Origin of the sequence: Nonomuraea sp. NPDC052265 (assembly GCF_044547985.1) — a bacterium.
GTDB lineage: Bacteria > Actinomycetota > Actinomycetes > Streptosporangiales > Streptosporangiaceae > Nonomuraea.
This window is the reverse complement of record NZ_JBIUBJ010000001.1, coordinates 849337-1058534: the sequence shown is the minus strand read 5'-3', so window position 1 is coordinate 1058534 and position 209198 is coordinate 849337. Positions and strand designations below refer to the sequence as shown.

The following is a 209198-nucleotide window of genomic DNA, read 5'->3' as shown; positions in this document are numbered from 1 at the left end:
CTGCTGCACCTGGTCGACGACAAGATCCATGCCCGGTCGACCGGCCCGTACTCCATGATCACGCAGCAGCCGCTGGGTGGTAAGGCCCAGTTCGGCGGCCAGCGCTTCGGTGAGATGGAGGTGTGGGCGCTGGAGGCCTACGGCGCCGCCTACGCCCTGCAGGAGCTGCTGACCATCAAGTCCGACGACGTGCTGGGCCGGGTGAAGGTCTACGAGGCGATCGTCAAGGGCGAGAACATCCCCGAGCCGGGCATTCCGGAGTCCTTCAAGGTCCTCATCAAGGAAATGCAGTCGCTGTGCCTGAACGTCGAGGTGCTCTCCAGCGACGGCATGTCCATCGAGATGCGCGACACCGACGAGGACGTCTTCCGCGCGGCGGAGGAACTCGGTATCGATCTGTCCCGGCGTGAGCCGAGCAGCGTGGAAGAAGTCTGAGGGGGAGATCGCAAATGCTAGACGTCAACTTCTTCGACGAGCTCAGGATCGGTCTTGCGACCGCCGACGACATCCGTCAGTGGTCGCACGGCGAGGTCAAGAAGCCCGAGACCATCAACTACCGGACTCTCAAGCCGGAAAAGGACGGACTCTTCTGCGAGAAGATCTTCGGCCCGACCCGCGACTGGGAGTGCTACTGCGGCAAGTACAAGCGCGTCCGGTTCAAGGGCATCATCTGTGAGCGCTGCGGCGTCGAGGTGACCCGGGCCAAGGTGCGTCGTGAGCGGATGGGCCACATCGAGCTGGCCGCGCCCGTCACGCACATCTGGTACTTCAAGGGCGTGCCGTCGCGCCTCGGCTACCTGCTCGACCTGGCCCCGAAGGACCTGGAGAAGGTCATCTACTTCGCGGCGTACATGATCACGCAGGTCGACACCGACATGCGTGAGCGTGACCTGCCCTCGCTGGAGGCGAAGATCTCCGTCGAGCGGCAGCACATCGAGCAGCGCCGTGACGCCGACGTCGAGGCCAGGCAGAAGAAGCTCGAGTCCGACCTGGCCGAGCTGGAGGCCGCCGGCGCCAAGGGCGACCAGCGGCGCAAGGTCCGCGAGGGCGCCGAGCGCGAGATGCGCCAGCTCCGCGACCGTGCCCAGCGCGAGCTGGACCGGCTCGACGAGGTCTGGAGCCGCTTCAAGAACCTCAAGGTCCAGGACCTTGAGGGCGACGAGCTGCTCTACCGCGAGATGCGCGACCGCTTCGGCCGCTACTTCAAGGGCGGCATGGGCGCGCAGGCGATCCAGGACCGCCTGATCAGCTTCGACCTCGACGCCGAGGCCGAGAACCTGCGCGAGACCATCCGCAGCGGCAAGGGCCAGAAGAAGGCCCGCGCCCTCAAGCGGCTCAAGGTCGTGTCGGCGTTCCTGAACACGACCAACTCGCCGCGCGGCATGGTGCTCGACTGCATCCCGGTCATCCCGCCGGACCTGCGCCCGATGGTGCAGCTCGACGGTGGCCGGTTCGCGACCTCCGACCTCAACGACCTGTACCGCCGGGTCATCAACCGGAACAACCGCCTCAAGCGTCTGCTCGACCTCGGCGCGCCCGAGATCATCGTGAACAACGAGAAGCGGATGCTCCAGGAGGCCGTCGACGCGCTGTTCGACAACGGCCGTCGCGGTCGTCCGGTGACCGGCCCCGGCAACCGGCCGCTGAAGTCCCTCAGCGACATGCTGAAGGGCAAGCAGGGTCGTTTCCGCCAGAACCTGCTGGGCAAGCGAGTCGACTACTCCGGCCGTTCGGTCATCGTCGTCGGCCCGCAGCTCAAGCTGCACCAGTGCGGTCTGCCCAAGCAGATGGCGCTGGAGCTGTTCAAGCCGTTCGTGATGAAGAGGCTCGTGGACCTCAACCACGCGCAGAACATCAAGTCGGCCAAGCGGATGGTCGAGCGCGCCCGCCCTGTCGTGTGGGACGTGCTCGAAGAGGTCATCACCGAGCACCCGGTGCTGCTCAACCGCGCTCCGACGCTCCACCGTCTGGGCATCCAGGCGTTCGAGCCGCAGCTGGTCGAGGGCAAGGCCATCCAGATCCACCCGCTCGTCTGCACCGCCTTCAACGCGGACTTCGACGGCGACCAGATGGCCGTGCACCTGCCGCTGTCGGCTGAGGCCCAGGCCGAGGCACGCATCCTGATGCTCTCGACCAACAACATCCTCAAGCCGGCCGACGGCAAGCCCGTGACGATGCCCACCCAGGACATGGTCATCGGCCTCTACTGGCTGACCACCCACAAGGAGGGCGCGATCGGCGAGGGCCGTGTGTTCGGCTCGATCGCCGAGGCGCAGATGGCCTTCGACCGCCGCGAGCTGGAGATCCAGGCGAAGATCCAGATCCGGGTCAAGGACGTCCTGCCGCCGCGCGACTGGGTCGCTCCGGAGGGCTGGGAGCAGGGTGACCCGATCCGGCTGGAGACGACGTTCGGGCGGTGCCTGTTCAACCAGACGCTCCCCGAGAGCTACCCGTTCGTCAACTTCCAGGTGGGCAAGAAGCAGCTGTCCACGATCGTGAACGAGCTGGCCGACACCTACCCCAAGGTCGAGGTCGCCAACTCGCTCGACGCGCTCAAGGACGCGGGCTTCCGCTGGGCGACCCGCTCCGGCGTCACGATCTCGATCGAGGACGTCGTCGCGCCGCCGAACAAGACCGACATCATGGAGAACTACGAGCGCCGGGCCGACAAGGTCCAGCGCGAGTACGAGCGTGGTCTGATCACCGACGAGGAGCGCCGTCAGGAGCTCATCGAGATCTGGACCCACGCCACGGCCGACGTCGAGACCGACATGGTCAACGCCTTCCCGGCGACCAACCCGGTCTGGATGATGGTCAACTCGGGCGCCCGTGGTAACAAGATGCAGGTCCGGCAGATCGCCGGTATCCGTGGCCTGGTGTCCAACACCAAGGGTGAGACGATCCCGCGGCCGATCAAGGCCTCCTTCCGTGAGGGCCTGTCGGTTCTGGAGTACTTCATCTCCACCCACGGTCAGCGGAAGGGTCTGGCCGACACCGCCCTGCGTACCGCCGACTCGGGTTACCTGACCCGTCGTCTGGTGGACGTCGCCCAGGACGTCATCGTCCGCGAGATCGACTGCGGCACCGACCGCGCGGTCCCGCTGCACGTCGGCGATCGCGACGCGTCGGGCAACCTGGTCAAGGCGGAGAACGCCGAGTCCAACGTGCACGGCCGCATCATGGCCGAGGACGTCGAGGTCGACGGCAAGGTCATCGTCCCGGCGGGTGTCGACATCAACGACATCCACGTGACGAAGCTGGTCGAGGCCGGCGTCGAGACCGTCCGCACCCGCAGCGCGCTCGTCTGCGAGGCCAAGATCGGTGTCTGCGCGACCTGCTACGGCCGCTCGCTGGCCACCGGCAAGCTCGTGGACGTCGGCGAGGCGGTCGGCATCATCGCCGCCCAGTCGATCGGTGAGCCCGGCACGCAGCTGACGATGCGTACGTTCCACACCGGTGGTGTGGCCGGCGCCGACATCACCCACGGTCTGCCCCGTGTCACGGAGCTGTTCGAGGCGCGCATCCCCAAGGGTGTCGCCCCGATCTCCGAGGCCGAGGGCCGGGCCCGGATCGACGAGACCGACAAGACCAGGAAGATCGTCATCACCCCCGACGACGGTTCGGAGGAGATCGCCTACCCGGTCTCGATGCGTTCGCGCCTGCTCGTCCAGGACGGTCAGCGCGTGACGGTCGGCCATCAGCTGATCGCCGGTGCGGTCAACCCCAACGAGGTGCTGCGCATCCTCGGCCCGCGGGCCGTGCAGCTGCACCTGGTGGCCGAGGTCCAGCAGGTCTACCGGTCGCAGGGTGTGTCGATCCACGACAAGCACATCGAGATCATCGTGCGGCAGATGCTCAAGCGCGTGAACGTGCTGGAGTCCGGTGACACCGACCTGCTGCCCGGCGAGCTGGTGGAGCGTCCGCGCTTCGAGCAGATGAACCGCGAGACGGTGGCCGAGAGCGGCTCGCCGGCCGCGGGCCGTCCGGTGCTCATGGGCATCACGAAGGCGTCGCTGGCCACCGAGTCGTGGCTGTCGGCGGCCTCCTTCCAGGAGACGACCAGGGTGCTGACGGACGCGGCGATCCACGCCAAGTCCGACTCGCTGCTGGGCCTGAAGGAGAACGTCATCATCGGTAAGCTCATCCCGGCCGGTACGGGCATGCCCCAGTACCGCAACATCCGGGTCGAGCCGACCGAGGAGGCCAAGGCGGCCATGTACACCGTCGGCGGTTACGACGGTTCGGCGGCCGACTACACCTTCGGCACGGGCAGCGGCGAGGCCGTCCCGCTGGAGGAGTACGACTTCGGTCAGTACAACCGATAGCAGTTCGCAGGCGACGCGCCCGGGTCTCTTCCGAGAGGCCCGGGCGCGTCGTTTTCCGGCCGTACGCGCTGCCGTAGACGGCCACAGGCGCTCTCAGGGGCCTGGGGTGGTCCGGGGCCGAGGGTCCGCCGCCACGACGGCCTGTGGGCCGGTTGCGGGGCTCCGTGGCGAATCGGCACACGTCGGTCCCCAGTACGGGTATCATTGCCGCGGCGCTTCGGATGGGCTGGATGAGACAGGCCCCGGTGGCACGGAGCGGCGAGGCCGACAGGCGTTGCCGTGCCGTTTTGACGTGTCGGCTGGGCCTGGGTAGTCTTGAGCATCGTGCCCGTCTCTAGCGGGCTTTCGGCTGTGCGCTCACATCCATAGGGAGAGCGTCGGCTGGACTCTCAGGCTCGCAAGTCTCCGTGGCTGTGTCTGTGTGAATAGCGCGACACGCCCGACCGCGGGGGCGCCGAGACGAGGAAAAACAGCAGGTCATGACACCGGCAGAACCTGCGAAAAGCAACACCCAATGACGTAACACCGGCCAAGGCACGAAACGGAGTGGCAGTGCCCACTATTCAGCAGTTGGTCCGCAAGGGCCGGCAGGACAAGGTCTCCAAGACCAAGACTCCTGCCCTCAAGGGGAGTCCGCAGCGGCGCGGTGTGTGCCAGCGCGTTTACACCACCACCCCCAAGAAGCCCAACTCGGCACTGCGTAAGGTGGCCCGCGTTCGGCTCACGAACGGCATCGAGGTCACGGCTTACATCCCCGGTGTGGGCCACAACCTGCAGGAGCACTCCATCGTGCTCGTGCGTGGCGGTCGTGTGAAGGACCTGCCTGGTGTTCGCTACAAGATCATCCGCGGTTCGCTGGACACTCAGGGTGTCCGCAACCGCAAGCAGGCCCGCAGCCGCTACGGCGCGAAGAAGGAGAAGAGCTAACAATGCCTCGTAAGGGTTCTCCTGGCCGTCGTCAGCTCATGTCTGACCCGGTTTACAGCTCGCCGCTGGTGACCGCTCTGATCAACAAGGTGCTCCTGGACGGCAAGCGTTCCATCGCGCAGTCGATCGTGTACGGCGCCCTCGAAGGTTGCAGGGAGAAGACGGGCAACGACCCGGTCGTCACCCTCAAGCGCGCGCTTGACAACGTCAAGCCGACCCTCGAGGTCCGCAGCCGCCGTGTCGGTGGCGCGACGTACCAGGTGCCGGTCGAGGTGCGCGCCGCGCGCAGCACCACCCTGGCCCTGCGCTGGCTGGTGCAGTACTCCCGTGCCCGCCGCGAGAAGACCATGACCGAGCGCCTCATGAACGAGCTCCTCGACGCCAGCAACGGCCTCGGAGCGAGTGTCAAGAAGCGCGAGGACACCCACAAGATGGCCGAGTCCAACAAGGCCTTCGCCCACTACCGCTGGTAACCCGGCGGGTTCGACGAGACGACGAGGACGCGAGTTAAAGTGGCCGCTACGACCGCTCTTGACCTGGCCAAGGTCCGCAACATCGGGATCATGGCCCACATCGACGCGGGCAAGACCACCACGACCGAGCGCATCCTGTTCTACACCGGTATCAACTACAAGATCGGTGAAGTCCACGAGGGCGCTGCCACCATGGACTGGATGGAGCAGGAGCAGGAGCGCGGCATCACGATCACGTCTGCCGCGACGACCTGTGAGTGGACCGGTCACACCATCAACATCATCGACACTCCGGGTCACGTCGACTTCACCATCGAAGTGGAGCGCTCGCTCCGCGTCCTCGACGGTGCCGTCGCCGTGTTCGACGGTGTCGCCGGTGTCGAGCCGCAGTCGGAGACGGTGTGGCGGCAGGCCGACCGCTACGAGGTCCCGCGCATCTGCTTCGTGAACAAGATGGACCGTGTCGGCGCGGAGTTCCACCGCTGCGTCGAGATGATGGTCAGCCGCCTGGGCGCGACCCCCGCTGTGATCCAGCTTCCGTGGGGTGTCGAGGCCGACTTCAAGGGCGTCATCGACCTCATCACGATGAAGGGGCTCATCTGGAGCGCCGAGGCGGCCAAGGGCGAGATGTACGACACCGTCGACATCCCGGCCGACCACGCCGACGCCGCCCGCGAGTGGCGTGACCGCCTCATCGAGACGGTCGCCGAGAACGACGACGAGCTGATGGAGCTCTTCCTGGAGGGCACCGAGCCCACCGAGGAGCAGCTGGTCGCGGCCATCCGCCGCGCCACGCTGAGCAGCTCCATCAACCCGGTGCTGTGCGGCACCGCGTTCAAGAACAAGGGCGTCCAGCCCCTGCTCGACGCGATCGTCGCCTACCTCCCCGCCCCGACCGACATCCCGGCGTTCAAGGGTTACGCGGTCGGCAACGAGGAGAAGGTGATCGAGCGTCACGCGGACCCGACCGAGCCGTTCTCCGCGCTGGCCTTCAAGATCGCCAGCGACCCGCACCTGGGCAAGCTCACCTACATCCGCATCTACTCCGGCACCCTCGACACCGGTTCACAGGTCGTGAACTCGGTGAAGGGCAAGAAGGAGCGGATCGGCAAGATCTACCAGATGCACGCCAACAAGCGCGAAGAGCGCCCGCAGGCGATCGCCGGTCAGATCGTCGCCGTCATGGGTCTGAAGGACACCACGACCGGCGACACCCTTGCCGACCCGTCGAACCCGGTCGTGCTCGAGTCGATGACGTTCCCGGCTCCGGTCATCAACGTCGCCATCGAGCCCAAGACCAAGGGCGACCAGGAGAAGCTGTCCACCGCCATTCAGCGGCTGGCCGAGGAGGACCCGTCCTTCCAGGTCCGTCGTGACGAGGAGACCGGTCAGACGGTCATCTGGGGCATGGGCGAGCTTCACCTGGAGATCCTCGTCGACCGTATGCGTCGTGAGTTCAAGGTCGAGGCCAACGTGGGCCGCCCGCAGGTGGCCTACCGCGAGACCATCCGCCGCAAGGTGGAGAAGGTCGACTACACCCACAAGAAGCAGACCGGTGGTTCCGGTCAGTTCGCGCGGGTGATCATCGACCTGGAGCCGCTGGGCGAGGGCAACGACGGCTACGAGTTCCAGAACAAGGTCTCGGGTGGCCGCGTCCCGAGGGAGTACATCCCCTCGGTCGACGCCGGCGCCCAGGAGGCCGCCGAGTTCGGCGTGCTGGCCGGTTACCCGATGGTGGGCGTGAAGGTTACGCTGACCGACGGTGCCGCCCACGACGTCGACTCCTCGGAAATGGCGTTCAAGATCGCTGGCTCGATGGCCTTCAAGGAGGCCGCGCGCAAGGCGGACGCCGTTCTTCTCGAGCCGATGATGGCCGTCGAGGTCACCACGCCCGAGGACTACATGGGTGACGTCATCGGTGACCTCAACGGTCGCCGCGGGCAGATCCAGGCGATGGACGAGCGGGCCGGCGCCCGAGTCGTCCAGGCGCTCGTGCCGCTGTCTGAGATGTTCGGCTACGTGGGTGACCTGCGTAGCAAGACGCAGGGGCGCGCGAGCTACAGCATGCAGTTCGACTCCTACTCGGAGGTGCCCCCGGGCATCGCCAAGGAGATCGTCGCGAAGGCCCGGGGCGAATAGTTCCGGTCCCTGGTGGGGTGGTGCGAGCCACCCCACCGCCTAGGGGTCTGGGATTCCCCGGGCCCGAGTGTGCAGACGAAAGTCAGTCAGATTCTCAAGGAGAGAACCAGTGGGCAAGGCCAAGTTCGAGCGGACCAAGCCGCACATGAACATCGGCACCATTGGACACATCGACCACGGCAAGACCACGCTGACCGCGGCGATCACCAAGGTGCTTCACGACCGTTACCCCGAGCTCAACAAGGCGACCCCGTTCGACAAGATCGACAAGGCGCCCGAGGAGAAGGCTCGTGGTATCACGATCTCCATCGCGCACGTCGAGTACCAGACCGAGAAGCGTCACTACGCTCACGTTGACTGCCCCGGTCACGCCGACTACGTGAAGAACATGATCACCGGTGCCGCTCAGATGGACGGCGCGATCCTCGTGGTCGCCGCCACCGACGGCCCGATGCCGCAGACGAAGGAGCACGTCCTCCTGGCCCGCCAGGTCGGCGTCCCCTACATCGTCGTGGCGCTGAACAAGGCCGACATGGTCGACGACGAGGAGATCCTCGAGCTCGTCGAGCTGGAGGTCCGTGAGCTCCTGTCCGCGCAGGAGTTCCCCGGCGACGACCTGCCCGTCGTCCGCGTCTCGGCTCTCAAGGCTCTTGAGGGTGACGAGAAGTGGGCCGACAGCATCATCGAGCTGATGAACGCGGTGGACGAGAACGTCCCCGAGCCTCCCCGTGACACGGAGAAGCCGTTCCTCATGCCGGTCGAGGACGTCTTCTCGATCACCGGTCGCGGCACCGTCGTCACCGGTCGTATCGAGCGCGGCATCGTCAAGGTCAACGAGCAGGTCGACATCATCGGCATCAAGCCGGAGAAGACGACCACCACCGTCACCAGCATCGAGATGTTCAACAAGATGCTCGACGAGGGTCACGCCGGTGACAACGCCGCTCTGCTGCTCCGCGGCATCAAGCGCGACGACGTCGAGCGCGGCCAGTGCATCATCAAGCCGGGCACGACGACCCCGCACACCGAGTTCACCGGCCAGGTCTACATCCTGTCCAAGGACGAGGGCGGCCGCCACACGCCGTTCTTCAACAACTACCGCCCGCAGTTCTACTTCCGTACGACTGACGTGACCGGTGTTGTGAACCTCCCCGAGGGCACCGAGATGGTCATGCCGGGCGACAACACCGAAATGCGCGTTGAGCTGATCCAGCCCATCGCCATGGAGGAAGGCCTCAAGTTCGCGATCCGTGAGGGTGGCCGCACCGTCGGCGCCGGCCGGGTCGTGAAGATCATCAAGTAGCTCGACCGTCGGGGTGGCGGTCGGCCCCGCACTTCAGGGCCGACCGCCGCACCACGTCAAGGGCCTCGCGTAAAGCGCCGTGATCCAGCAGTCGCTTCGGCCATAGTGACCGAAGTAACTGCCGGATCACGGAAGAAAAGACAGATCAACAGTGTCTGTCTCGTGGGGTTACGCAGGGTCATACCTGCACCAGCACAGCGGCACAAGGCCGCACGATACTTTTTCAGACGACAGCGAAGGACACCGAGGCCACTATGGCGGGACAGAAGATCCGCATCCGGCTTAAGGCCTATGACCACGAGGTCATCGATAGCTCGGCCAAGAAGATCGTCGAGACGGTGACGCGGACTGGCGCGAAGGTCGCGGGCCCGGTGCCGCTGCCGACCGAGAAGAACGTGTACTGCGTCATCCGCTCGCCGCACAAGTACAAGGACAGCCGCGAGCACTTCGAGATGCGCACGCACAAGCGGCTGATTGACATCATCGACCCGACCCCCAAGACGGTTGACTCGCTCATGCGGCTCGACCTCCCCGCGGGTGTCGACATTTCGATCAAGCTCTGAGGGAACGCACTGACATGGCTAAGACGATCAAGGGCGTCCTGGGCAAGAAGCTCGGCATGACCCAGGTCTTCGACGCGGACAACCGGATGGTTCCGGTGACCGTGGTCGAGGCCGGTCCGTGCGTGGTGACCCGGGTCCGCACCGCAGAGAAGGACGGCTACTCCGCCGTTCAGCTCGGCTTCGGGCAGGTCGACCCCCGGAAGGTCAACAAGCCGCTCGGCGACTACCTGCGTAAGCACGACATCACCCCGCGCCGTTACTTCGCGGAGATCCGCACCGACGACGCGAGCGACTACACCCTGGGCCAGGAGCTGCTGGCCGACACCTTCGAGGCCGGCCAGTTCGTCGATGTGACGGGCAAGAGCAAGGGCAAGGGCTTCGCCGGTGTCATGAAGCGGCACGGCTTCGCTGGTCTGGGCGCGTCGCACGGTACGCAGCGCAAGCACCGCTCGCCGGGTTCCATCGGTGGCTGCGCCACCCCGGGCCGCGTATTCAAGGGCCTGCGCATGGCTGGTCGGATGGGTAACGTCCGCACCACTGTGCAGAGCCTCAAGGTTCACTCCGTGGACGCCGAGAAGGGCCTCATCCTGATCAAGGGTGCGATCCCCGGCGCTAACGGCAGCCTGGTCCTCGTCCGCACCGCTGCCAAGAAGGGGGCTGCGAAGTGAGCACCACTATTGACGTCCTCGACGCCAGCGGCGCCAAGGCCGGCACCGTCGAACTGCCCGAAGACGTCTTCGGCACGACGGTCAACGTTCCGCTGATCCACCAGGTGGTCGTGGCCCAGCTCGCCGCTCGCCGGCAGGGCACCCACAAGGCCAAGACCCGTGGTGAGGTCCGCGGTGGCGGCAAGAAGCCGTACCGCCAGAAGGGCACCGGCCGCGCCCGTCAGGGCTCGACCCGCGCGCCGCAGTTCGCCGGCGGTGGCGTCGTCCACGGGCCCGTGCCGCGTGACTACTCGCAGCGCACGCCCAAGAAGATGAAGGCCGCCGCGCTCCGCGGCGCGCTGTCCGACAGGGCCGGTGGCGGTCGCGTCCACGTGGTCAGCACGCTGGTCACGGGGGAGACCCCCAAGACCAAGGCTGCCCTTGAGGCCCTGCGCAAGATCACTCAGGCTTCCCGCGTGCTCGTCGTCGTCGACGAGGCCGACGAGCTGACCTGGATGAGCCTGCGTAACGCTCCCGAGGTCCACCTGCTGGACGCCGGGCAGCTCAACACCTACGACGTGCTCGTGCACGACGACGTGGTCTTCACCCAGGAGGCGTACGACCAGGTCGTCGCGCGGCTGAGCCAGGGCGGGAAGGAAGACGCCTGATGGAGAAGATCGCCGACCCGCGCGACATCATCATCAAGCCGGTCGTCTCTGAGAAGAGCTACGGCCTGATCGATGAGAACAACAAGTACACGTTCCTGGTGAAGAAGACCGCGAACAAGACCCAGGTCAAGATCGCTGTTGAGCAGATCTTCGGGGTCAAGGTCACCAGCGTGAACACCATCAACCGGACGGGCAAGCGCAAGCGCACCCGCACCGGTTTCGGCAAGCGTCCCGACACCAAGCGCGCCATCGTGAGCCTGGTCGAGGGCGATCGGATCGACATCTTCGGTCAGATCGGCTAGCAGCGCCATAGATAGGAAGCGGGCCGAAAGGTCTGCGAGGGACGAGACCGTCGCATTTCGGTGCGGCGGGCTCGCCTATGTAACCGACGAAGGATGAACGAAAAAGATGGGCATCCGTAAGTACAAGCCGACGACTCCGGGTCGCCGCGGGTCGAGTGTCTCGGACTTCTCCGAGATCACCCGCAGCACGCCTGAGAAGTCGTTGCTTGCGCCCCTTCACAGCAAGGGCGGCCGAAACGTACACGGCCGGGTGACCGCTCGCCACCAGGGCGGCGGACACAAGCGCGCCTACCGGATCATCGACTTCCGTAGGCATGACAAGGACGGCATCCCGGCGAAGGTCGCTCACATCGAGTACGACCCCAACCGCACCGCCAACATCGCTCTGCTCCACTACGCCGACGGTGAGAAGCGCTACATCATCGCGCCGACCGGCCTCAAGCAGGGCGACCGAATCGAGAACGGCCCCGCTGCCGACATCAAGCCGGGCAACTGCCTGCCGCTGCGCAACATCCCGACCGGTACCTTCATCCACGCGGTGGAGCTCCGTCCGGGCGGCGGCGCGAAGCTCGGTCGTTCCGCGGGCGCCCAGATCCAGCTGCTCGCTAAGGAAGGCCAGTACGCCACCCTGCGTATGCCGTCCGGTGAAATGCGCATGGTCGACGTGCGCTGCCGGGCGTCTGTGGGCCAGGTCGGCAACGCCGAGCAGGCCAACATCAACTGGGGCAAGGCCGGCCGTATGCGGTGGAAGGGCAAGCGCCCGACCGTCCGCGGTGTCGCCATGAACCCCGTTGACCACCCGCACGGTGGTGGTGAGGGCAAGACCTCCGGCGGTCGCCACCCGGTGAACCCCAAGGGTAAGCCCGAGGGCCGCACCCGCCAGGCCAACAAGTCCAGCGACCGGCTGATCATCCGTCGTCGGAGCAAGAGGAAGAAGCGGTAGGAGCAGCCGAAATGCCACGTAGCCTTAAGAAGGGTCCCTTCGTGGACGACCACCTTCAGAAGAAGGTGGACGCCCAGAACGAGAAGGGCACCAAGAACGTCATCAAGACGTGGTCGCGGCGCTCCATGATCGTTCCCGACATGCTCGGGCACACGATCGCCGTGCACGACGGCCGCAAGCACGTCCCGGTGTTCGTCACCGAGTCGATGATCGGTCACAAGCTCGGAGAGTTCGCCCCCACGCGGACGTTCCGCAGCCACGTCAAGGAAGACCGGCGCAGCCGGCGATAGACGCCTTCAGAAGCATTTAGAGGAGTAAGCGATGGAAGCCAGGGCTCAGGCGCGGTTCGTCCGTGTCACGCCCCTCAAGGCCCGCCGCGTGGTGGACCTTATTCGCGGGCTGCCCGCTTCGGAGGCGCAGGCCGTGCTGCAGTTCGCTCCCCAGTCGGCGAGCGAGCCGATCTACAAGGTGCTCAGCAGCGCCATGGCGAACGCCGAGCACAACTTCAACCTCGACCCCAGCACGCTCGTCGTGAGCCGCGCCTGGGTCGACGAGGGCCCGACGCTGAAGCGGTTCCGCCCGCGTGCACAGGGTCGCGCCTATCGGATCAACAAGCGGACGAGCCACATCACCGTGATCGTGGAATCCCGCGAGCCGAAGGGAAGGACCCGATAGTGGGCCAGAAGGTTAACCCGCACGGGTTCCGCCTCGGCATCACGACCGACTTCAAGAGCCGGTGGTACGCCGACAAGCTGTACAAGTCGTACGTCGCCGAGGACGTGGCGATCCGCCGCATGCTGCAGAAGGGCATGGAGCGGGCCGGCATCTCCAAGGTCGAGATCGAGCGCACGACGGACCGCGTCCAGGTGGACATCCACACCGCGCGTCCCGGCATCGTGATCGGCCGCCGCGGCGCCGAGGCGGACCGGATCCGCGGCGACCTCGAGAAGCTGACCAAGAAGCAGGTCCAGCTCAACATCCTCGAGGTCAAGAACCCGGAGATCGACGCTCAGCTCGTCGCTCAGGGCGTCGCCGAGCAGCTGTCCAGCCGTGTCTCGTTCCGCCGCGCCATGCGCAAGGCGATGCAGTCGGCCATGAAGTCCGGCGCCAAGGGCATCCGTGTCCAGTGCGCCGGTCGTCTGGGCGGCGCCGAGATGTCGCGGTCGGAGTTCTACCGTGAGGGTCGCGTGCCGCTGCACACCCTTCGCGCGGACATCGACTACGGCTTCTACGAGGCCCGTACCACCTTCGGCCGCATCGGCGTGAAGGTCTGGATCTACAAGGGCGAGGCTCCGACCAGCCGCGCCGAGCGTGAGGCGGCTGCCGCCGGCGCTCGTGCCGGCCAGCGTCGCGAGCGTGACGACCGTCGCGGTGGCGGCGGCGAGCGTCCGCGTCGTGGCGGCGGTGACCGTCCGCGTCGTGGCGGCGGCCGTGGCGACCGCGCCCCCCGTACTGATTCGTCATCGGCGGCGCCCGCCGGCGCTGCCCCCGAGACCGGCCCGGCTGCGCAGCCGGGTGCTGAAGGGAGCTGACCATGCTGATCCCGCGCAGGGTCAAGCACCGCAAGCAGCACCGGCCTGACCGCAGCGGAGCCGCCAAGGGCGGCACCAGGGTCGTGTTCGGCGAGTTCGGCATTCAGGCGATTGAGCACTCCTACGTGACCAACCGCCAGATCGAGTCCGCTCGTATCGCCATGACCCGTCACATCCGCCGTGGCGGCAAGGTGTGGATCAACATCTACCCCGACCGTCCCCTCACCAAGAAGCCCGCCGAGACCCGCATGGGTTCCGGTAAGGGTTCGCCGGAGTGGTGGATCGCCAACGTCAAGCCCGGACGCGTGATGTTCGAGCTGTCCGGCGTGGCGGAGTCGGTCGCGCGTGAGGCCCTCACCAGGGCGATCCACAAGCTGCCGATGAAGTGCAAGATCGTTAAGCGTGAAGTGGGTGAGGCGTGATGGCTAAGGGCCTGACCGCCGGCGAGCTGCGAGTGGAGGACCAGGACACCCTGGTCCAGAAGCTCAAGGAGGCCAAGGAGGAGCTGTTCAACCTCCGCTTCCAGGCAGCGACCGGTCAGTTGGAGAGCCACGGGCGGCTGCGCGCCGTCCGCCGCGAGATCGCCCGTATCTACACCGTGATGCGCGAGCGTGAGCTTGGCATCGTCACGGTCGAGAAGGAGACGAGCGATGGCTGAGACCGAGACCACCGAGACCACCGAGACGAACGACTCGCGGCACTTCCGCAAGGTCCGTGAGGGCCTGGTCGTCAGCGACAAGATGGACAAGACCGTCGTCGTCGCCGTCGAGGACCGCGTCAAGCACCGTCTGTACGGCAAGGTCATCCGCCGTACGACCAAGTACAAGGCACACGACGAGGCCAACGCCTGCGGCGTCGGCGACCGCGTGCTGCTCATGGAGACCCGCCCCCTCTCCGCCACCAAGCGGTGGAGGGTCGTGGAGATCCTCGAGAAGGCCAAGTAAGCCTTTTCGGATATACCGCGCCTCGTGGGGGCCTCAGGGCCCCCATGACGGCGTCCAAGGACGCGAGGTCCTCCGGGCCTCGCGTCGCCTGCGGTGCGGCCCCTGCGTGGACTGTGGCCGTGGGAACAAGACAACGACAGGTTCCGCCAGGCTCAGCAATGAGAACCGGCGCGACTAACAGGAGTTCAACGTGATCCAGCAGGAGTCGCGGCTCAAGGTCGCCGACAACACTGGTGCGAAGGAAATCCTTTGCATCCGTGTTCTCGGTGGCTCGGGCCGACGCTACGCCGGTATCGGCGACATCATCGTCGCCACTGTCAAGGACGCGCTGCCGGGCAGCACGGGCGTCAAGAAGGGCGACGTGGTCAAGGCCGTCGTCGTCCGCACGGTCAAGGAGCGCCGCCGGCCCGACGGCTCCTACATCCGCTTCGACGAGAACGCCGCCGTCATCATCAAGGACAGCGGTGACCCTCGTGGCACTCGTATCTTCGGCCCGGTCGGCCGCGAGCTGCGCGACAAGAAGTTCATGCGCATCATCTCGCTCGCCCCGGAGGTGCTGTAATGCCGAAGCTGCATGTGAAGAAGGGTGACCTGGTCCAGGTCATCGCCGGCAAGGACAAGGGTGCCAAGGGTCACGTCATCGCCACGTACCCGCGCGAGGACCGCGTGGTGATCGAGGGCGTCAACATGATCAAGAAGCACACGAAGGAGACCCACCAGGGTCCGCGCGGCGCCAAGACCGGCGGCGTGCAGACCATGGAGGGCCCCATCCACGTGTCCAACGTGAAGAAGCTCAAGGACGAGAAGCCCGCCGACAAGAAGGCCGACAAGGCCGAGGAGACGGGTGAGGACAGCTGATGACCGCCACGACCACTGAGACCGAGCGCCCGACGCCGCGACTCAAGACGAAGTACCGCGAGGAGATCGCGGCCCAGCTTCGCGAGCAGTTCGGCATCGAGAACGTCATGCAGATCCCGGCCCTGACCAAGATCAAGGTCAACATGGGTGTCGGTGAGGCGGCTCGCGACTCCAAGCTCATCGAAGGCGCCGTACGCGACCTCACCGTGATCACCGGCCAGAAGCCGGCCGTCGTCCGGGCGCGCAAGTCCATCGCGCAGTTCAAGCTGCGTGAGGGCATGCCGATCGGTGCGCACGTCACGCTGCGCGGCGACCGCATGTGGGAGTTCCTCGACCGTCTGCTGGCGCTGGCGCTGCCCCGTATCCGGGACTTCCGCGGCCTGTCGCCGAAGCAGTTCGACGGCAACGGCAACTACACGTTCGGCCTGACCGAGCAGGTCATGTTCCACGAGGTCGACCAGGACAAGGTCGACCGGCCGCGGGGCATGGACATCACGGTCGTGACCACCGCGACGACCGACGACCAGGGCCGGGCGCTGCTGAAGCTCCTCGGCTTCCCCTTCAAGGAGGCCTGATCCAATGGCGAAGAAGTCGCTGATCGCCAAGGCGGGGCGCAAGCAGAAGTTCGAGGTTCGGGCCTACACCCGGTGCTCGCGTTGCGGTCGTCCGCGCGCCGTGTACCGCAAGTTCGGCCTGTGCCGCGTGTGCTTCCGCGAGATGGCGCACCGGGGCGAGCTGCCCGGCATCACCAAGTCGAGCTGGTAGATACCCTGGGGGGCGACCCTGAGTCGTCCCCCGGGACCCATGTTCAGAAGAAGACAGGACGCTCCGCGTCCATGACCGCGCCGAAGGTCCACCGGCAGAGCGCTGCTTGGCCGACTGGAAACCGCGGCGAGGAAGGCCACTGGCCATGACGATGACCGACCCGATCGCAGACATGCTGACGCGTCTGCGTAACGCGAACTCGGCGTACCACGAGAGCGTGTCGATGCCGTATTCAAAGATCAAGGCGCACATCGCCGAGATCCTCCAGCAGGAGGGTTACATCCAGTCCTGGGCCGTCGAAGACGCCAAGGTTGGAAAGAACCTCGTGGTGGAGCTCAAGTTCGGGCCTACCCGTGAGCGTTCGCTCGCGGGCCTGCGCCGGGTTTCCAAGCCCGGTCTGCGGGTTTATGCAAAGAAGGACAACCTGCCTCGAGTCCTGGGCGGTCTGGGCGTCGCGATCATCTCGACGTCCGCCGGTCTCATGACCGACAAGCAGGCCGGCAAGCGTGGCGTGGGCGGCGAAGTCCTCGCCTACGTCTGGTAGAGGGGAGGAATCACAGCATGTCGAGAATCGGACGGCTGCCCATCCCTGTGCCCAGTGGCGTAGACATCACGATCACCGGCCAGGATGTCCAGGTCAAGGGCCCGAAGGGCACGCTTTCTCACACGGTCGCGGACCCGATTACGGTCGGTCGTGACGACGACGGCGCCATCGCCGTCGCCCGGCCCAACGACGAGAACAAGGTCCGTGCCCTGCACGGCCTGTCCCGGACGCTGATCGCCAATATGGTGCAGGGCGTCACCCAGGGGTACACGAAGTCCCTGGAGATCGTCGGCGTCGGTTACCGCGTTCAGGCCAAGGGCCCGACGCAGCTGGAGTTCTCGCTGGGCTTCAGCCACCCGGTCATCGTCGACGCCCCCGAGGGCGTCACCTTCCGCGTCGAGAAGCCGACCCTGTTCCACGTGGACGGCATCGACAAGCAGAAGGTCGGCGAGATCGCGGCCAACATCCGCAAGTTGCGCAAGCCTGACCCGTACAAGGGCAAGGGCGTGCGTTACCAGGGCGAACAGATCCGCCGCAAGGTCGGAAAGGCTGGTAAGTAGGCATGGCTCCGAAGACTGCGTTCAGCAAGCACACGGCTGCCCGCACCGTCTCGCGGGCTCGCCGTCACCGCCGCGTCCGCAAGTTCGTCGTCGGTACGGCCGAGCGTCCGCGCCTGGTCGTCAACCGCTCGACCCGTCACATGTTCGTCCAGATCGTGGACGACACCGTCGGTCACACGCTGGTGAGCGCGTCCACCATGGACGCCTCGCTGCGCACCGTTGAGGCCGACAAGACGGAGAAGGCCAAGAAGGTCGGCGAGCTCCTCGCTCAGCGGGCCAAGGAAGCCGGGATCACCAAGGTCGTCTTCGACCGCGGTGGCAACCGCTACGCCGGTCGCATCGCGGCTCTGGCGGACAGCGCCCGCGAAGGCGGGCTGGAATTCTGATGGCAACTGAGAAGAGGAACCACTGATGGCTGCAGCTCCGCGTCGCGGTGGCGGCACCGGTGGCGAGCGGCGGGACCGTCGTGACGATCGCCGCGGTGGCGCCGCCGACAAGGGCGTCTCGTACATCGAGCGCGTAGTGAAGATCAACCGAGTGGCCAAGGTCGTGAAGGGTGGTCGTCGCTTCAGCTTCACCGCCCTCGTCATCGTCGGTGACGGCAACGGCCTGGTCGGCGTCGGTTACGGCAAGGCCAAGGAAGTGCCCGCGGCCATCGCCAAGGGTGTCGAAGAGGCGAAGAAGCACTTCTTCAAGGTGCCTCGCATCCAGGGCACCATCCCGCACACCGTGCAGGGTGAAGAGGCGGCTGGCGTCGTCTTCCTGCGTCCGGCCTCGGCCGGTACCGGCGTCATCGCCGGTGGCCCGGTGCGCGCGGTCCTGGAGTGCGCCGGCATCCATGACGTGCTGTCCAAGTCGCTCGGCTCGGACAACCCGATCAACATCGTGCACGCCACGGTGGCGGCTCTGAAGGGCCTGTCGCGCCCCGAGGAGATCGCCGCCCGTCGTGGCCTGCCGATCGAGGACGTGGCTCCGGCCCGGATGCTCAAGGCTCAGCGCGAGGGCATCGCCGAGGCCGCGGCCGCGAAGGCGGTGAGCTAGTCATGGCACGCCTGAAGATCACTCAGGTTCGCTCGAAGATCGGTGGCAAGCAGAACCAGCGTGACTCGCTGCGTTCGCTTGGCCTGAAGCGAATCGGCGATGTCGTCGTCAAGGAGGACCGTCCCGAGATTCGTGGGATGGTCTCCGTGGTGACGCACCTCGTCGTGGTGGAAGAGGTCGACTAGTCATGACTGACAAGGCTCCGCTCAAGATTCACGACCTGCGTCCCGCCCCGGGTGCCAACAAGGCCAAGGTCCGCAAGGGTCGTGGCGAGGCGTCCAAGGGCAAGACGGCCGGTCGCGGCACCAAGGGCAGCCACGCCCGTACCACGGTTCCCCTCGGCTTCGAGGGTGGCCAGGTGCCGCTGCAGAGGCGTCTGCCGAAGCTCAAGGGCTTCTCCAACGCGCTGTTCAAGACGACCTACCAGGTCGTCAACCTGGACAAGCTCGGCGAGCTGTTCCCCGAGGGTGGCGACGTCACCGTCGAGGCCCTGGTGGCCAAGGGCGCCGTTCGCAAGAACCAGCTCGTGAAGGTGCTCGGCACCGGCGAGATCTCCGTCGCTGTGAACGTTACGGCTCACGCCTTCTCGTCCGCCGCGAAGGAGAAGATCGCCGCCGCCGGTGGTTCCGTTACCGAGCTGTAGCTCCGCTATGACGAGGCGTGGGGGTTCCGACAATGGGCCCCCACGCCCTTAGTGCGTTAGAGTTCGGCGAGGCGGCAGGATTCTGTCCGGCTCGTTTGACTTGAGACTTGACATGGCAGATCCCCGCACCACCGCATACTCACATCGCCATAAAGGCGCGCAGGAGGGACCGTGCTGACCGCGTTTACCCGGGCGTTCCGGACACCGGACCTGCGCAAGAAGTTGCTCTTCACCCTGGGCATCATCGCGCTGTTCCGTCTCGGCTCGGTTCTTCCGACTCCGGGAGTTCACGTCCAGAACCTCGCGGCCTGTTTCGATCAGGCCCGTAACGGAGCCACCGGCAACATCTATGGGATGGTGCAGCTGTTCAGTGGTGGTGCGCTCCTGAAGCTGTCGGTGTTCGCGCTGGGCATTATGCCGTATATCACCGCGAGCATCATTCTCCAGCTGCTCGTCGTGGTGATTCCACGCCTTGAGGCTCTCAAGAAGGAAGGCCAGGCGGGTCAGGCCAAGATCACGCAGTATACGCGTTATCTGACCATCGGCCTCGGCATCCTCCAGTCGACCGCCTTCATCGCGCTCGCGCGTTCCGGTCAGCTGTTCCCCAACTGCCAGCAGAGCGTCCTGCGCAACCCCGACGACATCTTCGGCATCGTCACGATGGTCATCATCATGACGGCCGGCACGTCGGTGATCATGTGGCTCGGTGAGCTCATCACCGACCGCGGTGTCGGCAACGGCATGTCCATCCTGATCTTCACGCAGGTCGTCGCGGTCTTCCCGTCCGAGCTGACCAACATCTTCCGTGCGAACAAGTTCACCTTCGCGGTGGTCCTGATCGTCGGTGTCTTCATGATCGCGGCCGTGGTCTTCGTCGAGCAGGCGCAGCGCCGCATCCCGGTCCAGTACGCCAAGCGCATGGTGGGCCGCAGGATGTACGGCGGCACCTCGACGTACATCCCGCTCAAGGTCAACCAGGCCGGCATCATCCCGGTCATCTTCGCCTCGTCGCTGCTCTACCTGCCGCAGCTGCTGACCTCGCTCTTCCCGACGACGAACAACGCGGTCGTCCAGTGGATCTCCCAGTACCTGGTCAGAGGCGACCACCCGGTCTACATGGTCACGTTCTTCCTGCTGATCGTCTTCTTCACGTACTTCTATGTGTCGATTACGTTCAACCCCGCTGAAGTCGCCGACAACATGAAGAAGTACGGTGGGTTCATTCCGGGCATCCGTCCCGGCCGTCCGACGGCTGAATACCTGAACTTCGTGCTCACCCGTCTGACCGCGCCTGGCGCGCTCTATCTGGGTCTAATCTCCATGATCCCGATCGTCGCGCTTGCGGTGGCCGGGGCTAGCCAGAACTTCCCGTTCGGAGGGACGAGCATTCTGATCATGGTTGGTGTCGGCCTGGACACGGTGAAGCAGATCGAGAGCCAGCTGCAGCAGCGTAACTACGAAGGTTTCCTGCGGTAGTGCGTCTCGTTCTCGTCGGGCCCCCCGGAGCGGGTAAGGGGACACAGGCCCAGTACATCGCATCGAACCTGTCCATCCCGAAGATCTCGACAGGTGACATCTTCCGTGCCAACGTCTCGGGCGGCACGGACCTCGGCAAGCTGGCCAGAACCTACATGGACCGTGGCGACCTCGTGCCCGACGAGGTCACCATCGCCATGGTCCGCGACCGACTGTCCGAGGACGACGCGCAGGACGGGTTCCTGCTCGACGGCTTCCCGAGGAACGTCGCGCAGGCGGAGATCCTGCGCGACATGCTCAAGGACTGGGGTCTGGAGCTCGACCTGGTGCTGGAGCTGGTCGTCGACGACGACGAGGTCGTCCGGCGGCTGGCGGGGCGGCGTACGTGCAGTCAGTGCGGCCGCATCTGGCACGTGGAGTTCGACGACAAGAAGGACGACAAGTGCGACGCCTGCGGCGGCGCGCTGTTCCAGCGGGACGACGACAAGGAAGAGACCGTCAGGCACCGCCTGGAGGTCTACCAGGAGCAGACCGCGCCGCTGGTCTCGTACTACGTCGACGAGGACATCCTCGTGGGCGTCGACGCGACCGGGCCGGTCGAAGAGGTGACTCAGCGGGCAATGGAGGCGATCCGCCCGTTCCTGGGATGACGCCGGACACGATCTCCTGCGAAGGTGGCACGGATATCCGTGCCACCTTCCTTTTTTGGGTGCGGCTATTGTGGGGGAATTAGGGCTCCCACGAGGCCCGTCAGAAACCCCGGGGGGTGCCGAACAATGTTCAAGAGAAACCGACACGGAATCCAGATCAAGTCGCCCGAGCAGCTGGAGAAGATGCGGGCCGCCGGCCTGGTGGTCGGCCGGACGCTCGACCTGCTGAGGCGTTCCGTCGAACCGGGCATGACGCCGCTCGACCTCGACTCCATCGCCGAGAAGGCGATCAGGGACGAAGGCGCGATCCCGTCGTTCAAGGGTTACCAGGGTTTCCCCGCGACGATCTGCGCGTCCGTCAACGACGAAGTGGTGCACGGCATCCCCTCCGACGCCCGCAAGCTGCGCGAGGGCGACATCATCTCCATCGACTGCGGCGCGATCCTGGAGGGCTGGCACGGCGACTCCGCCGTCACGGTGCCGGTCGGCGAGGTCGACCCCAAGCTGACCGAGCTGATGCGGATCACCGAGGAGGCCATGTGGCGCGGCATCGCCGCGCTGAAGATCGGCCGCCACCTGTCCGACATCGGCTACGAGGTCGAGCGCTACGTCAAGTCGCAGGGCCGCTTCGGCATCCCTCCGGAGTACGGCGGCCACGGCATCGGCACCGAGATGCACATGGACCCGTGGATCGCCAACCACGGCAAGCCGGGCCGCGGCCCGCTGCTGGAGGAGGGCATGTGCCTGGCCATCGAGCCCATGGTGAACCTGGGTAACGAGCGCACGCGCGTGCTGTCCGACGACTGGACGGTGGTGACGATCGACGGGAAGGCGTCGGCGCACTTCGAACACAGCGTCGCGGTGACACATAATGGTCCTTGGGTGCTTACCGCCCTGGACGGCGGCGAAGAGCGCCTGAGTCACCTTCAGCTCTGACCCCCGGGAGTGGTGGAATGGCGAACAGCCCCGAGATGCGTGCCTCGGACGTCGACCGCGACCGGGTCGCCGCCATCCTCCGTGAGCACACCGCGCAGGGCCGCATCACGATGGACGAGTTCAACGAGCGGCTCGAAGAGCTCTACAAGAGCAAGACCTACGGCGACCTGGCCAAGCTGACGGCCGACCTGCCCGACGTCGACCTGCGCCACCGGCCCGCCAAGCCCGAGGCGGTGCCCGCGACGCGTGGCAGCCTCCATCCGGGCATGCGGGCGGCCTGGGGCGCCTGGGCCGCGGCCAGCGCCGTCAACTGGGTGATCTGGCTGATCGTGAGCGTCTCGACCGGCGACATGATCTACCCGTGGCCGCTGTGGGTGATGGGGCCGTGGGGCGCGATCCTGCTGATGAGCACGATCTTCGGGAACGGGCCGAAGCGCAACTAGCCCGCGGCCGTTTTGTGGCTTAATGCACTGTGTGTATTCCTCCGCAGTGCGTGACGGCGGTCGTTCCTAGCGTGAGCCGTGTCGGGAACACGACTCACGGAGGAATCAGATGCGCAGGATCTTCGCGGCCGCCGCCCTCGCCGGCTCGATCGCCGTCACCGGGCTCGCCGCCGCCCCAGCCGCCCAGGCGGCCTCGTCCGGCGGGTGGGGCACGTTCTACGCCGGCAACCACAAGGCGGACACCCACGGTCGCACGTACCGGTCGCACGGCAAGATCTACACTCACTGGTACGGCAGGGAGTCCACGCCGAAGTTCGGCTACGTGTGGTTCAGGTACTACGCGAACGGGAGCTGGCACCAGTTCTCCAGGAAGTGGGACGGGAGCCACGACGAGACCTGGTCCGGCCGGGGGATCAAGAAGATCTACACCTGGACCTGCTGGGGCGGCTCGTTCAATTACTGCGGCGACCGGCACCGCATCCACTAGGAACGCCTCACGGAAGGCCCGCCGATCTCCCGGCGGGCCTTCCGCCGCATGGTCGAAGGAGTAGGGGCCGTGGGGTAGACTCTTACATGGTTGTGTCAGGACACCTGGCACGCGTTTCGCGTTTTTGGCTCAGGTGTCGTACACTCCTTAGTCGGCTCACTATGACTATCACGCGTCGGCGGTCTTTGCCGATCGCCGCTCTCTTCGAAGCGTGAGGTCGCGGCTGCTTAGTGAACCGGGCCTCAGACGATCGATCAGTGAAACGCGAGGGATTTTGGCCAAGAAAGACGGCGCCATCGAGATCGAGGGCACTGTGGTTGAGTCGCTCCCGAACGCCATGTTCCGGGTGCAGCTCGACAACGGCCATAAGGTCCTGGCCCACATCAGCGGACGGATGAGGATGCACTACATCCGAATTCTGCCGGACGACCGGGTAGTCGTTGAACTGAGCCCCTACGACCTGAGTCGTGGGCGGATCGTCTACCGATACAAGTAAGACGTCTGAGGAACACGAAGGACAATGAAGGTAAAGCCGAGCGTCAAGAAGATCTGCGACAAGTGCAAGGTGATTCGCCGGCACGGTCGCGTCATGGTGATCTGCGACAACCTGCGCCACAAGCAGCGTCAGGGTTAGTCGTACGCAAGGTTTCTCCGAGTCCGCCCCGAATTAGGGAGCGGGCTCGACGTATGAGGAGCCTGCGAAAGTAATCGCGTCTCACACCTGGGCAGGCGGAGCATTCCGTACCACTCAGGAGACCCCCGGTCGGAGGCCGGGGCCCTCACCCCGGGCATGGGGAGGGGTAGTGCGGCGCAAGACCTCCGCCAAAAGAAGGAGAATGCCCGACCATGGCTCGCCTGGTTGGCGTCGACCTCCCCCGCGAGAAGCGGCTGGAGATCGCTCTCACCTACATCTACGGAATCGGCCGCACCCGCGCCCAGGAGATCCTCCAGGCGACCGGTGTCAGCGGCGACCTCCGCGTGCACCAGCTCTCCGACACCGAGCTCGTCCCGATGCGTGACTACATCGAGGCGAACTTCAAGATCGAGGGTGACCTGCGCCGCGAGGTCCAGGCCGACATCCGTCGCAAGATCGAAATCGGTTGCTACCAGGGCATCCGGCACCGCAAGGGCCTTCCGGTCCACGGTCAGCGCACGCAGACCAACGCGCGTACCCGTAAGGGCAAGAAGAAGACCGTCGCCGGTAAGAAGAAGCCCGGTAAGAAGTAGTCCACAGCCGCGGACCGAAGATCTCAGGAGTAATGGCAAACAATGCCTCCTAAGAGCCGTCAGGGTGCCCCGAAGAAGGTGCGCCGCAAGGAAAAGAAGAACGTCGCTCACGGGCACGCCCACATCAAGAGCACGTTCAACAACACGATCGTCTCGATCACCGACCCGAACGGGAACGTGATCTCCTGGGCCAGCGCCGGCCACGTGGGTTTCAAGGGCTCCCGTAAGTCCACCCCGTTCGCCGCTCAGATGGCCGCCGAGAACGCCGCCCGCCGTGCCATGGAGCACGGCATGCGCAAGGTCGACGTGTTCGTCAAGGGTCCCGGCTCCGGCCGTGAGACCGCGATCCGCTCCCTCCAGGCCACCGGCCTCGAGGTGGGTTCGATCCAGGACGTCACGCCCGTCCCGCACAACGGCTGCCGTCCGCCGAAGCGCCGCCGCGTCTGAATTTCCCCAGGAGATATTGAGAAATGGCTCGTTACACGGGCGCGGACTGCAAGCTCTGCCGTCGCGAGAAGACCAAGCTCTTCCTCAAGGGCAGCAAGTGCGAGTCCGCCAAGTGCCCCATCGAGATCCGTCCTTACCCGCCGGGTGAGCACGGCCGCGGACGCCCCAAGGAGTCCGAGTACCAGCTTCAGCTTCGCGAGAAGCAGAAGACCCGTCGCATCTACGGTGTCCTCGAGAAGCAGTTCCGCAACTACTACGAAGAGGCCGCGGGCAAGAGCGGCAAGTCGGGTGAGGTGCTGCTCCAGATCCTGGAGAGCCGTCTCGACAACGTCGTCTACCGCGCCGGCTTCGCCCAGTCGCGTGACGCCGCTCGCCAGCAGGTGCGCCACGGCCACATCCTGGTGAACGGCAAGAAGGTCGACATCCCGTCGTACCGCGTTCGCGAGCACGACATCATCGAGGTCCGCGAGACCAAGCGCAACCTGCTGCCCTACGAGGTCGCTCGGGCGACCGCGGGCGAGCGCACCGTTCCCGCGTGGCTCGGCGTCGTGCCGGAGAAGCTCCGCGTCCTGGTCCACCAGCTGCCGGTTCGCCAGCAGATCGACACCCAGGTCCAAGAGCAGCTCATCGTCGAGTACTACTCCAAGTAGTCAGTGACGTACTAGTTCGGGCACGGACATCCGTGCCCGAACTAGACTGTTTATCGGAGTGGCGTCATATAGCGGGCGCCACACGACAAGGGGAGAACCCACACCATGCTGATCGCTCAGCGCCCGACTCTTCTCGAAGAGTCGATCGACGAGACCCGGTCCCGGTTCGTCATCGAGCCGCTGGAGCCGGGCTTCGGCTACACCATCGGCAACTCGCTGCGCCGCACGCTGCTGTCGTCCATTCCGGGCGCGGCCGTGACGAGCATCCGCATCGAGGGCGTGCTGCACGAGTTCTCGACCGTTCCCGGGGTCAAGGAAGACGTCACCGACATCATCCTGAACCTCAAGGAGCTGGTCGTCTCCTCCGAGCACGACGAGCCGGTCGTGATGTACCTGCGCAAGCAGGGCCCGGGTGAGGTCACCGCCGCCGACATCGCGCCGCCGGCCGGTGTCGAGGTGCACAACCCCGAGCTGCGCATCGCCACGCTCAACGGCAAGGCGAAGCTGGAGATGGAGCTGACCGTCGAGCGCGGTCGCGGCTACGTCTCCGCCGCCCAGAACAAGCAGCCGGGCCAGGAGATCGGGCGTATTCCGATCGACTCGATCTACTCCCCGGTGCTCAAGGTCACCTACAAGGTCGAGGCGACCCGAGTCGAGCAGCGCACCGACTTCGACCGTCTCATCCTCGACGTCGAGACCAAGCCCGCCATGAAGCCCCGCGACGCGGTGGCCTCGGCCGGCAAGACCCTCGTCGAGCTCTTCGGCCTGGCCCGTGAGCTCAACGTCGAGGCCGAGGGCATCGACATCGGCCCGTCGCCGACCGACGCCGCCCTGGCCGCCGACCTGGCGCTGCCGATCGAGGAGCTGAACCTGACCGTTCGCTCCTACAACTGCCTCAAGCGCGAGGGCATCCACACCGTGGGTGAGCTCGTCGCCCGCAGCGAGCAGGACCTTCTCGACATAAGGAACTTCGGGGCCAAGTCGATCGAAGAGGTCAAGCAGAAGCTGCACGAGATGACGCTGGCGCTCAAGGACTCCCCGCCCGGGTTCGACCCGAGCGCGGTGGCCGGCGGCGGCTACGACGACGACGACAGCGCGTACGTCGAGACCGAGCAGTACTGAGCTTCGTGCGGAGACCCGTCTCCGCACGTGCCCCGCACGCGCCGAGTGGCCAAGCCGCTCGGCGCGTGACGAACGTAACGGCCCAGTCGCCATGACTGAGGCCGGCCCGACTCCGGTACCTGGTACGGCCGGGGCGGGTTAACCCAAGAGGAGAAAGCAATGCCCAAGCCCACCAAGGGTGCACGTCTTGGCGGCAGCCCGGCGCACGAGCGGCTGATCCTGGCGAACCTCGCCACGGACCTGTTCCGCCACGGCAAGATCCGTACGACGGTGACCAAGGCCAAGCGCCTTCGTCCGCTGGCGGAGCGCCTGATCACCAAGGCGAAGAAGGGCGACATCCACAACCGTCGCCAGGTCCTGACCGTGGTCAGGGACAAGGGCGTGGTTCACCACCTGTTCACCGAGATCGCGGTGACGTTCGCCGAGCGTCCGGGTGGTTACACCCGGATCACCAAGATCGGCGCGCGTAAGGGCGACAACGCTCCGATGGCGGTCATCGAGCTGGTGTCCGAGCCGCTGAACGGTGTCACCACCCGCCGTACCGAGGCTCCGGCCGCCGCTGCCGCCCCGGCTCCGGCCGCCGAGGAGAACGAGGTCGCCGAGACCGAGGCCCCCGAGGCTGCCGCCGAGGAGACCCCGGCTGCCGCTGAGGAGGCTCCGGCCGCCGAGGCCGAGGCGAAGAAGGACGAGGCCTGATCTCTCAGGCTGGTTGAATCGGGCCCGGATCCCCTTCTCGGGGGTCCGGGCCCTTTTCCGTGAACGCGAAAGGGACGATCGTGCTACGGCTCCGCCTGGATCTGGCATACGACGGGACCGACTTCTCCGGATGGGCGAGACAGCCCGGTCGCCGTACGGTCCAGGGCGAGATCGAGCTGGCGCTCACCAGGATCCTGCGCCTGGCCGAGCCCGCCGCGCTGACCGTGGCGGGCCGTACGGACGCGGGCGTGCACGCGCGCGGCCAGGTGGCGCACGTGGACGTGCCGGTGGGATCGCTCGCCGAGCTCGACGGCAACCGCGGGCCTCTGGAGCTCGATGAGCGGCTCTCTGCGCTCGTCCGGCGGCTGGGGGGGATCCTGCCCCTGGATGTACGTGTTCATCGGGTCTCGGTGGCTCCTGAGGGCTTTGACGCCCGGTTCTCCGCCATGTTCCGGCGGTACGCGTACCGGGTGTGCGACACGGCCGGCGGGGTCGATCCGCTGCGGCGGCACGAGGTGGTCTGGCACAGCCGTCCGCTCGACCTCGACGCCATGAACGCGGCGGCCCGGCGGCTGGTGGGCGAGCACGACTTCGCGGCGTTCTGCAAGAAGCGCGAGGGCGCCACGACGATCAGGGAGCTGCAGCGCCTGGAGTGGACCCGCGAGGCGGACGGCGTGCTGGTGGCCGCCGTCGTGGCGGACGCGTTCTGCCATTCGATGGTCAGGGCGCTGGTGGGCTCCCTGCTGGCCGCGGGCGACGGGCGCCGGCCGATGGAGTGGCCCGGCCAGGTGCTGACGCGGGCCGTACGGGACTCCGGGGTGCACGTCGCGCCCGCGCACGGGCTGTGCCTGGAGGAGGTGGGCTACCCGGGGGCGGACGAACTCGCCGCGCGGGCTGCTGCCACGCGGCGGGTCCGCACGCTCTCAGCCCTTGGTGACGCGGCGCTCCAGGACGAGTGAGGTCTGGTCCCTGAACGCCCCGCTGACCTTGGCCAGCGTCTTGTCCTTGGCGTCCGGGGTGTGGCCGTCGGCGTGGGTGGCGTAGCTGAACACGATGTACCTGCCCCACACCAGGCCGGCCGCGTAACCGCCGGCGATCGACACCCGCTCGCCCCCGCTTCCCTTCGCGCCGGGCAGCGCGCGGAACCAGATGTTGCGCGAGAGGTTCTTCGCCTGGTCGGTCAGGGCGGCGGCCTCCTTGGTCGGCAGCACCGCGATGCCGGTGGTCACGGCCCAGCGGCGCTTGCTGTCCACGTAGGTGGCCCGGATGATCCGGCTGCACTTCTGCTCGCTCAGCGCGTCGGCGAAAGCGCCGGTCGCCGCCTTGTCGCAGCTCGTCTCCGTGTCGGTCTTGACCCTGGTGAACGTCGTGCCGGCGGCGGAGACCTTCTTCTTCGGGAACGCCTCCGTCAGGGACATCTTCTTGGGGTCCGTCTCCTCCGAGTTCAGCATGGACGAGCCGGGGACGTCGGCGGGCGGGCTGGCGGACAGTTCCGTGGTGGGCGGCAGCGTGGGCGGGGTGGGGCGGGTGCCCGCGGTCGTGGCGGGCGGCGGGGCGGTGTTCAGGGCGCGGTAGGCGAAGAAGCCGCCGGTCGCGACGCCTGCCAGGGCCAGGGCGCCGAGGGTGACGAGCAGGGCTCGCTTGCTCTTGCCCCGGGCCGGGGGTGGTGGGGGCGGGATCTGGAAGGGGGGCTGCCTGAACGCGCCGGGCGGGAAGGTGGGGGTGCCGCGGGGCGGGGTGGGCAGGTCGAGGGCGGTGCCGGGCCTCTTGGTCCACAGGTCCTGGTTGAAGGGCAGGTCGGGGAGCTTGTCCGCCGCGGGCGTCTCGTCCGCGCGCTTCTCCTCGGCCCGCTCGTCCTCCGGACGCTTCCCGGTTGAGGCTTTGTCCGCCGGGTGCCTGGTTTCGTGCTGATTGTCCGTCGGGTTTGTGCCTTCCGGGGGTGTCGACGGAGAGTGACCGGGCGTGCGCTGCTTCGCGTCCTCGCGGCCTCCCCCGGTGTGCCCTTCCTCCGGGCGCCTCTCCTCGGCGGGGGGCATGGGGGGCATGGGGGCCGTGGGGGGCCATACGGGCACGTCGCCGGGCTCCGGGGGGCGGCCCGTCGGGTTGGTGGGGTGGGGCTCGACGTAATGGGCCGTCCGCATGGGGCCCGTGGGCTCTTCACGGGGGTCGGACGCGCGCATGCCCTGGGGCGGGGTGTCCTGGGCGGTCGGTTCGTGCTCCTCGTGCGGAGGGGCGGGCACGGCGTGCTGCTGTCCGACGACAGCGGCGTCGCGCTTGGCGGCGTCGGGGTCGAAGTAGTGAGCCGGTGTGGGAAACCCGCCCGGACGGGTGGCATCGGGGTCGTACGAACCGGTGTCGGAGCCGCCGTATGTCGTGGTGTCGGGGCGGCGCGGGCCGGCGTCGGAGCCGTACGGCGGGGTGTCGGAGTCGTGGGGAGCGGGGTTGCGGCCGGGGAGTGTGGCGTCGGGGTCGCGGGAGAACGAGGGGGCGTGCCGATCGGCGGGCGCGGCGGTGGCGGCGGCCCCGGTGGTGTCGGCCCCGGCGGTCGACGGGCTGGTCGACGGGCTGGTCGGCGGCTCTGAAGGGCGGGCGGTCGGCGTGCCGGTCGGGGGGGTGGGGGGCTGGTCGGGGTGCCGGCCTGCTGCTGCCCGGTCCGTGGGATGGCCCGTCGGGGTGGTGGGGAAGCGGGCGGTGGGTGCGCCTGCCGGGTCGCCGGTGGTCGGGTCGTCGGTGTCCGGCTCGGCCACCAGTTCGCCCGTGGCGGCGGGCCAGGGGGGCATGACGTCCGGGTCGGCGACCGGCGCGGGCCACACCTGGAGGCCCGCGGCGGCGGCCGTGAACGCCGGTGGCGGCTCCCACGGCGGGGCGCCGGGCACGACCGGCTCGGCGGGCCAGCCGGGAGGGTCCTCCTCCGGGGCGGCGGCCCACTGTCCGGGGGCGGCGGCCCAGGGGGTGTCGTTCTCGGGTTGCGGACCCCAGGTGGCTTCGGCGGCGGTTCTGGGCGTCCAGGCCGCGGGGGTTCCGGGAGTTCGCCCAGGGACGTCGGGGGGGACCCATGCGGCTTGGCTGGGGCTTCCGTGGGGTCGTCCGGTGTCGTTGGGTGTTTCGGGTGCCCATGCGGGGTGGGTGGGGGCTCCGGGGGCGTGCCCTTGGGGCCCGGCGGGCTCGGGCGTCCATCCGGTCTCGGGGGAGGTGCCGGGGGGCCAGGCGGGCTGGTTGGACGGTAGGGGCGGCACTCCGGGCTCCTCGGGAGCGCGGGGGGCCCAGGCGGGCCTTGTGGGGGCGTCGATGGCCCAGTCGGGGGGCCCGGCGGGATCGGAGACTCCGGCGGGTGTGCCGGGAGCGGCGGAAGCCGGGGCGGGCGTGCCGGTGGCCCACGTGGGCTCGGTGTTTCCGCGGGGTGTGATGGTCTCTTCGTCGGCCATGGGGCCGCGGAAGGCGCCGTGGGTGCCGGACGGGCCACCGATGGCGGAGTCGTGAGCCCCCGACGGGTCGCTGGTGTGAGGCCCCGGTGTCGGGTGGGAGCCGCCCGTGGCGGGGCCAGGGGTTCCGAAGGGGGGGTGGCTGGTGCTGGTGGGGGGTGAGGGGGTGGGGTCGGGGGTGTCGTCGTCGAACCAGTCGTAGGGGGCCGAGTCGTCGCCGGCCACCTCCCACGGTTGTACGCCGGTGGACGCCTCGGCGGGCTCCGGTGGGATGCCACGCGGAACCCGCGTCTCGTCATCGGTCGGCTCGCCGGACGGGGTGAACGCCGACGGCACACCACGGTCGATGCGGCCGAAGCTCGGCGGCGGCATCGGTGATGCGGTCGTACGGTCGGCTTCCCTGCGATCGTGCTCAGACCCGGGTTCCTGGCCACGCATAGGGCGAGCCTAGCGAGAGTAGCGAGATCGTTATGTCGGTATGGGTGTTCCCAACGGGATCCGCCGTCCCTTTTGTGGGGTTATCGAGCGCTATGTCGGTTCAGCTGAGGGCGCTCCCCGTCATCGAACGGTTGTCCAGAGCCTTGAAGACCGTCGCGTCGGTGAGGTCTTTGATGGCCTCGAAGATGCGCTTCGATCCCTTCTTGTCCGGCTTGCTGCCGTCCTTGTTCTGGAACCACACCATGATCGCGTAGTGGCCGTGGGCCGAGATCTTGGCGCCGCCGCTGCCCGAGCCGAGCATCTTGGTGACGCTGTCCTTGCCGGCCAGCGGCTTGACGTAGTTGCTCGCGTCGCCGACCTTGGCCACCTTGGTGGCGGTGCCGCTCGTCCTGAGGTTGGCCACGCCGATCGTGCCGATCACCTTGCCGGCCTTGTCACGGAAGCTGGCTCGGAGGAACTGGGTGCACTTGCCGGACTTGAGCGCCTTCTGGAGCTTGTCGCCCAGGGCGCCGTCGGTGCACTTCTTGTCCTTGCTGGTGACCGTCATCTCGTACGCGCGTCCCGAGATGGCGATCTTCTTCGTCGACCCGAAGATCTCCTTGACCGTGATCGGGTCGGGGTCGGTCTTGCGTTCGGCCGCGAAGCCGTACTTGCCGGGCGGGGCCGAGGGGAGCGGCGCCGAGGTGCGGGTGGGCGCGCCGGCCTCGGCGGTGCTGGGCCCGCCCGCGTTCCACATCATCGCCAGGCCGCCGCCGAGCAGGCCCAGCAGCAGGACGCCGCCGATCGCGAACCACAGCGGGGCGCGCGAGCGCCGGCCCTCGTCGTAGGGACTCCAGCCGACCCTGCTCTGCTGCGTCTGCTGGGACTGCGACGCCTGCTCGGACTCCGGCGACTGCGCGGGCTGCCCGGTCAGCGGCGACTGTCCGGGCAGCGGCGGCTGCCCGGACGGCGGCGGCTGCTGGGCCGGTGTGAACGGAGACTGTGAGAACGGAGACTGCGCGAACGGCGGGGCCTGCGGCGACTGCTGAGTGGTCTCGCCCCCGGCGGCGCGCTCTCTACGCGAACGGCGGGGACCGCTGTCCATGCCACGTTCCTCATTGCCGTTGGAAACCATGCGGAGACATTACCGTGATGTTCGTCATTGGGTCCCGAAGTCCTGGGTCCACCATGGGCCGTCCGGTCCGGAGGCGACGCCGACGCCGATGGCCTTGAGGGTGCAGTCCAGGATGTTCCTGCGGTGGTCGCGGCTGTCCAGCCAGCCGCGTACGGCCTGCTCGGGCGTGCCGTAACCGTTGCCGATGTTCTCGGCGGCGCCCCAGTGGTAGCCGGCGCGGTCCATGCGGTCCCAGGGGGAGGCGCCGTCGGGGGAGTTGTGGGCGAGCTGCCCGGTACGCGCCATCTCCAGCGAGTGCTCGCGCGCCGAGCGTCCCAGCCTGCCGTCGACCCGCAGCGGCCCGCAGCCGTGCTCGGCGCGGGCGGCGTTGGTGAGCGTGACGACCCGGGCCGCCATGCCGGGGATCACCTTGGCCTGGTCGCCGCCGCCGGTGAAGACCTGGGTGGGGTCGTCCTTGGCGTCGAAGCCCGCGATCTGCCCTTCCGGGGTCTTCGTGGGCTTGGGGGTGGTCCTGCCGCGCGGCGTCCTGACCGTGGTGGCCTGCCGCGGGATGCGGTCCAGCTCGGGCTGGGCCTTCTGCGCCGTGGTCGGGGCGGGACGCGCGGTGGCCGCGGCGGGCGGGGCGGTCTCGTTGAGGTAGATGTGGGCGGTGGGCTCTACGTCGTCGGACAGCCGGCCGAGCAGCACACCCGTGAACAACGCGGCCATCAGGCAGGCCAGCACGCCCAGGCTGTTCCGGCGCCGCGCGCCCCGCTGGGTTTGCCGGGTGTGAGAGTTCCGCCACATACCGCAGCTAACGATAGAGATGTCGGGTACTGGGAATGAAGGGATCCCAGGGAAACGAAATGGAACCGTTCTGTCGTCGGGTAGAATCGTGCAGGGTTACCGGTCTTTTGACCTGCGCGCCTGTAGGCGGGTAACCTAATCGTTCGTTGTGTGCATAGGTCCAGCGTGACCGATGCGCGGCGCGTCCGGCGTCATCTCCCATCATCAAGCCCATCGGGCTCGGGAGACGGAAGGTCCGGGCTGCCGTGTGCCCGCACCGACCGACCCATTTAGCTGTCGCATCCGACAGCGCCGAAGACGCGAGCAAAAGAAGGCTACGACCGTGCGCACGTACTCACCGAAGCCCGCCGACGTCCAGCGTCAGTGGTACGTCATCGACGCGACCGATGTCGTGCTGGGCCGGCTGGCCAGCCACGTCGCGAACCTGCTCCGCGGCAAGCACAAGCCGATCTTCGCGAACCACGTCGACACCGGTGACTTCGTCATCGTCATCAACGCCGACAAGATCGCGCTGAGCGGTAACAAGCGTGAGCAGAAGAAGGCGTACCGTCACTCGGGCTACCCGGGCGGTCTGCGTTCCGTCACCTATGGCGAGCTCATGGACAAGCGGCCGGAGAAGGCCGTCGAGAAGGCCGTCAAGGGCATGCTGCCGAAGAACTCCCTCGGCCGGAAGATGGCCAAGAAGCTGAAGGTCTACGCGGGGTCCGACCACCCGCACCAGGCCCAGCAGCCGGTGCAGTTCCAGATCACCCAGATCGCCCAGTAGTAGTTCGAAAGAGTTAGAGGAGAACCGTGGCTGAGCCCACCGGTGTCGAGACGGCCGTCGAGACCGAGCTGGAGGAAATCTCCGGCGAGGACTTCCCGTCCGAGTACACCACCGAGTCCGCTGCCAGCGCTGACGCGCCCGTGCGCAAGCCCGTCACCACGGGTAACTCGTACGGCACGGGTCGCCGCAAGGAGGCGATCGCCCGCGTGCGCATCGTCCCCGGCACCGGCAAGTGGACGATCAACGGTCGTTCGCTGGACGTCTACTTCCCCAACAAGGTCCACCAGCAGATCGTCAACGAGCCCTTCGTGGTCCTCGGCGCCGAAGAGGCGTTCGACGTCATCGCGCGCATCGACGGCGGCGGTGTCACCGGCCAGGCCGGTGCGCTGCGCATGGGTCTGTCCCGCGCCCTGGCGATCCTGGACGTCGACGCCAACCGCGCGCCGCTGAAGAAGGCCGGCTTCCTCACCCGTGACGCTCGCGCCACGGAGCGGAAGAAGTACGGCCTCAAGAAGGCCCGCAAGGCTCCGCAGTACAGCAAGCGCTAAATTGGCGCGCCTTTTCGGCACCGACGGGGTACGTGGGGTCGCTGGTCGCGACCTCACGGCCGAGCTGGCCATGGACCTGTCCGTGGCGGCCGCCCACGTACTCGGTGATGCGGGCGCGTTCGCGGCCACGGGACGTCGTCCCGTGGCCGTCGTGGGCCGGGACCCGCGAGCCTCCGGGGAATTCCTGGAGGCCGCAGTGGTCGCTGGCCTCGCGGCGTCCGGAGTGGATGTGCTGCGCCTCGGCGTGCTGCCCACCCCGGCCGTCGCCCATCTCACCGCCGCGCTCGGCGCCGACCTCGGCGTCATGCTGTCCGCCTCGCACAACGCGGCGCCGGACAACGGGATCAAGTTCCTGGCCAGGGGCGGCTTCAAGCTGTCCGACGCGGTCGAGGACGAGATCGAGCGCCGGCTCGGTGAGAGCTGGTCCTTCCCCGTCGGTTCGGGGGTCGGCCGCGTACGCGACGCGTATGGTGAGGCCGACCGCTACATCTCGCACGTCCTGACCACGATGACCGCCGCGCTCGACGGTCTGCACATCGTGGTCGACTGCGCGCACGGCGCCGCGCACATGGTCGCGCCCGAGGCGCTGGTGCGTGCGGGCGCCCGGGTCGAGGCCATCGGCGCCAGACCCGACGGGCTCAACATCAACGCCGGGCACGGCTCCACCCACCTGGACAAGCTCCAGCAGGTGGTCGTGTCCAGGGGCGCCGATCTTGGCGTGGCCTACGACGGCGACGCCGACCGCTGCCTCGCGGTCGACCACACGGGCACGGTCGTCGACGGCGACCAGATCATGGCGGTGCTGGCCGCCGCCATGCACGGCGACGGCCTGCTGGCCAAGGACACCGTGGTCGCGACCGTCATGTCCAACCTGGGCTTCAAGCTGGCGATGCGCGAGACCGGCATCACCGTGATCGAGACCGCGGTCGGCGACCGTTACGTGCTCGAACGCATGAAGTCCGAGGGGGTCAACCTGGGTGGCGAGCAGTCCGGCCACGTCATCATGCTCGACCACGCCACCACGGGCGACGGCCTGCTCACCTCGCTCCACCTGCTGGGCGTGGTGGCCAAGTCGGGCGTCCCGCTGAAGGAGCTGGCCTCGGTGATGACCCCGCTGCCGCAGATCCTGATCAACGTCAAGGACGTCGACAAGGGCAAGGCGTCGGTGCCCGAGCTCATCGCCGCCGTGGCCGAGGCCGAGGCGGAGCTGGGGGAGACCGGCCGGGTCCTGATCCGGCCGAGCGGCACCGAGCCCATGATCCGGGTGATGGTGGAGGCCGCTTCCGAGGAGCACGCCAACCAGGTGGCCGGCCGCCTGGCGGACGTGGTCCGTACGGCCTGCGCCTCCTGAGGCGCCTGGGCGGGTACGGCGGCGCGCCGTACCCGCCGGGCCGCTACTCGTCGCCCGTGAGGGCGAACACCCGCAGCCTGCGCCCGGCCCAGAAGACCGCCGCCACGGTCACGACGATCAGCGCCGGTACGGCGAAGCCCACCGTGACGGTCGACGTCAGGAACGGCGAGTCGCTGATCTGGTCGGCGACGGTGGTGCCCCACTCCTGGATCGAGAACCTGCGCGCCCCCGGCATGAGGCTGCACACGGTGACCTCCCAGACCAGGGCGTAGATGACGCCGATCGTGACCGCGTGCTTGGTCACGACCCCGAGGAGCAGGAAGAGCGCGGCGTAGGCGATGCCGGCGACCAGGGCGCCGAGGGCGAAGCCGGCCGCGATGCCGTCCTCGCCGCCGACCAGGATCCAGGCCGCCACGTACGTCGGCACGGTCGCGAACAGGGCCATGAGCGAGGCCGCCACCACGAACTTGGTCAGGGCGATCACGGGCCTGGAGATGGGCTTCGACATCAGGTGGATGACGGTGCCGTCGTCGATCTCCGGCGCGATGACGCCCGTGCCCGCGATGACCCCCAGCAGGGGCAGCATCGCCTGGATCGCGAAGTTCTTCATCAGGTCCACGGCCAGCTTCTGGTCGGCGCCGGTCGCCACGCGCAGCAGCACGGCCAGGCCGATCAGGGCCAGGGGGAGCAGCAGGAGCAGGATGATGCGGCGACGCCCGAGCAGTGAGCGGTACGTGATGCCCGCGACCACGGTGTTCATTCAGGTGCTCCTGTTGATCAGGTAGGAGAAGACGCTCTCCAGGTCCTCGTCGGCGGGGGAGACCTGGTGCAGGCGCACACCCTCGTCCCGGGCGACGCGGGGGAGCAGCCGGGCGAAGCGCCGCAACTCGGTCGCCTGGACCTCCAGGCCGTCCTGGCGCAGGGTGATGCCGCCGGCCGACTCGTCGCGGATCAGGGCCGCGGCGAGCTTCCTGTCGTCGCTGGAACGGATGACGAACAGGTGGGGCCTGTCGGTCATCAGGCGCCTGATCTCGCGGAAGTTGCCCGAGGCCGCGTGCCGGCCCGACACCAGGACCTCGATATGCTGGGCGACCCGCTCGACCTCCTCCAGGATGTGCGAGCTGAACAGGATGGTCTTGCCCGCCGTGCCCATGGCGCGGACGAGGTCCATCAGGTGGAGGCGCTGGCGCGGGTCCATGCCGTTGAACGGCTCGTCCAGGAGCAGCACGTCCGGGTCGTGGACGAGGGCGGCGGCCACCTTGACGCGCTGGCGCATGCCCTTGGAGTACGTCTCCACGCGGCGGTCCTTCGGCTCCTCCATCTCGACCATGGCGAGCGCCTTGCGGGCGGCCTCGACGGGGTCGGGGAGGCCGTGGAGGCGGGCGGCGGACAGGACGAACTGCCAGCCGGTCAGGAAGCCGTACACGCCCTCCCGTTCCGGGACCAGGCCGATATTTCGGTAGATGTGGTGGTTCTTCCAGACCTGGGTGCCGTCCAACGTGACCGAGCCGCCGGACGGCGCCAGGAACCCGGCCATCATGTGCAGCAACGTCGACTTGCCCGCGCCGTTGGGGCCGAGCAGGCCGGTGACGCCGGGGCCGATCGTCATGGTCACGTCGTTGACGGCCACCACGTTGCCGTACCAGCGGGACACCTGGGAGAGCTCGATCTTCATCGCGAGGCCGCCTTCCTGTAGCGCAGGGCGAGAGCGGCCAGGCCGACGCCGATCAGCACCACCAGGATCGCCGCCGAGGCGGGACCGTTCGGGTACGGGCCGTCGGCGTGGGACGGGGTGCCGAACAGCCACGACTGCACGGAGTCGACCAGCCAGAACGGGTTCATCAACCAGGCCCAGGGAGCCGCCGACTCGTTCCCGGTGTTGATCATCGTGCCGTAGAGCAGCGGCACCGACGCCGAGGCCAGCAGGTAGACCGTGATCACCGAGGCCACCCCCAGCCCGCGCCGCGGCGTGAACGAGGCGAGGGCCAGGCCGAACGCGGCCAGCAGCAGGGCCAGCAGCAGCGCCATGAGCAGCGCGCCGAGGTATTCGCCGGTGGCGGGCGGCCCCGGCATGTCCACGACCAGCTCGCCGATCCACATCAGCGTCAGCGGCGCGCCGACCAACAGGAACAGCGCGGCGGTCATCGCGGCGACCTTGGCGGTCACGTACTGGAGGACCGTGAGCGGACGCGACAGGTACAGGGGCAGCACGCGGTGGCGCAGGTCGGGCGCGACGACCGTGGGCGCCTGGGAGGCCAGGAAGATCGCCACCACGGGCTGCATGACGACCGCGAACCCGCTGTAGGGGATGCCGCGCTGCTTGGCCAGCGCCATGAGCGCGATCGACACCACCATGGGCAGCAGCATGATGACGACCAGCGCGAACGGCACGATCTTGCTGCGCGCCGGGCGGCCGAGGCCGAAGACGCCGCGCAGGCTGTGGACGGTGAGCGCGCGGGTGGCGTACGCGCCGCCCATACGGGGGCCGTCGTAGTGCCGGTAGCCGATGTCGTAGATCTCAGACACTGGCCGCTTCCTCCCTGAAGACGTCCTCGATGCGGTGGCGTCCCTGTTCGAGGCGGATCAGGCACAGGTCGAGGTCGGCGGCGGCGTCGCGGACGGCGTCGTAGGTCTCGGGCCCGACCACCTTGACCACCAGCAGGCGGCCCTGCTGGGAGACGGTCTGGCCGGTCTCGCTCAGGCGCCGGGCCAGGGACTCCAGGCCGTCCTCGACCTCGACCGTGACGGTCTGGGTGGCCTGGGTGAACTCCGAGATCGCCGACGAGCGCAGCAGGCGGCCGCCGTCGATGACGATCACGTGGTCGCAGATGCGTTCCAGCTCGCCCAGCAGGTGGGAGGTGACCAGCACGCTGATGCCGAACTCGGTGCCGATGCGCCTGATCAGCGTCAGCATCTCGTCGCGGCCGCGCGGGTCGAGCCCGTTGGTGGGCTCGTCGAGGAAGACGAGCTTGGGGTCGTGCACGAGGGCCTGGGCCAGTTTGACCCTTTGCCTCATGCCGGTGGAGTAGCCGCCGATCGGGCGGTAGCGCTCTTCGGCCAGGCCCACGTGGCGCAGCACGTCGGCGGCGCGCTCGCGGGCGGCCGTACGCGGCAGGCCGGAGATCCTGGCGAGGTGGACGACCAGCTCGGTCGCGGAGACGTCGGGAGGGAGGCATTCGTGCTCGGGCATGTAGCCGACGAGCCGGCGGATCTCGGCGCCCCGGGCGGTCACGTCGAGATCGAGCACCCGCGCGACGCCCTCGCTGGGCGGCAGCAGGCCGAGCAGGATCTTGATCAGCGTCGACTTGCCCGCGCCGTTCGCGCCGACCAGACCGGTGACGCCGGATCCCACGGTCACCGTGAGCCGGTCGACCGCGGTGACGGTGGGGAAGCGTTTGGTCAGCCCCTCGGTGGCGAGGATGTGCATGTGGCGGACACTACCGGGCACGGGGTGGGCGTGGCCTCGTTCACACGGATGAACGTTGTCCTACTTGAGGCCAGAATTTCCGCTGGACCACCAGCGTGGCCGTGCCTGAGATGACCATCCCCAGGATGTTCACCGCGAGCTGCGAGACCGACCCGGAGACCTCCTTCCAGTCACCCAGGGCGAGTGCGACGGCGAGGTAACCGGCCGCCGGGACCGTGGTGACCGAGATGAAGACGCCGATCAACGCCGAGGACTTGCCTGCGGTGATCGACAGGACCCCGGCCCCTCCGGCCAGCAGCGCCACGATGAACGACCATTTGTCGGGAGTGACGATGAAGTGGACCTCGGAGTTGACGCCGAGGTTGTTCTCGGTGATCCAGCCGAGCCAGGTGGAGACCAGCGCGCAGGCGAAGGTGAGGGCGATCGCCGCCGTGAAGCCCACGACCAGAGTCCTGAACGAGCTGATGATCAGGCGCCCGCGCCCGTGCAGCAGGCCGAAGCAGATCGCGGCGATCGCGCCGAACTCCGGGCCGAGCACCATCGCGCCGACGATCAGGATGGGCGAGTTCTGCAGCACGCCGATGCCCGCGAGCTGCGTCGCGATGGCCAGGAAGGCCAGGTAAGCCCAGGTGATGCGGGACTCGCTGGAGACCTTGTGGGCCAGCTCCTCCCACACCACCGCGTCGTCGGGATCGCCGGGGGCCTCCTCGACCGCCGCCGTGGCGGCCCTGGACAGCGACAGGTCCACCTGCTCGATGGCGATCGATCCGACGTCCTCCAGCCACTTGAGCCGGCTGATCACCTCGTTGGCCGACTCGCGGGCGGCGTCGCAGAGGACGACGTCGCCCGCCGGCTCGCGGGCGGCGCCCGGCAGGACGATGATGTTGGTGACGCCCATGCAGTCCCGCAGCAGCGCGACGGCCTCATCGGTGCGGTCGGAAGGGATGATCAGTCGCAGATGCAGCACTCCGCCATTGTTGTCCATCGGACATTGACGTCGCGTTGACCGGCATACGCGAGGCTGCCTCACATGACTCGCTTCAGATGCCACGATCACGGTGAGGAATGCTGGTTCGCCGACATCGACGACCAGGAGTGCGCGGGCCGGTTCGCCGCCTACGTCTTCGACGAGGTGTTCAGGTCCGGCGAAGCCGTACCCGCCTGACCGCGTGGTCGGCGCCCTTCTGCAGGACGAGATCGGCCCGGCCCCTGGTGGGGGCGATGTTCTCGACCAGGTTGCGCTCGTTGATGTCGCGCCACACGTTGACCGCGAACTCCGTGGCCTGCTCGTAGGTGAGCTCGGCGATGTACTTGAAGTAGGACTTGGGGTCCTCGAAGGCCGTGCGGCGCAACTTGTGGAAGCGCTCGACGTACCAGGTGCGGATGTCCTCGACCTTGGCGTCCACGTAGATGGAGAAGTCGAAGTAGTCGTTGACGGCCAGGGACGTGGGCGGGGCGGGCTGGAGGACGTTCAGGCCCTCGATGATCAGGATGTCTGGATTTTTCACGACCTGGCGGGCGCCGGGGACGATGTCGTACTCCAGATGGCTGTAGACGGGCGCGTACACCTCGGGAGCGCCCGCCTTGACCTCCGCCACGAACCTGACCAGCGCGCGCCGGTCGTAGCTCTCCGGGAAGCCCTTGCGCTGCATGATGCCCTTGGCCTCCAGCACCGCGTTGGGGTAGAGGAAGCTGTCGGTGGTGATCAGCTCCACGTGCGGGTGCTCGGGCCACCGGGCCAGCAGCGTGTGCAGGAGCCGCGCCGTGGTCGACTTGCCGACCGCGACGCTGCCGGCGATGCCCAGGATGTACGGCAGGCGCGTCCCGGCGTCCCCGAGGAAGGCGCTCAGCACGCTGCTGCGCTGCTTGGACCCGGTGAAGTGCAGGTTCAGCAGCCGGGTCAGGGGGAGATAGATGTCGGTGACCTCGGTGAGGTCGATGGGGTCATCGACGCCGCGCAGGTCTTCCAGCTCGTCTGCGGTGAGAGTCAAGGGCGTGTTCTTGCGGAGCTCGCTCCACTGCTCCCTGCTCAGTTCCACGTAGCCGTTGTTCACCTAGGCAGCGTAGCGATGGGGGACAAATGCGATCATGGGCGGGTGCGGCCCGGCGAGTATCCACAGCCTGTGGATAAAAACGTGGGATTACCAAAGGATGATTCCGGGAAGGAAGACCGGTCCCGACGATCCGGGTATGGCGGAACCGGCGGGCGGCTACTGTTCCGGTCGTAGCCTCCCGGGAGGTCTTGTGGATCGTCGCCGCTTCCTCGCCAACGTGCTCGCCGTCGCCGGGCCCTTCGCCGGGGTCGCCTGCGCCGGGGCGCGGGGCGGCGTCCGGCCCGCGGCCGGCTACGGGCCCCTGAAACCGGCCGCCGACCTGCGCGACGGCAAGGTACGCCTGCACCTGCCCGACGGTTTCCGCTACCGCTCGTTCAGCGCCGCGGGCGAGAAGTTCTCCGACGGCACCACGGTCCCCGGCAGGCACGACGGCATGGCGGCCTTCGCCGGCCCCAAGGGCGGCACGATCCTCGTACGCAACCACGAGGTCGGCGGCCCGGTGGGCGCGTTCGGCGACAAGGACGCCGCCTACGACCCCGCGGCCGGCGGCGGCACCTCGACCCTGCACGTCACCGGCCACGGCGAGGTGATCAGGAGCGGCCCCTCGCTCAACGGCACCATGATGAACTGCTCCGGCGGCTCCATGCCCTGGCGGGCCTGGGTGAGCTGTGAGGAGACGGTCAACGGCCCCGACGTCGGGGACGACCCGTCCGGGGGCGACAACACCAGGCTCACCCGCCGGCACGGCTACCTGTTCGAGGTGCCGGTCGGCGGGGTCGCGAGCGCGCGCCCGATCAGGTCGGCCGGCCGCTTCCCGCACGAGTCGGCCGCCTTCGACCCCTCCACCGGCGCCCTCTACCTCACCGAGGACAACTTCTCCTTCCCCTCCGGCTTCTACCGCTACCTGCCGCCCAAGCACCCGATGCGGGAGGGCCGGCTGCTCGACGGCGGCAGGCTGCAGATGCTCGCCGTCGAGGGGGTGAAGCGCGCCGACCTGTCGCGCGGGCAGCGGGCGGGCGCCGCGTACGCCACGCGCTGGGTGGACATCGACGACCCCGACCCGCGCTTCACCGGCCGGCCGCCGTACGAGGAGGCCGTCCAGGCGGTGGGCCGGCAGGGGCGCGCGGGCGGCGCGGCGATCTTCGCCCGGCTGGAGGGCGCGGTGTTCCACCAGGGCGTCGTGTACTTCGTCTCCACCCAGGGCGGGGCGACCGCGCCGGGCGACCCGCCGCCTGCCGGGTTCGGCGACGGGCGGGGGCAGGTGTGGGCGTACGAGACGTGGAGCGGGCGGCTCAGGCTCGTGTACGAGTCGCCGCGCTCGTCGGCGCTCGACCTTCCCGACAACGTGACCGTCAGCCGGCGCGGCACGCTGGTGCTCTGCGAGGACGGCGACGGCGACAACTACCTGCGCGGCCTCACCAGGACGGGCGAGATCTTCGACTTCTGCCGCCTCCACCCGATCCAGGGCGACCCGGGCGCCGAGTTCGCCGGCTCGACGTTCGGGCCTGGCGGGCGGACGCTCTTCGTGAACGTCCAGGCCGGGCAGGGGCGCTCGTTCGCCATCTGGGGGCCGTGGGAGCGCGGCCTGTTCTGAGTAGCCTGGGACGATGATCCTGGGTATCGGAGTGGACATCGTCGACATCGCCCGCTTCGAGGCGGCTCTCGAACGCACACCGCAGCTGCGCGAGCGGCTGTTCACCGACGTCGAACGTCCGCTGCCGACGCATTCGCTGGCCGCCAGGTTCGCCGCCAAGGAGGCCGTGGCCAAGGCGCTCGGCGCGCCCAGGGGGCTCGGGCACCTGGAGGCCGAGGTGCGCTGCGACGAGCTGGGCAAGCCGGAGCTGCACGTGTCGGGCAAGGTCGCCGACGTGGCGTACGGCCTCGGGGTCAAGCGCTGGCACCTGTCGCTCAGCCATGACGGGGGCGTCGCCGTGGCCTACGTGATCGCGGAGGGATAGCTTCGGATCATGCGCGCGAGGGCGTGCCGTCGCGTGGAGGAGCGGCGGGAGCGAAGCGACCAGAGCGGGGAGAGGCGGCGGCATATGGCGACCGAGCAGCCGAACGGAGTGAGGCCATGAAGACCGCCTACACCGCCGACCAGATCCGGGACGCCGAGCGCACGCTGATGGCGCGCCTGCCCGAGGGCGCCCTCATGCAGCGGGCCGCCCACGGTCTCGCCGCCGCCTGCGCCGACCTCTTGGGCCGGGTGTACGGCGCCCGCGTCGTGCTCCTGATCGGCAGCGGCGACAACGGCGGTGACGCCCTCTACGCCGGCGAACGCCTGGCCCGCCGGGGAGCCCGGGTGGAGGCCGTCCTGGCCGGCTCCAGGACGCACGAGGCCGGCCTGCGCGCCTTCCTGGCCGCCGGAGGCCGCGTCCCCGGCCGGGCGGCCGTCGAGGACGCCGACCTGATCGTGGACGGGCTGGTCGGCATCGGCGCCCAGGGCGCGCTGCGCGAGCCGTACGCCCGGCTGGCCGAGGAGGCGAACGCGGCCCACGGCACGATCGTCGCGGTCGACGTGCCGAGCGGCGTCGAGGCGAGCACGGGGCGGGTCGCGGGCGCGGCGGTGCGGGCGCGGGTGACGGTGACGATGGGGGCGTACAAGACGGGCCTGCTGGTCGATCCCGGGGCCGCGCACACGGGCAGGGTCGAACTGGTCGACATCGGGCTGGGCCCCTTCCTGCCCGATCCCGACGTGGCGGCGCTGACCCGCGCGGACGTGGAGGACCTGCTGCCCAGGCCCGGCAACGAGTCCGACAAATACCGCAGGGGCGTGCTCGGGGTGGCCGCGGGCAGCGACCTGTACACCGGCGCGGCCGTACTGGCCGTGGGCGGCGCGCTGCGGGCGGGCGCGGGCATGGTCCGCTACGCGGGCACCCACGAGCCGGTCCGGCAGGTGCGCGCGCACTGGCCGGAAGCGGTGGTCACCCCGCTCGACCGGCCGTCCGTCGAGGACGTCGGCCGCGTCCAGGCGTGGCTGCTCGGCCCCGGGCTCGGCACCGGCGACTGGGCGCACGAGCTGGCCGCCCGCGTGCTGGCCTCGGACGTCCCGGTGCTGATCGACGCCGACGGGCTCACGCTGGTGGCCCGCGACCGGTCGTTGCTGCGCAGGCGGGCGCCCGTGCTGATCACGCCGCACGCGGGCGAGTTGTCGCGGCTGATCGGCGTGAGCCGCGACGACATCGAGGCCGCCCGGCTGGAGCACGCCCGCCGGGCCGCCGCCGAGCTGGGCGTGACCGTGCTGCTCAAGGGCTCGACCACGGTGGTGGCCGAGGAGGCCAGGCCGGTCCGGGTGAACGAGACCGGCACGTCCTGGCTGGCCACCGGGGGCACCGGCGACGTGCTGTCGGGCGTGGCGGGCGCGCTGCTGGCCCAGGGGCTGTGCTGTTACGACGCGGGCTCCGTCGGCGCGTACGTGCACGGGCTGGCGGGCCGGCTGGCCGCGCGCGGGGCCCCGCTCACCTCCGCCGGGGTGGCGGCGGCCGTACCGGAGGCGATCCGCTCCGTCCACGGCGAACCCCGCCCCTGAGCGGCGGAAACCGCGCTCGACCACCCGTCTGAGCTGCCACACTGGAGAGATGTACTCCTCGATGGCCACCCCCGCCGAGGCGCGGGTCGACCTGGCCGCGATCAGGCACAACGTGACCCTGCTGAAGGAGCGGGCGGGCGGCGCCGAGCTGATGGGTGCCGTCAAGGCCGACGCCTACGGCCACGGGCTGGTGCCCTCGGCCAGGGCCGTCCTTGAGGGTGGCGCGTCCAGGCTGGGCACGGCGTTCGTCGCCGAGGCGCTGGCGTTGCGCGAAGGCGGCGTCACGGCGCCCGTCCTGGCCTGGCTGATCACCCCCGGTGAGCCCCTCGACCGGGCCGTCGAAGAGGACATCGAGCTGTCGGCCGCGCACGAGGGCCTGCTCGACGAGATCGCCGCCGCCGCCCGTCGCGCGGGCCGCCCGGCCAAGGTCCACCTGGAGGCCGACACCGGCATGAGCAGGGGCGGCGCGCCCCTGGCCGCCTGGCCGGGCCTGCTGGGCAGGGCGCTGGAGCTGCGGGCGGAGGGCGTCGTCGAGATCGTCGGCCTGTGGTCCCACTTCGCCTGCGCCGACGTCCCCGGCCATCTGTCGGTCGGTCAGCAGCTGGAGGCGTACGAGAGCGCGCTGAAGCTGGCCGAGCAGGCGGGCGCCGCCGGGTCGTCGGTGATCAGGCACCTGTCCAACTCGGCCGCCGTCATGACCCTGCCGGCCGCCCGCTTCGACCTGGTCAGGCCGGGCATCGCCATGTACGGGCTGAGCCCCGTCCCCGAGCTGGGCGACTTCGGGCTGCGTCCGGCCATGACCCTGACGGCCAGGATCGCGCTCGTCAAGCGGGTCCCTGAGGAGTCGGGGGTCTCCTACGGTCACCTCTACGTCACCGACCGCGAGACCACCCTCGGCCTCGTGCCGCTCGGCTACGCCGACGGCATACTCCGGCACGCGACGGGAAGAGCCGAGGTGCTGGCGGGCGGGCGCCGCCGGAAAGTGGCGGGCCGGGTGTGCATGGACCAGTTCGTGATCGACGTCGGCGACGACCCCTTGTCGCCGGGCGACGAGGTGGTGCTGTTCGGCCCCGGCGACGGGGGCGAGCCGACCGCTCAGGAATGGGCGGATACCCTCGGCACGATCACGCATGAGATCGTGACCAGGATCGGTTCCCGGGTGCCACGGGTCCACCAGCATGTGACGACGGGCACTCCGGAGCGGCCATGAGCGGAGAAGGATCGGGGACATGACGACGACAACACGGCGGCGCAGGGTCGGGATCGCCGGCGCGATCGTCGGAGCGGCGTCGGCCGGTGTCGCGGCGGCGGCTCTGGCCAAGCGCTACGCGGTCGGCCGGATCAGGCTGCGGCACGACGAGGAGGCCAGCGAGCCGTTCGGCGAGCTGCGCGGCAGGGAGCGCACGCTCGTCACCTCCGACGGGGTCGCGCTGCACGTCGAGATCGACGGCCCTGAAGACGCGCCGCTGACGATCGTGATGTGCCACGGCTACTGCCTCAACCTCGAATCGTGGCACTACCAGCGCAAGGAGCTGCGCGAGAACTACCGCATGGTGCTGTGGGACATCCGCTCCCACGGCCGTTCGCAGCGCGGCACGGCCGACGACAGCACGATCGACCGGCTGGGCCAGGACCTCGCCGAGGTGATCGAGGAGTTCGTGCCCGGCCCGTGCGTGGTGGTCGGCCACTCGATGGGCGGCATGACCATCATGGCGCTGGCCGACAGCCACCCTGAGCTGTTCGGCGAGAAGATCCGGGCGGCCGCGCTCATCGCGACCTCGGCGGGCAAGCTGGCCGAGCTGACGCTGGGGCTGCCGGCGATGGTGTCCAAGGCCGTGCACAAGGTGGCGCCGTCCACGGTGTCGCTGCTGGGCAGGAAGGGCTCGCTGGTCGACAGGACCCGGCACGCGGGCAGCGACATCGCCTTCCTGATCACCCGCTACATGGGCTTCGGCGACTCCGCGAACGTGAGCCCGACCGTGGTCGACTTCGCCGAGTCGATGATCAGGCAGACCCCCACCGAGGTGTTCGCCGCCTTCTACCCGGCCCTGATGAACCACGACAAGCTGTCCGCGCTGCACGTCCTCGACCCGGTCCCGACCGCCGTCGTCTACGGCGAGCGCGACTGGCTGACCCCGCCCGACCACAGCAGGGCCATCGCGGCGGCGCTGCCCAAGGCGCAGCTCACCGAGGTCCCCGACACCTCCCACCTGATCCAGCTGGAGCGCCCGGGGATCGTCAACGACGCGCTGCGCGACCTGATCAAGCGAGTGGAGTTGTAGTGCGACTGGCGACAGCGGAGGACATGCGGGCCTACGGCGCGCGCCTGGCGGCCCACCTGCGTCCCGGAGACCTGATCGTGCTGTCCGGCCCGCTCGGCGCGGGCAAGACCACGCTGGTCCAGGGCATCGCCGAAGGTCTCAAAGTACGCGGGCCGATCACCTCGCCCACCTTCGTGATCGCCAGGGTGCACCCGTCGCTGCGGCAGGGCCCGCCCCTGGTGCACGCCGACGCCTACCGGCTCGGCGGCGACCTTGAGGTCGACGACCTCGACCTCGACGCCTCGCTGGAGGAGTCGGTCACCGTGGTCGAGTGGGGCGAGGGCCTGGTCGAGGGGCTGGCCGAAGACCGGCTGGAGATCCACATCGACCGGGAGACCGGCGACGACGCCCGCCTGGTGACCCTGCGCCGGGTGGGCGCCCGGTGGGCCGACACGCCGTCTGATCCGGCCGAAGGCTAAAACGTCCGTCAATTCCTGGCAAAGCTGTCACCCTTGACGTACCTGTCCGAAGACATAAATCATGATCGTTGGTCAGGGATTTGCCCAGAATTTCTGGGTATCAGGAGGGGCGACATCCGCTTTTTTGGTGGATGCTGGGTGCAAGACGGCAAAGTGGGGTGCGGCGGTGCTCAGGGTCAGGCGAGTCGCGTACGCGGGTGCCATCATGGTGGTCGGGCTGACCGGGTGTGCGGCCTCGGCCGAGACCACCCCGACAGCCACACCGACAGCCACAGCCACGACGTCCACCACCGCCACCACGACGGCCACGACCACGGCGACAGCCACGCCGGCCGCCAAGAGGCCGAGCATCGCGGTCCAGCTCAACCCCGACCGGGTCACCGCCGGGGAGACGTCCAAGGTGTGGATCCTGGCCAACTGCCCGCTGCCGTCCGGCGGCCCGGCCCACACCGGCACCGCGACCTCGAAGGCGTTCATCAACGGCGTCCCGCTCAACCCCGTGCCGGCCGGATCGGCCACGCCGGCCGCGACCAGCACCCCGGCCAACGGCTCGCCCTGGGTCCGGGGTGAGGCGACGGTCTCGGGCACGGTCAAGCGCGGCTCGTACACCGTCGACGTCAAGTGCGACGGCACCAACGACGTCGGCAAGGCCACGCTCAAGGTGGTCAGGGCCGAGGCCGAGCCGACCGGCGTGCCGACCAAGGCGCCCAAGGCCGGCGGCGGCGGCACCTTCGGCCGCGACGTGGACGACGAGTCCTCGATCCCGCTGGGCCCGGCGGGCGCGCTGGTCGCCCTGGTCCTCGTCGGAGGCGCGGTCATGGTGGTCAAGCGGCGCAGCCGGGCGTGACCGATGGCACGTCCAGGACGGGTGGTGCTCGCGGGCGCCGTCACGGGCCTGCTGCTGGTCGCCTTCGGCAAGAGCATGCAGAACTCCTCCTCCACCCCGGCGGCGAGCGTGGTGCCCAAGAGCATCGACATCCCGTCGCTCGACCTTGAGGCCCCGCTGATGAAGCTCGGGCTGAGCAAGGACGGCGAGGTCGAGCTGCCGCCGTACGAGAAGCCGAAGATGGCCGGCTGGTACAGCGGCAGCGCGGTGCCCGGCGAGAGGGGCGCCTCGGTGATCATCGGCCACGTCGACACCAAGACCGCCCCCGCCGTGTTCTACAAGCTCAGGCAGTTGCGCAAGGGCGAGACCGTCAAGGTGGAACGCAGCGACGGCAAGGTCGTCAGCTTCAAGGTGGACGCCATCGAGCAGGTCTCCAAGGACCACTTCCCGGCCCGGCGCGTGTACGTCGACGAGGGGCTCAAACTGGTGACCTGCGGCGGCAAGTTCGACTACTCCAGAGGCGAGTACGTCGACAACATCATCGTCTACGCCTCCCGAGCCTGATCATGGGGATATGAGCACAGACAGCAATCCGCCGGCGTCCGGCGCCCGCGTGCCCTGGGAAGAGGTCAATCCGCTGGTGCGTGAGGCGGTCGAGGGCTTCCTCGGCGACCGGGTCGTGGAGGCCGTCACCCAGGAGGGCGGCTTCTCCCCGGCGGCCGCCGTGCGCCTGCGGACGAAGGGGGGCCGGCGCGCGTTCGTCAAGGCCGTCGGCCCCGAGCCCAACCCCGACAGCGTGCGCATCTACCGCTCCGAGCTCAGGAACGCCGCCGCGCTGCCCGAGTCGGTCCCCGCGCCGAGGTTGCTGACGGCGTTCGAGCTGGAGGGCTGGGTGACGCTGGTCTTCGAGGACGTCGAGGCCGCGCCCCGCGATGCCCTGGCGGCGCGACGAGCTCGACCGGGTGCTCACGGCCCTGAAGGAGATGGCCGCCGCGCTCACCCCGTCGCCGATCGAGGCGTCCACGGTCGGCGAGGTCATGGGCGACTCCTTCCAGGGCTGGCGCAGGCTCCTCGGCGAGGACGCCGCCGGGCTCGACCCGTGGGCGCTGCGCCACCTGGCCGAGCTGGCCGAGCTGGAGTCCGGCTGGGAGACGGCGGCGGCCGGCGACACCCTGGTCCACGCCGACCTGCGGGCCGACAACATCATGCTCACGCCCGACCGCGTCTACGTGGTCGACTGGCCGTGGGCCTGCCTGGCCGCGCCCTGGTACGACCAGGTGGCCATGCTGCCGTCGGTCGGCATGCAGGGCGGTCCCGCCCCGCACGAGCTGTTCGACGACCCCGACCCGGCGGTCACCGCGGTCGTCGCGGCCCTCACCGGCTACTTCGTCCGGCAGGGCCGGCAGCCCGATCCGCCGGGGCTGCCCACGCTCAGGGCGTTCCAGCGGGCGCAGGGAGTGGTCGCGCTGGAGTGGCTGAAACGGCGTACCGGCTGGGTGTGACCCGTCCGGCGGGTAGGCTAGACAGTCGTGCTGGTCCTGGCCTTTGATACCGCGACGCCCGCCGTCACCGCCGCCCTCCACGACGGTGAGCGGGTGCTCGCCGAGTCCACGACGATCGACGCCCGCCGCCACGGCGAGCTGCTCGTCCCCACCATCGAACGCGTGCTGACCGAGTCGGGCGCCGCCCTGCGTGACGTGACGGCCGTCGTCGCGGGCAGCGGCCCCGGGCCCTACACGGGCCTGCGCGTCGGCCTGATGACCGCCCAGGGGCTCGCGACGACGCTCGCCGTCCCCGCGTACGGCATCTGCACCCTCGACGCGGTCGCCTACGGCAGCGGGCTCGGCGAGCCGTTCCTGGCCGCCACCGACGCCCGGCGCAAGGAGGTGTTCTGGGCGCGCTACCAGGACATGCGCACCCGGCTCGACGGCCCGTTCGTCGACCGGCCCGCCGACGTGCCCGTCGAGGGCCTGCCGGTCGTGGGCGCCGGCGCCGCGCTCTACCCCGACGTCCTGGGGAGCCACGACGCCCCGCCCTACCCCTACGCGGGCGCGCTGGCCGCGCTGGCCGCCGAGCGGCTGGCCGCGGGCGTCCCGCTCGACCCGCCGCGGCCCATCTACCTGCGCAGGCCCGACGCCGTGGTGCCGGGCGCGCCCAAGAGGGTGACGGCGTGAGACTGCGGCCGATGACCGGGGCCGACCTGCCGGCGGTCATGGCGATCGAGCGGGCCACGTTCCCGCTCGACGCGTGGAGCGAGGGCATGATGCGCGGCGAGCTGGCCGACATGCCGCGTTCGCGCCACTACGTGGTGGCCCTGGCCGACGACGAGATCGTCGCCTACGCCGGCATCGCGGTCGCGGCCGACCAGGCCGACGTGCAGACCATCGCCGTGCTGGAGAAGCACCAGGGCACCGGCATCGGCAGCGCGATGCTGACCGAGCTGCTGGCCGAGGCGCGGCGCAGGGGGGCGCGCGAGATCTTCCTGGAGGTGCGCGCCGACAACCCGCGCGCCCAGGCCGTCTACCGGCATTTCGAGTTCGAGGAGATCGGCACCCGCCGCCGCTACTACGACGACGGCACCGACGCGATCATGATGAGAAGGAAGCTGGATGGCTGACGCACCCCTGGTCCTGGGCATCGAGACGTCGTGCGACGAGACCGGCATCGGCATCGTCAGAGGTCACACGCTCCTCGCCAACACCATCGCCTCCAGCATGGACGAGCACGCCAGGTACGGCGGCGTGGTGCCCGAGGTCGCCTCCCGCGCGCACCTGGAGGCCATGACCCCGACCGTGGAGGCGGCGCTGGCCGAGGCCGGGCTCAGGTTCTCCGACATCGACGCCATCGCCGTCACCGCCGGGCCGGGCCTGGCCGGGGCGCTGCTGGTGGGTGTGGCCGCGGCCAAGTCCTACGCGCTGGGCCTCGGCGTGCCGCTCTACGGCGTCAACCACCTGGCCGCCCACGTGGCCGTCGACCAGCTCGAACACGGGCCGCTGCCCAAGCCGTGCATCGCCATGCTGGTCTCCGGCGGCCACTCCTCGCTGCTGCTGGTGCCCGACGTGGCCGAAGACGTGATCTCGCTCGGCTCGACCGTCGACGACGCGGCCGGCGAGGCGTTCGACAAGGTGGCCCGGGTGCTCGGGCTTCCCTTCCCCGGCGGCCCGCACATCGACAGGGCCGCCCGCGAGGGCTCCGGCACCGCCGTGACCTTCCCCCGGGGCAAGATCGACGACGGCACGCTCGACTTCTCCTTCTCCGGGCTCAAGACCGCCGTCGCCCGCTGGGTGGAGGCGCGCGAGGCGTCCGGGCAGTCGATCCACGTGCCCGACGTGGCCGCGTCCTTCCAGGAGGCCGTGGTCGACGTGCTGACCCGCAAGGCGTTGCAGGCGTGCAAGAAGTACGACGTGCACGACCTGCTGATCGGCGGCGGCGTGGCGGCCAACTCGCGGCTGCGGGCGCTGGCCCAGGAGCGCTGCGACAAGGCGGGCGTACGGCTGCGGGTGCCCCGGCCGGGGCTGTGCACCGACAACGGGGCCATGGTCGCCGCTCTGGGGTCCGACCTGGTGGCGGCGGGGGTCACGCCCTCGACCCTGGAAATCCCGGCGGACTCGTCGTTGCCGATCACGACCGTCCACGTCTGAGCCCTGGCGGGCCGGAAGGCCGGCGGTGCGGCGCGGGTGTGCCGCACCGCCGGGGGCTTCAGTCTTTCGTCCTGGTGGGCCGGAGCAGGGCCTCGGCCAGCGCCAGCATGGTCTCCTCCAGCGCGGCCAGCCGCTTGGTGAGGTCGTCGGTGGCGGGCTGGACGATGCCGCTGACCGTCTCGCTCAGCTCGTCGCGGTCGGGCCGGGAGCGCACCAGTTCGGTGAGCGCGTCGGCGGCGGCCGACAGGCGGTCGGCCTGCGCGCCGGCCTGTGACTCGATCAGCTCGCCGACCCGCTCGGGGATGGCCAGGGCCGCCGGGAGCTGGCTGACGTGCTGGTTCATGGCCTGGACGCGGTCGTCGACCGACTCCAGGTGCGCGCCGGCCTGATCGGCGCGGGCGGCCAGGCCGTTGAGGTGCGTGTCGAGGCCGTTGAAACGGCTGTCGAGGCCGCTGAACTGGCCGTCGAGGGTGTCGAAGCGGGTGATGAGGTGCTCCTCGGCCTCGACCAGCCGCTCGTCGATCGACTCCATCTGGTTGTCCAGCTTGTTGAAACGGCCCTCGCTGCGGACGGCGGTCTCGGTGAGGCGCTGGTCGGTGGCCGAGGCGCGCTCGTCGAGCGAGCCCAGGCGGCCGTCGAGGGCGTCGAAGCGGTCGTCGTGGCGGACCAGGTGGCCGTCGATGGTGCCCAGGCGCTTGCCGAGACCGCCGAGCTGGCCGTCGACCGAGGTGAGGCGCTTGTCGACGCCGCTGATGCGGCCGTCGACGCCGTCGAGCCTGGTGTCGATGTCGGCCAGGCACTCGTCGGCCGACTCCAGCCGCCCGTCGAACCCGGTGAGCCGGGTGTCCAGCCCCAGAAGCCGGCCCTCGACCCGGTCGAGCCGGGAGTCGACGCCGTCGAGTCGCCCGCTGAGCCGCAGCTCGCTCTCCCCGAGCTGGACGGCGAGGTGCCGGTCGGCCTCGTCGAGGCGGCCGGTGAGCCGCTGCTCGACGTCGGACAGCCGGACCGTGAGCCGCTGGTCGGCCTCGTCGAGCTTGGCGGCCAGGCGCTCGTCGCCGCGGTCGAGCCGCTCGTTCAGGCGCTGGGTCAGCCGCTCGTCGGTCTCGTCGAGGCGGCCCGCCAGGCGCTTGTCGGCCTCGTCGAGGCGGGCGGCGATGTGCAGGTCGGTGTCGTCGAGCCGACCGGTCAGCCGCTGCTCGGCCGCGTCGATCTTGACCGCCACCTGCTGCGACGTGGCCACGACGCTCTCGGCCAGCCCGCCGACCACGCTCTCGACCCGTTCGGTGCGGCCCGACAGGTCGGCCACCGACTTGTCGAGCCGGGTGAAGCGGTTGGCCGCGGCCTCCATGCTGGAGTTGAGCTGGGTCAGCTTGCCGGCGAAGTCGGACATGCCCTGGGTGATGCCGTCGGTGGTGTCGAGCACCGACTGCAGGCGTTTGAGTGCCTCGTCGACGGCCTCGCCCACGGTGCCCAGATCCGCCCACAGGCTCGGCAGCTCGGCCACCGGCGCGACCCGGGCGTCGACGTGGCCGATCTTCTCCCCGACGGCGTCGACGTGGTCGCGTACGGCCTCGACGTGCTGGGCCAGGCCCTCCGCCCACATCGGCGGCTTGGCGGTGATGTCGTCGAGCCGCCCGCTCACCGATTCGAGGGTGCCGCTCAGGCCGCCGAGCTCGCGTTCGCGCACCTCGCGCAGCAGCCACTCCATGCCTTCAAGACGCTGGCGGATCTCGTCGAGCACGGCTCCCTGGGTGCGCTGCTCGTAGACGTGGTCCTGGGCGGCGCGCGCGAGGAGGTCCCGCATCCTCTCGGAGATGGCGGACTGGCCGCCTGCCTGCAGAAGGGTGGTGTGGTTGGAATGGTCCACCGAAAGGCTCCTTCGCTCGCCGACGGTCTGCCGCGCAGCGGTGGGATAGGTCCGGTTTGCAGATGAAAAGGCGAGTACGCGGGTTACCGCATAAGGGGGAGAACTCCCGCCCGTCCACCTTAGCCTTTCGATCAAGGTCCGGCAGGGCCGAAGTGAAAGATCGTATTTAGCGGAAGAATGACCGCTTTGGTTTGTTCAGGCAGGTGAGATGGGGTTGCAGATGATAACCGAAGGCTTATCGAGAATGCGGGTCAGGATAATGACGACCGAGTTCTCGCCGGAAAGTCGGAGATCGGCTCGCAGGCGTTCGATGTCGACCGCCGAAGCGCGCTTCTTGATGGTGACATTTCCGATCCGCCGTTCACGGAGGGCCGCGCGGAGCCTTTTCAGCGAGAACGGCATGACCTCGTCCACCTCGTATCCGGCGGCCCACGGGGTGTGCCCCGGCTCGTCGGTGGTGATGTAGGCGATCATGGGGTCGGGTAGGCGTCCGTTGATCATTTCGGACACCTCGCCCACGAGGTGGGCCCGGATCGCGGCGCCGTCGGGCTCGTAGACGTAGCGGCCCACGGGGCCGACGGGGGCCTGCGCCCCGGTGGCGGCCAGGGTGTGCCCGCCGGGCAGCAGGGTGGCGCGGCGGGCGAAGCCGGTGCCGTCCGCCGGGCCGTTCCCCGGGCCGGTCCAGAGGGTGGCCTCCTTGACCTCGCCCTTGTAGGAGACCCATTCGGCCTCGGCGCCCTCGGGGACGAACTCGTACGGGATGCCGGGGGCGACCTTCAGGCAGGCCCGCGGGGCCCGCGCGACCAGGTCGAGCACGACCGGCCAGGGCGGCGAGTACGCCATGGGGTCGAACGTCCGGCCCTTGCCGCTGCGCCGGGCCGGGTCGGCGAACAGCGCGTCGTACTCCTCGGGCCGGACCCGCGCCGCGTCGCCCACGCGCACCCGCACCCGGTCGGCCAGCCCGAGCGCGCCGGCGTTTGCCGCGGCCACGGCCACGGTGAGCGGGTCGAGGTCGACGGCGTCGACGGCGCAGCCGGAGCGGGCGAGCGCCAGGAGGTCGCCGCCGACTCCGCAGCAGGCGTCGATCACCCGCCCGCCGCCCATGCGGCGGGCGCGGTGGTCGGCGACCTCCCGGCGGGTGGACTGCTCCAGGCCGTGCGGGGTGAAGTACATGACCGCCGCGTCCGCGCCGAACTTCGCCCTGGCGCGCTCCCGCAGCGCCGCCTGCGTCAGGGCGGCGGAGGTGAGCGCCGCGTCGTAGGTGCGGCGCAGCCTGGTCGCCGCCGCGACCGGATCGGTCCCGGCCAGCTCCGCGGCCTCGGCGAGCGCCCGCTGCCCGCGCGGGGTCAGCAGCTCGCCGAAGGCGTCGAGATCCATGTACGCACTCCGCTCACAACTCGGGATCGCCCATAACTCGCAATCGCTCACAAAGAGGTGTCGCCCAGGGACACCAGCAGCCTGCGCAGCAGCCCGGCCAGCGCCTCGCGCTCCTCCTCGGACAGCCCGTCGAGCAGCCGCTCCTCGTTGGCGGCGTGCAGGACGAGCATCTCGTCGGCGACCCTCCTGCCCTCGTCGGTGAGGGCGACCAGCGTCATGCGGCGGTTGTGCGGCGCGGGCCAGCGGTGGACCAGGCCGCGCCGGACCAGGTGGTCGATCCGGTTGGTGAGCGCGCCGGGGCTGACCATGGCCGAGGAGGACAGGTCCTTCATGCACATGGTGGCGTCGGCGCCGCTGCGCAGGAGCGTGGCCAGCATGTCGAACTCCCACGCCTCAAGCCCGTGCTCGGCGAAGAAGTCCTTCACGCCGCGCTCCAGCAGGCGCGAGGCGCGCGAGACCCGGCCGATCACGCCCATCGGGGACACGTCGACGTCGGGCCGTGTCCGCGCCCACTGTCCGAGTATCGCGTCGACCGCGTCATCCACGGGATCACCCTATCAAAGCTTCGACGTTGAAATGTTCGGGGTCGTGCGGTACTGTCCACGACGTCGAAATGTTCAACGTGGAAATTTTCGAGGTGGGGATCATCATGAAGGTGCTGGTGCTGGGCGCGACCGGGTACATCGGCGGCGCGGTGGTCGAGCGGCTGTCCGACCATGGGCACGAGGTGGCCGTCCTGGTGCGGCCCGCCGCCGACGGGTCCCGGCGGGTGCCGGGCGTGGCGGACGAGCGCTACGGGGACCTGGCCGACGCCGCGGCGCTGACCGCCGCGATCACCCCGGACATCGAGGCGGTCGTGGTCGCCGCCCAGCTCAGCGGCGACAGGGAGACCGACCTCGCCTCGATCGGCGTGCTCGCCGCGTCGGGCCGGAAGGTCGTCTTCACCAGCGGCGTGTGGGTGCTGGGGGCCACCGCCGACGGGCACGAGGACAGCCCGGCCGACCCGATTCCGCTCGTGGCGTACCGGCACGAGATCGAGCGGCTGGTCATCGAGGGCGGCGGCTCGGTGATCCGGCCCGGCGTCGTCCACGGGCGCGGCGCGGGCATCCCGGCCCTGCTGCGCGCCCAGGCCGCCGAGCGCGGCTCCGGCGTGTACGTCACCGCCGGAGGCGAGCCGCCCACCTGGACGTTCGTGCACGTCGACGACCTGGCCGACCTCGTCGTCGCCGTCCTGGAGAGGGGCGGCGCCCGCGTCTACCACGGCATCAGCGAGGAGGCCGTGCCCGTCACCGACGTGGCCGAGGCGGCGGCCCGGTCCGCGGGCGTCAAGCCGCAGGCCGAGCCCTGGCCGCTGGCCGAGGCTGCCCAGGTGCTGGGGACGGGCTTCGCCGAGGCCCTGGCGCTCGGCCAGCGCATCAGCGCGACACGCACGCGCGCCGAGCTCGGCTGGACCCCCTCCCGGCCCGGTGTCGTCGCCGATCTGGTCGAGGGCTCCTACGTCTGATCGCTCTGAGCAGACGCGTTCGTGTTGACTGTCAAGCCCCTCTTGCATATGTTTCCTGTTGGCACTCTCACCTTGAGAGTGCCAACGTGCGACGAGGCAGGTCTGACACCCGCGACGGCAGGCCCCGCTGGTCGCCTCTTCTAGATCATTCAAATCTGAAGGGGAGGTCCGATCGTGACGACCGCCACCAAGGTTCCCGTTAAGCCGCTCGGCGACCGCATCGTGGTTCAGCCGCTTGAGGCAGAGCAGACCACCGCTTCCGGTCTGGTCATCCCGGACACCGCCAAGGAGAAGCCGCAGGAGGGCAAGGTCCTCGCGGTGGGCCCCGGCAACTGGGATGAGGACGGCGACAAGCGTATTCCGCTCGACGTCTCCGAGGGCGACGTCGTCCTCTACAGCAAGTACGGCGGTACCGAGGTCAAGTACGGCGGCGAGGAGTACCTCGTGCTCTCCGCCCGCGACGTTCTCGCGATCATCGAGAAGTAGGCCGGTTGTGTCGAGCCCCGGGCGCTCTTGAGGGCCCGGGGCTTTCGACGCCAGGAGAGGACTTTCAGCAATGGCGAAGATCCTGCAGTTCGACGAGGACGCCCGCCGCGCGCTTGAGCGCGGTGTCAACGCCCTCGCGGACGCCGTGAAGGTAACCCTCGGCCCGCGTGGCCGTAACGTCGTCATCGACAAGAAGTTCGGTGCGCCGACGATCACGAACGACGGTGTGACCATCGCTCGTGAGATCGAGCTGGAGGAGCGCTACGAGAACCTCGGCGCCCAGCTCGCCAAGGAAGTTGCCACCAAGACCAACGACATCGCGGGCGACGGCACCACCACCGCCACCGTGCTGGCCCAGGCGATGGTCCGCGAGGGCCTGCGCAACGTGGCCGCCGGCGCCTCGCCGCTGTCGCTCAAGCGTGGCATCGACAAGGCCGCCAAGGAGATCAGCGACCGGCTGCTGGCCAGCGCTCGCGAGGTGGGCGACAAGAAGGAGATCGCCAACGTCGCCACCATCTCCGCCCAGGACGCCAAGATCGGCGAGCTGATCGCCGAGGCGTTCGACAAGGTGGGCAAGGACGGTGTCCTCACCGTCGAAGAGTCCAACGCCATGGGCATGGAGCTCGAGTTCACCGAGGGCATGCAGTTCGACAAGGGCTACCTGTCGGCCTACATGGTGACCGACCCCGAGCGCATGGAGTCCGTCCTGGAGGACGCGTACATCCTGCTCACCCAGGGCAAGATCTCCTCCATCGCCGACTTCCTGCCGCTGCTGGAGAAGATCGCCCAGACCAAGAAGCCGCTGCTCGTGGTCGCCGAGGACGTCGAGGGCGAGGCCCTGGCCGTCCTGGTCACCAACAAGATCCGCGGCACCTTCACCTCCGTGGCCGTCAAGGCCCCGGGCTTCGGTGACCGCCGCAAGGCGATGCTCCAGGACATGGCGATCCTCACCGGCGGCCAGGTCGTCAGCGAAGAGGTCGGCCTCAAGCTGGAGCACGTCGGCCTCGAGGTGCTCGGCACGGCCCGCCGCGTCGTCGTCACCAAGGACGCCACGACCATCGTCGACGGCGCCGGTGACCAGCAGGCGATCGAGGACCGCGTCAAGGAGATCAAGATTGCCATCGAGCAGTCCGACTCCGACTGGGACCGCGAGAAGCTGCAGGAGCGCCTGGCCAAGCTCGCCGGCGGTGTGTGCGTGCTGCGCGTCGGCGCCGCCACCGAGGTGGAGCTGAAGGAGAAGAAGCACCGCCTTGAGGACGCGATCTCCGCGACCCGCGCCGCGATCGAGGAGGGCATCGTCTCCGGCGGTGGCTCGGCCCTCATCCACGTGGGCAAGGAGCTCGACGACCTCGGCCTGACCGGCGACGAGGCCACCGGTGTCGGCGTCGTGCGCCGCGCGCTGGTCGAGCCGGCCCGCTGGATCGCCGAGAACGCCGGCCTGGAGGGCTACGTGGTGACCCACAAGGTCGCCGAGCTGCCCGCCGGCCAGGGCCTCAACGCCGCCACCGGCGAGTACGTCGACCTGATCGCCCAGGGCGTCATCGACCCCGTCAAGGTGACCCGGTCCGCGGTGCAGAACGCGGCTTCGATCGCGGGCATGCTCCTGACGACCGAGGTGCTCGTGGTGGACAAGCCCGAGGAGGAGGCTGCGGCCGCCGGCCAGGGCCACGGCCACGGCCACGGTCACTGACCCGCCTGGTTCCCCCCGCGCCTGTACGGCCCGCACCGGTTCCCTCCGGTGCGGGCCGTCGGCTTTTCCCGGCCCGTCCGGACGCCGCCGGGAGGGCGCCGTGGGGCCTCGGCGGCGCCGGGAAGCGGTCCCGCGCGGTGGGCGGCGCCCCCGGACCGGGGTTTCGGACGGGAGGCAAATACGCCTGAGGCTTCTGGGGCGTGAGCGGCCGGCGACGGGGAAAAGTGGGGGAAGAGGTGGATTATTGGAGTAAACCGGGAGTGCCGGTTAAGCGTCGGGGGCTGGCAATTGTCGTGCATTTCGGCTAATGGGGTGAAATATTATGTCAGTTTTTCGGGCTTAGTGTGGTCGTCTGATTACTGCTGGTTATCGTCGCTTCAATGTGACCAATCCGTAGCCGTTCGCCATGGGGACAGGCCGGATCAGTGCGGGCATCATGCCTATCGTGAGCGAGGGAAGCGTCGCCGACGCCAAAATTGGGGTAAGGCTCGCGTCGAGACTTCCGGCACGGACGGATGACTCCGACCTAAGGGAACTGACGAGCCTCGCCGTGCAGGGAGATCGCAGTGCGATCGAATCTCTGCTCGGGGAGTTGCGTCCCATGGTGGTGCGGTATTGCCGCGCCAGGCTGGGCAGGGTTTCAGGGCAATATCACATTGCCGATGACGTAGCCCAGGAGGTGTGCATCGCGGTGTTGTCCGCGTTGCCGCGATACCGGGACATGGGGCGGCCTTTCGCGTCCTTCGTGTTCGGGATCGCCTCGCACAAGGTGGCCGACGCGCTGCGCAGCTCGGTGCGCTCGGCCGTGCCCACCCAGGACCTGCCTGACGGGCCCGACGACGGCCCTGGGCCCGAGGAGACGGTGGTCCGCTACATCGAGGTCGAGCACGCGCGCAGGCTGCTGGCCAGGCTGCCCGACAACCAGCGGGAGTTGCTGCTGTTGCGGGTGGTGTCGGGGCTGTCGGCCGAGGAGACCGGTAATGTACTCGGTATGTCACCAGGTGCGGTCCGCGTAGCCCAGCATCGGGCGCTGGCCAGATTGCGGCAGATGGCCGAGCTGGAGTCGGCTTGACGCCGGAGGACGAGCTCCATGCGCTTCTTGCGACCGACGACCTGCTCCAGACCGACGAGCTGCTCGACGCGGTCGCACAGGGCCGGGCGCGGGACTCGTCCGACCCTGCGGTGCGGTTGCTGGGCGCGCTACTGGACGATGTCTCGGAAGTCGATCAGCGGCGCTCCTCCGTGTCGATGACGCCGTCGACGTAGCCTCGGGCGTACTCCCAGCTGACGTAGTCGGCGGGGTCGGGGTGGAAGGCCGGCTCGTGCACCTGGGGCTGGCCTTTCTCGATCATCTGGCGAAGGTTGCCGCGCAGCAGCTCCCAGTCGAAGAAGTGCTGCTCGCCGCACTCGGGGCAGTCGAGCACGAGGCCCAGCACCCCCTGCGGTTCGAGCAGGGAGCGAAAGACCTCGACGTCTGCCAGGTCGGTGATGGCCTCGTCGCGCTCGGCCGCGGTGAGTGGCTCGGCGTCGTCGAGAGCGCCCATCGCCGAGGACGGGTCGTTCGGGTCGTCCGCGAACGGGTCGCGGGGGACGTCTTCCAGCACCTTCCCACCATATGACCGAAGCGGCCCCGGCGGAGAGTATTAGCTGAGCCATCCCCGTCTGGCGGCCTCCACGCCGGCGTGGAACCGCGACTGCGCGCCCAGCTCGGCCATGGCGTCGGCGAACCTCGCGCGTACGGTCCGGACCGAGACGCCGAGCTGGCGGGCGATGGAGTCGTCGCAGACGCCCTGCGCGGCCAGGCGGAGCACCTGGACCATGCCGTCGCCCCTGTGCCCCCAGGGCAGGGGCACGGCGCGGCCCCACAACTCCTGGAACAACGAGCGCAGCATGCCGACGACGATCGGCGTGCGCACCAGGTAGAAGTTGTAGGCGTGGTCGGGCAGGTTGCCGCCCCAGAGCGCGGGCAGGCCGGCGACCTCGGGCCCGGCCGTCATGAACCAGCTCGGCACCCGGTCGAGCGTGCGCACCTTGCCGCCGGTGTCGAGGAGGCGGGTGAGCTGTTCGCGTACGCCCGGCAAGCTGAGCGTGGAGACCGGAATGATCACCTGGACGGTAAGAAGTTGCCGTTTCTGCGCATCAATCCATGGGTCCGCAAATTTACGAACGAAATCTGCCATTGTCCGCTCATCGGGGATTGCGGTCAACAACTCCATCGGCGGCGATTGCACGGCTATGCCGACGACGCTCTCGTAGAGGACGTCCGCGCCGTTCACCATCTCCACCGGAAATGTCCCACTCTGATAATCGCGGCCGGCGTCGTAGTCGTGGATCAGCCCGCGGATCGAGCCGAGCGCGGAATCGATCCTGCGGCTCTCCTCGGCCAGCCGGTCGAGCCGCTCGGCGATGACCCGGCCGAGCGCCGCCGCCGGGTGCCTGGCCAGGTACTCGCCGGACTGCTCGTCGACCACCCCCAGCTTGACCAGGTCGTCGAGCTGCCGCCCGACGTTCTCGACGGGGCCGTCCATGGCCTGGGCGAGGTCGGTGCGCGTGGCCCTGTGCAGGCGCAGCAACGCCGTGTACAGGGCGGTCTGCGCCGGGTCGAGGCCCAGCGTCTCGAAGGGCTCTGCAACACGCCGAGGCTGGTTTCGCATTATGGGCGGCTCCGTCGGGGGGACACGGGCGTGCCGCGAGGATAACCCCGTACCGCCTGCGTGTCCGGGCCTTGCCCGGAATCGTCGGCGGAACGTGCAACTTCGTGCAATTGCACGTTTTCACATTGCGTCGTGCCGTTGAGTGACGCAGGCTTTACCTAGCGTCGGCACCCTGAAGCGGGGCCCCGCGGCAGCCGCCATCAGGACGCGGAGGGGGGTTCGGTGGCGTGAACGCGCCGCGGGCCCGGGTGCCGGTGGCCGGGGGATGGGACGGATCACCGACCGTCCCATCCCCCGGCACTTTTGACGTTCCGGACGGCGAAGCCGGGAGGACGACGGACCATGGGGGCCGTCGTCCTCCCGGCTTCGTTGCGTTTTGGAGGCAGGCCCTAGACTTAGGTCAATCAGCGCAGAGGTCAGGAGGGGGCCGAGGCATGTCCAAGTTCACCGAGATGGGTTTGACCTTCGACGACGTGCTGCTGGTGCCCGGCTACTCCGATCTCCAACCAGGTGAGGCCGACACCGGCTCCCGTCTGTCACGGGACATCACGCTGTCCATCCCGCTCGTCTCCGCGGCCATGGACACCGTCACCGAGGCCCGTATGGCGGTCGCCATGGCGCGCCAGGGCGGCATCGGCATCCTCCACCGCAACCTGTCGGTGGAGGAGCAGGCCCAGCAGGTCGACCTGGTCAAGCGGTCCGAGGCGGGCATGGTGACCAACCCGGTCACCTGCAGCCCCGACGACACGCTCGCCGACGTCGAGCGGTTGTGCGCGACGTACCGGATCTCCGGGGTGCCGGTGACGGACGTGGCGGGCACGCTCGTCGGCATCGTGACCAACCGTGACATGCGCTTCGAGAACGACCAGACGCGTCCCGTGCGCGAGGTCATGACCAAGATGCCGCTGGTCACCGCGCCGGTGGGGGTGTCGCGTGACGACGCGTTCGCGCTGCTGCGGCAGAACAAGATCGAGAAGCTTCCCCTCGTCGACCCCGACGGCAGGCTGCGCGGCCTGATCACGGTCAAAGACTTCACCAAGAGCGAGCAGTACCCCCTGTCCACCAAGGACTCCGACGGCCGCCTGCTGGTCGGCGCGGCCGTGGGCGTCGGCGGCGACGCCGAGCTGCGGGCCAAGGCGCTGATCGAGGCCGGGGTCGACGTCGTCGTCGTCGACGTGGCCCACGGTCACTCCAAGGGGCTGGCCGACATGATCGCCAAGCTCAAGGCCAACAGCAAGGTCCAGGTCATCGGCGGCAACATCGCGACCAGGGCGGGCGCCCAGATGCTGGTCGACGCGGGCGCCGACGCGGTCAAGGTCGGCGTCGGGCCGGGCTCGATCTGCACCACCCGGGTGGTGGCCGGGGTGGGCGCGCCGCAGGTGACGGCCATCCACGAGGCGTCCAAGGCGTGCGGTCCCGCCGGGGTGCCGGTGATCGGCGACGGCGGCCTCCAGTACTCCGGCGACATCGTCAAGGCCATCGCGGCCGGCGCCGACACGGTCATGCTGGGCTCGCTGCTCGCCGGCTGCGAGGAGTCGCCGGGCGAGCTGATCTTCATCAACGGCAAGCAGTTCAAGTCGTACCGGGGCATGGGGTCGCTCGGCGCGGTGCGCAACCGGGAGCGCGGCGGCACCTCCTTCAGCAAGGACCGCTACGCGCAGGCCGACGTCGGCGGCGAGGACAAGTTCATCCCCGAGGGCATCGAGGGGCAGGTGCCCTACCGCGGGCCGGTCGCGGCCGTCGCCCACCAGCTCATCGGCGGGCTGCGCCAGGGCATGTGGTACGCCGGGTGCCGCACGATCACGCAGATGCACACCGACTGCGAGCTCATGCCGATCACGGCAGCGGGCCTCAAGGAGAGCCACCCCCACGACATCCAGATGACCGTGGAAGCTCCGAACTATCACAGAAGGTAAGTTCATGACTCAGCAGGTGGAGATCGGCCGGGGCAAGACCGGGCGGAGGGCGTACGCGCTCGACGAGATCGGGCTCGTGCCCTCGCGACGCACCCGTGACCCGGAAGAGGTGTCGATCGCCTGGCAGATCGACGCCTACCGGTTCGAGCTGCCCGTCGTCGTCGCCCCCATGGACAGCGTGGTCTCGCCCGCCACCGCGATCGAGATCGGCCGGCTCGGCGGCCTGGCCCCCCTCGACCTCGAAGGGCTCTGGACGCGTTACGAGGACCCCTCCCCGCTGCTGGAGGAGTGCGCCGCCCTCGACGCCGCGGCCGCGACCCGCCGGCTGCAGGAGATCTACGACGCGCCGATCAAGGAAGAGCTGATCGGGCGCCGGATCGAGGAGATCCGGGCGTCCGGGGTGACGACGGCCGTCCGCCTGTCGCCGCAGCGCACGGTCCAGTACCACAAGGCCGTGATCGACGCCGGGGTGGACATCTTCGTCATCCGCGGCACCACCGTCTCGGCCGAGCACGTCTCGGGCCGCGCCGAGCCGCTCAACCTCAAGCAGTTCATCTACGAGCTCGACGTGCCGGTCATCGTGGGCGGTTGCGCCACGTACACGGCGGCGCTGCACCTGATGCGCACCGGCGCGGCGGGCGTGCTGGTCGGCTTCGGCGGCGGCGCCTCGCACACCACCCGCAACGTGCTGGGCGTGGCCGTGCCGATGGCCACCGCGATCTCCGACGTGGCCGCGGCCCGCCGCGACTACATGGACGAGTCCGGCGGCCGGTACGTCCACGTGATCGCCGACGGCGGCATGGGCACCTCGGGCGACATCGCCAAGGCCATCGCGTGCGGGGCCGACGCCGTCATGGTGGGCTCGCCGCTGGCCAGGGCGTCCGAGGCCCCCGGGCACGGCTTCCACTGGGGCTCCGAGGCCCACCACCCCGACCTGCCGCGCGGCCGTCGCGTGGAGTTCGGCACGGTCGGGACGCTGGAGCAGATCCTGCACGGCCCCTCCAGCGTGGCCGACGGCTCGATGAACCTGATGGGCGCGCTCAAGCGCACGATGGCCTCCACCGGCTACTCCGACATCAAGGAGTTCCAGCGGGTCGAGGTCGTGGTCGCGCCGATCCAGCGCTGACCGGCGTCCAGTGACGGCTCCCGGAGGTTGCGGCCTCCGGGAGCCGAGTGCTTTTCCGGGGTTCTTGGGCGGCCGCCGTGTCGAATCGGGCGGCCGCCGTTCGTGTAGGACGTGCACAGGAACGCCCGTCTCGGCGAGGTGGTTACAGGATGTCCGATCAGGTGGAACGGGCCTTCCGGGAGGAGTACGGCCGGGCGGTGGCGGTGCTCGTCCGCGTGTTCGGCGACATCGACGTCGCCGAGGAGGCGGTGCAGGAGGCGTTCGCGGTGGCGGCGCGGCAGTGGCCGCAGGCGGGGCCGCCGCCGAGCCCGGCCGGCTGGATCATCACGACCGCCAGGAACCGGGCCGTCGACCGGTTGCGCAGGGAGTCGGGCCGCCACGACAGGCACGTGCAGGCGGCGCTGCTGCACGCTCGGGACGAGCCGGCCGAGGAGGGGCCCGTGCGGGACGAGCGGCTCCGGCTGATCTTCACCTGCTGCCATCCGGCGGTCGCCCCGCACGCGCGGGTGGCGCTCACGTTGCGGCTGCTCGGCGGGTTGAGCACGGCCGAGATCGCGCGCGCGTTCCTGGTGCCGGAGCCGACCATGGCCCAGCGGCTGGTCAGGGCCAAGAACAAGATCCGGCAGGCGGGCGTCCCGTACCGGGTGCCGGCGGCGGCGGACCTGCCGGACCGGCTGCGCGCGGTGCTGGCGGTGGTCTACCTGATCTTCAACGAGGGGTACACGGCCAGTTCGGGCGAGCGGCTGGTCAGGGAGGACCTGTGCGCGGAGGCCGTCCGGCTCGGGCGGCTGCTCGCCGAGCTGATGCCGGACGAGCCCGAGGTGTGGGGCCTGCTGGCGCTGATACTGCTGATCGAGTCGCGCAGGGCGGCGCGCACCGCGGACGGTGGCGGTGAGCTGGTCCCGCTGGCCGAGCAGGACCGCGCGCTCTGGGACCGCGCGCTGGTCGAGGAGGGGCAGGACATCGTACGGCGCTGCCTGCGGTGGGGGCGGCCGGGGCCGTACCAGGCGCAGGCCGCGATCAACGCCGTGCACGGCGACGCGGCGAGCGCGGGGGAGACCGACTGGGGGCAGATCGTCCAGCTTTATGACCTGCTGCTGACGTTCACGCCGGGGCCGGTCGTGGCGTTGCACCGCGCGGTGGCGGTGGCCGAGGTGGAGGGGGCCGAGGCGGGGCTGAGGCTGGTCGAGGGGCTTGAGGTGACAGGCTATTACCTGTTCCACGCCGTACGGGCCGACCTGCTGCGGCGGCTGGGGCGCGACGGGGAGGCGGCGCGGGCGTACGGCGAGGCGATCGCCCGCGCGGGCAACGAGGTCGAGCGAGAGTTCCTGCACCGCAGGCGCGCGACGTTGAGGGGGACGTGAGGGTGGACCGGGTGTGTGTGGTCACGGGGGCCAATCGGGGGATCGGGCTGGAGGTGGCCAGGCAGCTCGCGGCGGCCGGCGACACCGTGGTGCTGACCGCCAGGGACGAGCGCAAGGCCCGCGACGCCGCGGCGGGGATCCCCGGCGACGTGCTCGCGCGGCGGCTCGACGTCGCCGACGAGCGGTCGGCGGCCGGGCTGGCGCGGGAGCTGGAGTCGACCCACGGACGGGTCGACGTGCTGGTCAACAACGCCGCCATCCATTACGACACCTGGCAGCGGGCCTGCGAGGCGGACCTGGGCGTGGTGTCGGAGGCGCTGGAGACGAACCTACTGGGCGCCTGGCGGGTCACCCTCGCGCTGCTGCCGCTGTTGCGCGCCGGCGCGCACGGGCGGATCGTCAACGTCTCCAGCGAGGTCGGCTCGCTGGCCTCGATGGGCGGCGGCACGCCCGCGTACACGGTGTCGAAGACGGCGCTGAACGCGCTGACGAAGATGCTCGCGGCCGAGCTGCGCGGGGACGGCATCCTGGTCAACGCCGTCTGTCCGGGCTGGGTGGCGACCGACATGGGCGGCCCGGGAGGGCGGCCGGTCGCCGAGGGGGCGCGGAGCGTGTTGTGGGCGGCGGACCTGCCCGACGACGGGCCGACCGGCGGGTTCTTCCGCGACGGCCTGCCGTTGCCGTGGTGATCAGCGGGCATAGGTCATGAGGACCACACCGCCCTCGAACGGGCGGGCGCCGGTCAGGGTGAACGTGGTCGGCCGGAACGCCCCGTCGAACGCGGAGATGCCCGCTCCGGCGACCACCGGGTAGGCCTTGACGACCAGCTCGTCGATCTCGGGCAGCAGGGCCGCGGCCAGCTTGCCGCCGCCGCAGAGCCAGATGTCGAGGCCGTCCTCCTGCTTCAGGCGGCGCACCAGGCCGAGCGGGTCGCTCGCGACCAGTTCGACGGCCGGGTCGTCGATGCCGCCGAGCGTGCCCGACACGACGTACTGGCGCAGGTGGGCGTACGGGCTGGGGATGCCCGCCCGGAGCGCGGGCTCGTAGGTGCCGCGGCCCATCACGACGGTGTCGAAGCGCTGGTTGGGCGCGTCGAGGCCGAGCTGCGCCCTCATGTGGGTGGGCACGGTCTCCGGCACCTCCCCGTTGATGTAGCCCATCAGGGCGTCGCTCAGGGGGTAGAAGTCCACCTCGGCCTCGGGGCCGGCGATGTAGCCGTCGATGGAGACGCCGACGTAGTAGACAAGCTTTCGCATATGCAACTCCGTTTGAAGTACTATGAGTGAAGTGGTTTGACCGTAGTACTACAGATGGAGTGGTGTCAACATGGTCCGACAGAACCTGGCCAGGCGGGCGGCGCTCATCGACGCCGCGATCGAGGTGCTGGCCGCGGAGGGGGCCCGCGGCCTGACCTTCCGCGCGGTCGACGCGCAGGCCGGGGTGCCGACGGGCACGGCGTCCAACTACTTCGCCAGCAGGGACGATCTCTTCACCCAGGCCGGCGGCCGGATCTACGAGCGGCTGCAGCCGGACGCGCAGACGATCGCGGAGAGCCTGTCCGGCCCCCGCGACCGGGAGCGCGTGGTGCGGCTCATGATCGAGCTGGTCGACCGGATCTCGGCGTTCAGGCCGGGCTACCTGGCGCTGCTGGAGCTGCGGCTGGAGGCGACCAGGCGGCCGGAGCTGCGGGCCGTGCTGACCGAGCGCATCCGCGCCGACGTCGAGGCCAACATCGGCTACCACCTGGAGTCGGGGCTGCCCGGCGACGCCACCAGCGTGGAGCTGCTCTACCTGGCGATGAACTGGCTGGTGGTCGAACGGCTCACACTGCCCGACGTGTTCGGCGAGGACAAGATCCGCGAGCTCGTGAGGCAGGCGGTCGAGCGTATCCTGCCGTAGCATGGCCGATCTTGCGCACACCCATCTCCTCGACATCGACGGAGACGTCGTCACCAAGCGCTACATCGACGGCAAGCCGGGCGCGGCCGAGCGCGAGTGGCGGGCGCTCACCCTGCTGGCCGAGCACGCGCCGGACCTGTCCCCGCGGCCGATCGCCTTCGAGGACGGCGTCGTACGCATGACCAGGATCGACGGCGTGCCCCTGCGCGGTCTGGCCGCCGGGGAGGCGCCCCTGACCGCCATGGCCGCCGCGCTCACCGAGTTGTACGCGGCCGTCCCGCCCGGCGTGCTCACGGAAGTCCCGGTACGCCCGTGGCAGGCCGAGGCGGTCTGTGACTGGGTCAGGGAACGGGCGGACGCCTGGCGGCCCCGCGACCCGCGGGCCGACCGCGCGGTCGAGGAGGGCATGCGCTGGCTGGCGGCCTGGCGTCCCGGCGAGGCGGGCGTACGGCCGGCGTTCGGGGCGGGCGACGGCAACCTGGCGAACTTCCTGTGGGACGGCGCCCGCGTGCGCATCGTCGACTTCGAGGACTCCGGGCGCAGCGACCTGGCCTACGAGCTGGCCGAGCTGTCCGAGCACGTCTCGATGTGGGTGGACGGCGACGTGGAGATCGCCGCCCGGTTCGAGCTGAGCGGGCCGGAGGAGCGCCGGCTGCGCGACTGCCGCAGGCTGCAAAGCCTGGTCTGGCTGTTCCTGCTCTCGCACGACAGCCCGCGCAATCCGCCCGGCACCTTCGCTCGTCAGGTCGAGAGGGTGCTGCGATCATTGGGCGCATGAGACTGGCGCAGGAGGCCGACAGAGCCGCCGTCGAGCAACTCGTCCATGACGCCTACCAGCCCTGGGCCGAGATCATCGGCATGCGGCCGCTGCCCATGGAGGCCGACTACCCGGCCCTCATCGCCGCGGGCCGGGTGCACGTCACCGACGGCCTCGAAGGGCTCGTCGTGCTCGTGCCCGAGGAGGGCGCGCTGCTGGTCGACAACGTCGCGGTCCGGCCCGACCTGCACGGCAGGGGCATCGGCCGCGGCCTGCTGGCCTACGCCGAGCAGGAGGCCGCCCGGCTCGGCCTGCCCGCCCTGCGCCTCTACACCAACGTCAAGATGGCCTCGAACATCGCGCTGTACACCTCGCTCGGCTACGTGGAGACCGGCCGGGCCGACCTCGACGGCCGGTCGGCCGTGATGATGCGCAAGGAGCTCAGCCGGTGAGCACGCCCAGCAGGTGACTCACCTCGCGGGCCACGGCGTCGCGGCCCGCGTTGAGGTACTTGCGGGAGTCGACCACCCGCTCGTCGTGGGCCAGGTAGTCGCGTACGGCCCGGGTGAACGCCTTGTTCAGGTGGGTGGCGATGTTGATCTTCTTCATGCCGTTGCGGACGGCCTCGCGCAGCACGTCGTCGGGCACGCCGGACGAGCCGTGCAGCACCAGCGGCACCGGCACCGCCGCCCGCAGCTCGGCGATGAGCTCCAGGTCGAGCACGGCGTCCTTGGTGGTCATGGCGTGCGAGGTGCCGACGGCCACGGCGAGAGCGTCGACGCCGGTCCTGGCGACGTAGTCGACCGCCTCGTGGGGCTTGGTGCGGGCGCCGGGGGCGTGCACGCCGTCCTTGCCGCCGACCTCGCCGAGCTCGGCCTCCACCCAGACGCCGCGCTCGTGGCACCAGGCGGCGACCTCGGCCGTGGCGGCCACGTTCTCCTCGTCGGGCAGGGCGGAGGCGTCGTACATGACCGAGCCGAGGCCCAGCGCCACCGCCTCCTCCACCAGCGCGCGGTCGGTGGCGTGGTCGAGGTGGACCGCGACCGGCACCTCCGCGCGGCGCGCGACGGCCAGCGCGGCCAGCGCGACGGGCTCCAGAGCGCCGTGGTAGCGCACGCAGTTCTCGCTGATCTGCAACACGACCGGCAGGCCGAGGGCCTCCGCGCCGGCCACGATGGCCGTGGCGTGCTCCAGCTGGATCACGTTGAACGCGCCCACCCCTGCGGGGGACTGCCGGACGATGTCGCCGATTCCGGCGAGGGCCATGACGAGCTCCTTACGTGATGATGATCTGGGGGTGTATGTCGGCGTAGACCTCGCCGTCGAAGTCGCCGGCGACCGGCGCGGCGACGGCTGCCGCGCCCAGCGCCGCTGCCCGCCGCAGCCTGTCGGGCCACGGGGAGCCCTCGACCAGGCCCAGGGCCAGCCCCGCGACCAGCGAGTCGCCGGCCCCGGTCGGGTTGCCCCGCACGGTGTACGGCATCCGCGCCCGGAAGGTGCCCTCGCCCGTCACGGCGAGCAGCCCGTCGGCGCCCATGGAGACGACCACGGCCTCGGCCCCCCGCTCGCGCAGCGCGTGGGCGCCCTCCTCGGGGGTGCCGCCGGGGACCGCCCTGGCCAGCTCCTCGGCGTTGGGCTTGACGACGGACGGACGGCCTTCGGGCGCGTGGCGCAGCGGGTCGCCGTCGGCGTCGACGATGGCCGGCACGCCCTCGCGGGCGGCGACCGCGGCCAGGGTCGCGTAGACGTCGGCGGGGACGCCGCGCGGCAGGCTGCCGGAGATGACCACCGCGTCCGCGCCGGCCAGCAACGACGTGTACCGCTCCACGAACGCGGCCAGCTCGGCCGCCGTGACCTCGGGGCCGGGTTCGTTGAACAGCGTGGCGCCGCCCGGCTCGGAGACCACCAGCGTGGTCCGGGAGTCGGCGGCGATGCCGGTCAGCGCGCCGGGCAGGCCCGCGGCCCGCAGGTCGTGCTCGATCGCCTGCCCGGTGGGCCCGCCCGCCAGCCCCGTGACCAGGACCTCATGGCCGAGGGCCGCCAGCACGCGGGCCACGTTGACGCCCTTGCCGCCGGCGCGCCGGTGGACGGCGCCGACCCGGTTGACGCCGTCCCAGGTGACGGAGGGGACCTCGTAGGTCACGTCGAGCGCGGCGTTGAGCGTCACGGTGATGATCATCAGGGCTCCGTGATCCATTCGCCGTTCTTCAGCACGCCGTCGACCTCCAGCTCGCCGGAGAGCACGACCAGGTCGGCCGCCTTGCCGACGGCGATCGAGCCGATCTCCTCGGCCAGGCCGAGCACCCTGGCGGGGGTCAGCGAGGCCACCTGGACCGCGTCGGGCAGCGACATGCCCAGCTCCCGGACGCCGCGGCGGAAGGCGGCGTCCATGGTGAGGGTGGAGCCCGCGATCGAGCCGCCCTCGACCAGCCTGGCCACGCCGTCGGTCACGCGCACCCGCATGGGGCCGAGCACGTAGTCGCCGTCGCCGAGGCCCGTGGCCGCCATCGCGTCGGTGATCAGCACCGTCCGGCCGGGGCCGGCCACCTCGTAGGCCAGGCGCAGCATCGCCGCGTGCACGTGGACGCCGTCGTTGACCAGCTCGACCGTCACCCGCTCGTCCTCCAGCAGGGCGGCGATCGGGCCGGGCGCGCGGTGGCCGAGCTGCGGCATCGCGTTGTAGAGGTGGGTGGCGACGGTCGCGCCCGCCTCGATGGCGGTGATGGCCTGGTCGTAGTCGGCGTCGCTGTGGCCGAGCGCCGCGATCAAACCCTCGCCGACGGCCGTGCGGATCGTGTCGAGGCCGCCGGGCAGCTCGGCGGCGACGGTGACCATGCGCGCGTGCCCGCGCGCGGCCTTGACCAGCCCGGACAGCTCCTGCGGCGACGGCTCGCGCAGCAGCGCGGGGTCGTGGGCGCCGCAGCGGGCCTTGGCGATGTACGGCCCCTCGAAGTGGATGCCCGCCAGCAGCCCCTCCTCGCACAGCTCGGCCAGCGAGGAGGCGGCCCTGGACAGCCCGTCGAGCGCGTCGGTGACCAGGCTGGCCATCATCGTGGTCGTGCCGTGCCGCCGGTGCAGGGCCACGGCGTCGCGGGCCCTGTCCTGGTCGCCGGTCGGGAACGACCCGCCCGCGCCGCCGTGGTTGTGGATGTCGACGAACCCGGGGACGACGTGCCGCCCCCCGAGGCTCAGGCCGGGGCCGGGGGCCGATCCGTGGCCGACATGCGTGATGCGGCCGTCTTCGATGGTCAGCCACCCTTCGTGCACCCCTTCGGGGGTCACGATCCGGGCGTCGGCGAGAGTAAGGCTCATGAAGAAAGGATCACAGATCGCGTGAGGTGCATGGGCTCGTCGGGGTTCAGCCCACGGGCGAAGGCCCGCGCGACCGCCACCCGCTGGGCGCGTACCAGCTCGGCCATGGGGTCGAGGCCGCTCTCGACGAACGTGCCGCCGGTCGCCTCGACCTGCTCGCGCAGGCCCTCCGGGGCGGTGCCGAGCATCCACGTGACGCGCCCGGGGCCCGCGATGCTGATCGGGCCGTGCCGGTACTCCATCGCCGGGTACGCCTCCGTCCACGACCGCGACGCCTCGCGCATCTTCAGCGCGGCCTCCTGGGCCAGGCCGACCGACCAGCCGCTGCCGAGGAAGCTGAACTGCTCGGCCTCGGTCAGCTCGGCGGGCAGCGGCTCGGCCAGGGCCCGCTCGGCGTCGGCGATCGCGCCCGTGAGGTCCTCGCCGAGGCTGGCGCGGAGCATGGCGAGCTGGGTGGTGGCGAAGCGGGTCTGCACGACCGAGGTCTCGTCGGCGTAGTCGAGCACGATGACCTCGTCGGCGGCCGTCATGACCGGCGTCTTCGGGTCGGCGGTGATGGCCGTCGTACGCGCGCTCGTCCTGGACAGCAGCTCCAGCACCTCGGTCGTGGTGCCCGAGCGGGTCAGCGCGAGCACCCGGTCGTACGGGCGGCCGGCCGGCGCCTCGGAGGCGGCGAACGCGTCGGTCTCGCCCTGCCCGGCCCGCTCGCGCAGCGTGGCGTAGGCCATGGCGATGAACCACGACGTCCCGCAGCCGATGACGGCCACCCGCTCGCCGGGCTCGGGCAGCGCGCCGGCGGGCACGTCGGCCACGGCTCGGCGCCAGCAGGACGGCTGGGACTCGATCTCGGCTTCGGTGTGGGTGGTCACCGCGTTCCTCCCCGTTGTTGTTTGTTTCTGCCTTTTTTATACAGTAAAAGCGCATCTTTGTGCAGTGTTCGCTCTCACCTCTCTGCCTGTGCCACGCTTGCTCCTGTCCGGATCTCATTGGAGGCTTCGTGTCCCGCTACGATCGCTGGAACGCCATCCTGGAGCTGCTCGCCCAGGAGGGCAGGCTGTCGGTGGAGGAGGCGGCCGAGGCGCTCGACGTCTCCACCGCCACGATCCGGCGGGACCTCGACCAGCTCGCCCAGCAGCAGATGCTCATGCGCACCCGCGGCGGAGCCGTCGCCCAGAGCGTCAGCTACGACCTGCCGCTGCGCTACAAGACCGCCAGGCACGCCGACGAGAAGCACCGCATCGCCGCCGCCGCGGCCGGCCTGGTGGCCGCGGGCGCCGTGGTCGGGCTCAACGGCGGCACCACGACCTCCGAGCTGGCCCGCACCCTCGCCACGGCGTCCACGCTGGAGAGCGGGTTCACGATCGTCACCAACGCCCTGAACATCGCCGCCGAGCTGACCGTGCGGCAGCACGTCAAGATCGTGGTCACCGGCGGGGTGGCCCGGCAGCAGTCGTACGAGCTGATCGGGCCGCTGGCCTCCGGCGTGCTCGAACAGGTCACCCTCGACGTGGCCTTCCTCGGCGTCGACGCGATCGACGTCGAGCTCGGCGCCTCGGCCCACCACGAGGGCGAGGCCAGCGTGAACAACCTGCTGATCAGCCGGGCCGCCCAGGTCGTCGTGGTGGCCGACTCCTCCAAGGTGGGCCGGCGGGCCTTCTCCCGCATCTGCCCGATCGAGCAGATCGACACGCTGGTCACCGACGCCCGGCTCCCCGACGAGCTCGCCGCCCGGCTCACCGACGCGGGCGTCAAGGTCGTACGCGCCTGAACCCGTACGGCGTTACATGGAACCGGGCGTAGGGGTAGGTACTGACCGCAGGCGACCCCAGGGGGGAAGATGACGGCCGGTAGGAGCGTGGCCCGGCTCGGGCCCGGTGAGCGCGCGGCGGCGCTGGCGGAGATGTCGGCCCAGGAGTTCGACGTGGTCGTGGTCGGCGGCGGCGTGGTGGGGGCGGGGACCGCGCTCGACGCCGCGACCAGGGGGCTCGACGTGGCCCTGCTGGAGGCCCGTGACTTCGCCTCCGGCACCTCCTCGCGCTCGTCCAAGCTCATCCACGGCGGCCTGCGCTACCTGGAACAGCTCAACTTCGACCTGGTGCGCGAGGCGCTGCAGGAACGGGCCCTGCTGCTCCAGCGCCTGGCCCCGCACCTCGTCCGGCCGGTGCCGTTCCTGTTCCCGATGACCCACTTCGGCTGGGAACGCGCCTACGTCGGGGCCGGGGTGGCGCTCTACGACACGCTCGGCTTCGCCTCCGGGGTCACCCGCGGGGTGCCGGGTCATCGGCATCTGTCCAGGTCACGGGCGTTGCGGCTGGCCCCGGCGCTGAAGAAGAGCGCCTTCACCGGCGCCGTCCAGTACTGGGACGCCCAGGTCGACGACGCCCGCTACGTGATGACCATGCTGCGCACCGCCGCCACCTACGGCGCCCGGGTCGCGCCGCGCGCCCAGGTGGTCGGGTTCCTGCGGGAGGGCGAGCGGGTCACCGGCGTGCGGGCGCGCGACCTGGAGACCGGCGCGGAGTTCGACGTACGCGCCCAGCAGGTCGTCAACGCCACCGGCGTGTGGACCGACGACATCCAGGAACTGGTCGGCGGGCGCGGCCAGATCCACGTACGGGCCTCCAAGGGCATCCACCTCCTGGTGCCGCGCGACCGCATCCACTCCAGCACCGGCATCATCCTGCGCACGGAGAAGTCGGTGCTGTTCGTGATCCCGTGGGGCCGCCACTGGATCATCGGCACCACCGACACCGAATGGACGCTCGACAAGAGCCACCCGGCGGCCTCCCGGGCCGACATCGACTACCTGCTCGACCACGTCAACGCGGTGCTGGCGGTGCCGCTCACCCGCGACGACGTCGAGGGCGTCTACGCCGGGCTGCGGCCGCTGCTGTCGGGGGAGTCCGACGAGACGTCACAGCTGTCGCGCGAGCACGTCGTGGCGCATCCGGTGCCGGGGCTGGTGATGGTCGCCGGCGGAAAGTACACGACGTACCGGGTCATGGCGCGCGACGCGGTGGACGCGGTGGCGCACGGGCTCGACCAGCGGGTGCCGCGCTCGTGCACCGACCGCGTCCCGCTGGCCGGGGCCGAGGGCTACCAGGCGCTGTGGAACTCCCGCCACCGCCTCGCCCACACCTCGGGCCTGCACGTCGCCCGGATCGAGCACCTGCTCCAGCGCTACGGCTCGCTCATCGACGAGGTGCTGGTGCTGGTCGAGCAGGACCCGTCACTGGGCAGGCCGCTGGCGGGGGCCGACGACCACCTGCGGGCCGAGATCGTCTACGCCGCCACCCACGAGGGCGCCAGGCACCTCAACGACGTGCTGACCAGGCGGACGCACATCTCCATCGAGACCTTCCACCGCGGGCTGGCCGTGGCCCAGGAGGCCGCCGAACTGCTGGCCGGCCCGCTCGGCTGGGACGCCGAGCAGGTCAAACGGGAGGTGGAGTACTACACCAAGCGCGTCGAGGCCGAGCGGCGCTCGCAGGAGCAGGACTCCGACCAGGAGGCCGACGCCATCCGGCTGGGCGCGCCCGAGATCGTGCCCGTCGTCGCGCCGGAGCGCGGGTGACCGTCCCGGCGGACCGGTCACCCGCCCTCGCGGGGGTCAGCGCAGCGGGATCCACGCCTGACGGGCCAGCGACGTGGCGTCGTTGACCTGGAGGCCGTCCCAGGACAGCGTCCAGACGGCGTCGCCGATGATCATCGAGCGCTGGATGCCGGGCTGGTAGGCGTAGTCCTTGTCCTGGTGCGTCGGGTGCTTGATCATGCCGAGCTTCGTCACGGCCGAGTCGTCGATCTTCAGCACCAGCGCGCCCGACTCCTTGGGGGTCATCAGCGGGATCACCGACAGGCCGGTCTTGGGCCAGTACAGGAACGCGTGCGGGTCCCACTCGGCCTCGGAGCCCGCCTCCTTCTGGAAGAGCTGCGACAGCCTGCGCGGGGCGGCCGGGTCGCTGACGTCGAACAGCGAGACCTGGGTGCCGAGCGTCCTGCCCTTGTCGCTGGCCTCCTGGCCGATGCCGATCAGCCTGCCCTCGGCGCCGGGGTGCAGGTAGGCCGAGTAGCCGGTGATCTTCAGCTCGCCGGTCACCTTGGGGGCGGCCGGGTCGCGCAGGTCGAGCGTGTAGAGCGGGTCCACCTGCTTGAACGTCACGCAGTAGCCCACCGGGCCGATGAACCTGACCGAGTAGATGCGCTCGCCCCGGCCGAGGCCGCCGACCTCGCCGACCTTGGCCATGGTGTCGGCGGCGAGCACGTACACGCTGCTGGCGCTGGTCCTGCCGTCGGTGGAGGTGAGGGTGGTGGCGACGCGGAGGTGGCCTTCGTACTCCGACAGCGAGTACTGGTTCAGCAGGCGGCCGGGGACCTTGCCGGAGGCCACGTACGCGGGGGCGCCGGGGTTGCCGATGTCGAACCGGTGGACCTCGGTCTCCTCGGGCGGGGCCGTCGGGGCCGGCTCGGGGGCGGGCTCGGACGTGGCGGGCGTCGCGGGGGCGCTGCTCGTCACGGCCGGCTCGCCGGGGCTGCCGGTCGTGGTGGGTGCGCTCGTGACGGCCGGGTCGCTCGGGGTGGGCTCGACGGCCGGGGCCGCGGCGGAGGCCGTGGCGGAGGCCGTGGGGACCGGCTCGACGGGCACCGGCTCGGTGACCATCGGGAACCACCAGCGGGGGTTGCTGGCGACGTAAAGGCTCTTGCCGCTGCCGTAGACGGTGTCGCCGTCGGCGGCCAGGCTGATGGGCTCGGTGCCGGTCGCGGCGACGTCCTGGGCCACGTCGATGGTGTGGACGGTGAGCAGCGAGGTGCCGGTGTAGTCGGCGGGGTGGCTGACCCGCTCGCACTTGACCGTGTCCTTCTTGACCGCCCCGGACCCGTCGGTGATCTCGACCGTGGGCAGCCAGGCGGTGAGCGGCGCCTGCCGTACGACGGCCTGGTTGGCCTTCTTGCGGTCGGCCTCGGTGGCGTCCGGGCTCTTGGGCTCGGGGAAGGTGATGTCGGGCTGGCTGCGGGTGACGAGCCGGACCGTGGAGCCGATCATCCTGGCGTCCACGTACGAGCCCTGCGCCCGGATCGTGCTGAGCACCTTCGGCTGCCCGGCCAGGTCGACCACGACGTAGCGGGTCTCGCCGGGCGGCGCGAAGGACTTGACCATGATGTCGCCGCCGCGGAACAGCACCAGCGCGCGGTCGCCGGAGAGCAGCAGGTCGGCGGGGGTGAAGGTCGGCTCGTCCTTCTTGGTGAGCTTGAGCGACGCCGTGACCTTCCTGGTCGCGGTGTCGATGATCCGCAGGGTGCCGTCCACGACCGTGACGATCCGGTTGCCGTCGGTCTTGATCAGGTCGGGCTCGTCCACGCCCGCCTCGTGCACGTTCGTGGTGGAGTGCTCAGGGGTGTCGGAGGTGGTGGTCTTCGCCCTCGCGGTGGCGGCCGTGTCCTCCATGTACATGATCTGCGGGCCGCCGAAGCCCCAGGGGCCGACGTTCTCCGCGGCGTGCTCCCGCAGGCCCGACAGCATGTCGTCGCAACTGTCGTAGGCGACCAGGCGGACGGCGTCGAGCGTGACCTTCGGCACGGGCGCCTGGCCCGTCGCCGCCGAGGTGCAGGCCGCCGTGACCGTGGCGAGGGCCGCGGCGGTCACGGCCGTACGGATCAGCGTCTTCATGACCTCCATGACGGCTGCGCGGGCCGGATGGTTCAGGAGCCCCTGGCCGGGTTGGCGGTGAAGACCGGGCTGAAGTCCACCTCGCCGGGCACGTCGAGGATCTTGCGGAGCAGGGTGCCCTTGAGGTCGACGACCTGGATCTCGTCCTTGGTGTTGTTGTCCTGCTCCCAGCAGTAGAGGTGGGTGTCGTCGTACCAGCCGAGGACCTTGTCGCAGTCGGAGGTGAACTTGTGCGTGCGGTCGCCCGACTTGACGTCCCACACGCAGGTGTCGCCGTCGCTGCCGTTGGGACAGTCGGACAGGAACGACTCGCCCGAGGGAGAGAAGATGTCCTGGGTGCCGGCGGGCAGCGTGCCGATCGAGCGCAGGTCGCGCGTGGCCTTGCCGTCGGCGTCGAAGAAGCGCAGGCTCCGGTTCTTCTCCGGGCCGAAGACGTTGACCACGCCCTCGCCCTCGCCGTCCCAGCCGAAGGCGGTCTTGCGGACGGCTGTGTCGTCCACCATGACGGTCCTGGCCTTCTTCGTGGCGATGTCCACGATGACGAAGCCCGGGTAGGTCCAGGTGCCGCCGCTCTTCCGCTCGATGTTGAGCAGGATCTTTGAGCCGTCCTCGGACCAGCCGCGGATGCTGGCGATCAGCGGGCCGCGGACGGTCTTGATCGTGGTGCGGTCGCCCGTCTGACGGTCGCTGACGATGATGTAGTCGTAGTTGTCGTCGGTGTACTTGCGGCCCCGGGTGGCCAGGTAGCGGCCGCCGGGGGAGACGTTCGACTCCCAGTTGCCGGCGTACTGGCGGAACGGGCCGCGCAGCGAGTCCCTGGCGTGGTCGATCCAGTCGTCCTTCTTCTTGTCGAAGACCTCGTAGGAGGTCAGGACGATGGCGTCGGAGGCGTTCTCGTAGAGGCTGATCGCGGCGCCGGGCAGCGCCTTGCGCGGGCCCTCCTTGGGGACGGAGACCTCCGCGACCGACGGCGTGGCGGGCGGGACGCTCCGGCTGGACGGCTGGGCGGAGGCGGGGGTCGTGCCGCCGCCGTCGTCGGCGGCCAGGGTCGTCCTGTTGTTCGCGATGAGCACGGCGAGCCCGGCCAGCACGAGTAAGGCGACGCCCAGCGTGACCCCGATGATCAGCGGCGCCCTGCTCTTCCCGGCCGGGTGCCGGGGGTGGACGCCCGGATGGGTGGGCTGCGCGTACGGGCCGGGCGGGTGCCACTGCTGCTGCGGGTACGGCTGCGGGCCCCCCGGCACGGGCCCGGTCATCGGCCCCGGCGGCGACCCCTGTGGCGACCCCTGTGGCGATCCCTGTGGCGGTCCCTGGGGCGGTGCGGTCATCGGGCCGGGCCGGGAAGGCCCGGCCGGTACGGCCTCGGCGGCGGCCGCGGCGAGGATGGGCGAGTTCGCCGGCATCGGGTGCTGGAGCAGGCGCATGATCACCTGCTCGGCCGTCGGCCGCTGCGCCGGATCCTTGGCCAGGCACGCGGCCACCACGTCGCGCAGCGCGCCGTCGAGCACGCCCAGGTCGGGCTGCTGGTTGAGGACCCGGTTGATCACGGCGGGCATGGTGTCGCTGCCGAACGGCGCCCGCCCCGACGCCGCGTAGACCATCGCGCTCGCCCACGAGAACATGTCGGCCGCCGGCCCCACGGTGTGGCCCATGATCTGCTCGGGCGGCATGTACGACGGCGTGCCCACGACCATGCTGCTGATCGTCGAGGTCGCGTTGAGCGCGCGTGCGATGCCGAAGTCGATCACCCGCGGGCCGTCCGCGCCCAGGATGACGTTGGCGGGCTTGAAGTCGCGGTGGACGATGCCCGCCTGGTGGATCGCAGCCAGCGCGGTCGCGGTGCCGATGGCCAGCCGGTGCAGCGTGGACCCGGTGCGCGGCCCCTCCTCCTGCACCACCCGCTGGAGCGAGGGCCCTTCGATGAACTCGCTGACGATGAACGGCCGCTCCTGCTCGACGCCGGTGCCGAGGACGGTCGCGGTGCAGAACGGCGCCACCTGCTGGGCCACCTGGACCTCGCGCAGGAACCGCTCGACGCTCACGTCGTCGCCGGACAGGTCGGGGCGCAGCCATTTGACGGCGACGTGCGTGCCTGAATGATCTTTCGCGAGGTAGACGACGCCCTGGCCGCCCTCGCCAAGTCTGCCGAGGAGATCCATGCCGGCCAGACTCGCTGGATCTCCGGGGCGTAGCGGAGCGAACGATGGCATAAGAGGATTCTGACCCCACCCCGCGAATCCGCAAAAACTACCCGCCGGTAGCCAAGCGGAATATCCTTCTGGCATGCACGTCACGTCCAGCGGCAAGACCCGGGAGATCACCGCCCCCTTCACCGGCGAGCCGCTCGCCGAGCTGCCCATTTCCACGGCCGACGACGTACGCCTGGCCTACGAGCGGGCCAGGGCCGCCCAGACCGAGTGGGCGGCCAGGCCCGCCGCGGCGCGGGCGAGACCGTTCCTGCTGCTGCACGACGCCATCCTCGACCGCAGGGACGAGATCCTCGACATCGTCCAGGACGAGACCGGCAAGGCCCGCAAGCACGCCTTCGAGGAGGTGCTCGACGTCGCCGGGTGCAGCCTCTACTACGCGCGGCGGGCCCCCGGCCTGCTCGCGCCGCGCGCCCGCAAGGGCATCTTCCCCGGCGCCACCCGCGTGGCCGAGCTGCGCCAGCCCAAGGGCGTGGTCGCGCTGATCTCCCCGTGGAACTACCCGCTCTCGCTGGGCGTGACCGACGCCGTGCCCGCGCTGCTGGCCGGCAACGCGCTGGTGCACAAGCCGGACACCCAGACCGCCATGTCCACGTTGTGGACCATCGACCTGCTGGCCGAGCTGGGCATGCCGCGCGAGATCTGGCAGGTCGTGCTGGGCGAGCCCGCCGAGATCGGCGACGCGCTGCTCGACGACGCCGACTACGTCGCGTTCACGGGCTCGACCAGGGGCGGCAGGAAGATCGCCGAGGAGGCGGCCAAGCGGCTCATCGGCTGCTCGCTGGAGCTCGGCGGCAAGAACCCGATGGTGGTGCTCGACGACGCCGACCTGGCGCTCGCCGTCCAGGGGGCGATCCGGGCCTGCTTCACCAACGCGGGCCAGCTCTGCCTGTCCATCGAGCGGCTGTACGTGCACGCGTCCGTGTTCGACGACTTCGCCGCACGCCTGGTCAAGCAGGTCGGCAACCTCAAGCTCGGCGCGGGCCACGACTGGTCGGTCCAGATGGGCTCGCTCACCTCCCGACGCCAGCTCGACGCGGTCAGCGCCCACGTGGACGACGCCGTGGCCAAGGGCGCGACCGTGCTGACCGGCGGCCGGGCCAGGCCCGACCTCGGCCCGCTGTTCTACGAGCCGACCGTGCTCACCGGCGTACGCGACGACATGGACCTGTGCCGCAACGAGACGTTCGGGCCCGTGGTCGCCCTCTACCCCTTCACCTCGGAGGAGGAGGCGATCGAGCTGGCCAACGACACCATCTACGGCCTGAACGCCTCCATCTGGACCAGGGACCTGGCCCGCGGCCGCGCCCTGGCCGCCCGCGTCAAGGCCGGCACGGTCAACATCAACGAGGGGTACGGCTCGGCGTACGCCTCCTACGACGCGCCCATGGGCGGCATGAAGGCGTCCGGCCTCGGCCGCCGGCACGGCGCGGAGGGCCTGCTGCGTTACACCGAGTCCAAGACCGTGGCCTCGCAGGCGTCCTGGCTGGGCTTCGAGCCGCCCTTCGACCTGACGTACGAGACGTGGGCCGACGTCCTGGCCGGCACCCTCAAGGCGATGCGGAAGCTGCGGATCAAGTGACGTTCGACGTACTGGTCATCGGGTCGGGGTTCGGCGGCAGCGTCTCGGCGCTGCGGCTGAGCGAGAAGGGGTACAAGGTCGGCGTGCTGGAGGCGGGCCGCCGCTTCGACGAGTCCACGCTGCCGGCCACCTCGTGGAAGCTGCGCGACTTCCTGTGGGCGCCCTGGCTCGGCATGAAGGGCATCCAGCGCATCCACGTGCTGCGCGGCGAGCGCGGCACCGGCGTGATGGTGCTGGCCGGAGCCGGGGTGGGCGGCGGCTCGCTGGTCTACGCCAACACCCTCTACGAGCCGCTCGACCCGTTCTTCCGCGACCCGCAGTGGGCCGGCATCACCGACTGGAAGTCGGAGCTGGCCCCCCACTACGACCAGGCCAGACGCATGCTCGGCGCGGTCACGAACCCCACCTTCACCCGCGCCGACGACATCATGCGCAGGGTCGCCGAGAAGATGGGCGTCGGCGACACCTTCCACCTGGCCCCGGTCGGCGTCTATTTCGGCGAGGACGGCGTCGACCCGTACTTCGGCGGCGCGGGGCCGGAGCGGCGCGGCTGCGTCGAGTGCGGGCAGTGCATGACCGGCTGCCGCCACGGCGCCAAGAACATGCTGGTCAAGAACTACCTCTACCTGGCCGAGCGGGCGGGCGCCCGGGTCTACCCCGAGTGCACGGTCACCTCGGTGCGCCCGCTGGCCTCCGGCGGCTACCGGGTCGTCGCCCGCCGGACGGGGTCGGCGCTGCGCCGCCGTTCGTTCACGGCCAAGCAGGTGATCTTCGCGGCCGGCACGTACGGCACCCAGCGCCTGCTGCACAAGCTGCGCGCCACCGGCGACCTGCCCCGCCTGTCGCCCAGGCTCGGCACGCTGACCAGGACCAACTCCGAGGCCCTGCTCGGCTTCGAGCGCACGTCGGCGGACGGCGAGAAGCTCAACAAGGGCGTGGCCATCACCTCCTCCATCCACCCCGACGCCGAGACCCACATCGAGCCCGTGCGCTACGGCGACGGCTCCAACGCCATGGGCCTGCTCCGCACCCTGCTCGTGGACGGCGGCCAGTCCCGCTGGCGAGGGCTGCTCCGCGAGATCGCCGCACGGCCCCTGGACGCGCTTCGGCTGCTCGACCTGCGCCGCTGGTCGGAACGGACCGTCATCGCGCTGGTCATGCAGGCCAAGGACAACTCGATCACCATCCGGCGCACCCGCTGGGGCCTGCGGTCGGCCCGCGGCCACGGCGAGCCCAACCCGACCTGGATCCCGGCCGGGCACGAGGCCGTACGGCACGCGGCGGCCGAGATCGGCGGGGTGCCCGGAGGCACCTGGCTCGACCTGTTCGACATCCCGACCACGGCCCACTTCCTCGGCGGCTGCGTGATCGGCGACTCGCCCGAGACCGGCGTGATCGACGCCTACCACCGCGTCCACGGCCACGAGGGGCTGCACGTCGTGGACGGCTCGGCGGTGTCGGCCAACCTCGGGGTGAACCCGTCGCTCACCATCACCGCGCAGGCCGAACGGGCCATGTCCCTGTGGCCCAACGCCGGCGACCCCGACCCCAGGCCCGCCCCGGGCTCGCCGTACGTCCGGCTGCCCCCGGTGGCGCCGCGCCGTCCCGCCGTGCCGGAGCGGGCTCCGGGAGCCTTGCGTCTGTATACACTGTAAACGTGAGTGACCGAGGGACGGCGGCGCGCATCGAGGCCGTGGCCCGGCGCATCCTGCTGGAGGAGGGCGCCGACGCCGTCAGCATGCGGCGCGTCGGCGAGGCCGTGGGCGTCACCGCCATGGCCATCTACCGGCATTTCCCCAACCGGGACGCCCTGCTGCGCGCCGTCGCCGACACCGGCGCGCGCGAGCTGGCCGAGGCGTGGGCCCGCCGGCCCCGGACGGGCGGCCTGGAGGAGCGCATCGTGGCGGCGCTCGACGACTTCCTCGACTTCGCGCTCGGCAGCCCCCACCTGTACAACCTGCTGACCTCCGACTCCTGGGCGCGGGCCCGCCGCTTCCCCGACGACTTCCGCGACGGCCAGGGCCCGCCGTTCAGCGTGGTCGTGGCGCTGGTCGAGGAGGGCATGCGCACGGGCGTGCTGCGCGAGGACGACCCGCTGGAGACCACGCTCGCGGTCACGGCGAGCACCCAGGGCCTGGTCCAGCAGTACCTGGGCGGCCGGATGAGCATGGCAGAGCCCGACTTCCGCGCGCTCTGCCACCGCACGCTGACCCGGGTGCTCGACGGCGTACGGAATAAACCCGCCGTGCCGCCGTGTCCTTGACGGGCATGAAGATTCGTTACGCCGGTGGTCCTACCGCCGTCATCGAGCTGGGCGGCGTGCGGCTGCTGGTCGATCCCACCTTCGACGCGCCGGGCGACCATCCGGTCGGCAACAGGGTGCTCAGGAAGACGGCCGGCCCCGCCTTCGGCCCCGATCAGGTGGGCCCGGTGGACGCCGTGCTGCTCTCGCACGACCAGCACCCCGACAACCTCGACGACGCGGGCCGCGCGTTCCTCGCCGCCGCGCCGCTGGCGCTGTCCACCGCCTCGGCGGCCGGGCGCGTGGGCGAGCCGGTGCGCGCCCTGCCCAACTGGAGCGAGACCGAGGTCGGCCCGCTGCGGATCACCGGCGTGCCCGCCCAGCACGGCCCCGACGGGACCGAGCACCTGACGGGCGAGGTCACCGGTTTCGTGCTGAGCGGTGAGGGGCTGCCCACCGTCTACGTGAGCGGCGACAACGCCTCGCTCGACGTCGTACGGTCCGTGGCCGCCAGGTTCCCCGAGATCGACGTGGCGCTGCTGTTCGCGGGCGGCGCGCGCACCCCGCTCGTCGACGGTTTCCTCACGCTGACCAGCCAGGACGCCGTCACCGCCGCCGGCATCCTGGGCGCGCGGCACGTCGTCCCGCTGCACTTCGAGCAGTGGGCGCACTTCACGCAGGGCCGGGACACGCTGGAGAAGGCGTTCGAGGGGCTCGGCGAGCGGTTCGTCCTGCTCGCTCCTGGCGAACAGGTGGAGCTCTCCTGACCTCGTCCTGACATGGTGGTCCGGTGAGCTGGAGCACGCGCGCACTCGACACGCTGGCCGCCGGGCCGCCGACCAGGCTGATCGACTTCCCCGTCCGGGTCCCGGGCGTGCGCCTGCTGCTGAAGGACGAGTCCGGACAGCCGACGGGCAGCCTGCGGCACCGGCACGCCAGGGCGCTGTTCCGGCAGGCCGTGCTCGACGGCCTGATCACCGAGGGCGTCACCGTGGTCGAGGCCACCGGCGGCAACGCGGCGGTCGCGCAGGCCTGGTTCGCCCGGCGGCTCGGCCTGCCCTACGTCGTCGTCATGCCGGGCAGGCGCGACCCGGCGCGGGCCCGCGCGGTGGAGGCGCTGGGCGGCGAATGCAGGTTCGTGACGCCGCCCCTGGCCATCTACGACGCGGCCAGGGAGATCGAGGGCCACTTCCTCGACCAGTTCGGCCGGGCCGCGCCGCACGACCTGGCCGAAGAGCTGTTCGCCCAGGTCCGTCCCGACTGGGTGGTGACCGGCGCCGGCACCGGCGCGACCTCGGCCACGCTGGGGGCCGTGGCCCGGGAGTTCGGCTGCCGGGTGGCCGTCGCCGACCCCGACAACTCCGCCTACTTCCCGGGCTGGACGCTCGACGTGCCCGACTACGCCACCGGCATGCCCTCGCGGATCGAGGGCGTCGGCCGTCCGCGCGTGGAGCCGGGGTTCCGGCCCGACCTGGTCGATCTGGTGGTGCCGGTGCCCGACGCGGCGAGCGTGGCGGCGGCCCGGCTCATCATGGAGCTCACCGGGCTGCCGGTGGGCGGCTCGTCCGGCACCGCGCTGTGGGCCGCGCTCGAACTGGCCGGGCGCATGCGGGCCAGGGGCGAGACCGGCACGGTCGTCTCGCTGGTGGGCGACGCGGCCGAGCGGCACCTGGCGACCTACCACGACGACGCCTGGGCCGCCGCCAAGGGCCTCGACGTCGCCGGCCGCCTCGCCGAGCTGCGGCAGCGGGTCTGAGCGCCGCCTCCGCCGGGCTCCTCACGATCAGGGCTGTGCGCTAGCGTCGGCGGCATGACAGAACTTGACCCCAGATTGCGCGCGATCACCGATTTGATGGTGTCCGAGGCACGCGAGGGGGGCGGTAGGCACGAGTACGACGGCCAGATCCAGGACCTGTCGCCCGAGGGCGTACGGGCCGGTCTGGCACGCCTCGGCAAGGGCGACGCGCCGGCCGACCCGCACGACGCCGAGCATCTGCAGATCTTCGAGGAGACCATGCGCACCCAGCTCGGCGAGCTGGAGCTGCACCGCAAGAACCCGCTGATCCACCTGTCCAACCTCGACCTGGCCTGCTACGACCGCGACTACGGCCCCGAGGCCGAACGCGCCGCCGCCAAGGCCGCCCACCTCGCGCAGTGGCCGGCCGCCGTGGACGCCGCGATCGCCTCGCTCGACCAGGTCGCGGCGCCGGTCGCCACGTCCCTGCTGGGCGCGGTGAGGGGCCTGGCCGCGGGCATCACCGACGAGGCCGCGATCGAGGCCCACGGCAGGCTCGTGGCCCACGTCGCGCGCGCCGCCGCCGAGGGCGACCCCGACGCCGCGCTCGGCGGCGCGGCCCTGGTCAAGCTCATGAGCAGCGCCGAGGGCCTGCCGGTCGACCTGGGCAGGCTGGCCGAGCGCGCCGACGCCGAACGCGACCGGCTCATGGGCCTGCTCGCCGAGTCCTGCGCCAAGCTGGGACGTTCCGAGCAGCCCCTCGACGTCGTCCGCGAGCTGGTCAAGGACCACCCCGACGCCGACGGCGTGATCGAGGCGGCCAGGATCGGCACCGAACGGGCCATCGCCTTCACCCGTGAGAAGGACCTCGTGCCCTACCACGACGGCGAGTGCCTGGTCGGGCTGGCGCCGGAGTCGCGCCGCTGGGCCATGGCCATGATGGCGTGGAACTCGCCGGGCGAGCCCGAGGGGCCGTCCTGGTACCACATCACCCCGCCGGATTCGTCCTGGAGCGAGCGGGACCAGGAGGAGTGGCTGGAGGTCTTCAGCGCCACCACGCTGCCCGCGATCAACGTGCACGAGGTGGCCCCCGGCCACTTCTCGCACGCCCGCGCCCTGCGCCGGGCCCCCTCGGACGTGCGGCGGCTGCTGCAGTCGATGGCCTTCGTCGAGGGCTGGGCGCACTACGCCGAGGAATTGTGCGTCGAGGAGGGCTACGCGCCCGACGACCCGCGCTTCGAGATCGGCGTCTGGGTGGAGGCCCTGATCCGGGTCACCCGGCTGGCCTGCGCGATCGGCGTGCACACCGGGCAGATGACGGTCGAGGAAGGCGCCAGGCGTTTCGAGTCCGACACCCACCTGGCCGGTCCCGCCGCGCTGTCGGAGGCCCGCCGCGCCTCCTTCGACCCGACGTACGGCCGCTACACCTGGGGCAAGCTGCTCATCCTCGACCTGCGCGAGCAGGCGCGCGAGCAGTGGGGAGCGGGCTTCACGCTCCAGCGCTTCCACAAGGCGCTGTTCGATCTCGGGTCGCCGCCCCTGGGCTTGATCGGCGCGATCCTGTAGCGTCGGGGGAACCGAGCGAGCGCTAGGGAGGTTCAGGCGGTGCGTGAACTGTCCGGCAGGGTCGCGGTGGTGACGGGCGCGGCCAGCGGCATCGGCAGGGCCCTGGCCGTCCGGTTCGCCGCCGAGGGCATGGCGTTGATGCTGGCCGACGTCGATCCCGGCGGGCTGGCCGGGACGGCCGCGCTCGCGGAGAAGGCGTCCGCCGGGCCGGGCGGGGTGCTCACGCAGATCACCGACGTCTCCGACGCGGCGGCCGTGCAGCACCTGGCCGACCGGAGCTTCGGCGAGCTGGGCGCGGTGCACGTGCTCTGCAACAACGCCGGCGTCTACCAGGGCGGCCACATGTGGACCAGGACCGCCGAGGACTTCTCCTGGCTGCTCGGCGTCAACCTGTGGGGCGTGCTGCACGGCGTGCACGCGTTCGTGCCGCGCATGATGCGGCAGGACACCGAGGGGCACATCGTCAACACCGTGTCCGTGGCCGGGCTGCTCGCCGCGCCGGGCGCGGGCGGCTACGCGATCACCAAGTACGCCGCGCTGGCCGCCTCGCAGTCGCTCGCCCAGGACCTCGCCACCGTGGGCTCCAAGCTCCGCGTGACCGCGCTCTGCCCGGGCGCGGTCAGGACGCGCATCGACGACTCCGACCGCTCCCGCCCGGCCGGCCTGGTCACCACCCCGACGGACGACGAGTCGGCCGCGCGCGCGGCCGTCGCGGCGGCCATGGCGCGCGGCGTCGAGCCCGCCGAGGTCGCCGGGCTGGTCGTCCGGGCCATCCACGAGGAACGTTTCCTCGTGCTGACCCACCCCGAGTTCGGCGAGCGCCTGCGCAGGCAGACCGAGCTCCTGCTCGCCGGCGACCTGCCCGGCGCTACCAGCGCCGCTCGTGGGCCAGCACGCTCACCACGCTCCCGCGACGGGGATTGACCAGCAGCCGGACGAAGTCGCCCGGCAGCACGTCCTGGTAGAAGCGCTCCTTGGCCCGGTACGCCGGCGCCCGCTCCGACGTGCCGTCGTGCACCGCCACGTAACAGGTGCGCGAGGAGGACAGGTCGTCGCGGTGCTCGGTCACGATCCAGCGCTTGACCACCCGCCCCTCGACCTCCCGCCGCTTGGGCGCGTCGCCGTCGCGGGGAGCGGGCTCGACCAGGACGCCGCGCCACCCGTCGCCGGTGAAGATCCACTCCTGTCGCGGGTCCACCGGCGCGGGCTCGGGCCCGGCGACCTGGCGGCCGAGCGGCGTCAGCAGGAACCCGCGCCCGCCCAGCAGCAGCGCGGCCCCGGCCACGAACGCCCCCGCCGTGGCGATCCAGCCGGGCCAGGACACTCCCGCCTGGGAGATGGTGACGTACCAGGGCACGGCGAGCCCGGCGGCCAGCAGCAGCGGCACGAGCATGCTCTGCCAGCGCCGCCGCGCCAGCCCGAGGTCGATGGCGCTCTGCCGTACCAGGGGCACGAACTCGGCGTCGAGGTCGCCGCTGTCCGGCATCACGGCGACGACCGGCGCCTGCGGCGCTCCCGCCATCCGCGCGGCCACCCGGTCGAGCACCCATCGCTCGTACGGCCACAGCTGCCCCTCGCCGTTCGGGGAGAGCATGAGCCGGTCGTCCCTGATCGTCAGGAACCCGCGCCTGGCCAGGTCGAAGACCGTGGCGTGGAAGACCTCGCCGGCCCGCAGCCCGCGTAAGAGCTCGACGACGGAGGGCGGCGCCAGGGGAGCGGGGGCGGCCTGCGGCGAGGCGGCCCGGCGCGTCGTCAACCCGAACGCGGCGGCCAGCGCGGCGACCCACAGGGCCCACGCCAAGGCCGGCCAGACAAGATCCACCGTTCTGTGTTAGCACGAGTGAGGGTGTGAGGCCAGGCGTAATACCCGAGGCCGATACAATGAAGGCACCGCATTTCGCCTTTGGGGGGTTCTCACGGTGTCTGAATTCGACACAGTGCTGGTGGTCGACTTCGGCGCACAGTACGCGCAGCTCATCGCCAGGCGGGTGCGCGAGTGCCACGTCTACTCCGAGATCGTGCCCTCGACGATGCCCGTCGAGGAGATGATGGCCAAGAAGCCCAAGGCGATCATCCTGTCCGGCGGGCCGTCCTCGGTCTACGCCGATGGCGCGCCGCCCGTGCCGCATGGCCTGTTCTCGACCGGTGTGCCCACGTTCGGCATCTGCTACGGCTTCCAGGCCATGGCCCAGGCGCTGGGCGGCGAGGTCGCCCGCACGGGCGTCGCCGAGTACGGCGGCACCGCGCTCACGGTGCTCGACGAGGGCGTCATCTTCCAGGGGCTGCCCGCCGCGCAGACGGTCTGGATGTCCCACGGCGACAGCGTGGCCGCGGCCCCCGAGGGCTTCGCGGTCACCGCCTCCACGAGCGAGACTCCGGTCGCCGCCTTCGAGCACCCCGAGCGCGGCCTCTACGGCGTGCAGTTCCACCCCGAGGTGCTCCACTCCGAGCACGGTCAGACCGTGCTCAAGCACTTCCTCGACGCGGCCGGCTGCCGTCCGTCGTGGACGATGCTCAACATCGTCGAGGACTCCGTCGAGTCCGTGCGCCGCCAGGTCGGCGACGGCCGCGCCATCTGCGCGCTGTCAGGCGGCGTCGACTCCGCGGTGGCCGCCGCGATCGTCCAGCGGGCCATCGGCGACCGGCTGACCTGCGTCTTCGTCGACCACGGCCTGCTGCGCAAGGGCGAGGCCGAGCAGGTCGAGCGCGACTTCGTGGCCGTCACGGGCGTCAAGCTGCGCGTCGTCGACGCCTCCGACCGCTTCCTGAAGGCTCTGGAGGGCGTCACCGACCCGGAGGAGAAGCGGAAGATCATCGGCCGCGAGTTCATCCGCGTCTTCGAGGACGAGCAGCGCGCCATCATGGCCGACGGCCCGGTCGAGTTCCTGGTCCAGGGCACCCTCTACCCCGACGTCGTCGAGTCCGGCGGCGGCACGGGCACCGCCAACATCAAGTCCCACCACAACGTCGGCGGCCTGCCCGAAGACCTCCAGTTCAAGCTGGTCGAGCCGCTGCGCGCGCTGTTCAAGGACGAGGTCCGCAGGGCCGGCGAAGAGCTGGGCCTGCCGCCCGCCATGGTCTGGCGGCAGCCGTTCCCCGGCCCCGGGCTCGGCATCCGCATCGTCGGCGAGGTCACCCGCGACCGGCTGGCGCTGCTGCGCGAGGCCGACGCCATCGCCCGCGAAGAGCTCTCCCGCGCCGGCCTCGACCGGCAGATCTGGCAGTGCCCGGTGGTGCTGCTGGCCGACGTCCGCTCGGTGGGCGTCCAGGGCGACGGCCGCACCTACGGCCACCCGGTCGTGCTGCGGCCCGTGACGTCCGAGGACGCGATGACGGCCGACTGGGCGCGGGTGCCCTACGACGTCCTGTCGCGCATCTCCACCCGCATCACCAACGAGGTACGCGAGGTCAACCGGGTGGTCGTCGACGTGACGAGCAAGCCCCCGGGCACCATCGAGTGGGAGTGACGCCTTTGTGCTGAACGGTCCGGGCCGGCTTCGGTCCGGACCGTTCGCATGTCCGGCCAAGAGCGGTTAATGCAGGTCAGAGCATTGGTTATGGTGGAAAGAGGTCGATTCGCCGTGCCCGCCGGATCATGGCTCGTGAAGATGGCTCACCCTGTGGACGCATACCGGAAAGTTTTCTGGGAAAAGTCGGTGAGTTTGGGCCAATTCTTGGCCGTAGTGGGCAGTGGGGCACCTGAGGCGTCGATTCGCTAGAGCTCGGTGCCGGTGACGAAGGGTGCAATTGCCAACATGGCCCATGCGAGTGAGGATGACCGGCAGCCGTTGGTGTTGCTCGTGGAAGACGATCCGCAGGATGCGCTGATCGTCCAGGCGCTGCTGGAGGACAGCGGCCTCGCCGTGCGGCTGGAGTGGGCGCGTTCGGTGGATGAGGCGCGCAGGGCGCTGGCCCGGCTGCGCCCCCAGTGTGTGCTGCTCGACCTCGGCCTGCCCGACTCCTACGAGTTCTCCGCGTTGTCATCGGTGCTGGAGGAGGCCGGGGACGCCGCGGTCGTCGTGCTGACCGGCCTGGCCGAGGAGGGCGCGGGCCTCGCCGCGGTGACCGCCGGAGCCCAGGACTACCTGGTCAAAGGCCGGGTCGAGGCCGAATGGCTGGGCCGCACCCTGCGCTACGCCATGCAGCGCAAGCAGGCCGAGCAGGCGGTCGTGGCATTGCACACCGAGCGCGTGCGCGCCAAGGAGAACGCCCGCCTGGAGCGCGGCCTGCTGCCGACGCCGCTGTTGCAGCAGATGCCGCTGGAGGTCGCCTCCCGCTACCGGGCCAGCCGCGGCTCGTCCACGCTCGGCGGCGACTTCTTCGACGTCGTCGAGACCGACGACAAGGTCGTGCACGCGATGATCGGCGACGTGTGCGGCCACGGGCCGGACGAGGCCGCGCTCGGCGTCTGCCTGCGCATCGCCTGGCGGGCGCTGGTGCTCAACGGCGTGACCGGCGTCGCTCTGCTGCGCCAGCTCGAACGCATCCTCACGGCCGAACGGGCCGGCTCGGAGATCTTCGTCACGATGTCCACGGTCGTCCTGGAGCCCGACCGGCACACCATGCGCGTCTGGCGCGCCGGGCATCCCGGCCTGCTGCTGCACACGCCAGACTCGGTGCTCCTCGCCGACCCGCGGCAGGGGCCCGCGCTCGGCCTGCCCATCGAGGCCGAGTGGGAGGAGGACCTGCTGGAGCTGCCCGAGGGCGGCGGCGTGACGCTCTACACCGACGGCCTCTTCGAGCGCCGGCTGCCGGGGGAGGCGCCGCGGTGGCTGGGCGAGGAGGGCCTGCTGGAGCTGTCCCACCGGTGGACCGGCCTCGGCAGCGAGGAACTGCTCGACGCGATCCTCGCCGACGTCGAGGCGGCCTCCGTCCACGACGCGACGGCCGACGACGTCGCCGTCGTGCACCTGCGCTGGAAAGACGAATCGTGAGCGGACAGGCGCCCGTGCTGGAGAGGCAGGCAGTGCAGAAGGTTTCCTGTACGCGAACGGGCGAGCAGGGCTGGCGGCGGCTGACCGTCCACGGCTGGTTCGTGCTGATGATCGCGGCCGTGTCGGTCCTGGTCGTCACCTGCGTCGTGGTCGCCACCGTGATGCTCGACCGCACCGCGCGGCTGTCGGACCAGGTCATCCTGCGCATCTCGCCGGCCAGGATCGAGGCCGCCCAGTTGCGCAGCACGCTCATCGACCAGGAGACCGGCGTACGCGGCTTCCTGCTGACCGGCAACGAGGACTTCCTTGAGCCGTACACGGCGGGCGTGGAGGCCGAGCGGCACAGCCGCGAACGCATCGCCGCGCTCATCGGCGACCGTCCGGAGCTGAGGAGCGAGCTGCAGGCGATCAGCGACGCGGCGACCGCCTGGCGGCGCGACTACGCCGAGCCGCTCACCGCCGACAAGCGGGCCGACGGCGTCATCTCCGCGAGCCGCATCGAGAGCGGCAAGCACGCCTTCGACCAGATCAGAGCGCTGCTCGACCGGCAGGACGACCGGATGGCCAAGACCCGGCAGCGCGCCCAGGAGGAGCTGGCGCAGGTCGAGCAGGTCCGCAACCTGGCCTTCGTCGTCATGCTGATCCTGTTCCTGCTGGCCGGGATCGCGATGGCGGTCCTGCTGCGGTGGGCGATCGGCCGTCCGCTCGACGAGCTGCGCGAAGCCGCCCGCGACATCGCCGCCGGCGACTTCGACCGGGCCATCCCCGCCACCGGGCCGGCCGACATCCGCGAGGTCGCCCGGGACGTGGAGTCGATGCGTACGAAGATCGTCTTCGCTCTCGAAGAGTTCCGCAAGCAGCACGTCCTGCTGCGCGAGCAGGCGGCCGGCCTCGACGCCCAGGCCGAGGAGCTGCGGCGGTCGAACGCCGAGCTGGAGCAGTTCGCCTACGTCGCCTCCCACGACCTCCAGGAGCCGCTGCGCAAGATCGCCACGTTCTGCCAGCTCCTCCAGAAGCGCTACGGCGACGTGCTCGACGAGCGTGGCGTCCAGTACATCCACTTCGCCGTCGACGGCGCCACCCGCATGCAGGTCCTGATCAACGACCTGCTCACCTTCTCCCGCGTCGGCCGCCTGTACGACGACCGCAAGCCGGTCGAGCTGGCGGAGTCGCTCGACAAGGCACTGGTGGACCTGTCGGCGGTGATCGAGGAGACCGGCGCCGAGATCGAACGGCCCGACCCGCTGCCGAACGTGACCGGCGACCCCACGATGCTCGGCATGCTCTGGCAGAACCTCGTCGGCAACGCCCTGAAGTTCCGCGCCCCCGACCGCGCCCCCCGCGTCCGGATCACCTGCGAGCAGCGGGAGAAGGAGTGGCTGTTCTCGGTCACCGACAACGGCATCGGCGTGGAGGCCGAGTTCGCCGATAAGATCTTCATCATCTTCCAGCGCCTGCACAGCCGCGAGGCGTACAGCGGCACCGGCATCGGCCTGGCGATGTGCAAGAAGATCGTGGAGAACCACGGCGGTACGATCTGGCTCGACACCGGCCACACCGAGGGAGCCCGGATCAGCTTCACCCTGCCCGCCGTCACCGACGAAGGAGCACCCGAATGACCGTCCAGCCCATCGAAGTGCTCCTGGTGGAGGACGATCCCGGTGACGAGCTCATCACCCGCGAGGCGTTCGAGGACAACAAGATCCGCAACAACCTCCACGTCGTGCGCGACGGCCTGGAGGCGCTCGACTTCATCTACCAGCGCGGTGCGCACGTGGGCGCGCCCCGGCCCGACCACGTCCTGCTCGACCTCAACCTGCCCAAGTACGACGGGCGGCAGGTGCTGGAGAAGATCAAGGGCGATCCGGAGCTGCGGGCGATCCCGGTCGTCGTCCTGACCACCTCCTCGGCCGAGGAGGACATCCTGCGCAGCTACAAGCTGTTCGCCAACGCGTACGTGACCAAGCCCGTGGACCTTGAGCAGTTCATGGCCGTCATCCGGCAGATCGACGAGTTCTTCGTCACCGTGGTGCGGCTGCCCGGCCGTACCCGGCTGCCCGACGGCCGGGGGCTGGCCTAGCCGTCTTCCGCGGCGGGCGGGGCCGGACGGCGCGACGCCCGCAATGCCCGCCACGCCCGCCGGGCCGCGGCGAGCAGCAGCCGTCCGGCGCTGCCGAGGAGCAGCGGCACCAGCAGCAGCCCGACGAAGATCGGCGCGGCCATGTACCGGAAGTCCTGCGCCGAGATGTTGGCCAGCACGGCGAGCTGCTGCCCGGCCACGACCGCCGCCACCCCCACCACGTAGCGGTTGCGCAGGGCCAGCGCCCCCAGCGCCACCGCCGCGTACGACAGGTAGGCCCACGAGGCCCCCCGCCACAACACCCAGTCCCACTCCGGGACCAGCGCCCCCGTCAGCCACGGCTCGGCCACCTGGTTCAGCTCGGCCGACAGCGGCCGGAGCGAGAACACCCCCCGGCCGGCGAAGTCCGGCACCTTGCCGGGCCCCACGTACGTGTCGGCGCTGGGCCGCCGGGAGAACCGGTACGTCATCCCGCCGACCACGAACGGATCCTGCACCGGGCTCCACGCGATCGCCCCCCGGCACAACCGGGCGTCGACGATCATCCCGGGCTCGCTGGTCAGCAGCCGTTTCCACAGGTCGAGCAGCTCGCTCGCGTGCGCGTCGGCGGCTTGCCAGCTGAAGTCGCGCCGCCAGATGAGCAGGTTGACCGTGGCGCAGGTGCCGCCCTCCCACCACCTGCTCAGCGGCGCGACCGAGGTCATGAGCGTCTTGTCCTGCTCGGTGAACAGCTCAGGACGCTCCCTGAACGCCACCGCCACGTCGGCGAAGGCCGTGTGGTAGACGTACGTGCTGGACGGGGGCGTGATGCCGAACCGCGGGAACAGCAGGTTCGTCAGCAGCAGCGGAACGGCGGCCGCCACCGTGCCGACGAGCGCCAGGCGTACGCGCCTGGTGGTGACGACCACCAGCAGGACGACGACGGCGATGCCCACGACGAGGAAGCCGTTCGCGCGGAAGAGCCCGAGCAACGTCATGAGCACGCCGAGCCCGGCCAGGGAGACCCGCCGGCGCGCGGCCATACGCGCGCAGACCCCCGCGATCATGATCGCGCAGATCGTGAACGGCACGTCCTTCCACAGCGTCACCGTGAACGCCCCGACCGTCGGCGTCACCGGCGCCAGCACCGCCACCAGCGTCGTGGCCCACCGCGGCGCCCCCAACGCCCCGAGCGACCGCGCCAGGTACGTCAGCGCCCCCGCCATCGCCGTGGTCTGCGCGAACGTGACCGCCCCGAGGTCGCCGGTCCTGGTGAAGCTCAGCCACAGCAGCGCGTCGTAGGCCACCGAGTGATCGCTCACCCACGGCCCGACGACCGTGTGGCTGAGGTAGAGCACCGAGTCGCGGCTGAACAGCCCGGGGTAGAAGGCCGCCCACCAGCAGGCGAGCACCGCCTGAATGATCAGGAAGGTCGCGAGGGCGACCCACGGCCTGGGACGTGTGGCGGCGGCGCTGACGCTTTCCATGGTTCCAGCACTTCGGAGGAAGGCGTGCTCAGAAGTAGCTCACTCCGGACTCCGGCCCCTTGCCGCGCAACAGCGTCGGGACGGTGACGAGGGTGTAGCCCTGCTTCTTGAGCTCCTTGACGATCTCAGGCATCGCCTTGACGGTCTGCGGGACCGTGTCGTGCATGAGGATGACGCCGTCGCGCTTGGCCAGCTTGAGCACCGTCGCCTTGATCTTCTTGGCGTCGCGCAGCTTCCAGTCGAGGGTGGTGCCCGTCCACAGGATCTCGGCGAGGTCCTGTTGGTCGGCCATCCGCAACACGCGGTCGTCGGTGTGCCCGTAGGGCGGGCGGAACATCTTCGGCCGGCGACCCGTGGCGTCCTCGATGAGGGCCTGCGTGGTGCGCAGCTCTTCGAGGATGTCGTCGTCGCGCAGCGTCGGCAGTGAGGGGTGCGAGTAGGTGTGGTCGCCGATCGCGTGCCCCTCGGCGGCCTCCTGCCGAGCCAGCGCCGGACGCCGCTCGACCTGCTTGCCGACGAGGAAGAAGGTGGCCTTGGCCCCCTCCTTCTTGAGCACCTTGAGCAGCGTCGCCGTGTGCTCGCTCGGGCCGTCGTCGAAGGTCAGCGCCAGGCACTTGAGCCGGGCGCAGTCGATCTTCGGGGCGGCGGCCGCGGGCGTGGCGGTCAGGGCCAGGGTGGCCGCGAGAAGGGCGTGAATCACCACAGGCGACAGCCTAGAACCATCCGGGCCCGCCCGCGCGCCCGGACATCGAGTTGAGACCTGCCCCTGCGGCCCCCAGCCCCCCGGTTACCGTCCCAGCCTGGCCCGCAGGAACAGCGTCACGCCCTTCAGCGACCTGACCGGCAGGTAGCGTTCGGCCCGCACCACCATCGACAGGCCCGCGTTGACCACCGCGGGCGTCCGCTGCAGGTCGCTGCCCCGCGACCGCCGCCGGTGCCGGGCCACGAGCGGGCGCAGCAGCACGTTCCAGCTCCACAGCCGGTCCACCTTCAGCCCGGCCTTCTCCACCACGACGGTCAGCGTGTCGCGACCGTAGCGGCGTACGTGGCCCACGGCGTCGTCGTGCGCCGACCACAGCGCCATGTCGCACGGGACGGCGATCAGCGCGTGCCCGCCGGGCGCCAGCACCCGGGCGATCTCCTCGGTGACGAGATGGTCCTCGTGGATGTGTTCCAGCACGTCGAAGGCGGTCACCAGGTCCATGCTCGACGTCTCGAACGGCAGCGCCCGCGCGTCGGCGTGCACGGCCTTGAGCCCGCGCTCCCTGGCGACCTCGACGGCCGTCTCGCAGTAGTCCGTCGCGGTGGCGTCCCAGCCCGCCTCGACCAGCACCCGGGTGTTCCCGCCGCCGGCCGCGCCGACGTCGAGGGCCCGCCCGGGACGGCCCAGCCCGCGCAGCTCCCTGCGCAGGATCGCGCGGCGTTCCCGGTACCACCAGTGGGTGTCCTCCAGGTCGAGCAGCCGACGGATTTCAGTGGTTTCCATGTGCTTGATTCCTTGTGCGGGAGAAGACCCAGCGGTCCAGTGCGGTGAAGCGGATGAGGGTGAGCAGTCCGTACGTGGCGACCACCGCGCTCATCTCCATCAGCCGCCCGGCCCCGGGAGACACGCTGCGCAGCCCGAGCACGGCGGAGGTGGTCAGGAGGTAGTTGGCCAGGAACAGCAGCGCCGCCCTGAAGTGCATCGCGGTACGCCGCCCGCCCAGCCGGTTGAACGTCCACCGCCGGTTGGCCTCGGTGTTGACGAACCCGGTGAGCACGAGCGCGCCCAGATTGGCCGGTGCCGGCGCCCAGACCCCGCGCAACGGCAGGTAGATGAGCGCGTACAGAAGCACGGAGAACACCCCGATCGCGGCGAACGAGGTGAACTTCGCCAGCGTCACCGCCCTCGGCCGGGCGACCACCGCGTCGGGATGCGTCGGCGTGAGCTCCGAACGCGCCACCTCGACCTCGGCCCGGCCCGTCGACATCGACCAGGCGACCCTGGCCAGGCCCTTCAGATCGTCGATCGCGGTCCTGACCACGCGGACGCGCGAGTCGGTGTCCTCGATCCAGTCGACCGGCACCTCGTGCACACGCAGGCCATTGTGCTCGGCCAGCAGCAGCAGCTCGGTGTCGAAGAACCACGCGTCGTCCTCGATCTTGTCCATGAGCGGCCGGACCACGTCGGTCCTGGCCGCCTTGAACCCGCACTGCGCGTCGCTGAACCGGACCCCGAAACCGTACCGGAGCAGCGCGTTGTAGCTGCGCGACACCACCTCGCGCCTGATCGAGCGCAGAGTACGGGCGCTGTGCGCGAGCCGGGTGCCGATGGCGATCTCGGAATGCCCGCTCGCCACCGCCGCGACCAGCGGGAACAGCGCGCCGAGGTCGGTGGACAGATCGACGTCCATGTAGGCGACGATGTCGGCCGGGCTCTCCCGCCAGGCCGCCTTGAGCGCGGCCCCCCGGCCCCGGATGTCGAGCCTGCGGGCGTGCACCCGGTCGTACTCGGCGGCCAGGCCGGTGGCGATGGACCAGGTGCCGTCGGTGCTGCCGTTGTCGACGACCGTGATGCGCCACGGGAGCGGGAATCTGGCCTCCAGGAAACCGGCCAGCGTGCGCACGCAGCCCGGCAGCGCCCGCTCCTCGTTGAGCACGGGGATGACGATGTCGACGGTCGCCAGGCCGGCCGAGGTGTCCAGGACGTTGGGGCTCGGGTCCATGGCGGCGCGCGTGTCCATAGAGTTCCCTGATCGCTTGTGGCGGTAGGTTCACGGAAATGGTGCTGGGGGCGTCCAGCGGGGCGCGTGCCGTTTCTCGTCACCATTCCATGAACGGGGACAAGCTTTACCCGGTCGTGAGCTCGTAGACGGAGGAGTCGGCGTTCCGGAAGCGCAGTTCGGCGTATTTCCCCAACGCCGGATCATTGCCGGTGAACAGCCATTTGACGCCGTATTGCTGCTGGAGCCGGCGGAGGTTCGCGGCCGACGGCTCCCGGAAGGCCGCGTCGTTGTCCGCCAGCCTGGCCTGGTCGGCGAACGGCACCTGGAGGTAGGGGGTCACGAACAGCTCGGCGCGCGACAGCGTGCTCTCGGCGTACGCCCAGCCCTCGACCAGCACCCGGCGCTCGGTGAACCCTGACACCCAGAAGTGCCTGCTGTCGCACGTACGGCGGGGCGCCGGGTTGCGGCAGTGGAGGTCGGTGGCCACCACGTCGTCGGGCGAGGAATGGTCGCGCAGCCACCGTCCGGCCTCCAGCGCCCCGGCGGGGATCAGCCGCTCGCGCTCCCACGACTCGGGCGCGACGTGCACGACCACCTCCCGCAGCGAGGTCGGCACGGCGTATCCCGCCAGCAGGGCCACCACCGCCAGAGAGAACCCCTTCCGCCGGAACGCCAGCACCACCACGGCCACCCCCGCCAGTACCAGGTACGGCACCATCACCCGCACCAGCGTCTCGCCCGGCGGCTCCAGCCGCGCGGCCACGACGGCCACCGCGGCCCCCAGCCCCGCCAGGCCCGCGACCACCGCCCACGGCACCCGCCGCCGGTCCATGGCCGCCACCACCCCGCACACCGACGCCACCGACAGGTACGGCCGCACCCCTTCGAGGAAGTAGAGCTGCGCGTCGGAGGGATGGCCGAGCACCATGATCGCGCCGATGCCCGCCAGCCCGATCCCGGCCGGCAGCAGCACCGCGGGATCCAGCAGCCGCGCCTTCAACCCCGCCACGCCGCCCCACACGCAGACCAGGCAGAACAGGTGGACGCCGGCGAACACCAGCACCGGCCCCCACGGCTCGGCGGCCAGCGCGGGCGGCTGCACGTCCGCCACCACCCCCCACAGCGTGCGCATCGTGGCGAACGGTGCCACCACCGTCCCCTGCGCCCCCCGCCCGAACACCACGAACTGCGCGATCAGCAGGCACCCGAACGTGATCGCCGTCGGCACCACCCATTCCAGCCGCAGCCGCCGCTCCACCGGCAACCGCACGACCAGCACGAACAGCAACCCGGCCAGCAGCAGCGGCAGGAACGTCGCCTTCGCCCCGGTCAGCGCGAGCAGCAGCACGGCTACCGCCGCCCACCCCCTCGGCCGCATGGCGGTGAGCACCAGCACCACGGGCGCGAACAACAACGCGCCGAACGTCTGCGTCGGGCTGGCCCACGCGGTGAACATCGATCGCGAGGTGAACACCACACCCTCCTGCAGCGCCGGGGCGAACAGGAAGTACGTGACGCCGACCGCCGCGACCCCCGCCCCCCACCGCCCGCCGAGCCGCCGCCCGAGCACCGCCACCAGCACGACCATCGCGAACGTCATCGGCAGCGTGGACAGCCGGTAGACCAGCGTCACCGGCTCGATCCCGGTGGCCCAGCTCGTGGCCGCCATCTCGGCGTAGACGAACCAGTGGTAGGACAGCCGCTCGCCCAGCACCGACGGCACGGTGGGCGGCACGTGGTTCCTGACCTCGCCCAGCAGGGCCAGGTGGTAGGGCATGTCGACGTACGCGTCGGTGATCGGCACCCGGTAGAGCGACCGGGCGCAGAAGGCCAGCAGATAGCCGGCGACCCCCGCCAGCGACCAGGCGCACCACCAGGGCATACGGTCGCGTTCCGCCCGGCCCCGCCAGTGACGCCGCAACCGCGGCACCGCGAGGAACGCCCCCACGACGGCGACCGGCCAGCCCAGCACGAGCAGCGGCAGGCCCGCCGCGCGGGCGGGGATGTAGACCAGGACCTCGACGGCGTACCCGAGCGCCAGCCCGGCGGCCACGTCCTCGGCCGGCGATCGGCCGCCGCCCGTCAGGGCCCGCCACAGCAACGTCCCCGGCAGCGCCACCCCGAGCCCGACGTACGCGGCGAAGGCCACCAGATCCCGCACCGGAACCCCGCACCACAGCAGCACCCACGCCGCCCCGCCGAGCACGATCCCCGCCGGCACCCACCCCGCCGGCCCCCGCCCCCGAGCACCAAGCCTTCGCCGACCCCCCACCCCCTCCACCAGAAGAGCCGTCATCCCCCAACTCCCAAAGCAGCCGCCCCCAACCCGGTCGTCATCGGTGGGCCAGCCCCTTGCGTGGCCGGTTCGTCCGATGAGGGCTCATCTGACCACGGTCACCAGTCGCGTGAACTCGCCCGGCAGATCGACCCCGTCCCACACCCGGTGGAAGCTCAGCGCGCTCCCCACCGGCACCATGCGATCGACCCCGCGTCCGGCGAGCCCCCGGGCCAGGTCCTCCAGCTCACCCAGCGAGAACCCGAAGTGCGTCAACGTCTGGTCCTTGCGCTCGACCATCGGGATCAGCTCCGCCAGGGTCCGCACCCGCGCGTGCGCGAAGGTGCCCGCCCCCAGCCACCGCCGGGGCATGGCGGCCGCCGCCGCCAGCGTCACGTTGGCCAGCGCGTTGCCCCGGAACTCGATCAGGTCCACCAGCCCGTCGGCGGCCAGCCCGTAGACCGAGACCCGCTTCTCCACCGCCATCGCCGCGTCGACGTCCCACCCGCGCCCGGCCAGCACCCGCGACACCTGCTCGGTGAAGTCCCCCCGCGCCGCCTCGCAGTCGCCGTCGGCCCCCACCCAGAACACCGTCCGGGGGGAGGAGCAGGCGGCCTGGTCGAACCAGTAGCTGTCGTTGACGAACCCCTCGGCCGCCGCCACCCGGGCCGCGCGCGGCGCGCACAGCCAGGCCGCCGCGTTCACCACCGCGAACGACGACCGGTCGGGAAAGGTCAGGTCGCGGGCGTGCGGCGCGAGCGGATGGCGGCGCACCTCGCGTACGGTGTCGTCGCCGCCCCAGATCACCCGCAGGTCGCAGGCCGCCGACAGACCGGCGGTGACCGCCTCGGCCCGCCGGTCGTAGGACACGATGCGCTGCGTGGCCGCCACCACCGGATCGGCGTCGGCCAGCGACTCCCGCAGCGTGTCGATGATGACCTCGGCCACCGCCCCCGCGCGCGGCGACAGGCGGACGACGTTGCGGTTGCCCATCAGGGCCGACAGGGCCCAGGAGTAGACGAAGACGGTGTCGACGTTCGCGGGCGGGAGGTGGAAGACCAGGCCGCGCGGCACGCGTACGTGGGACGTGCGCAGCCCTTCGAGGGTGCGGGCCAGCTCGCTGGGCCGCAGGAAGAACCCGAGCGAGCCCAGCTCGGGATGGCGGCGGGCCAGCGCGGGCCGCAGCAGCCGCTTGCCGAACGCCGCCAGGAACGCCCGCATCCGCTCGTCGCCCACCTCAAGGGTGACGCCCTGCCGCAACTGCGCCAGCAGATCCTCGACGCCGACGGGCGAGGCGCCGGGCGGGAAGCGCACCGCGACCCCGGCCGCGTCGCCCACCCGCGGGATCCGGGTGGTGATCGATTGATCGGTCATCGGCCGCCCTGCCCGAACGTGTCGCTGCAGCCGCGCGCCTCGGCCCGCGGCAGCCTGCCCAGTACGGTGAACCGCTTGCCCGGCCAGTGGCCGTCGTCGACGCCGTGCACCATGCCCAGGTCCTCCGTCAGCAGCGCGTGGCCGGGATAGGAGGTGGGCAGGGTGCTGACCACCTCGATCAGCCCCGGCACGCCCGGCGGGACCTCCCGCCAGGTGCCGGGGTCGCGGACGACGACGTCGGCGAAGTCGGGGCAGTAGAGCCCGTCGCCGTCGGGGCCCTCCAGGAAGACCGTGCCGATCTGCTCGACCATGCCGTAGAAGTTGTGCACCCTGGTCAGCCCGCACTCGGCCGCCAGCCGCCGGCGGAAGCCGTCGTTGTCGACCGCCTGCTCGGCCAGCCGCTTCCAGCCGCCCGAGTGGATCAGCACCCCCCGGGACAGGTCGGCCCCCAGACCGAGCAGGTAGAGCCAGACCATGAACGTGAATCCGAAGATCAGGAACGGCTCGCCGCCGTGGCGGTCCAGGAACGCCTTGACGGCCTCCGCGTCGACCTCGCCCTGCTCGTCGAGGACGAAGGTGTGGTCTCTGCCGAAGTTCATCATCCCGAGCACCCCGGCTCCCCGGGCGCTCAGCGTCGGGTCGCGGACGACCGAGCGGCCGTCGACGATCAGCATCGGCAGCCGCCGCTCGCCCAGCACCGCCCGCAGGGTCGCGGCCAGCATGCGCGGCTGCGCGGCGGCCGCCTCCCGGTCGAGGTAGACCCGGCTCGGCCGCTGCCCGGTGGTGCCGCTGGAGGTCAGGACCCGGAACACCTCCTCGGACGGGACGCTGCGCAGCTCGTGGGTCTTGAACAGCCGCACCGGCAGCCACGGCAGGTCGACCACCCGTTCGTAGGGCGGACGGGAGCCGATCGCGTCGAGGATCCGTCGATAGGGCGGGCACGCCCGCCGGTGCCGCTCGGTCAGCGCCGCCAGCTCCCCGGCCAGCACCGCCTCCCGCGCGGCGGCGTCGAGCGTGAACACACTCACCGCCCGGCCACCCCCGACAACCGCCGGCCCCCCGCGTCGACCGTGAACAGCCACTCGGCCACCCCGCACAGGCCCCGGCCCCCCGCGTCGACCGTGAACAGCCCCATCACCCGGCTCCCATCCGCGTCGACCATGGACAGGCTCATCACCCGGCTCCCATCCGCGTCGACCATGGACAGGCTCATCACCCGGCCTCCGGGCTCGACTCCAGTGTCCGGTAGTCGATCTTGCCGGTGGGCAGCAGCGGCAGTCGTTCGACGGCGCGCACGTCGAAGCCGCTCCAGTGCAGCCGCAGTTCGGCGCCCAGCCGGCGGGCCAGGTTGCGGCACCCGGCCGCGTCGAGCCCCTCGGCCCACACCGTCACCCGGTCGTCGCCGCTGGTCGCCGCGACCGGCACGGTGTCGCGCAGCAGGAGCTCGACGTCGTCGAGGTTGACCCGTACGCCGAAGATCTTGGCGATGCGCCTGAGCCGCCCGGTGACGTAGAGGAACCCCTCGTCGTCGAGCCGGCCGAGGTCGCCGGTGCGCAGCACCCCGCCCAGGTCGTCGCCCCTGGCCAGATCGGCGGCGGTCTCGGCGTAGCCCATCATCACGTTGGGCCCGTGGTAGACGACCTCGCCGCCGTCGATCGCCAGCCGCCCGCCGGGGACGGCCTGCCCCGCCGAGCCCGGCTTGTCGGCGAGCCGGTCGGGCGGCAGGACGGCGATGCGGGCCGTGGCCTCCGTCTGGCCGTACATGATGAAGAAGCGGTCGGCCTGGGTGGCGAACAGGGTCACCAGCTCGGGGCTGAGCCGGCCGCCGGCCTGGGTGAGCGTGCAGATCGTGGGATGCTCGGCGCGGTCGAAGCGGAGCCTGCGCAGCATCTCGTACTGGTAGGGGACGGCCGCGAGCGAGGTGCACTTGTGCTCGTCGAGGTGCGTCCAGAAGGAACGTTCGAGCAGCCCGGCCTCGGTCAGGACGACCGTCGCCCCCGCATGGAGATGGCTGTTGAGCACGGACAGGCCGTAGCTGTAGTGCAGCGGCAGGCTGGTGGGCGCGATCTCGCCGGGCATGATCGACAGCGCCGAGGCGATGGCGGCGGCGTTGGCCGAGACCGCCTCGCGGGACAGCCGAACCAGCTTGGGGTTGCCCGTCGAGCCCGAGGTGGCCAGCATCACGGCCAGGTCGGGATGCGGGTCGGGGGCCTGGCCGCGGGCGCCCGGCGGGCCGTCGGGCGCGTGGGTGAACCCCACCAGCGCCGCGGGCCGGAACCGGTTCACCAGGTCGGCCAGGGCCGTGGCCGACAGGTCGGGGTCGAGCAGCGCGATCGGCCTGCCGGTCTGCCAGGCGGCGAGATAGCGCAGCACGGACGCCAGGTTGTTGCGCATGCCGCAGAACAGCGGCCCCGGCCGCAGCCTGGACAGCGCGTCGGCCACGCGGCCGACGCGCCGGGTCAGCTCGTCGCCGGCCAGCCCCTCCTGGTCGCCGGCGACGAGGAGCCGGGCCTGCCCGGATGGGAACATCACGACACCAGCCCGCCGTCGATCCCGAGCACCTGGCCGGTGATGTACGACGCGCCGGGCGAGAGCAGGAACGCGACCGCCTGGGCGACGTCGTCGGGCCTGCCGAGGCGCCGGAGCGGGGTCGCCGAGATCGCGGTCTCGCGGGCTTCCGGCTGGAGCGACTTCAGCATGTCGGTCTCGATGTAACCGGGGGCCACGGCGTTGACCCTGATGCCCGCCGGGCCCATCTCTCTGGCGGCGGCCAGGGTGAGGCCGATGACGGACGCCTTGGTCGCGGAGTAGGCCGCCTGGTTGGCGCCGCCCGCGCGGCCCATGAGCGAGGAGACCAGCACGACGGCGGGGCTCTGCCCGCGCAGCAGCAGCCGGAAGGCCAGTTGCAGCGTGTGGGCCGGGGCCAGGGCGTTGGTGCGGTAGAGCTCGTCGAGGGTCTCGGCGCGGGCCATGGCCAGCGGGCCGGACGCGTGGACGCCGGCGTTGACCACCAGGGCGTCGAGCCGCCCGTGGCGCCGGGTGATCTCGCGCATGTGGCCGGCGACGGCGGTGCGGTCGGCCACGTCGCCGTGGACGGCCCATGTGCGGCCGCCGGTCGCCGCGGCCACCTCGGCGGCGGCCTTGTCGGCGCGCTCGGCGTCGCGGCCATGGAGGACGACCGTGTGGCCCGTCGCGGCCAGGGTGGTGGCGATGGCGCGGCCTATGCCCCTCGTCGACCCCGTGACCAGGGCGACGCGGGCCTCAGACCGCGGCTGCGCCGATTCCATGCTTCTCCAGCAGCTCGCCCGCCTTGGCGAACGAGCTCATGTCGATCATGTCGTCGGTGTCGATGATGATGGAGAACTCGTCCTCCATCGCCGCGATCAACGCCATGTGGGCCAGGGAGTCCCACTGGGGGATGCCGCGGTATTCGAGGCGGTCGACGTGCGTGTCGGCCGACAGGTTGAGCGCCGTGCGGAAGACGGCCCGCAGGCGGTCGAGATGACTCATAATGTCTCACTCTCTGTCCTCAAGCCACGACGAAGTGTAGCGGGGATTCGGGTGGCAGGAGAAACCAAACCCCCGACGTGAGTAATGGAAGCGTATAACGGCGCGTGGCCGTCGTTCAGGGCTGGGAATGTCCCAAGAGGCGCGCCAACCGCTACAGGGGGAATGATGGACGAATCCAATCACTGGTACGGGCACTCGCGCATTCTGGGCAGGTACTGCGAGGTGCCGGACGAGACGCCGAAACGAATCCAGGGCTTCCTTCAACACGGATGGAACTATCTCCACGGATTTCCCCCGAACGACCACTGGTGCAGCCCCGGATATCCCCGTTTCATCTGGTCTGACGTGCTTCGTCGTCGGGGTTGGTCGATGGGCAGGCGTGGCCACTATCTCATCGGAGCGCCCTGGATCTACCTCCTTTACCTGGAGCCGGATCTCGGCGTGGTCTCCGAGCGGAAGGGTACGATCTGGTATCCCTTTCATGGCTGGGAAAAGTCCTCCGTGACCGGAGACCATGCCCATCTCGCCGACGAAATCCGAAATGTCGAGACCGAACCGGTAACTGTCTGTCTTTATTGGCTGGAATATGCGAATCCGGACATCCGGCGGGCGTACGAAGCGAGGGGATTCAAGGTCATCTGTCACGGCGAGCGCGGCTCCCGGTGGGAGAGCAAGGGGCGCGACTTCCTGCGCCGGCAGCTGATCCAGTTGCGGCGCCACCGCAGGGTGGCCTCCAACCGGCTCGGCAGCGCGCTGTTCTACGGCGCCTCGGTCGGCTGCGAGGTCGCCGTGTACGGAGACCCGATGCAGTACGAGGACGAGCGCCCCGAGTACGGCGGCACGGCGCGCCGCATGCGGCTCTGGCCCGAGCTGCACGGCACGCACGTCGATCCCGAGCTGGCCGCCGAGGTGGCGCGGCAGGAGCTGGGATTCGAATATCAGGCGACACCGGAGGAGCTACGGCGAATGTTCGGATGGAAGCGGGTGCCCGCGGGAGCGCAGGCAGGAGGAGGCGCGGCGGGAGCGAGGCGGCCCGAGCCACGGGGGAGGGCGACCGCCTCCGGACGGCCGGTCCTGCTCCACGGGGTGACGTCATGAGCGAGCGCGTGAGCGAGGCGCCTGAGAACGTCCGCCTGATCGGCGGCGAGATGCTGCTGTGGTCGGACCTGTCCAACGTGGCCGGCGTCACCGACTGGCGCGGCGCGGCCCTGGAGCTGGTCGGCCGGATGATCCCGGCGACCGGCCGGGTGCTGCTGGTCGGGCCGCACCCGCAGCTGCTGGTCGACGACGTGGTCGGCCGGGCGGCTGAGACGGCCGTGCTGCTGCGGTCCTACCCCGACGCCTGCGCCCTCGGCGAACGGCACCCGGAGCTCGCCGTCCACTGCGGGCGGCTCGACGTGTTCGACGCGGACGAGCCGTACGAGCTGGTGCTGGCGCTCGACGGGCTGCTGCGCACGCACTCGGCCGAGGCGCCGGCGGCGGCGTGGATCGAGTCGTTGCACGCGCTGTCCGCGCTCGTCGCGCCCGGTGGGCGGCTGGTGCTGGGTGTGCGCAACGACCTGGGCGTCGACCGGTTCATCGAGGCTAGGCCCGCCGACCGGGAAGGCGGCGACGACCAGTGGGCCCCCCACGGGTTCGACCCGAGCTACCCGAGCGGGCCCGGCGCGCTCGACGGCGCTCTTGAGGCGGCGGGGCTGAGCGTCGAGCGGTGCTACGCGGCCTATCCGGGGCGGCAGGCCCCCCGGGCGCTGCTGGCGCGCGAGGCGCTCGCCTTCGACCTGCCGGAGGCGGTCACGTTCCCGCTGAGCGCCAGGGGCGGTGACCGGATGCTGGTGGCCGACCCGTTGCGGCTGACCCGGCTGGTGTTCCGGCACCGGCTGGGGGAGGAGCTGGCGCCGCTGTGGCTCGCGGTCGCCACCCGGCCGCCGTCGCCCCCGCGGCCCGCGTCACCGCCGCTCGACGACGCCGCCTCCGCGTCCCTCCGCACGCCGCACGCGGAAGGCTCGGCCGACGAGCCCTGCGGCGAGTTCGACGCACCCCCCGCGACGTGGGACGCCGAGGGGGCGGTTGAGCTGCCGCTCGGGCTGATCGAGGAGGGGGCCGTCGTCCACGAGCTGACCAGGGCCGGCGCGCGGCGGTTGCCCGACGGCGCGGAGCGTCCCGTCCCGGCCGGCCGGGTGGTCGAGGAGATCCTGGTCGAGGCGTGCGCCCGCGAGGACACCAAGGCCGTGCGCGAGCTGCTGTCGGCGCTGGCCGCCTGGCTGGAGGCCGACGGCGGCCCGTGCGTGACCGCCGATGGCCTGGTCCACGACGGCGAGCGGTTCGCCGCCATCGTCCAGACCGCCGCGCCGGCCGTCCCGCCCGAGCCGCGCGTGGTGCTGTGCAGGATCCTGTGGCGGTTCGCCGTACGGCTGCTCGCGGCCGGGCACCACCACCCCTGGCCGTGGCCGCTGGAGGCCGACCAGCTCACGCTGACGCTCTGCGGCATGGCCGGACGCCCCTGCGACCAGGGCGACCTCGACCTGGCCCGCAAGTTCGACGCCGAGCTGGGCCACCCGGCCGAGCAGGCCGACCCGCCCACCTACCGTGACCTGCTCGGCGCCCGCGACCGCCTGGCCGACCAGCTCACCGCCGCCCTGGCCAGGGTCTCCAGGCTGGAGACCAAGCTCTCCTACCGCGAGCGCGAGCTCGTCAGGGCCAGGTCCAAGCTGAGAAGGACCCAGCGCAAGGCCGCCGCCTACCGGCGCACGCTCGGGTACCGCCTCTCCCGCCGTCTGGCCCGCCCGCGAAAGGTCGCCCGCAGGGTCATCCGCCTGCTGTCCGGCTGACGAGCCGACGACAACGCTGAGGAGTGCATGTGCCGGTTCTTACGGTGATCGTCCCGTTCCACAACGTCGAGAAGTACATCGGTCCCTGCCTGGACTCCATCTCCGCGCAGACGATGTCCGACCTGGAGGTCATCTGCGTCGACGACGGCAGCCGCGACGACGGATGCGCCGAGGTCGAGTCCAGGCAGGCGGCCGATCCCCGGATCCGTCTCGTCAGGCAGCCCAACCAGGGCGTCGGACGGGCCCGCAACGTCGGCCTGACCCAGGCCACCGGCCGCTACCTGGCCTTCGTGGACGGGGACGACACCGTGCCGCGCGAGGCGTTCAAACGGCTGGTGTCCTCGCTGGAGTCCACGGGCTCCGACCTGGCCTGCGGGAACGTCATGCGGCTCTACCGCAACCTGCTCATCCCCTCCTGGGCCCATCGGGAGGCGTTCGCGACGCCGATGAGGCGTACCCACATCACCCGCCACCCGTTGCTGATCCGCGACCGCATGTTGTGGAACAAGGTCTACCGCCGGTCCTTCTGGGACCGGCTGGGCCTGAGCTTCCCCGAGCGCATGTACGAGGACCAGCCCGTCGCCATGGCCGCCCACGTGGGCGCCCGCTCGGTGGACGTGCTGTCCAAGGTCGTCTACCACTGGCGGCAGCGCGACGAGCCCGGCTCCTCGATCACCCAGCGCCGCCTGGAGGCGGGCAACCTGCGCGACCGGCTCCTGTCGGTGTTGCAGACCGCCGACCTGCTGGCCCGCGACGCGCCGAAGCTCAAGCCCGACTTCGACCGCGACACGCTCGACATCGACATGACGGTGGCGGTCGAGGCGGCCGCCACGACGGGCGTCCGGCCCGAGCTGCTCGACCTGATGGTCCGCTACCTCGACAGCGTGTCCCGCGAGTGCTGGCTGAGCGTCCCGTTCGAGCACCGGATCCAGGTGCACCTGCTGCACCGGCGACGGCTGGAGGAGCTGGCCGCGGTGTTCGAGCAGGCCCGCGAGGGCCGGCTGCAACCCCGCCTCCGACCAGCGGGCCTGCTGCGCAGGCGCTGGTACGGCCGCCACCCGGCGATCCCCGCGCGCCTGTCGGAGGTCTCCGAGGGGCTGACCCTGACCGCCCGCCTGGTGTCGCTGGAGTGGCGCGACGGCGTGCTGACCGGCGCGGGCCGGGCCGCGCTGGGCCGCTTCGACGCCGGGGCGCTGCGCCGGGTGCGGGTGCGCGCCTGGCTGGCCGAGCGCGCGTCCGGCGAGGTCATCCACCTGTCGGACGAGGAGAGCGCGCCCACCTGGGAGACCGTCGAGCTGGAGGAGGGCGTCATGGTGCCCGAGCACGGCTTCCCGTTCGCCTTCGCCGTCGACCCCGCCGTGTTCACGCCCGCCCAGCTCGCCCGGCGTGGCCACTGGGAGCTGCGCGTGATGCTCAAGGGCCCCGGGCTGAAGCTCGACGCCAAGGTGGCCGGGCGGCGCTGGCTGCCACCGCCGGTGCCCGCGCCGCGCCGCAGGTCGGGCGTGTGGCTGGTGCCGGCGCGCAGCTCCAAGGGCGCCTGGGGGCTGCGGCTGCGGCACGCCCAGGCGCTCATCGGCGAGTGCCGCGTCGACGACGGCGACCTGGTGTTCTCGGGCCGGATCAACGACCTCGGCGACGGCGAGCCCGTGGTGCGGCTGCGGCGCAAGAGCGACGGCGAGGAGATGTACTTCCCGGTCGCGCTGGCCGGCCAGGACTTCTCCGCGCGGGTGCCGCTGGCCGGCATCGACGAGAGCGTCGGCCGCGAGTCGTGGTGGGAGGTGGTCATCGACCAGGGCCGGCCCATCCGCCCGCTCGTACGGCGGGCCGAGCGCCAGGTCGCCACCGTGGACGACCGGCGGTTCCTCATCGACCGCAGCGAGGACGGCTGCCTGCTGCTGGCCGAACGCTGACCGGCCGGCCTTCTCAGGCGAGGATCGCGGCGAGGGTCTCGACGACGAGGTCCTGCTCGCCGTCGGTCAGGTCGGCGAACAGCGGCAGCGACAGCTCCTCGGCGTAGTACGCCTCCGCGCGCGGGCACAGCCCACGCCGGTAGCCGAGGTCCTCGAACACCGGGTGCCAGTACGCCGGGATGTAGTTGACCTGCACGCCGATGCCCGCGGCCCGCATGCGTTCGTAGACCTCGCGCCGGCGGCCGTCGCGCACCCTGACCGGGTAGAGGTGCCAGCTCGGCGTGACGTAGGCCCGCTGGGCGGGCAGCGTGAGGCCGGGCACGTCGCGCAGCAGCGTGTTGTACCGGGCGACCAGCTCGGCGCGGCGGGCGCGGAACCGTTCGAGGCGCCGCAGCTGGCTGACGCCCAGCGCGCAGAGCACGTCGGGCAGCCGGTAGTTGAGCCCGAACTCGTGCACCTCCTGGTGCCAGCCGCCGTGGTCGGGGTCGCGCTGCTCGGCCGGGTCGCGGACCAGGCCGTGGTTGCGGAAGCGGGCGGCCCGCTCGAACCGGCCGGGATCGGCCACGGCCACCGCGCCGCCCTCGGCGGTCGTCACGGTCTTGGTCGGGAAGAACGAGAACGTCGTCAGGTCGGCCACCGACCCCACCGGCCGGTCCTTGTACGACGCCCCGATCGAGTGCGCCGCGTCGGCCACCAGCACCGCGCCCGCCCGCTCGGCGAGCGTGCGCAGCTCGTCGTAGTCGGCGGGATGGCCCGCGTAGTCGACGCCCGTGATCGCCCGCGTCCGGTGTGTGACCAGCGCGGTGACCGAGTCGGGGTCGATGTTGCCGGTGTCGGGCTGGACGTCGGCGAAGGCCACCCGCGCGCCGCGCAGGACGGCCGTGGCCGCCGTGGCGACGAACGTGAGCGGCGAGGTGATCACCTCGTCACCCTGGCCGACGCCCGCCGCCGCGTACGCGACGTGCAGCGCGGCCGTGCCGGACGTGACCGACACGCAGGGAACGCCGCCGGTCCACCGGGCCAGCTCGCTCTCGAACAGCCTGACCGCGGGGCCCGTGGTCAGCCAGTCGCCGCGCAGCACCTCAGCCACCGCCTCGATGTCGGACTCGATGATGGACTGCCGTCCGTAGGGCAGCATCAGCCGGCCACCATGTCGCGCAGGTCACGCACGGACAGCCACCGGTCGTTGGTGTCGGAGCGGTAGGAGAACCCCTCGGGCAGCAGCTCGCCGGTCTGCGGCGCCTGGTAGCCCCAGGTCGCGATCGTGGGCTGGACGACGTAGCGGTCGGAAAGGCGCAGGGTCCGGCGGCCGTCGTCGGGGCCGATCATCTCCTCGTGCAGCTTCTCGCCCGGCCTGATGCCGATCTCGTAGACCGGGTTGTCAGGGGCCAGCGCCTCGGCCAGGTCGGTGATGCGCATGCTGGGGATGCGCGGGACGTAGAGCTCGCCGCCCTGCATGAGGTCGAAGGAGTCGACCACGAACCGCACGGCCTGGTCGAGGGTGATCCAGAACCGGGTCATGCGCTTGTCGGTGATCGGCAGGCTGCCGCCCTGCTCGGCCAGGCGCAGGAAGAACGGCACCACCGAGCCCCTGCTGCCGACGACGTTGCCGTAGCGGACGACGGCGAAGCGGGTCTTGTGGGCGGCGGCGTAGTGGTTGGCCGAGACGAACAGCTTGTCGGCGACCAGCTTGGTGGCGCCGTAGAGGTTGATCGGGCTGGAGGCCTTGTCGGTGGACAGCGCGACGACCTTGCGCACGCCGCAGTCGATGGCCGCCTCGACCACGTTCTGGGACCCGGCGACGTTGGTGCGGACGTATTCGAACGGGTTGTACTCGGCGGTGTCGACCTGCTTGAGCGCGGCGGCGTGGACGACGTGGTCGACGCCGTGCATGGCGCGGGTGAGCCGGTCGCGGTCGCGTACGTCGCCGATGAACCAGCGCAGGCGTTCGTCGTCGCGGAAGAGCTGTTTGAGCTCGTACTGCTTGAGCTCGTCGCGGGAGAAGACCACCAGGCGGCGCACCCCGAGCGAGTCGAGCGCGTGGCGGATGAACGCCTTGCCGAAGGACCCCGTTCCTCCGGTGATCAGAATGGACGATCCACTGAGAATGCTCACGCGGCCCCCTGAAATCGCGCTGACGAACCGTAGTCGTTCGAGCTGGCCGGTAGCATAGCGCGACCGGTCAACCACGTATGGTCACACGGGGGAATGTGGTTTTGATGCGTATTGTCGGAATCATCCAGGCTCGGATGGGCTCCACCCGGCTGCCCGGGAAGGTGCTGCGCGACCTCGGCGGACGTTCGGTCCTGGGGTGGGTCGTGCGCGCCGCGCGCGAGTCTGGGGCGCTCGACGACCTCGTGGTGGCCACGACGACGCAGGCCGCCGACGACGCGGTGGCGGCCGAGTGCGACCGGCTCGGCGTGGCCTGCCACCGGGGGCCCGTCGACGACGTGCTCACCCGGTTCATGGAGGCGCTGGCCGGGCGGGGGGCCGAGGCGGTGATGCGCTTCACGGCCGACTGCCCGCTGCTCGACCCCGCCGTGATCAGGGAGGCGGCGCTGGTCTTCCGCGCGGTCCCGGGCCTCGACTACGTCAGCACGAGCCTGGGCGGGTCGCTGCCCCGCGGGCTCGACGTCGAGATCGTCGGCAGGGCGGCCCTGGAGCGCGCCGACGCCGAGGCCACCGGTTTCCACCGCACCCACGTCACCTCCTACGTCTACGCGCACCCGGGCGAGTCGCGGCTGCTCGGCCTGACCCCCCAGCCGATGGCCGCGGCCGACGACCTGCGGGTCACGCTCGACACCGACGACGACTGGCGGCTCGTCGCCCGCGTGGTCGAGGAGCTGGGCGACGCCTGCGTGCCCGTCCGCACGCTGGTGAGCTGGTTGCGGGCCCGGCCGGAGGTCTGCGAGCTCAACGCCCACGTGCGCCAGAAGGAGTTGCAGGACGCATGAGCGGTCGGGTGGGCGTGCGCTGCGACGCCGCGGCGGGGAGCGGGGCCGGACATCTGGTGCGCTGCGTGGCGCTGGCCGAGGAGCTGAGCGCGAGGGGCGTCGAGGTGGTCTTCCTCGGCACGGTCTCCGGCTCGGAATGGGCCATGGACCAGCTCAGGAGCCGCGGTCTGCCGCTGGTGGCCGCCCCCCGGCGGCCCGACCGGCTGGTCGCGCTGGCCTGCGAGCTGCGGCTCGACGCCGTGGTGCTGGACTCGTACGAGCTGCCGGAGGGCACCGGCGGGGCGCTCAGGGCGGTGGGCTTCCCGGTGCTGGCGATCGTCGACGGCGACCCGCTGGGCCAGGAGGCCGACCTCTACCTCGACCAGAACCTCGGCGCCGAGGACCGGCCCTTCCCACTGCCCCGCGACTCCTGGCGGCTGGCGGGCACCCGGTACGCGCTGCTGCGCGACAGCGTCCGGGGGCGGCGCAGGACGCGGCAGCCGGGGCCGGTGCCGCGGGTGCTCTGCTTCTTCGGCGGCACCGACAGCGCGGGCGTCGCCCCCGCCTGGGCCGAGGCGCTGGCGTGCACGGGCGTGCCGTTCCAGGCCACGCTGGTCAGCCCCGAGCCGTTCGAGGCGGGGGAGGGCATCACCGTCATCCCGCCCACCGACCGCCTGCCCGAGCTGATGGCCGCCGCCGACCTCGTGGTCACCGCCGCGGGGTCGGCCATCTGGGAGCTGCTCCACCTCGGCGTGCCCACGGCGCTGAGCTGGGTGGCCGACAACCAGCTCATCGGCTACCGGGCGCTGGTGGGCCGGGGGGTGGCCGCCGGGCTGGGCCGGGCGGCCGACGCCGAGGCCGTCGGCGTGCTCGCCCGCCTGCTCGCCGACCCCGCGCTGCGCGAGGAGCACGGCAGGCGGGGCGGCGGGCTGGTCGACGGCAAGGGCAGGGAACGCGTCGCCGACGCCTTCCTCGACCTGTGGATCAGATGAGGTCCCAGGTCAACGGCGTGCCGAGGGCCGCGTCGCGGGTGAACCGGCGGCCCATCACCTCGTCGGCGGCATCGGGGTGCAGGCCGCCGGCGGGGCGGATCGACCGCACGTTCTCCCCGGTCACCGCCTCGCCCGCGCGTACGTCGCGGACCACGTAGAGCGACCGGCGGAAGCGCAGCCCCTCGCGCTCGGACTCGCGCGGCCCGAGCACCGGGCGGCCCAGCGACTGCCAGGCCCGCTCGCTCTCCTCCACCAGCGCCGCCAGCTCGGGGGGCTCCAGCGAGAAGGCGGCGTCCACGCCGCCGTCGGCCCGCGACAGCGTCACGTGCTTCTCGATCAGGCACGCGCCCAGCGCGACCGCCGCCAGCGCCGCCCCGATGCCCGGCGTGTGGTCGGAGACGCCGACCTCGGCGCCGGTGAGCGCGGCCAGCAGGGGCAACGAGCGCAGGTTGCTCTCGGCCGGGGAGGCGGGGTAGGAGGCGGTGCAGGACAGCACGGCGAGCTGCGTGCAGCCCGCCTGGCGGGCCGCCGTCACCGCGGCCTCGATCTCGCCGGCCGTGGCCATGCCGGTGGAGATGATCAGCGGCTTGCCGGTGGAGGCGGCCAGCCTGATCAGCGGCAGGTCCACGATCTCCGAGGACGCGATCTTGTACGCCGGCGCGTCGAGCTTCTCCAGCAGCTCCACCGCGGTGGGGTCGAAGGGCGCGGAGAAGGCCAGGAGGCCGTGCTCGCGGGCCCGTTCGAAGATCGGCTCGTGCCACTCCCAGGGGGTGTGGGCGCGTTCGAACAGCCGGTAGAGGTTCTCGCCGCCCCACAGCTCGTGCCCGTCGCCCACGCGGAAGGCGGGGCCGTCGGCGTCGACCGTGATCGTGTCGGGCCGGTAGGTCTGCAGCTTCAGCGCGTGCGCTCCGCCGGACGCCGCCGCGTCGACGATGGCGAGGGCCCGCTCCAGGCTCCCGTTGTGGTTGCCGGACATCTCGGCGATCACGAACGGCGGCCGGTCGGCCCCGATCGTCCGCCCTCCGATGGACATCATCCCTGCTCCTCCTCGTTCAGCTCGACGGCGACGTTCGGCTGGACGGCGATGTTCGGTTCGACGGCGTTGTTCGGTTGGACGGCGTTGTTCAGCTCGACGGCGACGACCTCGCGCGGCACCCCGTCGACCGGTCTCAGGTAGGTCGCGACCTCGGCGAACCCGAAGCGCCTGTGCAGCCGCCGCACCGGCTCGTTGTCGGCCAGCACCTCGCCGCGCAGGGTCGTCAGCCCCAGCGGGCCGAACGCGTGGTCGATGGCGGCCCGCTCCAGGCCCGCCCACGCCCTCAGCACCGCCCCGGACCGTTCGAGGCCGTCGAGGTCGAGGTAGAAGCCCCAGGAGGCGCTGTCGCCGCCGAGCCCCGAGTACGTCACCACCCCGGCGCGTGCCCCGTCGTGGTCGTAGATCAGCACCTGCCTGGCCGCGTCCGCGCGGACGGCGGCCCACCAGCGGGCGTGCTCGTCCTCGGAGATCTCGTGGCCGGTGAAGCTGGCGGCGCGCACGCGCGGATGGTTGCGCCAGTGGCGCATGACGGGCAGATCATCGTCCCGGACGCGTCTCAGCACCGCTCCCCCTACCATTCGTGCTCGACTCATTGCACAACGTAGCGGATTCCGTGTCAGGTAAAGAGCTCATCAGGGACGGGCATCGGGCGCGGAACCGGCGAGGCGGTCGCGGCATGCTGCCCTCTACCGCCTTCCACGAGAGCCAAGGAGCGTCATGATCCCCCTGCTCAGTGTCATCGTCCCGGTCCACAATGTGGAGCCGTACCTGGCGGAGTGCCTGAAATCGCTGGCCGCGCAGACCATGGAGGACTTCGAGGTCATCATGGTCGACGACGGCTCGATCGACGGGAGCCGGCGGCTGGCCGACGACTTCGTGGCCCGCGACTCCCGCTTCACAATCGTCGAGCAGCAGAACATGGGGCCGGGGCCGGCGCGCAACGAGGGGATCAGGCGGGCCAGGGGCACCTATCTCGCCTTCGCCGACAGCGACGACGTCGTGCCGCCGCACGCGTACGAGGTGCTGATCGCCAAGCTCGGCGAGACCGGCTCCGACCTGGCGTGCGGCGCGGTCAGGCGCATGGTGGACGGCGTGCTGGAGGAGTCGATCCTGCACGAGCGGGTCTTCCGGCGGCCCGTGTTGTGCACCCACATCACCGACAAGAAGGTCCTGGTCAGGGACCGTACGGTGTGGAACAAGGTCTACCGCGCCGACTTCTGGCGACGGCACGGCCTGCGCTTCCCCGCCGGCATCTACGAGGACGTGCCGGTCGCCATGCAGGCCCACGTCCTGGCCACCAGCGTTGACATGGTGGACGACGTCGTCTACCACTGGCGCCGGCGCGACGAGGGGGAGACCTCGATCACGCAACGCCGCTCACAGCTGCCCAACCTGCACGAGCGCCTGAGCGCCATCCGCGCGGTGCGCGCCTTCCTGGAGGACGGCGCGCCGGAGCTGCTGCCCGAGTTCGACGCGCTGGTGCTGGAGAAGGACATCGTCTTCCTGTTCCAGGCGCTGGAGTCGGCGCGGGAGGAGGGCCATGACCTGGTGCCGCTGCTCGGGCTGGCCGACGCCTGGCTGGACGAGCTGAGCCCCCGGGCCCTGGCCACCGCGCCCTCGCTGCGCCGCCTGGAGCTGCACCTGACCAGACGCGGCATGATCGACCAGCTCCGCGCGGTGCGCGACTTCCGCCGCAGCCGCGTGGACGGCACGCGGGTGCGCCCGCGCGGCTTCCGCACCGTCAACTGGTACGGCGACTACCCCTACTTCCGGCAACGGCGGCGGCTCGGCATCCCCGACGACGTCTACGACGCCCGCGACGAGCTCAAGCTGATCGCCCGGGTGGACGACTGCTCCTGGACGGGCACCGAGTACCGGGTACGCGGCGAGGTGTCCGTCCACCGGGTCGATCGCAAGGTCGGCAAGGTGAGCATGTGGCTGAGCGACGGCCGCCGCCGGATCCCCCTGGAGGTCGGGCGGACCGGCCGGTACGGCGTGACCGCCGGCATCGACCCCAGGGCGCTGGAGGGCGGCGGGCCGAGCTGGCGGCTGCTGGTCAAGGCCGAGACCCGTGGCCTCGTGCTCAAGGGCTGGTTCCGCGACGCGGACGCGCACGGTGCGTGGCGGTTTTCCCTGCAAGCTTGGTCAAGAAGCGGCATGGACATCCCCCAGTAGTTCCAGACAGTAATCGTCAGACGGCGGTCCGTAGCCATGCTGGGATCCATGAGGACCTATTCGCTGGATGACGTCTACGAGACACGCAAGCGGAGAGACTCCTGGTGGACCGTGTATTTCGTGGACCCGGTCGCCTGCCGGGTCGCCCTTCCCGTCGCCAACCGCACCCGGATCACGCCCAACGGGCTCACGGTGTTCTCGCTGGTCCTCGGCATGGTGTCGGCGGCCTGCTTCGCGCTGGACCAGCTCGTCGCCGGCGCCCTGATGTTCTATCTGAGCTTCACGATCGACTGCGTGGACGGCAAGATAGCCCGGCTCAAGGGCACGGGGACGCCCTTCGGGCTCTGGCTGGACTACGTGGGGGACCGGGTCAGGGTCGTCCTGTGCGCCGGGGGGCTGGCGTACGGGCAGTACGTCCTGACGGCGGATGTCCGGTACGTGGTGCTCGGCGCGGCGGTGGCCGTGCTCGACCTGTTCAGGTACGTCAACGCGCCGCAGATGAAGCGGGTGCGCGAGGCCGTCAGGGAGGAGCGGGGCGAGCCGGAGCCGCCCGGCGAGGACACCGTCCCTCTGGATCGGGCGCCCGCGGACCTCGACCTGCGCATGCTCATGGAACGCGCCCCGCGCCCCGGCGGCCGCAGGCGGCGGCTGCCCGCCTTCTTCAGGCGCCTCAACAGGTTCCTGGCCAGGCACCGGGTGCGTTCGCACCTGATCAGCGGCATCGAGTTCCATGCGGCGGTCTTCGTGATCGCGCCGCTCGCCGGGGTGTGGGCGCTGATCCCGCTCGCGGCGGCCGCCGGGGTCATGCTCCTGGCCAACGAGATCTTCCTTGTCTACCGGATGTGGCTCTTCACGCGCAGGCACAGCGTGCCCTCCCAGGAGAGCCGAGAGCACGTTCTCGTCTAAGTTTTCGGGGGTTAGTACGAAATGTCCGACCGGCCAGTCTTCGTCATTGGATGCCCGCGGTCCGGCACCACGATGCTCCAGCTCATGCTCCACTCGCACCCGCGCATGGCGGTGCCGCCGGAGACGCGCTTCCTCGTTCCCGCTTATTACCGGCGCCGCACATGGGGCGACCTGCGGGTCCCTCAGCGGCGCAAGGCACTGGCGCAGTGGATCGCCACCGACCGCAGCACGAAGTTCCGCGAGCTCAAGATCGACAAGGACGAGTTCATCCGGCAGGCCGTGGAGGGGCCGGGCTCGCTCGGCTCGGTCATCGGCACGGCCTTCCGCATGTACGCCGACCGCTTCGACAAGGCCCGCTGGGGCGACAAGAGGCCCAGCTACGTCAAGCAGACCGACCTGCTGCTGCGCCTCTTCCCCGACGCCCAGTTCATCCACCTGATCAGGGACGGCCGCGACTGCGTGGCCTCGCTGAAGGAGATGCCCTGGTACACGCTGGACTCCTTCCACGCGATCTCCACCTGGGCCGAGGCCATCGACGCCGGCGAGCGGCTGCGGCGCACGCTGCCCGACGACACCTACTATGAGCTGCGCTACGAAGACCTCACCGACGACCCGATGACCGAGATGAAGAAGCTCTGCCACTTCCTGGAGGAGGACTTCGCGCCGTCGATGATCTCCCCCCGCGAGGCGGCCGTCCAGGCGGTCCCGCAGCACAAGGTCTGGCACAGCAACACCCACCGCGAGGTCACCCGCAGCCGCGTCGGGAGCTGGGCCAACCGCCTGGACGACTGGGAGATCGCGCTGTGCGAGCACATGCTCGGCGAGCGCCTTCAGGCCAACGGCTACGAGCTGACCGACGTGCCCAGGCCGGCCAAGGAACACGTGACGGCCTGCCAGAAGACCATGCAGAAGCGCAAGGCCAGCCGGTCGCGCAAGGCCATGCGCGACCGCTTCAACCGGCTGCGCGAGCCCAGCCCGGTCGGCGCGCTGCTCACCTCCACGCAGCAGACGCTGGCCGGCATCCCGCAGCAGCGTCCCGAGGTGACCGTCTAGCGCTCGATGTGCGCGAACAGGGACTCCCAGCGGTCCAGCACGTGGTCGAGGCGGAACGCCTCGGCCCGTGTCCGGGCGGCGGCCCCCAGCCGCCGCCGCTCCCGCGCCGACCCCATCAGCGCGGCCAGCTCGGCGGCGAACGCGTCCACGTCCCCCGGCGGCACCCGTACCGGGCCCGCCGAGCGCACGCCGCCCGACACGTCGAACGCGACCGACGGCACCCCGTGGGCGCACGCCTCCAGCAGCACGACCGGCAGACCCTCGTGCTCGCTGGTCAGCGCCACCAGCGAGGCGTTCAGGTACTCCTCGCCCATCCGATGAGCGGGCACCAGACCGCGGAGGACCACCCGGTCCGCGACGCCCTCCCGGGCCGCGTGCGCCCGCAGCCGCTCGCGTTCGGCGCCGTCGCCGATCAGGTGCAGCTCCCAGGACGGCGGCGGCTCTGCGCGGGCGAAGGCGCTGATCAGCCGGTCGAACCGCTTGACGCCCTCCAGCCGGCCCACGCCCAGCACCCGCGGCACGTCGAGCGCCGACGTCTCCGCAGGCCAGGCGCCCAGCGGGTTGGGCAGCGTCCAGGCGTTGGGCAGCAGGGCGTGCTCGGAGAAGGACCAGGCGTCGTCCTCGCTGAGGAAGAGCGCCTGGTCGAGGTCGGGATAGTGCTTCTTGATCGAGGCCAGGTGCCAGCAGCCGCGGGCGTGGTCGTACGAGCCGTGGTACTGCCCGATCGAGCGGAACCCGGCGGGCAGCAGCCCCGCCAGCCTGGCCACCACCGACGGCGAGGTCATCACCGCGTACCCGGGGCGGACGTCGCGCAGCAGCTCCCTGACCCTGCGGTCGGCCAGGCGCCGGGCCAGCGGGCCCTGCGCGCCGAGCGGGCCGCCCACCACGTGCTGCCGGTAACGCGGCCGGTCCACGTAGCGGAAGGGCGTGGCGGCGCGGTGCAGGCCGACGACGTGCACCTCGTGGCCGCGTTCCGCCAGGCCCTGGGCCAGGGTGTGGGTGACCTGCTGGACGCCGCCGAGCGTGTCGGCGTCCAGGCAGGCGAAGACGACGGTCATCGCGTACGCCCCTCGAAGAAGTCGTCCACGATGCGGGCGGAGGCGTCCCCGTGCTCGTCGGCGCACCACAGGTCGCGGAAGGCGGCGTACTTGGCGGCGAAGGCGGCGTGCACCTCGGGCAGGTCGCGCAGCACGTCCACCAGCTCGGCCGTGGTGGTCACGCACGGGCCCGGGGCGATGGCGGGCAGGTCGTGGTAGACGCCGCGCTCGCAGAGCCGGTAGTCGTCCCAGTCGTCGATGAGGAACACCATCGGCCTGCCGGTCAGCGCGTAGTCGCACATCACGGAGGAGTAGTCGGTCAGCAGCGCGTCCGAGGCCAGCATCAGGTCGTTGATCTCCGGATAGGACGAGGCCGGCCGGACGAAGTGCCTGAGCCGCTCGGGCGGTTCGTACTTCTCGACCGGATGTGTACGCAGGACCACCACCCACTCGCCGGCCAGCTCCTTCGCCATGAGGTCCAGGTCGGCGCGTACCGAGCGGCCGCTCATCTTGTCCCGGTCGCGGTAGGTGGGCGCGTAGAGCAGGACCTTGCGCCCCGGCGGGATCTCCAGCCGGGCCCGTACGTCGCCGGCCGCCTCCGCCCGCACCAGCGCGTCGCAGCGCGGCGTGCCGCACCGGTAGACCTTGCCGTCGTAGCCGTTGGAGGGCAGGAACACCCGTGAGAACTCCGCGCTCGGCGAGACCAGCGCGTCCCACCGGGCGACGGCGGCCCGCCACTGCTCGCGCGGCCTGTCGAAGTCGCCGCGCAGGTCGGGCGCGTCGAAGCCGATCGACTTGATGCCCTGCCCGTGCCAGGTCTGCAGGTAGCGGGTGCCGGGCGGCTTCGGGTAGTCCAGCGGGAAGCCGTGGCTGTCCACCCAGATCCCGGCGCGGGCCATCGTCCACAGGTAGCGCCAGCTTCCCCGGCGGACCAGCCGGGCGTCGGCGGGGAAGTTCCCGCGGCCCTTGGCGACCGACCACACCGCCTCGATCGGCAGGCCGCGCCGCCGCACCTCCTCGTAGATGGCCCGGGGGCTGCCGTTGTAGCCCTTGCCGACGTCCGACTCGAACAGGGCGAGGTCGTCGCGCCGCGGCACCACCCTGATCAGCAGCTTGTAGGCGCGCAGCTTGACGCGCGGCGTGTTGAGCTTCCTCAGCAGCAACCGGCGGGCCCGCCGCAGCGCCGAGCGGGCGCGCGAGTGCGTGCGCACGCACAGGTAGGCGGCGTAGCCCTCGGTCTTCACCGTGCAGCCGGGCAGCTCGATCGGCTCCAGGTTGGGGTCGACGATCAGCCGGTCGGTGGTGACGTGGCCGTCGGAGCGGCGTCGGAAGCCGATGCGCGGGTCGCTCCTGCCGCAGGGGGCGAAGACGACCTCGCTGACGTACCCGCCGTCGCCCGAGGGGACCGGCCGGATCGGCACGCGTTCCCTGCCCGCGTCCAGGAACGCCTCCCACTCGGCTGGCAGCACGCCGAACGGGTCGTAGGTGCGCACGATCATCCGCACCCGCTCGCCGTTCGTGGCCAGGCCGGTCACCTCGTGCCGCAGCCGGGAGTCGGTGTAGGGCAGCTCGGCCAGGCGCAGCGCGGTGATGTCCAGCCAGGGCGCGGCCGTCGTCCCCCAGTACGTGTGCCCGTCCACCTGCACGGCCGCCCGCGGCGCGGCCCGGGGGCCGGTCAGCGAGCCGGCCGCCACGCGCAGGTCGTCGATCCTGTCGTCCAGGATGAGCCGGCAGCAGACCCGGTCCATCGGCTCGATGCGGTCGAACACCTCGCCGGGGATCTCCTCCAGGTACGGCCGCACGACCGAGGCGAACTCCTTCACCCACACCAGGTCGCGCGCGGGCAGCGGGTTGAGGTAGACCCGCAGGTCCTGCCGCAGGAACCGGTACTGCCGGTGCGGGACCAGGTCCTCGGCGCCGTAGCCGCGCAGGATGTCGTCGCTCAGCCGGGCCGCGGTCACCCGCTGCCGCACGTTGTCCATCTCGTCGATGCTGAGCGAGATCGACTCGTTCGAGCGCGCCCGGTGCCAGTGGTAGACCACCCACGGGACGATCGCGAACCGGTGGGCCACGGCGTACAGCTCGGTGGCGAAGACGTGGTCCTCGTAGTGGATGTCCTCGGGGAAGCGCAGCACGTTGTCGCGCAGCCAGGCGATGTCGTAGAGCTTGTTGGTGCTGAAGGAGTCGAGGAACAGCTCGGGCTCCGCGCGGATGCCCTCGACCACCCGCCGCCGGGCGAACAACGACGGATAGTACGGGCGCAGCCGCCCGTCCCGCTCGAACAGCCGGGAGATCTGCCCCGACACGAAGTCGGACCCGGTGCGCTCGATCTCGGTGAGCAGGCTCTTGCACGCGTGCCGGGGCAGCTCGTCGTCGCTGTCGAGGAACATGGCGTACGGCGCCCTGGCGGCGTCGATCCCGTCGTTGCGGGGTGCCCCGCAGCCGCCGCTGTTGCTCTCCCTGCGCAGGTAGCGCACCCGCGGGTCCTCGGCCATGAGCCGCGCGGCGACCTCGGGCGTGCCGTCGGTGCTGGCGTCGTCGGAGATGATCACTTCGAGGTCGCGCAACGACTGACGCAGCACGGACCGCACGGCCCTGGGCAGGCGGGCCGCGTCGTTGTACGAGATCACGACCACGCTGCAGTCCGGCATCCCGACGTCCCCCCAGTAATGACCTGCGGGAATGGCACTTCCCCCTGGCGGCGGGAAGTGACCGGACTTTATGGGGTTTTTGCTGAAAATCAGCGTATAAGGCGACGAATCACCCAGATGAGGATCGTGAGCGCCACGAGCCCGCCCGCGATCGGCGCGAGCCGCCTGAGCAGCGGCTGCCCGGCGATCTCCAGCAGGTCGAGCGCCTCCTCGTCAGGCGTGCGCGAGGTCCGCAGCGTGCCCGAAGGCCGCACGTCCGGCTCGGGAACGGGCAGCGCGCTCAGGTGCCGCTCCTCCTCTTCCTCTCGCGGCTGCGGCTCCTGGGGCACGACCGGCTCCACCATGGGCTCGGACAGGAGCCGGGCGAGGTTGCCGGCGAACCGGTCGATCAGCTTGGCCCCGACCTCGGCCATGACCCCGCGCCCGAACTGCGCGGGCCGCCCGGTCACGTTGAACGTCGTCTCCACGGCCACCGACGTGCCGCCCTCGGCCGGCGTCATGTGCGCCCTGACCGTGGCCGACGCCGTGCCGGAGCCCCTGGCCTCCTTGCCGGACGCCTGGATCGTGAGCGTGTGGGCGTCTTTGTCGACGTCCTCGAACCTGGCCGAGCCCCGGTAGGTGACGGTGATCGGGCCGACCTTGACCTTCATCCGGCCGGTGAACTCGTCGCCCTCGAAGATGTCGAGCGTCGCCCCCGGCAGGCAGGGCGCGACCCGTTCGACGTCGAGCAGCACCGCCCACGCCTGCTCGACCGGAACCGGGACAGTGAACTCGTGCTCGAACCGCATCGCCATCGATCCGCTCCTTCCGAGGTTGGTTGCGACACTACGTCGGGGCGGGGGCGCCCCGGAAGAGGCGCCCCCGCCTCACTCAGGGGGACCCGGCGGCCGTGCGCACCGCCCGGTGGGTCAGGACCCGGGCCAGGTGGCGGCGGTAGTCGGGCTGGGCGTGCAGGTCGGCGGGCGGCGAGGCGCCGTCCGCGGCCTGCTCGCACGCCTGCCGCAGCCGGTCGCCGAGCTCGACGCCCCGCAACGCGGTCTCGGTCGTGCGGGCGCGCACCGGGGTCGGGCCCATGTTCGTCAGCGCGACCCTGGCCTCGGCGATCGCGCCGTTGGAACGCCTGACCGCGGCCGCCACGCCGACGATCGCCCACGACTGCGCGGTCCTGTGGAACTTCTCGTAGTGGAAGCCCCAGCCCTCGCCCAGCTTCGGCAGCTTCACCCCGGCCAGGATCTCCCCGGCCCGCAACGACGTCTCCAGGTAGTCGACGAAGAACTCGGCGGCCGGGATCTCCCGCTCGCCCTCCGCCGACGCCGCCACGATCACGCCGTCCAGCGCCAGCACCACGGCCGGCAGGTCGCCCGCCGGGTCGGCGTGCGCCAGCGAGCCGCCGAACGTCCCCCGGTGCCTGATCGCCGGGTCGGCCACCCTGGCCGTGGCCAGCGCCACCAGCGGGACGCCGGCGTTCACCACCGGGGAGCGCATGACCTCGTCGTGCGTGGCCAGCGCGCCGATGAAGACGTGGTCGCCCCGGTCGTGCACGCCGTTCAGGCCGGGCAGGCGGCCGATGTCCACCAGCTTGGACGGGTAGGCCAGTCGCAGCCGCAGCAGCGGGAGCAGCGACTGCCCGCCGGCCAGGGCCTTGGCGTCCTCGTCGGAGGCGAGCTCCGCGCAGGCCGCCGCCAGCGAGTCGGGACGCACGTAGTCGAACGGTGCGGGGATCATGGCCGCGCTCCTTCCAGCGCTCGCCAGACACGCTCGGGCGTGCACGGCATCCGGACGTCGTCGATGCCGTACGGCCGCAGCGCGTCCACGATCGCGTTCACCACCGCCGGGGTCGAGGCGATCGTGCCGGCCTCGCCGACGCCCTTGACGCCCAGCGGGTTGCCGGTCGCGGGGGTCTCGGTCCGGTCCGTCGTGAACGCCGGCAGGTCCGCCGCCGACGGCAGCAGGTAGTCGGCCATGGTCGTGGTCAGCAGGTTGCCGTCGGGGTCGTAGACGGCCTCCTCGTACAGCGCCTGCGCCACGCCCTGCGCGATGCCGCCGTGCACCTGGCCCTCGACGATCAGCGGGTTGACCACCTTGCCGACGTCGTCCACGGCCACGTACGAGCGGATCCGGGTCATGCCCGTCTCGGTGTCCACCTCCATCGCGCACAGGTGCGTGCCGTGCGGGAAGGAGTAGTTGTCCGGGTCGAAGGTGGCGTCGGAGTCGAGCCGCGCCTCCACGCCGTCGGGCAGGTCGTGCGCCTGGAAGGCGGCGTAGGCCAGCTCCTGGATCGTCCTGCTCGATCCGGTGCCGCGCACCTTGAACGCGCCGCCGTCGAACTCCAGGTCGTCCGGCGAGCATTCGAGCATGTGGGCGGCCAGCTTCCTGGCCTTCTCCCTGACCTTCTCGCACGCCTGAAGCACGGCGATGCCGCCCACGACCAGCGAGCGCGAGCCGTAGGTGTCCATGCCCTTGTGCGCGACGGCCGTGTCGCCGTGCAGCACGCGGACGTCCTCGAACGGCACGCCCAGCGCGTCGGCCACGATCTGGCTCCACGCCGTCACGTGCCCCTGGCCGTGCGGGGACGTGCCGGTGATGACCTCGACCTTGCCGGTCGGCAACATGCGCACCGAGCCGTGCTCCCAGCCGCCCGCCCCGAACCTCGCCGCCCCGAGCAGCCTCGACGGCGCCAGCCCGCACATCTCCGTGTACGTGCTGACCCCGATCCCGAGTTGCACCGGATCGCCCCGGTCCCGCCGGTCGGCCTGCTCGGCCCGCAGCTTGTCGTAGCCGAACAGCGACAGCGCCTTCTCCGTGGCCGCCTCGTAGTTGCCCGAGTCGTAGGTGAGCCCCGAGATCGTGGTGTACGGGAACTCCTCGTGCCTGATCCAGTTGCGCCTGCGCACCTCCAGCGGGTCCAGGCCCAGCTCGGCGGCGAGCTCGTCCATCGTCCGCTCGATGCCGAAGGTGGCCTCGGGACGGCCCGCGCCCCGGTAGGCGTCCGTGGGCATCTTGGTGGTGAACACGCCCCTGCAGCCGAACTCGTACGCGTCCATCTTGTAGATCGCGTTGAACATGGACGCCCCGAGCAGCGGCACCCCCGGCGTCACCAGCATCAGGTACGCGCCCATGTCGGCCAGCAGCTCCACCTGGAGCCCCCGGATGCGCCCGTCGGCGTCGGCGGCGAGCCGGATGCGCTGGAGCTGGTCGCGGCCGTGGTGCACGGTCAGGTTGCCCTCGGAGCGGGACTCGGTCCACTTGACCGGCCGGCCCAGCCTGCGCGCCATCAGCAGGCAGAGCACCTCCTCCGCGGTGACCTGCAACTTCGAGCCGAACCCGCCGCCCACGTCGGGCGCGACCACCCGCAGGTCGTGCTCGGGGATGCCGGTCACGACCGCCAGCATGACGCGCAGGATGTGCGGGATCTGGGTGGAGGTCCACATCGTGAAGGAGTCGCCGTCGGTGTCCACGAGCACCGCCCGCGGCTCCATCGCCGTCGGGATGAGCCGCTGCTGCACGTACGTCCGGTCGACGACGACGGCGGCGCCCTCGAACGCCGCCTCGACGTCCCCCGAGGTGATCTTCATGGAGAACGCCTGGTTGCCCGCCTCGTGCACCTTCGGGCTGTCCGGCGACAGCGCCTCGGTCATGTCGAGCACCGCGGGCAGCGGCTCGTAGTCGACCTCGATGGCCTCCAGCGCGTCGGCCGCCCGGTACCGGTCGGTCGCGACCACGCAGGCCACGGCCTCGCCGACGTACCGGACCTCGGAGGTCGCCATCGGCGGGTGGTCGGGGATGACGACGTCGTCGGTCACCGGCCACGCGCACGGCAGGCTGCCCTGCTCGGCGGCGAAGTCCTGGCCGCTGAACGCGGCCACCACGCCGGGCAGGCCGCGGGCCGCGGACACGTCCACCCGGGTGATCCGGGCGTGGGCCATCGGGCTGCGCAGGAACATCACGTGCAACGTGCCGGGCAGGGAGAGGTTGTCCGTCCAGCGCGTGCGCCCGGTCAGCAGCCTGGCGTCCTCCTTCCGCCTGCGCGGCCGGCCCACCTCGCGGACGCCGGCCGGCTCGTTGATCTGGCCGCTCCCGGCGATCTGCCCGGCGACGGCCTCGGGGCTCAGCTCGCTCACTGCGTCCTCACCGCCTGCCCCATCTCCTGCGCGCCGCGCTTCACCGCGCGCACGATGTTGCAGTAGCCCGTGCAGCGGCACAGGTTGCCCTCCAGCCCGTGCCTGATCGTCTCCTCCGACGGCTCCGGGTCCTCCCGGACCAGGTCGATCGCGGCCATGACCATGCCGGGGGTGCAGTAGCCGCACTGCAGCGCGTGCTCTTCGTGGAAGGCCCGCTGCATCGGGTGCATCGACCCGTTCGCGCCCAGGCCCTCGATGGTGACGACGTCGCCGCCGTCGGCCTGCACGGCGAGCACGGAACAGCTCTTGACGCTCTTGCCGTCGAGCATGACCGTGCACGCGCCGCAGTTGCTGGTGTCGCAGCCGACCGGGGTGCCGGTCCTGCCGAGCCGCTCACGTAGGAGATGAACGAGGAGGAGCCGCGGCTCGACGTCCTCCTCGTACTTGATCCCGTCGACGGTGACGGTGATTCGGGGCATACGTCCTCCCTCAGGAGCAGGGGGAAAGGCGGACACACCCGAAACTACGCCGGTGTTTTTCCCGGTCAAGGGTTACTTGCCGCGGACCACCCGCGCGATGATCGCCACCACCCCCGCGAAGGCCAGCCCGACCACCGTCACCCCGATCAGGACCAGGGCGTCCCTGAGCTCGCGGGTCACGACGAGGATGCCCAGCACCACGAACAACGTGCCGCTCAGCAGGGCCATCCAGTCGGTCCTGTGCAGCCGCCGGACGCGCTGCTCGACGTCACGCGCCACGCCGCACCTCCATGTCGCCGAGGCCGCTCCGCAGGTTCAGCACGATCGTGAACTCCTCGTCCTCGGACCTGATCTCGGGCTCCAGCACCTTGTCGAACTTGACGTCGACGCCGCCCCTGATCGACTGGTCGACCTTGATGTCGCCGACCTTGTTCGACGCGTGCACCTCGACCCTGGCCGTCGGCGGCACGATCACGGTCAGCTCGCCCACGGAGACCCTGGCGTCGAACGTCAGGCTCGTGCCCGGCAGCGCCTTCAGCTCCGTCAGGTCGAGCCGTCCGTCGCCGACGCCCACGTCGTAGACCTTGCCGGCTTCCGCGGGCTTGGTCAGGTACCAGGTGGAGTCGCCGATGTTGCGGGGCAGACCGCCCAGCATCAGGCCCACGCCGATCAGCAGCGCGACCGTGGTGCCCGCCGCGACGAGGCCGGCTCCGCGGCCCCACCAGGCGGCGATGAGCAGCCCGGCGCCGATGGTGATGAGCACGGCGCCGCCGACGATGGTCGGGCTCACGCCCCCGGCCGACCTGGCCTGGACCGCCACGACGATCCCTCCCACTATGATCGCGAGCAAGATGGTGATGGCCCCGATGAACGACTTGGGGCGCCGTTGCCGTGGCGCCGGGCTGGGGGCCGGGCGGCCGTACAGGGCGGGGTCGTAGGGCGAGTAGCCGGACCGCCTGGCGGGGTCGAGCGGGCGGTAGGGGCCCTTCGGGGCGAAGGGTTCGCCGTAGCCGCTGTAGTCGATCGCGGTTTTCGGCTGGGGGCGGTAGGCGGGCGGCTCCTGCCGCGACGCCGCCTGCGGGGCCTCGACCCGGGTCTTCGGTGACTCCGCCCGAGGTGCGTCCGTCTGGGGAGCCTCCGTCTGAGGGGCCTCCGTCTGAGGGGCGTCGGTCTGAGGGGCCTCCGCGTGGGGGGCGTCCGTCCGCGGGGGCTCGGCCTGGCGGGTCGCGTCCGGCGGGAGGCGGTGCTCCGCCGTGACGGCTCCGGCGGTCTCCATCGCCTGTGCGGCCTCGATCTTCGACATCTCGGCCCGTTCTTCCCTCGCCTGGGGCGCCTCGGGCTCGTCCGTACGGGGTGCCTCGGGCTGCCGTCCGGCGGACATCGCCCGCAGTCGCGCGGCCACGGCCTCGGCGTGGGCGGCGGCCGTCGTCCTGGGGGCCGGCGCCGCGGACTCGGGGTGAGCCGCCGCGCTGTCGCCCAGGCCGGACCAGCCGGGTTCGGCGGGACGTACCGGGGCGGCGGGCGCGGACGGCGCGTAGGACGGCGCGGGCGCCTCCGCGTCGGGGGAGCGCCGGCGACCGAGCCGCTCGGGCATCGAGCGGGCGAGCGCCAGCAGGTCGACGCCGTTGGAGTGGGCCGCGAGCAGCGAGACGGCCAGCAGCACGCCGACCACCAGCGTGCCGGTGTCGAGCCACACGGTCGCCAGGTTGAGCGCGAGGCCGAACCCGAGCACCGCCGTCAGCAGCGCCATCACGGCCTCGGCGTCGAAGTCGCGCCGGGTCCACTGCTCGATGATCCCCGGCCCGCCGTTGGGCTCCTTCATCAGCAGGAACGCCGCGATGTACAGGAAGATGCCGATGCCCGAGCCGAGCAGGAGCACGGCGAACGCCACGCGGAACACCACGGGGTCGATGCCGGTGTGCCGCCCGAGGCCGGCGCAGACGCCCATGAGGAAGCGCCCTTCGCTGCTGCGTCGCAGCTCCCGGGGCGGGGCGGCGGGTTGCCTGGGCGGAGCTTCTGTCATGAAACCATCGTGGACCGTCGGGCGGGGTGCCCGCATCCGGGAGACCCCTGACTCGACCCTGGGGGTTGTTCCCTGATGCCCGAAGTGCCCGCGACATGTGACGATGGCGATGTTATGGCAGACCAGAAGACACTTGCCGAGCCCACCGGCGATCGACCCTATCGCCGGATGCTCCGCCCCATGGAGGGCCGCCTGCTCGGCGGCGTGGCCCAGGGGCTGGCGGCGCAGCTCTCCCTCGATCCCGTCGTGATCAGGCTGATGTTCGTGCTGCTCAGCGTCGTGGACGGGGTCGGCATGGTGGCGTACGCCGTGCTGTGGATGATCACTCCGCGTGAGCCGTACGAGGGCCAGCCGCCCCAGCGCGACTGGAGTCAGCTCGCCGCGTTCAGCGCGATCGGCGTGGCGCTGGCCGCGTTCGGCTGGCTGACGGGGGCCTCGAAGGGCGGGATCGGCATGTTGCCGTTCGCCGTCGGCGGGATCGGCGCGCTCATCCTCTGGCAGCAGGCCGATCCCGAACGCCGCAAGAACTGGGTCAGCGGCGCCACCAAGAGCATCCGGACCAACCGCGTGCGCACGCTGCTCGGTGTGACGCTGGTCGTCATCGGCGCGGCCGGCTTCCTGTACGCCCAGGGCGAACTGGCCAAGGCCAGGCCCGGCCTGATGTTCACCGTCGTCGTGGTCGGCGGCATCGCGGTCATCGCCACGCCCTGGCTGGCCGGCCTGTGGAAGGAGCTCCAGCTCGAACGCCGCGAGCGCATCCGGCAGGAGGAACGCGCCGAGGTGGCCGCCATGGTGCACGACTCGGTGCTGCACACGCTCACCCTCATCCAGCGCGTCTCCCACGACCCCCGCGAGGTCACCAGGCTGGCCCGCTCCCAGGAACGCGAGCTGCGCAACTGGCTCTACCAGCCCGCCCAGGACGCCGACGCCACCGTGGCCGCCGCCGTCCGCAGGATCGCGGCCGAGGAGGAGGACTCCCACGGCGTGCCCATCGAGGTCGTCTGCGTCGGCGACATCGACCTCGACCCGCAGGGCAAGCTGGCGGCGATGCTCAATGCGTCCAGGCAGGCGATGGTCAACGCGGCCAAATATTCTGAGAGCCCGGCCATCTCCGTCTACGCGGAGGTGGAGGGCTTGGAGGTGACCATCTTCGTGAAGGACCGCGGCAAGGGCTTCGACCTTGAGGCGGTGCCCCTCGACAGAATGGGCATCAGGGAGTCCATCATCGGGAGAATGGAACGTCACGGCGGCACGGCCAGGGTCCGCACCGAGCCCGGGGAGGGCACGGAAGTGATGCTGACGATGAAGGTGGACAAGCAATGACACGCGTGTTGATCGTCGACGACCACCGGCTGTTCAGATCCGGCGTACGCGCGGAGCTGGGCGACTCGATCGAGGTCGTGGGCGAGGCTGAGGACGTCGAGACGGCGGTCAAGGCCATCGCCGAGCACCAGCCCGACGTGGTCCTGCTCGACGTGCACATGCCCGGCGGCGGCGGCCAGGAGGTGCTGCGCCGCGTCCTCAGCACCGGCTCGCAGGTCCGCTTCCTCGCCCTGTCGGTCTCCGACGCCGCCGAGGACGTCATCGGCGTCATCAGGGGCGGCGCCCGCGGCTACGTGACCAAGAACATCAGCGGCAGGGAGCTCACCGACGCCATCCGCCGGGTGGCCGACGGCGACGCGGTCTTCTCGCCGCGGCTGGCCGGGTTCGTCCTCGACGCCTTCGCCTCGTCCGAGGCGCCGTCGATCGATCCCGAGCTCGACTCGCTCACCCAGCGCGAACGCGAGGTGCTGCGGCTGATCGCCCGCGGTTACGCGTACAAGGAGATCGCCAAGGAGCTGTTCATCTCGGTCAAGACCGTGGAGACCCACGTCTCGTCCGTGCTGCGCAAGCTCCAGCTCTCCAACCGGCACGAGCTGTCCCGCTGGGCCACCGCGCGCCGCCTGGTCTGACCCTGCTTTCTGGACCGTTACAAGGTCGTTACGGCCATACGTAGACGAATCACTCGTCTCAGTAGTCACACATGGAAGGAGAAGCACATAATCCAGGAGTAACCCCCTTGAATCGCGTCCCCCGGTTGCTTGCCATGGTCGCACTGGTCTCGGCCGCGGCCTGTTCGGCAGAAGGTGTACCGGCCCAGCAGGCCCCGGAGGTCCGGACGACCGCCTCCGTGGGCGCCGCCGCGGCTGCTCACGTCGCGGCCCCGGCCAAGAAGGTCAAGCTCGACATCGCCGACATCACGCCCATGGGGGAGACGTCGGAGAAGGTCGGCGTCGGTTTTCCGATCATCGTCACGTTCGACCGGGATGTGAAGGACAAGGCCGCCGTCGAGGCGCTGCTGGAGGTCCAGGCCGACAAACCGGCCGAGGGCGCCTGGCGCTGGGTGTCGGCCCGCAAGGTCATCTACCGGACGAAGACGTACTGGAAGCCGCACCAGAAGGTGCTGTTCACCGCGCGCCTCAGCCAGCTCCCCGGCAACAAGGCCGAGGACGTCACCCGCCGCTTCGCCGTCGGCACCGCGAACATCTCGGTCGTCGACACCCGCAGGCACCAGATGAAGGTCTACCGGGACGGCAAGATCGCCAAGAAGATCGCGATCAGCGCCGGCCGCGGCGGCCTGATGCGCAACGGCGTGGACGTCTACCTCACCACCAGCGGCGTGCACCTCACCATGGGCAAGAAGTCCGTCGAGACGATGACGTCGTCCTGGATGGGGGTGACCGACCCCAAGGACCCGCGCTACTACAAGGAGGAGATCCCCTGGGCGGTGCGCATCTCCGACAGCGGCGAGTACGTCCACCAGAGCGCCGGCTACTACCAGTACCTCGGCCGCTCCAACCAGAGCCACGGCTGCGTGCGCGCCACCCCCGAGGGCTCCAAGTGGTTCTACGGCATCGCCCAGCGCGGTGACGTCGTCAAGATCACCGGTACCAAGCGCAAGCTCGACTGGCGCAACGGCTGGAGCTACTGGCAGCTCAACTGGACCCAGTGGAAGCAGGGCAGCGCCCTCAAGGCCTGACCGCGGCCCCGCCGGCAGGGCTCCCACCAGGAGCCCTGCCCCCTGCGGGCCCCGTCAGGAGCCCGGCACCCGCCGGCCAGGGGTCAGAGCTTCTCCAGGGGCGCGTACGCCAGCAGCAGCGTCTTCTCCCCGTCGCCACCGAAGTCGATCTTGACCTTGGTCTTCTCCGCCACCCCGTCCACGGACACCACCGTGCCGAGCCCCCACTTGTCGTGGGTCACCCGATCGCCGGGCGTCAGCGACAGGACCTGCCGCGGCCCCCCGCCCTTGGGCGCCGGCCGCGGGGCCGGCTCCCGGCGCGTCGCCGCGCTCCAGGCCGACTTCTCCGGGTCGGTACGCCAGTCGATGAGCTGCCCCGGCACCTCGTTCACGAACCGCGAGGCCGGGTTGAACGACGGCGACCCCCACGAACTGCGCACCGCCGCCCGCGTGAGGTAGAGCCGCTTCTGCGCCCGGGTGATGCCGACGTAGGCCAGCCGCCGCTCCTCCTCCAGCTCCTTCGGCTCGCCCAGCGACCGGACGTGCGGGAACACGCCGTCCTCCATCGCGGTCAGGAAGACGACCGGGAACTCCAGCCCCTTGGCCGTGTGCAGCGTCATCAGCGTGACGACCCCCTGGCCGCCGTCGGCGTCGGGGATCTGGTCGGCGTCGGCCACCAGCGACACCTGCTCCAGGAACTCCACCAGCGTGCCCTCGGGATTGGCCTCCTCGAACTCCGAGGCCACCGAGACGAGCTCGTTGAGGTTCTCCAGGCGGGACTCGTCCTGGGGGTCTTCCGACGCCTCCAGCTCGGCGCGGTAGCCGGTGGCCACGAGGATCTCCTCGGCCAGCGTCGACGGCGGCACGCCCTCGGCCTTGGCGATCAGCTCCTCGATCATCGCCACGAACTCGCGCACCGCGTTGAGCGAGCGCGTCGCCATGCCGTACGCCTCGTCGGCCCGGCGCAGCGCGTCCCAGAACGAGATGCGCTCGCGCGAGGACAGCGCCTCGATCATCGCCTCGGCGCGCTCGCCGATGCCGCGCTTGGGCACGTTGAGAATGCGCCGCATCGACACCACGTCGGACGGGTTGGCCAGCACCCGCAGGTAGGCCAGCAGGTCTTTGACCTCTTTGCGCTCGTAGAAGCGCACGCCCCCGACCACCTTGTACGGCAGCCCGGTGCGGATGAAGATCTCCTCGAACACGCGGGAGGCGGCGTTGGTCCGGTAGAACACCGCGACCTCGCTCGGCCTGACGCCCTCCTCGTCGCTGAGCCGGTCGACCTCCTGGGCCACGAACATGGCCTCGTCGTGCTCGTTGTCGGCGACGTAGCCCACGATCTTGGGACCGTCGCCCTGGTCGGACCAGAGGTTCTTCGGCTTGCGCCCCTCGTTGCGGGCGATCACCGCGTTGGCCGCGGCCAGGATGTTCTGGGTGGAGCGGTAGTTCTGCTCCAGCAGGATCGTGCGGGCGTCGGGGTAGTCGCGCTCGAACTCCAGGATGTTGCGGATCGTCGCGCCGCGGAAGGCGTAGATCGACTGGTCGGCGTCGCCCACCACGCACAACTCGGACATGTCGCTGCCCGAACGCACCACGTCGCCGTCGGCGGTGCGCAGCTCGGGATGGCCCACCAGCTCGCGGATCAGGATGTACTGGGCGTGGTTGGTGTCCTGGTACTCGTCGACCAGCACGTGCCTGAACCGCATCCGGTAGTGCTCGGCCACCTCGGGGAAGAGCTGGAACAACGTCACCGTGTTCATGATGATGTCGTCGAAGTCCATCGCGCCGGCCTCGGTCAGCTTGAGCTGATAGGCCTTGTACGCCTGCGCGAGCGTCTTCTCCAGGTGCGAGCCCGCCCTGTCCAGCGCGGTCTCGTAGTCGACCAGCTCGTTCTTGAAGTTGCTGACCTGCGCCGAGAACGAACGCGGCGGGTAGCGCTTCGGGTCGAGCTCCATCTCCCTGCAGACCATCGCCATCAGCCGCTGGGAGTCGGCCTGGTCGTAGATCGAGAAGCTCGACGGGAAGCCCAGCCGCTTGGCCTCGCGCCGCAGGATGCGCATGCACGCGCTGTGGAACGTCATCACCCACATCGCCTTGGAACGCGGCCCGACGAGCTTGTCGATGCGCTCCTTCATCTCGCGGGCGGCCTTGTTGGTGAAGGTGATGGCCAGGATCTCGCCCGGATGCGCGTTGCGCTCGGCCAGCAGGTAGGCGATGCGGTGGGTGAGCACCCGCGTCTTCCCCGACCCCGCACCCGCCACGATGAGCAGCGGGCTGCCATGATGGATCACGGCCTCGCGCTGCTGGGGGTTGAGGCCGTCGAGCAAGGGGTGGTCAACAGAGACTTGGGTCGGCACCCACCTAGGTTAAGACGCGCCACCGACAAACGGCGCCCGGAATGCCTCCGACGGGGTGCCGGTTGTCCTCCGTACAGGGTCCAGGAAGGGGAACCATGCTGCCGGAAGCCGAGATCAACCGGGTACTCGCCGTCACCGCCCATCCCGACGACGTCGACTTCGGATCGGCGGGGAGCGTGGCGCTTTTCGTCGAGCGGGGTGTGGAGGTGACGTACCTGCTGGTCACCGACGGTGACGCAGGCGGCAACGAGCGCGCCCTGGACAACTCCGGCATGGCCGAGCTGCGCAGGACCGAGCAGCTCGCCGCCGCCAAGGCCGTCGGAGTGACGGACGTACGCTTCCTCGGCTACTCCGACGGCCGCGTCGTGCCCTCGCTCGACCTCCGGCGCGACATCGCCAGGGTCATCCGCCAGGTACGCCCCGACCTGGTCATCACCCACCACCCCGACCGCAACTACCAGTTCGTCGCCCCCAGCCACCCCGACCACCGGGCCGTGGGCGGCGCCGCGCTCGACGCGGTCTACCCCGACGCCCGCAACCCCTACGCCTTCCCCGAGCTGCTGCGCGACGAGGGCCTTGAGGCGTGGACGGTCAGGGAGGTCTGGCTGAACGGCGGCCCGACCCCCAACCACTGGGTCGACGTCACCGAGGTCATGGACCGCAAGCTCGCGGCCTTGCAGTCGCACGTCAGCCAGGTCGCCCACGTCGAGGGCTTCGCCGATTTCGTACGCGGCCGCTTCGCCGCCTGGGCCGAGCAGGCCGGCTTCGGCGAGGGCCACTACGCGGAAGGCTTCCAGGTCGTGCCCACGGCCTGACCCTTCCGCCCTCGGATCAGGGGATCGAACCCGGCGGCACCACCCAGAGCGCGGGCTGCCCGGTGACCTCGGAGATGATGTCGAAGTCCCGGTCGTAGTGCAGGATCGTCGCCTGATGCACCTCGGCACAGGCGGCGATCAGCAGGTCGCTCGGCCCGACCGCCCGGTGGTGCGACCTCCCGGCGAGCATCGCCTGCACCTCCAGCACCCTGGGCCCGACCTCCTTGTGCGTGATGGACAGGAGGCGGAAGCCTTCCCGCAGGTAGCGGGCGTCCCTCTCGTAGCCTTTGGGGTCACGGGCGCTGTAGAGCACCGCCAGTTGCGTGACCTCGCAGACGGCGAGCGTCTTGTCGAGCATGAGCGGTTCGAGGGCCTGGTGGACCGCTGGATGCGGCATGCGGGCCAGCGCGCTCTTGTCGATGAGGTAGACCACTCCGGTGGTCACCACGCATGCTTCATGATCTCCGAGTCGAGGAGATCCGTATTGTCGCGGGTGCGCCAGTATTCGAAGGCTTCGCGTCGTTTGGCCCTGTCGGCGACCTCCTCCAGGGCAGCGTTCACCGTCTCCTTCATGGTCGATGTCCCCAATTCGTGCTGGGCCAGCTCCAGCAGTCCCTTGTCGATGTCGATCACAGTACGCATGCAGCACCACCTCCGTACCTCCAGCGTATATCAGGAATAGCGATCTTGATATACGCCTCCCCCGGACTGGTCCGCTTCCGAGGAGGGCGTGGCCGAGACGTTAGAGGCATCGAGGCAGGCTCCTGGACCGTTCCAAGGACATGGGGAAGGATTCTCATCTTCCGAGGTGGAATCCTCATCCCCCGCTGGAGGAAGTCTCTCCCCGGCCGTCACCGGCAGCCTTCGCCGAGATCCTCGCGAAGAGGTAACCGAGCGAGTTGGTCGCCAGGTGCAGCATCGACGGCGCCAGCAGCCCGCCGCGCCGCCGGAGCTCGCAGAAGAGCACCCCCGCCGCCGCCGTGGACAACACGCTGCCCGCCACCACCCGCGCGACGTCGAGGTGTGCGGGCGGCTCGCCCGCGGTCAGCGCCCCGAGCGCCGGGTTCGCGCGGGCCATGTCGATCGCCGGAAGGATGTGCCAGAGGCCGAACAGGGCCGAGGAGACCGCCGTGGCGGCCACCGCGCCGTGCCGCGCGGCCACCATGGCGTGCAGCGCGCCGCGGAACCCGACCTCCTCCAGCAGGACCGTCCCCAGGGGGACCTGGATCAGGGCCTCCTCCAGGGCGCGGGCGCGCGTGAGCGACAGGGCGCGCTCGTCGTGGAAGAGCGGCCTGGTGCGGGGTACGGCGATGCCCACGGTGTAGACGGCGGCCACGGCCGTGGCCAGCGCCCCGCCGACGGCCGCGCCCTTGGGGGCCTTCTCGAACCCGAGCTCCCGCCAGGACACCCCGTGCCGGCGGGCCATGGCCACGAGCGCGGCGGTGGCGGCGGCGGACGTCAGGGGGGCGAGCCTGGGGGCGATCTTGTTGTTGAGGACGTTGGCGGCGGCGAGGACGGCGATCGAGCGCAACAGCACCCTTGCAGGCTACGTCGCGCCCCAGAACCCCGGCGTCACGCCGCCCGGCGAAAAGGCGTCAGCGGGCCCTGGCGTCGCGCCGTCCGGTCAGAAGGCACCAGGGGCACGGCGGGGCGGCGCCGGTCGGCGGGGGCGTGTCCGGTTGGTGGGGAAGGGGTCAGGAGGCGGCGGAGTTGCGCCAGCCCGCGGGGAAGCGGGTGCGGCGGCGTTCCTGCGGGGTGAGGCCGCCCCAGATGCCTTCCGTCTCGCCCGCGCGTAAGGCGTAGGAACGGCACTCGTCCACGACCGGGCAGCGGGCGCAGACGGCCTTCGCCCGCGCCTCCTGCAACGGTGAGGCGGCGAGGGGGAAGAAGAGGTCAGGGTCGCTGGACCTGCACGCGCCTTTACGCAGCCAGCCGATCTCCTCCAGTGGCATGACTCCACCGTAGACGCAGGTCATGATCAGACACATCATCCTCTGGGTTGACCCGCGCGTACATCCTCAGCAGACGCCGACGCCGCCCTCGTAACCGTCGGCGAAGGAGGTCTGGCGTTGTTCGGCGGTGCCGTGGGCGGCGGGGTTCAGCCAGTCGTCGGTGGGGTCGCCGGCCGACTCCAGGCTGGTCATGAGCTCGTCCTCGTCACCGGGCTGAGCCTGCAGGGAGCCCGAGCGGACCAGCGCCGACAGCGTCCCGCCGGCGTAGCAGTCGGCCTGGAGCTCGGCCTGGACGTTCAGCTCGAAACCGGTCCTGAGCTGGGCCTGGACGGCGTGCCCGAACTCGTGGGGGATGATCACGTACACCGAGCCGTCGCCCATGTCGTTCCACAGGGACTCCATCCAGGCCCGGTCGAAGGCGATGTAGTGGCCCTCGGGGCAGTAGAAGGCGTTGTTCGGCACGGACGGCTCGCCCCCGCAGGTGGGACCGGAGCTCCCGGAGTAAGGGATGAAGTCGGCTATAGGCCGATAAGTCATTCCCTGCTGGTCGAAGAACTCCGCCCAGAACGACTCGGTGAGCGTGCGCGCGGTCCGCATGTCGTCCTCGAACGTGTCGGCCCCCTGGACGTCCCTGGACGCGGGCCGGGTGACGCCGCACGCGGCGAGGAGCAGGACGAGGGCCAGGACGAGGACGCGGCGACGCACGAGGTTCACACGTCCCAAGTGTGCACCGGATCGTTGCCGTGCATGCGGTCGATGTAGTCCAACGTCATGGCGCGTAACGCCTCGTGCCGGTCGCCGCCCTGCGCGCGCACCCGTTCGACCTGCCACGTCGCGCCCGTACGGCCGGTCAGGCAGCGTCTCTCGATGATGCCGAGCAGCCGGTCGGCGACCGGCGTGTGCACGCCCCACTCGGCCAGGCCCTCGCGCGCCATGGGCAGCAGCCGGCGCAGGATCAGCTCGGCCGCCGGCACCTCGCCCAGCCCCGGCCAGTACAGCCGGGCGTCCAGGCCGTGCCGGGCCGCGGCGGCGAGGTTGTCCTCGGCGGTGCGGAAGGACATCTGGCTCCAGATCGGCCGCTCGGCCGACGGGAGCACGCGCATCAGCCCGTAGTAGAACGCGGCGTTCGCGGCGATGTCGGCCACCGTGGGACCGGCGGGCAGGACGCGGTTCTCCACGCGCAGGTGCGGCACGCCGTCCACGACCGCGTAGACGGGCCGGTTCCAGCGGTAGACGGTGCCGTTGTGCAGGGTCAGCTCGTGCAGATGGGGGATGCGTCCCTGTTCCAGCTCGGCACGCGGGTCCTCCTCCTCGCACAGGGGGAGCAGCGCGGGGTAGTAGCTGACGTTCTCCTCGAACAGGTCGAAGACGCTGGTGATCCAGCGTTCCCCGAACCACACCCGCGGCCGCACGCCCTGCGTCTTCAGCTCGGCCGGACGGGTGTCGGTGGCCTGCTCGAACAGCGCGATCCTGGTCTCGCGGTGCAGCTCCCTGCCGAACAGGTAGGGGGAGTTGGCCGCGACCGCGACCTGGGGGCCCGCGATGACCTGGGCGGCGTTCCAGTGCGGCGCGAACGCCTCCGGGCTGACCTGGAGGTGGAGCTGGACGCTGGTGCACGCGGCCTCGGGCGCGACGCTGTCGGCGTGGGTGTCGAGGCGTTCCACGCCCTCGATGCACAGGTGCAGGTCCTCGCCGCGGGCGGCGAAGATCTGCTCGTTGAGCAGACGGTAGCGGGGGTTGGCCGACAGGGTGCCCTCGCCGATGTCCTGCTCGCGCAGCGTGGGCAGGATGCCGACCAGCACCAGGTGCCCGTCCTGGGAGCGGGCGCGCTCCTCGGCGTGGTTGAGCCGCCTCCGTACGTCTTCCTCCAGGTGGAGCAGGCCGTCGCCGGTCAGCTCCTGCGGCTCGACGTTGATCTCGATGTTGAACTGGCCCAGCTCGGTGGCCCAGTCCGGCTGCTCGATCGCGGCCAGCACCTGGGCGTTGCGCATGGCGGCCTCGCCGTGGGCGTCCACGATGTTGAGCTCGATCTCCAGGCCGGCGCGGGGGCGGTCGAACTCGAAGCGGGACTCGCGCAACATCTGGGCGAAGACGTCGAGACATCGACGCACCTTTTCCCGATATTTCCGGCGATCGTCCCGGCTGAACACGACGACTGGCACGTCCCTGCCCATACCAGGAAATGTCGCACGGCTGGGCCGACATGACCAGCGAAAGACAGGCCCGGCGTCCCCGCGAGCCGGACGTCATGAAGATCATCGTGACGGCGCGCGGCCCTCGCGGCGTCCTCATAGGCTGCGGGGATGCGCGTATTGATTACCGGTGGGGCGGGCTATATCGGCAGCACGATCGGGTCGGCGTGCCTCGACGCCGGCATCGAGCCCGTGATCCTCGACAGCCTCGTGACGGGCCGCAGGGAGTTCGCCGAGGGCCGGGCCTTCTACGAGGGGGACATCGACGACGGCGCCCTCGTCGACAAGATCTTCGCCGAGCACCCCGGCATCGAGGCCGTCGTCCACTGCGCCGCCCTGATCGTCGTGCCCGACTCCGTCGCCGACCCGGTCGGCTACTACCGCGCGAACGTCGCCAAGAGCCTGGAGTTCACCGACCACCTGCTGCGCAACGGCTGCGAGCGGATGATCTTCAGCTCGTCCGCGTCGATCTACCGCGCCGGCGAGGACCACACCGTGGACGAGGGCTCGCCGCTCGCCCCGCAGAGCCCGTACGCGCGGACCAAGGCGGTCTGCGAGGCCATGTTCGCCGACATCGCCGCCACCCGCCCGATCCGTATTCTCTCGCTGCGCTACTTCAACCCGATAGGCGCCGACCCGGCCATGCGCACGGGCCTGCAACTGCGCCGTCCCAGCCACGCCCTGGGCAAGATGATCGAGGCGTACGAGGACGGCGTGCCGTTCCGGATCACCGGCACCGACTACCCGACGAGCGACGGCACGGGCATCCGCGACTACGTCCACGTCTGGGACCTGGCCGCCGCGCACGTGGAGGCGCTGCGCCGGTTCGACTCCCTGGACGCCGATGTGATCAACCTGGGCACCGGCGCCGGCACGACGGTCCGGGAGCTGGCCGAGGCGTTCAACCGGGTGGTCGACCGGCCGATCGACGTGGTCGAGGCGCCCGCCCGGCCCGGTGACGTGGCGGGGGCGTACACGCGCAGCGACCTGGCGCGCCGGCTGCTCGGCTGGCAGGCCCGGTTCACCGTCGAGGAGGGCATCAGGCACTCGCTGGAGTGGGCGGCCCTGCGCGACTCACGCCTCGCCTGACCCGCGCGCCGGGCGGCCACGAGGGCCCGGCGCCACGCCTCTCCCGCCAAGCGGCGACGGGAGAGGCGCGGAGCGCGGTACTACTTGGCGACGCTGACGCCGAACGGCAGGTCGAGGGAGGAGATGTCGTCCTTGCCGTTGTCGAACTCGCTGGAGACGTCCTCAGCCGTCGGAGCCTTGATCGACACGGCCCCGCCCCAGCCGGTGAAGCGGGTGTCGACCCGCACGCCGTCCCGCTTGGAGCCCGAGCCCGTGATCGCGGTCTGCGGGAACGTGGCCACCAGGCGGACCGGCAGGCCGGCCGCGTTCACGGTGAGCTTCCAGGTGATGACGCTCTTCAGCGCCTTGGCCGTGGGCCTCGGGTCGATCGCGCTCGCCCGGTACCAGGGCGAGACCTTCCGCAGGTCGCGGACGGTGATCGTGCCCGCGTAGCCGCCGCTCACCGGCTTGGCGGTCTTGAGCAGCGTCTTGAGCGTGGCCTGCTCGGCGACGTTCACCGGCTGGCCGAAGGTGCCGGTGAGGCCGCCCGTCGGGCCGTGCGGGGCCTTGAACCAGGTCTCGCCCTCCGGCAGGACCGTGCTCCACAGGCCGCCGGACATGTACGACGTCGTGCCGATCCGGATCGTGCGCTCGGGCGTGGCGAGGGCCTTCATCTCCTCGGGCGCCTCCTCGCTCAGGTCGGACAGCGAGAGGGCGAACTTGCCCGTGATGTCCGAGGCGGCGATGCCCGACTTGCTGAACTGGAAGGTGCCCGTGCGCCGGATGAAGACCTCGCTCCGCGCACCGTCCGTGAGGGTGATGCGCTCGCTGAACTTCACTCCCTTGCCCGGGACGAGCTGCTTCTTGACGGCGGTCACGGGGCTCTTGGGTGCCGCCGCCTGCGCCGGGGTCGCCAGCAGGGCGGGGGTCGCGGCCACCAGGGCGGCGGCCGTCGCCAGCGCGACGCCGGTGAGGGTTCGCTTCATGTGCGGTTGTGTTCCTTGATGTGAGGGGGATTGACGACAGCTCGACGGCCTACTTGATCAGGCCGAGCGAGCTGGTGGAACCTTCGGGGATGTCCTGAAGAAGCTGCTCGACTTTCGCTGGGCGCCACGGCCCCGACGCGCCGAACTCCACGGCTCCGGTGATCTGGGTGACCTCGGTGTCGCGCGGACGGTCCGACGTGTAGCGCGTGGTCTCGGAGATGGTCACCCCGTGGCCCGGGACGAACTGGTGCTTCAGCACCGCGCCCGGGTCCCCGGCCGCCTGTGCGGGGGCGGCCGGGACGAGCGCCGCGGCCGTCACCGCGGCCGCGAGCAATCGCTTCATGAGTTTCCTGAGGAAGAAGGGACCCGACGGGGCTACCTGACGCCGCCCAGCGAGTTGAGCGAGCCGTTCGGGATGTCCTGCGGGACCGTGCTGTCGTCGCCGAGCTCGGTGATGTCGGCCACCTGGTCGGCCGGCGGGGCCTTGACCTTGACCTTGGAGCCCCAGCCGGTGAAGCGGGTCTCGGTCGTGTTGTGGCTGGCGCCGAGGATGCCGTAGTCGAGGGTCCAGTCGCTGACGACCCTGGTGACCAGGCCCTTGGAGTTCAGGGCGAGCAGGTAGGAGACCTCGACCTTGGCGACCTTCTTGTCGACCGGCTGGCCGTAGATCTTGCCGAGCTCCTTGACCGTGAGCGAGCCGCGGTAGATCCCGCCCTTGGTGCTCTTGGCGTGGGAGACCAGGGCGTTCAGCACCTTGGGCTCGAAGACGTCGAGCATCTGGTTGTAGCTGCTGGTCCTGAGGCCGGTGTCGGGGTAGCGGACCCATTTCTTGCCTTCGGGAAGGCCCTCGCTGTAGAGACCGCCCTGCGCGTATACGTGCTTGCCCACGGTGATCATCCGGGACGGCATCAGTGACGCGAACACGTCGGAGTTCTTGCCGGTGCTGCGATTCCTCAGGTCCGAGGCGATGATTCCGGACCCGCCGAACTCGAAAACGCCGGTCATCCTCGTGGCGCCGGTGCTCTTGCCGTCCAGCGAGGTGCGGGACGTCTCGGTGAACCGTACGCCGTGCCCGGCGACGTACTGCTTCTTCAGCGCCTTCGCCGGGTCCACGGGCGCGGCCTGGGCCGGGGTCGCGGCCACGAGCGCCGCCGCGGAGGCCAGGGCCAGGCCCGCGATAATTCGCTTCATCCGATTCCTTCAGATCAAGAATGAGGGGAGCAGGAATCCTGCCAATTGAAGATCACGACCATATATCGACAGACACCGCATAAGGCAGCGAATTGGTGCACTTTCGGTGCAGAGAGGGACATGGTGAAGTGAGATCACCGTCACATAGCGGAAGAACCGTGCCCCGATGACCTGTGCAGGTCAAGCTTGGGGCTAGGCTTCACTGGCGGAAACGCCCGGCACGCACCCCTGAGCGTAGGAGCTCGCCGTGAGAGAGCGAGGCACGAAGCCGACACGATCGGCGAGCGGACGCGACCGTAAGCGCAGTTGCCCGGGCCGTCGAACATCAGTCGGATAAGCAAGGACGGACCCTCGTGGACCTGTTCGAACATCAGGCGAAGGAGCTCTTCGCTGACTACGGCATCCCGGTGCCACGCGGCATCGTCGCCAACACCGTGGAGGAGGTGCGGGCGGCTGCTGAGGAGCTGACCGGCCGCGTTGTCGTCAAGGCCCAGGTCAAGACCGGCGGTCGCGGCAAGGCCGGCGGCGTGAAGGTGGCCGACGACGCCGCCGACGCGGTCGAGAAGGCCACCGCCATCCTCGGCATGGACATCAAGGGCCACACGGTCCACAAGGTACTCGTGGAGGAGGCCAGCGCGATCGCGGAGGAGTACTACTTCTCCTTCCTGCTCGACCGTGCGAACCGGACCTTCCTCGCGATCTGCTCCGCCGCCGGCGGCATGGACATCGAAGAGGTCGCCCACAACACGCCCGAGAAGGTCGCCAAGGTGCCGGTCTCGGCCCTCGGCGGCATCGACCGCGCCAAGGCCCGTGAGATCGCGGTGGCCGGCGGCCTGCCCGAGAAGGCGCTCGACGGCGCCGCCGAGCTCATCGAGAAGCTCTGGTGCTGCTTCGTCGACGAGGACGCCACGCTGGTCGAGGTCAACCCGATGATCCTGTCGGCCGACGGCCAGGTGAAGGCCCTCGACGGCAAGGTCACCCTCGACGAGAACGCCGGCTTCCGCCAGGCCGACCACGAGGCGCTGGCCGACAAGGCCGCCGAGGACCCTCTGGAGGCCAAGGCCAAGGAGAAGGACCTCAACTACGTCAAGCTCGACGGCGACGTCGGCATCATCGGCAACGGCGCGGGGCTGGTCATGTCCACCCTCGACGTGGTCGCCTACGCCGGTGAGGCGTTCCCCGGCAAGCCGTCCCCGGCGAACTTCCTCGACATCGGCGGCGGCGCCTCGGCCGAGGTCATGGCCGCGGGCCTGGAGATCATCCTCTCCGACCCGAGCGTCAAGTCGATCTTCGTGAACGTCTTCGGCGGCATCACCGCCTGCGACGCCGTCGCCAACGGCATCGTCTCGGCGTTCAAGCTGCTGGAGAGCCGCGGCGAGGCCGTGACCCACCCGCTGGTGGTCCGCCTCGACGGCAACAACGCCCAGCTCGGGCGGCAGATCCTGGCCGACGCCGCGCTCCCGCGGGTCGAGCTGGTTGACACGATGGACGACGCGGCCAAGCGGGCCGCCGAGCTCGCTGCGGTAGGTGCGTGAGTCATGGCTATCTGGCTGACCGAGAACAGCAAGATCATTGTTCAGGGCATGACCGGCGGTGAGGGCACCAAGCACACCCGCCGCATGCTCGCCTCCGGCGCGAAGGTCGTCGGCGGCGTCAACGCCCGCAAGGCGGGCATCACGCACGAGGGCCTGCCCGTGTTCGGCACGGTGAAGGAGGCCATGGAGCAGACCGGCGCCGACGTGTCGGTCGTCTTCGTGCCGCCGGCCCACACCAAGGCCGCCGTCAAGGAGGCCGTCGACGCGGAGATCCCGCTCTGCGTCGTGATCACCGAGGGCATCCCGGTCCACGACTCGACCGAGTTCTGGGCGTACGCGGTGGCCAAGGGCAACAAGACCCGCATCATCGGTCCCAACTGCCCCGGCATCGCCTCGCCCGGCGCGTCCAACGCCGGCATCATCCCCGCCGACATCACCACCGCCGGCCGCATCGGCCTGGTCTCGAAGTCCGGCACGCTGACCTACCAGCTCATGTACGAGCTGCGCGACTTCGGTTTCTCCACCGCGGTCGGCATCGGCGGCGACCCGGTCATCGGCACCACGCACATCGACGCGCTCCAGGCGTTCCAGGACGACCCGGACACCGACGCGATCGTGATGATCGGTGAGATCGGCGGCGACGCCGAGGAGCGTGCCGCGGCCTACATCGAGCAGCACGTCACCAAGCCGGTCGTGGGCTACGTCGCGGGCTTCACCGCCCCCGAGGGCAAGACGATGGGCCACGCCGGCGCCATCGTCTCCGGCTCGGCCGGCACCGCCCAGGCCAAGAAGGAGGCCCTGGAGAAGGTCGGCGTCCGCGTCGGCAAGACCCCCTCCGAGACGGCCCGCCTGATGCGCGAGATCATGCAGTCCCGCTAGTCACGCGTGGAAAAGCCCCGCCTGGCTGTCGCCATGCGGGGCTTTTCCATGCTCTGGGCCTCCAGGGGCGGCGCGTAAAGGCCGGGGAAAGGGGGCGGAGCGCGTTCGCGGGGGTGTTGCGGCGACAAAGTGGACCCCTTGCGGCGCGTCAACCAAGCGATGGTTGGGAAAGATTGAGAAAATCACATCTGTGACGGCCATTCTCGACCAGTTGCGTACCGCCCCCAAGTCGGTGCTCGGCAAGCTCCCCGGGGTCTCGACCGACGACGACGAGTCGAGGCGGCCGCTACCCGTGTCGGGGATGCTCGCCGCCGCCTGCACGCTCGGCGTCGGCCTGGCCGTGCTCACCACGCTCACCCTCGTCGGCTGGATCGCCGCGCCGCGCGGCACGCTCGGCGCGGGCCTGCCGGGGGTGTTCCGCGCGGCGGCGCAGCTCTGGCTGGCCGCCCACCATGCGGGCTTCGCGATGCCCGGCGGCCGGGTCGGGCTGCTGCCTCTCGGGCTGATGGTCCTGCCCGCGTTCCTGCTCTACCGCGCCGGCCGCTGGATGGCCCGCGACGCCGACCTGCGGCTGCGCCTGCCCGCCCGGCTGCCCAAGAACAGCCCGCGCGAGCAGGCCAACGCCCGCCGCCGCGCGCAACTCGTGCTGGTCGGCCAGGCCGGCGTCTCGCTGGCGGCCCCCTACGCGCTGCTGGCCGGGCTGATCGCGCTGGTGGCGAGCAACGAGATCACCCAGCCGTTCATCGGCGAGGCGCTGCTCAGCCACTTCGTGCTGGCCTTCCTGGCGGGCTCGCTGGCCACCGCGCGCATGATCGGGCCCTGGCGGATCATGCTGAAGCTGCTGCCCGAGCGGCTGCGGGCCGTCACGGTCGGCACGGCGGTGGCCACGACGTCGCTGCTGGCGTCCGGGCTGGGGCTGGTGCTGGTCGCGGTCGTGCTGAACTTCGGGCAGGTCAGGGAGCTGTCGAACGTGCTCGCGCCGGGGTTCGTCGGCGGCGTGCTGCTGTTGCTCCTCCAGCTCCTCTACCTGCTCAACGCCGTGGTCTGGGCCTCCTCCTACATCGCCGGCCCCGGCTTCGCCATCGGCGCGGACACGCTGGTCGCCCCGACCGGTGTGCAGCTCGGCACGGTGCCGAGCCTGCCGATGCTGGGCGCGCTGCCCGAGAGCGGGCCGGTGCCCGCGTGGATGATGGCGGTGATCGCGCTGCCGTTCGCGGCGGGCGCGGTGGCGGGCGTGTTCGTGGCCCGCATCTCGCCCTCGCACTCGTACGAGGCCGCCCCCCTGTGGGGCTTCCTGACCGGCGTCTCCACCGGCCTGGTCGCCGGCCTGCTGGCCGCGCTGTCCGGCGGTCCCATCGGCGGCGGCCGGTTGTCGGCGATCGGCCCGTCCCCGTGGGAGGTGGCCCTGTCGGTGGCACTGGAGGTGGGCGTGGCCGCCGGCATCTCGGCGGGCGTGGCCAACCTGCTGCTGCTCAACAAGAAGGCCCGCGCGCCGCTCGACAAGGCCGCCGCGCCGGTCCGCAAGGCGGGCGCGGCCATCGCCAAGGCGGCCAGCAAGGTGGGCCTGGCCGAGTCCGACCCGCGCCCCCTGCCCGGCCACTGGATGGACGCCACCGAGGCCGACACCCAGGAGATCCCGGTCATCAGGGACGACTGGCAGGACGAGCACGCCTCCGCCGAGGCCGAGACCCTGGCCCAGGCCCGTCCGCGCCCGGCCGAGGCCACCCCCGACGGCCCGCCCCGCCCGCCGCGCAAGGACATCGTGGACGAGTCCGACGACCGCGGCGGTCACGTCATCTACGTCGACCCCTACGCCTGGGACCGCGACTAGGGCTGCATCGCCCCGAGCAGCTGGAGGACGTCGGGCGGCAGCTTGCGCTGCGCGGCGTCCCTGAACTGGGTGAAGCACTCGCCCTGGGCCGAGACCGTGCCCGCGCCCTTCATGCACTCCTGGTAGGCGGAGTACTCGTCCATCAGGTAGAGCTGCATCCCCGTGGCCATCGCCGACAGGGCCAGCGCGATGGAGGAGATGGTGATGCCGCCGACGGCCGTGCCCGTGGGCTTGCGGGCGCTCCTCAGCCGCGGCAGCGCGCGGATGCCGGACATGAGCGCGAACAGGGCCATGACCAGGCCGGCGAGCGGCAGCATGAACGTCATCGCCAGCGCCGCGATGGACAACCAGATCGCACGGCGACCCGCTGAATCGGCGGGCTGCTGACCCGCCGGTGCCTGCACCGGTGTCGACACCTGACCTCCTCTGCGTCGCCGGGCGAGGAACAGATACCCTGTCAGCCCCACCCTGTTTCCATTCTTTGGAGTGTGCGTGTCAAAGGCTGGGCGGCTCGTCGTCCTCGTCTCCGGCTCTGGAACCAACCTACAGGCCCTGCTGGACGCTTCCGCCGACCCGTCGTACGGTGCGCGAGTGGTGGCGGTGGGCGCGGACCGGGACGGCATAGAAGGCCTGGCCAGGGCCACCAAGGCAAATGTCCCGACATTTGTTGAAAAACTGAGCGATCACGCGACTCGGGCGGACTGGGATGCCGCCCTGGCCGCCGAGATCGCATCGTACGAGCCCGACCTGGTGGTGTCGGCGGGCTTCATGAAAATTTTGGGCGCGCCCACGCTCGACGCGTTCCCCGTGCTCAACACCCATCCGGCGCTGCTGCCGTCCTTCCCCGGCGCCCACGGCGTGCGCGACGCGCTGGCCCACGGGGTGAAGGTGACCGGCTGCACGGTGATGCTGGCCGACGCGGGGGTCGACACGGGGCCGATCGTCGCCCAGGAGGCGGTGCCCGTGCTGCCGGAGGACGACGAGCCGGTCCTGCACGAGCGCATCAAGACCGTCGAGCGCCGCCTGCTCGTCGACATCGTCGGCCGGATGGCCCGCGAGGGCTGGACGGTCAGCGGACGCATCGTCCGCATCGGCAACCAATCAGGAGGGGAAAGCACGTGACTCGCATCGCCATCCGGCGCGCGCTGATCGCTGTCTACGACAAGTCCGGGCTCGAAGAGCTGGCCAGGGCACTCGACGGCGCCGGCGTGGAGATCGTGTCGACAGGCGGCACGGCCGCCGCGATCGCGTCCCACGGGATCCCGGTGACCAAGGTGGAGCAGCTCACCGGGTTCCCCGAGTGCCTCGACGGCCGGGTCAAGACGCTGCACCCGCGCGTGCACGCCGGCCTGCTGGCCGACCTCACCAAGCCGCACCACGTGGCCCAGCTCGAGGAGCTGGAGATCGACCCGTTCCAGCTCGTGGTGGTCAACCTCTACCCGTTCCAGCAGACGGTGGCCATGGGGGGCGTCGACGAGGAGTGCGTCGAGCAGATCGACATCGGCGGGCCCGCGATGATCAGGGGCGCCGCCAAGAACCACGCCACCTGCGCGGTCGTGGTCGACCCCGCCGCCTACGGCTCCGTGCTCACCGCGCTGGCCGAGGGCGGTTTCACGCTGCACGAGCGCCGCAACCTGGCCGGTCTCGCGTACGCCCGCACCGCCGCCTACGACGTGGCCGTGGCCAACTGGTTCGCCGGGCCGTACACGGGCGGGGAGGGGTCCCCCGAGTTCGCCGGCGCCGCGTACGAGCGCAAGGTGGTCCTGCGCTACGGCGAGAACCCGCACCAGCGCGCCGCCCTCTACACCGCCGGCTCCGTCGGCCTGGCCAACGCCGAGCAGCTCCACGGCAAGGAGATGTCCTACAACAACTACCTCGACTCCGACGCGGCCTGGCGGGCGGCCTGGGACTTCGCGGAGCCGTGCGTGGCCGTCATCAAGCACCAGAACCCGTGCGGCATCGCCGTCGGCGCCGACGTGGCCGAGGCGCACCGCAAGGCCCACGCCTGCGACCCGGTCTCGGCCTACGGCGGCGTGATCGCGGTCAACCGCGAGGTCACCGTCGAGCTGGCCCGGCAGATCGCCGACGTGTTCACCGAGGTCGTCGTGGCCCCGGGCTTCAGCGCGGAGGCGCTGGAGGTGCTGCGGGCCAAGAAGAGCCTGCGGCTGCTGCGCTGCCCGGAGCGGCCGTCGCAGTCGCTGGAGTTCCGCCGGATCGACGGTGGCCTGCTGCTGCAGGACGTCGACAGGATCGACGCCGACGGCGACGACCCGTCGGCGTGGGAGCTCAAGGCCGGCGCGGCGGCCTCGCCCGAGCTGCTGGCCGACCTGGCCTTCGCCTGGCGCGCCTCGCGCTCGGTCAAGTCGAACGCCATCCTGCTGGCCGCCGACGGCGCCACGGTGGGCGTGGGCATGGGCCAGGTCAACCGGGTCGACTCCTGCCGCCTCGCGGTCAGCCGGGCGGGGGAGCGGGCCGCGGGCTCGGTCGCCGCGTCCGACGCGTTCTTCCCGTTCCCCGACGGGCCGCAGGTGCTGATCGAGGCCGGGGTCAAGGCGATCGTGGAGCCCGGCGGCTCGATCCGGGACCAGGAGGTGATCGACGCCTGTGAGCAGGCGGGCGTCACCCTCTACTTCACCGGCACGCGCCACTTCTTCCACTGATCACCGCTTGATCACATAAAGGGCGACAAGAGATCACTTGTCGCCCTTTATCCGTTTTGGCGGCGAGCATCGGTGTCGCCCGGTTACCCTGATTGCCGCCCTGCTGTGCTCATCTCCCCCGGAGTCTCCATGCTCGACGCGACCCTGCACGCCTTCGTGACCATGAACGGCTTCTCGACCAGCCCGTTTGTCCTCCTGGTCTTCGCCTTCGCCGGTGCGTACCTCGGCAGCCGCGTCGTCGAGCTCATCCCCTTCACCCGGCGGATCATCGAGCGCCGCGAGGCCCGCTTCGCCGAGCGAGACTAGCCGGACAGCCGCCAGGCGAGCCGGGCGGCCCCGGCCAGCCCCGCCCGCACGCCCAGCGTGGTCGGCCGCACCCGGACCGCCCGGACGAACGCCAGCCCCGCCACGTCGTCGAGCGCCCGCTCCAGCGGGCCGAAGAGCACCTCGCCGGCCGCCGACACGCCGCCGCCGATGACCACGGTGTCGAGCTCGACCGCGGCCGCCGTGGAGGCGATCATGCCGGCCAGCGCCCTGGCGCCGCGCTCGAAGGCGGCCACGGCCACCGGATGCCCGCCGGCCGCGTCGGCGGCCAGCGCCCTGGCGTCGCGGTCGCCGACGGGCGCCCAGCCGTTCTCCAGGGCCCAGCGGGCCAGGTTGGGGCCGCTGGAGTAGCGCTCGACGCAGCCCCGGCCGCCGCACTCGCAGCGCTCGCCGCCGGGATCGACGCTCATGTGGCCGACGTGCCCGGCGTTGCCCGCCTGGCCCAGGAGCGGCGCGCCGCCGATCACCAGGCCGCCGCCGATGCCGGTGGACACGACGACGCCGAGCAACGAGGTGCTGCCCTGCCCGGCGCCCAGCCAGTGTTCGCCGAGCGCCATGCACTGGGCGTCGCCGGCCAGCACCACGGGCAGGCCGGTCAGCCGCCGCAGCTCGTCGCGCAGCGGGAAGCCGCGCCAGCTCGGCATGTTCACCGGGCTCACGGTGCCGGTGGTGAGGTCGAGCGGGCCCGCGCAGCCGACGCCGACGGCGTGCGGGGGCGGGCCGCCGTCGGTCACCTCCGCGACGAGGGCCGCCAGCGCGGCCATGACGTCGGCGCGCGGCGTGGGCCGGGTGGCCGGACGCAGGAGGGAGCCGGCCTCGTCGACCAGCGCTGCGGCGAGCTTGGTCCCGCCGATGTCGACGGCGAGTACGCAGGTCATCCGTGTACGGGACGGCCGGGCCGGCGGAGACCGCCGAGGCGTGGGAGAGGGGAGCGGGCAGGCAAGGGGTACCTCCGTCAGGTGGTGTCGGCGCCCGACACGATATGCCTTTCGTTGATCGATGACAACGATGTCATCGTTACCCTGTGGACAACGTACGCCGCCTGCCTCCCGTCTGTGGAAAAACTGTGGACAGGCGCGCGGCCGGTGCCGGGTGGCAGGGGAGTCGTGGAAGGATTGACGGCATGAGCGCAGTGAAACTCGACGGCAAGGCGACAGCCGCCAGGATCAAGGCAGACCTCGCGACCAGGGTGGCCGCGCTCAAGGACCGCGGCATCACGCCCGGCCTGGGCACCGTCCTGGTGGGCGACGACCCCGGCAGCCAGATCTACGTCGCGGGCAAGCACCGCGACTGCGCGGAGGTCGGCATCGCCTCCATCCGCGTCGACCTCCCGGCCACCGCCACCCAGAAGGACGTCGAGGCGGCCATCGACGAGCTCAACGCCTCCCCGGCCTGCACCGGCTACATCGTCCAGCTCCCGCTGCCGAAGCACCTCGACACGATGGCGCTGCTGGAACGCATGGACCCGGCCAAAGACGCCGACGGCCTCCACCCGGTCAATCTCGGCCGCCTCGTCCACATGGTCGACGCGCCCCTCCCGTGCACCCCCCACGGCATCGTGCTGCTGCTCCAGGCGTACGACGTGCCGATCAAGGGCGCCGACGTCGTCGTGGTCGGCCGCGGCATCACCGTCGGCCGCTCGCTCGGCCTGCTGCTGACCCGCCGCAGTGAGAACGCCACGGTGACCCTCTGCCACACCGGCACCCAGGACCTGGCCGCCCACGTGCGCCGCGCCGACATCGTCGTGGCCGCGGCCGGCGTGCCCGAGCTCATCACGCGTGACATGGTCAAGCCCGGCGCGGCCGTCCTCGACGTGGGCGTCTCCCGGGTCAACGGCAAGATCGCCGGTGACGTGGCCCCCGACGTGGAGGAGGTCGCCGGCTTCCTCACCCCCAACCCGGGCGGCGTCGGCCCGATGACCCGCGCGCTGCTGCTGTCCAATGTGGTGGAGGCCGCCGAGCGTTCCTGAGCGGTGGGGATGAACCCGTGATGGGGGGAATGGGAAGAAGAGCGAGCCCCACCCCCATCACGGAAGGCCGATTCATGGACACCCCGCTCATCGCTGTCGAGGGCACCTACGAGGAGATGGGGGCCGGGATCGGCCACCGCACCGCCGACCTGGTCGAGCGGAGCGTCGAGACCTACCTGCGGCGCTTCCGCGACAAGTCCGGGCTCTCCGCCGCCGACGTGCTGCGCTGGGGTCAGACCTTCCTCGACGTGGCCAGGGAGTACGACGCGAGCATCGCCGCCATGCTGGAGGGCCTCGCGGCGGGCGCGGGCCAGCCGGTCGAGCACATCGCGGCGCTCAACGCCCGTACCGAGCTGCTCGACGGCACCGGCTACCACGACGACGGCTGCACCGCGCTCGCCGTCCTGCCCAAGTACACCCGCGACGGTCACACCCTGCTCGCCCAGAACTGGGACTGGCATCCCGAGCAGGGCGCGGTCACCTTCCTGCTGGCCACCCGCGACACCGAGGGGTTCGCGGTGCTCACGCTGGCCGAGGCGGGCATGCTGGCCAAGTCGGGGCTCAACTCGGCGGGGCTCGGGGTGTGCGCGAACCGCCTGCAGTCCGACCGCGACCACGCCGGGGCGGGGGTCCCGTACCACTATCTGCTGCGCGGGGTGCTGCAGTCGGAGCGGATGAGCCGGGCCCACCGCAAGGTGCTCGACGTGCCGCGCGTCTCCTCGGGCAACCTGCTCATCGCCGACGCCGGAGGCGAGGCCATCGACCTGGAGGTGGCCCCCGGCGCGTTCGGCGCGCTGCTGCCGCGCGACGGCCTGCTCACGCACGCCAACCACTTCGAGGCCGAGCTGCCGCTGGAGGACATGAAGGCGGCCAGGTCCGGCCTGACCCTGCTGCGCCCCGAACGCGTGCGTCACCTGCTGGAGGACACCGCCGCCGAGCGCGCGGTGGGCCTGGAACACGTCGTCGCCGCCCTGCGCGACCACTACTCCTTCCCCGACGGCGTCTGCCGCCACCTCGACCCGGCCGCCACCCCGGCCGAGCAGTGCCGCACGGTCTACTCCGTCGTGATGGACCTCGACGCCCGCGAGCTGGCGATCGCCGGCGCGCCGCCGTGCGCCCGCCCGTACGAGCGGTGGGCCCTGGACGAGGTGTTCAAGCCGGACGCCGCCCCCGAGCTCTGCTTCGACCCCACAACCGACGACGGGCGGCATCCCGCGGCCTGGTGAGCCGGTTCAGGGCTGGAAGTCCGGGTCCACGGTCACGGCGACGTCGAGCAGCAGGGGCTCCTCGCGCCGGGCCAGCGACGGGATCACCTCGTCGAGCGCGGCTGCCAGCTCGGCGGGGCCGTCCACCCGCCGGGCGGGGCAGCCGAGCGACCTGGCCAGCGCCCCCATGTCCACCTCGGTGAACGGGGGCCAAGGGGCCTTGCCGCCCTGCCGGTCGGCCAGCCGGTCCATGACCGCGTAGCGGCCGTTGGCGAGCACGACGAACAGCGCGCCCACCCGGTAGTGGGCGGCGCTCCACAGGGCGTGCACGCCGTAGAGCGCCGAGCCGTCGCCCACGACCGCGACCACCGGGCGGCCGGGCAGCGCCATGCGCAGGCCGACCGCGGCCGGCACGGCGAACCCGAGCCCGCCCATGGCCGCCGAGACGAAGCCCAGCGGGTTCCTGGCCGGGACCAGCCGGTGCAGATCCGGACGGGACGACGGGGTCTCCTCCAGCAGCACGACGTCGCGGGGGAGCCGCCGGGCCAGCTCGCGCAGCACGTACGCGGCCCGCAACGGCTCCCCGCCGGGCACCTCGGGAGCGGGGGCCACGGGCCCAGCCGGGGGCACGGCCACGGGAGCGGCGGAACGGGCGGGCAGCAGCGCCGCCAGGCGTGCGCAGACGGCCGCGGGCGGGGCCAGGACGGCCAGGGCCGCCGCGCTCCGGTGCGCCTCGGCCGGGTCGTCGGTGACCACCGCGACCGCCGTCCCCGGCTCGACGAGCGGCCCCGGCGCGTACGGGTACTGCCGGAACACCGGCGCCCCCACGGCCAGCACGACGTCGTGCGCCGCCAGGGCGGCCCGCAGCCGCGCGCGGTCGGCCGGCAGCGCCCCCGCGTACTGGGGATGGTCCTGCGGGAACCCCGCCAGCGCCCCGAACGACTCCTGGAACACCGGGCACGCCAGCCGCTCGGCCAGCTCCACCAGCGGCCCCCACGACGCTCCGGCGCCCGCCACGATCGCCGGGGACCGCGCCCCCGCCAGCAGCTCGGTCAGCGGCGCCAGGTCGGCGTCCGGCACCGCGGCGGGCCGCAGCACCCGCGCGGGCGCGGCCGGGGTCTCGCCGTCGAAGGGCGCGTCCCAGTCGTCCATCGGCACCACGACCAGCGCGGGGCCCCGGTGCGTGACCGCCTCGTGGAAGGCCCTGGCCAGCGCCCCGGGCACGTCCTGGGCCCGCACCGGCTGGTCCGTCCACACCGGGTAGTCGCCGGCCAGCCCGGCCAGCCGCCCGGCGAGGAACGGCTCCAGCGCCAGGTGCCGCCGGTCCTGCTGCCCCACCAGGACGACCAGGGGCGCCCGGTTCACCCGGGCCGTGGCGAGGGCGCCCACCGCGTTGCCCAGCCCGGCCGTGGTGTGCAGCACGGCCAGCGCGGGCGCGGCGTGCCCGATCGCCCACCCGGTGGCCATGCCGACGACCGAGCCCTCGTGCAGCGCGAGCACGAAGCGGAGGTCGTCCGGCAGCCCGGTCAGCAGGGACACCTCGGTCGAGCCGGGGTTGCCGAAGATCGTCGTCAGCCCGTACCGCCGCAGCACCTCGAACGCCGCCGCCCTCACTGTGGTCATCGTGCCCCTCTCGCCTGCTGGATCCGCCGGTAGACCTGCCCGCGCAGCTCGCCGGAACGCGGCAGCGACCGGGTGGTGAGCTGGTCCCGGTCGCGCGGCAGGTCGATCTTCGCGATCACCTCGGGCACGATCTTCGTGTACGTCCCGAGGATGCGCCGCACCTCGTCGGGATGGCCGTCGGCGTACTCCAGCGACCTGAGCATCGCCGCCGTGAACCGCTTGGTCAGGCCGGGGTCGGCCCGGCCGGTGGTGAAGTACATGGGGACGGTCACCCTGGTCGATCATGTGCGGTCGCCCGCCAGAGGGCTCGCGGTGATCCGCACCCGACGCTCCGACGCCCTGACGCCGGTCGCCGGGCGTCCGTCACCGGTTGCGGTAGCGGTCGGTCGCGTCGCGGGTGGCGCGGATCGCCGCCTCGGCCCGGTCGTAGGTGCGCTGGGCCAGGCCCACGAAGATGCAGTCCACGATCAGGAGCTGGCTGATCCGGCTGGCCAGCGCGCCGGGCCGGAAGGCGGTCTCCCGGCCCGCCGACACCAGCGTGTGGCTGGCCAGGTCGGCCAGCGACGAGCGCGGGTTGTTGGTGATGGCCACGATCAGCGCCCCCGCCTCGGCCGCCGTACGGGCCGGGACCAGCACGTCCGGCGTCTCGCCGCTGCAACTGATGGCCACCGCCACGTCGCCGTCCCGCAGCAGCGCCGCGCTGGTCAGGGCCAGGTGGGCGTCGCTGAACGGATGGCTGGACAGGCCGATGCGCAGCAGCTTCTGCGACATGTCGGCGGCCACCAGCCCCGAGGCGGCCACGCCGTAGACGTCCACCCGCCGCGCCATCGCGATGGCCTGGACGACCTCGCCGAGCTGGTCGGGGTCGAGCTGCGCCGCCGTGTCGGCCAGCGCGTCGGACTCCGCCCGCGCCACCTTGGCGATCACGTCGGTCAGCGGGTCGTCGGGGCCCAGGTCGCCGGGCACCAGGCGTTCCGGCTGCTTGGCCACGGCGGCGGCCAGCGCGAAGCGCATCTGCGAGTACCCGGCGAAGCCGAGCGCCCGCGCGGTACGCACGATCGTGGCCTCGCTCGTGCCCGACACCGCGCTGAACTCGGTGATCGTGCTCCGCACGACCAGCCCGGGGTCGTCCAGGATGATGCGCCCGATGGCCTGCGCCGCCGGGGTCAGCGACGGCAGCACCGCGCGCACGGTGGCGACCGGGTTCGCGGGCTCGGTGCTCAACGGGTCAGCCATTCGGCCGCCGCCTGCGCGGAGACGCGGGAGATGCCGTGCGTGGCGAGGTGGGTGGCCCCCACGGGTGCGTCGCTGATGCCGGTGTCCACCACGATCGCGTCGGGCCGGACGGCGAGCGCCCGCGCCAGTGCCTCGCGCACCCACGGGTGCCGGGCCGCGTCGTGCACCACGAGCACCACGGGCCGGTCGTCGAAGGCGGCCAGCTCGCCGTCGCGGTCGAGGCGCACCCTGTCGGTGTCCGGCAGCCGGGCGGCCAGCGCCGCCGTGATGCCGGTCGGCGTGGCGGGATCGACCGCCTGGTTGAGCCGGGTGTTGACCTCCACGACCAGCGGCCCCCGGTCGAGCACGGCGGTGCCGGTCGTGGTCAGGGCGGCCCTGGCGGCCTCCAGGCCGACGCCCTCGTCGATGTCGGCGCGGGCCTTCTCGCGCAGCGCGGACCGCTCGGCGTACCAGGCGGACAGGGCGAGCACCCGTCCGGCAGCCTCGGCCAGCCGCTCCTCCGCCAGCCTGCCCGAGCGCACCGCCTCGACGATCGCGTCGCGCATCTCGTACAGGCTCTGCTCGTCGGCCCGGCCGGCGCAGATGGTGTCGACGCCGGCGGCCAGCGCGCGCACCGCGATCTCGCCGGGGCCGAACATGGCGGCCACCGCCCGCATCTCGATCGCGTCGGTGACGACCATGCCGTCGAAGCCGAGCTCGCCCCTGAGCAGGTCGGTCAGGGCGCTGTGGCTGAGCGTGGCCGGCATCGACGGGTCGAGCGAGGGCACGAGCAGGTGGCCGGACATGATCGAGCGCACCCCGTGCGCGATGGCGGCCCGGAACGGCGGCAGGTCGCGCTCGTCCAGCACCGCCCGCGAGGCGTGCACGGTGGGCAGGGCCAGGTGGGAGTCGGTGGTCGTGTCGCCGTGCCCCGGGAAGTGCTTGGCGCAGGCGGCCACGCCCGCGCCCTGCACCCCGGCCACGTACGCGACGGTGTGCCGGGCGACCAGCTCGGGATCGGGCCCGAACGACCGCACGCCGATGACCGGGTTCTCCGGGTTGGCGTTCACGTCGGCGGAGGGGGCGTAGTCGAGGGAGATGTCCAGTTCGGCGAGCATCCGGCCGATCTGCCGGCCGACCCGCTCGGTGAGGTCGACGTCGTCGGCCACGCCCAGCGCCCGGTTGCCGGGGAAGGAGCTGCCCGCGGCCACTTCGAGCCGGGTGACCGCGCCGCCCTCCTCGTCGATCGCGACGATCGCGCCGGGGTTCTCGGCGCGCACCGAACGGACGAGCTCCTCGCCGATGGAGTTGCGGGCGAACAGGATGACGCCGCCCAGGCCCTCGCCCAGCGCGCGGCGCAGCCAGTCGGGAGGCGACGTCCCTTCGAACCCCGGCTGGAGCACCGTCATCGCAAGTCGGACCAGCTCTGCGCTCATGCGGCATTTTCCTTCACGGTTGTTGATCTGAAGGTAATTTTCTGTCATCGTCGCCCTCGACACAACCATTGTCGAGAGGCCACCCCCCATGCCCAGCAGAAGGACTCTCCTGAAGGGTCTCGCTCTCGCCGCCGCCGCGTCCGCCGTGCCGCTGCCGGCCTTCGCCCAGGCCGACCACGTCCCCCCGCTGCGTCAGATGCGCGGCATGTGGATCGCTTCCGTGGTCAACATCAACTGGCCCTCGAAGCCGGGGCTGAGCGCCGACGAGCAGAAGGCCGAATACCTCGCCTGGCTCGACGTGGCCGTACAGCGCAAGCTCAACTCCGTGTTCGTGCAGATCAGGCCGACCGCCGACGCGTTCTGGCCGTCGTCGTACGAGCCGTGGTCGCAGTACCTGACCGGCACCCAGGGCCAGGATCCCGGCTACGACCCGCTCGGGTTCGCCGTCGAGGAGACCCACAAGCGCGGCCTGGCCTTCCACGCCTGGTTCAACCCCTACCGCGTGTCGATGCAGCCCGACCCGAGCAAGCTGCACCCCGACCACCCCGGACGCAAGAACCCCGACTGGATCCTGCCGTTCGGCGGCAAGCTCTACTACAACCCGGGCATGCCCGAGGTCCGCAAGTTCTGCCAGGACGCGATGATGGACGCGATCACCCGCTACGACATCGACGGCCTGCACTTCGACGACTACTTCTACCCGACCAACACCACTGCTTTCGACGACAGCGCCGCGTTCGCCAAGTACGGCGCCGGCTTCCCCGACCTGGCCACCTGGCGGCGCAACAACGTCGACCTCATGGTCAGCGAGATGCAGCAGCGCGTCCTGCAGGCCAAGCCCGAGATCGCCTGGGGCATCAGCCCGTCCGGCATCTGGCGCAACAAGGGCACCGACCCGCTCGGCTCCGAGACCAACGGCGGCCAGTCCTACGACAACCTGCACGCCGACACCCGCGGCTGGGTCAAGAAGGGCTGGCTGGACTACATCGCGCCGCAGCTCTACTGGTACATCGGGCAGCCGCCGGCCGACTACTCCAAGCTCGTCCCGTGGTGGTCGGACGTGGCCGCGGGCACGAACACGCTGCTGTGGATCGGGCAGGCCGCGTACAAGGCGGGCGACCCGGCCCAGGCCGCCGAATGGCAGAACCCGGCCGAGCTGTCGAAGCACCTGACGCTCAACCGCGACCACCCCGAGGTCGGCGGCGACATCTGGTACAACGCCAACGACGTCAAGGTGGACAGGCTCGCCTCCATCACGACCGCCGTCAACGACCACTACCAGCGGCCCGCGCTCGCGCCCGTGCTGCCCCGCCTGGCCGGCGGAGAGCCGCCGCGCCGCCCGGTGGTGGCGTACGCGCTGCGCCGCACCGGTGGCGTCGAGGTACGCGTGGTCGCCACCGGACGGGACGAGCCGTTCCAGTTCGCCATCTTCCGCTTCCCGGGCGAGGCCGGCCAGAACGCCTTCGCCGACGCGCGCAACCTGGTCGCCGTCGTACCCGGTGACCGGCAGATCCGCTGGACGGACCCCGACGGCAAGCGCGGCGACCACTACTACGCGGTCGCGGTGGACCGGGCCAACCGGACCAGCAAGCCCAGCCACGGTTTCCGGGTGATCTGAAATACGCCGGTGAGGAAACGTTCACCTCCGGCGCCGCGCGCATGGCCGACCAGCGCGCGTCGTCGGCACGTTTCCTGACCGGCGACAAGCTTGGCGTGCGCCGCGGGCCTTTCGGCCCGCGGTCACCCGCCGTTGCCCGTTCCGCGCCCAGCAGGGATGGGCACGGTGATCTCTCGATGGTTCCGACGCTGCCGGAACCCCTCGCCGAAGCCCCGGTCGCGATCTGGCTCCCTCTTAGGAAGCCCTCCTACCGGCCGCCGACGGCTGCTCAGCCGTGGCGCCCGCCGACCGCTGTGGTGGCACCACAGGGGTCGGGCGCACCAGCCCGAGCGCGACGACCTCGTTGGCGAGGCGCGTGCGGCGGTTGGTGCCCTCAGGAATCCTGAACTTCTGGTACAGCCGCAGCAGGTGTTGCTTGACCGCGGCTTCGGTCACGACCAGGTCGTCGGCGATCTCGCGCGCCGTCGCCGGAGCGACGAACGCCTCGTCGGACAGCGCCGGCCTGCAGAGCGAGGTCAGCACATCGACCTCGCGCCTGGTCAGCTCGGGCGCCGCCGCCCTGCGCAGCTCGACCTCGGGGGTGAAGTCCTCACGAGGGACTCCACCGATGCGACCCCGCGCCGCGCCGAACGAGACGACGTCTCCGTCGTCAAGGACCCTCCGGGCGATCGGCCTGCCGTTCACCCGTGTGCCGTTGCGGGACAGGCCCAGGTCAACGACGTACAGGTAGGGTCCTCGTCTGACGAACTCGGCATGGAGTCGAGACACACTGGGATCGGTGAGCCGGATGTCCACACCCCGGCCTCTCCCGACCGTCGTGATCTCGGGGCGCAACGGGACCACGTCGCCGGTGTCCTCGATGCGTATGAACGGCCCCTCCACGGCAGTTCCTCCCCAGGTAGCCCGCCGTAACTATTACTACAGCTCCGGCTTACCCAACCGAGGGGATGCGGAATCTCCTTTGCCGAAAGGAGAATCCGTCGTGAAATTGGTCTGGACCTCTGCGGACGGTTTTACCTGCTCACGGGTAGACTTCGGAGGAAGATAAGCGGAGGAAACACTCATGGCGGACAAGCCCACGAAAGGCCTGGCCGATGTCGTAGCCGCGTCCACAGCGCTGAGCGACATCGACGGCAAGGCCGGTCGCCTCTTCTACCGTGGATACGACATCCACGATCTGGCCGGCCGAGCGACGTTCGAGGAAACCGCGTACCTGCTGCAGTACGGCAAGCTGCCCGGCCGGGCCGAGCTGGAGGCGTACGGCGCCGACCTGGCGCAGGGCAGGGAGCTCGGCGCGCTGGTCGCGGCGAACGTCGCGGAGATCGCCGAGAAGCAGAAACCCATGGAGGCGCTCCGCTCCCTCGTCTCCCTCTCCGGCGCCGACGACCCCGACAAGGACTCCACCGCCCCCGACGCCAACCTGCGCAAGGCGGCGCGCCTGACCGCGCAGCAGCCCGTGCTGGTCGCCCGGTACCACGCCGCGCGCACCGGCGGCGCGGTCCCCGAGGCCGACCCCGAGCTCAGCATCGCCGGGAACTTCCTGCTCCAGGTCACCGGCCGCGCCCCCGAGCGGCGCGAGGTCGAGATCTTCGACGAGTGCCTGGTGCTGCACGCCGACCACACGATGAACGCCTCTACGTTCGCCGCCCGCGTCTGCGCCGCGACCCTGTCGGACATGCACTCGGCCATCGTCGCGGCCATCGGCACGCTCAAGGGCCCCCTGCACGGCGGCGCGAACGAGCAGGTCATGAAGACGCTGGAGTCGATCCCGCCGGGCGGGGTGGCCCAGGCCGTACGCGACAAGCTCGCCGCGGGCGAGAAGATCATGGGCTTCGGCCACCGCGTCTACAAGACCGAGGACCCGCGCGCCACGCACCTGCGCCGGATGTCGGCCGAGCTGGCCGGGTCCACCGGCGACGACACCTACTATCGGATGTCGAAGGAGATGGAGGAGGTCGTCTTCGAGACGAAGGGCCTCTATCCGAACGTCGATTTCTATGCGGCGTCGGTCTACCACTACCTTGGCATCCCGACGGACCTGTTCACCCCCGTCTTCTCGATCAGCCGCATGTCCGGCTGGACCGCGCACGTGATCGAGCAGCATGCCGACAACAGGCTGATCCGGCCCGACAGTGAATACATTGGCGAGCGCGATCAGAAGTGGAAGCCAATAGAAGAGCGTTGAGCCGAGAGAACGAACGCGAACGCTGGGGACCGTTCCCGCTGATCGTGGCGGGAGCGGTCGTCACCGTGCTCGTGATCCTGCTGGTGGACCCGCGCTGGGGCGGGTTCGCGCTGGGCGGCGTGCTGATGGTGGCCGCCGCGCTCCGGTTCGCCGGGTTCGACGGGCAACTGGCCGTCCGCGACAGGAAGACGGACGTCATCACGCTGACCGCGTTCGGCTTCCTGATGGCCCTGACCTCGCTGGCGCTGTACAACAACGCGTTCAAGGCCTGGCTCCTGTCCCTTTTGGCCGGTTGACGGGACGGTCCGATAGCCTCAACGCATCCATTCATTGAAGGGGAACCATTCGCATGCCCAAGATCAAGGTGGAGGGTCCCGTCGTCGAGCTCGACGGCGACGAGATGACCCGGATCATCTGGCAGTTCATCAAGGACCAGCTGATCCTTCCCTACCTCGACGTCGACCTGAAGTACTACGACCTGGGGATCGAGTACCGGGACGCGACGGACGACCAGGTCACCATCGACGCCGCCAACGCCATCAAGAAGTACGGCGTCGGTGTGAAGTGCGCCACCATCACCCCGGACGAGGCGCGGGTCGAGGAGTTCGGGCTCAAGAAGATGTGGAAGTCCCCCAACGGGACCATCCGCAACATCCTCGGCGGCGTGATCTTCCGTGAGCCGATCATCATGTCGAACGTGCCGCGGCTCGTGCCCGGCTGGACCAAGCCGATCGTCGTCGGCCGTCACGCGTTCGGCGACCAGTACCGCGCCACTGACCTGGTCATCCCCGGCGAGGGCACCCTGACCCTCACGTACACGCCGAAGGACGGCTCCGAGCCGATCGAGCTCGACGTGTACGACTTCCCGGGCAGCGGCGTCGCCATGGCGATGTACAACCTCGACGAGTCGATCCGCGACTTCGCCCGCGCCTCCCTGCGCTACGGCCTGGCCCGCAACTACCCGGTCTACCTGTCGACGAAGAACACCATCCTCAAGGCGTACGACGGCCGCTTCAAGGACATCTTCGCCGAGGTCTTCGAGACCGAGTTCAAGGCCGACTTCGACAAGGCCGGGCTCACCTACGAGCACCGCCTCATCGACGACATGGTCGCCGCGGCGCTCAAGTGGGAGGGCGGCTACGTCTGGGCCGCCAAGAACTACGACGGCGACGTGCAGTCCGACACCGTCGCGCAGGGCTTCGGCTCGCTCGGCCTGATGACGTCCGTCCTCATGACCCCCGACGGCCAGACCGTCGAGGCCGAGGCCGCGCACGGCACGGTGACCCGCCACTACCGCGAGCACCAGAAGGGCAACCCCACCTCCACGAACCCGATCGCCTCCATCTTCGCGTGGACGCGTGGCCTGGCCCACCGCGGCAAGCTCGACAACACCCCCGCCGTGAGCGACTTCGCCGGCAAGCTGGAGCAGGTCTGCATCGAGACCGTCGAGAGCGGTCAGATGACCAAGGACCTCGCCCTGCTGGTCGGCGGCGACGCCAAGTGGCTCACCACCCAGGACTTCCTGGCCGCCCTGGACGAGAACCTCAAGAAGAAGATGTCTGCTTGAGAGAGAACGGCCTCTACCTGCGGCTTCGTCGTACGGTAGGGGCCGTTTCGTAGCCGTTCGCGTTTCGCTCAAGTACAGCGAGGACGAGCCGGGGGGGCGCCGGCGTCCCCTGTTCCCGTTCGAGTGGATCACTCTGCTCGTTCGTCGGGGGACTCGACCGTAGGGGGCGGATTCATGGTCAGCCCCTCACTGGTCAGCCCCTCGCTGGTCTGGACGACGACGTCCGCGGCCTTCTGAACCTCCCAGAAGTTGTACTTGAAGGCGCGATGGACCTCGGGGTCCGTGATCCGCAGCATCGTCTCGTCGTTCTCGCGGAGCGACGAAGGATTGAGATTCATGCTGCCGGTGAAGACAACTTTCTGATTGATCTTCCCGTTGTACGTGCCGTCGATCAAGACGTCCTTCTGATGCGTTCCGGGGACGTTCCCGAACGTCCGGATCTCCGGACCGTGATAGCCGTTCGGCGGCCTCAGCAGCGCCTCCAGGGCGGCCGCGCCGACGTGCCGGTAGACGATGTCGACGTAGCACCCCTGCTGGTCGAGGTCCCACAGCCGCCTCGCCACGGCCTCCTGAGCGATGTGCCAGGTGGAGACCCGGATGATCGTACGATGGTCCCCGGTGGTGCCGCCCTCCGTGTTTCCCTTGCACTTCACGTGGCCGAGGATGTTGTAGATGGTGTCGCCGTCCTTGCGGGGCGAGTGATAGACCTTCATGGTGGGCGTCTCGACCGGTGGATGCGTCTCGTAGTAGTCGGGGATCAGCTTCATCTTCACCAGGTCGTCGAAGTAGGCCAGGTAGGCGTCGTAGACGGCCTTGTCGGAGAAGGTGTAGGAGCTGTTCCACTGCCCCGTCCCGGAGCCTCCTCGCTTGAGGTTGGCGCTCGACTGCATGACGACGTCGGAACTGCCGAGGGTGTTGGAGAACAGGTAGAACTTGTTGTGCATCTTCGACCCGTCGTCGCCTGGGACATCGCCGATGCAGGCGGTCGAGGAGTTGCCGTCGTGCCGGCAGTGGGTCGCCCAGGAGGGCTTCCCGGTCTCGCCGCCGAGCGCCGCGGCGAGATCCTTGAACTGATCGGCGTCCTTGGCGCCGCCGTCGGCCAGAACCTTGACGTTGACGCCCTTGGCATGTGCGGCCTTCAGGGCGGTGAGCACATCGGGGTCGGTGAACTCAAACGCCGTCACCCGGATGTCCGAGCCCGTCTCGGCGCCGTCGATCAGAGTGATCAACTGACTGACGATCCTGGTCCTGTCCGCCGTGTTGGGATTGTTGAACACGGCGCCGAGCGGTGCCTGCCGTACGGCGTGCGCACCGGCCGTGCTCGGCCACAGAAGAGGCAGGGTGATGGCCGCGGCCGTGATTCCACGTAGGAGCATGGCCGGACTCTAACCAGGTGCGATATTGATCTGATTCAGATGGGTTTTCTGTCATGCGGGGGCGGGCGTTCGCCTTCGTGCAGGGCTGAGCCCCGTGGATCCGCGGATCCACCCGTGTCCGCACTCCATGTGCGGCAGTCCCAGGCGATACGTTCTGGCCTATGGCATCAACGTCTGCGGGGGACGTCCGGGACCTGTTACGGCGGGCCGCGCGGCTGCTGGGCGACGCGCGAGACCTGATCGCCGAGCACGACAGGGCGGTGGCGGAGGTCCGTTCCGCCCTCGAACCGCTCCGCGGGCGGCAGGCCAGGGTGGAGCTCGCCGCCATGCCGGTGTCCCGGCTGAAGGACGTCACCGGCGGCCGGGTGCGGATCGGGGCACTGCAGGAGGCGGGGTACACGACGGTACTCGGCGTGTTGGACGCGACGCCGTACGAACTGCAGAAACTACCCGGCGTCGGGCCCCAGACCCGATCGCAGGCGCAGAGCGCCGCCCAGCGGATCGCGCGGGCCACGAGAGAGTCGTGCACCGCCCACATCGACGTCGACGACCGGGACGCCGAGACGACCCGGCTGCTGGTCGCGCTGCACCGGCTGGTCGCCGCCGGCCCCGAGATCCCGCGTGCCCGTCACACGGCCGAGACGGTGGTACGGCGGCTCGGCGAGCTGATTCCCCAGGCGCGTCCACTGCGCGGCTGGTTGCGCAGGCTCCTGTCCGCGGGCCGCCGCCGTGCCCGTGCGGAAGCGGCGGCGGAGCAGATCGCCGGCCTGCTCGCCGACGAGGTCGAGACGCGGCTACTGGTCACCCAGGCCACGACGGACCTGCTGCGCCCGTCGCCGGACGGAACGTCGGCGTGGATCGATTTCGAGGTCCGCGCTGCCGACTACTACAACCTGCTCGCGGAGCTGTCGGCCGGAGCGCCGCCGGATCAGACCGCCGCCGAGGGATTCCTGCCCGAGGAACTGGCCGCGCGGGTGCGGCAGCAGGAGCTCGACGACACCCTGCGGCGCGTGTCGCTCCGCGGCTATCAGGCGTTCGGCGCCCGGTTCGCGCTCTCCCAGCGCCGGGTGATCCTCGGCGACGACATGGGGCTGGGGAAGACGATCCAGGCGATCGCGGTCCTGGCGCATCTGCACGCGCGGGGGACGACGCATTCTCTGGTGGTCTGCCCGGCGAGCGTGTTGATCAACTGGCTGCGGGAGATCGAGGCCCGCAGTTCGCTCACGGCCTATCGGCTCCATGGCGACGAACGGTCCCTGGCCCACGCCACGTGGCTCGAACGCGGCGGGGTGGCGGTCGTGACGTTCGACGGGCTGCACGCCTTGGACCCGGTGCCGGAGGTGGGCATGCTCGTGGTCGACGAGGCGCACTTCGTGAAGAACCCGCAGGCCCGCCGCTCCAAGGCCGTGGCCGGGTGGTGCGCTCAGGTCGGTAGGGCGCTGTTCATGACCGGCACGCCGATGGAGAACCGCGTCGAGGAGTTCCGTTCCCTGGTGGACCACCTCCAGCCCGGGTTGTTCGGCCGGGCCGAGCCGGGTGACACGGCTGATCGGGCGCGGGCGTTCCGCCGCGCCGTCGCGCCGGTCTACCTGCGCCGCAACCAGCGGGACGTGGTCACGGAGCTGCCCGATCTGGTCCAGGTGGACGAGTGGGAGGAGTTCAGCGCGGCCGACGCCGTCGCATACCGGGACGCGGTGGTGTCGGGCTCCTTCATGGCGATGCGCCGCGCGGCCTACGCGGTGCCGGAGAGGTCCGCGAAGCTGGAACGGTTGCGTGAGCTGGTGTACGAGGCGGAACGCGCCGGGCTCAAGGTCGTCGTGTTCTCCTACTTCCGCGACGTGCTCACCACCGTCGGCGACGCCCTCGGCTCCCCGGTTCACGGCCCGCTCTGGGGCGGCCTGGGGCCGGAACGCCGCCAGGAGGTGGTCGACGCGTTCACGGCGGCCCGAGGTCACGCGGTGCTGCTCGCGCAGATCCAGTCGGGCGGGGTCGGGCTCAACCTGCAAGCGGCCTCCGTTGTGATCATTTGCGAGCCGCAGGTCAAGCCGACGCTGGAAAGCCAGGCCGTGGCCCGGGCGCACCGCATGGGACAGGTACGTCGGGTGCAGGTGCATCGGCTGGTCACGCCCGGCAGCATGGACGAACGGCTGCTGCGGATCATGCACGCCAAGTCCGCGCTCTTCGACGCCTACGCCAGACGCAGCGACCTCGCCGAGTCCACGCCCGACGCCATCGACGTCTCCGACGAGGCGCTGGCCGAGCGGATCGTCAGGGAGGAACGGGAACGCCTCATCCCGGCGGGACCCGCGGCTGACGACACCCAGGGCCTCGCATGACAGCACCACCCGCGGGCGCGTGGTGCACCGATCCCCACCGGCCGGCGGCCTGAAGCCCGGCATTCCCACAGCCGGCACGGCCGCGGAGCAGAAGGCGGCCCACGGCAACACTGCGCGCATCGCCCTGACCATGCCACGGAACCCTGAGGACGCGCGATTCAGATTCGCTTCACCGATCCACCCCGCCCGGCGAAGCCGAGCAGCCGACCGCTCCACCGGCAGGTCAGGAGGGACCAGCCGGTCCCGTCGCCGTACCGGAGAGTGGTCGTCGTCAAGCCCACGTTCCGCGGTGCGTCATTCGCCTCGATAACGGATCTGAAGGCGTCCCGCCTAGCGTCGCCCTGTACATGGAGGATTCGAACGAAGGGGGATCTGGAATGCGGCTACACACGAAGATCGCGATGGCGGTCGGCGGGCTCGCGCTGGCCGGTACGAGCCTGCTGGTGACGACACCGGCTCAGGCCCAGGGCCAGTCATCGTGCTATGCCAAGAGCGGGCACCTGTACTGCGGGAACAAGGCCGGGGTGAGCCTGTGGCGCAGCCCGCGCTACAGCGAGCACGATCAGGATGCCGTGGACACGTTGAACTCGAACCCCAGCTACTTCCAGTGCTACGTCTCCGGGCAGAAGCATGGAGGCGGGAACAACATCTGGTACCGGACGTACGGCGACGTCAGCAAGCGCACCGGCTACGTCGCGGCCGAGAGCGTCTACACCTGGAAGGACCCGTTCCCGGGCGTCGCTCACTGCTAGTCGTACTGATCTGAGAGGTCCGGTCCGCGGCCGCCGAGGGTGGGGGTGCGTCCCCGCGGGGCATGAAGGGCCCGCGGGGACCGGCGTGGATGTCGCAGTCCACACCGGACCCGCAGGCCCTCCCCTCCGCGACGATCTTCGGGATCGCGTCGAGCCGCGTTCTCGACCTTGGTGATCAGTACGTCTACAGCTGCTGCGAGATGGCGTCTGGCGTGCCGGGCACCGGGTCGAGTTCGATCGCGCGGGCTTCGCTGTAAGTGATCAGCCCCAGGTCGTGCAGGATCGCCGCTGACTTGTTCAGGCAGTCACGGTCACCGGTCGCCCGGCCGAGCCCCCACAGGTGCTCCGCCTCCCAATAGGTGCCGGACAAGCCGCGCTGCCGATCCAGCCGGAGGGCCTCTTGGAAGCACGTCGCCGCCTCGTCCGCCTGCCCGTCCAGTCTGTGCGCCTCGCCGAGGTTGCCCAGCGCCATCACCTCGGTGACCCTGGCGTTCGACTCCCTCGCCAGAGACAGGGCCGTTCGGTGCGCGACGACCGCCTCGCCGTAACGTCCGAGTCGTTGATGGGTCAGTCCGATGCCGGTCAGGCACGATGCCTCATGCCGGGCGTGGCCCAAGCGGTGCCAGATCGCGCCTGCCCGTTCCAGGGCGACAAGCGACTCCTCGTGGCGCCCCAGCGAACGAAGAGCCGCACCACATCCGTTCAGGGCCAGGGCTTGGCCCGTGTCGTAGCCCATCGGCCTCCAGGCATCGAGAGCACGATCGAAGGACAGCAGAGCCTCTGCGGGCTTTCCCAACGCGTGCAATGCCCAACCGAGGTCATTGTTGCCGAGCCCCGCCTGCCGGAGATCACCGGTGGACCGCGCCGCCTCCAGAGCCAGGTGCCCCAAGGCCAGTTGCTCGCGCCAGCGCGCTCGCTGTTCCAACGGCGTGTTCAAGCATGCGGACAGATAGGCCGCGATCGCCGGATCAGCGCTCGTCACGGCCTGACGGGCGGTGGCGACGAGGTTCTCGATCTCGACGTCGAGCCATGTGTTGACCTCCTCGACGGAGGCGAGCGGCACCCCCGAATGCGTGAGCACCTCGGGGACGAAGTCGATCCGCCAGGCGATCAGCGGCTCTACCGACAACGCGGCACGTCGTGCCGTGGCGAGATAGCAGTGGAAAGCCCGTCGGATGGCGAGGGCGCGGGCATCCTTGCTCTCCTGCTCCAGCGCGAGTTCCTTGGCGAACAACCGCAGGAGGTCATGCATGCGATACCGGCCGGGGATGTCGGACACCACGAGCTGGCTCTCCAGCAGATGATCGAGCAGCGCGGCCGTGCGCCGCTCCGGCAGCTCCGCGAGAGCCGCGGCGACGGGGACGCCGATGTCCGGCCCGTCCAGGAGGCCGAGCAATCGGAACAGCCGGGCCGCCGGTCCGTCGCCCAGGTCCTCGTAGCTGACCATGAAACTGGCGCGTACCGCCTGGTCGTCGATCTCGAGTTCGGCCAGCCGCCGCTGCTCGCTGGCGAGCCTGTCGGCGAGCGCGCGAACTGACATGTCCGGACGTCCGAGCAGCCGCGCCGCGACAATGGACAGCGCCAGCGGCAGTTCGCCGCACAGCGGTATGACCTCGGCCACAGCCTGGGCTTCGCGGTCGAGCCGGTCAGCGCCGAGGAGCCTGGTGAGCAGCGCGCCGGCCTCGTCCGGCGCCAGCCCGTGGAGCTGGGAATGGCTCGCGGCGTCGATCGAGCTCAGCATTCGCCTGCTGGTGATGAGCACGCCGCACGCCGCACTGCCGGGCAGCAGGTGGCGTACCTGCTCGGCGCTCGCCGCGTTGTCCAGCAGGATCAGCAGGCGCTTCCCGTGTGTCAGCGAGCGGAAGGTCGCGATGGCCTCCTCCTGCTCGCCCAGGATCGCTGCGGTGGCGATTCCCATCGAGCGCAGGAATCGCCCGAGCACCTCCGCGGTGGGCAAGGGGGCCGTGTCGGGAGTGGATCCCTGCAGGTTGACGTAGAGCTGCCCATCGGGGAAGTGGTGGGAGATGCGGTGGGCCACCTGGAGGGCGAGAGCCGACTTGCCGATGCCGGCCGGTCCGGAGATGGCCACCGCGCGTTCGGAGCCGTCGGTCAGCAGGGTGCACAGCCTCTCGACCTCTGCCTCGCGGCCGGTGAACGTCGCGGTGGGGCTGGGCAGTTGTGCCGGGATCGGTCGTTCGAGGGCCGCGAGCTGAGCGACGACCTGCGCCGGGACGCCCGGCCCCGACTCCGGCCGGCCTTCCGGCCGGTTGGACTTCCCCACTACGAGCCCTCGCGGGCAGCGGCCACGACGTCCCGCAGGCCCACGCCCACTCGGCCGGCGGCGATGCCCGGCAACGCCGAGGCCGGCATGATCTCCAGCGCGACCGGCCGACCGGCTGATCCGAGAATCAGGAATTCCACTTCTCGACCCATCATCCCCTCATTTCAGGGACATGCATCGTAGCGGAGTGTCCGGCAGAGGTTGCCCGGCCGATGCTCAGGCGCTCACCCGCGCCGCCGCCCTCATCGCCTCGTCGTGCCAGCCTGCGGCGCCGATGGCCGCGAAGGTCTCGGCGGCCTGTCGCAGATGGACGGTGCTGTCATCGTCTTCGAGGTGGCCGAGGGCGAGCAGGATCCGGCCCTCGATCAGCCTGTCCCCCACCCGGCGGGCGATGCGCAACGCCTGGTGCAAGGTGGCGCCGGCCTCGACGGTCTCTCCCAGGTCGAGCCGCGCTTCGCCCAGCGCGTGCAACACGTACGCCTGGCCGACCGGGTCCTTCAGGTCGAGGGTGATGGCCAGGGCGCGCTCACCCTCCCTGATCGCTTCGGCGCACCGGCCTTGACGGCGATAGACCTCGGCCAGGCGTTTGAGGAGCTGCGCCTCGATCTGCCTGCCTCCTGGACTGATGGTCAGCGCGCGGTCCAGCAGCCGCGCGGCCTCCTCCAGCCGGCCTTCCAGCATGTGCGCGTGCGAGAGGAAGCCCAGGCCGTGGGCCAGGGCGGTGGTGTCGCCCACCTGCTCGAAAAGTGCCAGGGCCTGTTCCAGCTCCCGTCTCCCCCTGTCGAGGTCTCCTTGGGAGAGACGAACCGTGCCGAGGTGGCGGAGCATGATGGCCTGGCTGGGCACGTCTCCAAACCGCTGGAACAGCTCAAGAGCTGTCTCCAGCAGGTCGGCGGCCTGGGGCAGCCGACGTTGGCACAGGTTCAGGGAGCCGAGGGAGAACAGCATCGCGGCCTGGCCCGGCAGGTGGGAGGCGGTGCGGCAGGCATCGAGAGCTCGGGTGGCGACCGACCGCCAGTCGTCGAAGTAGGCTCGCGACTCGAACATGTGCACGAAGCTGGCCACGAGATCGCGGCACACGTCGGCGAGCTGTGACTGGGCGCTCTGTGTCACTGCGGAGACGAGGTTCAGCCGTTCGCTCTCCAGCCACTCCAGCGGATCGTTCAGCAACGCCGCCTGCTCGGCGTCCTCCGGTAGCCAGCGCGGAGTGTCGCCGCGCGGCACCATCTGGTAGCGGCTGCCGTATCGCATGTCGCGGGCCTGTTCCGCCAGGCCGAGCAACGCCCCGAAGGCGCGGCTCAGTACGGCCAGCCTGGCGTCAGGCGGCTCCGCGGCCTCCGCTCGCTCGCGGGCGAACAGGCGGATCAGATCATGGAACCGGTAACGCGGTTGGCCGGCTCCGTCTCTGCCGAGCGGCTGCAGCAGTTGGGCATCGACCAGCTGTTCCAACTGCCGCTCGCCGTCATGCACCGTCGTGTCCAGCAGCGCCGCCACCAGCCAGGGCGCGAATCCGCCTGGTGCGTCCATCAGCCCCAGGCGCCGGAACGCCAGGGCCGCCCGCGTCGACAGCTCGCGGTAGGACAGCTCGATGCTGGCTCGTAGCTCCAGCCCACCTCGGCTGAGCTGGTCCAGCCGGCTACGCTCGTCGGCCAGACGCTCGGCCATGTCGGCGACCGGCCACTGCGGCCGCATGGCCAGTTTCGCCGCCGCGATGCGCAACGCCAGCGGTGACCCGTCGCACAGAGCGGCGAGTTTCGCCGCCGCTTCCCGCTCGGCGGTCGCTCGCTCCGCTCCGAGCACACGCTCCAGCAGTTCGGTGGACTCCTGCTCGGTCAGAACCTCCACCGGCACAGGCAGCGCACCCCCGCCCACGAGCAGCCCTTCCAGCCGGCGCCTGGAGGTGACGATCACACAACAGCCCGGCGTCGCCGGCAGCAATGGCCGTACCTGTGCCGCCGATTCGGCGTTGTCCAGGACGACCAGCGCCTGCCGGCCGTCCAGGATGCTGCGGAACAACGCGGTCCGCTCCTCCATCCCGGCCGGAACCGTCGCCCCGTCCACTCCGAGCGCCCTCAGGAAGCGTTCCAGCACCGCCGCGGGTTGTGCCGACTCTCCGTCGAGGTCATAGCCGCGAAGATTGGCGAACAACTGGCCGTCAGGGAACCGGTCGGCCACCTGATGCGCCCACTGCAGGGCCAGCGCGGTCTTGCCCACCCCGGCCGCCCCGCTGATCACGCCCATGGGCAGGTGGCGCCCGTTCTGTCGCAGCAATCGATCCAGCGTCCGCATCTGCGTCATCCGGCCCACGAACGCTGATACCGCCGGCGGCAACTGCGCCGGCCGTACCGTCACGACCGGCCCTGAGCCGGCCGGAAGAAGCTCGTCGTCCGCCTTCCCGCCGAGGCGCGGCGCAGGCAGCGCGGGAACCCCCGGTTCCGTGGCGTCGCAGGCGGAGGGGCCGGCCAGGATCGCCTGCTGGACCTCTCGCAGCCCTCGGCCCGGCTCCAGGCCCAGTTCCTCCAGGAGATGTCCACGCCCCTGGTGGAAGCTTTCCAGCGCGTCGGCCTGGCGTCCCGAGTGCCACAGCGCGAGCATCAACTGTGCGCGCAGGCCCTCACGCAGGGGATGATCCTCCACCAGCCCCGCCAGTCGTGCCACCACCTCGCGAGGGCGGCCACAGGCCAGCGCCGCCTCGGCCCACTCCTCTGCGATGCCCAGCCGGGCATCCTCCAGACCGCGGGCCACCGCGGCGATCTCGGTGGTGTCGATCTCGGCCAGCACCGGCCCTCGCCACAGCCCGAGGACCCGCCCCAGCATCGCCGCCGCCTGCTCGTTCCGCCCCGCGGCGGCCGCCCTTCGGGCCGCTGCCGCCTGTTCCTCCGCCTCGCGCGTGTCCAGCCACACACCGTCGGTGCTCAGGCGATAACCGGCCTGCTCGGTGACGATCACGGGTACGCCGCAGCCGGCGGCCTTGAATGCCTTACGCAGCCCGTGCACGTGAATCGGGACCTGGGTGCGCACCGATTCGGGCAGGCGCTCGCCCCAGACCGCGGCTGCCAGCCGATCGACCGACACGACCCGCCCGGCATCCAGCAACAGCGCGGCCAGCAGTGAACGTTGCCGAAGCCCGCCCAGCCTGACAGGGCGCCCCCTGACACCGACCTCCAGCGGACCAAGAACCCGAAACTCCATGTGAGTTGTCATGACGTCCCCCGTTGACCATCCAGTGTCCTGCGTTCGAAACCCGTCGGCAACAGGAGGGCGGGGAAATCGAGGATCATCTCCGTGGTCTTCAGGACACATGACCGCCGGCCACGAGCGGGTATCGGCGCCGTGCCACCGGGCCGACGGGGTGGGCCGTGCGGACGATCGCAGGATCGAGGAAGCCCCAACCAGGTGAATCCGATCGATAACGAATCAAAAGCCAGCTCTTCTAGTCTCCGACCTCGACGAAATCCACCGCATGGAGCTCAGAGCCCTCATGCGGCCGTGCGCGGACGCGGTTCGCGTGTGTATTGAAGGAGACTCGATGGGACACGGCAGAATACTGTCCGCGACGACGGGCGTGGCCCTGGTCGCCGCCCTGGGGATGAGCGCTCCGGCGCAGGCCGCGAGCGGTGGGGATGCCTACGGCTGGGTGGTCGCGGGCGACGGGAAGAGCCGCCAGGTCGTGGTGCTGGACTCGCGGAACGCGTCGTGGGACCCGGCGAAGGATCCCGGGGCGCTGAAGTGGAAGTGGAAGCCGTCGGCGAAGAACGGATTCCCCGAGGCCGAGCTCGATGACTGCACGCTGTGCTCGGGGGCGATCGCGGACGCCCGGCTCCGTTACGGCGGGCCTCGCCAGACGGGAGGCAAGTCGGTCCTCGCGGTGAACGACGGCGGGTTCATCGGTGTGGCCTCCTACCCGTCGGGCGAGCGCCTGTGGGCCGTGGACACGGGAGGTGACGGGATCCTGCCCCACGCCGTGGAACTGCTTCCCGACGGCAATGTCGCCGCCGCGGCCACCCAAGGGAGCTGGGTGCGGGTCTACACGGCCTCCCAGAGCTCGACGTCGAAGAAGTACGCGGAGTTCAAGCTGCCCGGAGGGCATGGCGTGCTCTGGGACCCGGCCAATGAGCTCCTGTGGGCGCTCGGCGACAAAGACCTGGTGGCGCTCAAGGTCGGCGGTACGCCCGCACAGCCGACTCTGACCGAGACCCGGCGGGTCGCGCTTCCCGGCAAGAAGGGGGGCCACGACCTGGGCCCGGTCTTCGGTGACAAGGACCGGCTGTGGATCACCACGAACGACGCCGTCCACCAGTACGTGAAATCCACGAGCACCTTCACCACCGAGTACGCGAACGCTGACAAGGTGAACGTGCGGCTCGTCAAATCGGTCGGTGACCAGCAGGGCACCGGGCAGATCCTCAGGACCCGGCCGAAGAGCGGTTGCGGCGCGTCCTGGTGCACCGACACCGTGGAGTTCTTCGGCGGCACCGCGTCCCGCACCCTGCCGGGCGCCAAGATCTACAAAGCCCGCTGGTTCAGGCCGGACTACCAGTGACCGGCCGGGTGAGGCGGTACAGCACGTGGCGGCGCAGCCGGTGGCCGGGCATGGCGGGGTGACCTGGGAGAGCTCGTACGCTTGGTCCCGTGTTGAGTAGTAACCGGCTGCGTGTCCTGCTTGAGGTGTTCAGGACGGGCAGCATCGCCGGTGCGGCCAGGGTGCTGAAGCTGTCGCCGTCCGCCGTCTCCCACCAGCTGTCCCGGCTGGAGCAGGAGGCGGGGGTTGGGCTGGTCGAGCGCAACGCCCAGAGCCTGCGGCTGACCGAGGCGGGACGCCGCCTGGCCATCCGCGCCCAGGAGGTCGTCGACATCATCGAGGCGGCCGAGAAGGACCTGCTCGCCCAGGCCAGGGTGGACGCCGGCGAGCTGCGCATCGGCTTCTTCGCCTCCGCCGGGTACCGGTTGCTGCCGCTGGCGCTGTCGCGGTTCGCCTCCCGGTATCCCAAGGTGGCGCTCGACCTGGTGGAGGGGCAGCCGTACGAGCTGCTGCCCGATCTGGAGCGCGGCGCGCTGGACGTGCTGGTGGTCTTCGAGCACGCGCTCGACCCGTGGCAGTGCCCGGAAGGGGTGGAGGTGGTCCACCTGTTCGACGAGCCGCAGCTCCTGGTCCTGCCGACCGGCCACGCCGCCGCCCAGCGGCCCAAGGTCCGGCTGGCGGACCTGGCCGAGGAGCCGTGGATCACCACGTTCGGCGCCGAGCACCCGGTGTCGATCCTTGAGCGGGCCAGCACGCTGGAGGGTTTCTCGCCGCGCATCCGCTGCCGCAGCGACCACTACGAGGTGACGATCGGCCTGGTACGGGCCGGGCTCGGCGTCGCGCTGGTGCCGAGCCTCGGACTCCAGGGCGCGACCGGGCTGCACACCTGCCGCCTGACCACGCCGAACCTGTTCCGCAGGATCGGCGTGGCCAGGCGGCCGACCAATCCCAACCCGGCCGCCCGGTCGTTCCTGGCCTACCTGCGTACGGCCTCGGCCCAGCTCAGGAACTCGCTGGAGCCTTCGCTGCGCTGAGGCGGGCGGCGACGTCCAGGCCGGCCCGCCGTACGGCGGAGGTCAGGTCGTGCTCGCTGCCCGCCGGGCCGTGGGCGAGGACGGCGTAGGCGATGCGGCCGTCCATGATGCCGACGTCGGACCGGACGCCCTCGTCGGTGCCGGTCTTGTTGGCCAGCCAGTCGCCCTCGGGATCGTGCCTGACCAGGGCCGGGACGAGACCGTGGTCGGTGTTCCGGCGCATCCAGCCGCGCATGAGCGCCTGCCAGCCGCCCGGACCGGCGAGGAGCGCGGCCAGGCCGGAGAGCTCGGCCGCGGTGCCGATCGCGAACGTCGGCGGGTCCTGCGCGGTGCGCGGCTCGCGAATGCGGTCGAGCAGCCTGGTCCGCGACAGCCCGAGCGCCGCGGCGGCGGCGTTGACCCGGTCCAGGCCGATCGTGCGCAGCAGCGCGTTCGTGGCGGTGTTGTCGCTGACGGCGGCGGTCAGCAGGGCGAGGTCGCCGACCGTCCAGCTGCGCGCGGACAGCGACGTGAGCAGCCCGGAGCCGCCGCAGTAGTCGTCGTCGTGCAGCGTCACGGGCGTGTCGGGGGCCAGGATGCCGCCCTCGACGCTCATCGCCACCTCGGCCAGCAGCAGCAGCTTGCCGACGCTGGCCAGCGGCAGCTCGGCGTCCTCGTTGACGCCGTGGAACTCGCCCGTCACCAGATCCCGCGTCGCGACGGCGAGCGTGATGTCGTTCACCGCCCGATGATCCTTCCTGGTCTGTCCTCGGTGAGCCTGTTGTCCTGCACGGCGAGCCGTCCGGCCACGACGACGGCCCTGATGCCCACGGGGGGCAGCAGCGGGTCGGCGTAGGTCGCGCCGTCGGCCACCGTCCCGGGGTCGAAGAGCACCAGGTCGGCGTGCGCCCCGTCGCGTACGACGCCCCTGCCCTCCAGCCCGAACCGGTCGGCCGCCATGCCGGTCATCTTGTGGACGGCGGTCTCCACCGGGAACAGCCCCTGCTCGCGGGAGTAGCGGCCGAGCACCCTGGGGAAGGTGCCGGCCAGGCGGGGGTGCGGGTGGCCCGGCTTGGGCACGCCGTCCGAGCCGATCATGGCGAACTCGCTGGCCAGCACCCGCTGGACGTCGTCCTCGCGCATGGAGTGGCTGATGATCGTCACCTCGCCCTCCTCGGCGAGGAGCAGCTCGGCCGCCGCGTCCACGGGGTCGCCGCCCAGCTCCGCGATCGTGCGGCCCTCGGCCTCGGGGTGACGGGTGGCGCAGGCGACCGAGATGCGGTCCCAGCCGCCGTTGCCGACCGTGTTCTCCCAGCCCGGCACGCCCGCCTCGATGGCCGCGCGCATCCGGTCGCGCTGGCCGCGATCGCGCAGCCGGTCGAGCAGCGCCTCGGTGCCGCCGTCGTTGGCCCACGGGGGGAACATCGCCGACAGCGACGTGCTGCCCTCGGTGTAGGGGTAGACGTCGCAGGTCAGGTCCATGCCCCGGGCGCGCAGCGCGGCGATGCGGGGGAGCGTGCGCAGGGTCCTGCCCCAGGCCTGCTTCCCGGCGGTCTTGTGGTGGCTGACGTGCAGCGCGGCCCCGCTCCTGCGGGCGATCTCGACGGCCTCCTCCAGCGCCTCCTCGACGCGGGACATCTCGTCCCGCAGGTGGGTGACGTACGGCTTGCCGTGCCTGGCCGCGACGCGGGCCAGCGCGACCACCTCGGCGGTGTCGCCGTACGTGCCGGGGGTGTAGATGAGGCCGGTGGACAGTCCGGCGGCGCCGGCGGCCAGCGCGTCGTCCAGCAGCGCGCACATGGTGTCGAGCTCGGCGGGGGTGGCCGGACGGTCCTCGTAGCCGAGCACGCCGGCCCGGAGGGTGCCGTGGCCGACGAGGGAGGTCAGGTGGTTCGACCGCGGGGCCCGCTCGTGCGCCTCCACGAACCCTTCGTAGTCCTGAAAAATCGGGATGTCGCCGCCGAAACCGGCCCTGCTCGACCGGCGCAGCGCCGGCACCCGCTCCGGCAGCGCCGGGAACAGGCTCGACCCGCAGTTGCCGCAGATCTCCACGGTGACGCCCATGAGCACGGGGGCGGCGGCCAGCTCCCGGCCCGCCTCGCCGAGCAGGGTGACCGCGTCGGAGTGGGTGTGGACGTCGATGAAACCGGGCGCGACCACCAGCCCGGCGGCGTCGATCACCCGCCCCCCGCCACCGTCGGACGGGCCGCCCTCCGGCAGCAGGACGAGGCGGTCACCGCGGACGCCGACGTCGGCACGGCGCAGCGGCGCGCCCGTCCCGTCGGCCACGAGGCCACCGCTGATCAGCATGTCGAGGCTCACGTGGCCGAACCCTTCCCGAGAAGCGAGCCGTTCACAGCACCTGCCCGAGGAAGGCCCGGGTGCGCTCGTGACGCGGCGAGGACAGCACCTCGCGGGGCGGTCCCTCCTCCACGATCACGCCGTCGTCGATGAACACCAGGTGGTCGCCCGCCTCTCTGGCGAATCCCATCTCGTGGGTCACCACGATCATCGTCATCCCGCTCGCCGCCAGGTCGCGCATGACCTGCAGCACCTCCTGCACCAGCTCGGGGTCGAGCGCGCTGGTCGGCTCGTCGAACAACATGAGCTTGGGGTCCATGGCCAGGCTGCGCGCGATCGCGACCCGCTGCTGCTGGCCGCCCGAGAGCTGCCGTGGGTAGTGGCGGGCCCGGTCGGCCAGCCCCACCCGGTCGAGCAGCGTCATCGCCCGTTCGGCCGCCTTCGCCTTCGGCAGGCGCTTGACCGTGCACGGGCCCTCCATGACGTTCTCCAGCGCGGTCATGTGCGGGAACAGGTGGAAGCGCTGGAAGACCATGCCGATCTCCTGGCGCTGGCGGCACAGCTCGCCGGGCCGCAGCAGGTGCAGCTTGCCGCCCTGCTCGCTGAAGCCCATGAGCTCTCCGTCGACCCACACCCGGCCCGCGTCGATCGTCTCCAGCCGGTTGACGCAGCGCAACAACGTCGACTTGCCGGACCCGGACGGGCCCACCACGCAGACCACCGAGCCGGTCGGCACATCGAGGCTGACGCCCTTCAGCACCTCGAGCTGGCCGAAGCGCTTCCTGACCGATTCGATCTTCACCATGCTAGTGGCCACGGCTGAACCTCCTCTCCAGGGAGCGCTGGCCGACGGTGGCCACGCTGGTGAGCAGCAGGTACCAGGTTGAGGCGACCACCAGCAGCGCGATCACCTCGAAGTTGTCCAGGTAGATGCGCTGGGAGACGGTCAGCAGCTCCGCGCCGGAGATGACCGAGACCATCGAGGTGGTCTTCAGCATGGAGATGAACTGGTTGCCGGTCGGCGGGATGATCACCCGCATCGCCTGCGGCAGCACGACCCTGCGCAGGATCTGCCGGTGCGTCATGCCCAGCGACTCGGCCGCCTCCCGCTGTCCCGGATCGACCGAGCGGATGCCGGCGCGGACGATCTCCGCCATGTACGCGCCCTCGTTGATGGTCAGCCCGAGCAGCGCCGCCGTGAACGGCGTGATCAGCTCGTTGGCCGGCCACTGGAGGAACATCGGCCCGCCGAACGGGACGCCGAGCCCGATCTCGGGGAAGACCAGGCCGATGTTGAACCAGAAGATGAGCTGCACCAGCAGCGGCGTGCCCCGGAAGAACCAGGTGTAGAGGCCGGACACGCCGCGCAGCACCGGGCTGTCCGAGAGCTGCATGACGGCGGCGACCACGCCGAGGGCGACGCCGATGACCATGGACAGCGCGGTGAGCGCGATCGTGATCCACAGGCCGCCGAGCACGCGGCCGTCCAGCAGGAACTCGGCGATCACGTCCCAGTGGAGGTTGGGGTTGACGATGACGGTGTAGGCCAGCCACGCCATCACCAGCGCCGCGACCACCGCCGCGACGAGCCGCCCCGGCCTGGGCGGCTTCACCGCCTCGATCGGGAGCTCCATCATGCGCCGGTGTTGATCGTGACCTTGGGCACGGCGTTGGCCGTCGTGCCGTACCTCTCCAGGATCTTGCCGTACTCGCCGCTGTCGATCAGCTCCTGGAGCGCCTTGGCGACGGCGTCGCGCAGGCCGGTCTGCTTCTTGTCGATCGCGATGCCCCAGGGGCCGGCGTCGTACTGCTCGGCCAGGACCTCGTACTTGCCGGTCTCCTTGGCGTACATGGCGGCCACGGGGGAGTCGACGATGGTGGCGACGGTGCGGCCGGAGTCGATGGTGAGCAGGCCGGTGGGGGCGTCCTCGCTCTGCATGATCTCCATCTTCTGGGCGCACTTCTCGTTCTGGCGCTTGCCGATCTCCAGGTTGGAGCTGCCCTTGGCCAGGACGACCTTCTTGCCGCACAGGTCCTCAAGGGTCTTGATGCCCTCGGGGTTGCCCTTCTTGACCATGATCGAGCCGCCGGCGTTGAAGTAGTCGACGAAGTCGACGGCCTTGCGGCGTTGTTCGAGGTCGCTGAGCGCGGCCATGGCGATGTCCCACCTGCCGCCCTGCAGGCCGGGGATGAGACCGTCGAAGGAGGCGTTGATGATCCGGGTCTTCAGCCCGAGCCGCTCCCCGACGGCCGCGGCCAGGTCGGCGTCGACGCCGGTCATCTCCTGGGTGCCCGGCTTGTACATCTCCATCGGGGGATAGCCTTCCGAGGTCGCCATGCGGAGCTCGCCCGACTTCCGTACGGATTCGGGGACGAGGTCCTTGGCGCTCTTGCCGGTCGAGGAGGGCGGCGTGGGGGTCGCCGTACCCGAGGTGGACCTCCCGCACCCCGCGCCGAGAGCGCAGGCCGCCACCAGGGCGATGACCAGGTGTGTTCGCATGGGATGTCATGGTGGCCAGGCAGTCAGGCGCCACCAAGCCTCGTGAAGGCATGCGGCCCTCAGCAACGAATCCGTCGATGCTCGACCCCCACCGGCCTCGCGATTGCTTACGCTCGCCCCTCATGAGTTTGGACATCTGGCCCCAGACCGCCGCATGGCACGACGGGGAGCTGCATCTCGGCGGGATCGGCGCGGTCGAACTGGCCCGGGTGCACGGCACGCCCGCGTACGTGCTGGACGAGGCCGACTTCACCGCCCGCGCCCGCGCCTGGCTGGACGCGCTGCCCGACGGCGACGTGCACTACGGCGGCAAGGCGTTCCTCTGCCCCGAGGTGGTGCGCTGGCTGGACGGGCTTGGCCTGTCCCTCGACGTCTGCACGGGCGGCGAGCTCTCCGTGGCCATGGCCGGCGGGATGCCGCCCGAGCGGGTCGTCTTCCACGGCAACAACAAGTCGGCGGACGAGCTGCGCAGGGCCGTGGCGTGGGGCATCGGCTGCGTGGTCGTCGACTCCTTCACCGAGATCGCCAGGCTGGCCGGGATCGCCGCGTCCCTGGGCGTGCGGCAGCGGGTGATGATCAGGGTGACACCGGGCGTGGACCCGCACACCCACGCCTTCATCGCCACCGGCGGCGAGGACTCCAAGTTCGGCTTCTCGCTGAGCGCCGGCGCCGCCGCGCTCGCGGTGGCGCAGGTGACCGCCGAGCCCTCGCTGGAGCTGTACGGCCTGCACTCCCACATCGGCTCGCAGATCTTCGAGCTGGACGGCTTCGGCACCGCCGCGGCCAGGATGGCCGCCTTCGCCGCCGAGGTGGGCGTCACCAGGCTCGACCTGGGCGGCGGCCTCGGCATCGCCTACACGCCGGACGACCCCACCCCGCCCACGCCCGCCGAGCTGCTCGCCGTGCTCAGGAAGGAGACCGCGGGCCTGCGCCTGGCCGTCGAGCCGGGCAGGTCCATCGCCGGGCCGTCCACGGTGGCCCTCTACGAGATCGGCACGATCAAGGGCCGGTACGTCAGCGTGAACGGCGGCATGAGCGACAACCCCCGCCCCGGCATGTACGGCGCCGCCTACACCGCCACGCTGGCCAACCGCGCCTCCGACGCCCCCACCAGCGCCTTCACCGTGGTCGGCAAGCACTGCGAGAGCGGCGACGTGCTGGTCAGGGACATCGCGCTGCCCGGCGACGTCCGGCCCGGCGACCTGCTCGCCGTACCGGTGTCGGGCGCCTACCAGCGCTCGATGGCCGGCAACTACAACCACGTGCCCCGGCCGCCGGTCGTGGCGGTGCGCGACGGCGAGGCGCGGGCCATCGTCCGCCGGGAGAGCGAGGAGGACCTGCTGCGGCTCTACGCGTGAGAGCCGCGCCGGCGGTCAGGACGTGAGCTTGGCCAGGTCGGGGGCGTAGACGGTCATCCAGTGCGGGTGCAGCCGGTAGTAGACCACGTCGTTGTCCCAGTCGAAGGCGTTCTCGCCGTAGAAGTCCTTGAAGTAGGCGAGCAGGCCGGGCCAGTCGGCGGCCGGCTCGCCGTCCCGCGGGTTGAGGATCTCCACCGTGCCGTGGGTGAACACGCCCAGGTCGTCCCCGCGCATGTGCGCGACGCTGGCCACCGGACGGGCGGCGAGGTGGCGCGCCTTGGCGGCGTCGCGTGCCGTGCCGAAGAGCCACCTGCCGTGCAGGAAGTGGCCGTCCGCGCCGCTGATGCGCGGTTCGCCCTTCGCCGTCACGGTGGACAGCGCGAGGGTGCACATGCCGGTCAGGACCCGGGTGAGCTGCTCGGCGTTCAGGGTGCGCTCGGCGACGATCGAGCGCAGGTGCGAGGTGGAGCGGGAGAGGGAGGCGTCGAGGAGCGCCTGCAGCTCTTCGAGCTCCTGCGGGGTTTCACGCATTGAGGTCCTTGTCTGTCCGTACGTACCGGCCCCGCGGTCGGCGCCGGCCGGTGGGACCATGCTCGACCGGAAACCCGACATCCTGTGTCGTGTTTTCCCGAACCTGGGACGAATCTCTGGCACGGGTTGCGGTGACGCTTTTCGCAATCCCTGACGCTTCTTTGACGAGGTCGCGGCGTGGCGCAGTTGATCACCTGGGTAAGGCCCAACCTGTAACAGTCGTACGCGTCTCGGGGGGTTCGGATGCGACTGGGTATTTTGACAGGAGCGGGGCTGCTCGCGGTCGCCGTCGTCCTGACCGGGTGCGACTCGCCGCCCGACACAGCCAAGATCACCGACAGCAAGGCCGAGGCCGCGGCCAGGCTGAAGCAGAGCAAGGCGGCCAAGATCGCGCTGGCGCGCAAGGTCAAGGCGAACGAACTGGGCCAGATCCCGGTGCTGATGTTCCACCGGGTCATCAAGAACCCGGCCACCACCGACGACAGGACTCCGCAGCAGTTCCGCTCGGACCTCGAACGGCTGGTCAAGGAGGACTACGTCCCGATCAGCGCCTCGGAGATGGTGACCGGGAAGATCAACGTCCCGGCGGGCAAGCATCCCGTGGTGCTCACGTTCGACGACTCCTCGCCCTCGCAGCTCACCCTGAACGAGATGGGCGTCCCGCAACCGGACACCGCCGTGGCGATCCTGCGCGAGGTGGCCGCCAAGCACCCGGGCTTCCGTCCGGCCGCCACCTTCTACGTCACCCGCGACATGTTCGGCAAGACCGTGCGCGAGGAGCAGGCCCAGACGCTCGGCTGGCTCAAGGACAACGGCTTCGACATCGGCAACCACACCCGTGACCACGTCAACCTGCGCGGACGCTCGGAGAAGGAGGTCGAGGACCAGATCGGCGGCATCGCCAAGCAGATCGACGACCTGACCAAGGTCAAGCCGAACTCCATCGCCCTGCCGTACGGCAACCAGCCGAGCAAGAAGGAATGGGCGCTGCACGGCAAGTTCTACAACCACGCCGGCGCGTTCCTGGCCGGTTACACGCCGGCGCCCTCGCCGTTCAGCAAGGCGTTCGACCCGGGCGGCATCCCGCGGATCCGGGTCATGGAGAAGAAGGGCGACTGCGCCCAGTTCTGCTCGGCGGCCTGGCTCGACTGGCTCAAGAACAACCCGGACATGCGCTACACCTCGGACGGCGACGTCAGCACGGTCGCGTACCCGAAGTTCAAGAACCCGTACCTGCGCAAGTCCTTCACCACCTGGAGCCTGCCCTACTGACGATCGCCGGGGAGTGACCTTCCGGTGAACCTGATGCCGCGGTGTTCAGGCGGGTGATGAGGGGGCGGCCCATGGCGGAGGCCGTGGTGAGTTGGCCGGCGCGGGCCGGCAGGTCGTCGAAGGCCAGGCACAGGGCCGACTCGCCGAGCATCTTGGCGGTCTCGTCGTAGCCGGGGTCGCCGCCCGTCACCTCGGTCAGCACGCGTGCGCCGCCGCCCTCGCCCAGGAACGTGACCGAGAACCAGCTTCGCGCCCGGCGTTCGGGGGTCGGGCCCTCGCCGGGCGGTACCCGTCCCCGTACCCAGTCGCGGACGGCGGGGATCCGGGCCAGGGCGGCCACCGCGCCCGCGCCCGCCGCCGTGGCCAGAGCCGCGGGCAGGCTCCTGACGGCGTAGTGCTGGCGGTGGGAGAAGTCGGGGCCGTAGCGGTCGAGCAGGCGGGCGTCTGCCGGGCGCGGGACAAGACCGTCATGGCCGAGGCCACCGTGCCGCCGGACGGGCGCATGGCGGCCCGCAGGAAGCCGCTGACCCGCAGCGGGACGCCCCGGGGCAGCAGTTCGACCGTGTGCAGGACGCCGAGGTCGTAGGGGACGGAGTCGGTGGCGTCGGCGGTCAGGATCGGCACGTCGAGCCCGAGCCGCTCCAGCTTGGCCCGGTCGCGCCCGGCCACCGCCCATCTCGCGCCGGGCGGCGCGGCCCTGGCCAGATACGCGGCCGTGAGCGCGCCGGTGAACCCGCTCGCTCCGAAGAGCACCACGTCATAGGGCCGATCCATGATCTGCGACTAACCAGTCAAGACCGTTGTTACAGGGTCCGAATGGACGCTGTGTACGGGCTTTGTGCAAAAACCGGTGAGTCACGAACGGTTAACGGATCCCTGGGAAGTTGCTGAGCGTCGTAAAGTTTGCGTGGTTGGGGTTCAGTGAACGTGGGGAAGACGAATGCCGCAGATCTCGCCGCTGGTGGCCGGCGATCCCGCGCTGCTGGGATCGTTCCGGCTGTCCGGACGGGTCGGCGAAGGCGGCCAGGGGATCGTCTACCTGGGCGTCAACGAGCAGGGCGAGCGGGCCGCGATCAAGCTGCTGCACGTGAAGTTCAGCGGTGACACGATCGCCAGGTCGCGTTTCGCCAGGGAGCTGAAGGCGGCGCAGCGGGTGGCCTCCTTCTGCACCGCGCGGGTGATGGAGGCCGACCTCGACGGCGACACGCCGTACATCGCGAGCGAGTACATCGACGGGCGGGCGCTGCGCGACATCGTCGAGACCGACGGCCCGCTCGGCGGCACGGTGCTCGACCGGCTGGCCATCGGCACGGCCACCGCGCTCACCGCCATCCACCACGCCTCGATCGTCCACCGGGACTTCAAGCCCGACAACGTGCTCATCGCCGCCGACGGGCCGCGCGTGGTCGACTTCGGCATCGCCCGCATCATCGACTCGACCGGCACGATCACCAGCCGCGCGATCGGCACGCCCGCGTACATGGCGCCCGAGCAGATCGCCGGCGACGACATCGGCCCCTTCACGGACGTGTTCGCCTGGGGGGCGACCATGGCCTTCGCCGCCACCGGGAAGGCGGCCTTCGAGGGCAAGTCGATCGCAGTGGTGCTCAACCGCATCCTGAACCACGAGGTCGACGTGGAGATGATGCACGAGCCGCTGCGGGGGGTGGTGCGCTCGGCGCTGGCCAAGTCGCCCGACGAGCGGCCCTCGGCCGACCAGCTCCTGCTGCGCCTGCTCGGCCAGACCGGCACGGGCACGGGAGCGTCCACGGCGGTGCTCACCCGGGGCGTGCAGGTGGCCGGTGACGACACGACGCCGTTCACGCGGGTGTCGGCGACGTCCATCACCGAACGGCCCGCCACGCAGGCCACCGGTCACCCCGTCCACCCCGCCGGCCCCGCGGGCCCCGGCCGCCCGACGTCCGGCACGGCCCCCGTCCACGACCGCACGACCGGGCAGCAACCCCGTCACGACCGCACGACCGGGCAGCAGAGCCATGCGGGGCCGGCGACCGCGCCCCCCGGCACAGGGACCGGCACAGGGACCGGCACAGGGACCGGGACAGGGACCGGCACAGGGACCGGCACAGGGACCGGGACAGGGACCGGCACAGGGACCGGGACAGGCGCCGGCGGTGTCGCAGGGCACATGGAGACGGCGCCGCCCGGCCAGGGCCCGGTGCCGCGGCCCCTCGCCGAACCCGTGCCGTCCGGCGCCCGGCGGCGGCTCAAGGTGTGGCTCGCGCTGGCCGCCGCCCTCGTCATGCTGGTGGTCGCGGCCGTCGCGGCGATGGCGAACGGCTGGTCGCCGCTGGCGTTCAGGGGCGAGGTCGTGACCCCTGCGACGACGGGCAAGAAGACCCAGCGGCCTCCCACGTTCACCTCGGTGGTGGACAAGGTCGCCCAGACCGGGAAGATCGTCATCGGCGTGAAGGGCGACCTGCCGGGCGTCGGCCTGCAGAACGGCGACGAGTTCGCCGGCTTCGACGTCGAGGTGGCCAAGCTCGTGGCCGCCGCGCTCGGGGCCGAGGAGACCACGTTCGCCCGGGTCAGCCGGGACGACCGGGCGGGCGCGCTGGCCGACGGCAGGGTCGATCTGGTGGTCGCCACGTACTCGGTGGACCGGAGCGAGGTCGAGTTCGCCGGACCGTACTACGTGGCCCACCACGACGTGCTGGTCCGCGCGGGCACGGACATCGACGCCCTGGAGGACCTGAAGGGCAGGAAGATCTGCGCGCCCAACAGCCCGACGGTCGGCGAGGTGCAGGACAAGGTGAAGGTCGAGCCCGTGACCGCCGGCGACTACGCCGCCTGCATGGACCTGCTCAGGCAGGGCAAGGTGGACGCGGTGCCCGGCGACGACCTGATCCTGGCCGGGTTCGCCAGCCGGGAGAACATGCGCTACAAGATCATCGGCGCCAAACTGAACAACGAGCGGTACGCGGTCGGCGTACGCGACGGCGATGCCAAGACCTGCACCGCGGTCAAGGGCGTCATCGCCGACCTCTACCGCAAGGGCACCATCAAGAAGCTCCTGAACAGCCACTTCGGCAAGGTCGACTTCACGCCCGAGCTGAAGGTGCCCGCGATGGAGCCCTGCGAATGACGAGCGGTAACATCCGAAAGTCCAACGAATTCATCCTGTGAGTTAGGGGAAGGCCATGGCCACGCCCGTCAAGGTAACCGTCACCGGGGCCGCCGGTCAGATCGGCTACGCACTGCTGTTCCGCATCGCGTCGGGACAGCTGCTCGGCGCTGACGTCCCGGTCAAGCTGAGCCTGCTGGAGATCCCGCAGGCGGTGAAGGCGGCCGAGGGCACCGCCATGGAGCTCGACGACTGCGCGTTCCCGCTGCTGTCCGGCATCGAGATCACCGACGACGCCAACGTCGCCTTCGCCGGCGCCAACGTCGCCCTGCTGGTCGGCGCCATGCCGCGCAAGGCCGGCATGGAGCGCGGCGACCTGCTCGGCGCCAACGGCGGCATCTTCGGCCCCCAGGGCAAGGCGATCAACGAGCACGCCGCCGACGACATCAGGGTCCTGGTCGTGGGCAACCCGGCCAACACCAACGCGCTCATCGCCCAGCAGAACGCGCCCGACGTCCCGGCCGAGCGCTTCACCGCGATGACCCGCCTCGACCACAACCGCGCGCTGTCCCAGCTCGCGGCCAAGCTCCAGGTCCCGGTCACCGAGATCAAGAAGATGACCATCTGGGGCAACCACTCCGCCACCCAGTACCCCGACCTGTACCACGCCGAGGTCGGCGGCAAGGTCGCGGCCGAGCAGGTCGACGGCGAGTGGTTGCGCGAGACGTTCATCCCGACGGTCGCCAAGCGCGGCGCCGCCATCATCGAGGCCCGTGGCGCCTCCTCGGCCGCCTCGGCCGCCAACGCCGCGATCGACCACGTCTACGACTGGGTCAACGGCACCGAGTGGACCTCGGCCGCCGTCGTCTCCGACGGCTCGTACGGCGTGCCGGAGGGGCTCATCTCCTCCTTCCCGGTGCGTTCGGTCAACGGCCGGTACGAGATCATCCAGGGCCTGGAGATCGACTCCTTCTCCCGCGAGCGCATCGACGCCAGCGTGGGCGAGCTGACCGAGGAGCGCGACGCGGTCCGCGAGCTCGGCCTCATCTGAACCCGGCGCGACACACCGGACGCGCGTCCCCGGCTCAGCGGGGGCGCGCGTCCGTCGTCGTGAGGGGGAGGGCGGCGGCGCGGGTGCGCTCGGCCCAGCGGGTCACCGGCGGCACGGCGAGCCCGGCCGCCAGGAAGAGCCCGCCGAACAGCAGCCAGCCCGGCAGCCCCCAGCCCACGATGACCGTGGTCATGACGGCGGGCACGACGATGTTGGCCACCTGCTGGCCCATCCCGTACAGGCCCTGGTACTGGCCGATGGCCTGCGGCGGGGCCAGCTCGTACGACAGCCCCCACGAGCCGGCGGCCTGCAGCAGCTCCCCGAAGACGTGCAGCAGCGCGCCGCCGAACAGGGCGACCAGCGCCACCCAGACCGGCTGCCCGGCGGCCAGGGCCAGCAACACGCACGCCAGCAGCAGGAACACACCCGAGCGGCGCTGGGCGCGGGCCGCGCCGGCCGCGTCGTCGGTGCCGCGGCTGAGCCGCACCTGAAGGAGCGTGACGGTGACGGTGTTGATCATGGCGACCGCGGCCACCGTCCACGTGGGCGCCGACGTGCGGCCGGCCACCCAGAGCGGGATCGCGATGGTGAGCAGCCCGTTCTGCATGAACAGCACCGCGTTGAGCAGCGCCAGCGCCGCGTACGGCCGGTCGCGCAGCACGATCCAGACCGGCTCGCCCGCCTTCCGCCGGACCGGCGCGACCGGCGGCACCCGGAGCGTCAGCGCCGCGCTCCCGAGGTAGCAGAGCGCGCAGCCGAAGATCATCCCCAGGTACACGGGCCTGCTGTCGAAGTGCAGCGCCGCGCCCGCGCCGAGCCCGCCGACCGACCAGCCGACGTTGGTCACGGCCCGCAGGTACGCGCGCACCCGCACCCGGTCGGGCCCCGGTACCGCGCCGCCGACCAGCGCCGCCCGCGCGGTGCCCTCCGCGGCCTCGGCGAACGTCACCAGGGCGGCCACCACCACGAACCCGGCGAACCCCGACACCAGGGCATACACCGGCACCAGCAACCCACCCGCGGCCGAGAAGGCGATCTGGACGCCGCGCGGCCCGGCCAGGTCGGCCAGCCGTCCGGCCGGCAGCCCGGCGGTGAGCCCGACGGCCGCGGCGATCGTCATCCCCAGCCCGATCTCAGCGTCCGACAGGCCGACCGACAGCTTGAAGAACAGCACGCTCACCGTGACGAACAGGCCGCGGCCGACGGAACGCAGGAGGGTGGCGTACGTGAGCGCGCGCACGGGCCCGCTCTCGGGGAGGAGTGACACGGCGGAACACGCTACTGGTCACCCGGAATGTCCTTTTCCTCCACCCCCGGGCAGGAGGGGACGGGCTGGGCGGCCGGCGCGGGCTGGGAGGTCGCGAAGAGCACCCCGGCCGCCGCGGCGAGGCTGCCCAGCAGGATGAGGGCACCAAAGACCAGCTTCGTGACCCTTGGTGAAAAGCTCCTCACATTTGGGTATCACAGCACATACTCGCCACCCGCATCAGGCGTTCCTGGAAAGTGCCGTCCACGCGTCGGAGACGATGTCGCGCAGCGCCGCCCGCTCGGCCTTCCAGCCCAGGTCGCGCTGGATCCGCGCGGACGAGGCCACCAGGACGGCCGGGTCGCCGGGCCGCCGCTCCCCGACGACGACCGGGATCTCGTGGCCGGTGACCTCGCGGCAGACCGAGATCACCTCCTGCACGCTGAACCCGGTGCCGCTGCCCAGGTTGTAGATCTTGTGCTCGCCCTCGGCGATCGCCTCAAGGGCCAGCAGGTGCGCCCGCGCCAGGTCGCTGACGTGGACGTAGTCGCGCACGCAGGTGCCGTCGGCGGTGGGGTAGTCGGTGCCGAACACGCTCACCGAGTCGCGCTCGCCGGTGGCGACCTTGAGCACGTTCGGGATGAGGTGGGTCTCGACCGTGTGCCGCTCGCGGAAGCGGCCGTAGGCGCCGGCCACGTTGAAGTAGCGCAGGCTCACCGCGCCGAGCCCGCGGATGCCCGCATAGGCGCTCAGGGCGGTGTCCACGGCCAGCTTGGAGGCGCCGTAGGGGTTGGTCGGGCGCGTCGGGTCGCCCTCCTCGACGGGGGAGCGCTCGGGCTCGCCGTACGTGGCCGCCGTGGAGGAGAAGACGATCCTGCGCACGCCCTGGTCGCGCATGGCGTCGAGCAGGGCCAGCGTGCCGCCGAGGTTGTTGGCCCAGTAAAGGCCGGGCTTCTCCACCGACTCGCCCACCAGGGACTTGGCCGCGAAGTGCAGCACCGCGTCGATGCCGTCGAGCGCGTCGTGGGCGTTCGTGATCGACTCGCGGACGAACCGGGCACCCTCGGGGACCGCGTCCTCGTGGCCCGTGGACAGGTCGTCGAGCACGGTCACCTCGTGCCCCGCCTCGACGAGCTGCGCGGCGACGACGCTGCCGACGTACCCGGCGCCTCCGGTGACCAACAGCCTCATGTTCACTCCTGTTTAGATATGTTTGATTTTGTACGGCTTGCCGTTCAGCATACGCGGGAAACCCGCCGAGTACGCTGCCAACCACCATGTTTGACACCCTCGGGGCGAACATCGCCCTGGTCCTGCTCTTCATCCTGGTCGGCGGGTTCTTCGCGGGTGCGGAGATCGCGATGGTCTCCCTGCGTGAGAGCCAGGTCCGCAAGCTCGCCGGGCGTGGCCGCAGGGGCGAGCGCGTGGCCAAGCTCGCCCGCGACCCCAACCGCTTCCTGTCGGCCGTGCAGATCGGGGTGACCGTCGCCACGATGCTCTCGGCCGCCTTCGGCGCCGACCGGCTCGGGATGGAGCTCGTCCCGGTGCTCGAACGCTGGGGGGTGCCGCACGGCGTCGCGCCCGTGCTCGGGCTCGTGCTGGTGACGCTGGCCATCTCGTACGTCTCGCTGGTGCTGGGCGAGCTGGCCCCCAAGCGGCTGGCCCTGCAGCGCACCGAGGGCCTGTCGTTGTTCGTCGCGCCCTTCCTCGACCGGATCGCCTCCCTGTCACGGCCGATCATCTGGATGTTGTCGAAGTCGACCGACCTGGTCGTCCGGCTGCTCGGCGGCAACCCGGAGGCCGACCGGGAGGAGGTCACCACCGAGGAGCTGCGCGACATGGTCGTCGGGCACGCCGAGCTCACCGCCGACGAGCGCAAGCTCATCGCCGAGGTGTTCGCCGCCGGCAAGCGCCAGCTCCGCGAGGTCATGCTGCCCCGCACCGAGGTCGAGTTCATGGACGCCGAGACGCCGCTGGCCGAGGCCGCGAACCTGGCCGCCGCGCTCCCGCACTCCCGCTTCCCCGTGTACCGCGAGTCATACGACGAGGTCATCGGTTTCGTGCACGTGCGCGACCTGCTCGACCCCGAGCTGATCGGGCGCACCGAGCCGATCAGCGTGGTCGTGCCGATCCGGCCCGCCAAGTTCGTGCCCGCCTCCAAGCGCCTGCTGAGCACCCTGAACGAGATGCGCGACGAGGGCCAGCACCTGGCCATCGTGGTGGACGAGTACGGCGGCACCGCCGGCATCGTCACCATGGAGGACCTGGTCGAGGAGCTGATCGGCGACATCAGGGACGAGTACGACGTCGAGGAGGACGTCGTCGTCCTGCCCGCCGGCGAGATCGAGATCGACGGCCTGACCAACCTCAACGACTTCGCCACCGAGACCGGCGTACGGCTGCCCGACGGCCCGTACGAGACGCTGGGCGGGTTCGTGATGGCCATGCTGGGGCACGTTCCGGCCGCCGGTGAGAAGGTGGAGATCCAGGGCTTCGAGCTCACGGTCACCGAGCTGGACGGCCGCCGCATCGCGCGGGTGAGGGTGAAACGCCGGGCCGCCGTCGAGTCGCCGCCCGACCAGGATTCCTGACACAATTGCCTGCCATGGCCAGACCTCGTGTTCTCTCCGGCATCCAGCCCACCGCGGACTCATTCCACCTGGGCAACTACCTGGGTGCGGTCCGTCAGTGGGTCACCATGCAGGAGACCCACGACGCCTTCTACTGCGTGGTCGATCTTCACGCGATCACCGTGCCGACCGAGCCCGCCGCCCTGCGCAGGCGCAGCCGGGTGGCCGCCGCGCAGCTCTTCGCCGCCGGGCTCGACGCCGAGCGCTCGACCGTCTTCGTGCAGTCGCACGTGCGCGAGCACACCGAGCTCGCCTGGATCCTGATCTGCCTCACCGGCATGGGCGAGGCGGCCCGGATGACGCAGTTCAAGGACAAGTCGGCCAAGTTCGGCGAGAGCGCGGCCAGCGTCGGGCTGTTCACCTACCCGATCCTCCAGGCCGCCGACATCCTGCTCTACCAGGCCAACGCCGTCCCGGTGGGGGCCGACCAGAAGCAGCACCTGGAGCTCACGCGCGACCTGGGCCAGCGCTTCAACCACCGCTTCGGCGACACGTTCACGCTGCCCGACCCGTACATCCTCAAGGAGGTCGAGAAGATCACCGACCTCCAGGACCCGATGGCGAAGATGTCGAAGTCGTCCTCCAGCCCGGCGGGCATCCTCGACGTGCTGGAGCAGCCGGGGCCGCTGCGCAAGAAGGTCATGCGCGCGGTGACCGACACGGGCTCGGAGGTGTTGTTCGACGAGGAGAACAAGCCGGGCATCTCCAACCTGCTGCGCATCCAGTCGGCGCTGACCGGCACCCCCATCCCCGACCTGGTCGCCCGCTACGAGGGCCAGGGCTACGGCACGTTCAAGAAGGACGTCGCCGAGGCGGTCGTGGAGACGTTCACGCCGATCCGGGAGCGCACGGAGAAGCTGCTGGCCGACGAGGCCGAGCTCGACCGCCTGCTGGCCGTCGGCGCCGAGCGCGCGGCGACCGTGGCCCGGCAGACGATGGCCGAGGTCCGCGACCGCGTGGGCTTCCTGCCCAAGCTGTGACGCCGGAAGGGCGGCGGGCCGCCGCCCCTCACGGGTCATCCCGGGCGCGCGCCTGACCGGTCGAGGGGGCGTACACGCAGGCGGGCGCGGAGCGCGGCCAGGCTCCGGCCGGTGAGCCGGACGTCGCCCGACACGGCGGTCCATCCCGCTCGCCCCCGGCTGAACGCCCAGCCGGGGAACTCGCGCATCGCCTCCTCCAGCAGGCGTTCCATGACGACGGTGGCACTCGGCGTTGTGGTCATGGACGCACAGTGCCACTCCGGCGCCGCTCGGTGACGAACCGCGGCGACAGATCTCCCCGTTCGGCCGGAGCGAACTCAAAGTTCGGTCGCGGGGCTCACACGTCGATGTTGTGGCGTTCGGCGAGGAAGCGCACCTCCGGCGCCCACGACGGCCGCGCCCGGCGCGCCAGCGAGCGCACCATCTCCCGCAGCAACAGCTTGTGGTCGAGCTCCTCGGGGCTCTCGCGCTCGATCCGCAGCAGGTAGACCAGGCTCGCGGCGTCGTCGCCCAGGTCCTCGCAGGCGCGGGCGACCTGGCACAGGTGCGTGGTGCGCCGCTCGATGGAGGGCGTCCTGCGGATGTCGATGTCGTCGGCCAGGCGCAGCACGGCCTCGGGCCGGCCGGTGTCGTGCTCGATGCTGGCCATGTGGATGGCCACGTTGGTGGGGCCGAAGAAGGCCAGGTCGTAGGTGCCGGAGTGGTCGTCGGCGCGGTCGGCGAGCTGGGCGGCGATGCCGCGCACGGTCTCCCTGGCCTGCTCGTCGTCGCCGCCACGGGCCGCGCTGATGGCGGCCAGCAGGTGCAGCGCGCCGAGGGCCTTGATGTGCCGTACGTCGCCGTCGGGCACATGGGGTTCGAGGATCTCGACGCCGCGCCGGGCCACGTCGTGGGCGATCTGGTGCATGTCGTCGGAGAGCATCGACTGGCCGAGGTTCCAGTGGGCCCAGGCGAGCATCAGCGGGTCGGCCGACTCCTCGGCGTAGCGCATGGCCCGGTCGGCGGCCAGATGCGCGAGATCCACCCGTTGCAGGTGCTTGAGCACCCCCCTGGCCAGCATGTACGCGTCCGTGGCTGCCCGGTAGGCCGTGGGCGTGCGCTCGGCCGCCAGGGTCTCGGCGTCGGCCACCAGCGAGGGCAGCGCGGCCATCAGGATCGAGTACCGGCGGGCCGAGGTGAACCAGGCGTTGCGCGCCGCCGCCACGCGTTCGGTCAGTTGCTCGGCGCCGGGCGGTTCGAGGTCGGGCTCGCCGGCGCGGCAGGCGAACAGGGCGCGCTCGATGTCGCGGATCTGCGGCCTGCTGGGCTCGTGGGAGTCGCGGGGGGTCTCGCCCAGGAGCACGGCGGTCCGTACGCCGAGGACCTTGGCGATCTCGCGGAGAAGGGGCAGTGAGGGAGTGCGTTTACCGTGCTCGATCAGTTCGATGTGCCGGGTGGTGCAGCCGGACTGGGTCGCCAGCGCGGTCGTGCTCATGCCCCTTCGTTCGCGCTGGAGCCGCACCATCTGCCCGGTGCTGATGTCGGTCATGGGGGTGACGCCTCCTGGCTCGGTCCCAACACAGCACAGGCTAGGGTCACCGGACGGGCGCTGCCATGCGTTCCCCCTGGTCAGGAGGTATGTCGGCAAGCTCCCACGCCTCGGCTTTTACTGGTTTTTGCCCACTATTGGGGTGGTCGGGAGTGGTGGTCGCGCAGTCGGGCGAGCAGCCCGACGAGCTGGTCCCGCTCGGGGCCGGTCAGGGGGGCCAGCAGGTCGTCCTGGACGGTGTCGATCAGCGTGTCGAGCCCGGCGAGCCGGTCGCGCCCGCGCTCGGTCAGGGAGATCACGTTGCGCCTGCGGTCGCCGGGGTCGGGCGCGCGCTCGACGAGGTCACGCTCGGCCAGCTCGTTGAGCAGCGCGACCATGTCGCTGCGGTAGATCCCGGTGCGCCGGCTCAGCTCCGCCTGGCTGGCCGGGCCGGAATCGCGCAGCGCGACGAGCACCGCGTAGTGCCACTTGCGCGCGTCGGCGCCCGCGAGCCGTTCGCTGACCAGGCGGTCGGCCTGCATCGCGACGTGGGCCAGCAATCGGCTCGGCAGGCCGCGCAGGCGGGCGGGGGCGGCCTGGTCGCCGGCGTCGCTCATGTCGTGGCTCATGCCGGTGATCCTATCCCGTTGCGTTAGTGGCACTAACGATGTAAGTTCATTAGTGCGACGAACGTTAGTATCACGAACGAAAGAGACGTGTCATGCCTGTTGTCGACGTGCTGGACTCGACCATGTACTACGAGGACCGGGGGGAGGGTGTCCCGATCGTCTTCCTGCACGGCAATCCCGGCTCCTCCCACCTGTGGCGCAACGTGCTCCCCGGGGTGGGCGGCTCCGGCCGGTCGCTGGCGCCCGACCTGATCGGCATGGGCCGCTCGGGAAAGCCCGACCTCGCCTACCGCTTCACCGACCACGCCCGCTACCTCGACGCCTGGTTCGACCGGCTCGGGCTGGAGGACGTGGTGCTGGTCGGGCACGACTGGGGCGGCGCGCTGGCCTTCGACTGGGCGGCGCGGCATCCGGAGCGGGTGCGCGGGGTGGCCTTCCTCGAGACCATCGTGCGGCCGATGAGCTGGAGCGAGCTGGGCGAGGGGCCGCGCTCCCGCAGCGAGCTGATCAGGAGCGAGGCGGGGGAGCGGCTGGTGCTCGACGACGACTTCCTGGTGCGGACGGCCTACACGGGCGGGGTGCTGAACCCGCTGGGCGAGGAGGAGATGCGGCCGTACCTGGAGGCGTGCGCGACCAGGGAGAGCCGCCGCCCGCTGCTGCAGTGGGCGCGCTCGATCCCGCTCGACGGCGACCCGGCCGACGTGACCGAGGCGGTCGAGCGCTACGACAAGTGGCTGGCGGGCAGCGGCGACGTGCCCAAGCTGCTGCTCACCTTCGACTCCTCGCCGACCCTGCTCATCCAGGGCGAGGTGCTCGACTGGTGCGCCGGCAACATCTCGGCGCTGGAGATCGAGCACCTGGGCCCGGCCGGCCACCACGCCCCGGAGGACCAGCCGGAGGCCATCGCGGCGGCGATCCGCTCATGGGCCGACCGCCACGCCCTGCGTGCGGGCTAGCGGAAGCGGCGGCGGCCGACGGGGCCGAGGACCTCGCGCAGCGCGTCGGCCGCCGCCCTGACGTCCTTCTCCGGCACCCCGGCCAGCACCTCCTCGTGCGCCCGTGAGGAGGCGTCCAGCGCCGCCAGGGCCACCCGGCACCCCTCGGCCGTGAGCTGCACCCATCGGCTGCGCGCGTCGCCCGCGTTGGCCTCCCGCTCGACGTAGCCCGCCGCCGTCAGGCGTTGCAGCACGTTGCTGGTGCCCCCCGAGGTGAGCAGCAGCGCCTTGGACAGCTCGCTGGGCTTCATCCGGTGCGGCGCCGGCGTACGGGTGAGCGCGGCCAGCACGTCGAACTCGGCGTAGGTCAGCCCCAGCTCGGCCAGCTCCGCCTTGATCGCCTGCTCGAAGACCAGGTGCAGCCGGGACAGGCGCTTGCTCAGCTCCAGACCGGCGATCAGCGACGACGACAGCCCGGACTCCGTCCAGCGCGGCACCATCGCATCGATCTCATCCGGTTTCACGCCATCGAGGATACCCATCGGCAGATTGCTTTCTTAAAAGCTTCTCATTAAGCTTTTCGACATGACAACTCTTCTGATCAAGAACGGCACCGTGATCGACACCGAGCCCGAGCCCGTCGTGCTCGGCCGGGTGGACGTGCGCGTCGAGGACGGCCTGATCGCCGAGGTGGGCCCCGGGCTGCCCGACGTCCCGGGCGCCGAGGTGATCGACGCGACCGGCCGGATCGTGCTGCCCGGGTTCGTCGACACCCACCGGCACACCTGGCAGGCCGGCATCAGGGCCGTCGCCCCCGACATCGCCTTCGACGGCTACCTGCGCCGCGTGCTCGACGAGCTGGCCCCCGGCTACCGCCCGTCCGACGTCTACGCGGGCAACCTCGCCGGCGCGCTGGAATGCCTCGACACCGGCATCACCACGCTGCTCGACTGGTCCCACATCCAGCTCTCGCCCGCCCACACCGAGGCCACCGTGCGGGCGCTGCGCTCGGCCTCGGCTACCCGGTCAGCGGACGGGCCAGGGCGGCGGGCGCCCCGACCGGTCTCGGCATCGACACGGTGAGCTGCGCGCCGGGCGACATGTTCAGCCTGATGCGGGCGGCGTACCTGCTGGAGCGCGGCCGGCCGGGCGGCGGGGGCATGGTCTTCACCACCCGCGACGTGCTGCGCATGGCCACCGTCGAGGGGGCCGAGGTGGTGGGCCTGGGCGACGTCGTCGGCTCGCTGCGGCCGGGCAAGCAGGCCGACCTGCAACTGCTGCGTACGGACACGCTCGGCATGGCGGCGGCGCACGACCCGATCGGCGCGGTCGTGCTCAACGCCGACCCGAGCGCGGTGGAAACCGTGCTGGTCAGCGGGCGTGCCGTCAAGCGAGGTGGGCAGATGCTCCACCAGGATCTGGCGGCGGTCCTGGCGTCACTGACAGAATCGGCCGACGCCGTGACGAGGTGATCGTTCGCCTCCGGCGGGGGGTGTGAGGGCGTGATGACGAGTCTGACCGAGCGGATCGCGTCGATCCGCGCCTGGGGCCGGACGACGCTCGACCACTGGCGGGTCCGCAGGTTGTGGATCGACCACCTGGTCAGGGCCGTGCGCCGTTACCAGCTCCAGGGAGGCGACCGGCTGGCCGGCTCGGTCACCTACTTCTGCTTCCTGTCCTTCTTCCCGCTGCTCGCCCTCGGGTACGCGGTGCTCGGCTACACCCTCGACGCCAGCAGCGCGACCAGGGACGCGCTGGAGACCGCCATCACCGAACGGCTCCCCGGCATGGCGGCCGACCTCAACCTGGAGCAGATCGCCGGCGCCAGGACGACGGCGGGCATCATCGGCCTCCTCGGCCTCCTGTACGCCGGGCTCGGCGCGATGGACGCCCTGCGCGCGGCGCTGCGCGAGATGTCGATGACCACCGTGCCGCCCCCGAACTACTTCCTGGGCAAGCTGCGCGACCTGGTCTCGGTCATCCTGCTCGGGGCGACGCTGATCGCGTCCACGCTGGTGTCCGGGGCCGCCACCACGGTCACGGACAAGGTGCTCGACCACATCTTCGGCGACAACTCGCTGCTCAGCACCGAGGCGTTCCGGATCTTCGTGGTGGTGGCGAGCGTCGTGGCCGACTGGGTGCTGTTCGTGATCATGCTCGGCTGGGTCGCCAAGCCCGCCGAGCCGTTCAAGGTCATCATCAAGGGCGCGCTGCTCGGCGCGATCGGGTTCGGGCTGCTCAAGCAGCTGGCGAGCCTGCTGCTCAGCCACACGCTCAGCAACCCGGTCTACGGCGCGTTCGCCGCCACCGTGGGGTTGCTGGTGTGGATGAACTTCTCCGCCAGGCTCGTGCTGCTGGCCGCCGCGTGGACGTCCACCACCGGGTTGTGCCCCCCGCCGTCCCCGTCGCCGATCCCGTCGCTGGGGGATCCGACGGAGGTGCCGGCGGCCGACCCGCACCCGGCGGCCGGCCCCGAGTGCAAGGGCGTCACCCGGCGTCCGGCCTCGGAGCCCTGAAGTCCCTTCCCCGGGGCCCCGCGGGAGCCGTTACGCGCCACGCCCTGTCGTCAGAGGCGGGACCTGTTGCGCTTGCGGCGGATGCCGAAGCCGAGCCACACCAGCCCGAACAGCAGCCCGCCGCCGATCACGGCCGAGCCGACCGTGCGGGTGGAGTCGGTCTGCTTCGAGGCGGCCGCGTCGAGCAGCGGCGGCTGGGCGGCCGGCGTCACCTTCGAGACCGGCGCCTGCGGGGCGGCCCGCACCCGGTCGGGCACCGGCTCGACGAGCTGTCCGACCGGGGTCGCCTTGCCCCTGACCGAGAAGCCCCAGTCGAGCAGCTTGGCCACCTCGTCCCAGAAGTAGCCCTCGTGCCGCATGATCGTGACGAGGATCGTGTGGCCGCCGCGCGTGGCCGCGCCGACGAAGCTGCCCTGCGCCTTGGACGTCCAGCCGTTCTTGACGCCGATCATGCCCTGGTAGCGCCAGAGCAGCTTGTTGTGGTTGCTGATCTCGTAGTAGTCCTTGGGCGCCGGAAACTTGGCAGTCTTTGTACTGATATATCGCCGGAAGTCCGGGTTGGCGAGGCCGGCGCGGGCGATGAGTGCCAAGTCGTACGCCGAGCTGCTCTGTCCGGGTTTGTCCAGGCCGCTCGGGGTCTTGGCCACCGTGTCCAACGCCTGCAACCGCTTGGCCTCGGCGTTCATGTCGCGCATGGTCTGGGCCACGCCGCCGTTCGTCTCGGCCAGCGCCATGGCGGCGTCGTTGCCCGAGGACATCATCAGCGCCCGGAACAGGTCGTCGACCTTGTACGTCATCTTGGGCGTCAGCCCGACCGCCGTGCCCTCCTGGTTGCAGGCGTTCTGGCTCGGCCGGACCTTGCGGTTCTTGTCGAGCTTCGGGAGCAGGGTCAGCGCCGTGAGCGTCTTGAGGGTGCTCGCCGGCAGATAGCGCCCGTGCGCGTCCTTCGCGGCGAGCACCTGACCCGTCTCCACGTCCGCGATGACGTAGGAAGTAGCCTTGCTCTCGGGGGGCGCCTTGACGCCTTGGGGTTGCACCAGCCCACGGCTTCCCAGCGCGTCACCACCGACAGGCGTCGTCGGTGCGGCGGATGCGGTCCCGCTCGTGAGCGTGACCGCGGCGAGAAGTGCCGTAACCGGCACAAATTTCGTCCACATGGCGGTCTCAGCGTAGCTCCGTGTGAATGCCCATGTGGCGACACATTCCCCGGATGATCCGCCTTCGATACTGGAGAGATGACCATGTCACCAAAGATCGCCGGATTCCTCGTCATCCTCGGCGTGTTCATGATCGTCGAGTGGATCAACCTGGGGTTTAACTTGGCCGACGGGCATCCCACCGGCTTCTACGTCGTGCACGGGATCCTGATCGGGGTCAACGTGATCCTCGGTGCGGTGCTGGCGGTGATCGGGTGGCGCGGTCTGCGGGAGGCGGGGATCAGGCGTCGCAAAGAAGGCGCCGGGTGAGAGCGTGCAGCTCGTCGGCCTCCTCGCGCGAGTCGCCGATGGTGGTGAAGCCCAGTTTCCCGTACTCGGGGATGGCGCCGAGCAGGTGGAAGACGTTGCCCGTGCGCCGGTCGGCGTCGAAGCCGATCCCGAGCCGCCGGGCGGTGCGCATGACCTCGCCCGGCGTGCGGCCACGCAGGCAGGACGAGGAGCAGTTGTCGGTCGCGGTGTAGAACTTCGGCTGGTCCCCGGCCATGAGCAGGCCGGTGGCCGGGTCGTACCTGGCCCCGGTCGTCAGCACCACGGCGCCGTACGGGTGCGTCGTGCCGCCGATCCGCAGGTTGATCTCGCACAGCAGCGCGGCGTACCCGGCGTCGGCCTTGAGGGCGAAGAAGTCCATGCCGAACAGGCCGACCACGCCGCGCTCGGCCAGGATGCCGGCGATGCGCTCCGCCGACTCGCCCACCTCGTGCCGGTACTCCGGGGCGGCGGGGAACGTGCAGCCCTGGTAGACGTCGTTGTTGGCGCCGCCGAGCACCTGGTCGTGCGTGGCCAGCACGGCCGCGTGCCCGCCGGGCGTGATTCGAGCCAGGGCGCTCGGGTAGTAGAGCGGGCGATGTTCGATGAACTCCTCCACCACAGCGCCGCGTTCCCTGATCTTCGTCGTGAAGCTCGTCCAGGTCTCCCCGGCCGCCGAAAATCGGGTCAGCGAGCGGTCGGCCTTGCTGACGATGGCGTTGCCCAGCCCTGAGTAGCCGTCGTTGAGCTTGACGATCACCCGTTCGCCGGGCAGCGAGTCGATGGCCTCGTCGATCGCGATGATGCTGTGCACGTCGCCGAATCCGCGGGCCATGGGCACGCCGGCCTCGTGCCCGACCTCGCGGGCGCCGCTCTTGGAGCCGTAGTAGGCCAGCGAGGTGGCGGGTCCGTAGATGGGGACGTTGAGTGACGCGGCCAGCTCCTCCTCGGTCTCGCTGAGGACGAACGGCACCAGCCAGGCGTCGGCGTCGATCGCCGACCGTAGCCGGTCGAGGACGTCGGGTCGGCGCAGCAGCGTCCGGGTGAGGGGTTGCGACCAGGGCTCGTCGAGGCTGATGAGCTCCAGGCGCTTGGCGGCGTCGTCCGGGTCGGGGAGGAAGCCGAGGTAGTAGTCGATGATGTCGGGATCGATCGGCGCGGAGGAGAGGTAGATCACCTTGACCCCGGGTTCCCGGAGCGTCAGGAGGAGGAAGAGCAGGCGCTCCTCGTACGATCGGGCTGCCGTGATACGGCGCAGCTCGTCCTGCGGCAGGGAGAGCGAGGGTACGACCACCAGGGTCCCCTCGCTCGGCTCGAAGATGCTCAACCCGGCATACTTCTCCCCGAACGGGATATTAGTGATCATATAGCGAGTGAAACACGCATTCTTCACAAATGCAGCAAGCGCCAAAGTGTCATGACCATGACAGAAGGTGACAGGATTCGAAATCGGTGAGCACGTTTGGAAGTGGCGACATCGGGTCACCATCTAATGATCCCTTGTGACTATTTTCCGGATCAGGTGGACGTGTGCGGAACGTGACCACCTGCGGTTACGGGCATGCCGTCGGCCAACTTTTGGTGTATCTGTCGGCGCGAAGGCGCACGGGAGCGATAAAGTCAGCAGCATCGCCATCGGGCTCACGGCTTACCGCTGTGCACCCGGGCTGCTGCGACCGATGAACGCGAAGCCCGTGCTGACGATCTCGCGCGCGCACCGAAACCTCCGGGTGTGGCTTTTGATTCGCCGAGCGGCCGCCTCAACCAGGTGGCTACGATGAACGATTTTCGAGAGCGTCATGAGCCGCCGTCGCCGCGTGGGACGCGTGGCCTCGACGGGATGGATGGTGACATATGTGGGGACGTGAGCTGCGGGGAGAGCTGGACGCGTTCCTGGCGGAGATCGAGCAGGAGCTGGTGGCGTTCCGTCGCGACCTTCACATGCATCCTGAGCTGGCCTTCGCCGAATACCGCACGACCCAGCGCATCGCCGACCGGCTGACCGCCGCGGGGCTGACCCCGTCGGTGCTGCCGCGCGGCACCGGCCTGATCTGCGACGTGGGCAGCGGCGACGGGCCGACCATCGCGCTGCGGGCCGACATCGACGCGCTGCCGCTCCAGGACGAGAAGGACGTGCCCTACCGCTCCACCGTCCCCGGCGCGTGCCACGCCTGCGGGCACGACGTGCACACCACGGTCCTGCTCGGCACCTCGATCTTCCTGGCCCAGCAGGCCGCGGCGGGTCTGCTGCCCGGCCGGGTCCGGCTGATCTTCCAGCCCGCCGAGGAGCTGCCCGGCGGCGCGCTGGAGGTCATGGCCCACGGCGGCATCAGCGGCGTCGACCGCATCTTCGGCCTCCACTGCGACCCGCGCGTCGACGTCGGCCAGCTCGGCCTCAGGAGCGGCCCGATCACCTCGGCCTGCGACAAGCTCGTGGTCCGGGTCTCCGGGCCCGGCGGTCACACCGCCCGTCCGCACCTGACGGCCGACCTGGTCTTCGCGCTCGCCAAGATCCTCACCGAGCTGCCCGCCGCGCTCTCCCGCCGGGTCGATCCGCGTTCCTCGCTCAGCCTCGTCTGGGGCCGGGTGGAGGCGGGGTCGGCGGCCAACGCCATCCCCGACGACGGCAGCGCCGAGGGCACGATCCGCTGCCTCGACGAGAACGCCTGGCACGCCGCACCCGACCTGATCAAGGCCCTGCTGGAGTCCGTCGCCGGCGCGTACGGCGTCGAGGCCGTGATGGAGTACACGCGGGGCGTGCCGCCGGTCGTCAACGACGAGGTCAGCGTCGAGATGCTGGCCGAGGCGGCCGAACGGGCCCTCGGGGCCGGCGCGGTGGTGCCCACCCAGCAGTCGCTCGGCGGCGAGGACTTCGCCTGGTACCTGGAGTCGATCCCCGGCGCCTTCGCCCGGCTCGGCACGCGCTCGCCCGACGGCGTCACGTACGACATCCACCAGGGCACCTTCGACGTCGACGAGAAGGCGATCGCGATGGGCGTGCGGGTGATGGCCGCCACGGCGCTGACCGCGCTGTGGGACGTCGGCCCGCTCGACTCGATCAGCAACGCCATGGCCTGAGCGCCGCTCCGACGGCCCGCCGCGTCGCGCGGCGGGCCGTCGGCGTGTCAGGCGAGCCTGCCGAAGACCACCGGCAGCCGCAGGGACGAGTGCCCCGGCGACACGGTGACCCGGGTGCCCGCCGGGTAGCGCAGGGTGTAGTCGCGGTCGGTCGAGATGATCACCAGGCCCAGCCGGTGGCCCTTCTTGAACAGGTAGTCCTTGGGCTGGAAGTCCCAGGTGAAGGTGTACTCCTTGCCGGGGCGCAGCGGTTCGGTGCGGTCGGCGCGGTGGCGGTTGCGCACGTCGAGCCATCCCCTGGAGACGATCTTGTACGCGGTCGTCGCCGTGCCGAGCCGCCTGAGCGTGGTGCAGCCCGTGTCACCCGGGACGCCCTCGCCGTAGCAGTAGCTCTGGCCGGTCGAGAGCAGGCTGCCGTCCGGGCGCACATCCGTGCCGTAGTCCACCAGCAACGCCGTCAGGTACGGCGAGGCGCCGTCCTTGACCGAGGCCCGTACGGAGACCGTCGGCGTGCCGGAGATCCGCACGTCGGCGGGCAGCTCACCGGTCCGGTACGCCAGCCGGTTCGGGTCGGCCCCGGTCGCCTCCACCAGTTGCTCGGCGCTCCTGGCGCTCTGGTCCACGAAGGACTCCTCGGGCGACAGCGGCCGGGGCAGCAGGCCGAGCCGTTCGCCCGCGGCCGGGTACAGGGCGACCGTCGTGGCCCCGGGCAGCGGCCAGGAGGCGTGCTGCCGCCAATCGCCGACGCCGATCTCCACGTCGGCCTGCGGCTCGCGCATGATGCCCGAGTCGATGCCCTGCAACCAGTAGTCGAACCAGCCGTGCAACTGGCGCAGCCACTCGGCGGTGCGCAGGCTGAAGGGGTTCATGTGGGTGCCCTGGTGCAGCCAGATCTTGCGCGGCACGTGCCGCTTGGCCAGGGCGTTCCACCATTGGGCGAATTGCTTGGTCTTGACGTTCCAGTCGTTGAGGCCGTGCACGAGGAAGACGCTGGCCTTCACCTTGTCCACGTCGTTGAGGTAGTTGCGGGCGTCCCAGAGCGGGCCGTAGTCGCCGGTGATCCGGTCCTGGTCGGCGGTGAGCGCGTCCATCTTGGCGCCGCAGACCTCGAAACCCCTGTCCCTGGTCAGCACGAACTTGGCCAGCACGTCCAGGTCCTCGCCCTGGAAGCCGCCGGGGGCCAGGACGCCGCCGTTGGCGCGGTAGTAGTCGTACCAGCTGGAGATGGCGGCGATCGGGACGATCGTCTTCAGGCCCTCGACGCCGGTCGAGGCGACGGCGTTGGGCAGGGTGCCGTTGTAGGAGACGCCGATCATGCCGACCTTGCCGGTGGACCAGCCGGCGCTGACCTCGTTGCCGTCGGCGTCGAAGCCGCGGGCGCGGCCGTTCAGCCAGTCGATGGCGGCCTTCGGGCCGGCGGTCTCGTTCCGGTCGCCGGAGGACGGGCAGCCGGTGGCGCGGGCGCTGCCCACGTTCTCGACCAGGGCGATGGCGTAGCCGCGGGGCAGGAAGTAGTTGTCGTAGTAGCCGTCGAAGGGCTCACTGGCGAGCTTGTTCGAGGGCGACTTCAGGGTGGGCAGCGGGTTGCCGTTCGCGTCCACGTCCACGGGATGGTTGGGGACGTCGTTGCCGGGGGCGTAGTAGGGGCTGGCCTCCATGATCACCGGGACCTTGAGGCCCTGGTCGGTCTCCTTGGGGCGCAGGATGTCCATGGCGACGCGGTCGGGCTGCCCGTCGTCGTCGCTGTCGGTCCCGGCCACCTCCACGAACACCGTCTGCTTGACGGCGTCGGCGCGGGAGAAGACGGGCTGGGTGGCGTTGTTCTCGATCTTCAGGGCGGGGGCGGCGGCCGTCGCCGGGGCGGGCCCGCTCAAGGTCACGACGAGGATCGCGACCAGCGGTACGGCCAGTGTCTTCCAAGGCTGCATACGGGGCTCCGATACGAAATTTCCACCGTTGATCGGAATCTCTGCCATGATCGACCGCTCGGCAAGGGCCCCTTACCTACCAAACTTGGGCAAAACTTTCCGAGGGCCGTCCCAAGTGCCTGAACCCAGATTCAGGTCACGGACGCGCTTGATGTCGATAACGGAGCGGTTGCGACCCTGTGTGCCGGTTTGGTCTGCCCTGGTCAAGCAACTATCTTCCGTGCAGGTGCCGTACGTTTCTTCGCGCCTGCGATGAAGTTCGACGGCGAGGAAATGGAAGGAGTCGCCTTGCTCGGCAAGCGATTCAGCAGGATTGCCGTCGGCTCGGTAGCCGGCGTCATGCTCATGGCGGCCGCGGCCTGCGGCAGCGGTGACGGTGGAGGCACCTCGGCGAGCATGCAGCCGAGCTCCGGCGCGAGCAGCGAGGCCGCCAAGGGCGGCCTGAAGGTCGGTCTGGCGTTCGACGTCGGCGGCCGTGGCGACAAGTCGTTCAACGACGCCGCCTACGCCGGCCTGGAGAAGGCCAAGACGGAGCTGAAGGCCGACATCAAGGAGCTCAGCCCGGCGGCCGACGGCTCCAACCGCGGCGACCTGCTGCGCCAGCTCGCGGACGCGGGCTACAACCCCATCATCGGCGTCGGCTTCGCGTACGGCGACGACATCAAGAAGACCGCCGCCGAGTACCCCGACGTGCAGTTCGCCGTCGTCGACTCGGCCTCCAACGGCCCGAACGTGACCGGCCTGCTGTTCGCCGAGGAGCAGGGCTCCTACCTGGCGGGCGTCGCCGCCGCGACCAAGTCTGAGGCCGGCCACGTCGGCTTCGTGGGCGGCGTCGAGAACGACCTGATCAAGAAGTTCCAGGCGGGCTTCGTGATGGGCGCCAAGTCGGTCAAGCCGGACATCAAGATCGACATCAAGTACCTCACCCCCGACGGTGACTTCTCCGGCTTCAAGGCCCCCGACCAGGGCAAGGTCGCGGCCGAGAAGATGTACCAGGACGGCGCGGACATCGTCTACCACGCCGCCGGCGACTCCGGCCTCGGCGTGTTCCAGGCGGCGGCCGCGGCCAAGAAGAAGGCCATCGGCGTCGACTCCGACCAGCGCCAGACGGTCAAGGAGACCGACCTGCAGTCGGTCATCATGACCTCGATGCTCAAGCGCGTGGACGTCGGCGTCTTCGAGTTCGTCAAGGCCTTCCAGGGCGGCGCCAAGGGCGGCAGCAACACCGTCTACGACCTCAAGGTCGACGGTGTGGGCCTGTCCACCACCGGTGGCGAGATCGACGACATCAAGGACAAGCTCGACGCTGCCAAGAAGGACATCGTCGACGGCAAAATCACGGTTCCGTCCAAGCCGTAATCTGGGTAGGAACGGACGACCGAGGGCCCGGAGTCCCCACTTCGGGCCTTCTGGCTATCCGCCCCGTCCGCCCCCCCATGCTCTAGGAGAGGCGAAATGAGCTCGGACACCCTCGCCGCGGTGCAACCCGCCGTAGAGCTGGAGGGCATCACCAAGCGTTTCCCCGGCGTCGTCGCCAACCACGACATCCGCATCACCGTCGAACCCGGCACGGTGCACGCGATCGTCGGCGAGAACGGCGCCGGCAAGTCGACCCTGATGAAGATCCTCTACGGCATGCAGAAGCCGGACGAGGGCACGATCAGGGTCAACGGCCGCGAGGTCACCTTCCGCACCCCCAGCGACGCCATCGACGTCGGCATCGGCATGGTCCACCAGCACTTCATGCTGGCCGACAACTTCACCGTGCTGGAGAACATCGTCCTCGGCGCCGAGCCCACCAGGGCCGGCGTGCTCGACACCGGCAGGGCGCGGGCCCGCATCACCGAGCTGGCCGGCAGCCACGGCCTGCGCGTCGACCCCGACGCGCTGGTGGAGGACCTCGGCGTCGGCGACCGTCAGCGCGTGGAGATCCTCAAGGTCCTCTACCGCGGCGCCCGCATCCTCATCCTCGACGAGCCGACGGCGGTCCTCGTGCCGCAGGAGGTCGAGGAGCTGTTCCAGAACCTGCGCGAGCTCAAGGCCGAGGGCCTGACCGTCATCTTCATCTCGCACAAGCTCGACGAGGTGCTGAACATCGCCGACGCGATCACCGTGATCCGCCGCGGCACCACCGTCGCCAGCGTGAACCCCGCCGAGGTCACCGCCCGCCGGCTCGCCGAGCTGATGGTCGGCAGCGAGCTGCCCACGCCGGAGACCCGCGAGTCCACCGTCCGGGAGAGCGTCACGCTGAGCGTGTCCCGGCTGACGATGGAGGCCGACGGCTTCCGTCCCGTCCCCAAGGGCACCTCCGTCGGCCTGTACGTCGACAAGCTCCGCGAGGAGGGCAAACGCCTGATCCTCGACGACGTCTCCTTCGACATCCACGCGGGCCAGATCCTGGGCGTCGCCGGCGTCGAGGGCAACGGCCAGTCCGAGCTGATCGAAGCGATCATGGGCATGCGTCCCGCCCACGGCACGATCACCCTCGGCGGCGTGGACATCAGCGCCTGGTCCACGCTGAAGCGCAGGGAGGCCGGCATCGGCTACATCCCCGAGGACCGCCACCGGCAGGGCCTGCTGCTGGAGGCGTCCCTGTGGGAGAACCGGGTGCTCGGCCACCAGACCAGGCCCCCGGCGCGCAGCGGCATCTGGGTCGACCGGCGCGCCTCCAAGGCCGACACCGAGCGCATCGTCAAGGAGTACGACGTGCGCACCCCCAGCGTCGAGACCCTGGCCCTGGCCCTCTCCGGCGGCAACCAGCAGAAGCTGATCGTCGGGCGCGAGATGAGCGGCGAGCCGTCGTTCCTCATCGCCGCACACCCCACCCGCGGCGTGGACGTCGGCGCCCAGGCCGCCATCTGGGACCACCTGCGCAACGCGCGGGCCGCCGGTCTGGCCGTGCTGCTGATCTCGGCCGACCTCGACGAGCTGATCGGCCTGTCCGACACGATCAGGGTCATCCTGCGCGGCCGGCTCGTGGCCGAACTCGATCCTTCCGACGTCACGCCCGAGCGGCTCGGCGGTTACATGACCGGCGCCATCGCCGGCACTGAGGAGACGTGATGCCCGCCGGGCTCAACCGGGCGCTGCTCACCGTCGCAGGCGCCGTCGTCGCCATCGTCCTGGCGATCGCGATCTCCAGCGTGGCGATCATCGCGGCGGGCGCCAGCCCGATCGACGCGTTCGCCGCCTTCTTCGACTTCGGCGAGACCGCGCGTTCGGTCTCCAACGGCATCGCGGCGTTCCTCAACCGGGCGGTGCCGCTGTTCATCGCGGGTCTCGCGGTGGCGGTCGGCTTCCGCATGAACCTCTTCAACATCGGCGTCGAGGGCCAGTACCGGATCGCGGCCATCTGCGCGGCCTACGTCGGCTCGACGTTCACCGCGCCGAAGCCGATCCAGATCCTGGTGATCATCGTCGTCGCGGCGGTCGTGGGCGGTGCGTACGCGCTGATCCCCGCGGTCATGAAGGTGACCCGCGGCGTGAACGAGGTCATCTCCACGATCATGCTCAACTACATCGCCATTTCCCTGGCCTCCTACCTGGTACGCGGCCCGTTCGCGGGCCAGCGGGCCGCCGGCCAGCTCACCACGACCACGCCGCAGCTCCCCGAGTCGGCCATGTTCCCCAACCTGAACTTCGTCTTCGACTGGTTCGGGCTGCTGCCGCCCACCCGCGGCGGCGGCGTGTGGGGCTTCCTGCTCGTGGCCGTCGTGCTCGGCCTGGTGGTCTGGGTCGTGCTGGAGCGCACCCGCTTCGGCTTCAACGTCAAGGCCAGCGGGCTCAACGGCCCGGCCGCCTTCGCCTCGGGCGTCAACCCGAAGAAGATGGTCATCGCGGCCATGGTGCTGTCCGGCGCGATCGCGGGGCTCATCGGCCTGCCCGAGATCCTCGGCGACAAGGGCGCCTTCAACTCCAACTTCACCGCCGGCCTCGGCTTCCTCGGCATCGCGGTGGCGCTGCTCGGCAGGAACAAGCCCGTCGGCATCGCGATCGCCGCGCTGCTGTTCGCCTTCCTCGACCGGGCGCAGGGCGCGCTGCAGATCGCGGACGTGCCGTCGTCGGTCATCACGATCATCCAGGGCGTCATCGTCCTGCTGGTGGTCATCGCGAACGAGATGACCAACCGCATCGCCATGCGGCTTGAGGAGCAGCGGGCCGCCCGGCAGCTCGACACGAACAGACCGGTTGAGGTGGCAGCATGAGCAGGGTCGGCAAATACCATCTGGCGCTGCTCGGCGTCGCCGCGCTCATCCTGCTGCTGTCGCTGGTGCGGGTCATCTCCGGCCAGGACGACCTGACCTCCTCCGGCACGTTCAACGCGGCGCTGCTGCTCGCGGTGCCGATCGGCCTGGCCGGTCTCGGCGGCCTGTGGGCCGAGCGGGCCGGCGTGGTCAACATCGGCCTCGAAGGCATGATGGTGCTCGGCACCTGGTTCGCCGGCTGGGCCGGGTACCAGTGGGGCGCCGTGGCCGCGCTGCTCGCCGGGCTCCTCGGCGGCGCGCTCGGCGGGCTCATCCACGCGATCGCGACCGTCACGTTCGGCGTCGACCACATCATCAGCGGCGTCGCCATCAACCTGCTCGGACCCGGCATCACCCGCTTCCTGTCGGAGGTCCTCTATGGCGAGGGCACCTCGGCGAGCGCGAAGGGCGCCGGCATCACCACCTCGCCGGCGATCAGCTCGGGCGCCCCCGAGGTGAGCCTGCCCGTGCTGTCGTCCGGGCCCGACCTGCTCGGCAAGCTGGAGAGCACCCACTGGTTCCTGCTCTCCGACCTGGCCGGCATCCTGCGCGGGCTCACCCACGACGTGAACGCGCTGATCATCCTGGCCGTGCTGCTGCTGCCGGTGACGTACCTGGTGCTCTGGCGCACCTCGTTCGGGTTGCGGCTGCGTTCGGCGGGGGAGAAC

At 70.6% G+C, this 209198-nt stretch carries 207 protein-coding genes and 1 pseudogene (1 of these 208 running past the window's edge); 125 read left to right on the top strand and 83 right to left on the bottom strand.

Features of this window, described 5'->3' with window-relative positions:
* The 40 genes and pseudogenes from ACIHAD_RS05015 to truA all read left to right on the top strand — a co-directional run.
* Positions 1 to 435, top strand: a pseudogene (locus ACIHAD_RS05015) (DNA-directed RNA polymerase subunit beta); the annotation flags it as partial.
* 14 nt (positions 436 to 449) lie between these two features.
* Positions 450 to 4325 carry a DNA-directed RNA polymerase subunit beta' gene (locus ACIHAD_RS05010; protein ID WP_397353012.1) on the top strand — a complete coding sequence of 1292 codons (3876 nt, stop codon included), beginning with the start codon at positions 450 to 452 and terminating at the stop codon, positions 4323 to 4325.
* A gap of 552 nt (positions 4326 to 4877) precedes the next feature.
* Positions 4878 to 5252 carry a 30S ribosomal protein S12 gene (gene rpsL / locus ACIHAD_RS05005; RefSeq protein ID WP_020542315.1) on the top strand — a complete coding sequence of 125 codons (375 nt, stop codon included), beginning with the start codon at positions 4878 to 4880 and terminating at the stop codon, positions 5250 to 5252.
* Positions 5253 to 5254: 2 nt separating this feature from the next.
* Entirely contained in the window at positions 5255 to 5725 is a 471-nt protein-coding gene (gene rpsG, locus ACIHAD_RS05000) for a 30S ribosomal protein S7 (RefSeq protein WP_043623423.1), read from the top strand.
* Between the two features lie 90 nt (positions 5726 to 5815).
* Entirely contained in the window at positions 5816 to 7864 is a 2049-nt protein-coding gene (gene fusA, locus ACIHAD_RS04995) for an elongation factor G (RefSeq protein WP_397353054.1), read from the top strand.
* 109 nt (positions 7865 to 7973) lie between these two features.
* Positions 7974 to 9167, top strand: coding sequence for an elongation factor Tu (tuf, locus tag ACIHAD_RS04990; protein ID WP_352362904.1), 1194 nt, complete (start codon positions 7974 to 7976; stop codon positions 9165 to 9167).
* A gap of 254 nt (positions 9168 to 9421) precedes the next feature.
* Positions 9422 to 9730: a 30S ribosomal protein S10 gene (rpsJ, locus tag ACIHAD_RS04985; protein WP_012887830.1), complete on the top strand. Its 309-nt coding sequence runs from the start codon at positions 9422 to 9424 to the stop codon at positions 9728 to 9730.
* A gap of 14 nt (positions 9731 to 9744) precedes the next feature.
* On the top strand, positions 9745 to 10398 hold the full coding sequence (rplC, locus tag ACIHAD_RS04980) for a 50S ribosomal protein L3 (RefSeq protein ID WP_189652107.1): 654 nt from the start codon (positions 9745 to 9747) through the stop codon (positions 10396 to 10398).
* Positions 10395 to 11045, top strand: coding sequence for a 50S ribosomal protein L4 (rplD, locus tag ACIHAD_RS04975; RefSeq protein WP_397353011.1), 651 nt, complete (start codon positions 10395 to 10397; stop codon positions 11043 to 11045). Before rplC ends, rplD begins: the two co-directional genes overlap by 4 nt.
* A complete protein-coding gene (gene rplW / locus ACIHAD_RS04970; protein ID WP_352327250.1) occupies positions 11045 to 11347 on the top strand; it encodes a 50S ribosomal protein L23 in 303 nt (100 codons plus the stop codon). Before rplD ends, rplW begins: the two co-directional genes overlap by 1 nt.
* Before the next feature lie 106 nt (positions 11348 to 11453).
* Positions 11454 to 12290 carry a 50S ribosomal protein L2 gene (rplB, locus tag ACIHAD_RS04965; protein WP_125644676.1) on the top strand — a complete coding sequence of 279 codons (837 nt, stop codon included), beginning with the start codon at positions 11454 to 11456 and terminating at the stop codon, positions 12288 to 12290.
* 11 nt (positions 12291 to 12301) lie between these two features.
* Complete coding sequence (rpsS, locus tag ACIHAD_RS04960; protein WP_030451498.1) at positions 12302 to 12580, top strand: 30S ribosomal protein S19; 279 nt, start codon at positions 12302 to 12304, stop codon at positions 12578 to 12580.
* 31 nt (positions 12581 to 12611) lie between these two features.
* A complete protein-coding gene (gene rplV, locus ACIHAD_RS04955) occupies positions 12612 to 12965 on the top strand; it encodes a 50S ribosomal protein L22 (RefSeq protein ID WP_080043235.1) in 354 nt (117 codons plus the stop codon).
* The gene (gene rpsC / locus ACIHAD_RS04950; protein ID WP_397353010.1) at positions 12965 to 13822 is read left to right on the top strand and encodes a 30S ribosomal protein S3; all 858 of its coding nucleotides are present in this window, start codon (positions 12965 to 12967) and stop codon (positions 13820 to 13822) included. The genes rplV and rpsC overlap by 1 nt, the downstream gene beginning before the upstream one ends.
* A 2-nt stretch (positions 13823 to 13824) precedes the next feature.
* Positions 13825 to 14244: a 50S ribosomal protein L16 gene (rplP, locus tag ACIHAD_RS04945; protein ID WP_106253402.1), complete on the top strand. Its 420-nt coding sequence runs from the start codon at positions 13825 to 13827 to the stop codon at positions 14242 to 14244.
* Entirely contained in the window at positions 14244 to 14480 is a 237-nt protein-coding gene (gene rpmC / locus ACIHAD_RS04940) for a 50S ribosomal protein L29 (RefSeq protein WP_080047279.1), read from the top strand. Before rplP ends, rpmC begins: the two co-directional genes overlap by 1 nt.
* Positions 14473 to 14766 carry a 30S ribosomal protein S17 gene (rpsQ, locus tag ACIHAD_RS04935; protein ID WP_397353009.1) on the top strand — a complete coding sequence of 98 codons (294 nt, stop codon included), beginning with the start codon at positions 14473 to 14475 and terminating at the stop codon, positions 14764 to 14766. The genes rpmC and rpsQ overlap by 8 nt, the downstream gene beginning before the upstream one ends.
* Positions 14767 to 14956: 190 nt before the next feature.
* On the top strand, positions 14957 to 15328 hold the full coding sequence (rplN, locus tag ACIHAD_RS04930; protein WP_090769698.1) for a 50S ribosomal protein L14: 372 nt from the start codon (positions 14957 to 14959) through the stop codon (positions 15326 to 15328).
* An 8-nt stretch (positions 15329 to 15336) separates the two neighbouring features.
* Positions 15337 to 15624 carry a 50S ribosomal protein L24 gene (gene rplX / locus ACIHAD_RS04925; RefSeq protein WP_397353052.1) on the top strand — a complete coding sequence of 96 codons (288 nt, stop codon included), beginning with the start codon at positions 15337 to 15339 and terminating at the stop codon, positions 15622 to 15624.
* Positions 15624 to 16199, top strand: coding sequence for a 50S ribosomal protein L5 (gene rplE, locus ACIHAD_RS04920; RefSeq protein WP_397353008.1), 576 nt, complete (start codon positions 15624 to 15626; stop codon positions 16197 to 16199). The genes rplX and rplE overlap by 1 nt, the downstream gene beginning before the upstream one ends.
* Positions 16200 to 16203: 4 nt before the next feature.
* Positions 16204 to 16389, top strand: coding sequence for a type Z 30S ribosomal protein S14 (locus tag ACIHAD_RS04915; protein ID WP_020542298.1), 186 nt, complete (start codon positions 16204 to 16206; stop codon positions 16387 to 16389).
* 145 nt (positions 16390 to 16534) lie between these two features.
* Positions 16535 to 16933 carry a 30S ribosomal protein S8 gene (rpsH, locus tag ACIHAD_RS04910; RefSeq protein ID WP_125644666.1) on the top strand — a complete coding sequence of 133 codons (399 nt, stop codon included), beginning with the start codon at positions 16535 to 16537 and terminating at the stop codon, positions 16931 to 16933.
* A gap of 17 nt (positions 16934 to 16950) precedes the next feature.
* Positions 16951 to 17493, top strand: a complete 543-nt coding sequence (gene rplF, locus ACIHAD_RS04905) for a 50S ribosomal protein L6 (RefSeq protein WP_397353007.1) — start codon at positions 16951 to 16953, stop codon at positions 17491 to 17493.
* A 2-nt stretch (positions 17494 to 17495) separates the two neighbouring features.
* Positions 17496 to 17879: a 50S ribosomal protein L18 gene (gene rplR, locus ACIHAD_RS04900; protein WP_397353005.1), complete on the top strand. Its 384-nt coding sequence runs from the start codon at positions 17496 to 17498 to the stop codon at positions 17877 to 17879.
* Positions 17880 to 17904: 25 nt separating this feature from the next.
* Complete coding sequence (gene rpsE, locus ACIHAD_RS04895) at positions 17905 to 18534, top strand: 30S ribosomal protein S5 (protein WP_357705907.1); 630 nt, start codon at positions 17905 to 17907, stop codon at positions 18532 to 18534.
* Between the two features lie 2 nt (positions 18535 to 18536).
* Positions 18537 to 18719 (top strand): 50S ribosomal protein L30, encoded by a 183-nt coding sequence (gene rpmD / locus ACIHAD_RS04890; protein WP_049572666.1) that lies wholly within the window; start codon positions 18537 to 18539, stop codon positions 18717 to 18719.
* Between the two features lie 2 nt (positions 18720 to 18721).
* Entirely contained in the window at positions 18722 to 19177 is a 456-nt protein-coding gene (rplO, locus tag ACIHAD_RS04885; RefSeq protein ID WP_397353004.1) for a 50S ribosomal protein L15, read from the top strand.
* 171 nt (positions 19178 to 19348) lie between these two features.
* Positions 19349 to 20653, top strand: a complete 1305-nt coding sequence (gene secY / locus ACIHAD_RS04880) for a preprotein translocase subunit SecY (RefSeq protein WP_397353003.1) — start codon at positions 19349 to 19351, stop codon at positions 20651 to 20653.
* Complete coding sequence (locus ACIHAD_RS04875) at positions 20653 to 21303, top strand: adenylate kinase (protein ID WP_397353002.1); 651 nt, start codon at positions 20653 to 20655, stop codon at positions 21301 to 21303. Before secY ends, ACIHAD_RS04875 begins: the two co-directional genes overlap by 1 nt.
* Positions 21304 to 21429: 126 nt before the next feature.
* Complete coding sequence (gene map, locus ACIHAD_RS04870) at positions 21430 to 22239, top strand: type I methionyl aminopeptidase (RefSeq protein ID WP_397353001.1); 810 nt, start codon at positions 21430 to 21432, stop codon at positions 22237 to 22239.
* A 17-nt stretch (positions 22240 to 22256) separates the two neighbouring features.
* On the top strand, positions 22257 to 22682 hold the full coding sequence (locus ACIHAD_RS04865) for a DUF1707 domain-containing protein (protein WP_397353000.1): 426 nt from the start codon (positions 22257 to 22259) through the stop codon (positions 22680 to 22682).
* Positions 22683 to 22791: 109 nt separating this feature from the next.
* Positions 22792 to 23169 carry a hypothetical protein gene (locus ACIHAD_RS04860; protein WP_397352999.1) on the top strand — a complete coding sequence of 126 codons (378 nt, stop codon included), beginning with the start codon at positions 22792 to 22794 and terminating at the stop codon, positions 23167 to 23169.
* Positions 23170 to 23443: 274 nt separating this feature from the next.
* Positions 23444 to 23665, top strand: coding sequence for a translation initiation factor IF-1 (gene infA / locus ACIHAD_RS04855; protein ID WP_012887858.1), 222 nt, complete (start codon positions 23444 to 23446; stop codon positions 23663 to 23665).
* A 24-nt stretch (positions 23666 to 23689) separates the two neighbouring features.
* On the top strand, positions 23690 to 23803 hold the full coding sequence (gene rpmJ / locus ACIHAD_RS04850; protein ID WP_003956441.1) for a 50S ribosomal protein L36: 114 nt from the start codon (positions 23690 to 23692) through the stop codon (positions 23801 to 23803).
* 212 nt (positions 23804 to 24015) lie between these two features.
* Entirely contained in the window at positions 24016 to 24396 is a 381-nt protein-coding gene (gene rpsM / locus ACIHAD_RS04845; protein WP_125644650.1) for a 30S ribosomal protein S13, read from the top strand.
* 42 nt (positions 24397 to 24438) lie between these two features.
* A complete protein-coding gene (gene rpsK, locus ACIHAD_RS04840; protein ID WP_020542285.1) occupies positions 24439 to 24843 on the top strand; it encodes a 30S ribosomal protein S11 in 405 nt (134 codons plus the stop codon).
* A gap of 23 nt (positions 24844 to 24866) precedes the next feature.
* The gene (rpsD, locus tag ACIHAD_RS04835; RefSeq protein WP_352327498.1) at positions 24867 to 25493 is read left to right on the top strand and encodes a 30S ribosomal protein S4; all 627 of its coding nucleotides are present in this window, start codon (positions 24867 to 24869) and stop codon (positions 25491 to 25493) included.
* A 105-nt stretch (positions 25494 to 25598) separates the two neighbouring features.
* Positions 25599 to 26615: a DNA-directed RNA polymerase subunit alpha gene (locus ACIHAD_RS04830; RefSeq protein WP_397352997.1), complete on the top strand. Its 1017-nt coding sequence runs from the start codon at positions 25599 to 25601 to the stop codon at positions 26613 to 26615.
* A gap of 159 nt (positions 26616 to 26774) precedes the next feature.
* Positions 26775 to 27311: a 50S ribosomal protein L17 gene (gene rplQ / locus ACIHAD_RS04825; protein WP_397352996.1), complete on the top strand. Its 537-nt coding sequence runs from the start codon at positions 26775 to 26777 to the stop codon at positions 27309 to 27311.
* 80 nt (positions 27312 to 27391) lie between these two features.
* Positions 27392 to 28270 carry a tRNA pseudouridine(38-40) synthase TruA gene (gene truA, locus ACIHAD_RS04820; protein ID WP_397352995.1) on the top strand — a complete coding sequence of 293 codons (879 nt, stop codon included), beginning with the start codon at positions 27392 to 27394 and terminating at the stop codon, positions 28268 to 28270.
* Here the strand turns inward: truA and ACIHAD_RS04815 are convergent.
* From ACIHAD_RS04815 to ACIHAD_RS04805, 3 genes are all read right to left on the bottom strand, one after another.
* Positions 28235 to 31171, bottom strand: coding sequence for a hypothetical protein (locus ACIHAD_RS04815; protein ID WP_397352994.1), 2937 nt, complete (start codon positions 31169 to 31171; stop codon positions 28235 to 28237). The genes truA and ACIHAD_RS04815 overlap by 36 nt on opposite strands.
* Positions 31172 to 31271: 100 nt before the next feature.
* Positions 31272 to 32255, bottom strand: coding sequence for a hypothetical protein (locus ACIHAD_RS04810; RefSeq protein ID WP_397352993.1), 984 nt, complete (start codon positions 32253 to 32255; stop codon positions 31272 to 31274).
* Positions 32256 to 32309: 54 nt separating this feature from the next.
* Positions 32310 to 33071 (bottom strand): CAP domain-containing protein, encoded by a 762-nt coding sequence (locus tag ACIHAD_RS04805; RefSeq protein WP_397352992.1) that lies wholly within the window; start codon positions 33069 to 33071, stop codon positions 32310 to 32312.
* A gap of 322 nt (positions 33072 to 33393) precedes the next feature.
* On the opposite strand from ACIHAD_RS04805, the gene rplM reads away from it, so the two are divergent.
* Genes rplM through glmM form a run of 3 tightly spaced genes read left to right on the top strand, consistent with a single transcriptional unit; the run spans position 33394 to position 35736 of the window.
* Entirely contained in the window at positions 33394 to 33837 is a 444-nt protein-coding gene (gene rplM, locus ACIHAD_RS04800) for a 50S ribosomal protein L13 (protein WP_352328322.1), read from the top strand.
* 26 nt (positions 33838 to 33863) lie between these two features.
* A complete protein-coding gene (gene rpsI, locus ACIHAD_RS04795) occupies positions 33864 to 34385 on the top strand; it encodes a 30S ribosomal protein S9 (protein WP_397352990.1) in 522 nt (173 codons plus the stop codon).
* 1 nt (position 34386) lies between these two features.
* Positions 34387 to 35736 carry a phosphoglucosamine mutase gene (gene glmM / locus ACIHAD_RS04790; protein ID WP_397352988.1) on the top strand — a complete coding sequence of 450 codons (1350 nt, stop codon included), beginning with the start codon at positions 34387 to 34389 and terminating at the stop codon, positions 35734 to 35736.
* Positions 35737 to 35779: 43 nt separating this feature from the next.
* Here glmM and ACIHAD_RS04785 read toward each other — a convergent pair whose 3' ends face one another.
* From ACIHAD_RS04785 to ACIHAD_RS04765, 5 genes are read right to left on the bottom strand one after another with little or no spacing between them, the layout of a single operon-like run.
* Complete coding sequence (locus tag ACIHAD_RS04785; protein WP_397352987.1) at positions 35780 to 36496, bottom strand: ABC transporter permease; 717 nt, start codon at positions 36494 to 36496, stop codon at positions 35780 to 35782.
* Complete coding sequence (locus tag ACIHAD_RS04780; RefSeq protein WP_397352986.1) at positions 36497 to 37411, bottom strand: ABC transporter ATP-binding protein; 915 nt, start codon at positions 37409 to 37411, stop codon at positions 36497 to 36499.
* Entirely contained in the window at positions 37408 to 38262 is an 855-nt protein-coding gene (locus ACIHAD_RS04775) for an ABC transporter permease (protein ID WP_397352984.1), read from the bottom strand. The genes ACIHAD_RS04780 and ACIHAD_RS04775 overlap by 4 nt, the downstream gene beginning before the upstream one ends.
* Complete coding sequence (locus tag ACIHAD_RS04770; RefSeq protein ID WP_397352982.1) at positions 38255 to 39163, bottom strand: ABC transporter ATP-binding protein; 909 nt, start codon at positions 39161 to 39163, stop codon at positions 38255 to 38257. The genes ACIHAD_RS04775 and ACIHAD_RS04770 overlap by 8 nt, the downstream gene beginning before the upstream one ends.
* A 40-nt stretch (positions 39164 to 39203) precedes the next feature.
* The gene (locus tag ACIHAD_RS04765; RefSeq protein ID WP_397352981.1) at positions 39204 to 40130 is read right to left on the bottom strand and encodes a DUF389 domain-containing protein; all 927 of its coding nucleotides are present in this window, start codon (positions 40128 to 40130) and stop codon (positions 39204 to 39206) included.
* Between the two features lie 63 nt (positions 40131 to 40193).
* Between ACIHAD_RS04765 and ACIHAD_RS04760 the strand changes: the two genes are divergently transcribed.
* Positions 40194 to 40328: a hypothetical protein gene (locus tag ACIHAD_RS04760; protein WP_397352980.1), complete on the top strand. Its 135-nt coding sequence runs from the start codon at positions 40194 to 40196 to the stop codon at positions 40326 to 40328.
* Here ACIHAD_RS04760 and coaA read toward each other — a convergent pair.
* Positions 40300 to 41202, bottom strand: a complete 903-nt coding sequence (gene coaA / locus ACIHAD_RS04755; RefSeq protein ID WP_397353051.1) for a type I pantothenate kinase — start codon at positions 41200 to 41202, stop codon at positions 40300 to 40302. The genes ACIHAD_RS04760 and coaA overlap by 29 nt on opposite strands.
* A gap of 205 nt (positions 41203 to 41407) precedes the next feature.
* Here coaA and ACIHAD_RS04750 point away from each other — a divergent pair, with 205 nt between their 5' ends.
* The 12 genes from ACIHAD_RS04750 (at position 41408) to tsaD (ending at position 51953) form a co-directional block, all read left to right on the top strand.
* Positions 41408 to 42811: a PhoX family protein gene (locus ACIHAD_RS04750; RefSeq protein WP_397352979.1), complete on the top strand. Its 1404-nt coding sequence runs from the start codon at positions 41408 to 41410 to the stop codon at positions 42809 to 42811.
* A 13-nt stretch (positions 42812 to 42824) separates the two neighbouring features.
* Entirely contained in the window at positions 42825 to 43175 is a 351-nt protein-coding gene (locus ACIHAD_RS04745) for a holo-ACP synthase (protein WP_397352977.1), read from the top strand.
* A gap of 116 nt (positions 43176 to 43291) precedes the next feature.
* Positions 43292 to 44746, top strand: a complete 1455-nt coding sequence (locus ACIHAD_RS04740) for an NAD(P)H-hydrate dehydratase (protein WP_397352976.1) — start codon at positions 43292 to 43294, stop codon at positions 44744 to 44746.
* 61 nt (positions 44747 to 44807) lie between these two features.
* Entirely contained in the window at positions 44808 to 45956 is a 1149-nt protein-coding gene (gene alr, locus ACIHAD_RS04735) for an alanine racemase (RefSeq protein WP_397353050.1), read from the top strand.
* A 19-nt stretch (positions 45957 to 45975) separates the two neighbouring features.
* Entirely contained in the window at positions 45976 to 47028 is a 1053-nt protein-coding gene (locus tag ACIHAD_RS04730; RefSeq protein WP_397352975.1) for an alpha/beta fold hydrolase, read from the top strand.
* The gene (gene tsaE, locus ACIHAD_RS04725; RefSeq protein ID WP_397352974.1) at positions 47028 to 47486 is read left to right on the top strand and encodes a tRNA (adenosine(37)-N6)-threonylcarbamoyltransferase complex ATPase subunit type 1 TsaE; all 459 of its coding nucleotides are present in this window, start codon (positions 47028 to 47030) and stop codon (positions 47484 to 47486) included. The genes ACIHAD_RS04730 and tsaE overlap by 1 nt, the downstream gene beginning before the upstream one ends.
* Before the next feature lie 166 nt (positions 47487 to 47652).
* Entirely contained in the window at positions 47653 to 48333 is a 681-nt protein-coding gene (locus tag ACIHAD_RS04720; RefSeq protein WP_397352973.1) for a hypothetical protein, read from the top strand.
* A gap of 3 nt (positions 48334 to 48336) precedes the next feature.
* A complete protein-coding gene (locus ACIHAD_RS04715) occupies positions 48337 to 48876 on the top strand; it encodes a class F sortase (RefSeq protein WP_397352972.1) in 540 nt (179 codons plus the stop codon).
* A 368-nt stretch (positions 48877 to 49244) separates the two neighbouring features.
* Positions 49245 to 49814, top strand: a complete 570-nt coding sequence (locus ACIHAD_RS04710) for a phosphotransferase family protein (RefSeq protein ID WP_397352970.1) — start codon at positions 49245 to 49247, stop codon at positions 49812 to 49814.
* 27 nt (positions 49815 to 49841) lie between these two features.
* Positions 49842 to 50486 (top strand): tRNA (adenosine(37)-N6)-threonylcarbamoyltransferase complex dimerization subunit type 1 TsaB, encoded by a 645-nt coding sequence (gene tsaB / locus ACIHAD_RS04705; protein WP_397352969.1) that lies wholly within the window; start codon positions 49842 to 49844, stop codon positions 50484 to 50486.
* 11 nt (positions 50487 to 50497) lie between these two features.
* Positions 50498 to 50929 carry a ribosomal protein S18-alanine N-acetyltransferase gene (rimI, locus tag ACIHAD_RS04700; RefSeq protein WP_397353049.1) on the top strand — a complete coding sequence of 144 codons (432 nt, stop codon included), beginning with the start codon at positions 50498 to 50500 and terminating at the stop codon, positions 50927 to 50929.
* On the top strand, positions 50922 to 51953 hold the full coding sequence (gene tsaD / locus ACIHAD_RS04695) for a tRNA (adenosine(37)-N6)-threonylcarbamoyltransferase complex transferase subunit TsaD (protein WP_397352967.1): 1032 nt from the start codon (positions 50922 to 50924) through the stop codon (positions 51951 to 51953). The genes rimI and tsaD overlap by 8 nt, the downstream gene beginning before the upstream one ends.
* A 58-nt stretch (positions 51954 to 52011) precedes the next feature.
* On the opposite strand, the gene ACIHAD_RS04690 is transcribed toward tsaD, so the two are convergent.
* From ACIHAD_RS04690 to ACIHAD_RS04680, 3 genes are all read right to left on the bottom strand, one after another.
* On the bottom strand, positions 52012 to 53820 hold the full coding sequence (locus tag ACIHAD_RS04690; protein WP_397352966.1) for a hypothetical protein: 1809 nt from the start codon (positions 53818 to 53820) through the stop codon (positions 52012 to 52014).
* Between the two features lie 195 nt (positions 53821 to 54015).
* Positions 54016 to 55197: a methyltransferase domain-containing protein gene (locus tag ACIHAD_RS04685; RefSeq protein ID WP_397352965.1), complete on the bottom strand. Its 1182-nt coding sequence runs from the start codon at positions 55195 to 55197 to the stop codon at positions 54016 to 54018.
* A gap of 47 nt (positions 55198 to 55244) precedes the next feature.
* On the bottom strand, positions 55245 to 55742 hold the full coding sequence (locus ACIHAD_RS04680; RefSeq protein ID WP_397352964.1) for a MarR family winged helix-turn-helix transcriptional regulator: 498 nt from the start codon (positions 55740 to 55742) through the stop codon (positions 55245 to 55247).
* A 77-nt stretch (positions 55743 to 55819) separates the two neighbouring features.
* Here ACIHAD_RS04680 and ACIHAD_RS04675 point away from each other — a divergent pair, with 77 nt between their 5' ends.
* From ACIHAD_RS04675 to ACIHAD_RS04655, 5 genes are all read left to right on the top strand, one after another.
* On the top strand, positions 55820 to 56701 hold the full coding sequence (locus ACIHAD_RS04675; RefSeq protein WP_397352963.1) for an NAD-dependent epimerase/dehydratase family protein: 882 nt from the start codon (positions 55820 to 55822) through the stop codon (positions 56699 to 56701).
* A gap of 171 nt (positions 56702 to 56872) precedes the next feature.
* Positions 56873 to 57187, top strand: a complete 315-nt coding sequence (gene groES / locus ACIHAD_RS04670; RefSeq protein ID WP_226899011.1) for a co-chaperone GroES — start codon at positions 56873 to 56875, stop codon at positions 57185 to 57187.
* Between the two features lie 70 nt (positions 57188 to 57257).
* Positions 57258 to 58877 (top strand): chaperonin GroEL, encoded by a 1620-nt coding sequence (gene groL, locus ACIHAD_RS04665; protein WP_397352962.1) that lies wholly within the window; start codon positions 57258 to 57260, stop codon positions 58875 to 58877.
* 436 nt (positions 58878 to 59313) lie between these two features.
* Positions 59314 to 59949, top strand: coding sequence for a sigma-70 family RNA polymerase sigma factor (locus ACIHAD_RS04660; protein ID WP_090930520.1), 636 nt, complete (start codon positions 59314 to 59316; stop codon positions 59947 to 59949).
* Positions 59946 to 60143, top strand: coding sequence for a hypothetical protein (locus tag ACIHAD_RS04655; protein ID WP_397352961.1), 198 nt, complete (start codon positions 59946 to 59948; stop codon positions 60141 to 60143). Before ACIHAD_RS04660 ends, ACIHAD_RS04655 begins: the two co-directional genes overlap by 4 nt.
* On the opposite strand, the gene ACIHAD_RS04650 is transcribed toward ACIHAD_RS04655, so the two are convergent.
* Together ACIHAD_RS04650 and ACIHAD_RS04645 are read right to left on the bottom strand one after the other, a co-directional pair.
* Positions 60104 to 60481 (bottom strand): DUF5319 domain-containing protein, encoded by a 378-nt coding sequence (locus tag ACIHAD_RS04650; RefSeq protein ID WP_090930411.1) that lies wholly within the window; start codon positions 60479 to 60481, stop codon positions 60104 to 60106. The genes ACIHAD_RS04655 and ACIHAD_RS04650 overlap by 40 nt on opposite strands.
* 39 nt (positions 60482 to 60520) lie before the next feature.
* Positions 60521 to 61531, bottom strand: a complete 1011-nt coding sequence (locus ACIHAD_RS04645) for a LuxR C-terminal-related transcriptional regulator (protein ID WP_397352960.1) — start codon at positions 61529 to 61531, stop codon at positions 60521 to 60523.
* 434 nt (positions 61532 to 61965) lie between these two features.
* Here ACIHAD_RS04645 and guaB point away from each other — a divergent pair, with 434 nt between their 5' ends.
* The 4 genes from guaB (at position 61966) to ACIHAD_RS04625 (ending at position 66626) form a co-directional block, all read left to right on the top strand.
* Positions 61966 to 63447: an IMP dehydrogenase gene (gene guaB / locus ACIHAD_RS04640; RefSeq protein WP_397352959.1), complete on the top strand. Its 1482-nt coding sequence runs from the start codon at positions 61966 to 61968 to the stop codon at positions 63445 to 63447.
* Positions 63448 to 63451: 4 nt separating this feature from the next.
* Positions 63452 to 64573 carry a GuaB3 family IMP dehydrogenase-related protein gene (locus tag ACIHAD_RS04635; protein WP_352362831.1) on the top strand — a complete coding sequence of 374 codons (1122 nt, stop codon included), beginning with the start codon at positions 63452 to 63454 and terminating at the stop codon, positions 64571 to 64573.
* A gap of 149 nt (positions 64574 to 64722) precedes the next feature.
* Positions 64723 to 65937 (top strand): RNA polymerase sigma factor, encoded by a 1215-nt coding sequence (locus ACIHAD_RS04630; RefSeq protein WP_397352958.1) that lies wholly within the window; start codon positions 64723 to 64725, stop codon positions 65935 to 65937.
* A gap of 11 nt (positions 65938 to 65948) precedes the next feature.
* Positions 65949 to 66626: an SDR family NAD(P)-dependent oxidoreductase gene (locus ACIHAD_RS04625; protein ID WP_397352957.1), complete on the top strand. Its 678-nt coding sequence runs from the start codon at positions 65949 to 65951 to the stop codon at positions 66624 to 66626.
* On the opposite strand, the gene ACIHAD_RS04620 is transcribed toward ACIHAD_RS04625, so the two are convergent.
* Positions 66627 to 67193 carry a dihydrofolate reductase family protein gene (locus tag ACIHAD_RS04620; protein WP_397352955.1) on the bottom strand — a complete coding sequence of 189 codons (567 nt, stop codon included), beginning with the start codon at positions 67191 to 67193 and terminating at the stop codon, positions 66627 to 66629.
* Positions 67194 to 67263: 70 nt separating this feature from the next.
* Between ACIHAD_RS04620 and ACIHAD_RS04615 the strand changes: the two genes are divergently transcribed.
* Genes ACIHAD_RS04615 through ACIHAD_RS04605 form a run of 3 tightly spaced genes read left to right on the top strand, consistent with a single transcriptional unit; the run spans position 67264 to position 69045 of the window.
* Positions 67264 to 67836, top strand: coding sequence for a TetR/AcrR family transcriptional regulator (locus ACIHAD_RS04615; RefSeq protein WP_397352954.1), 573 nt, complete (start codon positions 67264 to 67266; stop codon positions 67834 to 67836).
* Position 67837: 1 nt separating this feature from the next.
* Positions 67838 to 68614 carry a phosphotransferase family protein gene (locus ACIHAD_RS04610; RefSeq protein WP_397352953.1) on the top strand — a complete coding sequence of 259 codons (777 nt, stop codon included), beginning with the start codon at positions 67838 to 67840 and terminating at the stop codon, positions 68612 to 68614.
* Positions 68611 to 69045, top strand: coding sequence for a GNAT family N-acetyltransferase (locus ACIHAD_RS04605; protein WP_397352952.1), 435 nt, complete (start codon positions 68611 to 68613; stop codon positions 69043 to 69045). The genes ACIHAD_RS04610 and ACIHAD_RS04605 overlap by 4 nt, the downstream gene beginning before the upstream one ends.
* Here the strand turns inward: ACIHAD_RS04605 and ACIHAD_RS04600 are convergent.
* From ACIHAD_RS04600 to ACIHAD_RS04585, 4 genes are read right to left on the bottom strand one after another with little or no spacing between them, the layout of a single operon-like run.
* Positions 69035 to 69859 (bottom strand): ketose-bisphosphate aldolase, encoded by an 825-nt coding sequence (locus tag ACIHAD_RS04600; protein ID WP_397352951.1) that lies wholly within the window; start codon positions 69857 to 69859, stop codon positions 69035 to 69037. The genes ACIHAD_RS04605 and ACIHAD_RS04600 overlap by 11 nt on opposite strands.
* Before the next feature lie 10 nt (positions 69860 to 69869).
* Positions 69870 to 70772 (bottom strand): 1-phosphofructokinase family hexose kinase, encoded by a 903-nt coding sequence (locus ACIHAD_RS04595; protein WP_397352950.1) that lies wholly within the window; start codon positions 70770 to 70772, stop codon positions 69870 to 69872.
* A complete protein-coding gene (gene nagA, locus ACIHAD_RS04590) occupies positions 70772 to 71905 on the bottom strand; it encodes an N-acetylglucosamine-6-phosphate deacetylase (protein ID WP_397352949.1) in 1134 nt (377 codons plus the stop codon). The genes ACIHAD_RS04595 and nagA overlap by 1 nt, the downstream gene beginning before the upstream one ends.
* Positions 71902 to 72774, bottom strand: coding sequence for an SIS domain-containing protein (locus ACIHAD_RS04585; RefSeq protein ID WP_397352948.1), 873 nt, complete (start codon positions 72772 to 72774; stop codon positions 71902 to 71904). Before ACIHAD_RS04585 ends, nagA begins: the two co-directional genes overlap by 4 nt.
* A gap of 128 nt (positions 72775 to 72902) precedes the next feature.
* Between ACIHAD_RS04585 and ACIHAD_RS04580 the strand changes: the two genes are divergently transcribed.
* Positions 72903 to 73673 (top strand): DeoR/GlpR family DNA-binding transcription regulator, encoded by a 771-nt coding sequence (locus ACIHAD_RS04580; RefSeq protein WP_397352947.1) that lies wholly within the window; start codon positions 72903 to 72905, stop codon positions 73671 to 73673.
* 69 nt (positions 73674 to 73742) lie between these two features.
* On the top strand, positions 73743 to 75479 hold the full coding sequence (locus ACIHAD_RS04575) for a glycerol-3-phosphate dehydrogenase/oxidase (protein WP_397352946.1): 1737 nt from the start codon (positions 73743 to 73745) through the stop codon (positions 75477 to 75479).
* 36 nt (positions 75480 to 75515) lie between these two features.
* On the opposite strand, the gene ACIHAD_RS04570 is transcribed toward ACIHAD_RS04575, so the two are convergent.
* Together ACIHAD_RS04570 and ACIHAD_RS04565 are read right to left on the bottom strand one after the other, a co-directional pair.
* On the bottom strand, positions 75516 to 77570 hold the full coding sequence (locus ACIHAD_RS04570) for a beta-propeller domain-containing protein (protein ID WP_397352945.1): 2055 nt from the start codon (positions 77568 to 77570) through the stop codon (positions 75516 to 75518).
* A gap of 32 nt (positions 77571 to 77602) precedes the next feature.
* Complete coding sequence (locus ACIHAD_RS04565; RefSeq protein ID WP_397352944.1) at positions 77603 to 79729, bottom strand: serine/threonine protein kinase; 2127 nt, start codon at positions 79727 to 79729, stop codon at positions 77603 to 77605.
* A 124-nt stretch (positions 79730 to 79853) separates the two neighbouring features.
* Here ACIHAD_RS04565 and ACIHAD_RS04560 point away from each other — a divergent pair, with 124 nt between their 5' ends.
* Genes ACIHAD_RS04560 through ACIHAD_RS04530 form a run of 7 tightly spaced genes read left to right on the top strand, consistent with a single transcriptional unit; the run spans position 79854 to position 87826 of the window.
* Complete coding sequence (locus ACIHAD_RS04560; protein ID WP_397352943.1) at positions 79854 to 81359, top strand: succinic semialdehyde dehydrogenase; 1506 nt, start codon at positions 79854 to 79856, stop codon at positions 81357 to 81359.
* A complete protein-coding gene (locus ACIHAD_RS04555; protein ID WP_397352942.1) occupies positions 81356 to 83014 on the top strand; it encodes an FAD-dependent oxidoreductase in 1659 nt (552 codons plus the stop codon). The genes ACIHAD_RS04560 and ACIHAD_RS04555 overlap by 4 nt, the downstream gene beginning before the upstream one ends.
* Before the next feature lie 2 nt (positions 83015 to 83016).
* Positions 83017 to 83622, top strand: a complete 606-nt coding sequence (locus ACIHAD_RS04550) for a TetR/AcrR family transcriptional regulator (protein ID WP_397352941.1) — start codon at positions 83017 to 83019, stop codon at positions 83620 to 83622.
* 5 nt (positions 83623 to 83627) lie between these two features.
* The gene (locus ACIHAD_RS04545) at positions 83628 to 84368 is read left to right on the top strand and encodes an MBL fold metallo-hydrolase (protein ID WP_397352940.1); all 741 of its coding nucleotides are present in this window, start codon (positions 83628 to 83630) and stop codon (positions 84366 to 84368) included.
* A 23-nt stretch (positions 84369 to 84391) separates the two neighbouring features.
* Complete coding sequence (locus ACIHAD_RS04540) at positions 84392 to 85357, top strand: PLP-dependent cysteine synthase family protein (RefSeq protein WP_397352939.1); 966 nt, start codon at positions 84392 to 84394, stop codon at positions 85355 to 85357.
* 54 nt (positions 85358 to 85411) lie between these two features.
* Positions 85412 to 86902, top strand: coding sequence for a DUF885 family protein (locus ACIHAD_RS04535; RefSeq protein ID WP_397352938.1), 1491 nt, complete (start codon positions 85412 to 85414; stop codon positions 86900 to 86902).
* Between the two features lie 39 nt (positions 86903 to 86941).
* Positions 86942 to 87826, top strand: a complete 885-nt coding sequence (locus ACIHAD_RS04530; protein ID WP_397352937.1) for an SDR family NAD(P)-dependent oxidoreductase — start codon at positions 86942 to 86944, stop codon at positions 87824 to 87826.
* On the opposite strand, the gene ACIHAD_RS04525 is transcribed toward ACIHAD_RS04530, so the two are convergent.
* Positions 87771 to 88724 carry a hypothetical protein gene (locus ACIHAD_RS04525; protein ID WP_397352936.1) on the bottom strand — a complete coding sequence of 318 codons (954 nt, stop codon included), beginning with the start codon at positions 88722 to 88724 and terminating at the stop codon, positions 87771 to 87773. The genes ACIHAD_RS04530 and ACIHAD_RS04525 overlap by 56 nt on opposite strands.
* Before the next feature lie 97 nt (positions 88725 to 88821).
* On the opposite strand from ACIHAD_RS04525, the gene guaA reads away from it, so the two are divergent.
* The 4 genes from guaA to ACIHAD_RS04505 all read left to right on the top strand — a co-directional run bounded on the left by guaA (position 88822) and on the right by ACIHAD_RS04505 (position 93916).
* A complete protein-coding gene (guaA, locus tag ACIHAD_RS04520; protein WP_397352935.1) occupies positions 88822 to 90369 on the top strand; it encodes a glutamine-hydrolyzing GMP synthase in 1548 nt (515 codons plus the stop codon).
* A 333-nt stretch (positions 90370 to 90702) separates the two neighbouring features.
* Positions 90703 to 91836: a PP2C family protein-serine/threonine phosphatase gene (locus ACIHAD_RS04515; RefSeq protein WP_397352934.1), complete on the top strand. Its 1134-nt coding sequence runs from the start codon at positions 90703 to 90705 to the stop codon at positions 91834 to 91836.
* A complete protein-coding gene (locus tag ACIHAD_RS04510) occupies positions 91833 to 93455 on the top strand; it encodes a CHASE3 domain-containing protein (RefSeq protein ID WP_397352933.1) in 1623 nt (540 codons plus the stop codon). The genes ACIHAD_RS04515 and ACIHAD_RS04510 overlap by 4 nt, the downstream gene beginning before the upstream one ends.
* The gene (locus ACIHAD_RS04505; protein WP_397352932.1) at positions 93452 to 93916 is read left to right on the top strand and encodes a response regulator; all 465 of its coding nucleotides are present in this window, start codon (positions 93452 to 93454) and stop codon (positions 93914 to 93916) included. Before ACIHAD_RS04510 ends, ACIHAD_RS04505 begins: the two co-directional genes overlap by 4 nt.
* Here the strand turns inward: ACIHAD_RS04505 and ACIHAD_RS04500 are convergent.
* The 11 genes from ACIHAD_RS04500 to ACIHAD_RS04450 form a co-directional block, all read right to left on the bottom strand.
* Positions 93913 to 95382 carry a hypothetical protein gene (locus ACIHAD_RS04500; RefSeq protein WP_397352931.1) on the bottom strand — a complete coding sequence of 490 codons (1470 nt, stop codon included), beginning with the start codon at positions 95380 to 95382 and terminating at the stop codon, positions 93913 to 93915. The genes ACIHAD_RS04505 and ACIHAD_RS04500 overlap by 4 nt on opposite strands.
* Positions 95383 to 95410: 28 nt before the next feature.
* Positions 95411 to 96085 carry a polysaccharide deacetylase family protein gene (locus tag ACIHAD_RS04495; protein WP_397352930.1) on the bottom strand — a complete coding sequence of 225 codons (675 nt, stop codon included), beginning with the start codon at positions 96083 to 96085 and terminating at the stop codon, positions 95411 to 95413.
* Positions 96086 to 96169: 84 nt separating this feature from the next.
* Positions 96170 to 96868, bottom strand: coding sequence for a class I SAM-dependent methyltransferase (locus tag ACIHAD_RS04490; RefSeq protein WP_397352929.1), 699 nt, complete (start codon positions 96866 to 96868; stop codon positions 96170 to 96172).
* Entirely contained in the window at positions 96855 to 98105 is a 1251-nt protein-coding gene (locus ACIHAD_RS04485; protein ID WP_397352928.1) for a glycosyltransferase, read from the bottom strand. The genes ACIHAD_RS04490 and ACIHAD_RS04485 overlap by 14 nt, the downstream gene beginning before the upstream one ends.
* A gap of 106 nt (positions 98106 to 98211) precedes the next feature.
* A complete protein-coding gene (locus ACIHAD_RS04480; protein ID WP_397352927.1) occupies positions 98212 to 100308 on the bottom strand; it encodes a hypothetical protein in 2097 nt (698 codons plus the stop codon).
* A 159-nt stretch (positions 100309 to 100467) separates the two neighbouring features.
* Positions 100468 to 101736 carry an acyl-CoA reductase gene (locus ACIHAD_RS04475; RefSeq protein ID WP_397352926.1) on the bottom strand — a complete coding sequence of 423 codons (1269 nt, stop codon included), beginning with the start codon at positions 101734 to 101736 and terminating at the stop codon, positions 100468 to 100470.
* Positions 101733 to 102764 (bottom strand): acyl-protein synthetase, encoded by a 1032-nt coding sequence (locus tag ACIHAD_RS04470; protein ID WP_397352925.1) that lies wholly within the window; start codon positions 102762 to 102764, stop codon positions 101733 to 101735. Before ACIHAD_RS04470 ends, ACIHAD_RS04475 begins: the two co-directional genes overlap by 4 nt.
* On the bottom strand, positions 102761 to 102937 hold the full coding sequence (locus ACIHAD_RS04465; protein ID WP_397352923.1) for a hypothetical protein: 177 nt from the start codon (positions 102935 to 102937) through the stop codon (positions 102761 to 102763). The genes ACIHAD_RS04470 and ACIHAD_RS04465 overlap by 4 nt, the downstream gene beginning before the upstream one ends.
* Positions 102938 to 102948: 11 nt before the next feature.
* Positions 102949 to 104265, bottom strand: a complete 1317-nt coding sequence (locus ACIHAD_RS04460) for an AMP-binding protein (protein ID WP_397353048.1) — start codon at positions 104263 to 104265, stop codon at positions 102949 to 102951.
* On the bottom strand, positions 104265 to 105023 hold the full coding sequence (locus ACIHAD_RS04455) for an SDR family NAD(P)-dependent oxidoreductase (RefSeq protein ID WP_397352922.1): 759 nt from the start codon (positions 105021 to 105023) through the stop codon (positions 104265 to 104267). The genes ACIHAD_RS04460 and ACIHAD_RS04455 overlap by 1 nt, the downstream gene beginning before the upstream one ends.
* Positions 104998 to 105246 (bottom strand): acyl carrier protein, encoded by a 249-nt coding sequence (locus tag ACIHAD_RS04450; RefSeq protein ID WP_397352921.1) that lies wholly within the window; start codon positions 105244 to 105246, stop codon positions 104998 to 105000. Before ACIHAD_RS04450 ends, ACIHAD_RS04455 begins: the two co-directional genes overlap by 26 nt.
* A 162-nt stretch (positions 105247 to 105408) precedes the next feature.
* Here ACIHAD_RS04450 and ACIHAD_RS04445 point away from each other — a divergent pair, with 162 nt between their 5' ends.
* Genes ACIHAD_RS04445 through ACIHAD_RS04435 form a run of 3 tightly spaced genes read left to right on the top strand, consistent with a single transcriptional unit; the run spans position 105409 to position 109984 of the window.
* Positions 105409 to 106344 carry a hypothetical protein gene (locus tag ACIHAD_RS04445; RefSeq protein ID WP_397352920.1) on the top strand — a complete coding sequence of 312 codons (936 nt, stop codon included), beginning with the start codon at positions 105409 to 105411 and terminating at the stop codon, positions 106342 to 106344.
* Entirely contained in the window at positions 106341 to 108074 is a 1734-nt protein-coding gene (locus ACIHAD_RS04440) for a hypothetical protein (RefSeq protein WP_397352918.1), read from the top strand. The genes ACIHAD_RS04445 and ACIHAD_RS04440 overlap by 4 nt, the downstream gene beginning before the upstream one ends.
* Before the next feature lie 29 nt (positions 108075 to 108103).
* Positions 108104 to 109984, top strand: coding sequence for a glycosyltransferase (locus ACIHAD_RS04435; protein ID WP_397352917.1), 1881 nt, complete (start codon positions 108104 to 108106; stop codon positions 109982 to 109984).
* Between the two features lie 13 nt (positions 109985 to 109997).
* Here ACIHAD_RS04435 and ACIHAD_RS04430 read toward each other — a convergent pair whose 3' ends face one another.
* Together ACIHAD_RS04430 and pseB are read right to left on the bottom strand one after the other, a co-directional pair.
* Positions 109998 to 111122, bottom strand: a complete 1125-nt coding sequence (locus ACIHAD_RS04430; RefSeq protein ID WP_397352916.1) for a DegT/DnrJ/EryC1/StrS family aminotransferase — start codon at positions 111120 to 111122, stop codon at positions 109998 to 110000.
* On the bottom strand, positions 111122 to 112099 hold the full coding sequence (gene pseB / locus ACIHAD_RS04425; protein ID WP_397352915.1) for a UDP-N-acetylglucosamine 4,6-dehydratase (inverting): 978 nt from the start codon (positions 112097 to 112099) through the stop codon (positions 111122 to 111124). The genes ACIHAD_RS04430 and pseB overlap by 1 nt, the downstream gene beginning before the upstream one ends.
* 104 nt (positions 112100 to 112203) lie before the next feature.
* Between pseB and ACIHAD_RS04420 the strand changes: the two genes are divergently transcribed.
* Both ACIHAD_RS04420 and ACIHAD_RS04415 read left to right on the top strand, forming a co-directional pair.
* Positions 112204 to 112938 (top strand): cytidylyltransferase domain-containing protein, encoded by a 735-nt coding sequence (locus ACIHAD_RS04420; RefSeq protein WP_397352914.1) that lies wholly within the window; start codon positions 112204 to 112206, stop codon positions 112936 to 112938.
* Positions 112935 to 113909 carry a PseG/SpsG family protein gene (locus tag ACIHAD_RS04415; RefSeq protein ID WP_397352913.1) on the top strand — a complete coding sequence of 325 codons (975 nt, stop codon included), beginning with the start codon at positions 112935 to 112937 and terminating at the stop codon, positions 113907 to 113909. Before ACIHAD_RS04420 ends, ACIHAD_RS04415 begins: the two co-directional genes overlap by 4 nt.
* Here the strand turns inward: ACIHAD_RS04415 and pseI are convergent.
* Together pseI and ACIHAD_RS04405 are read right to left on the bottom strand one after the other, a co-directional pair.
* Positions 113902 to 114945, bottom strand: a complete 1044-nt coding sequence (gene pseI, locus ACIHAD_RS04410) for a pseudaminic acid synthase (protein WP_397352912.1) — start codon at positions 114943 to 114945, stop codon at positions 113902 to 113904. The genes ACIHAD_RS04415 and pseI overlap by 8 nt on opposite strands.
* Complete coding sequence (locus ACIHAD_RS04405) at positions 114942 to 115508, bottom strand: GNAT family N-acetyltransferase (protein ID WP_397352911.1); 567 nt, start codon at positions 115506 to 115508, stop codon at positions 114942 to 114944. Before ACIHAD_RS04405 ends, pseI begins: the two co-directional genes overlap by 4 nt.
* Before the next feature lie 154 nt (positions 115509 to 115662).
* Here ACIHAD_RS04405 and ACIHAD_RS04400 point away from each other — a divergent pair, with 154 nt between their 5' ends.
* From ACIHAD_RS04400 to ACIHAD_RS04390, 3 genes are read left to right on the top strand one after another with little or no spacing between them, the layout of a single operon-like run.
* The gene (locus ACIHAD_RS04400; RefSeq protein WP_397352910.1) at positions 115663 to 117120 is read left to right on the top strand and encodes a glycosyltransferase family 2 protein; all 1458 of its coding nucleotides are present in this window, start codon (positions 115663 to 115665) and stop codon (positions 117118 to 117120) included.
* 48 nt (positions 117121 to 117168) lie between these two features.
* Complete coding sequence (locus tag ACIHAD_RS04395; protein WP_397352909.1) at positions 117169 to 118026, top strand: CDP-alcohol phosphatidyltransferase family protein; 858 nt, start codon at positions 117169 to 117171, stop codon at positions 118024 to 118026.
* A 21-nt stretch (positions 118027 to 118047) separates the two neighbouring features.
* Complete coding sequence (locus tag ACIHAD_RS04390) at positions 118048 to 119079, top strand: sulfotransferase family protein (RefSeq protein WP_397352908.1); 1032 nt, start codon at positions 118048 to 118050, stop codon at positions 119077 to 119079.
* On the opposite strand, the gene ACIHAD_RS04385 is transcribed toward ACIHAD_RS04390, so the two are convergent.
* The 8 genes from ACIHAD_RS04385 to ACIHAD_RS04350 form a co-directional block, all read right to left on the bottom strand.
* A complete protein-coding gene (locus ACIHAD_RS04385) occupies positions 119076 to 120137 on the bottom strand; it encodes a glycosyltransferase (protein ID WP_397352907.1) in 1062 nt (353 codons plus the stop codon). The two genes, ACIHAD_RS04390 and ACIHAD_RS04385, sit on opposite strands and share 4 nt — an antisense overlap.
* Entirely contained in the window at positions 120134 to 122767 is a 2634-nt protein-coding gene (locus ACIHAD_RS04380; protein ID WP_397352906.1) for a CDP-glycerol glycerophosphotransferase family protein, read from the bottom strand. The genes ACIHAD_RS04385 and ACIHAD_RS04380 overlap by 4 nt, the downstream gene beginning before the upstream one ends.
* Before the next feature lie 89 nt (positions 122768 to 122856).
* Positions 122857 to 123561: an SRPBCC family protein gene (locus tag ACIHAD_RS04375; protein ID WP_397352905.1), complete on the bottom strand. Its 705-nt coding sequence runs from the start codon at positions 123559 to 123561 to the stop codon at positions 122857 to 122859.
* A gap of 76 nt (positions 123562 to 123637) precedes the next feature.
* Positions 123638 to 124492, bottom strand: a complete 855-nt coding sequence (locus ACIHAD_RS04370; RefSeq protein ID WP_397352904.1) for an FAD binding domain-containing protein — start codon at positions 124490 to 124492, stop codon at positions 123638 to 123640.
* Positions 124489 to 126834: a xanthine dehydrogenase family protein molybdopterin-binding subunit gene (locus ACIHAD_RS04365; RefSeq protein ID WP_397353046.1), complete on the bottom strand. Its 2346-nt coding sequence runs from the start codon at positions 126832 to 126834 to the stop codon at positions 124489 to 124491. Before ACIHAD_RS04365 ends, ACIHAD_RS04370 begins: the two co-directional genes overlap by 4 nt.
* A gap of 50 nt (positions 126835 to 126884) precedes the next feature.
* Positions 126885 to 127367, bottom strand: coding sequence for a (2Fe-2S)-binding protein (locus ACIHAD_RS04360; protein WP_397352903.1), 483 nt, complete (start codon positions 127365 to 127367; stop codon positions 126885 to 126887).
* A 72-nt stretch (positions 127368 to 127439) separates the two neighbouring features.
* A complete protein-coding gene (locus tag ACIHAD_RS04355) occupies positions 127440 to 127646 on the bottom strand; it encodes a hypothetical protein (RefSeq protein ID WP_397352902.1) in 207 nt (68 codons plus the stop codon).
* On the bottom strand, positions 127636 to 129390 hold the full coding sequence (locus ACIHAD_RS04350; protein WP_397352901.1) for a PspC domain-containing protein: 1755 nt from the start codon (positions 129388 to 129390) through the stop codon (positions 127636 to 127638). The genes ACIHAD_RS04355 and ACIHAD_RS04350 overlap by 11 nt, the downstream gene beginning before the upstream one ends.
* Before the next feature lie 114 nt (positions 129391 to 129504).
* Between ACIHAD_RS04350 and ACIHAD_RS04345 the strand changes: the two genes are divergently transcribed.
* The 3 genes from ACIHAD_RS04345 to ACIHAD_RS04335 all read left to right on the top strand — a co-directional run bounded on the left by ACIHAD_RS04345 (position 129505) and on the right by ACIHAD_RS04335 (position 132409).
* Positions 129505 to 130713 carry a PspC domain-containing protein gene (locus tag ACIHAD_RS04345; protein ID WP_397352900.1) on the top strand — a complete coding sequence of 403 codons (1209 nt, stop codon included), beginning with the start codon at positions 129505 to 129507 and terminating at the stop codon, positions 130711 to 130713.
* Positions 130710 to 131342, top strand: coding sequence for a response regulator (locus ACIHAD_RS04340; RefSeq protein WP_397352899.1), 633 nt, complete (start codon positions 130710 to 130712; stop codon positions 131340 to 131342). Before ACIHAD_RS04345 ends, ACIHAD_RS04340 begins: the two co-directional genes overlap by 4 nt.
* Before the next feature lie 107 nt (positions 131343 to 131449).
* Positions 131450 to 132409 carry a L,D-transpeptidase gene (locus tag ACIHAD_RS04335; RefSeq protein WP_397352898.1) on the top strand — a complete coding sequence of 320 codons (960 nt, stop codon included), beginning with the start codon at positions 131450 to 131452 and terminating at the stop codon, positions 132407 to 132409.
* Between the two features lie 83 nt (positions 132410 to 132492).
* Here the strand turns inward: ACIHAD_RS04335 and pcrA are convergent, their stop codons facing one another.
* Positions 132493 to 134715 carry a DNA helicase PcrA gene (gene pcrA / locus ACIHAD_RS04330; protein ID WP_397353045.1) on the bottom strand — a complete coding sequence of 741 codons (2223 nt, stop codon included), beginning with the start codon at positions 134713 to 134715 and terminating at the stop codon, positions 132493 to 132495.
* 125 nt (positions 134716 to 134840) lie between these two features.
* On the opposite strand from pcrA, the gene ACIHAD_RS04325 reads away from it, so the two are divergent.
* Positions 134841 to 135560 carry a PIG-L deacetylase family protein gene (locus tag ACIHAD_RS04325; protein ID WP_397352897.1) on the top strand — a complete coding sequence of 240 codons (720 nt, stop codon included), beginning with the start codon at positions 134841 to 134843 and terminating at the stop codon, positions 135558 to 135560.
* Between the two features lie 16 nt (positions 135561 to 135576).
* Here ACIHAD_RS04325 and ACIHAD_RS04320 read toward each other — a convergent pair whose 3' ends face one another.
* The 6 genes from ACIHAD_RS04320 to ACIHAD_RS04295 form a co-directional block, all read right to left on the bottom strand.
* On the bottom strand, positions 135577 to 136008 hold the full coding sequence (locus ACIHAD_RS04320) for a PIN domain nuclease (protein ID WP_397352896.1): 432 nt from the start codon (positions 136006 to 136008) through the stop codon (positions 135577 to 135579).
* Positions 136002 to 136202 carry a type II toxin-antitoxin system VapB family antitoxin gene (locus ACIHAD_RS04315; RefSeq protein WP_397352895.1) on the bottom strand — a complete coding sequence of 67 codons (201 nt, stop codon included), beginning with the start codon at positions 136200 to 136202 and terminating at the stop codon, positions 136002 to 136004. The genes ACIHAD_RS04320 and ACIHAD_RS04315 overlap by 7 nt, the downstream gene beginning before the upstream one ends.
* A gap of 175 nt (positions 136203 to 136377) precedes the next feature.
* Positions 136378 to 137097 (bottom strand): CPBP family intramembrane glutamic endopeptidase, encoded by a 720-nt coding sequence (locus tag ACIHAD_RS04310; protein WP_397352894.1) that lies wholly within the window; start codon positions 137095 to 137097, stop codon positions 136378 to 136380.
* Between the two features lie 157 nt (positions 137098 to 137254).
* Positions 137255 to 137512: a WhiB family transcriptional regulator gene (locus ACIHAD_RS04305; protein ID WP_397352893.1), complete on the bottom strand. Its 258-nt coding sequence runs from the start codon at positions 137510 to 137512 to the stop codon at positions 137255 to 137257.
* A gap of 66 nt (positions 137513 to 137578) precedes the next feature.
* Positions 137579 to 138226, bottom strand: a complete 648-nt coding sequence (locus ACIHAD_RS04300; RefSeq protein ID WP_397352892.1) for a neutral zinc metallopeptidase — start codon at positions 138224 to 138226, stop codon at positions 137579 to 137581.
* The gene (locus tag ACIHAD_RS04295; RefSeq protein WP_397352891.1) at positions 138223 to 139623 is read right to left on the bottom strand and encodes a glutamate--cysteine ligase; all 1401 of its coding nucleotides are present in this window, start codon (positions 139621 to 139623) and stop codon (positions 138223 to 138225) included. Before ACIHAD_RS04295 ends, ACIHAD_RS04300 begins: the two co-directional genes overlap by 4 nt.
* A gap of 192 nt (positions 139624 to 139815) precedes the next feature.
* Here ACIHAD_RS04295 and galE (ACIHAD_RS04290) point away from each other — a divergent pair, with 192 nt between their 5' ends.
* Positions 139816 to 140793 (top strand): UDP-glucose 4-epimerase GalE, encoded by a 978-nt coding sequence (gene galE, locus ACIHAD_RS04290; RefSeq protein WP_397352890.1) that lies wholly within the window; start codon positions 139816 to 139818, stop codon positions 140791 to 140793.
* Between the two features lie 80 nt (positions 140794 to 140873).
* Here galE (ACIHAD_RS04290) and ACIHAD_RS04285 read toward each other — a convergent pair whose 3' ends face one another.
* From ACIHAD_RS04285 to ACIHAD_RS04275, 3 genes are read right to left on the bottom strand one after another with little or no spacing between them, the layout of a single operon-like run.
* Positions 140874 to 141758, bottom strand: a complete 885-nt coding sequence (locus tag ACIHAD_RS04285; protein WP_397352889.1) for a hypothetical protein — start codon at positions 141756 to 141758, stop codon at positions 140874 to 140876.
* 49 nt (positions 141759 to 141807) lie between these two features.
* Positions 141808 to 142101 carry a hypothetical protein gene (locus ACIHAD_RS04280; protein ID WP_397352888.1) on the bottom strand — a complete coding sequence of 98 codons (294 nt, stop codon included), beginning with the start codon at positions 142099 to 142101 and terminating at the stop codon, positions 141808 to 141810.
* Positions 142102 to 142133: 32 nt separating this feature from the next.
* Positions 142134 to 142949, bottom strand: a complete 816-nt coding sequence (locus ACIHAD_RS04275; protein ID WP_397352887.1) for a hypothetical protein — start codon at positions 142947 to 142949, stop codon at positions 142134 to 142136.
* 353 nt (positions 142950 to 143302) lie between these two features.
* On the opposite strand from ACIHAD_RS04275, the gene sucC reads away from it, so the two are divergent.
* The 3 genes from sucC to ACIHAD_RS04260 all read left to right on the top strand — a co-directional run bounded on the left by sucC (position 143303) and on the right by ACIHAD_RS04260 (position 147194).
* Positions 143303 to 144484: an ADP-forming succinate--CoA ligase subunit beta gene (sucC, locus tag ACIHAD_RS04270; protein WP_397352886.1), complete on the top strand. Its 1182-nt coding sequence runs from the start codon at positions 143303 to 143305 to the stop codon at positions 144482 to 144484.
* A 3-nt stretch (positions 144485 to 144487) separates the two neighbouring features.
* Positions 144488 to 145363: a succinate--CoA ligase subunit alpha gene (gene sucD / locus ACIHAD_RS04265; RefSeq protein WP_397352885.1), complete on the top strand. Its 876-nt coding sequence runs from the start codon at positions 144488 to 144490 to the stop codon at positions 145361 to 145363.
* Positions 145364 to 145553: 190 nt separating this feature from the next.
* Positions 145554 to 147194: a DUF6350 family protein gene (locus tag ACIHAD_RS04260; protein WP_397352884.1), complete on the top strand. Its 1641-nt coding sequence runs from the start codon at positions 145554 to 145556 to the stop codon at positions 147192 to 147194.
* Here ACIHAD_RS04260 and ACIHAD_RS04255 read toward each other — a convergent pair.
* Complete coding sequence (locus ACIHAD_RS04255) at positions 147191 to 147610, bottom strand: hypothetical protein (protein ID WP_397352883.1); 420 nt, start codon at positions 147608 to 147610, stop codon at positions 147191 to 147193. The two genes, ACIHAD_RS04260 and ACIHAD_RS04255, sit on opposite strands and share 4 nt — an antisense overlap.
* A gap of 76 nt (positions 147611 to 147686) precedes the next feature.
* Here ACIHAD_RS04255 and purN point away from each other — a divergent pair, with 76 nt between their 5' ends.
* From purN to ACIHAD_RS04240, 3 genes are all read left to right on the top strand, one after another.
* Entirely contained in the window at positions 147687 to 148316 is a 630-nt protein-coding gene (gene purN, locus ACIHAD_RS04250) for a phosphoribosylglycinamide formyltransferase (RefSeq protein WP_397352882.1), read from the top strand.
* A complete protein-coding gene (gene purH / locus ACIHAD_RS04245) occupies positions 148313 to 149854 on the top strand; it encodes a bifunctional phosphoribosylaminoimidazolecarboxamide formyltransferase/IMP cyclohydrolase (RefSeq protein ID WP_397352881.1) in 1542 nt (513 codons plus the stop codon). Before purN ends, purH begins: the two co-directional genes overlap by 4 nt.
* Positions 149855 to 149983: 129 nt before the next feature.
* The gene (locus ACIHAD_RS04240; protein WP_397352880.1) at positions 149984 to 150160 is read left to right on the top strand and encodes a hypothetical protein; all 177 of its coding nucleotides are present in this window, start codon (positions 149984 to 149986) and stop codon (positions 150158 to 150160) included.
* Here the strand turns inward: ACIHAD_RS04240 and ACIHAD_RS04235 are convergent.
* Positions 150157 to 151056, bottom strand: coding sequence for an ROK family protein (locus tag ACIHAD_RS04235; protein WP_397352879.1), 900 nt, complete (start codon positions 151054 to 151056; stop codon positions 150157 to 150159). The genes ACIHAD_RS04240 and ACIHAD_RS04235 overlap by 4 nt on opposite strands.
* 245 nt (positions 151057 to 151301) lie before the next feature.
* Between ACIHAD_RS04235 and ACIHAD_RS04230 the strand changes: the two genes are divergently transcribed.
* Positions 151302 to 152147 (top strand): bifunctional methylenetetrahydrofolate dehydrogenase/methenyltetrahydrofolate cyclohydrolase, encoded by an 846-nt coding sequence (locus ACIHAD_RS04230; RefSeq protein ID WP_397352878.1) that lies wholly within the window; start codon positions 151302 to 151304, stop codon positions 152145 to 152147.
* Between the two features lie 74 nt (positions 152148 to 152221).
* The gene (locus ACIHAD_RS04225) at positions 152222 to 153373 is read left to right on the top strand and encodes a C45 family autoproteolytic acyltransferase/hydolase (RefSeq protein ID WP_397352877.1); all 1152 of its coding nucleotides are present in this window, start codon (positions 152222 to 152224) and stop codon (positions 153371 to 153373) included.
* 6 nt (positions 153374 to 153379) lie between these two features.
* Here ACIHAD_RS04225 and ACIHAD_RS04220 read toward each other — a convergent pair whose 3' ends face one another.
* The 4 genes from ACIHAD_RS04220 to ACIHAD_RS04205 form a co-directional block, all read right to left on the bottom strand.
* Positions 153380 to 154975, bottom strand: a complete 1596-nt coding sequence (locus ACIHAD_RS04220) for a thiamine pyrophosphate-dependent enzyme (RefSeq protein WP_397352876.1) — start codon at positions 154973 to 154975, stop codon at positions 153380 to 153382.
* Positions 154972 to 155247: a hypothetical protein gene (locus ACIHAD_RS04215; RefSeq protein ID WP_397352874.1), complete on the bottom strand. Its 276-nt coding sequence runs from the start codon at positions 155245 to 155247 to the stop codon at positions 154972 to 154974. Before ACIHAD_RS04215 ends, ACIHAD_RS04220 begins: the two co-directional genes overlap by 4 nt.
* Positions 155248 to 155338: 91 nt before the next feature.
* Positions 155339 to 156211: a MurR/RpiR family transcriptional regulator gene (locus tag ACIHAD_RS04210; protein WP_397352873.1), complete on the bottom strand. Its 873-nt coding sequence runs from the start codon at positions 156209 to 156211 to the stop codon at positions 155339 to 155341.
* Positions 156196 to 157626 carry a glycoside hydrolase family 3 protein gene (locus ACIHAD_RS04205; RefSeq protein ID WP_397352871.1) on the bottom strand — a complete coding sequence of 477 codons (1431 nt, stop codon included), beginning with the start codon at positions 157624 to 157626 and terminating at the stop codon, positions 156196 to 156198. Before ACIHAD_RS04205 ends, ACIHAD_RS04210 begins: the two co-directional genes overlap by 16 nt.
* An 88-nt stretch (positions 157627 to 157714) precedes the next feature.
* Between ACIHAD_RS04205 and ACIHAD_RS04200 the strand changes: the two genes are divergently transcribed.
* Positions 157715 to 159244: a glycoside hydrolase family 10 protein gene (locus tag ACIHAD_RS04200; protein ID WP_397352870.1), complete on the top strand. Its 1530-nt coding sequence runs from the start codon at positions 157715 to 157717 to the stop codon at positions 159242 to 159244.
* Positions 159245 to 159478: 234 nt separating this feature from the next.
* Here ACIHAD_RS04200 and ACIHAD_RS04195 read toward each other — a convergent pair whose 3' ends face one another.
* The gene (locus tag ACIHAD_RS04195; RefSeq protein WP_397352869.1) at positions 159479 to 160126 is read right to left on the bottom strand and encodes an FHA domain-containing protein; all 648 of its coding nucleotides are present in this window, start codon (positions 160124 to 160126) and stop codon (positions 159479 to 159481) included.
* Between the two features lie 181 nt (positions 160127 to 160307).
* On the opposite strand from ACIHAD_RS04195, the gene ACIHAD_RS04190 reads away from it, so the two are divergent.
* From ACIHAD_RS04190 to ACIHAD_RS04180, 3 genes are read left to right on the top strand one after another with little or no spacing between them, the layout of a single operon-like run.
* A complete protein-coding gene (locus ACIHAD_RS04190; protein WP_397352868.1) occupies positions 160308 to 161429 on the top strand; it encodes a citrate/2-methylcitrate synthase in 1122 nt (373 codons plus the stop codon).
* Entirely contained in the window at positions 161426 to 161725 is a 300-nt protein-coding gene (locus tag ACIHAD_RS04185; protein WP_397352867.1) for a DUF3017 domain-containing protein, read from the top strand. The genes ACIHAD_RS04190 and ACIHAD_RS04185 overlap by 4 nt, the downstream gene beginning before the upstream one ends.
* A gap of 53 nt (positions 161726 to 161778) precedes the next feature.
* Positions 161779 to 162996, top strand: a complete 1218-nt coding sequence (locus ACIHAD_RS04180; protein WP_397352866.1) for an NADP-dependent isocitrate dehydrogenase — start codon at positions 161779 to 161781, stop codon at positions 162994 to 162996.
* Between the two features lie 128 nt (positions 162997 to 163124).
* On the opposite strand, the gene ACIHAD_RS04175 is transcribed toward ACIHAD_RS04180, so the two are convergent.
* Positions 163125 to 164372, bottom strand: coding sequence for a phosphatidylserine/phosphatidylglycerophosphate/cardiolipin synthase family protein (locus tag ACIHAD_RS04175; protein WP_397352865.1), 1248 nt, complete (start codon positions 164370 to 164372; stop codon positions 163125 to 163127).
* A 161-nt stretch (positions 164373 to 164533) separates the two neighbouring features.
* Between ACIHAD_RS04175 and ACIHAD_RS04170 the strand changes: the two genes are divergently transcribed.
* Both ACIHAD_RS04170 and ACIHAD_RS04165 read left to right on the top strand, forming a co-directional pair.
* On the top strand, positions 164534 to 166708 hold the full coding sequence (locus ACIHAD_RS04170) for a DEAD/DEAH box helicase (protein WP_397352864.1): 2175 nt from the start codon (positions 164534 to 164536) through the stop codon (positions 166706 to 166708).
* Between the two features lie 377 nt (positions 166709 to 167085).
* On the top strand, positions 167086 to 167460 hold the full coding sequence (locus ACIHAD_RS04165; RefSeq protein WP_397352863.1) for a hypothetical protein: 375 nt from the start codon (positions 167086 to 167088) through the stop codon (positions 167458 to 167460).
* A 184-nt stretch (positions 167461 to 167644) separates the two neighbouring features.
* On the opposite strand, the gene ACIHAD_RS04160 is transcribed toward ACIHAD_RS04165, so the two are convergent.
* From ACIHAD_RS04160 to ACIHAD_RS04150, 3 genes are all read right to left on the bottom strand, one after another.
* Complete coding sequence (locus tag ACIHAD_RS04160) at positions 167645 to 169741, bottom strand: tetratricopeptide repeat protein (protein ID WP_397352862.1); 2097 nt, start codon at positions 169739 to 169741, stop codon at positions 167645 to 167647.
* On the bottom strand, positions 169741 to 169881 hold the full coding sequence (locus tag ACIHAD_RS04155) for a hypothetical protein (RefSeq protein ID WP_397352861.1): 141 nt from the start codon (positions 169879 to 169881) through the stop codon (positions 169741 to 169743). The genes ACIHAD_RS04160 and ACIHAD_RS04155 overlap by 1 nt, the downstream gene beginning before the upstream one ends.
* A 76-nt stretch (positions 169882 to 169957) precedes the next feature.
* Complete coding sequence (locus tag ACIHAD_RS04150) at positions 169958 to 172933, bottom strand: AfsR/SARP family transcriptional regulator (RefSeq protein WP_397352860.1); 2976 nt, start codon at positions 172931 to 172933, stop codon at positions 169958 to 169960.
* Positions 172934 to 173270: 337 nt separating this feature from the next.
* Between ACIHAD_RS04150 and ACIHAD_RS04145 the strand changes: the two genes are divergently transcribed.
* On the top strand, positions 173271 to 174284 hold the full coding sequence (locus tag ACIHAD_RS04145; RefSeq protein WP_397352859.1) for a DUF6528 family protein: 1014 nt from the start codon (positions 173271 to 173273) through the stop codon (positions 174282 to 174284).
* 89 nt (positions 174285 to 174373) lie between these two features.
* Positions 174374 to 175297 (top strand): LysR substrate-binding domain-containing protein, encoded by a 924-nt coding sequence (locus ACIHAD_RS04140; RefSeq protein WP_357969738.1) that lies wholly within the window; start codon positions 174374 to 174376, stop codon positions 175295 to 175297.
* Here ACIHAD_RS04140 and ACIHAD_RS04135 read toward each other — a convergent pair.
* The 5 genes from ACIHAD_RS04135 to ACIHAD_RS04115 are packed head-to-tail and all read right to left on the bottom strand — an operon-like array spanning position 175266 to position 180077.
* A complete protein-coding gene (locus ACIHAD_RS04135; protein ID WP_397352858.1) occupies positions 175266 to 176018 on the bottom strand; it encodes a serine hydrolase in 753 nt (250 codons plus the stop codon). The two genes, ACIHAD_RS04140 and ACIHAD_RS04135, sit on opposite strands and share 32 nt — an antisense overlap.
* On the bottom strand, positions 176015 to 177598 hold the full coding sequence (locus tag ACIHAD_RS04130) for an amidohydrolase family protein (RefSeq protein ID WP_397352857.1): 1584 nt from the start codon (positions 177596 to 177598) through the stop codon (positions 176015 to 176017). Before ACIHAD_RS04130 ends, ACIHAD_RS04135 begins: the two co-directional genes overlap by 4 nt.
* A 31-nt stretch (positions 177599 to 177629) precedes the next feature.
* A complete protein-coding gene (locus ACIHAD_RS04125; RefSeq protein WP_397353044.1) occupies positions 177630 to 178382 on the bottom strand; it encodes an amino acid ABC transporter ATP-binding protein in 753 nt (250 codons plus the stop codon).
* A 1-nt stretch (position 178383) separates the two neighbouring features.
* Positions 178384 to 179214, bottom strand: a complete 831-nt coding sequence (locus ACIHAD_RS04120; RefSeq protein WP_397352856.1) for an amino acid ABC transporter permease — start codon at positions 179212 to 179214, stop codon at positions 178384 to 178386.
* Positions 179211 to 180077: an ABC transporter substrate-binding protein gene (locus tag ACIHAD_RS04115; protein ID WP_397352855.1), complete on the bottom strand. Its 867-nt coding sequence runs from the start codon at positions 180075 to 180077 to the stop codon at positions 179211 to 179213. Before ACIHAD_RS04115 ends, ACIHAD_RS04120 begins: the two co-directional genes overlap by 4 nt.
* 77 nt (positions 180078 to 180154) lie before the next feature.
* On the opposite strand from ACIHAD_RS04115, the gene lysA reads away from it, so the two are divergent.
* Positions 180155 to 181435, top strand: coding sequence for a diaminopimelate decarboxylase (gene lysA, locus ACIHAD_RS04110; RefSeq protein WP_397352854.1), 1281 nt, complete (start codon positions 180155 to 180157; stop codon positions 181433 to 181435).
* A 15-nt stretch (positions 181436 to 181450) separates the two neighbouring features.
* Here lysA and ACIHAD_RS04105 read toward each other — a convergent pair whose 3' ends face one another.
* Positions 181451 to 181966 carry a pyridoxamine 5'-phosphate oxidase family protein gene (locus tag ACIHAD_RS04105; RefSeq protein WP_397352853.1) on the bottom strand — a complete coding sequence of 172 codons (516 nt, stop codon included), beginning with the start codon at positions 181964 to 181966 and terminating at the stop codon, positions 181451 to 181453.
* 243 nt (positions 181967 to 182209) lie between these two features.
* On the opposite strand from ACIHAD_RS04105, the gene ACIHAD_RS04100 reads away from it, so the two are divergent.
* Positions 182210 to 183238: a polysaccharide deacetylase family protein gene (locus ACIHAD_RS04100; RefSeq protein WP_364086091.1), complete on the top strand. Its 1029-nt coding sequence runs from the start codon at positions 182210 to 182212 to the stop codon at positions 183236 to 183238.
* On the opposite strand, the gene ACIHAD_RS04095 is transcribed toward ACIHAD_RS04100, so the two are convergent.
* Together ACIHAD_RS04095 and ACIHAD_RS04090 are read right to left on the bottom strand one after the other, a co-directional pair.
* The gene (locus ACIHAD_RS04095; RefSeq protein ID WP_397352852.1) at positions 183213 to 183440 is read right to left on the bottom strand and encodes a hypothetical protein; all 228 of its coding nucleotides are present in this window, start codon (positions 183438 to 183440) and stop codon (positions 183213 to 183215) included. The genes ACIHAD_RS04100 and ACIHAD_RS04095 overlap by 26 nt on opposite strands.
* A complete protein-coding gene (locus tag ACIHAD_RS04090) occupies positions 183434 to 184012 on the bottom strand; it encodes a hypothetical protein (protein ID WP_397352851.1) in 579 nt (192 codons plus the stop codon). Before ACIHAD_RS04090 ends, ACIHAD_RS04095 begins: the two co-directional genes overlap by 7 nt.
* Before the next feature lie 166 nt (positions 184013 to 184178).
* Between ACIHAD_RS04090 and ACIHAD_RS04085 the strand changes: the two genes are divergently transcribed.
* Together ACIHAD_RS04085 and ACIHAD_RS04080 are read left to right on the top strand one after the other, a co-directional pair.
* Positions 184179 to 186344: a serine/threonine-protein kinase gene (locus tag ACIHAD_RS04085; protein WP_397352850.1), complete on the top strand. Its 2166-nt coding sequence runs from the start codon at positions 184179 to 184181 to the stop codon at positions 186342 to 186344.
* A 55-nt stretch (positions 186345 to 186399) separates the two neighbouring features.
* Positions 186400 to 187374, top strand: coding sequence for a malate dehydrogenase (locus tag ACIHAD_RS04080; protein WP_357707730.1), 975 nt, complete (start codon positions 186400 to 186402; stop codon positions 187372 to 187374).
* A 34-nt stretch (positions 187375 to 187408) separates the two neighbouring features.
* Here ACIHAD_RS04080 and ACIHAD_RS04075 read toward each other — a convergent pair whose 3' ends face one another.
* Both ACIHAD_RS04075 and galE (ACIHAD_RS04070) read right to left on the bottom strand, forming a co-directional pair.
* Positions 187409 to 188641: an MFS transporter gene (locus ACIHAD_RS04075; protein WP_397352849.1), complete on the bottom strand. Its 1233-nt coding sequence runs from the start codon at positions 188639 to 188641 to the stop codon at positions 187409 to 187411.
* A 219-nt stretch (positions 188642 to 188860) separates the two neighbouring features.
* Positions 188861 to 189811, bottom strand: a complete 951-nt coding sequence (gene galE, locus ACIHAD_RS04070; protein WP_397352848.1) for a UDP-glucose 4-epimerase GalE — start codon at positions 189809 to 189811, stop codon at positions 188861 to 188863.
* An 86-nt stretch (positions 189812 to 189897) separates the two neighbouring features.
* Here galE (ACIHAD_RS04070) and ACIHAD_RS04065 point away from each other — a divergent pair, with 86 nt between their 5' ends.
* Both ACIHAD_RS04065 and trpS read left to right on the top strand, forming a co-directional pair.
* Positions 189898 to 191211 (top strand): hemolysin family protein, encoded by a 1314-nt coding sequence (locus ACIHAD_RS04065; protein ID WP_397352847.1) that lies wholly within the window; start codon positions 189898 to 189900, stop codon positions 191209 to 191211.
* 14 nt (positions 191212 to 191225) lie between these two features.
* On the top strand, positions 191226 to 192230 hold the full coding sequence (gene trpS / locus ACIHAD_RS04060; RefSeq protein ID WP_397352846.1) for a tryptophan--tRNA ligase: 1005 nt from the start codon (positions 191226 to 191228) through the stop codon (positions 192228 to 192230).
* Positions 192231 to 192265: 35 nt separating this feature from the next.
* Here trpS and ACIHAD_RS04055 read toward each other — a convergent pair whose 3' ends face one another.
* From ACIHAD_RS04055 to ACIHAD_RS04045, 3 genes are all read right to left on the bottom strand, one after another.
* Complete coding sequence (locus ACIHAD_RS04055) at positions 192266 to 192472, bottom strand: hypothetical protein (protein WP_397352844.1); 207 nt, start codon at positions 192470 to 192472, stop codon at positions 192266 to 192268.
* A 95-nt stretch (positions 192473 to 192567) separates the two neighbouring features.
* Positions 192568 to 193758 carry a helix-turn-helix domain-containing protein gene (locus ACIHAD_RS04050; protein WP_397352843.1) on the bottom strand — a complete coding sequence of 397 codons (1191 nt, stop codon included), beginning with the start codon at positions 193756 to 193758 and terminating at the stop codon, positions 192568 to 192570.
* A 134-nt stretch (positions 193759 to 193892) separates the two neighbouring features.
* The gene (locus tag ACIHAD_RS04045; protein ID WP_397352841.1) at positions 193893 to 194366 is read right to left on the bottom strand and encodes a MarR family winged helix-turn-helix transcriptional regulator; all 474 of its coding nucleotides are present in this window, start codon (positions 194364 to 194366) and stop codon (positions 193893 to 193895) included.
* A 92-nt stretch (positions 194367 to 194458) separates the two neighbouring features.
* On the opposite strand from ACIHAD_RS04045, the gene ACIHAD_RS04040 reads away from it, so the two are divergent.
* Positions 194459 to 195322, top strand: a complete 864-nt coding sequence (locus tag ACIHAD_RS04040) for a haloalkane dehalogenase (RefSeq protein WP_397352840.1) — start codon at positions 194459 to 194461, stop codon at positions 195320 to 195322.
* Here ACIHAD_RS04040 and ACIHAD_RS04035 read toward each other — a convergent pair.
* A complete protein-coding gene (locus tag ACIHAD_RS04035; protein WP_397352839.1) occupies positions 195319 to 195825 on the bottom strand; it encodes a MarR family winged helix-turn-helix transcriptional regulator in 507 nt (168 codons plus the stop codon). The two genes, ACIHAD_RS04040 and ACIHAD_RS04035, sit on opposite strands and share 4 nt — an antisense overlap.
* Before the next feature lie 393 nt (positions 195826 to 196218).
* Between ACIHAD_RS04035 and ACIHAD_RS04030 the strand changes: the two genes are divergently transcribed.
* Together ACIHAD_RS04030 and ACIHAD_RS04025 are read left to right on the top strand one after the other, a co-directional pair.
* Entirely contained in the window at positions 196219 to 196773 is a 555-nt protein-coding gene (locus ACIHAD_RS04030) for an amidohydrolase family protein (protein WP_397352838.1), read from the top strand.
* A gap of 33 nt (positions 196774 to 196806) precedes the next feature.
* Positions 196807 to 197817 carry a YihY/virulence factor BrkB family protein gene (locus tag ACIHAD_RS04025; protein ID WP_397353043.1) on the top strand — a complete coding sequence of 337 codons (1011 nt, stop codon included), beginning with the start codon at positions 196807 to 196809 and terminating at the stop codon, positions 197815 to 197817.
* A 50-nt stretch (positions 197818 to 197867) separates the two neighbouring features.
* Here the strand turns inward: ACIHAD_RS04025 and ACIHAD_RS04020 are convergent, their stop codons facing one another.
* Positions 197868 to 198854: a D-alanyl-D-alanine carboxypeptidase family protein gene (locus ACIHAD_RS04020; RefSeq protein ID WP_397352836.1), complete on the bottom strand. Its 987-nt coding sequence runs from the start codon at positions 198852 to 198854 to the stop codon at positions 197868 to 197870.
* Between the two features lie 198 nt (positions 198855 to 199052).
* Between ACIHAD_RS04020 and ACIHAD_RS04015 the strand changes: the two genes are divergently transcribed.
* The gene (locus ACIHAD_RS04015; protein ID WP_189651047.1) at positions 199053 to 199283 is read left to right on the top strand and encodes an SCO4848 family membrane protein; all 231 of its coding nucleotides are present in this window, start codon (positions 199053 to 199055) and stop codon (positions 199281 to 199283) included.
* Here ACIHAD_RS04015 and ACIHAD_RS04010 read toward each other — a convergent pair.
* Positions 199255 to 200646, bottom strand: a complete 1392-nt coding sequence (locus ACIHAD_RS04010; RefSeq protein WP_397352835.1) for a peptide ligase PGM1-related protein — start codon at positions 200644 to 200646, stop codon at positions 199255 to 199257. The genes ACIHAD_RS04015 and ACIHAD_RS04010 overlap by 29 nt on opposite strands.
* Before the next feature lie 488 nt (positions 200647 to 201134).
* Between ACIHAD_RS04010 and ACIHAD_RS04005 the strand changes: the two genes are divergently transcribed.
* Complete coding sequence (locus ACIHAD_RS04005) at positions 201135 to 202358, top strand: M20 family metallopeptidase (RefSeq protein ID WP_397352834.1); 1224 nt, start codon at positions 201135 to 201137, stop codon at positions 202356 to 202358.
* 47 nt (positions 202359 to 202405) lie between these two features.
* On the opposite strand, the gene ACIHAD_RS04000 is transcribed toward ACIHAD_RS04005, so the two are convergent.
* Complete coding sequence (locus ACIHAD_RS04000) at positions 202406 to 204286, bottom strand: Xaa-Pro dipeptidyl-peptidase (RefSeq protein ID WP_397352832.1); 1881 nt, start codon at positions 204284 to 204286, stop codon at positions 202406 to 202408.
* Between the two features lie 288 nt (positions 204287 to 204574).
* Here ACIHAD_RS04000 and ACIHAD_RS03995 point away from each other — a divergent pair, with 288 nt between their 5' ends.
* The 4 genes from ACIHAD_RS03995 to ACIHAD_RS03980 form a co-directional block, all read left to right on the top strand.
* On the top strand, positions 204575 to 205645 hold the full coding sequence (locus tag ACIHAD_RS03995) for a BMP family protein (RefSeq protein ID WP_397352831.1): 1071 nt from the start codon (positions 204575 to 204577) through the stop codon (positions 205643 to 205645).
* Positions 205646 to 205741: 96 nt separating this feature from the next.
* A complete protein-coding gene (locus tag ACIHAD_RS03990; protein ID WP_397352830.1) occupies positions 205742 to 207349 on the top strand; it encodes an ABC transporter ATP-binding protein in 1608 nt (535 codons plus the stop codon).
* Positions 207349 to 208491: an ABC transporter permease gene (locus ACIHAD_RS03985; protein ID WP_397352829.1), complete on the top strand. Its 1143-nt coding sequence runs from the start codon at positions 207349 to 207351 to the stop codon at positions 208489 to 208491. The genes ACIHAD_RS03990 and ACIHAD_RS03985 overlap by 1 nt, the downstream gene beginning before the upstream one ends.
* Positions 208488 to 209198 carry the 5' portion of an ABC transporter permease gene (locus ACIHAD_RS03980; protein ID WP_397352828.1) on the top strand. 579 nt of this gene lie beyond the right edge of the window, so 711 of the gene's 1290 nt are visible here — the first part of the coding sequence; the start codon lies at positions 208488 to 208490; its stop codon lies beyond the right edge, outside the window. The genes ACIHAD_RS03985 and ACIHAD_RS03980 overlap by 4 nt, the downstream gene beginning before the upstream one ends.

What these genes read in the sequence shown, in the direction of transcription:
- ACIHAD_RS05010 (WP_397353012.1), top strand. Translation starts at nt 450, where the DNA reads ATGCTAGACGTCAACTTCTTCGACGAGCTCAGGATCGGTCTTGCGACC.
- rpsG (WP_043623423.1), top strand. Translation starts at nt 5,255, where the DNA reads ATGCCTCGTAAGGGTTCTCCTGGCCGTCGTCAGCTCATGTCTGACCCG.
- fusA (WP_397353054.1), top strand. Translation starts at nt 5,816, where the DNA reads ATGGCCCACATCGACGCGGGCAAGACCACCACGACCGAGCGCATCCTG.
- rpsJ (WP_012887830.1), top strand. Translation starts at nt 9,422, where the DNA reads ATGGCGGGACAGAAGATCCGCATCCGGCTTAAGGCCTATGACCACGAG.
- rplC (WP_189652107.1), top strand. Translation starts at nt 9,745, where the DNA reads ATGGCTAAGACGATCAAGGGCGTCCTGGGCAAGAAGCTCGGCATGACC.
- rplW (WP_352327250.1), top strand. Translation starts at nt 11,045, where the DNA reads ATGGAGAAGATCGCCGACCCGCGCGACATCATCATCAAGCCGGTCGTC.
- rplB (WP_125644676.1), top strand. Translation starts at nt 11,454, where the DNA reads ATGGGCATCCGTAAGTACAAGCCGACGACTCCGGGTCGCCGCGGGTCG.
- rpsS (WP_030451498.1), top strand. Translation starts at nt 12,302, where the DNA reads ATGCCACGTAGCCTTAAGAAGGGTCCCTTCGTGGACGACCACCTTCAG.
- rplV (WP_080043235.1), top strand. Translation starts at nt 12,612, where the DNA reads ATGGAAGCCAGGGCTCAGGCGCGGTTCGTCCGTGTCACGCCCCTCAAG.
- rplP (WP_106253402.1), top strand. Translation starts at nt 13,825, where the DNA reads ATGCTGATCCCGCGCAGGGTCAAGCACCGCAAGCAGCACCGGCCTGAC.
- rpmC (WP_080047279.1), top strand. Translation starts at nt 14,244, where the DNA reads ATGGCTAAGGGCCTGACCGCCGGCGAGCTGCGAGTGGAGGACCAGGAC.
- rpsQ (WP_397353009.1), top strand. Translation starts at nt 14,473, where the DNA reads ATGGCTGAGACCGAGACCACCGAGACCACCGAGACGAACGACTCGCGG.
- rplE (WP_397353008.1), top strand. Translation starts at nt 15,624, where the DNA reads ATGACCGCCACGACCACTGAGACCGAGCGCCCGACGCCGCGACTCAAG.
- ACIHAD_RS04915 (WP_020542298.1), top strand. Translation starts at nt 16,204, where the DNA reads ATGGCGAAGAAGTCGCTGATCGCCAAGGCGGGGCGCAAGCAGAAGTTC.
- rpsH (WP_125644666.1), top strand. Translation starts at nt 16,535, where the DNA reads ATGACGATGACCGACCCGATCGCAGACATGCTGACGCGTCTGCGTAAC.
- rplF (WP_397353007.1), top strand. Translation starts at nt 16,951, where the DNA reads ATGTCGAGAATCGGACGGCTGCCCATCCCTGTGCCCAGTGGCGTAGAC.
- rplR (WP_397353005.1), top strand. Translation starts at nt 17,496, where the DNA reads ATGGCTCCGAAGACTGCGTTCAGCAAGCACACGGCTGCCCGCACCGTC.
- rpsE (WP_357705907.1), top strand. Translation starts at nt 17,905, where the DNA reads ATGGCTGCAGCTCCGCGTCGCGGTGGCGGCACCGGTGGCGAGCGGCGG.
- rpmD (WP_049572666.1), top strand. Translation starts at nt 18,537, where the DNA reads ATGGCACGCCTGAAGATCACTCAGGTTCGCTCGAAGATCGGTGGCAAG.
- rplO (WP_397353004.1), top strand. Translation starts at nt 18,722, where the DNA reads ATGACTGACAAGGCTCCGCTCAAGATTCACGACCTGCGTCCCGCCCCG.
- map (WP_397353001.1), top strand. Translation starts at nt 21,430, where the DNA reads ATGTTCAAGAGAAACCGACACGGAATCCAGATCAAGTCGCCCGAGCAG.
- ACIHAD_RS04865 (WP_397353000.1), top strand. Translation starts at nt 22,257, where the DNA reads ATGGCGAACAGCCCCGAGATGCGTGCCTCGGACGTCGACCGCGACCGG.
- ACIHAD_RS04860 (WP_397352999.1), top strand. Translation starts at nt 22,792, where the DNA reads ATGCGCAGGATCTTCGCGGCCGCCGCCCTCGCCGGCTCGATCGCCGTC.
- rpmJ (WP_003956441.1), top strand. Translation starts at nt 23,690, where the DNA reads ATGAAGGTAAAGCCGAGCGTCAAGAAGATCTGCGACAAGTGCAAGGTG.
- rpsM (WP_125644650.1), top strand. Translation starts at nt 24,016, where the DNA reads ATGGCTCGCCTGGTTGGCGTCGACCTCCCCCGCGAGAAGCGGCTGGAG.
- rpsK (WP_020542285.1), top strand. Translation starts at nt 24,439, where the DNA reads ATGCCTCCTAAGAGCCGTCAGGGTGCCCCGAAGAAGGTGCGCCGCAAG.
- rpsD (WP_352327498.1), top strand. Translation starts at nt 24,867, where the DNA reads ATGGCTCGTTACACGGGCGCGGACTGCAAGCTCTGCCGTCGCGAGAAG.
- ACIHAD_RS04830 (WP_397352997.1), top strand. Translation starts at nt 25,599, where the DNA reads ATGCTGATCGCTCAGCGCCCGACTCTTCTCGAAGAGTCGATCGACGAG.
- rplQ (WP_397352996.1), top strand. Translation starts at nt 26,775, where the DNA reads ATGCCCAAGCCCACCAAGGGTGCACGTCTTGGCGGCAGCCCGGCGCAC.
- ACIHAD_RS04815 (WP_397352994.1), bottom strand. Translation starts at nt 31,171, where the DNA reads ATGCGTGGCCAGGAACCCGGGTCTGAGCACGATCGCAGGGAAGCCGAC.
- ACIHAD_RS04810 (WP_397352993.1), bottom strand. Translation starts at nt 32,255, where the DNA reads ATGGACAGCGGTCCCCGCCGTTCGCGTAGAGAGCGCGCCGCCGGGGGC.
- ACIHAD_RS04805 (WP_397352992.1), bottom strand. Translation starts at nt 33,071, where the DNA reads ATGTGGCGGAACTCTCACACCCGGCAAACCCAGCGGGGCGCGCGGCGC.
- ACIHAD_RS04785 (WP_397352987.1), bottom strand. Translation starts at nt 36,496, where the DNA reads ATGAACACCGTGGTCGCGGGCATCACGTACCGCTCACTGCTCGGGCGT.
- ACIHAD_RS04780 (WP_397352986.1), bottom strand. Translation starts at nt 37,411, where the DNA reads ATGAAGATCGAGCTCTCCCAGGTGTCCCGCTGGTACGGCAACGTGGTG.
- ACIHAD_RS04770 (WP_397352982.1), bottom strand. Translation starts at nt 39,163, where the DNA reads ATGCACATCCTCGCCACCGAGGGGCTGACCAAACGCTTCCCCACCGTC.
- ACIHAD_RS04760 (WP_397352980.1), top strand. Translation starts at nt 40,194, where the DNA reads ATGACTCGCTTCAGATGCCACGATCACGGTGAGGAATGCTGGTTCGCC.
- ACIHAD_RS04745 (WP_397352977.1), top strand. Translation starts at nt 42,825, where the DNA reads ATGATCCTGGGTATCGGAGTGGACATCGTCGACATCGCCCGCTTCGAG.
- ACIHAD_RS04740 (WP_397352976.1), top strand. Translation starts at nt 43,292, where the DNA reads ATGAAGACCGCCTACACCGCCGACCAGATCCGGGACGCCGAGCGCACG.
- alr (WP_397353050.1), top strand. Translation starts at nt 44,808, where the DNA reads ATGGCCACCCCCGCCGAGGCGCGGGTCGACCTGGCCGCGATCAGGCAC.
- ACIHAD_RS04730 (WP_397352975.1), top strand. Translation starts at nt 45,976, where the DNA reads ATGACGACGACAACACGGCGGCGCAGGGTCGGGATCGCCGGCGCGATC.
- ACIHAD_RS04715 (WP_397352972.1), top strand. Translation starts at nt 48,337, where the DNA reads ATGGCACGTCCAGGACGGGTGGTGCTCGCGGGCGCCGTCACGGGCCTG.
- ACIHAD_RS04710 (WP_397352970.1), top strand. Translation starts at nt 49,245, where the DNA reads ATGCCCTGGCGGCGCGACGAGCTCGACCGGGTGCTCACGGCCCTGAAG.
- rimI (WP_397353049.1), top strand. Translation starts at nt 50,498, where the DNA reads ATGACCGGGGCCGACCTGCCGGCGGTCATGGCGATCGAGCGGGCCACG.
- tsaD (WP_397352967.1), top strand. Translation starts at nt 50,922, where the DNA reads ATGGCTGACGCACCCCTGGTCCTGGGCATCGAGACGTCGTGCGACGAG.
- ACIHAD_RS04685 (WP_397352965.1), bottom strand. Translation starts at nt 55,197, where the DNA reads ATGGATCTCGACGCCTTCGGCGAGCTGCTGACCCCGCGCGGGCAGCGG.
- groL (WP_397352962.1), top strand. Translation starts at nt 57,258, where the DNA reads ATGGCGAAGATCCTGCAGTTCGACGAGGACGCCCGCCGCGCGCTTGAG.
- ACIHAD_RS04660 (WP_090930520.1), top strand. Translation starts at nt 59,314, where the DNA reads ATGCCTATCGTGAGCGAGGGAAGCGTCGCCGACGCCAAAATTGGGGTA.
- ACIHAD_RS04645 (WP_397352960.1), bottom strand. Translation starts at nt 61,531, where the DNA reads ATGCGAAACCAGCCTCGGCGTGTTGCAGAGCCCTTCGAGACGCTGGGC.
- guaB (WP_397352959.1), top strand. Translation starts at nt 61,966, where the DNA reads ATGTCCAAGTTCACCGAGATGGGTTTGACCTTCGACGACGTGCTGCTG.
- ACIHAD_RS04635 (WP_352362831.1), top strand. Translation starts at nt 63,452, where the DNA reads ATGACTCAGCAGGTGGAGATCGGCCGGGGCAAGACCGGGCGGAGGGCG.
- ACIHAD_RS04630 (WP_397352958.1), top strand. Translation starts at nt 64,723, where the DNA reads ATGTCCGATCAGGTGGAACGGGCCTTCCGGGAGGAGTACGGCCGGGCG.
- ACIHAD_RS04620 (WP_397352955.1), bottom strand. Translation starts at nt 67,193, where the DNA reads ATGCGAAAGCTTGTCTACTACGTCGGCGTCTCCATCGACGGCTACATC.
- ACIHAD_RS04615 (WP_397352954.1), top strand. Translation starts at nt 67,264, where the DNA reads ATGGTCCGACAGAACCTGGCCAGGCGGGCGGCGCTCATCGACGCCGCG.
- ACIHAD_RS04610 (WP_397352953.1), top strand. Translation starts at nt 67,838, where the DNA reads ATGGCCGATCTTGCGCACACCCATCTCCTCGACATCGACGGAGACGTC.
- ACIHAD_RS04605 (WP_397352952.1), top strand. Translation starts at nt 68,611, where the DNA reads ATGAGACTGGCGCAGGAGGCCGACAGAGCCGCCGTCGAGCAACTCGTC.
- ACIHAD_RS04600 (WP_397352951.1), bottom strand. Translation starts at nt 69,859, where the DNA reads ATGGCCCTCGCCGGAATCGGCGACATCGTCCGGCAGTCCCCCGCAGGG.
- ACIHAD_RS04595 (WP_397352950.1), bottom strand. Translation starts at nt 70,772, where the DNA reads ATGATCATCACCGTGACGCTCAACGCCGCGCTCGACGTGACCTACGAG.
- nagA (WP_397352949.1), bottom strand. Translation starts at nt 71,905, where the DNA reads ATGAGCCTTACTCTCGCCGACGCCCGGATCGTGACCCCCGAAGGGGTG.
- ACIHAD_RS04575 (WP_397352946.1), top strand. Translation starts at nt 73,743, where the DNA reads ATGACGGCCGGTAGGAGCGTGGCCCGGCTCGGGCCCGGTGAGCGCGCG.
- ACIHAD_RS04570 (WP_397352945.1), bottom strand. Translation starts at nt 77,570, where the DNA reads ATGAAGACGCTGATCCGTACGGCCGTGACCGCCGCGGCCCTCGCCACG.
- ACIHAD_RS04565 (WP_397352944.1), bottom strand. Translation starts at nt 79,729, where the DNA reads ATGGATCTCCTCGGCAGACTTGGCGAGGGCGGCCAGGGCGTCGTCTAC.
- ACIHAD_RS04560 (WP_397352943.1), top strand. Translation starts at nt 79,854, where the DNA reads ATGCACGTCACGTCCAGCGGCAAGACCCGGGAGATCACCGCCCCCTTC.
- ACIHAD_RS04545 (WP_397352940.1), top strand. Translation starts at nt 83,628, where the DNA reads ATGAAGATTCGTTACGCCGGTGGTCCTACCGCCGTCATCGAGCTGGGC.
- ACIHAD_RS04535 (WP_397352938.1), top strand. Translation starts at nt 85,412, where the DNA reads ATGACAGAACTTGACCCCAGATTGCGCGCGATCACCGATTTGATGGTG.
- ACIHAD_RS04505 (WP_397352932.1), top strand. Translation starts at nt 93,452, where the DNA reads ATGACCGTCCAGCCCATCGAAGTGCTCCTGGTGGAGGACGATCCCGGT.
- ACIHAD_RS04500 (WP_397352931.1), bottom strand. Translation starts at nt 95,382, where the DNA reads ATGGAAAGCGTCAGCGCCGCCGCCACACGTCCCAGGCCGTGGGTCGCC.
- ACIHAD_RS04490 (WP_397352929.1), bottom strand. Translation starts at nt 96,868, where the DNA reads ATGGAAACCACTGAAATCCGTCGGCTGCTCGACCTGGAGGACACCCAC.
- ACIHAD_RS04485 (WP_397352928.1), bottom strand. Translation starts at nt 98,105, where the DNA reads ATGGACACGCGCGCCGCCATGGACCCGAGCCCCAACGTCCTGGACACC.
- ACIHAD_RS04475 (WP_397352926.1), bottom strand. Translation starts at nt 101,736, where the DNA reads ATGACCGATCAATCGATCACCACCCGGATCCCGCGGGTGGGCGACGCG.
- ACIHAD_RS04465 (WP_397352923.1), bottom strand. Translation starts at nt 102,937, where the DNA reads ATGGTCGACGCGGATGGGAGCCGGGTGATGAGCCTGTCCATGGTCGAC.
- ACIHAD_RS04460 (WP_397353048.1), bottom strand. Translation starts at nt 104,265, where the DNA reads ATGTTCCCATCCGGGCAGGCCCGGCTCCTCGTCGCCGGCGACCAGGAG.
- ACIHAD_RS04455 (WP_397352922.1), bottom strand. Translation starts at nt 105,023, where the DNA reads ATGGAATCGGCGCAGCCGCGGTCTGAGGCCCGCGTCGCCCTGGTCACG.
- ACIHAD_RS04450 (WP_397352921.1), bottom strand. Translation starts at nt 105,246, where the DNA reads ATGAGTCATCTCGACCGCCTGCGGGCCGTCTTCCGCACGGCGCTCAAC.
- ACIHAD_RS04445 (WP_397352920.1), top strand. Translation starts at nt 105,409, where the DNA reads ATGATGGACGAATCCAATCACTGGTACGGGCACTCGCGCATTCTGGGC.
- ACIHAD_RS04440 (WP_397352918.1), top strand. Translation starts at nt 106,341, where the DNA reads ATGAGCGAGCGCGTGAGCGAGGCGCCTGAGAACGTCCGCCTGATCGGC.
- ACIHAD_RS04430 (WP_397352916.1), bottom strand. Translation starts at nt 111,122, where the DNA reads ATGCTGCCCTACGGACGGCAGTCCATCATCGAGTCCGACATCGAGGCG.
- ACIHAD_RS04420 (WP_397352914.1), top strand. Translation starts at nt 112,204, where the DNA reads ATGCGTATTGTCGGAATCATCCAGGCTCGGATGGGCTCCACCCGGCTG.
- ACIHAD_RS04415 (WP_397352913.1), top strand. Translation starts at nt 112,935, where the DNA reads ATGAGCGGTCGGGTGGGCGTGCGCTGCGACGCCGCGGCGGGGAGCGGG.
- pseI (WP_397352912.1), bottom strand. Translation starts at nt 114,945, where the DNA reads ATGATGTCCATCGGAGGGCGGACGATCGGGGCCGACCGGCCGCCGTTC.
- ACIHAD_RS04400 (WP_397352910.1), top strand. Translation starts at nt 115,663, where the DNA reads ATGATCCCCCTGCTCAGTGTCATCGTCCCGGTCCACAATGTGGAGCCG.
- ACIHAD_RS04395 (WP_397352909.1), top strand. Translation starts at nt 117,169, where the DNA reads ATGAGGACCTATTCGCTGGATGACGTCTACGAGACACGCAAGCGGAGA.
- ACIHAD_RS04390 (WP_397352908.1), top strand. Translation starts at nt 118,048, where the DNA reads ATGTCCGACCGGCCAGTCTTCGTCATTGGATGCCCGCGGTCCGGCACC.
- ACIHAD_RS04385 (WP_397352907.1), bottom strand. Translation starts at nt 120,137, where the DNA reads ATGACCGTCGTCTTCGCCTGCCTGGACGCCGACACGCTCGGCGGCGTC.
- ACIHAD_RS04380 (WP_397352906.1), bottom strand. Translation starts at nt 122,767, where the DNA reads ATGCCGGACTGCAGCGTGGTCGTGATCTCGTACAACGACGCGGCCCGC.
- ACIHAD_RS04375 (WP_397352905.1), bottom strand. Translation starts at nt 123,561, where the DNA reads ATGGCGATGCGGTTCGAGCACGAGTTCACTGTCCCGGTTCCGGTCGAG.
- ACIHAD_RS04370 (WP_397352904.1), bottom strand. Translation starts at nt 124,492, where the DNA reads ATGATCCCCGCACCGTTCGACTACGTGCGTCCCGACTCGCTGGCGGCG.
- ACIHAD_RS04360 (WP_397352903.1), bottom strand. Translation starts at nt 127,367, where the DNA reads ATGCCCCGAATCACCGTCACCGTCGACGGGATCAAGTACGAGGAGGAC.
- ACIHAD_RS04350 (WP_397352901.1), bottom strand. Translation starts at nt 129,390, where the DNA reads ATGACAGAAGCTCCGCCCAGGCAACCCGCCGCCCCGCCCCGGGAGCTG.
- ACIHAD_RS04345 (WP_397352900.1), top strand. Translation starts at nt 129,505, where the DNA reads ATGGCAGACCAGAAGACACTTGCCGAGCCCACCGGCGATCGACCCTAT.
- ACIHAD_RS04340 (WP_397352899.1), top strand. Translation starts at nt 130,710, where the DNA reads ATGACACGCGTGTTGATCGTCGACGACCACCGGCTGTTCAGATCCGGC.
- ACIHAD_RS04325 (WP_397352897.1), top strand. Translation starts at nt 134,841, where the DNA reads ATGCTGCCGGAAGCCGAGATCAACCGGGTACTCGCCGTCACCGCCCAT.
- ACIHAD_RS04315 (WP_397352895.1), bottom strand. Translation starts at nt 136,202, where the DNA reads ATGCGTACTGTGATCGACATCGACAAGGGACTGCTGGAGCTGGCCCAG.
- ACIHAD_RS04305 (WP_397352893.1), bottom strand. Translation starts at nt 137,512, where the DNA reads ATGCCACTGGAGGAGATCGGCTGGCTGCGTAAAGGCGCGTGCAGGTCC.
- galE (WP_397352890.1), top strand. Translation starts at nt 139,816, where the DNA reads ATGCGCGTATTGATTACCGGTGGGGCGGGCTATATCGGCAGCACGATC.
- ACIHAD_RS04285 (WP_397352889.1), bottom strand. Translation starts at nt 141,758, where the DNA reads ATGAAGCGAACCCTCACCGGCGTCGCGCTGGCGACGGCCGCCGCCCTG.
- ACIHAD_RS04280 (WP_397352888.1), bottom strand. Translation starts at nt 142,101, where the DNA reads ATGAAGCGATTGCTCGCGGCCGCGGTGACGGCCGCGGCGCTCGTCCCG.
- ACIHAD_RS04275 (WP_397352887.1), bottom strand. Translation starts at nt 142,949, where the DNA reads ATGAAGCGAATTATCGCGGGCCTGGCCCTGGCCTCCGCGGCGGCGCTC.
- sucD (WP_397352885.1), top strand. Translation starts at nt 144,488, where the DNA reads ATGGCTATCTGGCTGACCGAGAACAGCAAGATCATTGTTCAGGGCATG.
- ACIHAD_RS04240 (WP_397352880.1), top strand. Translation starts at nt 149,984, where the DNA reads ATGCTCGACGCGACCCTGCACGCCTTCGTGACCATGAACGGCTTCTCG.
- ACIHAD_RS04235 (WP_397352879.1), bottom strand. Translation starts at nt 151,056, where the DNA reads ATGACCTGCGTACTCGCCGTCGACATCGGCGGGACCAAGCTCGCCGCA.
- ACIHAD_RS04230 (WP_397352878.1), top strand. Translation starts at nt 151,302, where the DNA reads ATGAGCGCAGTGAAACTCGACGGCAAGGCGACAGCCGCCAGGATCAAG.
- ACIHAD_RS04225 (WP_397352877.1), top strand. Translation starts at nt 152,222, where the DNA reads ATGGACACCCCGCTCATCGCTGTCGAGGGCACCTACGAGGAGATGGGG.
- ACIHAD_RS04220 (WP_397352876.1), bottom strand. Translation starts at nt 154,975, where the DNA reads ATGACCACAGTGAGGGCGGCGGCGTTCGAGGTGCTGCGGCGGTACGGG.
- ACIHAD_RS04210 (WP_397352873.1), bottom strand. Translation starts at nt 156,211, where the DNA reads ATGGCTGACCCGTTGAGCACCGAGCCCGCGAACCCGGTCGCCACCGTG.
- ACIHAD_RS04205 (WP_397352871.1), bottom strand. Translation starts at nt 157,626, where the DNA reads ATGAGCGCAGAGCTGGTCCGACTTGCGATGACGGTGCTCCAGCCGGGG.
- ACIHAD_RS04200 (WP_397352870.1), top strand. Translation starts at nt 157,715, where the DNA reads ATGCCCAGCAGAAGGACTCTCCTGAAGGGTCTCGCTCTCGCCGCCGCC.
- ACIHAD_RS04190 (WP_397352868.1), top strand. Translation starts at nt 160,308, where the DNA reads ATGGCGGACAAGCCCACGAAAGGCCTGGCCGATGTCGTAGCCGCGTCC.
- ACIHAD_RS04180 (WP_397352866.1), top strand. Translation starts at nt 161,779, where the DNA reads ATGCCCAAGATCAAGGTGGAGGGTCCCGTCGTCGAGCTCGACGGCGAC.
- ACIHAD_RS04175 (WP_397352865.1), bottom strand. Translation starts at nt 164,372, where the DNA reads ATGCTCCTACGTGGAATCACGGCCGCGGCCATCACCCTGCCTCTTCTG.
- ACIHAD_RS04170 (WP_397352864.1), top strand. Translation starts at nt 164,534, where the DNA reads ATGGCATCAACGTCTGCGGGGGACGTCCGGGACCTGTTACGGCGGGCC.
- ACIHAD_RS04165 (WP_397352863.1), top strand. Translation starts at nt 167,086, where the DNA reads ATGCGGCTACACACGAAGATCGCGATGGCGGTCGGCGGGCTCGCGCTG.
- ACIHAD_RS04150 (WP_397352860.1), bottom strand. Translation starts at nt 172,933, where the DNA reads ATGGAGTTTCGGGTTCTTGGTCCGCTGGAGGTCGGTGTCAGGGGGCGC.
- ACIHAD_RS04145 (WP_397352859.1), top strand. Translation starts at nt 173,271, where the DNA reads ATGGGACACGGCAGAATACTGTCCGCGACGACGGGCGTGGCCCTGGTC.
- ACIHAD_RS04125 (WP_397353044.1), bottom strand. Translation starts at nt 178,382, where the DNA reads ATGGTGAAGATCGAATCGGTCAGGAAGCGCTTCGGCCAGCTCGAGGTG.
- ACIHAD_RS04120 (WP_397352856.1), bottom strand. Translation starts at nt 179,214, where the DNA reads ATGATGGAGCTCCCGATCGAGGCGGTGAAGCCGCCCAGGCCGGGGCGG.
- ACIHAD_RS04115 (WP_397352855.1), bottom strand. Translation starts at nt 180,077, where the DNA reads ATGCGAACACACCTGGTCATCGCCCTGGTGGCGGCCTGCGCTCTCGGC.
- lysA (WP_397352854.1), top strand. Translation starts at nt 180,155, where the DNA reads ATGCTCGACCCCCACCGGCCTCGCGATTGCTTACGCTCGCCCCTCATG.
- ACIHAD_RS04105 (WP_397352853.1), bottom strand. Translation starts at nt 181,966, where the DNA reads ATGCGTGAAACCCCGCAGGAGCTCGAAGAGCTGCAGGCGCTCCTCGAC.
- ACIHAD_RS04100 (WP_364086091.1), top strand. Translation starts at nt 182,210, where the DNA reads ATGCGACTGGGTATTTTGACAGGAGCGGGGCTGCTCGCGGTCGCCGTC.
- ACIHAD_RS04090 (WP_397352851.1), bottom strand. Translation starts at nt 184,012, where the DNA reads ATGGATCGGCCCTATGACGTGGTGCTCTTCGGAGCGAGCGGGTTCACC.
- ACIHAD_RS04085 (WP_397352850.1), top strand. Translation starts at nt 184,179, where the DNA reads ATGCCGCAGATCTCGCCGCTGGTGGCCGGCGATCCCGCGCTGCTGGGA.
- ACIHAD_RS04080 (WP_357707730.1), top strand. Translation starts at nt 186,400, where the DNA reads ATGGCCACGCCCGTCAAGGTAACCGTCACCGGGGCCGCCGGTCAGATC.
- galE (WP_397352848.1), bottom strand. Translation starts at nt 189,811, where the DNA reads ATGAGGCTGTTGGTCACCGGAGGCGCCGGGTACGTCGGCAGCGTCGTC.
- ACIHAD_RS04065 (WP_397352847.1), top strand. Translation starts at nt 189,898, where the DNA reads ATGTTTGACACCCTCGGGGCGAACATCGCCCTGGTCCTGCTCTTCATC.
- trpS (WP_397352846.1), top strand. Translation starts at nt 191,226, where the DNA reads ATGGCCAGACCTCGTGTTCTCTCCGGCATCCAGCCCACCGCGGACTCA.
- ACIHAD_RS04055 (WP_397352844.1), bottom strand. Translation starts at nt 192,472, where the DNA reads ATGACCACAACGCCGAGTGCCACCGTCGTCATGGAACGCCTGCTGGAG.
- ACIHAD_RS04050 (WP_397352843.1), bottom strand. Translation starts at nt 193,758, where the DNA reads ATGACCGACATCAGCACCGGGCAGATGGTGCGGCTCCAGCGCGAACGA.
- ACIHAD_RS04045 (WP_397352841.1), bottom strand. Translation starts at nt 194,366, where the DNA reads ATGAGCCACGACATGAGCGACGCCGGCGACCAGGCCGCCCCCGCCCGC.
- ACIHAD_RS04040 (WP_397352840.1), top strand. Translation starts at nt 194,459, where the DNA reads ATGCCTGTTGTCGACGTGCTGGACTCGACCATGTACTACGAGGACCGG.
- ACIHAD_RS04030 (WP_397352838.1), top strand. Translation starts at nt 196,219, where the DNA reads ATGCCTCGACACCGGCATCACCACGCTGCTCGACTGGTCCCACATCCA.
- ACIHAD_RS04025 (WP_397353043.1), top strand. Translation starts at nt 196,807, where the DNA reads ATGACGAGTCTGACCGAGCGGATCGCGTCGATCCGCGCCTGGGGCCGG.
- ACIHAD_RS04015 (WP_189651047.1), top strand. Translation starts at nt 199,053, where the DNA reads ATGACCATGTCACCAAAGATCGCCGGATTCCTCGTCATCCTCGGCGTG.
- ACIHAD_RS04010 (WP_397352835.1), bottom strand. Translation starts at nt 200,646, where the DNA reads ATGATCACTAATATCCCGTTCGGGGAGAAGTATGCCGGGTTGAGCATC.
- ACIHAD_RS04005 (WP_397352834.1), top strand. Translation starts at nt 201,135, where the DNA reads ATGTGGGGACGTGAGCTGCGGGGAGAGCTGGACGCGTTCCTGGCGGAG.
- ACIHAD_RS04000 (WP_397352832.1), bottom strand. Translation starts at nt 204,286, where the DNA reads ATGCAGCCTTGGAAGACACTGGCCGTACCGCTGGTCGCGATCCTCGTC.
- ACIHAD_RS03990 (WP_397352830.1), top strand. Translation starts at nt 205,742, where the DNA reads ATGAGCTCGGACACCCTCGCCGCGGTGCAACCCGCCGTAGAGCTGGAG.
- ACIHAD_RS03985 (WP_397352829.1), top strand. Translation starts at nt 207,349, where the DNA reads ATGCCCGCCGGGCTCAACCGGGCGCTGCTCACCGTCGCAGGCGCCGTC.